Origin of the sequence: Alteromonas macleodii ATCC 27126 (assembly GCF_000172635.2) — a bacterium.
GTDB classification, from domain to species: domain Bacteria; phylum Pseudomonadota; class Gammaproteobacteria; order Enterobacterales; family Alteromonadaceae; genus Alteromonas; species Alteromonas macleodii.
The window spans coordinates 1,903,160-2,133,845 of sequence record NC_018632.1 but is presented as its reverse complement, the minus strand read 5'-3'; the positions used below and the strand labels follow the sequence as shown (position 1 = coordinate 2,133,845).

Genomic DNA, 230,686 nt, shown 5'->3' with positions numbered 1-230,686 from the left:
GCCATACCGCCTGAAATAAGCGCAGCTTTAATTAGGTTGGGTTTAAATTGTTTCATAAAACGGGTGTCCCATACGGTTATAGTTGTTGTCTTTTTGTTGTTCTTATGACAATTAAATGACAATACATCTCGTCGGCATAATGCTATAGAGGACCTAGGGTTTGCACAATTGCCTGCATACGTATTCAATAAAATTTGTGCAACACGCCGTTAACAAAGGATATGCAGGCCTTTATGTAATTTAACAACACAATATGGATTATACGGAGCTTTTACGGCAGATAGTTGTAATTTTGTTACATGCATTTCTGCAGAGTTGTTAATAAGCGCGCACAAAAAAGCCCGCTTAAAGCGGGCTTTTATCACAAAATTGTTAAGCGTTAGCTTACCAACCTGTAGTCTCGCGAAGCGCCTTGCCGATTTCAGCAAGTGAACGAACAGTTTTAACGCCTGCGTCTTCTAGTGCTTTGAACTTCTCATCAGCAGTACCTTTACCGCCTGCGATGATTGCACCAGCGTGACCCATACGCTTGCCTGGAGGAGCAGTAACACCAGCGATGTAAGAAACAACAGGTTTAGTTACATTCGCTTTGATGAACGCCGCAGCTTCTTCTTCAGCAGTACCGCCGATCTCACCGATCATTACGATAGCTTCAGTTTGCGGATCGTCTTGGAACATCTGAAGGATGTCAATGAAGTTAGAACCAGGAATTGGGTCACCACCGATACCAACACAAGTAGACTGGCCGAAACCTTCGTCAGTAGTTTGTTTAACTGCTTCGTACGTAAGTGTACCAGAGCGAGAAACAATACCTACTTTACCAGGCTTGTGAATGTGACCAGGCATGATACCAATCTTACACTCTCCAGGAGTGATAACACCTGGGCAGTTTGGACCAATCATGCGAACGCCTTTAGCTTCAACGTATTCTTTAACGTAAAGCATGTCTAGCGTTGGGATACCTTCAGTGATACATACGATTAGCTCGATACCCGCATCTGCAGCTTCAACAATTGAATCTTTACAGAAAGGTGCTGGAACATAGATAACTGTTGCAGTTGCGCCAGTTGCTTCTACCGCTTCACGTACAGTATTGAATACTGGAAGACCTAGGTGCTCAGTACCGCCTTTACCTGGTGTTACACCACCAACCATTTGCGTACCGTAAGCAATTGCTTGCTCAGAGTGGAAAGTACCCTGACCGCCAGTGAAACCCTGACAAATTACTTTAGTATCTTTATTAATTAATACAGACATTATTTGCCCTCCGCTGCAGCAACAACTTTCTGCGCTGCATCAGTTAGCGATTCAGCAGCAATGATATCTAGACCAGAGTTCGCTAGAACTTCACGGCCAAGCTCTGCATTGGTACCTTCAAGACGTACAACTACAGGTACTTCTACGCCAACTTCTTTAACCGCACCAATGATACCTTCTGCAATCATGTCACAGCGAACGATACCACCGAAGATGTTAACCAATACCGCTTTAACATTGTCATCAGAAAGGATGATTTTGAATGCTTCAGCTACACGCTCTTTAGTTGCGCCGCCACCAACGTCTAGGAAGTTAGCTGGCTTGCCACCGTGTAGGTTTACGATGTCCATCGTACCCATTGCTAGGCCTGCACCGTTAACCATACAACCTACATTACCGTCTAGCGCAACATAGTTTAGTTCCCACTGAGCAGCATGAGCTTCACGCGCATCTTCTTGTGAAGGATCTTGCATATCTTTCAGCTTAGGCTGACGATATAGCGCGTTACCATCGATACCTACTTTCGCGTCTAGGCAGTGTAGGTTACCGTCAGTTTTGATAACTAGCGGGTTGATTTCGATAAGCGCAACGTCAAGCTCTTCAAACATCTTAGCTAGGCCAAGGAAGATTTGAGTGAATTGCTTGATTTGTACGCCAGAAAGACCTAGAGCAAACGCCATTTCGCGCGCTTGATAAGGCTGAGGACCTACAATTGGGTCGATTTCAGCTTTAAGGATTTTCTCTGGAGTTTCTTCTGCAACAGTTTCAATCTCAACGCCACCTTCAGTAGATGCCATGAATACAACGCGACGGGTTGTACGGTCAACTACTGCACCAAGGTAAAGCTCGTTAGCGATATCTGTGCAAGATTCAACTAGGATTTTGCTCACAGGCTGACCGTTTTCGTCAGTCTGGAAAGTCACCAAATTTTTGCCAAGCCAGTTTTCAGCGAAAGCGCGAATGTCGTCTTTGTTTTTAACTAGCTTTACACCGCCAGCTTTACCGCGACCGCCCGCGTGTACCTGACACTTAACTACCCACTCGTTTCCGCCAATTCGGTCAGCGGCTTCTACAGCACCTTGAGCAGTGTCTGCTGCGTATCCTTCAGAAACAGGCAAACCGTATTCTTTGAATAGCTGCTTACCTTGGTATTCATGCAAATTCATGGTGTTTCTATCCGATTTTTAGTAAGACAAAAGCCGCAAATGCGACTTGATTAGTTTGACTGATATTATAGGGCAAATATCAGCGTTGCGTTAGGCGCAAAGCAAGCATACACAAGCTAAACGCCTAACCACAATTCCGTGAGACGAAAGTCTTATACGTCTAGAAGTAGACGTGTTGGATCTTCTAGCATCTCTTTAACGGTTACCAAGAAACCTACTGATTCTTTACCATCGATAATACGGTGGTCATAAGAAAGCGCTAGGTACATCATTGGTAGAATTTCTACTTTTCCATTAACTGCCATTGGACGATCTTGGATTTTATGCATACCCAAAATAGCGCTCTGTGGCGGGTTAATGATTGGTGTAGACATTAGTGAACCAAACACACCACCGTTGGTGATTGTGAAATTACCACCTTGTAGTTCAGCCAATGACAGCTTACCGTCACGGCCTTTAAGTGCTAGTTCCTTAATTCCTTTTTCAACGCCTGCCATGCCTAGTGTGTCAGTATCTTTAAGTACTGGTGTTACAAGGCCACGTGGTGTAGAAACAGCAATCGATACATCGAAGTAGTTGTGATAAACAATGTCATCACCGTCGATAGACGCGTTAACTTCAGGGAAACGCTTAAGGGCTTCGGTTACCGCTTTCACGTAGAAAGACATGAAACCAAGGCGAATACCGTGACGCTTCTCGAAGCTGTCTTGATACTGCTTACGAAGGTCCATGATTGGCTTCATGTTTACTTCGTTAAACGTTGTTAGCATTGCCGTAGAGTTCTTCGCTTCAAGAAGACGGTTAGCAATTGTCTTGCGAAGACGCGTCATAGGAACACGCTTCTCGGTACGATTACCCGTTGGTAAGTCAGCTGAAACAGATTCAGACGCAGCAGGCGCTGCCTTCGCTGAGCTGTCGCCGCCTTTAAGGTACTTCTCTACGTCTTCTTTAGTGATACGGCCATTTTTACCAGTGCCTTTCACTTTAGCTGCGTCAACACCTTTTTCTGCAAGTAAACGACGAACAGAAGGACTAAGCGCATCGCTGCTCTCGTCACTGTCATCGCTTTCGCTTGACGCTGCTGGAGCAGAAGCGCCGCTTGCTGCACCTTCTACAAATTTAGCAATCACTTCTTCAGCTGTTACGGTGGCGCCCTCTTCTGCGATAATTTCAGCAAGAGAACCGTCTGCAGGAGCAACAACTTCTAGTACTACTTTATCAGTTTCGATATCAACCAAGTTTTGGTCGCGAGAAACTGCTTCACCTACAGCTACGTGCCACGTTGCGATTGTCGCGTCAGCTACAGATTCAGGAAGTACTGGTACTTTAACATCAGATGTTTTTCCAGAAGCCGCTGGAGCCGCATCTGATTTAGAATCGTCTTTCGCTTTGCTTTCTGTTTTAGCTTCAGCTGGTGCAGCAGCACCACCCTTTTCTAGTTTAGCAATAACTTGCTCGCCTAAAACAGTTGCACCCTCTTCGTTTAGGATCTCACCAATTGTACCGTCCGCTGGCGCCACAACTTCTAAAACCACTTTATCAGTTTCAATATCAACCAGGTTCTGGTCTCGTTTAACTGCGTCACCGGCCTTTACGTGCCAGGTTGCAATGGTGGCATCGGCAACTGACTCAGGTAGAACCGGAACTTTTATCTCAATTGTCATTACTGTTCCTTATTTAATTGTGAGTGCGTTTTCAACCAGGGCTTTCTGTTGCTGGTTGTGAACGGATACATAACCTACTGCAGGTGACGAGGATGCATCACGGCCTGCATATGTTAATTTTGCACCATCTGGAATTGCTTGCCAGAAATGGTGTTGGCTACAGTACCAAGCGCCTTGGTTTTGAGGCTCTTCTTGACACCAAACCCAATCTTTTACGTGGCTGTATTGTGCCACAACTTTAGCGCATTCTTCTTGTGGGAATGGATAAAGTTGCTCTAAACGGATGATTGCGACGTCTGTTTGCTCATTTTTACGGCGCTGGTCTAACAAATCGTAGTAAACCTTGCCTGAACACATAACAACACGCTTCACATTCTTCGGATCGATATCATCAATTTCGCCAATTACGTTATGGAATTTGCCTTCTGCAAGTTCCTCTAACGAAGATACAGCCATTGGATGACGTAATAGTGACTTAGGTGACATCACGATAAGTGGTTTACGCATTGGACGAACCACTTGGCGTCTAAGCATGTTGTAAACCTGAGCGGGTGTTGAAGGTACACACACTTGCCAGTTGTGGTCAGCACACATTTGCAAGAATCGTTCAAGACGCGCAGAACTATGCTCTGGGCCTTGGCCTTCATAACCATGTGGAAGTAAAACGGTTAGGCCACACAAACGACCCCACTTCGCTTCACCTGAGCTCAAGAACTGATCAAATACAACCTGAGCGCCGTTAGCGAAGTCACCAAACTGGGCTTCCCAAATAGTCAGACACGTAGGCTCCGCTGTCGCATAACCATACTCAAATGCCATAACCGCTTCTTCTGAAAGCACAGAGTCGTAGATTTCGATCTCGCCCTGTCCTTCACGAATATGCTGTAGTGGCATATATGTCGACGCATCTTTTTGATTGTGCAATACCGCGTGACGGTGGAAGAAAGTACCACGGCCTGAATCCTGACCGGTAATACGAATATCTTCGCCGGCATCAACGATAGTTGCATAGGCCAAGTTTTCAGCCATGCCCCAATCAAGCATTTTCTCGCCAGCAACCATCGCTTTACGGTCTTGGTAAAGCTTGTTTACGCGAGACTGAAGCTTGTGCTCTTCAGGAATAGTAGTGATTGACTCACCTAGCTCTTTGAGCTTCTCAACTGAAAGCGAACCATCGTAAGGCGTATCCCAGTCGTGACCAAGATATGGAGACCAGTCAACGCTGTGCTCTGTCATTGGACGCCACTCTTCAACAACGCACGCGCCGTGGTCGAGCGCTTCACGATATTCTTCAAGATAGCGGTCTGCGTCACGTTGTTCAATCACACCTTCAGCTATTAACTGGTCAGCATAAAGAACACGTGGAACCGGGTGCTTCTTAATTTTTTGGTACATCAACGGCTGCGTGGCGTTTGGCTCATCCGCTTCGTTGTGACCATGACGACGGTAACAAACTAAATCAATTACAACGTCTTTCTTAAACTTATTGCGGTATTCAAGCGCAAGCTGCGTAACAAAGGCAACCGCTTCTGGATCGTCTGAGTTCACATGGAAAATCGGTGCCTGTACCATCTTCGCGATGTCAGTACAATATTGCGTTGAACGGGTATCTTCAGTCTTCGATGTGGTGAAACCAACTTGGTTATTTACCACAATACGAACCGTACCACCTACAGCAAAGCCGCGAGTTTGCGACATGTTGAAGGTTTCTTGTACTACACCCTGACCAGCAATTGCCGAGTCACCGTGAATAGTGATAGGCAGTACTGTATTCGTGTCATCATTGCGACGCGCAAGACGTGCACGTACAGACCCCATAACTACAGGGTTTACAATCTCAAGGTGAGACGGGTTAAACGCTAGTGCTAAGTGAACATTGCCGCCTGGAGTCGCGAAGTCAGACGAGAAACCTGCGTGGTATTTCACGTCACCCGCGCCTAGTGAGTCGTCGTGCTTACCTGAAAATTCATCAAACAGCACCGATGGGTTTTTACCCAATACGTTAACTAGCACGTTCAAACGACCACGGTGAGCCATGCCGATAACCACTTCTTTGGTACCTGCAGTGCCAGCCTTGGTGATTAAACCTTTCAGCATAGGAATAAGTGCATCGCCGCCTTCTAGAGAGAAACGCTTTGCCCCTGGGAATTTAGAACCCAAGTACTTTTCCATTCCGTCAGCCGCAGTAAGACCTTTAAGAATTCCTAGCTTTTCGTCGCGAGAAATTTCAGGCTTTGCTTGAACAGATTCAATTTTTTGTTGCAACCAGCGTTTCTGTTCAGTATCGGTAATATGCATGTACTCTGCACCGATAGAGCCACAGTATGTGCGGTTTAACGATTTAAACAGTTCACCCAATGGCATTGAATCTTTGCCAATGGCATACGAACCTACATTGAATACTGAATCGAAATCTTGCTCAGAAAGGCTGTGGTGAGAAAGTTCTAAGTCGCGTACACGCTCTTGTTTCCATAGACCTAGCGGGTCAAGGTTTGCGTGCTGATGACCGCGGAAGCGGAACGCATTGATTAACTGAAGAACTTTAACTTGCCTGTCGTCTGAAACATTTGCAGAAGGCACAGACGGACTAGACATGCGGGCGGTTGGCCCTAACGCAGCAAGTTGCCTAAATTGATTTTTAATTGTTGTATGATTGGTTTCTAACTCTACGCCATCGACTTTGGGGAGGTTATCGAAGATTTGTCGCCAATTTTCAGAGACACTTTGCGGGTCTTCTAAATAAGTTTCATACAACTCTTCAACATAGGCAGCGTTGGCACCTGCCATGTGCGAGGAATCCCACCACGCTTTCATCACGCTTTCTTGCATTTAATTTGCCTTGCTACGTTTTATAAAATCTAGTTAACAATCAAGATGTATTATAAGGTTATTCTCAGCATAACCAAGTGTTATAACAGCGAATATATAAAAAAATAGCCATCCTTTTGGGATGGCTATTTAGAGCATCACTATCTGTAACTTTAGGAAGTTATCAGAATATAGTACTAAACAGCCCGTTGTAAAAGCATAGACTTAATTTGGCCTATCGCTTTTGTAGGGTTTAAGCCCTTAGGACATACACTTACACAGTTCATGATACCGTGACAGCGGAATACGCTGAACGCATCATCAAGGTCGTTAAGACGCTCTTCAGTTGCCGTATCACGGCTATCGATAAGGAAACGATACGCGTGAAGTAGACCAGCAGGACCGATGAACTTATCAGGATTCCACCAGAAAGATGGGCATGACGTTGAACAACATGCACATAGAATACACTCGTAAAGACCGTCAAGTTTCGCACGCTCTTCAGGTGACTGTAAGTGTTCGCGCGCTGGCGGCTGCTTACTGTCGTTGATTAAGAACGGCTTAATCTTTTCGTACTGTGTGTAGAACTGCGTCATATCAACAACAAGGTCACGTACAACTGGTAGACCTGGAAGTGGACGAACTACTATTTTACCTTTGCCCAGTGCAGATAAAGGAGTGATACACGCAAGGCCATTTTTGCCGTTCATGTTCACACCGTCTGAACCACACACACCTTCACGGCAAGAGCGACGGAAAGAAAGCGTCGGATCCTGCTCTTTAAGTGCAAGTAGCGCGTCTAGCACCATCATGTCCTGACCTTCCTCTACTTCTAGAGTGTAGTCTTGCATGCGAGGCTTCGCATCTACTTCTGGGTTGTAACGATAAATCGAAAAAGTTAATTGCATGATCGTTGCCTCTCTTAATATGAACGCACTTTAGGCGGGAATGCTTCCCTAAGCTTAGGCGCCATATTCACTTCACGTTTAAGCATTTTATCAGTGTTCGGATCGTAGATGCTGTGGCATAACCAGTTATCGTCATCACGGTCCGGGAAGTCGAAGCGGCTGTGAGCACCACGGCTTTCCGTTCTGAAGTTCGCTGCTACTGCTGTGCTGTACGCGGTTTCCATTAGGTTATCAAGCTCTAAACATTCAATACGCTGGGTATTGAAGTCTGCGCTCTTGTCGTCAAGGCGTGCATGCTTAAGACGCTCGCGAATTTCGCTAAGCTCTTTAAGACCTTCCGCCATTGCTTCACCTTCACGGAATACTGAGAAGTTAAGCTGCATGCATTTCTGCAAGTCTTTCTTAATTTGTACTGGGTCTTCGCCCTTACCTTTCTCTGAATTTTCCCAACGGTTGAAACGCGTCATAGAGGCTTCAAGATCAGACTCTGATGCGTCTCGTGTTGGTGCCATTTCAGACAATGTCTTACCAAGGTGTAAACCAGTCGCGCGACCGAAGACAACAAGGTCAAGAAGTGAGTTACCGCCAAGACGGTTCGCACCGTGTACAGATACACAGGCAATCTCACCACAGGCAAATAGACCGTTAACAACCTTGTCGTTACCGTTTTCATCAACCGTTAGACATTGGCCATCAACATTTGTAGGAATACCACCCATCATATAGTGACAAGTAGGAATTACTGGAATTGGCTCTTTCACTGGGTCAACGTGCGCAAACGTACGTGAAAGTTCAAGGATACCAGGTAGACGAGACTCAAGAACGTCTTTACCAAGGTGGTCAAGCTTAAGCTTAATGTGAGTACCCCATGGGCCTTCACAACCGCGACCTTCACGAATTTCAGTCATCATTGAACGGGCAACAACGTCACGACCAGCAAGGTCTTTCGCGTTAGGCGCATAACGTTCCATGAAACGTTCGCCGTCTTTATTGAGAAGGTAACCACCTTCACCACGACAACCTTCTGTTACCAATGTTCCTGCGCCAGCGATACCCGTTGGGTGGAACTGCCACATTTCCATATCTTGAACTGCAACACCTGCACGAAGTGCCATACCAACACCGTCACCGGTATTGATGTGTGCGTTTGTAGTAGATGCGTAAATTCGACCTGCACCGCCTGTTGCTAATACAACAGCGCGAGACTTGAAGTAAACTACTTCACCAGATTCGATATCAATCGCGGTACAACCAACAACGTCTCCGTCTTGGTTCTTAACTAGGTCAAGTGCATACCACTCAGAGAAAACTTTTGTTTTGTTCTTTACGTTTTGCTGGTAAAGAAGGTGTAGAAGCGCGTGACCAGTACGGTCAGCTGCAGCTGCTGTACGAGCGCCCTGCTCGCCACCAAAATTCTTAGACTGACCGCCAAAAGGACGCTGGTAGATTTTACCGTTTTCGAAACGAGAAAATGGTAGACCCATATTTTCCATTTCGATAATTGCTTCTGGACCAGTTTTACACATGTATTCGATAGCGTCTTGGTCACCGATATAATCAGAGCCCTTAACGGTGTCATACATGTGCCATTCCCAATTGTCTTCGTGTGAATTACCAAGTGCTACAGTAATACCACCTTGAGCAGACACAGTATGAGAACGGGTTGGAAATACTTTTGATAACAGTGCACATGATTTACCAGACTGCGAAATCTGTAGTGCTGCGCGCATACCTGCACCGCCAGCACCAATTACTACTGCATCAAACTCGTGAACGGGTAAACTCATTTTACACTCCCCACAATACGAATAGGCCAACAGCTACATAGCCGAACGCGATGATATTTAAGATATATTGTAGTCCTGCGCGCAGACCTGCTGATTTAACATAGTCTGTAAGCACCTGCCAAAGGCCGATGCGCACGTGGATCATCACTGCTACTAGTGCTGCCAATGTGAAAACTTTCATAGCCAGGCCAGAGAACAACCCTCGCCATTCGATAAACGTTAGGTTATCGGTGGTAATAAAGAACCACGCCATGAAAACCGAGTACGCGAAAATAATTGCTGCTGTAGCGCGAAGTGAAACGTAGTCTTGTACGCCGTCACGCTTAATGCTTGCTTGGTTGGTTACCATAATGCAACTCCCAATACTACGGTCAGTACAACCCAAAGTGCGATTACTGCTTTTGCACTTGTGTTACCCGACTCTAATTCTTCCCAGTGACCTAAATCCATAACAACGTGTCTTAGGCCGCCTAGAATGTGATATGTCAGCGCTGAAGCTGTGCCAATTGCGACAAATTTTCCAAAGAAACCGTCCATGATTGCTTGTACGTCCGCGAAACCTTCAGGCGAATGAACAGAAACTGCCCATGCCCAGATAACAAAAAGTAGCGCGAAGAACATTGCAACACCGGTTACACGGTGGAGAATTGACGAAATAGCAGAGGGCGGAAATTTAATAGTATTGAGTTCTAAATTTACTGGTCTTTGCTTTTTCACAATGTATGCCTGTTTAATCCGTAGGGGATAATGAATTTCTTACCTTTATTATGTCCTGAGTAAGTGAATTCGATTTTTAACCTGTTAATTGCCTCATCCATTGAGTTGTTAACAATTTGTGAATTATTCTTTAATGCCTGTAACAGAATAATTATTCCATTTCCAAAGCACCGCTGAGTATATCCAGCGTAGTATATAATTACAATTTTTTGTGCCGTAGTAAGACTTTAGTCGCTATATACACTTTTATGATAATTATTTTGAATAAAAAGAGATCAAAATTGAGCGCAACACGTTTAAACGAGCGCAATTACAGTGTTAAGAAGTTTACCAGCAGCTAAATGGAATAACTATGCATAACAACGAGAAATTAAGCACTTTTAATCTGTATGCGTATTTATTCCTCATCAAAAGGTTACTTTTTAAACTAACCTGTTAATATATTTATCGTTCGGTGGTTTACCTTTATCGAAAAGCCATTGATAATTGCACCGTATCGGGCAAAGTGAAATCCCAACGAGTTAATTAATCGTTATCTGATTGCTAGTATTTTTTTAAGCAATTCGGAATATTTATTGTGCAAATATGCAATTAAATTGACTTGTTGGTGCATAATAAAGTACAAATACGCCCACTTTTCCCAACGAAGCGGATATTTTCGTCCGTTTTCGCTGCAAACAGAACCATTCTGAGGAGAGCATTTTATGGCAGATCAGAAAGCCATTCTTAAAGCCGGCGGTAAGGAAATCGAGCTTCCTATCTTGTCTGGCACCGAAGGACAAGATGTAATCGATGTCCGTACGTTAGGCCAGCACGGTTATTTCACGTACGACCCAGGTTTTATGGCGACAGGATCTTGCGAGTCTTCAATTACCTACATTGATGGCGCTCAAGGTGTATTATTACACCGCGGTTTCCCTATCGAAGAACTAGCGCGTGATGCAGACTACTTAGAAGTTTGTCACATGCTTCTTCACGGTGATGCACCAACAAAGGAACAGTACGAAGAATTTAAAGAGACAATTACTCGTCACACCATGGTACATGAACAAATTAACATGTTCTTCCACGGTTTCCGCAACGACGCCCACCCTATGGCAATGCTATGTGGTACCGTTGGCGCGATGTCTTCGTTCTACCACAGCGATTTAGACGTTTCTAATGAAGAACAGCGCATTCGCAGCGCGCACCGTCTAATTGCTAAAATGCCTACTCTTGTTGCTATGTGCTACAAGTACAATGTAGGTCAGCCGTTTGTTTATCCACGAAACGACTTAAGCTATGCAGCTAACTTCCTGAACATGATGTTCTCTGTACCAGCAGAAGAATATCAAATCAGCCCAGCTGTTGAGCGCGCGATGGACCGTATCTTTACGCTTCACGCAGACCACGAACAGAATGCTTCAACGTCTACCGTTCGTCTTGCCGGTTCTTCTGGTGCGAACCCATATGCATGTATTTCTGCTGGTGTTGCTTCACTTTGGGGTCCTGCTCATGGTGGTGCAAACGAAGCATGTCTGAACATGCTAGAAGAAATTGGTACAGTTGATCGTATTCCTGAGTTTATTGCACGCGCTAAAGACAAGAATGACCCATTCCGTCTTATGGGCTTCGGTCACCGTGTTTATAAGAACCACGATCCACGTGCAACAGTAATGCGTGAAAGTTGTCACGAAGTACTAAGCGAACTTAATGTTAAAGATCCACTACTAGAAGTAGCAATGGAGCTTGAAAAGATTGCATTGAGTGACCCGTACTTTGCAGAGAAGAAACTGTTCCCGAACGTAGACTTCTATTCTGGTATCGTACTTAAAGCGATTGGTATTCCAACTAACATGTTTACGTGTATTTTTGCCCTGTCTCGTACAGTAGGTTGGATTTCACACTGGCATGAAATGATGAGCGACCCTAAACAAAAAATTGGTCGTCCTCGTCAGCTTTACACTGGTCATAACCAGCGTAAGTACACGCCAATTAAGTAGTAAATTAGTAAATACTGAACTAAGTATTACGCTTAATAGTAAAAATAGCGCCTTTAAGGCGCTATTTTTGTTTATACAAGATTACTTCAAGGAACAACAATGCCCTATTCAGCGGTTTTTCTAGGTATTGCCGGTCTCATTCCTTTTGTGGCTATGCCACTGGCTTATCAGCTTAACCTGTTATCGCTTACACAAAGCGCCGTTTACTTTGTCCAATACTCAGCCGTGCTATTGTCTTTCTTTGGTGGTATCCATTGGTGGGACGCAATAAGTAATCAACGTTACGACAAGCAAATGTTAGTCGCTATGTTGCCGACCATAATTGGGTGGTTGTGTTTAGTGTTCTCTCACGACGTGAAGGTGTTTGGCGTTTTATCGCTAAGCTACGTCGCCGTACTTATTTACGACAAGTTTATCCTTAGTCTTCCTAAAGAGCAGATTGTAAGTTACATAAGCTTGCGGATGGGATTAACAAGTGTCGTTGTTATCTGTCACGCCTGGATGATTTACTTGCTCGTATAACGTTACTACTAACAGCTTAGCGTTAAAGGCATGACATTAGTTAATTGCAAAAAAGTAATAGAGGCAAAAGCCTGCGGTGATTAAGCGAGTGTCTAACTCAAACCGTAAAGTTACGCATAACCAGCTTAAGCGATTGATAAATAGAGCTTTAACAAGTTCAAATCTCGAAAACAAAAAAGGCGATAATATCACTATATTATCGCCTTCGTTTTTTACTTATCTAGGGCCTGTTGACCTAGCGTTATTAACGAAAAGTACCGTGGTTATTCAGCGCGAATGAGCGAAAGTAGCTCTTCGGTTTTTTGTTCCATCAACGCTATGTCGCCTTTACTTTCAACGTTTAAACGAATAACTGGCTCAGTATTCGATTTACGTAAATTAAAGCGCCATGTGCCAAACTCCAGACCCAAACCATCAGTAGTATCGATTACGCTGGCTAGTGGCTGATATTTACTTGTAACGCGTTCCAGCGCTGCGTCAGCATCTTTTAGTTTACTGTTAATTTCACCAGAAGATGGAAACGCTTCAATTCGCGCTTTTACCATACTCGCTAGTGTTTGCTTTTTCACACACACCAATTCGGCAATTAACAACCAAGGGATCATGCCTGAATCACAGTAGGCAAAATCTCTAAAGTAATGGTGCGCACTCATTTCACCGCCATAGACCGCATCTTCTTTGCGCATACGCTCCTTAATGAACGCATGGCCGGTTTTCGACTTAATGGGTGTACCACCTGCATTCGCTACGATATCTTCTGTATTCCAGTATACGCGAGGGTCATAAATGATTTTACTGTCGGTGTTTTTCTCGATAAAGGCTTCAGCAAGCAAGCCAACGATATAATATCCTTCAATAAATTCACCATCAGCGTCAAACAAGAAGCAACGGTCGAAATCACCATCCCATGCAATGCCAAAATCAGCTCCCGACGCTTTAACAGCGTCAGCCGTATCAGCACGGTTTTCAGGTAACAATGGATTGGGGATGCCGTTTGGAAATGTACCATCAGCATTGTGATGTACTTTAACAAACTCTATCGGAACACCCTGCACTTTCATTTCTTTTTCAATAGCGTCTAGCGCGGGGCCTGCGGCACCATTACCTGCATTAACCACCACTTTTAACGGCGTAAAATTGCTCAAATTAACGTAAGAAAGCATGTGAGAAACATAGTCAGACATACACGATTTAACCGCATATTTATCGGTCTCAGAAAGCTTGTCTTCTTTTACATGGGCCGTACCGTTAAAAAACGCATCAGCATCAATCAACGCACCCTCAGTGTAGTGTGCTAATCGCTCTGACACGAAGCTATCTTCTAGTGCTTCCGCTTTCTCTTTTATCGCGTTTAGGCCTGTGTCGCCACTAATTGGAACAGAGCCTGACTTCACCAGTTTCATACCGTTGTAATTAATGGGGTTATGACTTGCCGTTACTTCAATACCACCATCAACGCCAAGGTGTTTGGTAGCGAAGTAAATTTCTTCTGTTCCTGCCATGCCAATATCGGTCACTGTTGCACCAGCATCGATTAGACCCGCGCTTAACGCTAATTTTAATGGTATTGACGTAAGACGCACATCACTACCAACAACAACAGTTTTCGCATTTAATTCTTGCGCAAAAGCATAGCCAATTCGATACGCTACATCTTCATTCAGTTGTGAGTTCAATTCGCCACGAATATCATACGCTTTAAAGCAGGTAATTGGGGTTGCCATTTGGATCGAAATTCCCTGTGTTTTAACTATTTATGATTACATTATCGCTTTTTACGACGAAAAAGCGCATACGCCCCTTTCTTATTGTCGTAAAAGAGATTAGACATACCGATATTAAATCATTAGAGGGAGTGAATTACTAATTCAATTTGAACAGCGCAACGTTTTGCTCACGCTGCTTTCAACCGATGAGTTTAAAGCGGGAGTTCGAAGTAGATACTGTTATGGAAAGCGCCTTGATGACGATACTTTCGGCGAAAGCACAGCTTTGGACTAAAACCATTCTTGATAAGGACTTTTTCAGAAGCGGCGTTATTATCCATGACTTCAGCAGTGAGCAATTTTATGCCCATGCTTTTGGCCTCCTCAATTAAAAATGAGACGCAGTGAGAAGCAATGCCTTTTCCACAATCCTTCTCTGCAACTCGATAGCCGATTTCCGCCTTGTCGCCTGCTCTATTTTTGATGTTAGCACGCGCTACAATCTGGTTATTTCGTTGCTCATCAACAAGCACATAACCCCAAGCTCTTTTCTGCTGTTGTAAGTAAAGCAATTCGCTAATGTGGTAGCCGCCATCCAATGAATAGAAAGCTGCCTCTCTTGGTGCTATAGACGATTCAAAATAGGCTTTGTTACTACGCTCAAATTCTAAAAGTGATAGCACGTGTTTTTCGGCGACGCTTTCAAAATGCATTGGCAGTGCTACTCCTTGCTGAACCTAATGAAGAGGTATTGATTAAAAGCCCAGTCTAATACCAGTCCGCATAGATAATTACCCATCGTCGAATCAAAACAGGCAAACCTTGTATCTACTTTGCTAATGAACCGCTTTGGTAATCGTTAAATGCCTGAATAATTTCCTGCTGAGTGTTCATTACAAAAGGCCCATATTGGACCACAGGCTCTTCAATAGGTTTACCTGAGACCACTATAAACTTACAACCCGTATCAGCGGATACAGATAGCTGCTTGCCACTTTGTGACAAAACACCCAGCTCTCCCTGCGACATAATTGTTTCTTTGCTAAGTTCGCCGCTATTAATGACCACGCTTCCCTCGTACACATAAATAAAGGCAGCTTCATCCGAACCCAGTGCAATTTCCGAACTCCCGCTTCGTAGTGCAACGTCTAAAAAAGTAGGAGCAACCGCCGTTGTCTTCACAGGCCCTTTCACACCGTCAATTTCACCTGCTAACACTTTGATTACTGCATCTTGAATGTGTACTGTAGGCACACTATCTGGCTGTATGTCTTGATAGTTAGGCGCTGACATTTTCTCTACGGCCGGAAGATTCACCCACAGCTGAAAGCCTTGTAACAAGCCCTCCTCCTGCTCTGGCATTTCTTCATGTATTATGCCTCGACCCGCATTCATCCATTGAATGCCACCAGCATCAATAACCCCCTCATTGCCTACAGAGTCTTTATGGCGCATTTTTCCTGCAAGCATATAAGTAACTGTCTGAAAACCACGGTGAGGATGTGGTGGAAAACCAGCAATGTATTCACCTGGATTATCTGAACCAAAAAAATCCAACATTAAAAAGGGATCGAGGCGAGGCAGATCAGGTTGTCCGATAATACGTGTAAGCGACACCCCCGCGCCATCACTTGTTGGCATACCTGTAACCACTTTCTCTATCGATTTTTGTTCACTCACTTCCACTGACATAATGTGTATCTACCTTAAATCTTAACCTTCACTATCTTTTACGAGCTTCACGTTTAGCTTTTTGTATTACCGACCTTGGGTGCTTCAACGTCCCATTTTATCGCGACCGTGAGGCGACATAAGATCTTGCTCTGGCCCAACGGGGATTACCTGGGTTGGATTTATCATAGTATGGCTGTAGTAATAGTGCCTTTTGATATGGTCGAAGTTTACCGTTTCAGCAACACCCGGAACTTGATAAAGTTCTTTCATATAGCCGTAAATATTTGGATAGTCTGCAATTTGTTTTTTATTGCATTTAAAGTGCCCGTGATACACAGCGTCGAAGCGTATCAGCGTGGTAAATAAGCGCCAGTCAGCTTCTGTTATTTTGCTGCCAACCAAATAACGTTGTTTACTCAACCTTTCTTCAACCCTATCTAGCGCGCAGAACAATGCAGTTACTGCCTCTTCATAGGCCTCTTGCGTTGTAGCAAATCCAGCTTTATACACGCCATTATTTATGTCGTGATACACCATATTGTTGATGGCATCAATTTCTTCACGTTGGGCGTTAGGATAATAATCGTCTTCATTATTAGTCAGTGAATTAAACCCACTGTTAAAAATACGAATAATTTCTGCTGATTCATTATTAACGATAGTTTCTGTTCGTTTATCCCAAAGGATTGGAACAGTGACACGGGTGGTTATCTCAGGTTTTGCCTTAGTATAAATTTGATGCGCATAATCAAAGTTATAAAGCTTATCCCCCGTTGATCCTGGGTAACCTTTAAATTCCCAGCCTTGATCAAGCATCTCAGGGTGTACCACCGAAACATCAATATGCGCTTCCAATCCCTTTAACTTTCTAAATATGAGCGCTCTGTGGGCCCAAGGACAAGCTAACGAGACATAAAGATGATAGCGACCAGATTCAGCGGGAAACGTGGAACCATCTTCGTTACTGACTTTGTCACGAAATTTAGATGCTTGGCGCTCAAATTTCCCACCATTTTTGCTGGTGTCGTACCACTTGTCTTGCCATTTTCCATCAACGAGTAAGCCCATATGCCTGCCCCTTTTTATTACTTCATTAAACAATGAATTCATTTAAACATGTATTGGGTAGAACGTATGTCGCTTAAAATCGGATTTATTATTCGAAAAAACTGGAGTGTATTGATCTTTAGTGTCCACTTTTGAGATGATGCGCGCCCTGCTAGCGTACTTGCACGTTTTTGTGTGAACACACGCCTTTGAGTTAGTTTATTTTTAAGTGAAGTGAAACATGTCTGATGATCCACGTTTAGGCGGTATTGTGCGTTTATATGGCGCACAGCAAACTAATAATTTAGCCAACAGTCATGTGGCTGTAGTCGGCATTGGCGGTGTGGGAAGTTGGACTGCAGAAGCACTAGCTCGTTCGGGCATAGGTACTATAACCCTTATTGATTTAGACGATGTTTGCGTAACTAATACAAATCGCCAAATTCACGCGCTTTCCAATACCATAGGAGAAGCAAAGGTCGACGCCATTGCATCGAGAATTCACTTGATAAATCCTGCTTGCAAAGTGAATTGTATTGAGGATTTTGTCACTCCAGAAAATACGGCTACGCTTTTAACCAAAGAAATGCACGCTGTAGTCGATGCCACTGACAGTATTCGCGCTAAAGCGGCGATGATAGCTCACTGTAAACGCAACAAAATTCCTATTGTTACGGTTGGCGGTGCGGGCGGTCAAATAGACCCAACTCAAGTCACTAAAGGCGATTTAGCTAAAACAACACAAGACCCCCTAGCAGCTAAGCTACGCAGTGAGCTTAGACGTAACTATAATTTTAGTAAAAACCCAAAACGCCGCTTTGGCGTTGAGTGTATCTATTCAACAGAGCAATTGCGCTACCCACAACCTGACGGCTCGGTTTGTTACAACAAATCTGCAATGGAAGGTGGTACTCGACTAGACTGTGCAGGCGGCTTTGGTGCTGTGGTCACGGTAACCGCCACCTTTGGTATGTTTGCCGCTGCAAGTGTAATAAATAGATTAACTGGACAAAAATAGACTTTGGCCGATAACTTGCGCACAATAGTCAAAAACTTATAACACCTTGTCTTAACGACTTTTTAAGCGTTAGCGTGTTATAACAAAAGTATCGGTGAGAAGGAGAACAACATGTCACCTGATGAACTCAATAAATTAATGGCAGATTGCGCGAAGGACGCTGTGGTAACAGCAGCTGATGAGTTCGATATTGTACTCGACCACTCACCTGCTAGCGTAGCACTGGTGGACGACATTTTACTTAGTTTCGTAGATAAATATCACGATTTAGCGTTAGAAGATGAAGCAGTGTTCACCATCTGTAATATCTTTGGCGCTTACGTTGGAGAAATTTTAAAAGCGCAGCTAGATGGTGAATGGATTTACGATCAGTCAAATCCTAAAGCACCTGCCGTTTTTCTTCAGGTTGGTGAAAATACCTATGCCTTAGCGGGTATTTGCTATGAACGTCTGGTTAACGACAGTCAAATCAGCGTATTTGCCTACTATGAACAGGCGTTGGGGAACCACTTACGCAGCCACTAACGTTCTCACAGATTTTGCACTCAATCTAACGTCTGTTCAATTGAGTGCATTAAATATATTTCCGATAAAGATGTTTTTGGAGAATGAGATTCAGGGGTTAGGTGTTTCCCAATCCTCTACCATCCACTTTAAATGACGACTTTTTGAAATTGCGTACAAGGCTATACTGTAAAAAACGATTTTTACACCCGTAATAGTTTCAAACCCCCAGTGATGATGCATAGAGTAGTAAAGCTGAACACTCAACAATGCCAACACCCCCAATTGAGCCAGTGGAATAACCCATCGGCGCCATGCTAAAAAGCCTTTTTTCCATAAGCGATCTCGTTGGCTAACCAAAGATAACGCAATTAACACAGGTAAACTTGCCGCTAACCCCAACCCTAACGTTTCTTTTTGTGGGTAAAAGAACGTAAGTAGCTCACTAGTTTGAGTGCGGGAAGCCAGAGAAAAGACGAACGCGAGCCAGTCAATGCATAGAAGTATAAACACGCTGTAAAGCCAACGGGGAGGAAGAATTCGCCCTGACTCATCATAAAAAGTTAGCGGTAATTTAAGCATGCATTCACTTCTATTTTATTAATTTGAACCCTAAAGCGCATTCAACTCTGATAATGTTTACTTTCAAGAAGTGTTAAATGTGGGGGTGAGTAAGGTATTTTTAAACCTTGTTCGTGCCGCTTTTACAATGAAACCCGTGGCCGTTTAAACTTGTTTTCACATTTAGTGCCTAACTTACGGCTGTACTGTGAGAATACGTCAATAATTTATATCTTGGTCGCTAATTATATATACTGCGTACAAGCGTGTTTTCCTGTATAATCCGCGGCCATTTTAAGCTCAGTCATTTTCCAGGTGATATTTTAGATGACAGTAGAAACGTTTAATCCAAACAAAGTAGTAAATAAAACCACCACGCTAGAAACGCCAGTGAAGGTATTAAGTGACAACAAACCTTCGCAACAAAGCAATGGCAGCAGAATTGGTTTTGTTAGCTTAGGTTGCCCTAAGAACTTAGTTGATTCAGAGCGTATTCTTACTCAACTTCGCACCGAAGGTTATGACGTAGTCCCTACCTACAACGATGCCGACTTGGTTATCGTTAACACCTGTGGATTCATTGACGCGGCGGTAGAAGAGTCATTAGACACTATAGGCGAAGCACTTAAAGAAAATGGCAAAGTTATCGTTACCGGGTGTTTAGGTGTTAAAGAAGACGAAATTAGAGAGCTTCATCCAAATGTACTGGCTATCACGGGGCCTCATGCCTACGAAACGGTAGTTGAGCAAGTACACGATCATCTTCCAAAACCCCAGCACAATCCGTTTGAAGATCTGATCCCTGACCATGGTGTAAAATTAACGCCTCGTCATTATGCTTATTTAAAAATTTCAGAAGGCTGTAACCACCGTTGCACGTTCTGTATCATTCCTTCTATGCGTGGCGACCTTGTCAGCCGCCCAGTGGGTAACGTACTCGATGAAGCTAAGCGTTTGAAAGACGCTGGTGTTAAAGAGCTATTGGTTATTTCACAAGATACTAGCGCCTATGGTGTTGATGTTAAGCACAGAACGGGCTTTTGGAACGGCATGCCGGTTAAAGCACACATGCAACAGTTGTGTGAAAAACTGGGCGAAATGGGCATTTGGGTCCGTTTACATTACGTGTACCCTTACCCGCATGTGGATGACCTAATTCCACTAATGAACGAAGGTAAAATCCTTCCTTACTTGGATATTCCGTTTCAACACGCCAACAAACGTATTCTTAAGTTAATGAAACGCCCAGGTAGTGCTGAGCGCGTGCTAGAGCGCGTTAAAAAGTGGCGCGAACAGTGCCCATCATTAGTCATTCGTTCGACATTCATCGTCGGCTTTCCGGGCGAAACGGAAGAAGAGTTTGAAGAGTTATTGGACTTCCTTCGCGAAGCGCAGCTTGATCGTGTTGGTGCATTCGCCTATTCCCCTGTTGAAGGTGCAAGAGCAAATGACCTCCCTGACCCAGTGCCAGAAGAAGTGAAACAAGCTCGCCTTGCACGGTTTATGGAAGTACAGGGCGAAATAAGCGCAGCGCGACTTCAAGCGAGAATCGGTAACGAATATCAAGTTGTTATCGACAGCGTTGATGCGGAAGGTGCCGTAGGCCGTACCTATGCAGACGCACCGGAAGTTGATGGTCTGGTTCATTTAAACGGCGTTTATGACGTAAAACCTGGCGATCGTGTATGGGCTGAAGTTATTCACGCTAACGAACACGACGTCTGGGCAGTATTGTCTGAAGACCAAGACGAAGAAGACGAAGGCGCTGATCCCGCGCTGTAACTTTCGATTAACTGCAGTCTAAACTCGAAAGTCATCTATTCGTTATTTTTGTAACCCTATCGGCTAATTGCCAGTCGATAGGGTTTTATGTATAACAGACCCTATACATAATTAAACAAGTAAAACTATCAATGCCATCTTCTGTGGTACGTGAATAAAATATGGCAATGTTACCCTACTCCAAACTGAAACACTCTTCCCGCCACATCTTGTCATTTGGCATAGTGCTCATTTTGACTTTCGTATTCAACCCTCGTGCACTTGCCAGTACAGAGTGCAAGACTTTACACACCGCGGGAGCACAACAGTGGTTTCCCTACGCATTTAACGAGTTTGAAGGAAGGTTGAAAGCTACGGGGATAGCATTTGACGTTTTAACCCTGCTAGCACGGGATTTAGGTGTCACACTAAAGATAGAAACCGGGCTCCCCTGGAAACGAATAGAATCCAAACTCGACGCGGGCGAGCTTGATATTTTGGCGGGAAACTATTGGAACGAAGCTCGTAGTCGAAAATGGCTTATCACCGCACCGTTTGCAGCAGAAGAGGTTTACGTTGTGCTCTCTCCTTCACTTTCTCAAACGCGAGGTACCGATCTTTCGCTTAACGCACTCGCGCAATATATTGGTGTGATGCCTCGAGGAATAAGCTTAGGTGAAAAATTCGATAGCATTAAATCAAACTTGAATATTATCGAAGTTAAAGACCACGACAAAATGTATGAAATGATGCGTCGACATCGTGCTGATTACGCAGTTTCACCACAAAGCGCAGCACTAAGCCACTTGAACGACCCAGAAAATGACGGCATGCGAATAAGCCAGTCACCGATATCTTCAAACAATGTACATTTTGCTATCTCCGCCAAATCTAAGTGCGCATCACTATTTCCAGAGTTTAACCAAGCCCTTAGCGCTCGTTTAAAAGACGGGTCTATTAAGCAAATCATTGATACGTATGATTTAACGCGCTAAAGCTATGGCGCATTGGAATCATGTAGTTAAGAACACGTACAGTTAAAGACAGGTGTAGTTTAAAAGTAAAAGAGCGCTTTTCGTAAGCGCTCTCTTGGTGTTATTGCATTATTGATTGAGTTTGTGGCAAGCCAACATTAAACCTACCAAGGCAATTCATCACCATTTGAATGGATGAAGCGACCTGCGTTAGATACATTTAGCTCATCTATGCGTTGTGACAAACGCTCAGCACAGGTATCAGCATCAATATCTCCCGCTCCATTGACCATTTCTGTTTGAACGAATCCAGGATGGAAAATACCTACTGCAATCCCCTTGGGCTTCAGATCATTCGCCATGGACACTCCCGCCGCGTTTAGTGCGGCTTTGGACATTCGGTAGCCATAGTAGCCGCCTGAACCATTGTCTGCCATTGAACCCATTCGACTGGTAATCATGGCAATTTTACCGTCTTTTGCCATTGCGGGTAATAGTGTTTGAGTAACTAACAATGGACCTAATGCATTAACCCTAAATTGATAATCGATGGTATTTGGATCCCAATCGTCAATACTCTCGCGTCCGAGCACTCCGGCATTATTAATGAGCAAATCGATGTTAACGTCCATTAAAGGTGCAAGCTTTTCAGCCAACATTTCTGGTTGGGATACGTCCACACCTTTGATGATTGTCACACCTGCACTGTTTAGCTCGTCGCAACTGTTTCGACAGGTAGCATAAACTTTCGCACCACGTGCTTTATATTGCTTGGTAAGCGCAAGGCCTATGCCTCTGTTGCCACCGGTAATAACTACGTTCATAACGGTTCCCTTGTTACTATGTGTATGCGTTTAAAAGGTTTCACTCACCTTTTACAAGAACTGGCTGTTTAGATAAGGCTTGTTGCTAATTTACTACAAGGCGTCAGCCCTATTTCAGCACTCATTTCTTATTAACTTATAGTCTTTAAAAGACGTTCTAGATCTTCCGGGGTATCAATTCCAACTGGCGGTGGCGCTATCGCCACCTCACAGTGAATCTTATCGCCATACCATATGGCTCGAAGCTGTTCTAAGGATTCAATTTGCTCCAGAGAGCTAGGCGCATAAGCAACATATTGCTTAACGTATTCAGCACGATAGGCATAAATACCTATATGGCGTTTGTACAGCGACGTATTTGCAGATTGCGGTTTTGCCATCATGTGATCGCGTTCAAAAGGAATAGGAGAACGTGAAAAATAGATAGACTCCCCCTTTTCGTTTACCAACACCTTAACGATATTGGGGTTAAACACATCCTCAACACGTTCAATAGGCGTAGATAACGTAGCCATCTGACACTGAGGCGCATTGGCAAGATTATCTGCAACCTGTTTGATGTTTTCGGCAGGAATAAATGGCTCATCCCCCTGTACGTTAACCACAATAGTAGAGTTCGCAATGCCTTCTTTTTCGATAACTTCGGCAATGCGCTCTGTTCCAGATTGGTGGTTGACAGACGTCATGCATACTTGAGCAAAACCAAGCACAACGTTTTGAATACGTTCATCGTCCGTGGCAACAATGACGTTATCTGCTCCAGCTTCTTTAGCACGTTCAACCACATGTTGAATCATCGGCTTTCCGTCAATAAGCGCTAAGGGTTTGCCAGGAAACCGACTTGAGCCGTATCGAGCAGGGATCACAACTGTAAATGACATAACTTTATTTCGCCCTTATTTACCACTTGGTTTAACGTTTTATTACCGTGTTGCGTCTACATCGTCTAACGACAATGCTGTTGCTTTACTTTCGATAAGTACAGGGATGCCATCTTTAATATCGAAAGCCAATCTATCAAATCGACACACTAACTGGGTGCTATCATCACTCAGAACTAATTTTCCCTTACACACTGGGCAAGCCAAAACTTCTAAAAGCTTTTTATCAAAGGCCATTGTTATTATTCCTGTCCGTCTTGGTTGATCTTCAAACCTGCCTTGGCAAGTTTCACTTTTACTAAATTAAAAAAGTCTGGCGCTAAATGCGCGGTAACAGGTAAAAACCAGCAGTCGTTATGAGCAAAAGGTGCAGCTTTAACGGCGTCTTTTTCTGTCATTAACACTCTACCATTCGGTATGTCTGACCGTGTGATCGCATGGTGATCCGCCAGCGGTGTAGCCGAAGAAAGCTGAATACCCATTTCTTTAAGCTGAGAGAAAAAACGCTGAGGTGAACCTATTCCAGCAATTGCGCTGCACGGCACTTTTTGTATCTCTTCAAGGGGACTGGTACTTACTCTGTTTGAAACAGAGGTGAAGTCCCCTGGTACTAAGGTCATTAAATATTGAGGCGCTACAGCATGGCTAAATGTCGGCATTGAACGGCTATTATGTACTAGCGCATCAACGGTACCAAGGCGCCATTGTCCTTCGCGAAGGGGCCCCATCGGCAGCAAATAACCACTGCCTACTTTTCTGTCGTCCATCACTACAATTTCAACGTCGCGATGAAGCGCGTAATGTTGAAGGCCGTCATCACAGATAATTAAATCACAGTGTAATTCGTCACTTAAGTACGCGGCTCCACGTGCGCGGACTGGATCGATAACAACGTCGCACTGGCTTCTAATGGCCAGTAAACGAGGTTCGTCACCCACCTCAGACGCATCATCTTCGCCTTTCACTAATCGCGGGTATTCTGGTGATTTAGCGCCATAGCCCCGACTTAAAATGCCGACCTTAATGCCCTGCTTCTGGTAATAATCGGCTAAAGCTAATACGACTGGCGTTTTTCCGTTGCCGCCCACTGATATGTTGCCAACGACAATCACGGGAGCATTAGCCTTAAAGGCCTTTTTGAGTCCAATTTTAAAAAGTAATCGTCGAATTGCCGAAATAAAGTAGAACAGCAGCGCAAGTGGTGAGAGCAGCCACACTAAAGGATGGCCGAAATACCATTTATCGTGCTTGGTTTTACTTTGTGATTGACTCACTTAGTCTCACCAAATTGTAACGCGTGCAGTTGCGCGTAGTGACCACCTTTTTCAAGCAATTCGTTGTGTTTACCTTTTTCAATAATGCGCCCCTGCTCCACTACCATAATGCAATCTGCGTTTTCGATGGTAGACAAGCGGTGCGCCACAACAATGCTGGTGCATCGTTTTTGCAGCGTTTCTAATGCGTCTTGGATCAAACGCTCAGACTCTGTATCAAGGGCAGATGTCGCTTCATCCAGAATAAGTATGGGCGCTTCGGCAAGTATTGCCCTTGCAATGGCAATACGCTGACGCTGGCCGCCCGAAAGCATCAAGCCGTTTTCACCAATTACCGTATCTAGTCCTTCAGGTAAGTTCGATAAGAACTCTTCAACATGCGCCATTTTTGCCGCATTCTCGATGTCTTTGCGAGATACATTTTGGCGCGCACCATAAGCAATATTGTTAGCTATGGTATCGTTAAATAGCGTAACGTTTTGCGATACCACGGCGAACTGCGCCCGCAGATCTTTAAGATCAATATCGTTGAGCGCCGTGTCATCCAAGCGAATTTCACCTTCTTGCGGTACATAAAAGCGTGTAAGCAGCGACGAGATGGTCGATTTACCACTTCCCGAGCGCCCTACCAAAGCAATCGACTGCCCAGGGTTTGCGATAAAGCTCACATTAGATAACGCGGGCGTCTGTTTTCCTGGATAAGAGAACGTAACGTCGTCAAATTCAATTTTTCCTGTTGCGCGCTCTACTTTGATTTTTCCTTTATCTTCTTCGTCTGCTTCATCAAGAATTTCAAAAATACTGGCGCAGGCTGCCATACCTTTTTGAAATTGGTTATTAATGGTAGTGAGCTGTTTAAGGGGCTTCAGCAGCATTACCATGCAAAAGACCACATTGATAAATACACCTGCAGTAAGCTTTTCAAGCATACCGGGCGTGCTGGCAATAAACAGAACGACAGCAAGGGCAATTGACGCTATTACCTGTATTGAAGACACACTCAAAATAGAAGTGACATTCAACTTCATTGACTGTTGTCGGTTGTGATTGTTTTTCTGCTGGAAACGCTTTTGCTCTATTTCTTGACCGCCAAACATGATCACAACTTTGTGACCTTTCACCGCTTGCTCTACCGACGATGTTAGGTTGCCCATTGATTGTTGAATGTTTTTACTTACAACGCGAAAACGCTTACTGACGATAGAAACAATTACCGCCACAATGGGGCCAATCAAAAGAAATATGAGCGAAAGCTGCCATGAGTAATAGAACATGACACACAGCAAACCGATAACTAGTGCGCCTTCTCTCACCAATGTTAGCAGCGCCTTACCAGATGCATTAGCCACTTGCTCTGTGTCGTAGGTGACTTTACTGATAAGCCCGCCAACCGCATGATTATCGTGAAATGCCACTGGAAGGTGAATGTATTTTTCAAACAACTGCTGGCGCATGCGCATAACCACCTGTGCACCAATCCAGCTTAGCGTGTAACTACCTAAAAAGTTGAAAACACCCCGTATCAAAAAGAGCGGCACAATCGCATATGCGGCTAGACGTAGATAGTCATGGTCGTTTTTCCCCAGTGACTCGTCAATCATTGGCTGAAGCTGGGAAAATACGAAGGTATCTACCGCGGAATAACCAATCATACCAATGATGGCAAAAACAAAAGGCACTTTATACGCTTTAAGGTACTGTAAAAAGCGTTTAATTTGATAATCCGAGTTGTCGGCTTGTTGCATGTAGTTTTTTTAACCTGTTTGAAACGTTAACAAAAACGCGTTGAAAGTATTGTACTCGTTCTCGCTCTAATTCACTAATATAGCGGCAAAATTGGTTAGTCTGCCAACTAAGTGAATAATGTGTGGCCACTTCATACCTATTTAAAGGTATTCGTGCACATCTTCGTTTCGTTACAAGCTAATATTTTTGGCATTTGACGATATTATTTAGTCTTTGAGGTGTCGCGGTGTAATGCCTGGTAAATACCAGCGATTGTTCAACGTTCCACGTTGGGAATCTATATGAAAAGAATCCTTATCGAAGGTTGCGCTTATATATCCGTGATAGCTTGTTAAATATTGCGTTACGCCCAAACGCTCGTAACGTTTAGCCACAACATAAGCAGGAAACTGCCATCGATTCTCATAACCTTGCGTAAAGATCACAGCTTTTGGTGCAACGTGTTCTATAAAAACATGGGTAGACGACGTTTTGCTTCCGTGATGCGGCGCAATAAGAATGTCGGCACTTAGATTTGTAGAACTCGCTAAAGTATCCATTGAAGCCCCCTCTGAAAAACCATCCATGATTTCACGGGTTATCAACGCGTACTCACTTGTTTTCTCAATGTCACCAGGAATTAACACGCTACCAGAGTCGCTTGTTATTTTAACCACACACGACATGGCATTGTTGTCTTCTTTATTGCCATTTGGCGGCCATAGAAAATTGATTGTTAAGTTCTGCCAGCGTATACGCTTTCCTCGCTCACAACCTAATGTTGGTGTATAGAAAGTGGCTTTTTTAGCTAAGGCGTGTTGCTCAATGGCTAATGCGCCTCCTGCATGATCGTTGTCACTATGCGTATGAACTACAACATCTATATTTGAAATATGACTACTTTCCAAAAAAGGTAACAGGTGTTTCGTTGCAGTATGAGCATTGCCATTAAACTGAGCGCCAGAATCAATAATCATAGCCCGGCCTCCCGCAGTCACTGCAATAGCACTGGCCTGGCCCGCATCAAATACATGCAGCGCCCATGCCGATTCATTGGTAGGTAACCACTTTTGAAAAATGCTTAGCGATGGGAGCAAGAGAAGCGCTACGCAGATAGCTTTGTACCGCCACGTTGGCAAAAGAAAAATAAAAAAAGCGACAATTAGACAAAGTGCCGCACCAATACTTACGTAAAAATTGATAGCGCTCCCAGAAAACTGACTAAGAACGTTCAAAAGCGATAACAAATACCCTAAACACACATCACTGTAATGCATAAGCATGCCCGTAACTTGTTGTGCGAAAGGCAACTCAGCAAAATGAAGGACTAACAACGAAATTAAACAAATAGGTAAAAGTAACGATATGACGGGCAAGGCGATTAAGTTGGTAACAACTGCAACAAAACTGGCGCTACCAAACCATATTAGGGTTAGGGGCATCATTATTACGGTAAGTGCTACTTGTAGTTTAAACAAAGACACATACCATGGTGCTCGCTGTAGCCCCCAAACAACAACTAAAAACCAAATGCACAGTACAGCCCCTATGCTCAAGTAAAAGCTAGCGCTTAATATAGAGAGAGGAAACAGCAACAAGCTCAAAGTAAGCATTGTGAGCGCAACATTTACTGGCCGCCATGCATGTCGAGAAAGAGACAGCACGCTCCCCATAGTTACCAGTATCAGCGCACGCACAACCGGCAATGCGCTTCCACTAAGCAACGCGTAACAAAAACAAGCAGCGATAAGCACACAAAGCACAGAGGCTCTAATGGGCGCGCTGGTTTGAAACATCTTACTTATTTGCGGTTCTCTGTTCTTTCGACCTGTTGCCGGATAGTTGATGGAGGCTGAACGTACTAACCAATATTTCGCTCTGCCTAATAGGCCTGTAACATGCGTGAGTAAAAATATAACGGGGTTAAAAAACAATAAGCAGGCCCCAGCGATAAGTGATAGATGCATGCCTGATATACTAAACATGTGCCCAGTGCCGGTGCGTTGTAACAGCGTCCAATCACCCAACGTAAAGCCCGTTTTATCCCCTAGCAGCAATGCGCGCCACCATCTTTCATGGATAAGGTCTAGCTTCTGCAATGTTGTAGCAAGTCCATAACGCACTGAGTGACTATGCTTTGTTTTATCGTGCTCTATCGACTTAATATAGCCAGTTGCATGAATAAATTGGCTAACCAACTGCTGTTGTCGGCTAGCTCCAACAGGATTAGCCGTACCGTATGCAGGTTTAAGTTTTACAATTGCGGTGAAGGTATCGCCGTTGTGCAAACAATTTAATTTCACTTGGGACGGAGAAACTGATTGAGGCCGCACGCCTATAGTCTCCTGTTGAGCATATGCGATTTTCTTGTTGGCTAAGCCTTCGCTTTTTCGATCATTTGGGAATTCATAACGTTGGTGAGTAAGACGAGCTTTGAAATTAAACGTGCTAGTTAAAACACGCTTAGGCAAGGGGGAAAGTATACCGTTGTCTAGAAATGTCGCTGTGCTTTCACGGTTGACAGACTCAATAGCGACAACATAGTGATAAGTCGCTTCCGGCACCCTAGCTGTGCCGAAGACACATCCCCCCGACACAACTCGACCTGAAATTGTGACATCTTGTTGAATTTTCCCTTGGGGCAGTTGCCAAGCGTAGTAAAAATGCCCTACACTCGCCACCCAAAGTACTCCAGACAGCAGCCCGCTCACTGCCCAACATAGCAGCACCTCTGGAAATGCATGATGTTCAGCGGGTTTTGTCGTCGAAATGAATATAATGATAGTCACAGATATTATTAAAATGGCAATCATCAATGCCATGCTGTGAGTACTTGGAAGTTTTTGCCAGAAAACTGCACTTATTGCGCTAGCGCAAAAACAGCTTAAGCAAATTGTGATACGATTGACCATGTTTTCACGTAGCAATTGACAGTGAGTGAATGTGGGTGGTGCAAATTCATGTTGCGCAATTCCGTTTACTGTTATTTTTTCTGTCTTTTTTGATTTTATTTTCGAGATGCATTGATATTTATGCCTAAGAAATTTATCCGACGTTTTTTGCCAGATCACCAAAGCATTAAGCAAAACAAAGCTTTAAAAATTTTTGGTAGCGTATTGCACGAGCCCAATCTTTGGCACTTAAACCGTCGTTCTGCATCTGGTGCATTTGGCATAGGTTTATTTTTCGCGTTTTGGCCGGTACCGTTTCAAATGTGGCTTTCTGCCGGTTTAGCTATTCCATTTCGAGCAAACCTGCCCTTATCTGTTGCAACTGTTTGGGTGACTAACCCATTTACTATTCCGCCTATATTCTATGGGGCTTACAAGGTTGGTACTACTGTACTTGGGACCAAGCCTGAGCATTTTGAATTTCAGTTTAGTTGGCAGTGGGTTGTAGAAAGCATTAATACCATCGGCCCTGCATTTCTAGTCGGGTGTGGAATTTGCTCGGTTGTGTTTGGACTAGCGGGTTATTTCTCTTTGAACTGGGTTTGGCGCTTTCAAGTGAAAAAAGCCTGGGAAAGACGCAGACAAATGCGGAATCAAGAAGCCCACTAGCGTGAGAGCCCTACACTTAAGGGTTTGTAGAAATATTTACCTTTTCTCAAGCCCCTTACAACGTTCAGTACAAAGTACGCCGTAAAAGACAGAGCAAGAATTACAAAAAACGCCACTTCATAGAAGTGGCGTTTTTTATTGGTAACAATCAATATGAGTTCGGCGTAAATCTATTCAGGAAAACCATTACGCCTAGCGCTCTTATTGAATTTAAGCCAGACAGACTACTTTTCATGCTCCGATAAAAAAGCGATAAGCGCAGCTTCGTCCCATACCTCAACATCTAGTTCTTGTGCTTTAGTTAATTTGGAACCCGCTTTTTCTCCTGCAACTAGGAAGTCGGTATTCTTACTTACCGAGCCTGCCACTTTTGCACCAAGTAACTGCAAACGTGCTTTCGCGTCAGAACGCCCCATTTCACTGAGTGTACCGGTAATAACGCACGTTTTTCCTTCAAGAGGCAAGTTATCCGAATCAGGCTTTTCAATAGCAGGCCAGTTAATTCCTTCTTTTAACAGCGCATCAATAACATCAGTATTGTGTGACTCGTTAAAGAAATTGAAAATGTGGGTAGCCACCACTTCACCAACGTCTTGGACTTCAACCAGTGCTTCAAGCGACGCCTCGCGAATAGCCTCCAAGGTTTCGAAGTGCGCAGCCAAGTTTGCCGCAGTAGCTTCGCCAACCTCACGGATCCCCAATGCGTATAGGAACTTGGCAAGCGTGGTTTGCTTTGAAGCTTCAAGCGATGCCAGTAGCTTACTGGCAGACTTTTCAGCCATGCGCTCTAGCCCAACAACGTCGCCTAACGAAAGCGTGAAAAAGTCGGCGGGACTGTGCACAAGATCAGCGTCAACTAACTGATCGACTAACTTGTCGCCCAGACCATCAATATCGAATGCTTTACGCGAAGCAAAATGCTTAAGCGCCTGTTTGCGTTGTGCGGCACAAATTAACCCACCGGTGCAACGGGCAACCGCTTCGTCTTCTAGTTTCTCAACCTGCGAGTCACACACTGGGCATTGGCTTGGGAAGGTAATGTCAGTTTCGCTACCTGTGCGATTAGCTTCTACCACAGACACCACCTGAGGAATAACGTCACCCGCACGGCGGATTACCACGGTGTCGCCAACTTTAACGCCTAATCTGGAAATTTCGTCCTGATTGTGAAGTGTAGCATTCGACACAGTTACTCCACCTACAAACACGGGCTCTAAACGAGCAACCGGCGTGATCGCACCAGTCCTTCCTACCTGAAACTCAACGTCCAGTAACTTAGTCACTTCTTCTTGTGCAGGAAACTTCTGCGCAATCGCCCAGCGTGGCGCTCGAGCCACAAATCCAAGGGCATCTTGCAGGTCAATACGGTTAACCTTAAACACAACGCCGTCAATGTCATACGGCAAACTATCGCGCTTTTCCAAAATGTGGTTGTAGTATGCCAAGCAGCCTTTACCGCCCTCGGCGGTGTCGATATCAGGGCACAGCGGCAGCCCCCAATTACCTAATTGCTTAAGGCGCTCGCTGTGTGTTGTGGGTAATTCAAAACTTTCAGGTTGCACTACGCCTAGCGAGTAGGCATAAAACATCAGCGGGCGCTTGGCCGTAATTTTAGAGTCTAACTGTCGTAAACTGCCAGCCGCAGCATTACGAGGGTTCGCAAAAACCTTACCACCCGTTTCTTTTTGATGTTCGTTGAGTTTTGCAAAGCCCTCACGAGGCATAAACACTTCACCGCGCACTTCTACGCGCTCAGGATAATGCTCACCACGAAGCGTTAACGGCACATTAGAAATGGTACGCACGTTAGCCGTGATATTTTCGCCTACCTGGCCGTCACCACGGGTTGCAGCACGCACTAATTCGCCATTTTCATACAGAATACTTACCGCTAAACCATCTAGCTTGGGTTCGCAGCTAAAATCTAACGTTGCCGAATCTTTTAGTCTGTCTTTTAAACGTTTTTCGAAGGCAAGCAATGATTCTTCGTCAAAGGCGTTATCCAGCGACAGCATAGGAACATCATGGGTAACTTGTTCAAAAGCCGATAACGCTGCACCTCCCACTTTTTGGCTAGGAGAATTCGGACTTTGAAGCGTAGGATATTGTTTTTCTAGCGCAATAAGCGCCTGCATATCTCTATCATATACTGCATCAGGAACCGAAGGGTCATCCATCACATAGTACTGATAGTTGTACTCATTAAGTGTGTTGCGAAGTGTTTCTATTTGTTGCTTTGCTTGTTCTAAAGAATCTGACATGGAGTTGTTGTCACGCCGTTTAAATAGTTAAAAGTATTACAATTCGTTGCCAAGGCCTATTCGCCCAAGCCGCTGTATGTTTCAAATGGGCTGCAAAAACCTGATCTATTTCAGTCAGGTTGTGAAACGTACAGCCACGCTACAATGCTATGGCTTGCTAGCCCTTGTTATACATCAAAGATCAATAGACCCTAATCAACAGAAAAGGACCTGGGTATGAGCCAAGTCCTTTTTTGTTGTTGCACCTGCATGAATAATCCACAAGATTGAGGCGCAAGTGATAAATTAACGCTAGCTGCGCGCAATCATACGCTTGCGCTCGAACTCACGAATTTTCTCGACGTATTGCTGTAAGCCCTGCTTCGTTAATACGCTTCGGCGCCCATCAAGTACTTGTGCGCCGAACTCATCTGCCAATTTGCGGGCGGCATTGTGCATCATGTTAAACACTTGATGAGGGTCACCCTCAATAGGCAATATCATAAACAGTGAAATACCTTGGGTTTCAAAGTTCTCTAGGTTATCAATGTCGAAAACCCCAGGCTTAAACATGTTAGCAAGGCTAAACAATACTGGCCCTTTGCCATTTGAGTTTACGTGGCGGTGGAAGATGTCTTGATCGCCAAATTTAAACCCTAATGTTAATAGCATAGGTAATAGTGCAGCACCTGAAATGGGCTCGCCTTCTGGCGTTCTTACATTTAATACTAAAACCTCGGGTTCAATCGACGACTTAGTGGTCTTTGATGTAGTTCCAGCACCATCATTACCTGACTCATTAGCACTAAAGCTTTCATCGCCAAAATCAGCGCTAGCTGCTTCACTGGTGTCAAAATCAATACGCATTTGATCGTCACCAAAATTCGGCTCTTCACGTCTTCTCACTGGCGTTTTGCTTCGTTTGTTACGTGCAAAACGTCGCGGCTGTTCATTTTCTTCATGAACATCGCTGGATGAAACAGACTCTTCGGGTGCATCTAAACTAAAATCAGCAACTTCTCTTTCGTTTTTAGCTGGCGGCTGCACTGTTTCAGGCTCTTCCTCCTGCGTTGGGTCGATATAAAACTTCTGTGCAGGACGAACAGGCTCTGCACGCCCTCTTTCTTGATGACCGCCCGCTTGACTCTGAATTGGGTCATGCGATTGCGCGTTATCCGCTCTCTCTTGATTACTTGGAGTATTTGGCTGTTCGCTTTCTTCACGCTGACCATGCGACGCTAAAGAAGTTTCCTCTTGCTCTTCGCCTTCACGAAGTAAGAAGCCTGGAGGTTCAGGGAACGCGGCAAGGTTTTCGTCGCCTCTGTTGGCACCTTTTATTGATGCGCAATCGGGACGAGTTTGCCCTTTCATGTGTGGCTTCGGATTCGTAACCACAGAGCCATAGAGCTTTGGTGCTTTCTCAGCTTCTTCTTTCCCGTCAGACGGCATAGCTGAATTACCAACGCTGCTTGAGCGTTTACCCGCATGCTCACCGTGTGCGCCCTCTTTTCCATCACCGTGCTCTTTTGACGTGGCATGTTGAGACAAGCTATCCTCGTCATCAGCTTCTTCGCTGCCGTAAGCATGTTTTTCATTGATGTCGTGATGTGCAGGGCCATTTGCCGTATTCGTCGATACGTTGCTTGCAGCCTCATGCTCTTGGTTTTGTGATTTGCTAACCACGCGCACCGCGCCAATGCCAAGCTCGTCAAAGCCTTCTTGCTCGTCGGACTCGAAATCGTTGTCATCATCTTGCCACTGACGGGGCTCTAAGCGCTCTTTTTCCGAAGGCTTACTGTTTTTACGAATTTTCCAAATACCATGGGCAAGCACTGCGATAATAAAAACCGTGCCTCCAAGGAGTAAAAATAGACGTAATTGATCTTCCATTTAATTTCTTTCGCCCTTTGTTATGCTTCTGCGAAGGCTACAGCCTCGTCCACATCTACCGCCACCATGCGCGAAACTCCCGGTTCCGCCATGGTAACACCGGTGAGGTGACTGGCCATTTCCATCGCTATTTTATTGTGGGTGATATAAATAAACTGCACTGTTTGTGACATTTCTGACACTAAGTTACAAAAGCGCCCTACATTTGCATCATCCAATGGTGCATCTACTTCATCCAGCAAACAAAATGGAGCCGGATTTAATCTGAAAATAGCAAACACCAATGATAAAGCGGTTAGTGCTTTTTCTCCACCGCTTAAGAGGTGAATCGTACTATTTTTCTTACCAGGGGGGCGAGCCATTATCGTCACCCCAGTTTCTAACAAATCGTCATCGGTAAGCGCAAGATACGCCGAACCGCCCCCAAACACTTTTGGGAATAACGTTTTAAGGTCTTCGTTAACCTGTTCAAAGGTGGTAGAAAAGCGCGTGCGGGTTTCTTTATCAATTTTCCGAATGGCCGACTGTAGCGTTTCCAAGGCTTCAGTAAGGTCGTTGTGCTGTGTATCTAAATGTGACTTTCTTTCCGACTGGGTTTCATATTCTTCAACCGCAGCTAAGTTCACAGCACCTAAGCGCTGCAAATTAGCCTGCGTTTTTTCAAGGTCTTCTTGCCAGCGCTTCTCTTCGGCATCTTCAGGTAAGGTTTCTAGAATGCTCTTCAGCGACTGTTGCGTTTCATCAAGCTGTTCTAAAATCGTATTCGCACGTACCCGATATCCTTCAATATCAATGTTGAGTTTATCGATGTTTGTCTGTCGCGTTTGAATATCTTTACCCAGAGCTTGATGCCCTTTTTCGGCTTCTCGCAACCACTGCTCTATATCTTCAAGACTACTTTGCTTAGTACTTTTCAGCTGTTCTAATTCCGATTTGTTTTCCAACAGCGACTGAAGCTCTGCTTCTTGAATTTCTTCAGGGGACGTAAGCTGTGTAAGTTCTTTTTGTAATCTTTCTTTGTTTTTTATGTACTCTTCACGCTGCTGAAGGTTACGTGTAACCTGTTGGCTATATAAATTCTGGTGGTTCTCTAGTTGCTGCTTCTTAAGTGCAAGCTCATGATTTTGCGATGTTAATGTATCAACTAACGCGCGCAACTCTGACGTAGTTCGCTCATTTGCATCACGCTTAGCGTTCACATCGTCAATGTGTACTTCGTGTTCAAGAATTTGTGCCTCTTGAAGCTCTAACTTTTCCGAAAGCTGAGCTAACTGCTCTTCTTCTTTCGCTAACATTAACTCTTGCTTTGCTAACTCGTCATTAAGTTTGGCAGTGCGTGTAGACTGTTGCTCTTGCTGCATTTCAAGCAAAGAAAGTTTATTTTTAAGCTGTGCGCGCTGGTTTTCTTTTTCACTTAAGGCGCTCTGAATAGCCTGCTTTTGTGCTTCGTTCTGTTCAAGTGCTTGTTTGGCGCACTCTAATGAACGCTCAATCTCATCTATAAGGCTTTCAGATTCTTGAATGCTGTCTACCAGCCCCTTAATTTTGTTCGCTCGCTGCAAAGCGCCGTCGTTTGCTTCGCCAGGTTTCACTACCCACTGCGAGCTTGCCCACAACCCTGAAGGTGAGATTGCGCTAGTAAACCCCTTGGCTAGGCCTTCAGGTTCATCGTCATTGTTAAAAGCACTTTCAATCGTTTCCGCAAGTTCGTCATCATTGCTACAAAGGTAAATGTCATTAAAAAATGCGGGAACACGCTGTGTTGACGATTCATAAGTGCTAGATTCAGTTAATAGAGCGTGTGCTAGTGAACCCGATTTGGCAGTGCTTACAAACGCCTTATCGGTAAACACTTTAATGCCGCTTGGCAAATAAGCGTGATTTTGAAGCAGTGCCTGTATGTCATGGCTTTTGGCAACAACGGGGTCTTTTGCATGTTGTAAAATCGATTCTACACAAGGTGCAAGAGTTTGGTTAGAGCTAAACTGCTGCCACAGCTTTTCTATCCCGTCTAACGTTACGTCTTCATTATTTGAGGCATCTTGCTGAAGCGCTTCTAGCGCAGCTTTTGTGGACAGTGCAGTTTGTAACTGGCCCTGGGTATCACGGCGCTTCGCTTCTATAGCGTTGACTTCGCCTTGTTGCTGCGACACCCTTTGATTGGACTCTTGAAGTAATTGCTTAGCTTCATCAATGTCAAAATCGAGTTCGCTACATTGCTCTTCTAAAAGTGTTATCTGACTGGCAAAATCTTCTTCACCTAGCTGTTTTAGCTCGTCTTGTAGTTCGCTGATACGCTGAGAAGTGCGTAACTGCATGCTCATCGTTGACTGAATTTGGCTATGGCATTGCTGAACATTCTGACGAAGTTGATTGTAGGTTTGTTCTTGCGCTCGCGCTTGTGCGTTAAATTCTCTTAGCGCTTGTTCAGCGTCTTCAAAACGCTCTTTGGCATGCTCTAACTCTGCTTCCTTAAGGGCAAATTCAGGCTCAATGTTTTCAAGCGCCTCGTTTGATACCGCAAGCGCTTCCTGTGCCTCGTCAATAGAGTGGTTAAGCAATTCGTGTTGCTCGCTAATTCGTGCTAACTCTTGCTCTACCTGCCCTTTGCGTTGTTTTGCGTGCAGCGCATTTTGCTCTAGTCGTGTTATTGCGTTACTGGTAGTAAACAGCTGCTGCTGAAGATCATCTATCGTTTGTTTTGTTTCCAGCTGCTTGGTTTTGTACGACTCAAGCCCCGCTTCATCGCCCTGTAGTCGAGCCACTAAGTCGTCAACTTCTAACTGGAGTGCTTGCTGCTGTTTTTGCAGCGCTTCAATATGTTCACTATTTTTCAGAAAACGAAGGGCTGCTAACTGGCCTTTTAGCTCTCTGGCTTGTGCACGTAGCGTTTTGTATCGAGTAGCCGCAGCAGCCTGACGCTGTAATTTTTCGAGCTGCTTGCCCAATTCATCGCGCACATCATTCAAGCGTTCAAGGTTATCTTGCGTGTGCCTTATACGGTTTTCTGTCTCTCTACGGCGCTCTTTGTATTTTGAGATACCCGCGGCTTCTTCTATGAATACACGCAAGTCCTGTGGTTTTGACTCGATAAGCCGCGAGATCATACCTTGCTCAATGATGGCGTAAGAACGGGGGCCCAGCCCTGTTCCTAAAAATAGATCGGTGACATCACGCCGGCGACATTTAGTGCCGTTTAGAAAATAGGTAGAGGTGGCGTCCCGTGTAACTAAGCGTTTAACAGACAGCTCATTGTAGTTGGCAAATTCACCCGCTATCCGCCCTGCACTGTTGTCGAAAACAAGTTCAACGCTACATTGCCCCACTGGCTTACGAGACGAAGAGCCATTAAAAATCACGTCGGTCATTGCATCGCCGCGTAAGTTTTTGGCAGAACTTTCACCTAAAACCCAACGTACAGCATCAATGACATTCGACTTGCCGCAGCCGTTAGGACCTACGATGGCGGTCATTTCGCCGAGGAATGGAATAGTAGTTGGCTCAACAAAGGACTTGAAACCCGCGAGCTTAATCTTTTTAAGCCTCACACATCATCCCTCTTAAACACAAAGCTGCACGCGGTATCGCCTTGATATTAGCCAGAAACCAGCTAACCATCGGCTGAAATAGCAGTTGATGTAGAAATGATGCAATCACACGGAAGATTCTTTTGTTATTATGCTTCGACTCTACCAAATCTAACAGCTTGTAACAATTACCATTTCACTGAGTTAGGCAGAGAATACGCCAAGCGCGTATGATAGAACAGATAGTTAACAAACACAGCGTTTCAAACGCGAAGGAGTACGAATGAGTTCAGGCGGTGTACATTATTTCTTTGAAGGCTTTTCGCTTATAAAAACCAAAGGATTAAAGCGTTTTGTTTTTGTACCCCTAACAATAAACTTAGTGCTTTTTTCTGTGGCTTTTTACTTCTTATTTGGCCAAATAGAAATGGGCATCGCTTATGTGATTGACCTTGTACCTGAATGGTTAGGCTGGATCAAAACAGCGATCAGCTTTTTCTTGTGGCCCCTAGCAGTCATCAGCGTATTGCTCATTTTCGCACTCATCTTTGGTACACTGGCCAACTGGATTGCAGCGCCGTTTAACGGTGTATTATCAGAAAAAGTTGAGCGTCACCTAACGGGTCAAGATTTGGGTGACGAGGGCGTGATGTCTTTAGTTAAAGACATTCCTAGAACTGTAGGGCGCGAACTCACCAAGCTCGTTTGGTATTTACCTCGCGCTATTGGTTTTTTGTTATTGTTCTTTTTCCTACCTATTATCGGGCAAGTCTTGTGGTTCTTATTTAACGCCTGGATGATAGCAATCCAATATTGCGACTACCCATACGATAATCACAAAGTAGATTTCACACGCATGCGCCTGCACCTTGGCGAACACAAAGGGAAAGCAATGACGTTTGGAATGATGGTGAATATATTCTCACTTATTCCCGTGGTTAACTTTATCGTTATGCCCGTAGCAATTTGTGGTGCAACGTCTATGTGGGTAAGAGAGCTTAAAGATACACTCGCCAAATAGTGGCGAGTGCATTGTTTTAGTAATGACAACTGCGGTTATTTGCCACCAGTAAACGCTTCGTATTCGGCTAACCAGTGTGCGGCTTCTTTTTGGTTGCCGCTATTGTGGAACGCCTGGAAGAAATTCATTGAAATAGGTCGCTGGGCATTTTGTTTTTCCAGCTGCTGCTGCCACAGTACCAAATATAAAGGCGGGATCACGCCGCTATCGTGATGTTCCATAAAGGTAATTCTGCGGCTGGGCTTATAGCTGTTTTCCCCCAATACGGTGCACGTTTTGGCGCGTGCAATAATGGTTGCAGGATCTATCTCTAGCCAATTTTCGACCGTTTTGTGAGGTGCATACCAGTACTCAGAATCTACGATTAGGTTTGGTGGTGCAAAATCGCTTATTCCATCTTCATCGCACAGCCTATTCGCCATGCCCTTGCCAATAGGATATTCGTCAGCGAAGCCTGCGAAGTGCGCTAGCTCATGAACAAACACTGAATAAGCGTCACTGATGTCTAAGTACATTACGCCGTTTTGAACATTTGCCTTACCCTGCTCTGCCACTACTACTGCATGACTAAATTTCTGCTTTTTCGCAATGCTTGCCAAAGGAGTAATACTACAGCCTAAGATCCCCGCATTTTTATAATCCGGATCGCAGCTTAGCACATCGGGTTTAAGCCAAATAGGCGGGGCCAGGCAAATAGAAAGGTTCTGCAGGCGCTTGTCGTCATTGAATGAGTTATAAAGACTGTGAGCACGCATGATAGTAGCTAAACTGGTAGCAAAAGGCTGAATACGCTGAAGGCATTTCCCTTCATTCTCCCAGTTAAATGAAGGAGACTGCTTTAATGCTTGCTGTATAGAATACGGCGTGTAGAGATTGATGGCCTCTAAGGCTTTTTCCGCTTGAAGATGCCCTTTCTTCGCGGCAAAGCTAAAATGCTCCTTAGCCTCAGAAAATTCCCCTTCGTCCCACAGAAGGCGAGCATACTTAAATGCACTTTGCATGTCTAAGGTTGCTGTTGCTGCGAGCAGTGGTTTCGCTAATTGTTGCTGCCCGTGTAGAAGATACCAATCGGCCAATGCGGCCTGTGCGGGTACGTAGTTTTGTGAAGCCGCGCGTACCAGCCACTTCTCACGTTTTTCTGGCGAATCGGTAGACATTGCAAACGCAAGCTGTGCTTCTGCGACCTCGCCGAGCGCCGCTAAGCGCATAAAGCGCTGTGACGCACCTTCTTCACCTAATATTTGGTACAGCAGCCATGCAGCGTCTGCGTTTTCAAGATTCACTAGCTTCTCTAGAAAATAGGTTGCAGTGGCTTCATCGATATAGTCAGTAGCAATGAAGCCTGCGTTATACGCACGCTCAAATTCACCGAGCAAGCGTGCCTGTGCATTTTCACTGCCCTGCTTTGCAGCTAACCAAAGTAGCGCTAGTGCGTCATGCTTAAGGTGATAGTCAGAATAATTGAAACGTTCGGTAATATCCGAAGTTTGAGCGTCGGGAGAAGATTCTGTGCTGTCCTGTGCCATGCCGTCGGTAGTATTTACTGAAGTAGAGCTCGCCTTTTCAGTTAGTTCGCTATCTGACACTAGGCTTGCCGGCGTAAGCACCTTGCTTGCATTAGCAATTAGCTGCGGGACATAGCGTCCGCTATCGCCCGCAACTATGAGCAGTGCGAACACTGCTAAAAATAAGCCTCGCATAACGCTTGCTGCTTACTCTTCGCTAACCAGATCGCTGCTAGCTAGTTCACGCAAACGGTTAAGTTCCATTCGTGCGTAGCGGTGTTCAACGTAATCAAATACATTGGTGCTTAATGCAAGCTTGAAGTAATTTGATGCAATACCGCTGTTGCCGCGCTGGGTATGAAATTTACCTAAGTAAAAATATGCTTCACACAACCTGTCTGTTAACGCTTTTTGGCTTTTCACACCGTCTAACAATGAGTTAAGTACATCGTTCTCATCAACAGTACCTAAAAACAAATCCACCAGCGTAGTAGCCCAGTGCTGGTTGTCCAGCGTTGGTCGAATAGAAGCTAAGTATTTTTGTCCTTCAAGCTCTGACACGTCGTGATGCGCAAAGTACGCCCACAGAGCGCGAAATGGATCGCTGTCATCTTTTTCAAAAAAGCGGTTAAGATCGTTGGTCGCGAGTTCGGCGCGGCCACCGTAATAAAGCGCAATACCGCGGTTTAGGAACGCGAAATCATACTCTGGGTTGATTTCCAGCGTGGAGTCGAATGCGTCGTAAGCCTGAATAAAGTCGTTCTGCTGAATATAGTGAATACCCATAGAATTATAGGCTTCAGCCAAATCTGGCTTTAAATTAATGGCTTGGGTGTAATCAAACTGCGCTAAGCCCGATAGGCCCACGCTGTCGTACAACATGCCTCGCTGAAAGTGCAGTTCAGCTTTGTCTTCATCTGATAACGCAGGGCTGGTAAGCACCTGATTGTAACGAGCAATAGCCATTTCGGAACGAGGATTAATGGGCGCAGGTTCGGCTAAAAGCAGGTTTCCCATTTGTGGTCTTTCTGAAACAGGTGGTGTTTGCGCACAACCGGTTAAAATAGCAGCGAATAGAGAAAAAAAGATGAGACTAACGTTTCTGCACATGGTAAAAAAGCATTCTATAAAAAAAGAAAAAACCGCCTGAGTATTAAGTATACGCTTGTTGCGGCGCTAATGCCGCCAACCTTCTCGCATTTGATGATAAAAGTAAAGCGTATTGGGTGGTTAACACAGGTAGCTATGAAGAAAAATAATTTAGAACAACTATCACAACTTGCTTTTGACGCACAGAAAAACTCACACTCACCTTATTCCAACTTTAAAGTTGGTGCTGCGTTGCTTACTCCAAGTGGCGAAACCTTCTCTGGTTGTAATGTAGAAAGTGCTGCTTTTCCATTAGGACAATGTGCTGAAGCCACAGCTATTGGCAATATGGTCACACAGGGACAAAAACGTATTTCGCATATCGTTATTGCGAGCCCGAACGACGAGTTTTGCTTTCCGTGCGGTGGATGCAGACAGAAAATTGCTGAATTTGCCCCAGATGAAACTCCCGTTACCATGGTAAGTCAAAACGGCGAGACATTCGAAACCACCATTGGTGAGTTACTTCCAAATGCCTTTAGAGCACACGATTTAGACAAATAAGTCATTCCTAAAATACTGTTCGTAATCGAGGCTCGAGCGAGTTTCACCGCCTTTACCTCGTTTACGAACGCATCCAGCTAAACACCCTATTAATCAGCACATCAACGGCTTACTCGACTGTTTAATTGAAAGTATTCTTCCTTGCGCATCAAAGGCGAGCGCTACATGCGTGCCAATATTGATATCCCCCTCTATGCGACCGTTAATATTTAATGATGCAATAAGGTTTTCAGAAACCACAACTTGCTGATTTTTGCAGCTCACCAAGAGCCAATACCCATTTTGCGCCGTAAGCGTGGCTGGCTCTAACGTAACCGCTCTAGCGACTAAATTGCTTTCAAGATATTGTTGAGTATAGGCATTAAATCGCGCTTTATAATCAGTACCGGCTTTACCAGCTAGCAGCTTATCTTCCCCTTCGAATCCGTGATATTGAACAATGTCTACACGGTGTGCTGCCGTCTGTAATGGCGACGAATGGTTACGTTGGAATGTACCGATATTGTATACGCCCAACATGGCAACGATTGCGAATGCCACAGCCGTAAAACGTAAAGTTGAAGAAGCGAAGTACGCTCGAATATTAGCAGCCGTAGCAGTAAATACGCGTTTTATTCCACTATCACTTTCTATTGCCTTGTTGTACGCGAGAACCCTTTCACGAATTCGAGCATTAGCCTTTTCACTCATTCCATCATTTTGCTTTTGTACCTGCTGGCTGCGTTTGAACGCATCTTGTAGCTCTTTATCTGATGTAGACATGATTACAGTTTCTCCAGCATGGTTTTAAGGCTGTCTTTGGCATAACGTATCCGAGTTTTAATCGTTTCTTTTTCAGCGCCGCAAATAGCGGCGATTTCCGCTAACGAAAAACCTTCAAACTGTAGCGAAAGCGCCTCTTTCTGCTTGTAGGGTAACTGCTGAATACATGCCTTAAACACGTCTTTTTCTATCCCTTTTGCTACATCGTCCTCTACCGAAGACTGTGCATTTTTAAGTAACTCGCTTAACGAAAACGACTCAACTGCCTCGTTGTTAAATTCAAGCTTGGCGTTTTTTCTGAATTCATCAATAAGCGTTCGCCTACCAATAGTGAAAAGCCAAGCCTGAAAATTATCGCCGCTTTTAAATAAGTGACGATTTTCGATAACCTTAATCCAAGTGCGCTGACACATATCTTCTGCAACAGTGCTATCATTTAACACCTTCAAAAAATAAAATAGCTTATGGCTGTGTAAGTCATACAGCGCGGCTAACGATGCTTCATCACCTTTTGCGCTGTACCGCAGCATTAGCCTTTCGCTGACTCCCAGCACTTTTTCGCGCTTGCCTTGAAACAGGCTTTGCAAGCTTGCGCCTATACTCATAGGCAGTCCTTATTGTTCTAATTTGAAATCTAATACTACAACCATACCTGATTGACTAACAGGTTTACCGCCATTCAGCTTGGGTTTGTACTTCCATTTTTTAAGCGCTCTGCGCGCAGCTCTATCGAACACGCGCTTGGGCTCTGAATCTAGTACTGTAATATCAGACACTGAGCCACTAGCACTTATCGTAAACCCTAGCTTTACCCAGCCTTCAATACCGTCGCGACTGGCCTCAGGTGGATAAGTGGGGTCTACCCTAAATTGGGGTGTGGCTTGCATATCACCTTGCGCACTATTTAGGTTAATCGACAAATCTAACGCAGTATTAGGTATGTGCGTTTTTATCTCAAAGCCTCCTGGGCCTTCATTGGGCTCAGGGTCAATCTCAATAACTTTTTGAGGTGGCGTTTTAATTACCTGCTCAATTGGCACCATTGGTTTTTTAGTGATGGTCCGTTCGTCTTCAGGTTGGTAAATGATCGGCTCAAAGAACACCGGTGGGGCTTCGCTTATGTTTACTTTGTCTTGCTTAATGAGCTCTGCCATTAATACGAAAAGCCCTGCCGTAACGGTACATCCAGCAATAGCAATTGTGGCCGCGTTTAAAGCACGTTTAGCGAAAGGCGCTTTTTCAAACGGTAGTACACTTTGGTGTGTTAAGTGCTTTGGGTTGGCGTTTGGTAAAATTGTTGTTTGCATAATGTTCCCCCTTTTTTCACTAAACGGGGGAACTGATATAAAGGGGTGAATAAATGTGAACGTTTTTATTTAACGTTGACGTTTTACAATGAACGAAAGGTTAATTTTTATTTTGGTTACTCGGCTTTTCGCCTTCACGAGTAGGCTCTGCAGACGTCTGATTGGCGCGGTTTTCTTCTTGGCGTTTATTCAGCTTAGCAGCGGCCATAAATCCAATAAAAAATATGGCAAAAATAACAACGCCTACCCAAATCAAAACATTAAAAAGAAAGTCCATATCATTCCCTAATCACAATTTCGTGAAATAACTTTAACATTTATTTGTTTGGGTAGGTTAATTAGATCACCACTGTAACTACACCACCATCTTAGTTATTCAGAAACTTCAACACCAATAGCCATAACAGACTGTCCGTCTTTGATGGCTGGCATTTGATTAACCATCATAACCGTGCCATCAACGGGCGATTTAATGGTTTCAACGAGATTTCCAAAATAGTCCGTGACCGCACCTACATCCTGTCCTGTCTTTACTTTATCGCCTATCACCACAGAAGCTTTGAAGAACCCGTTTTTTGAGCTCTTTGGATATTTGATTGTTTCATAGATAACTGGCTCGGGGTGCTGCTTTGGCGTCTCTGGCAGCATTTTCAAAAAATACATGGCGTTTTTAGCCACATCTAGCGCTTCTGCTACCGATTCTTCATCTGTCTGTGCCAAATGCCCAATTTCAGTCGTCAGTCCCGGCTTTCCTCTCGTCATCGCTGTGTTAGGGTATGAAATTGAATTGTTGGGATCTCTTGGGCGGTCGCCATACATAACGATATGCTGCATGCCCGTGGCTTTGGCAAATTCAAATGTTAACGCATCAAGTTCTTTGTTGCCCACAAAAGGAGAATACACGTGATTCAGCAACGTTTGGTTTGCGCTACCAGAATGCATGTCGATCAAGAAATCTGTTTTGCCAATAAACTCTCTGGTTAGCAGCTCCGCAATCTGTTCTGTTGGTGTGCCATCAACGCTCCCTGGGAATTCCCGATTTAGGTTTTTCTCATCTTTAGGGTTCAACGCGATTCTATTTGCGTGAAACCCATCTAAGTTTGCCAAGTGCAACACAACCAACACACCGCTCATCTCTTTAGGATCAATGCTTTGCTGTAGCTGCTGCAACGCGTACATAGATGGAAACTCGTCGCCATGAATACCAGCGGTAAGCAACAATACAGGACCGTCACTTTTTCCGTTAATAACCGTCACTGGCAAGGTTATGTTGTTTTCTTTAGCAAGATATGACGTTTTCTCCCCCGTTTTTGTTGTCACCCCCATTAATTCATACGGCGCATTTGCACTAACATTGAGGCTAAACGCACAGCATAGGGAAACAACAATGGAGGCAAGAGGATTCTTCTTAAATAGCATAGCTGACAACTCATGAGAAAATAGCGCACTAGTAAGCCAGAACGTTTCAACTTAATCAATAAAGAGTATTTTAAAACACCTTTGCAAAAAAATACCCGCTATAAAGCGGGTATTCTCGATGGGTAAATTAGCTTGCTCGCGCGGGCTCCAGTTCGGGGTGCGTGTTCTCTACGTGATGCTTCTCTCGCACAGGTTTTACAAGTAAGTTAGCAATAAATGCCAATACCAATAACCCAGCCATTGCATACATAGTGGTATTGTAGAGCGTAGAGGTTGGGTCTACCGTTCCGGCTGGCGCAATTTCCAGCAAACGTGCAACCGTTACCGTTTTAGCTTCTACCAATTTTTGCAAGTCAGCCATTGGCGCACCAAACTTACTTGCAAACGCGGCAGGGTCGACTTTTGCCGCTAAATCGGCAATTGCATTTTCTACTGACATATTGCGCAAATAAGTAATAGCGAATGGCCCTAATACGCCGGCAGTAGACCATGCTGTTAGCAATCGGCCGTGAATGCCGCCTACATGTAAGGTACCAAACAAATCTGCCAAGTATGCAGGAATAGTTGCAAAGCCACCGCCATACATTGTGAAAATTATCATTGTTGCAATGTAGAACCCAATTAACGCGGTGGTGTTCCCCATTCCAGCCCAGAATGGGATAGACAAGTAAAGCAGCGTACCTATTACGAAAAAGCAGTGGTAGGTATTCTTTCTGCCAATGTAGTCAGACGTAGAAGCCCAGAAGAAACGCCCTACCATGTTAAACACCGAGATCATCAATACATAGGTACCCGCAAAACCTGCGGTAACAATGGCTAAGTTTCCAAAGATCTCATTGATCATGGTCTTGGCTACACCAATAACGCCAATACCCGCGGTGACATTGAAACATAATACTATCCAAAGCAACCAAAATTGAGGTGTTTTAAGGGCTTGATCAATATGGACGTGATTTTTCGATACCATTCCTTTCGATGATGCTTCAGGTTTAGGCTGCCAACCTTCTGGTTTCCACCCCTCTTTCGGTACGCGATACTGGAAAGACGCAAACATCATTACAATAAAATAAGCGATACCAAGGGTAAGGAAAGTCGATGCCGCACCAGTTTCGCCCGTACCAACGACATAAACACCGGCTTCGCCACCGAACGAGGCCGCTTGATTTGCAGAGGCAATAACCACTTCTACTTTTCCTGCTGCCGTCTCTGCAAAACGACGCCCTTCTTCGGTAACCAGCGCAACCATGTTTTCTGCACCTAAGTATTCTGGCGCTCTTTGAAAGGTTTCAAGCAGTGCACTAATAAGCGGAGCGCCTATCATTGCACCTCCACCAAAACCCATAATTGCGAGGCCTGTCGCCATACCTCGTCGATCGGGAAACCACCGTATAAGTGTTGAGACTGGTGATACGTAACCGAGCCCAAGCCCGAAGCCGCCGAGTACACCGTAGCCCAAGTACAGCAGCCACAGTTGATGGGTAGAGATACCTATCGAACCAACAATAAAACCACCGCCCCACAAAAAAGCCGCAACCACACCTACAAAACGAGGCCCTACTTTCTCTAGCCATTTACCTGCAAATGCGGCGGCTAAACCAAGGTAAACAATAGCCACTGAGAAGATCCAAACAACCGAAGATAAACTCCAATCGTTAGCAGAAGACGCAACAACGCCCAAGTCTCGAGTTAGCGGAGTGTTGAAAACTGACCACGCATAAACAGACCCGATACAAAGGTGGATTGCGATAGATGCTGGCGGAACCCGCCAGCGGTTATAGCCATCTGGTGCGACAATGTTTTCTTTGCGTAAGAAAGCGAGCGCCCCCGTTCCTGAAGTTGACATACATTTTTCCCCTACATGTATTGTGCGCGTTTCTATGCCGCTTTATTACTGGGGGTGTATGGCTCCCATTATTGTATTAAATCAAAGGTATAGAAACGAAGATGTGTACGTAAGCCAGCGTTATCCTGACCTTTTGTTATACTTAAGTATAACGATACTGTCGCGCAACTTAATTTTTACTTAATGTTTACATGTGGAGTAAGACTTTAGTCTTATAAAGACAGTTGCTCTACCTTTGTGGCAGAGCAACAAGCGAAATGGATACTACTATTTTGCGGGTTGTAAATCTGAATCTTCTGCAGTTTCTGCTTTTTCCACGTCACCTTCAATCTGTGCTTTTTGCATGTTAGAGATGTTGTTAATCAATAACCAAGTAACTATGGCTAGTGGAATGGATAGGACCTCAGAAACCTGCGAAACCAGATTAACATTCATTATTTCGGAGATTTCTTGTGCCCTTCTGGACATACGAAAAACGACCTGTCCAACCACACTGTTGGCGATCCAGAAAAACCACCATATGCCTAAAATAGGGCCTGCTTTTTCTAACTGCCAATTGTTAGGGTTTTGGCTGGCTTGCCAAATCTCTTTCATCGCTTGATAAGGTTTCCATAACGACACAATAGGAATGAAATAGAAACCTATCGACCAAGCAGGTGTAAACGTCATATCTTTAGCGCCTAAATAACGCGCATTTTGGTTTGACTGATAAATCCATTTAAGAATTAAGATGCCGGAAATGATAAACACCGCCAAATACGAAAAAGCAATTATCTGCTGCCTTTTGTCATTGGACTCAGCGTCTGCAACGGCCATTTCTTGATTGAAATAAACGCCATTTTGAAAATCTGTTAGAAGTTGATACTCCATTAAGTTGGAACCAATGGCTATAAGCGCTAAAGCCACCTGTACGTACAATAAATACTTTATCCACGTAGTGAGGCGACCAGGCTCCTTAAATTCTACGTTATTTTCCGACATCTCCATTTACCTCTTTCCCCTTACTACTGCGTAAGCGTTATCTTTTGTTAATTGTTATCTGTATTGAGTTAGTTACTGGTTTATTTACTGCCTAGGTGAACTAAGCTTTATTAGCTAATAGTTCCTGTAGCGCTTTCGGCAGTATCGCTTGCGCACTCTTTGTTATGCGAGCCTCATTCTTTTGCCACCAAATTCCCGAATATACAACGCCTAAACCGATCGCTGATAGCGCTACAGGGAAAAGCCAACTATCTTCAAAAACGGTAGAAGCAAGATGACCTAAATATAAACAGCATCCCAAAGCACCAAATATGACAAATACACGTCGAACCAACAGAGCGCCAGCGCCAATCATGGCAAGGTTTATACAGAAATAGATAAACTTAGACAGTTCGCTGTCTGAATCTTGGCTGGTAAGGCCGCCCCAAAACGCTAAAACGCCGAAAAGATAAAGCCAAAACGCGTAATCTGCTGTGTTTCGTGCTCTGATGTCCACCCAGAACGCCAATAGCGTCATCAACGCGCCAAAGTACATCGACACAAGTGCTCGGAATTGCCACGAGTAGCTGTTCCATAAGTCCTCATGGTCAATAATGAGCATCACAGCGTCCATACTGATATACCAGAGCGTTACCGCAATCGGCATTATTAAGAACGGGTATTTATATCGCCATGCTACGACAAGTCCAGTTACTAGCGTTCCAAGTTCCATATATAACCATAGCCATTTAATGCGGTGGTGAAACTGGCGAACAACCGTATTGTCGTCGGGCCATAGCCCTAACCATTGCTGAGCTCCGTAGATAGCAATTGGCGTCAAACAAACTACGAACGTGGCACAGATCCCTGCTGGTATTATTAAATGCTTACGAGCAAAGGAATTGGCAAGCTTTAAGCCCACGCCAGCATAAAGCATAGAGATAAATACGATGCCGGCACCACCAAATTGCTCCCAGCCTAAATTCATAAATAGAGTCATGGCGCCAATTGCAATAAGGCCACCTAAGTAGTACAGAATATGGGTGAAGGTAAAAGAGGGAGTATTCTGATTTTCTTCTTGAAAGAAATTGTACAGAGCAATGCCCTGTTGCTCGGAGATGATATTGTTAGCTACTGCTTTTTGAATACTGGCTTTAGATACTTCCATGTACTTCTCTAAATAAGCTTGAAGAGCTGAAGATTATTACTTTACTTTGTTATGGGTAAAAAGCCAGCCTAATAGAAGTTACTCGCTTCCTTTCTCGATATCTAATTCCGCTCTATCGATTAGCGTAAAATAGTCTTCATCAGCGTAAAGCTTTAAAAAGATAGACATTGTGATGCTTGTCATTTCATTTGCCGCCTCTTTGAACCCAGTATTGACGTGAAGATCAAAGCCCGTTGGCGATGCAGAACCCATGAACTCTTGAAGTTCAGTGAATTCTTTTATTGCTTCGGTACTTAATCCTAAAATGTACTCAGTTCGCGCTGGCGTTTTACTCAGCCATCCTGACTCAGCTGGCAGTGTATTTTCTGAAATGACCTCAAGATTATACTTAAAACTTCTTTCTTGCTTTGAGGAGCTAACACCCAAGGTAAGCCAGGTGCTTTCTGGTTTTATTTCGGCAGGCTTGTCTAAGTGAATCTTCGTAAGTAAATGATTGGGGTCGAGTTCAACAAATTTCTCCTCATCAAATGAGCGAAACTCAAGCATTGTTGCAATGGGTATATTGGCACAACTAACTACAAGCAAAGTTAATGAAACAACAAATAATTTTTTGATACTTAACAACAGCGGCTTCCCTTCATTGGTTATTACAAGACATGTTCTAGCAATTCTATACAGTTTTCGTCGTTTCTTTTGCAAAAGCTTTTTCAGATTTGTTCCACGTTAAGTGGCCAAAAGCGATACCCGCAATGGGAAAGATGATCATCGCAATGGCGAGTTTCCCCCAGACATTTTCGGAAGGCTCGATAAACGCCATAAGTAATGACCATAATAAACCTGTCGAGACTCCCCAGCCTAAAACGCCGTAAATTAGAACGAAGCGCTGTTTTCCTTTTTCTCTTATTCTCGCCCACTTTTCTAATTTCATCGCAGATATCCTTTTTCAAAACTAAGCAATCATTGCAAGACAGACAAAAACCACCACAAAGCTTATAAAACCAACAGCAACGGTCCTTCCCTCATCACGGCCAGCTCTTGGGTACTTGCCGAAGGTTAGCAATTTAAGCACCACATGGCCCGTGCCCTTCAATACGAATTCTATAATTGCGTCTATGATAATCCACTTTATTACTCTGAGTATAAAGCGGCCCAGCGGTTCAAATACTTCTTCCATAACCTTTACGCTCTTTAAACTAAAACCTGTTCTATAAAAAGCAACAACCACATTGCAAGAACGGCAACGAAGTTGATAGTAAACACCAAACCACGCAATCTAATATTGTCTGTAAATATTTGTACAAGACTATGCAGCACCCTGCCAATAACAAATACCCACGCAAGGGAGACTTGTGAATTGCTAATTGGCTCACCTAAGGCAATTAGCAAGGCGCAAACAGCGTGAAAAAATAACGGCCACTCAAACTGATTGCTCAGATTCGCACTTACTTTAGGCTGTATATCAGCAAACGGGTTTGAACCATCTTTGTTTTTCCCTACTCCCCATACCGAAGGCGCGCGAGCTAGCGTGAGAAATACGTAGAGCAATGCACAAAGAAAAATGTGCATAAACATAGGGGTTATTAAATTAGACATCTTGGCTTAATTATCTCGTTGTTATCAAATTTCGTCAGCTATCAACGCAACTATCATATCTTTGAACACCTTTCGGCAGACCAAGTGCTACACCGGTGAAAGAGAAAATAAAGATAATCGATATTACAGTTAATGCGGCAAAACTAGACTCGTTTATGTTAGGGCTGACAACTACCGAAAAGGTGTTGATACAAAGCAAAAGCAAGCTTATTTTTGAATACCCTTTAAAGCCTAAAACTCCAGCGAGGATAAGCATTAAAAACGAGCCCACAACTGCCGGAGTAAATGGCGCAGCGGCCAGTAGCAAACACAAAACCGATATAATCACAGATAACATTAAGAAGAGTTTTTTCACGTTTTGTCCCTTTTTTGCCGAGCAGCTGAAGATATAAAATAACCACTAAAAGCATAGAGTAAAAACGGCGAATTAATAAACTAAGCACATAATAAAAACCGTTCTGTTGCCACCCATTATTTTCTAACTTGTAATGATTGGCCTACACTGAAAAGGCGTTGAACCAAGTCTACCACCTACTCGTTTTCTACTTTTCTTAGTATTTTAAAAATTCGGCTTATTGTGATTTCAGACAAGTTCCACTCATAACCGTCGAAGTCAGTGGTATTGATAAATTGAACAACCACGGTATCGAGGTCTTTGTCATATTCTGCAAGGCTTTGATAGCCGATAACCAAGCCTCCATGCTCGAACACATAAGGGTAAAGTTCCGCTTCGCCTTCATTGAAAATAGAGCCGTTGTTTAGCGCTCGTAAGAACTTACCCACATCTTCTGCTGTCGCTAGCATACCGTAGTCGCGCGCCTTAACATCTTCCTTGTAACCAACGTAATAGCCGCTCATCACGTCGTCCATATTGACTTCGCTCAATGAAAAATAGGTGTTGCTCAATTCAAGCGGAAGCAAAACGTTTTGCTTAATGTACTTGTGGTGACTGTACCCCAAAACCTTATCCATAATATTGCGAAGCAACAGATAGTTCGTGTTGGAATACTCATATCCATCACCGGGCTCAAAACTCGCCGGAAGATCTAGCGCAAAGTCGAGCGCTCGCTTGCTGTTTTCCGGTTCGTTTTCCCAGTAGGCAGCATTATCAGTAAAGTTAGGGATTCCTGACTTATGCTGCACCATCATTTTAAGCGTTATTTTTTCTGAATGCTCAATTCTGTCTTTGAGTTCGGGTAAATGATCAACGAGTAAATCGTCTAGGGATAGTCGCTGTTCTCGCGCCATTTTCGTGATAGCCACAGCGGTGTACAGCTTACTGATACTGGCAATTTTAAACAAAGAGTCGGGGGCAGCGGGTATTTTGTTATCTCTATCTTTCCAGCCTGCTGTGTAAAAAGCTGGAGGTTTTCCCGCCTGCTCCACGTAAACAATTATACCGTCAAAGCCATGGCTAATTGCCTCATCAACTTGTTCTTGTACTGTGTGTGGCAAAGGTAGGATCAAGGCTTTAACCAATATCCACGGAACGAAAAACAAGGAAACAATAGTACTGATTAGCAGAAGAAGCCTGATGATTGTTGTTCTTCGGTTCTTCGTCATTTTACCTTGCCTTTAAAGCTCATCTTGTAACACTATCACTAGGTGTACGCCAACTTATTGCAACCGAAAATACAATTGTTACCTAAACGGCTATCGAAAATGAAACTTACTCATGGTACTTTCGAATTACAGTAATCTTACCGTTCTCTATTTCTAGTACTTCCATCATTACTTGACTGTATTCAATAGGTTGATTGTTTTGCGGGTGCACGCCCTTGGCATAATTCTTATATCTGATAGCAATAGCAGAATTGTTAAATGTAAAAACATCCAACAGCTCTGCACTGTATTCTGTGTGCGCGCCTAGATAGAACGTCATGCCCTCTCTCATTTGCTCCTTACCGTCAGGTAATCGCGTATCGTCTATCACCCATGGCAAATGTGAATGACCAACATCATCCGCGAACAAATTCAGGTGATTTTCAAGCTCAACTTGAGTAGCGCCAGGGGCCTGAGTTGCAACCATTGTGTCGAAGTATTGTTGGGCAAGCTGCTTAAGATCTATTTTAATGTCTTCAGCCGATACCGTAGCTGACACTAGAAGAGATAATGCAAAAAGTAGATTTATTTTCACTAGAAACTCCGTTTCACTTATTTCATACATTTTATTTTTAATTTATGAGCTTTAGATGCGAAATTTTTAAACGCGCTATTCCATAGCTTGGAAAGTGCTTCAACCAATGAAAAACTTCACTTTTCACTAATGGGCTCCTTACTCAAAAACTACTGATTTTATTTTTGGCTCAGCTTCTAATTTTGACTTTAAGAGATACACAAATTCATCAGTTTCCGATATGTGCGCTTTTCTAAGCAAAATTTCAATGAAAGACCTATGTTTATCAATTTGAATTAGCCATTTTTTCAGTTCTGATTCAGGATTATCATCCTCTTCGATAAAAACAGATGAGCCGACCAAGTATTTCTGGCCTTGAAACAAAACGTTACAGTACCAACCCCAATCTTCCATAAAAGGCGCTGTTACACTGAACTCGCCATCGAATTGCTCTTTTAACCAAATGAGAAAAGATTCACCGTATATTGGATTTATCATATTTTCATGTTCTTTGGATAAGTCGAACATGGCTGTTTTAAAACTAATTGCTACGTGCATTTGTGTCGTCTTTCCTGGCATGTATCAACCCATTACGGGAGCATTAGCTTATCCGCGTGGCTTAACTTCAAAGTAGAACCCGTTGAAAGCAGTAGATGCGATAAAAAGTAAAACGATAATTTTTAGAACAAAACGGATATCATTTCGTTTTTTTACTAGCAGGTCACTACCCGCTTCTTCACAAGCTTTGCCAAAAATTACAGGCCAAAGCTCTCCAAACATACCACGATATAAATCCACAAACTCTGGCTCTCCCCAATGCTGCCAATGAAGTGGCGCCTCACTTTTCCATACATTAACGAAATCGGTAGCGCTTTTTAACAATGCCCAAATAGACAGGATAAAAAGACAAATGACCAGCGTTTGCAGCATGAGGATTCCTTTTAGCAACTCCAAAAAAATAAGGGGTAATTACACGTAAACTATACGTGGGAGCGTAGCGACCTGAGTCTATTTATTATTTCTCAGAGTGCGAAAACGAGTAACTATAGTGACTTATTATCTTTTAAGTTCCAAACTTTGCCTAACATTGCTCAGTTGGGACATTTTGCGTAATCATCTTTTTATGACCGTGATAGCCATCATAAAACTGCTTATGTGCCGCATAAGAAAATGTATCGTTTCTTTCTGAATATTGCCCAATCCAATCAATAAGCATTGCTAAGTTGTCATCTTGGGCTTGCTTTGTTTTGTATTTATGGGGCTCCCAAGGTCTCGCCTTTGCGTTTGAAATGCAGGATTCAGTGGATAAGTTCATAAATATAATTTCAGTAGACTGCTGTTCTACAGTTTTTAGTAAATCTGTATAGCAGCCTTCAATTACCCATTTGTCGTTGGAAGAAATAAAAGTCTTTATCTCTTCTTCAGAGTCATCAATAGGCTTTCTCTCAGGAGGACTAGTATGTTTCCACGCTAATGTATCTAGATCTAAATGAGCTAAACCTTGTGTTTTGCATAAGTGTTGTGCCAGCGTAGATTTTCCAGAACCAGAGTTTCCAAATATTAGAATTTTTGCCAATGTTCTATTCCTTAGACCACATAACAGTAACTTCACCCAACGTTGACTGTTTTATCGCATTTAACCTATTAACTGTTAAACGTAGATGATGACAAATCATAAGTAGCGTATCTTTGTTAGTCGCATCTACAGAGATACCGCATCAGCTAGTCGTTCCTATTACTTTTGAAATTCAACCCATTTATTTTTTTCTCGCACAAATCCAATATCTGTCACAGCATGAGACCACTGACTTTCAGGGTTATGCACAATACCTCTCACTGTTTCAAGGCTCTCAGTATCTTCTGAACCCGTAACAATCAACACATCTCTGGATGGCACGTAGACTACTATGTCTCCTTTCACCGGAAAGTTTTCTTTCGTCCATAGATCGTCATAAAGCAAAAAAGATGCTTCATAAATACCATCGGCTACAACCATCGAGACCGTCGATCGGTCCCCCTGAATTTGTAATGACACATTAGCATTCATCAAGTTAGACATTGAAAGATTTCTAAGTTCTCCCTCTTCTACTCCGAGAGCATTGATATCTTCCTTTGGCATAAATTTAATAGAAGAAGGCGTATCTATGGCATACAAAACATACAGGATGTCGTTTAATTTTTCATAGTAGAAAGGTAGTTCCCCCTTGCTGCTATGATTCATTAATTTCGTTATTTGCTCCATATAGACCCTGTCTTTGATAACGGGAAAGATATGCTCTTTTTCTATGTTGGATTTAACATCGCTACTGCTTTTGGTTAATGCATTGATGTAAGCGTTTATAATTGCGTCTAGTTCGCCTGGGCTTGAGCGGTAATTCATGTAGGCGTTATCGAGGTACGCGGTAGATGTTTCTCCGTTGCTGTAAGTCATTTCCACTTCCAAACGACCCTTTATATCTGCCCTTACGCCATCTTCTCTGATGTTAATTGCTTTAGCATAGCGCTGAGTAAACGCACTTTCATCTAAAACGATTTCAGCGAACGAACTACTAACAAAAAGCCATACAAAAGCTATGATTATTATTTTGATAGTTACTCACTTATTTCCCTATTTATCGTAAAACTTGCGACTTATTGATTTGGCCTACGCATGCATTGATTAAAGTTTTTAGTATAGCGAGAAAACAGCCTGAACAATCTTCTTGCGTTACGAAGTAAATGTATTCGCGCCCTACGAGCACACGAATAAATTAGCTTACTTTTTAATTACCAATAATATTCAGAATCCAATGGTAGTAATTTGATAATCTAGTCTGATAAGCAGTAGTACCATACAGTCCGCCTTTAAATTCAGAAATATCTCCAGTCGCAAATTGCCAACTCGATAACCCCACTAGATATGGTTCGCCATCTTGATAAATAATAGAAGCGCCTCCGCTATCTCCTGAGCCATGCATTCCTTCTAGGGGAAGCGCATTTTTAGGAGAATCAAATTTGAACGTTAGCCATTTACCATTTGCACTTTCTACGACATTTTGAAATTTATTTGCCTGATTGAGCGACTTAGTTTCTACGTTCTCACCTGTTAACCCATTTCCAGTTGCGCCTTTACCAAAAACTGTTATGACACGCCCTTTCTCCGCAGCTTCTGAATAGACTGAAATGGGTATAATGTCTGAAACTGGACTGGATAGTTTTATTAACGCAATATCGCTGCTGGATTTCAAAACTTGCATTAGCGGAGCTAAATCACCGCTTAATTCATTGCCCCTTGGCTTTATGTAACCTGGATGAATATAAACCTTTTCTATTTCATAGTATTTAGAACCAACTTTTAAGTTGGTATTCGTATAATCGTAAAAGATACTATGTGCGACAGTAACAACCCACTGCTCTGCGATGAGAACTCCGTGACCCTCACCCGGCATATCTACAACATATTCTGGCATTTTTTCAACACGATATTTTTCTGCAGAAACATCGTGTCTCATAACTACTGCATTACTTTCAAAACAACAGAGCGCCAAAAACACCCATATTAGTCTGCATTGGTGCAATAGGGATAAATTCAAAATTTGTTTTTCGTTAGTCAATGTTAAATATTACTGATCATTTTTACTGACCAGTCTCCCCACGCCTTTTGGGGGGCGATTTTTGATGTGTTTGTTAGGTGATTTAGTCATTTTATTGACTACCCTTGCCAAAGAACTTACCAATAGTACCCGCCAATATGCCTTTGTGTTTCTCTGGCGGTGTGCCACCCGTAGTTTCATGGGATATGCCGATAGCTACATAGCTGCACTTTTTAAAGTCCAATGTTTCGTCAGTTAAAACTGATTCGTCTAAGACGTAGGATATTCCAACGGGCAAGTTTTTGACATGAGGTTCGATTCTTGTGCCTTGCCATCTAGCCGCAACAACTACATAAGTAATATCTTTATTGCCTTCGATCCATTGAATAGGAGTTTTACACCTTCCTATCCAATAGTCAGGACGGTCACTGCCTGGAATTTCCCTTAATAACTCAAACACCAAAGGTACTTGATCATGTAGTTCCTCTGGAGCGTAATCTACGCTTGTGACGTGAAGTTCCATTTTAACCCTAACGCCGCATTCAGCGGCTCGTCCGCTGCAGTGATTTGTTAGCTATAGTATCTGCAGCAAAATCTGATCGATTAAAAACTTCTCCATGTAGGATAATGTGGTGGATGTTGCTCCAAGCGTCCACGGTATTTAAAGGGTTTTGTTCTAGCAAAAGTAAATTTGCAACCTTACCAACTTCAACCGTTCCGTAATCTTCATCAATATTAAATTGTCGCGCATTGTTAATGGTCGCAGCTGAGAGTATTGCAGCTAAAGATACGCCAGCGTCTGCCATTACTTTCATTTCAAGGAAAGTGGTTAAACCAGGTTGGTTGGAAAAACTGGGACTTCCCGGAAAATCAGAACCTAATAACAGCGGATAGTCTGCCTCGGTGAGGATTTTTAAAATTTTGTTACCTTTCCCCACCCTATCTTTCAAAAAGATTCGAGCAATAACCTCGTCGGGTAGTCCGTCAAATCCTGCGCGTAATTCTTCTTTAAACCATTGTGCTGAGGGTTGCTTATACCATTCAATTAATTCTTCGGGCGTTACCTTACTATATTCAGAAACACCATGTGAGTTATGCAACATGAGTTCACCTAGTCCAGCAATTACCCTTTGGGTTGTCATGTACCCAGTGCTTTTGCTCATTAACTGGTTAAGCACGCCATGCATTGATTTGGACACTTCAGTTTCACGCGAAAACTCCCCCCAATTCCAGAGCCCGTGCGCAATTACATCCACCTCTGCATCAATGGCTCTTTGATACATATCCAATGCATTGGCATGCGCTACCAGAGGTAGTTTATGTTGTGATGCAGATTTTCGAATACGTTTCAGGGTATCGTCAGACAATAACGGCCAATGACTTTCATCGCCATAGCCATCTTCAAAGTATATTTTTATGCAAGATGCGCCGGATTCAGCAATACGTTTCCCAATTTGTTCAGGAGAGTTCTGTGCTGTCTCAGCAACGTCCTGTTCAACGATATAGGAAAACATGGATTTCGACAGCTCATCATTTTTCTCTACCAAAGGAAACGTTGAGCGTGAGGTAATGACTTCGCAACGATAGTAATCAGGATGTATTTCAGAAGCAGTAAATTTCTTCCATTCAAGCCCGGGGTTTGGGTCGACAACCTGTGTTATACCGTAGTACAAGAAGCTATAGGGTTGCTGTTTATAGTATTCTTCAGCAAGTGCTTCATTCTTTTGCGCCACAGGCTCCACGCCAAATCCCATGCCAGGAATAGATGAAACATGAACATGGCTATCCATTATTCCAGGAGCTAGGTATAAAGCAGTCCCGTCTATTACCTGTACATCAAATGTTTTTTCAATCTTAGATGACGATACTGCCTTTATCCGTCCATCAGAAATAAGAACATGCGCCTTTAGTAATGGCTCCTGAAGGTGCGATGATACGACGGTCACATTTTCAATCAGCACACTCTCTTTTGCAAAAGTAGGATAATGTAGAAACAGAATCGCAGTGAGCATATGTTTAAGCATAACTTTCCTTGTTGTTGTGATCTCGCTAGACACTATGACTCCCCGTATAAGTGCTAGCCTCCGCATTTTCGTGGGTTAACTTGTCAGCCACCGGAGCGCCGGCCGGAGTCCATTATTAGTTTGTTCAATACTAAATCAATTTGGAGGCTAGCATGAACAAACATAGCATGATTTTTATAGGGTTGGATACGCATAAAGAGTCTCACGAAGTTGCGTATTGTGAAGAGAAACGTGGAGCGACGCCCGTTCATTATGGCCGTATTCCCTCGTCTAAGGTCAGTGTAAAATACACAAATACGCCTGTCTTATTTAGTCTTTAGAAGCTTCCTTTATGCGTACAACTTTTCCAAAAAGTACATTAAACCTAACGATACTAAAATAAACGACGCATTAATTAACGCACGAACAGGCCAACTTACATGGCCATATGAGATCCCTGCCCCTTTAGAAACTACAACAATCAAACCCATTAATCCAAACCAAGGTGTGAAGAAGAGAACGGTTTTCAGCTCGACGATTGAAACCGCTAAATCATGAAGCGCGCCGCTAACGAGAAACGTAACAAAAGTGGCTAACGAAGTTGGAAGAAAACTCGCAAGTGGACGCATGACATTGCGTGATAAATAGTAACCCCAGATTGGGTTCCAATAGTGCCAAAACACCGGAAAAGAAGTCGCGCCAAAAGAGCGCGAAAGCATGTTTGTCATGGAGCCACTTGCCCCTAATGGAACCCCATTTCGCTTCTTAACATATTGTGCAAGTGAGAGTTTGCTTTTCATGGTGATTCCGTATAGCCACGAATATGCCTGTCTTGTTTAGTATTTTATTTTGGAATGTATGGTGGAAGAACTTCTCCACTTGTTAATACAACAACCCTATAAATTTTATCACTTTCAACTCCTCGCTCTGTTATATCGCTAGTCTTTGCAAGGCTAATTAAATAATACCAAACACTAGAATCAAATGAATAACCTAACCGTAATTCAAGTCCGATTAGTTGAAGTGCGCCTTCAGATTTATAAAATTCCTTGGCTTTTAAAACAGCATTTTCGATTGTAAGTTTAGGATTATCTTTACCATCCCAAGCTTTATCAAAATCAAACTGATTTCGCCACAAGGTGAAGTTGGCGGGCTTTCCTCTTGATTGAGTACCTATCAAGTAGAAATAATCCTCTCTTTGTTTACCATCACTACTCTCTTTTTGGATAACTATCAATTCATCCTTATCATAAGCCATTGTAGGAAGTGCAATTAAAAACATAAAAGAGATTAGTGGTAGTATTTTATTCATTTAATTATCCTTAATTAGAGAGTTCATAAACATGCCATAGTTAGTTAAAATAAGCGACGAAGGAGCAAAAACCAACTGTTATTTGTCCTGCTTGAGTGACTTGTTATGTGCTTTATAATCGCGGTATTCACGCAACAAGAATGCACATACTAATAAAATAAGACCGCAGATATTAAATACGTCAGCTAAAAGAGAAGTTTTAAAAGTATTGCTTCTTGTTTCTTCCCATAAAGTCATCACCTTCTTAGTAGAGGGCTCCACTTTTTCATCATGTCTAGAAGTTATTTCATTAAGTAATGAAACAAGCTTACTGTATTTTTTAGCTTTTAATAAACTCTCGGCAATATCAAACCTTTTGTTTTTTTCGTCTACAAACGTCTGAGATTCATCGTTACCTTGATGCTCGCCCGATACCATAAGTAAAGTTAATAACTTGTCTGTTTCTGTATAAAGTTTGAAGGCGCTGAATCCGAGCATATCTTTATTCTGGGGCTTTGATGATACAGCATTGTTATATTGAAATAAGTAGGTTTCTCTTAGCCCGGACGAAATTTGAATTTGATCTATAACTCTTTCAAAATAGGCTTGGTCACTTTTTAATGAATTCACCTCATTTATTAAAAAGAATTGTGAATAGAATACGATAATTGTCCCTAAAGAAAACAATATACGTTCATATATATATTTATTTTTTCTACTTTATAATTCATAAATTTATTTATCGAAAGAATTCCAAGTTTGCTTTAGCACATAACGCTCGCGTAATAGGCGCGAGCTTGCGAGCGTCCTTATTGACGCGCTTGTTAACTTTTTACTGCACCGATACATAGGTATTATTTGTTCTTGATATTGATATATAACCAGCCTTTCCTTCCCGTAGATAGGCGTACTGTGGAGTTAAAAGTAGTAGAGAACCAGATTTAATAATTTCGTTGTTTTCAACTTTATGAACTGCAGCTTTCACACCACCACCAACTTTAAAATTCTCCAAGCCAGTTTTTACGATGTCTGAAGTGACTTCTAGATTGAGTATGGGTAATGTGGCGCTCGCCACTATCCCTATAACAGGAGCGATCCAATTTGAAACTAGGTTTTTGAGTGGATTAGCCATATATGAAGATACGGCTACGGCAAAGATAAAACCGAGACTAGAAAGCCACAATATTCTTTCTGGCTTTCCAGATGCTAGGCCGCTATAAAAAACAAATAGATGGAATAACAGGGAGACCAATACAAAAATGCCTCCTAAGGCCCACATTGCCTTTGACTTGTTCAAAACAGCACTTCTGAAGAATAGAACAAACCCCCACATGTAAACGGCACTAATTGAAATCAATATAAATACAAGAAAAAGAAATGATTTAATTCCAAACAAGCCGCCGACGAACACATCATAAGAGAAGAATTTTTCTACTTTCATATGAATAAGAAGGAGATACGCTGGATAAAATGCTATCCAAGATGCGGTAACAAAATACAATACCCCTCTAATAATCAAGGCATAGCCATTTGTATCCACGCCTTCAGAAAGTTGGATTTTTTTGTTTAAAAACTCGTTTATTTGAGACAGCACTTCTCTTCCTTAAAAGTTAACAGCTTACTCGTCCCCAAACCGTCATGCTAATCCACATCACTTTAGGGCACTTCTCCTTTTTACTTCTCACTACTCTAAACCATAACCACCAGAGAAATAAAGAAAAAACCGTAATGTCGTTTTTCGCTCATTTATTAAAAACACTAATTCAACTAATTTAGCATGCAGGTGCTTTTAGTGTATTTCTCGTCAGCCAAAAACAAAAAAGCCAGCTTCCGCTGGCTTCTAAAACAAATAATTCAAGGTCACTCGAACTAAAAACTACTTCCCCTGCCTAGCAGCCAATTTCTCTAACTGCTCATCAGTGGCAGGAAGCTGGTGCTTCTCTTTCCACTCTGAATGCGGCATTTTATATACCACTTCACGTGCAGCTTCGTAGTCGATATCAGCGCCCTGCTCGCTTGCAGCCGCAAAAATAAACATGCCTGTCTTTTTTAGTCTTTTTAGTCTCATAACGCTCGCCCAACCGGCGTAAAATGCTTGGTTAAAATTAGCGACGAAGGAGCTCAAGCTAAGCGTTTTGCGTCCATTAGTTTATGCACTTGTTATGTATCAATTTTAAGGGAATATGTTTTAGTTGAGTCCTTTAAACTTACATTAAGAAACTCTATAGACTCTTCTATAATAAGGTCACTTACAATAACTAAATTGAAATTATTGCCAACAATCCTTGTTGAAGGATATTTTATAGCATCGAAACCAGCTAATTTTGCACAGTCGGCAATGAACCTAGAGAAAACATAACATGGTTTGTGATAACCCTCAGTATCTAGCTCTCGACTCATCAATGATGAAAAAACTAAGGCAGATAATTCGGATTCAAAATCAGAATGTGATTCATCTGGAAAACTTAAATCCAAAATTTTAATTTCTTTTTTTAGTTTGAACTCAGCTATGTAGCAAAGAACTTCTCGAACTTCTCTGAAGCATGTTTCTAGATCGCTTGCTGTGTATAACACTTGTTGGCCTGCATGGTTATACCTACCTTCTTGTATGAATTTTTTAGGTGGAAAAGCAAACTGCCCGAAATTCAACGCTTCGATTTGATTTGCCACTCTCGCTCGAAACAATGAATATTCAATTAAAAGTGAATCCGTTGAGAGAGCTACTTTTTTTAATAATTCAAAAGTATCATTAGCAAACTGGTTCGAGAGAAGTAAAAAGGGAGTTGTTTCTGACAACTCAACAATTTCGTTTATCGACTTTTCAAAATCTAACTGGTTTAAATCATATTTGAAAGGTAACTCATATGGCCAGAAGTTTCCGGATAAAACTTCATCGCAACGAGGGCAATTAATCAGTTTGATTAGAACATTAAACTCATCTTCCGTATAACACTGACTTATTCGCTTTGAACCACTATAAAACGATTTCAAATCGATTGTTTGACATTGAAACTCACCATCGTTCGCATTTAACGCTAGTGGCCAAGCCTTTACAAAGTCGTCATAACAATTATCACAACAAGCTATATCCGCGGAGAACCAAGACTCCATGTCAGCATCGAAGAGCTCTTCAAATACATCTCCATGTTCTTCAATTAATTCATCTTCATTAATTATTACTGACATACTCGATAGTTTCTTTTAATACTTAACGCCGCGCTCTACGGCAAATTTGGAGGCGAAGCCGGAAAAGTTGCCCAGCAGCAGCGCCTTGTTAGCATTTATCGTGTTCTTTGCCCGATAAAAAACAAGTTTTTAGTTCTCTTTGGAAACTCACTATTTTTGTAGAGTTTCATGATGTCCTTTGCTACTGCCTTATCGAGAGCTGAAAAATGACGATACAAAGTGGCGCCATATGTTAGAACCTCGACTTTCTTGGAATACTTAAACCCTTCAACTGTCCTTATATTGGGGTTGGTGGGCAACTTACACCTTAAGATAGAGTCGCTTCCATGAGGTATTATATCTGCATATACACGATTATCTGCTGGCGTGTAATGTACAAAGCAATCTCTATAATCCTTAAATCGGTTTACCCATCTTTCTTTAGCTTTCCGTAAAGTATCAACTGGACCTTGAAGTTGTTTCTTGCCACAAAGCTTATTGAACGATACAGGAGTTTGATCAACGAACGAAACTCCGACCACTCGAGCCATTAAATCAAGGGCTGCACTAAGCGCCATTAAGTATGCCTCAAAATCCCAATAAACTTGATGTGTTATTGGATTTGAAATACTCATCCCTAAGCTCGGATACTCATTTATACTGGCATTTTTCGAAACCTCGTCCCGAATAATAGAATATCTTTGATAAATGCTCTTCAATCTAAATTCGGCATGATCAAGGTGGTACCTGTAGAAGCGAGGATACTCTCTTGCAAAACAGTAAAACTCAGATAACTCACCTTCGCCATCATTCTCATCAACTTCATAGCGTATTTTGTCTAACGTTTTAACCAGTGCCGCTGAAAACTTTGAGAACTCAGGTAATTTTGGTATTGTGATTTCTATGACATATTCCCTTATGCTGACACCCAACTAAGGGGCGATAACACATGTAGTGTAAAATTGACTGTCTTGTTTAGTCACCAAATCGGCGAGCAGGTTCTTTTGGTGTATTTCACGCAAAACCAGAAAAGATATATGCCTGTCTTGTTCAGTATTCGGGCAATTAACTCACCCCTTAAGTCTCCAGGGATTTCCCTAAGCTCGCGAGGTAAATCACGCCATGCATATTCAATTTCTTCTTGGCTAGCCAGAACCTCTCTGGGGATGCCAAATGCAGCTGTCAATTCTGCAATCGCAGGCAGTACCGTATTGGGTAATGCTGGAAGGTTCACGTCTTCCTTTACAACGATATCGTTCATTTTCTCTCCATTGTTTCAAGTTCTGAGAAGCTAATGCCTCTGACTGACTTGTTAGTTTCCGTCTATAAGTAAATAGCCCCATACATGTTCATCGTATGATGCACCATCCTTTTGTGGGTATAAATGAATGTAGAGGTAACGTTCATTCGAATTAAACCCTGACACAATTCTGTCCACTGAGTAGTAAAACTCTTCTTGTACTTCGGTTAATACGCTTGAATCCTGTGACGGCATTTCAAAGACAGGTTTACCTACATATATTGGTGGAGTTAGGGTTTCTTTATCATTTTTAGGGAATTTCTTCCTTAAATCGAATTCTTGTTTTTTCAACAAAAAATCTATCAATATGTCTAAACAGAAATTGAAGTTTTCACTATTAAGTTCATTCGCAGCATAATTAGGTGTATAATCAATATGCCAAGCTTCATTTTCAGTTCTTACCGTTTCAGGTGTCAGCCGCCTAAAGTTTTCGATATCGACGGTACTAACTCCCCACTCCATACAATCAGTTTTTAGTTGCTCATGATTAATTTGAATATAGTCGATAGGTTTTTTTACATGCTTTTGGATCCACTGCTTATTTCTAGTCCAATAATGGGCTTTCATACCACTTAATAAGCCTAAGCCAAAAAAACCAAGTAAACCCTTTTGCTTTTCATCATGTTCTCGAAATGGGTAAATGTTATATTCATATTCATAAGCTGTAAAAAAAGCTTTTCTCAGGCCAGTTAAAGAATCTAAGTGTTTTTCTTCCTCTGATAATTTTAAAGCTTCTTTAATAATTTCTTTCACTGGACCATCGTTCAAAAGATCAGTTAAGAAAATGTCTTGAAGTTTAGCACCAACAACATTTTCTAGGAGCGCATCTACAAATCTTAAAGCTACATTGTAATAGTTGACTACAGATGCTGGTTCAGAAAGTTGTCCATAGTGTTTGCAGATAACCCTTTGCTTATTTAATGCTTTGATAGTTCCAGACTTAACAACGGGTACTTTTCTTTTTTTTAATTCGCCTAGTAATTCGTCAAAAGATTTAGACTCAAGGCTCCTTTGCTCATCGACATCTAACTCATCTAATACTGCAAGTACCACTAGCTCTACAAAATCCTGCAATAGAATGATCCCAGCGGTACAAGAGTACTTATCTCCTGAGTTCACTAAATATTTTGTTTCACCAAGAATCGATTTAGCGACTAACAAGGTATTTAACGTTGAGGATTTCATCTGACTCCAATTAAAAAGCTGACGCCTAATTAACAGGCTTAAAATTGTTTGCTAAGATGTTTGAGGGACGAAAAGAGCAAACTGTTTTAAGTCCTTGTTTAATTTCTTGTTATGTTTTGATGCTCACATTGTAAGTTTTATCATTTACTGAAACTTCATAGCTAGCTAGTTCAACTTCTGTTTTTAGTACGATTAACGCTGAAAAATAAACACTTAGAAGAGCTAATAAAATCAAGATGCTCTTTTTATAAGAGTCTTCTATAGAGACCTGTTTGTTATACCCTGCCAAAACTTTTTTATAATTACCTAAAGTTATATATGAGATATTACCTAGTGCTCTAACTAATAAAAAAGGGTCAGTTTTTTGCGTTACAAATAATGCTTCATCTGTATAAAGTTCCAAGAAAAGTTCCATTTGCTTTACCGTTAACTCAACTTTTTTATCGGAACTCATATTTTCTTCATATTTAAATGACGAAACCAGTTCAGGTAAAAATGTTTCAAGTCTCTTTTCTCGCTCATCGAACTCTTGCAGCAATGTGTCAAATTCATAAACATCGCTAGAAACTTTTGACATCTCTGGTACATGCTGTAGACCCTTTTCATTTAGCTGAACCATGTCACCTAATAAGTTAATTGAAACCTTGCTTTTAAATTTAAGCACCCTCATAAGTTCTTTGATTAAAAAGTGGTATTCATGGATGTCGTGAAAAAATCTTGAGTCGACAACCCTTTCACCCTCATAAGAAAGTAATCGATTAACAACTTCACTTGAACGAAGATTATCAAATTTTTTATGAACCTCTTCATTCCAGTAATTTAATTGGAAGTCGTACTCGTATGCTTTATCCTGCTTAGACTTTCCGGCATCTGGCCATGCAAAAGTTTGTACGAATGTAATCAACAACCCCGTAAAAATAATGAGTAATGTTAAAAGCGACTTTTTTCCTATAGTCAAAACTTTTCCTCTCAGATAAAAACATAACAGCTTACTCATCCCCAAACCGTCATGCTAATCCACACCACTTTAGGGCACTTCTCCTTTTACTTCTCACTACTCTAAACCATAACCACCAGAGAAATAAAGAAAAAACCGTAATGTCGTTTTTAGCTCATTTATTAAAAACACCAAATCGATATACCCATGATTTTGGTGTCTTTCACGCAAGCCAAGCACAAAAAAGCCAGCTTCTGCTGGCTCCTGAAACAAATAATTCAACGTCACTTGAACTAAAAACTACTTCCCCTGCCTAGCAGCCAACTTCTCCAACTGCTCGTCAGTAGCTGGAAGCTGGTGTTTCTCTTTCCACTCTGAATACGGCATTTTGTATACCACTTCGCGTGCGGCTTCGTAGTCGATATCAGCGCCCTGCTCGCTTGCAGCGGCCGAATACCATTTTGCTAAGCAGTTACGGCAGAAATCGGCCAAAATCATCAGGTCAATGTTTTGAACGTCTTTATTCGCGTCTAGGTGTTCTACTAAGCGGCGAAATACTGCTGCTTCTACTTCGGTTTGCGTTTGCTTATCCATTATCTAATACCTCTAAAAAAGCGTTTTTCGTTATGGTTTGAATGTGTGGGTTAACGGATGAAACCCAACCCGCTATCTCTTTTATAACCTAAAACGAAAAAAGGGAGCCAAGCTCCCTTTTTACTTATATACAGCTAACTAGGTTTAAAACCTAATTGGCATTACTCTGCGTCGTCAGACTTAGGCGCAGGCTTTTCTAGAAGCTCTTTAATGCTTAGACGAACACGGTTTTGGCGATCGATTTCCATAACCTTAACGTCAACCATTTGGCCTTCTTCTAGGTAGTCAGTTACTTTGTTCACACGCTCGTGAGCGATTTGTGAAATGTGAACAAGACCTTCTTTACCTGGAAGCACTTCTACAAACGCACCGAAATCTACAATACGTGTAATCTTACCGTTGTAAGTCTTACCAACTTCAATTTCAGCCGTTACTTGCTCAATCTTGCTAATAGCGATGTCTGCTTTCGCACGCTCTGTCGCGAAGATTTTGATAGTACCGTCGTCTTCAATCTCGATGTTAGTGTCAGACTCTTCAGTAATTTGACGGATCATTGCGCCGCCTTTACCGATAACGTCACGAATCTTGTCTTGGTCAATCTTCATTGTGTAAATGCGCGGAGCAAATTCGCTTAGCTCTTCACGGTGACCGCCAATTGCTTCGTCCATTACGTTAAGAATGTGCAAACGTGCTTCTTTTGCTTGTTTAAGCGCAATTTGCATGATTTCTTTAGTAATACCTTCAATCTTAATGTCCATTTGAAGTGCAGTAATACCCTCGGTAGTACCCGCTACTTTAAAGTCCATGTCGCCAAGGTGATCTTCGTCACCAAGAATGTCTGAAAGTACAACAAAGTTGTCGTCACTCTTAACTAGGCCCATTGCGATACCCGCAACAGACGCTTTAATTGGAACACCTGCATCCATAAGCGCTAGTGAAGTACCACATACCGACGCCATTGATGATGAACCGTTTGATTCTGTGATTTCAGAAACCACACGTACTACGTACGGGAATTCTTCTTCACTTGGCATTACTGCTTGAATACCACGCTTCGCTAGACGACCGTGACCAATTTCACGACGCTTAGGCGAACCAATCATACCTGTTTCACCAACACAGTATGGAGGGAAGTTGTAGTGAAGCATGAAACGGCTGTCGCGCTTACCTTGAAGCTCGTCAATCATCTGTGCGTCACGCTCTGTACCAAGCGTAGCAGCTACAAGTGCCTGCGTTTCACCACGAGTAAAAAGTGCAGAACCGTGAGTACGAGGAAGAATACCTGTCGCTACGTCAAGTGCACGGATCATTGCTGGGTCACGACCATCGATACGTGGCGCGCCAGATAGAATGCGTGAACGTACAACGTCAGACTCAAGGTCGTGAAGAAGGTCTAGTACTTCTTTCTTGTCTTGTTCTTCGTCTTCAGCAAGGATAGCTTCTAGTGCTTTTTCAGTTGCTGCAGTTACTGCGTCTTTACGCTCTAACTTGTCAGAAATCTGGTAAGCCGCAGTCATTTCTGCTTCAGCTAGTGCTTTAACTTTGTCTTTAAGTGCAGTGTTTTCTGCTTCTGGTGCCCAGTCCCACTTCTCAGTGCCAACTTCAGCAGCAAATTCGTTAACTGCGTTAACTACAGTTTGCATTTGCTCGTGACCGAACATAACCGCACCTAGCATAGTGTCTTCAGAAAGCACGCTTGCTTCTGATTCAACCATAAGTACTGCGCCTTCAGTACCCGCAACAACAAGGTCAAGCTCGCTTTCAGCTTGCTCTTCTGCGCGTGTATTTAGAATGTATTCACCGTTGCTAAAACCAACACGAGCCGCACCGATTGGGCCGTTGAAAGGAATACCAGAGATAGCAAGGGCTGCTGAAGTACCAATCATAGAGATGATGTCTGTAGGGATATCTGGGTTAGCAGACATTACAGTAACAACAACTTGTACTTCGTTTTTGAAACCTTCTGGGAATAATGGGCGGATTGGACGGTCGATAAGACGTGCAATCAGTGTTTCACCTTCAGATGGACGACCTTCACGCTTGAAGAAACCACCTGGGATTTTACCCGCAGCGTACGCTTTTTCTTGGTAGTTAACAGTAAGTGGGAAGAAGTCTTGATCTGCTTTGGCTTCTTTTTTACCAACTACTGTTACCAGTACAGACGTATCGTCCATGCTCGCAAGAACCGCAGCTGTTGCCTGACGAGCAATTACACCCGTCTCTAGAGTTACAGTATGCTGTCCATACTGAAATGATTTAGTAATAGGAGTCACTATTTGTCCTTTAATTTCAATCTTTATTTTATCGCTTTTAAACGCGGCGCATAGTATAGCCATGAAGTAGCGTTAATACCATGGTCAAATGCAGCCCCGCGCGGAATTTGTCGTGTTATTTGGTCATTAACCGCTACCACCTATAGCACCATGACTATATGAAATATCTGTGAAATTTCAATTATTGACTATATTTTCATCATACTGACACAAAACAGCGTATGCTAGAACAAAAAGCGAACAAAGTAAGAACTTAAATAAACATCACGTGCGACCAATGCGCAGAAGTGATTAACCACAACAAGAACGTCTAATATTAGTGTGCTAAAGGAGATAACCATGTTGGTACTTCGACTTAATAAAGCAGGCATGCCACAAGAGTGGATAGATGTTGAACAAGCCGCAAAGCTTTACAGTCAAGATAAGGTGCTATTTGAGCTAGGTAGTGATGCTATTACGTTAAAGGGAGGCTGGAATCACGAAGGACTCCAAAGTCAGCTTACCCTGTCTAGTATTATCGCGTGCGACGGCAAGGTAACAGATTTATCTGGCAAAGTTGCCCTTACTAATCGCTATTTGTTTAGGCGCGATAGCTACCTGTGTATGTACTGCGGCAATAAGTTTACGCCAAAGCAGCTTACCCGAGACCACATTATCCCCCGCTCTCGCGGCGGAAAAGACAGTTGGACGAACGTTGCCACGGCTTGCCAGCGGTGTAATCACGCGAAAGGTGCTAAAACACCAGAAGAAGCCAACATGCCCCTACTCGCGGTTCCGTTTAGGCCAAATGTGTACGAGCGTTTTTATTTAATGAACAGGCGGATTTTGGCTGACCAAATGGCCTTTTTACAAGGCCACTTCACCAGCCACAGAGAATGGACGTGCTTAGAATAGACGCTATAGCGTACCGCTAGTAGTTGTCTGTGCGTCGGGCATTGCTTTAGCTTGGTTTTGCACCGAAGAGGAATCGCTGTGCTGTGCATGAAGCTGGCGCTGCTCTTCTTTTTGCGCTTTGAACCACAGACTTAACCAATCTGAGCACATTTTGTGCTCTAACTCGTGAGCTTCGGCTGTAGGGCAAAACAAGCTTACCTTTACCACCACTTTGGCAAGTTCATTGGTTTTAATCTCAACCTCTGGGTCGATGCGAATAAATTCTTGCTCTAAATGACGTTCAATTAGGCCTTTGTAGCGCTCTGCTACATCGCGGAAATATTCACAATGTGCCTGTGCCCTGGCATGAAACGCTGGAAGCAAACTATAGGCGTTAACAGAAGGCTCGTTCACTATTTCAAATGAATGCAAACGGTAGCGACGCATGAAGTTAAGGTTACGCACAGTTTGAGTTACAAGCTGACTATTAGGCACGTACACGTGTTTACCCGTGTAGTTAAAGCTTTCAGGGTCTACTTCTAAAAGCGCTGTCTTTGCCCAGTCCATTTCTACCACTTCACCAATGATGTTGTTCATTTGGATCCAGTCGCCTACCCTGAATGGCCGAGCGCCCAAGTAGTAAATGAACCCCATAAAGCACTGAATAAACTCGCGGGTTGCCAACACAATGGCCACCATAAAGGCAGCAATGGAGATTGCCAGTGTTTGGATTTCAGAGCTCCACACCATCATTAACACAATAATGATAAAGGCATTACCCAGCTGCTCTAGGATATTGATTTGGTTTCGGCGGTCTTCGCCACGATGAGAACTAATGCGCCTGATAAGGCGCAACACACCCTTTTTGATAAAGTGCAGTACAATTAAAAGTACTAGAGATGTCAGCAGTTTATAATCATTGGCAAAACTTATAAATTGATGCCATAACTGCGCGGGGTCTATCACAATCTCCATGTAAGCTCCGTCTGTACTCCGAGGGTAAATATTTGAATAGGCGAAAAAAAGCGCCGACGAATGTCAGCGCTTTTAATTATGAAGCATGTAAACTCGTGGCACAATGCCGACCAGTTAAAACATCTTTCTATTAATCGCGAATTTGGCCTTCGCCATTCACTAAATATTTCTCTGAAGTCAACGACTCCAAGCCCATTGGGCCATAAGCATGTAGCTTAGTGGTTGCGATACCAATTTCTGCACCTAAGCCAAGCTGGCTACCATCAGAAAAACGTGAAGAGGCATTAACCATTACTACACTTGCATCAACTGCGCGTTGGAATAACTTGCCTTTTTCAGCATCTTCCGTGCAAATTACTTCAGTGTGGTTACTACCAAATTGCGCAATGTGGTCAACCGCTGCTTCGAAATCGTCAACTACACGGATAGCGATTTCAAGGCCAAGATACTCTTCACCGTACGCGTCTTCAGAAATAACGTCAGCACCATCAAAGTACTGGCTACCTTTGTCGTTTACGTGAACCTTAACACCCTTTTCTTTGAATGCATCGGCCACTTTAGGCAGAAAATCACCCGCAACGGCTTGGTGTACAACTAAGCCTTCTAAGGCATTACATACGCCAGTACGCTGTGTTTTACCATTTAGAAGTAGCGCCATGGCTTTATCTAGATCAGCATCTTTGTCTACGTAAAGGTGACACACACCTTTAAAGTGCTGAATTACCGGCACTTTAGCGTTGTCAGTCACGTAGTTGATTAGACCTTCACCACCACGTGGAATAATTACGTCAATGTAATCACGCTGCTCCATTAGCTCTTGCATTAATGCACGATCTGGGTTCGGAACTACCGTTACCAGCGCTTTTGGTAAATTGTGCTTCTCCAGCACGTCTTGCATAAGCTCAGCAATGGCTAAACTCGTATCTAGTGCTTCTTTACCACCACGTAATATCACTGCGTTACCCGATTTAAAGCACAGCGCGCCTGCGTCGGCAGTAACATTAGGTCGTGCTTCATATATCATGCACACAACACCAAGCGGTATACGCATTTTCTTAATCTCAATACCGTTTGGACGTGTACCGATAACGCGCTCTTTACCCACAGGATCGTCAAGTTCAACAATAACTTCGATGCCTTCAGCCATGGCTTCAATACGCTCATCGTTTAGGATTAAGCGGTCAACCATCGCTGCGTCTAAGTTATTCTCTTTGGCGCGCGCGACTTCCTTTTCGTTTACTTCAATAATTTTACTTTTGTTTGCACGAATTGCCGCGGCCATATCAGTTAACACCGCGTTTTTCTGGCTTTCACTTAAAATAGCCAGTGTACGTGCAGCTTTTTTTGCCTGTTGTGCTAACTCTGTAATAATGCTCATTCTTTCTCCAGATTTGCTATGTGCTGATCAGAAATAATTGGCCCAGTCTTTTCCTCAAACTCATGGGCGAATTCTTCGTTTTCCTGATTCGCAATGAAATTCAATAAACAGCTACTGTAATTCGACTTGGCTTTTACCAGTTTAGTACCGTCTTCTTTACGTACTAGAATGGTGTCGCCTACCGAGAACTCACCTTTCACGTCAATAATTTCGCTACTTGTCAGTTGCTCTGCGTCGCCAGCTAAAGAGGCGTCAAAGTCCCCTTCTACTATCACCTCACCCTGCGCGTTTGACGTATGGCGCATCCAATGCACATTCTCTTGCATTGGCTTGGCGTGAGGTTTGAAATGCGTGCCTGGGTTTTCACCTGCTAGCAGCATATTAAACGACAGTTCAGTAAAGCCGTTAATAATATATGTATCTATACCATGCGAAACGGCTTTTTCGGCCGCTTCAATTTTAGTGCGCATACCACCGGTGCCTACACCGCCTTTTACCGCACCGCCAGCCATGTCATAAATGCTTTGATCAATGGTATTAACTGATTTAAGCAATTGTGCGTCGTCGTGTTCATGCGGGTTTTTATCGTACAACCCATCAATGTCTGAACAGATGATAAGTGCATCTGCTTCAGCTGCCGACGCCACCATGGCCGATAAATTATCGTTATCACCCACTTTCAATTTGTCGGTGGTAACGGTGTCGTTTTCGTTAACGATAGGCAGGATATTGTTATCCAATAAACTGAATATCGTTTCACGGATACTTACGTAACGCTCTCTGTCTCGCAAATCAGCATGCGTTAAAAGCATCTGAGCAGACGGAAAATCAAACAGTCTGTCCCACGTGGCAATCATTTCGGTTTGACCCGCTGCTGCCATTGCTTTTTTAACTGCAATATCTGACTTTTCTTGCTCTGGAAACAGGTGCGCGCCTGCTGCGACAGAACCAGAAGACACGAGTACAACTTGTGTACCGTTGGCTCTGCATCGCACGATAAATTGCGCAATGCTCAAAAGGTAATGACTGCTACAACCTTGTTGGTTGGGCGATATCAATGCACTACCCACTTTGATGACTACGCGTTTCCAATTTGGATGACTCATAATAAACTTTTTAACCTTAAGATTGTTGATTTGCTAATTCTTCACTGGCTTGCGCGAATGTTGCTTGTACGTTTGACGATGGGTTTTCGCTAAAGCGACTTACCACATAAAGCGTTAACGTACTTACCGCAAACCCTGGAATAATTTCATAAATAACGCTGCTTAACGTTTTACCGTCAGCTAAAACGGGCGCGTAAATCCAGAACAGTACGGTTACCGCACCGCTAATCATGCCCGCCATTGCCGCTTTCGCTGTTAGGTCCTTTTTATACAGACAAAACAGTACTAACGGACCAAATGCTGCACCAAAACCTGCCCAAGCATTACTTACTAAAGATAAAATTGTGTTCGACGCATCCATGGCTAATAACAATGCAACCACGGCTACACCTGCTACACCATATCGGCCAATTGTTACCGTTTGCTTTTCAGTCAGCGCCTTGGTTGAAGACTTTTTATTTACCATTACGCGGTAAATGTCTTCGGTTAACGAACTTGCGCTAACCAGCAGTTGCGACGAAATTGTACTCATAATAGCGGCTAAAATAGCAGCCATTAGAAATCCACTGATAAGTGGGTGGAACAGCAATTGTGAGAAAATAATAAATATCGTCTCAGGGTCGTCGACAGCAAGACCAAACTGATTGGCATAAGCAATGCCTACGAATCCTGTTGCCAGTGCACCAATGATGGTCACTAACATCCACGACATACCAATATTTCGCGCTGTGCCAATGGCATTAACAGAACGAATTGCCATAAAGCGAACAATAATGTGCGGCTGTCCAAAGTAACCTAAGCCCCAACCTAAACTCGATAACAACCCAACAATCGTTAGCGTTTCTAACGATTCAGAAAAACTGGGTACAGATTGATAAGCGGCGCTTGTCATTTGCGACACGCTATCGAACTCGGTAAACGCGACGATTGGAACCAGTACAAGCGCCACGAACATAATGCACCCTTGCACAAAGTCCGTAAGACTTACTGCCAAGAAACCACCAAGTAGTGTATAAGACACCACTACACCCAGCGTAATAAATAGGCCTAACTGATAATCGACCGAAAACGCGCTTTCAAACAACTTACCACCTGCAACTAACCCGGCAGAGGTGTATAGCGTGAAAAACAGTACGATAATCACCGCTGAAACAATGCGTAAGCTTGAGTTAGGCGTATCAAAACGCTTGGCAAAAAACTCAGGCACAGTCAGCGAGTCGTTGGCAACTTCGGTATAAACGCGAAGTTTTGGTGCTACTAGTAAATAATTGGCCAACGCACCTGCAACCAACCCTATTGCAATATAAACCGCATCGAAACCGGTTAAGTACATTGCACCTGGTAAGCCCATTAGCATCCAACCAGACATGTCAGACGCACCCGCAGACAGTGCGGTTACTTGAGGGCTAACTTGTCGCCCTCCCAAAATATAACCAGAAATATCACTGGTAGATTGTCGGTAAGCAAACAACCCTATCCCTAACATCGCTATAAAATACACCGTTAGTGATAGGTAACTTTCCATTGGCATAACGTTCGTTATTTCCTCTATTGCTCTTCGAAAACTCGTAAATGAAAACGCCATTTAACCTTTGCTAATTCAAATTCAAAAGCAAATAATTAAATCGAACAATAATCATTAGAGCTCTAACAATATAAGGATCTGACAGAAAATTTCAAGTGCAATTTTTAAACAACATCGTTTAACTGGCACTTATGTTTAAATTAGCACCAACCATGTTTCACAGCATATTACGCTAACAAAATTTATAATTACCAATTATATTCAATAACTTAAAAACACTAAGTCATTTATGAAACAATTTAACTTTAGCTGAAAAGTCGCAAAAAACAGCAACTTTACTATCAGCTAAAACATTTTCATTAAAAATACTTTGTTACGCGCACTCAGACGAAATAACATCCAAAAGAAGCTTTTCTACAGGCAGTAAATGGGTAAGTTGCGTACAATCTTCACTATGTAGCGAGCGAACCCGATTAATTAGCTTCTCACACGCCTTTTCGTCATTTTTCACAGTAAATAGTTTCGGATGAATATAATATTTCCTGCAAACGGTGGGAGTATTGCCAAGTTCTGCTGCAACACACTTACTTAACGTACTCTCCCATTTCTTGGTTCTGGAGTTTGCTATCTGTTCATAAACACTGGGCAGGTTTGTTAGTGCAAATCGACTTGATGCCCACGTTCGAAAGTCTTTGCAACTGAACTGTTCACTTAGTTCGTTGTGGATGAACGCATTAACGTCTTCGCTCGTTACGTCGTGCCATTGTTTATTCTTATCTTGATAACGAAATAAACAGTAACCTTGTTGTTGCGCACAGTCACAAACTAATGAAGCAAGCTCAGGGTCGTTTACTTTTAGTGTTCTTGGTTTGCCGTGCTTACCAATGTAAGCAAGTTCAACACTATCGTCACACTGCGCTTGCACATGCTTGCGCCGCAATGTAGTTAACCCATATGTGTTATTTTCCTTGCTATATTGAGCGTTGCCAACTCTAGCACCTGTGTAATCGAGCAACAGGCACACCAGCGCGCAAGCTCTTTCTTGCGTCCATGTTGGCTGTGAAATTAATGAAAGACAGTGCTCACGGAACCCAGGAAGTGCATTACCAAAGGCAACCAAACGCTCAAATTTTTCTACTTGCTGCTGCTCGTGCCATTTGTTGTGATAGATATATTGTTTACGTCCTTTTTCGTCATAGCCGACAGCTTGAACGCTGGCTTTACTATCACGGCTTATAAAGGTGTCGCGCCAATTTGGAGGAATGACAAGCTTTTTGATACGCTTTAGCACGCGCTCTCCTGTGACTTTCTTTCCACTTGCATAGCGATAGTAAAACCGTTTATCACCGCAAGCGATGCGCCTTATTGATAGATGGCTATCATCAGAGTAGACGTTGCAATAGCCTTTAATCCGTTTCATTTATAGATACTCCTTTCCTTACCAGCTAAGAAGACCGACTGTTAAGGTGCTGCTACGGCCGCAGATGCTCGCTGTGCTTTCTTAGTCAGATTGCAAACAACGGTACCAAATCTCAATTTATAAATAGAATCTACAGAAGAACGTACAGAAATGATCACTACACGCAAGTAACCTTGCCGCAAGCCGACGCTTCCACGGCAAGACAGTGATTTTAAAGGCCATAACGAATTTTCACGCTATGTGTAAAATTATCACAGTACCGGCTGTTTGGTCCGGTAGCGGCGCTTGCTAAAACTCAGCATATCGCTTCGAAATCCTTCTTTATTTGGCCTTAAAGCTTACTAAATCATATTTAACATTCCGAAAATAACCATTAATAACAATAGCATAAAAACAAACCCTCTCTTTTTTCTACTAAAGTATAAACCGCTACTTTTCTTCGTCGGAATGCAACTTGAATAAGTATGAACAATAGTTGTCGAGTTACCTATGCACTTAGGTGAAGCCGAACAGCAATACCCTTTGAAGTGCAAGTGAAGTGGATTGATTTAGAGAGTCCAAGTAAGAAGTCGAGGATTTAAAGATGAATGTTCAAAGTTCGAAAAACGTAGAGTCAAAAAGCGAAAACAGTAATGAACATGAGAATTTGAGAGCCCATGTTGTATCAACCGGTGACTTGCAAGTCGCGGCTGTATTTCCGTCAAAACGTAAAGTGCAGGAAGTACTTGAGATAGTTCAAGACCAAACATCTGTTGAGGTATCTCAAGTAGAAATTATCGAAGCTGGCGACCCTAAAATGAGTGAAAAACTTGAACGTAACAGCGCATCCATTGGCAAAAGCATGTGGTCGTCCCACCTGTTGCTTGGTTCAATCGGTCTGATTGTAGGTTTAGTGGCGGCATTTTTGTTAACGCAGTTTGGCCCAGCGCTTACTCAACAAAATCCTTTGTTTACCTACATAGCACTAATTAGCCCAGGCATATTCATTGGGTTATTCATAGCGGGTTTAATCGGTTTACGTCCGGACAGAAATGAGGTTATACAAACCGTAAGACACGCGGTTAGATATGGTAAAGTTGCGCTGGTAATTAACCTTAAAAAGTCACAGTCTGCTTCTAAAGTCTCGCAATTACTGAAGCAGCACACCGACAAAGTGGTCGAATCTATTCGGTAGCAAGACTAGCGACATAATATGGAACGCTGCTTCAAAGCAGAATGTGATACAGTAATCATAGCGGAGTTATCAATCTAGCTGTTCCAATATTTTCGAAGGGCAATATAACGAACTCCACGTTTATTGCCCTTCGTCGTTTGGTCGGCGTTATTCTGAAAGAGAGATTAGGCACCAATTGTATGGATTTAATATTTTTTGATTTAGATGGCACTTTATTAAATAAGTCTTCTGAAATCTCCTCGTTTACTAAAGAGACGTTGGGCTTGCTTGGTGAGAGAGACATTGCATTCACCGTAGCGACGGGTCGTACCATGCATTCAGCGCAATTTGTGCTACAAGGTCAGTCTTTTGTACTCCCTCACATTTATAATAATGGGGTGGCAATTTGGGATCCTGCCGGAAACGCGCTAACACTAGAAAATTTGCTCGCGCCCAGTGAAGTAAATCTTATTATCGAGCACGCCGTAAATAATAATATTACGCCTTTCATTAACACAGTGAATATGGATAGCCCAGATCACGAGCACGTGATTTACCATTCGTCGCCTAAGCATCAGGTGGAACACGATTTAATTGAAAAGTATTTTTCGCGCACTAAAGCGCGATTAGCGTCTATTGAGTCGCTACCTGCTAATGCACATATAACAAACATCAGTATGATCGGAGATGCACCGCTAGTCTATGACATGTATAAGCAGCTCAACATGCACGAAGGACTGATAGCGTACTCTGGGCCAGCTATCGAAGGGGATGAGTACCGTTGGATGGATGTACACCACAATCTTGCGAATAAAGGTAGTGCGGTAGAGCTTTTGCGCCAACAGTTGAATGCAAGCAACGTTATTGTGTTTGGCGACAGTGATAATGATTTAAGTATGTTTAAGCTAGCAGACGAGGCTTATGCACCTTCTAACGCTAAACCTTATATCAAAGACGCCGCCACTTCCGTCATTGGGCATCACGATGAAGATGGAATCGCCCGCTTTCTACGAGAGCGATTCTCACTTTAGAAGATGCTGATTAAAAAGCATCGTGAAAATGGTAGCCTTCAAACTATATGAATTAGGCTAGTTAATTAAGGCTACCACTCTATAGGCTCTCTATCTTTTAAGAATTGGCCATGGGGGCCACCCTCTTCCATGGTTGCTAACCAAATAGCCGTATCTGCTCCCTCCTCGGGCGTTTTGGGCGCATCACTTCCACCCATTCTGGTATGCACCCAACCCGGGGTCATGCTATTAACGGTTACATCAAGAGACTTACCGTCAGCAGCTTCATCAACTACCGCTGCCATCTTAACCGTAAGCGCATTAATAGCAGCCTTTGTTATCGCATAGCACATTGGTCCTTTCAGTCCCTCGGCGAAGCTACCGTAACTAGAGCTTACATTGATAATACGTCCAAAACCTCGCTCAATCATTTGCGGTAACGTTTGCTGGATAAGTGTAAGCGGGGCGTTCACATTAATTTGCATCGATTTAGCCAACGTCTCAGAATTTACATCTTTCCATGGCGTGTCGTCTAAGATTCCTGCATTGTTTATGAGGATATCAATAGGGCCATACACGGCCTCAGCTCGAACAAACGCATCGACGATGGCGGTTTCGTTATCAAGAGGCATCTCAATAATATGCAAATCCCCTCCCACAATATCTTTATTGGCTTCAAGGCCGGCCTCTTCGTCTCGACACCCCATCAGCACTTTATAGCCTTTAGACAGCATTCCTTTTACTATTTCTAGACCTATACCTCTGTTTCCACCTGTAACTAATACGTTTTTCGTCATTGCCAATACACTCCTTGCATTTACGCTTGGGCTTGTTTTGCCTCAAAACGATTGGATAAATAAAAACACAGCGGGAAGATTACACTCCACACTAGAGCGATAAAAATATAAGAAAGCACTACGCTTGCGCCCAATTCAACCGCGCCGAATTTGGCGCCGGCGATATAACTGAGCGGCGCGAAGATAGCTCCAGCAACCGCCGCAACGGCCATTCGACCATTAAAGGCGGTTAAACTGTGATAAACCGTACCTGCAAAGGCTGCCCATAGAATACTTAGCCAAATTGGAATTGGCCAGAAGCTGACCAGCGTTTCTGTCTCGTTAAAAATGAACAGCCCGCTCAGGGTTAAAAGTGCATCAACCACCGTGCCCAGTAAAAATACCGTGCCCATTAGCTTTATATCTTCCACTCGCTTGGGCGAAATGGCTATCCACAAAAGGATTAACCCTAACACTGGAATTACTGCTTTATTCTGGAACAAGATGACCAGCCACCAAATTCCTTGGAACCATACAAAGTTCGCAACCTTTAGTACCGCACTATTCTTCATTTGAAACGCTCATATTTTCAATACCAAAGCATACGTTTACCGGTACGTGATAGTTCAACCCTATTGCGACAAAAGTAAACGAAAACGCTCCAGTGTAAGTATAGATGCATAGACTGTTTGCTCTTTCCAATTACAAAGGATGTGTTAATCGTGAAAATGGTGAAGTATTACGTACTTGGTGCATTAGTGGCGTTAGCACTAACGCTGACCGTGCCAGTGATATTATTAAAAGTGGTATTTGGTTGGATTGCATTTTCCCTTATTGCCGTAAGCAGCGCCTATTTGCTCAACTATCCAAGCCTGTTTCGCAAACGTGAGGATGGCTCAATACCATTCTACATACGCTGGATTTTTGTACCTTTTTTACTGGGCTCTTGGCTTTACAATGAATACGCACGCAGAACGGATAAAGTCCCTCCCCTACAAAAAATTGAGCCGCACTTATTCCTTGCATGCCGCATGTCGGGAAAACACGTTAGCCTTTTAAACGAAAACAACATTGATGCCATTCTTGACGTAACCGCTGAATTTGATGGACTGGATTGGACGGCATATCAAGAAGATTACCGCTATTTAAACGTACCGGTACTCGACCATACCAGCCCCACTCCTGAACAACTTGTTTTAGCAATAAATTGGTTGAATCAGCAAATTTCTGAAAAGAAAAATGTTGTTGTGCATTGTGCGCTTGGACGAGGTCGCTCTGTTCTGGTGGTTGCAGCCTATTTACTGGCCAAAAACCCTACGTTGAGTGTAGATGATGCATTACGTGAAATAAACCAGATACGCCAAACGGCAAGGCTCAACAAACGTCAATTAGCATCGCTGCAGCAGATTAGAGATGGTGGCCTACTTTCACTACAAAAGAATCTAACCCTTATCGTTAATCCAGTTGCTGGTGGCGGTAAATGGGAGCAATACCGAGATGACGTTCTTTCTCGATTAAATGAAAAATTCAAAGTGACCGTGAAAGAAACCACACCTGAAGTAGACGGTAAGGCACTAGCAGAGAAAGCAAAACAAGACGGCGCCCACATTATTGTCGCATGCGGAGGCGATGGAACGTTAACTGAAGTCGCTTCGGCTTTGGTCAACACCGACGTTACCATGGGGATTATCCCCTTTGGTACAGCAAACGCACTAAGCCAAGTGTTGCATGGCTACATTAGTAAAGTCATGCCTATTAGTACAGCATGCGACATCATTATAGAGGGCAACACCTTAGCCATAGATACCGCGACCTGTAACGACCACGTTATGCTTTTGGTGGCAGCAGTTGGCTTCGAGGAAAAAATGATTTCGGCCGCTGATCGCGAAGAAAAGAATGTAGGCGGCCAGTTTGCCTACCTAAAAGGGCTATGGAACGCGATTTCAAATAATGAAAACATGACGTTTAAAGTAGCAAAAGACAACCAGCCAGCTGAAACTTTAGAAACGCCGAGCTTTGTTATTGCAAACGCAGCCCCAATGACCACAGCACTTGCTCAGGGCGCAGAGCCGCCCGATATCACCGATGGAAAGCTTGATTTGACCTGGCTAATACCTCAGCCCAGCTCTGATAAGCAATTCGCATCGTTAGCAGAGCTAGTGCTAAGTCCAGCTGAAGCAAAGAAGCAATCTGAATCAATACGGCACGAACGCGCATCAAGCATAACGTTAACATTTGATAAGCCCACGGCGTATGCTGTCGACGGCGAGATCTACGAAGGCGAAAAGCTTGAGATAAAAACATGCCCTCGAAGCCTTAACGTTCTCACCAATTTTGAAGAAAAGGATTAAGCAGTACATGACTCAGAAAAGTAACTTTGAAGAAATCTATACCTTTCTTAATGAGAAGTTTGCTAACGAAACGGAATATCTACAAGCGGTACACGAAGTATTAGAAGATATTGTTCCTATTTACAATGCAAACAAAGACTACAAAGCGTTCGATATTATAAGACGCATTTGCATGCCTGAACGCATTATTTATTTTACCGTGTCGTGGATGAACAGTGATGGCGATATTGAAGTCAATCAAGGTTGGCGTGTACAGCACAATTCAGCCATGGGTCCTTACAAAGGTGGCTTGCGCTTTCATCCTACCGTCAACTTATCGGTGCTTAAGTTTCTTGCTTTCGAACAGTGTTTCAAGAATGCCCTGACCGGCTTACCCATGGGCGGAGGTAAAGGCGGGTCAGACTTTAACCCCAAAGGGCGTACTGATCGCGACATTATGTTGTTTTGCCAAGCCTTCATGCGTGAATTACAGCGACATATTGGCGCAAATACCGATGTACCTGCAGGTGACATAAACGTCGGCGCGAGAGAAATAGGATACCTTTATGGCGAATATCGCAGGCTAAACAATAAGTTCGAAGGCGTGTTAACCGGTAAAGGCTTAGAATTTGGTGGTAGCTATGTGCGTACTGAAGCTACAGGCTTTGGCTTAATTTACTTTTTAGAAGCGGTATGTCGACATCAAGGTACTCCAATTGAAGGCAAAACCATTGCAGTGTCTGGAGCCGGAAACGTAGCGTTGCATGCTGCACTCAAAGCGGTAGAGAAAGGCGGAAAAGTTATTTCGCTGTCTAATAGCCGAGGGCTTTTACATAATGAGAATGGGTTAACTGATACCGCGCTTAAATGGGCAATCGACAACCATGCAAACCGCAACAATATCCTTGCTGACATGGCAGATGAAAACATGGGCAAGTGGATAGCTGATAAAAAGCCTTGGCATTTAAAATGCGACATAGCACTGCCTTGCGCTACGCAAAACGAACTACTTGAAGAAGATGCAAAATCACTGCTAGATAACGGCTGTCAAATGGTACTAGAAGGTGCGAATATGCCGTGCACAAATGAAGCGCAGGCTTTGTTTTTAGACGCCCAAATTGCATACGTACCAGGCAAAGCATCTAACGCTGGCGGCGTTGCGCTATCAGGCTTAGAAATGAGCCAGAACGCCATGTTCAATCAACGTAACGCAAGCGCACTCGATGAACAGCTCTATTCAATTATGGAAAGCATTCATCAGCGTTGTGTTGATGAGGGTAAATCTGAAGGCGATGCTGGAAGCAGCTACGTTGATTATATGAAAGGCGCCAATGTAGCAGCATTTCGTAGACTCGCTGACGCCATGGTCGCACAAGGCGTGTAGCGCATATCCCATCTCCCTCTTTCGGTAAATTCACGGACTTACTGCCGTGAATTTATCGGAAACTGACTTGTAAAATTTGCGTTGTCCCCTTCCCCAACTCAATGACTCTGTGTCACTTCATTTGAAATTTCTTTTAAAAATCAGCGCGTAACAAATATCTCATTCATGGAATAAAAATAGCATTACCACAGGTGTGATTCATTTTTTAGGTATTTATAAGGAACTACCCATGAAAATTTTTGAAGCTTTGCGTCAAGACCATGAAAAGCAACGTTTACTGCTTAAAATTCTAGCTGAAACAAGCGGAAACACTGCTGCGCGCCGTGAATATTATCAAGAGCTTAAGACACAGCTTGAAAGTCATGCCATCGCTGAAGAGCGCCATTTCTATTCTCATCTTTTGGAGAAAGATGCCACTGTAGATTTAACACGTCACGGCATTGCAGAGCATCACGAAATTGATGAGCTACTCGCAAAGCTCGATGATACGGATATGAGTTCACCAGCTTGGTTACGTCATTTGAAAACACTTCAGGAAAAGGTAGAGCATCACCTTGCCGACGAAGAACAGGAATTCTTCCAAGTTGCAGGCAATGTGCTTAATGACCGCCAAAAAACAAAACTTGCAGATGAATATCAAAAAGAGATGAAGCAAGAGTTAGACGACGAAAAGCTCACCGCCTAACATGGGATATGTCACGTTGCCGAAATCGTCCTATTCGACAAACGTCATCACGTAAAAAGCCAGCTATAAAAGCTGGCTTTTGTTTATTTTTTATTGGTTGCCGTACTCGCGACGACTATGCGATTTATTGCATAGCCGCCAATACAGCGTTTTTCACCACCTACTTTTTGGCGATGATGTAAACAGCGTGAATAACACCTGGGAAATAGCCAAGAATAGTTAAGAGGATATTAATCCAAAAGTGAGCACCGATACCCACTTGTAAAAATACGCCCAGCGGTGGAAGTAAAATCGATAAAAGTATACGAATGATGTCCATAATAAATTCCTTGTTTTTGAAGTAATTTCACAACTCAGTAGGCAAGATACTCACACTTTGGCGAAAAAATCAGGCCCGCAGAGCGTTTTACACGCTTCATTATTAGTTTTGCATTTACGATGCCATGTCGCCAAATACTGCGGCAAAGGCATAGTGATTACTGTGAAACAATAAATTTAATTTGAAAAAATAGCTATTCACCGAAAGGCGTATTTTGAAGCCAGTCTTCAAGGTCTGAACGGCTAAGTGGGCGACTAATGTAATAACCTTGAACGATATCACAGCCCCAGTCCTTTAAGATTTCAAGCGACGCTACGTCTTCAACACCCTCAGCCACAACCTTTAAATTAAACACATTCGCCAAACTCAGCACGGTATGAACAATTTGCTGGTCGTTTTCATCACTCGCCAGCGACAAAATAAAACTCTTATCAATTTTAATCGTTTTTACGGGCAAGTTCTTTAAATAGGCTAACGACGAATAGCCTGTACCAAAGTCGTCGATGGCGAAATGAAAGCCCCGCGCCGTTAGTTCATTAAGGTTCTCTATAGCAAGCGAGGCGTCAGCAACTAAATCGCTTTCTGTTATTTCAAGTTCCAGAGCTTCAGGTGACAGACCTTCCTGAGTTAAAAGCGACACTAGCTTCCCTAGAAGTACCTTATTTTGAATATCCTGAGTAGATAAGTTCATCGCAACGGTGAACCCATACCCCATGCCTCTAAAATAAGCTAAGTCTGAAATGGTTTGCTTCATTACCCAAGTCGTAACTTGCTCAATTAACCCTGCTTGCTCAGCAATGGTAATAAACTCATCAGGTGGAACAAAGCCCAGAACACTATTATTCCAGCGAATAAGCGCTTCCATGCTGCATACTTTCATTGTCTGCAGATCTATTTTTGGCTGGTAAACCATAGACAGTTCGTTTTGCTGGCTAGCCAGTGCACGTTTTAGTTCAGTGGTAATTGATAGTCTGCGATTGTATTTATCTTCTAATTCCGTTCTGTAGCGAACGCACCAGCTGTCGCTGTGTATCGCTTCATCAGTAACAATATTCATTTTTCTGAATAATTCTTCTGATGTTGTTGCATCTTGCGGGCACTGGATAACCGCCATTGCGACTTTTACTGGAATTGCAATCAGGTTACTTTCCACTGGTTGCTCTAATATGTGCTTGAGCGTTTCGAGCTGGTCATCATTAAGTGAATCTTGCGTAATATATAAAATCTCACCGCCAGCTAATCTTGCGGATGTACCAGGCCAACGCTGAAGCCTCTCGGCCAATGCTTTCAGTGTATTATCGCCGTTAGAGTAACCGTAGAGGTCGTTAATGGTTCGAAATCCGATTACGGTAATGGCAACAACCTGTAACTCTCTTTCTTCTTGCAGTTGTGACTCGAAGAAGCCTTCAACATAGTTCCGATTGAAAAGCCCGGTAAGCACGTCGTGTTCTGCTTGATAACGAATATGATTTTCACGACTTTTAATACTTGCTTGCATGCTATCGACTGCGTTGGCAAGTTCGGTAATCTCTTTGAGGTTCGACGGTGCGTCAAGGGTTGCGCCATAGCTTCCTGACGCGACCTTATTCACTGCTTTTACCAAGGTAGACACTGGTCGACTCACGTTTCTGGCAAGCAGCAGAGAAAGACCCAGAGCAATGAATATTGCGACTAAGCAAAATGCCAGAATCGTCAATTGAATACGTGTGAAAGCACTAAATGAAGACGTTGTATCTACAGCTAGAGTTATCTTAACCGGCAAATTGCCATCAGAGGCGATATTCACCTCACGGGCAAAGTAAGTAAGCTCGTCTTTAAACGTTACATCTATCCACGAGGGGTCGTGTTCTGACGCGAGGATCCGTTGCGCATCATTTTCTTTTAAGGTAGTCGTAAGAACGTCATTGGTATCAGTTCTTGAGATAATAATTTCAGCGTCTACGAGCGCTTTTAGTTCTTCTAATAAACTGCTATCAAACTCAACGCCTATTAACATGTAATATCTAAGCGTAGGTATTTCTACGCGAATTAGATTTAACTGTACTAATTTGTTATCGACTACGAAGAAACCGCTGTCTTTCCCTTTAGCAACCAATGCTAGGCTACTTTCCACATTTTGACCGACTTCGAATAGGTCTGTACGCGTTACAACTACTTGATGGTCTAGACTTACCAGAGCGATGATATCGGTGTTTAGTCTCTGCGCGTAACTGGTAAACGCCGCTTCAATAGAGGGTATATTCTCTGTGCCAACCGCACGCCTGAAATCAAATGAGCGAGACAGTACTTTTGAAACGTTGCGTATGACAGCTTGACGATCCGCAACCACTTTATCAAATACTTTCTCTGCTAAAACAATATTGTGGTCAATGTTTTGAACAACGAGAGTATTGGCTGAGCGCCACACTGCTCCAATTATCAGAAGTGATGCTATCACAATCCCTATGAATAGGGTTTGGAACAAACTCTGACTAAGTGTTTTTTGCACTATAGTGCCTCGTAAAAATTGTTTTGTTTATGTCGCAGACAGTATGACTAAGTATTGAAAAGCATAGCTGAATAATAAAAATAGGAACAGACATAACATCCTGTAAATTTTAGATTTTAACGCTTTGTTACAATTAACAAGGCCAGTTAAAAGTGAGCGTACAGGGTCACCTTAACAAGAATTTCACGGTGTAAAAACAGAAAAGGCCAGCATTGCGCTGGCCTTTACATTTATTTGGTGCGGAAAGCGGGACTTGAACCCGCACGAGCAATGCTCACCACCCCCTCAAGATGGCGTGTCTACCAATTCCACCACTTCCGCGAAAACTTTTTAGTTTGAACCTTCAGCGTCGTCAGACTTTGGTACGTCTGTCACATCGCTTTCAACAACAGGAACGTCAGTTTGAGCTGCATCTTCAATAACTGGTACGTCTTGATCAGCTGGTAGCTCTACTGACTCTTCTACTGCCGCTGGAACTTCTAGGTTGTTCCACTCATCTTCTGCGCTTTCACGGTTTGCAGTCATTGCACCCAAAGAAAGGCTAATTAAGAAGAACAAGCCTGCTAATATAGCGGTCGTACGAGTCATGAAGTTACCTGAACCTGATGAACCGAAAACAGTGTTTGAACCGCCTGAGCCAAATGAAGCGCCCATATCTGCACCTTTACCTTGTTGGATCAATACAAATCCAATAAGTAATAGCGCTACAATTAGGTATGCTACTAATAGCACTTCGTAAATCATAAATACCTCGTCAGTTTGCCGCTTGGCAAATTGAAATAAAATCTTCAGCTTTTAAACTGGCTCCGCCAATTAAACCGCCATCAACATCTTTCTGTGCAAATAGGGTTTCAGCATTATCTGGCTTAACACTACCACCGTACAAAATACGAAGGCCTTGAGCCAATTGTGCGTCTACTTTATTAAAGTAGCCGCGAATAAATTCGTGTACTTCTTGTGCTTGCTCAGGGCTGGCTGTTTTACCAGTACCAATTGCCCAAATCGGCTCGTATGCAATAACAGTTTTGCTGAGTTCGTCTACCGACATGGCGCTAACTAGTGCATCTAGTTGCTCACCAACAAACGATTCAACATCATCTGCTTCTCTCACTTCAAGTGGCTCACCTACACAAATGATGGGTACGACACCTGAAGAAACACATTGCTTTGCCTTTAATGCAACAAGTTCGCTTGACTCGCCTTGGTCTTCTCGTCTTTCTGAATGCCCAACAATTGCGTAACCGCAACCTGCTTCTTTAAGCATTTCAACTGACAACTCACCAGTGTGAGCGCCGTTATTAAGATGACTTACGTTTTGAGCACCAATGGCAAACGAATGGGTTTCAAATGCGTGTAAAAGAAGTGAAGGAGCGCAAATTACGATTTCCGAATCAGCTTTTACATTCGCCAGTTTTTGATTAAATTCAGCAACTAATGCCAAATTTCCGTTCATTTTCCAGTTGCCAGCCACGAATGGCTTTCTAAGATTTTTACTCACAACGCAGACCTTAGCCCTGTCTTCAAAGCGGGCGTGATATTAACTATTTAATTGAGAAGATACAAGCACAAAAAGCAAAATTTCCTGCTACGCCAACTAATTGGCGAGATTACGAACAGTTTCAGCAATATGCTCTGCCCATTTGTGAGATTGGCTTTCGTCATTCGACTCAACCATCACACGAATTAACGGCTCAGTACCACTTTTACGTAGAAGTACCCTGCCCGTTTTACCTAACGCAGACTCAGCCTCTTTCTTAGCATTTTGTACATTGCTGTGTGCTAAATAATCCACTTCTTGGTTAGCGTACCTCACGTTAACTAGCGTTTGCGGGTACATTTCAAACCCACTCGCTAAGTCGTGTAAGTCCATGTGCGAACGAAGCATTGCTGCAAGCACTTGAAGCCCGGCTACAATGCCGTCACCCGTAGAGCTCATATTAAGATTGAGAACATGACCCGAGTTTTCACCGCCAATAGACCAGCCTTTTTGTTGTAGCAGCTCCATCACATAACGGTCGCCAACATTACTTCTTGCGAAGGGAACACCAAGCTTTGACAACGCATTTTCAAGGCCTAAATTGCTCATCAAAGTGCCAACGACGCCACCCTGCATTTTGCCGTTCTTAAGCGCGTCGCGGGCAATGATGTAAACAATCTGGTCACCATCAAGCACATTACCAAGGTGGTCTACCATCATAATGCGATCGCCATCGCCGTCTAGGGCAAAGCCAAGATCAGCGCCGGTCTCCTTAACCTTTTCAACAATCGCATCCATTGAGGTTGCGCCTACACCGTCGTTAATATTTAAACCGTTCGGCGCTGTACCAAGTTCGATAACCGTAGCACCTAACTCTCTCAATACATTGGGGGCAATGTGGTACGTTGCGCCATGTGCGCAGTCCACAACAATTTTAAGATCTGTCAGCGATAATTCTGAAGGGAATGTCCCCTTACAAAACTCAATATAACGACCCGCAGCGTCGTTTATACGCGTAGCCTTACCCAGCTTATCAGATGCCACACATGTCATTGGACGCTCAAGCATATCTTCAATCGCTAATTCGATATCATCATCAAGCTTAAAGCCTTGCGCTGAGAAAAATTTAATGCCGTTGTCATAAAAGGGATTATGTGACGCACTAATCACTATCCCTGCTTCTGAGCGAAATGTTTTGGTGAGATAAGCAATGGCTGGCGTTGGCATGGGGCCTAGCAAGCCGATATTGATACCAGCAGCCGATAAACCCGCCTCTAAAGACGACTCTAACATGTAGCCAGAAATACGCGTGTCTTTACCAATAAGTACTTTGTTCGTCCCTCGTCCGGCAAGGACCTTACCTGCTGCCCACCCGAGTTTTGTAACAAACTCTGGGTTGATATTGCTCTCGCCTACCTTTCCGCGGATACCGTCGGTGCCGAAATATTTGCGCTGCGTCATTATTATTCCTTATTTTACTGAATTCAGCATTTTCACGATATTGACAGCATCAGCTGTTTCTTTCACGTCGTGAACGCGAATTATCTGTGCGCCCATTTGGGCGACAATTGTAGCGAGGCTTATGCTTCCCGCCAAGCGCTCATCCACTTTTCTATTTAGCAAATTGCCAATCATCGACTTGCGAGACATGCCTACTAACACTGGGTAACCCAGCTTCATAAGCGATGGCAAGTGTTTCACCAGCGTATAATTGTGTTCCAGTGACTTTCCGAAACCGTAGCCAGGGTCGAACAAAATCTTGTCTTTAGCAATGCCCGCTTCTTCACACACTTTGGTGCGCGCGAGTAGAAACTGACCCACATCATTCACTACATCATCATACTCAGGGCTTTGCTGCATGGTTCTGGGTTGCCCCTGCATATGCATTAAACAAACAGGTACTTGTGCTTCAGCTGCTACTTGCAATGCACCAGGCTCTTGTAACGCGCGTACATCGTTGATTAGCCCCGCGCCGGCTTTCACCGCTTCCCGCATAACGTCAGCCTTGCTGGTATCAATAGAAATAACACATGGGGTATTTTTAGCTACGGCTTCAATAACGGGTATTGTGCGGTCAAGCTCTTCCTGCAGCGATACGTCGGGCGCGCCTGGCCTTGTCGATTCACCACCTATATCAATAAAAGTTGCCCCTTCTTCAATCATGCGAAGCGCATGGTCAAGGGCTTGAGATACATTTGTGTGCTTGCCGCCGTCAGAAAATGAATCAGGAGTAACATTTAAAATGCCCATTACCTGAGGCTGTGACAGACCTATGAAGTACTTACCAAACTGCATGAATTACCTGCATTACCTTTGTTTTAAAATTACCGTATTTCTTAGACAGAAAATATGTTGAGAAATGAAGCTATAAAGCAAACTGATTTTGACCCGCTGTGTTAGCAATGAAACCTACTTAAAAATGCATGCTCTTTGCCTTGTTGCTTGCTGAATTCTTTGATTTGTTCTTCGCTGTGTTTTTTGCATTGTTCTTTGCAAAGAACAGTGTGAAGCGTAACGAAATAAATAACTCAGCTAACACCGTGACATAAACTGTAAGCCAAATTCTCAGATTAAAATCAATCAGCTCTAACAAAAAACGCCAGTTAAACTGGCGTTTTTCAATGGATGTAGAAGGTTAGCTTGGAATATCGCCCGGCTTACCTACCGACGGTTTGTCTACACCGTCATTTTTAATTTCACCTTCACGAACCGGCGCACCACCACTCGGCTTATCGCCACCCGATGGCTTGCTGTCATCCCAGTCAGCAGGAGGACGAACGTCAGTGCGGTTCATCAGATCATCAATTTGCTTAGCATCAATGGTTTCGTACTTCATCAGTGCGTCTTTCATTGAATGTAAAATATCGATGTTGTCTTCAAGGATCTTTTGAGCACGCTCGTAGTTGCGGTCAATCAGTGACTTAATTTCCGCATCAATGGCACGTGCTGTGTCATCAGACATGTTTGTTGCCTTAGACATAGACTTGCCTAGGAACACTTCACCTTCGTCTTCAGCGTAAAGCATTGGGCCCATTTTGCTCGACAAGCCCCATTGGGTGACCATCTTACGTGCAATTTCAGTTGCGCGTTCGATGTCGTTAGATGCACCCGTGGTTACTTTGTCGTCACCATAAATAATGGCTTCAGCAATACGCCCACCAAACAAGCTAGAAATCATACTTTCTAAGTGCTGTTTAGAGTGGCTCACTCGGTCTTGCTCTGGTAAGTACATGGTCACACCCAGCGCGCGACCGCGTGGAATGATTGACACTTTGTATACCGGATCGTGCTCTGGCACTAAGCGACCTACGATAGCGTGACCCGCTTCGTGATACGCTGTCATTTCTTTTTCAGGCTCAGACATCACCATAGACTTACGCTCAGAGCCCATCATGATTTTGTCTTTCGCTTTCTCAAACTCTTCCATAGAAACAAGGCGCTTGTTGCCGCGAGCAGCGAACAATGCAGCTTCGTTTACTAGGTTAGCAAGGTCAGCACCTGAGAAACCTGGTGTACCGCGAGCAATAACTGACGGTTCTACGTTATCAGCCACTGGCACTTTGCGAATATGAACTTTAAGAATTTGTTCACGGCCGCGGATGTCAGGAAGACCAACCACTACTTGACGGTCAAAACGACCTGGACGAAGAAGCGCAGGGTCTAGTACGTCAGGACGGTTAGTTGCCGCAATAACGATAATACCTTCATGACCTTCAAAGCCGTCCATTTCAACAAGCATCTGGTTAAGGGTTTGCTCACGTTCGTCGTGACCACCACCTAGACCAGCACCACGTTGACGGCCTACCGCATCAATTTCATCGATAAAGATGATACAAGGCGCCGCTTTTTTCGCTTGCTCAAACATGTCACGCACACGAGATGCACCTACACCCACGAACATTTCAACGAAATCAGAACCAGAGATAGTAAAGAATGGTACTTTCGCTTCACCGGCAATGGCTTTTGCAAGCAACGTTTTACCTGTACCAGGAGGACCTACCATAAGTACGCCCTTCGGAATTTTACCACCTAGCTTTTGGAACTTAGACGGGTCGCGTAGGAAGTCTACCAATTCAGATACATCTTCTTTCGCTTCGTCACAGCCTGCTACGTCAGCAAATGTTGTCTTGATTTGGTCTTCACCAAGCAAGCGAGCTTTGCTTTTACCGAATGACATAGCGCCACGGCCGCCGCCACCCTGCATTTGACGCATGAAGAAAATCCATACACCAATAAGCAGTAACATGGGGAACCATGAGATGAAAATAGACGTCAGAAGAGACTGCTCTTCTGGTGGTTCACCGTACACTCTTACGTCGTTCTTAACCAAGTCAGATACTAACTTGTCATCGAAGTAAGGTACGAATGTTTGGAAAGTTTCGCCTGAACGCTTAGTACCTCGAATTTCGCCACTATTATTGATGCGAACTTCTCGAATATTTCCCTGTTCTGCTTCTCTCAAAAACGTTGTGTAGTCAGTTTGCGAACGAGACGATTCACTCGGTGAAAAGCTCTGGAAAACCGACATTAAAACAACGGCGATGACTAACCATAAGATTAAATTTTTTGCCATATCGCTCAATGCTACTAACCTCTATAAACCCGAATTGCTTGTATATTCAACAAGTTGTTTATTGAATAAACGACACAACTCGCAACGAAAACCGCTTATCTCAAAGCGTACTACACTTTATACCCACAAGCCACCAAATACACCTCTCGCGAACGTGATCTGGACGAGTCAGGCTTACGCGTCTTTATGGTTGTGAAAGATTGTTTAAGTGCGTTCATGAACTCAACAAACCCCTCACCTTGGAACACCTTTATGACAAACGAACCACCAGGCTTTAACACTTGGTGACACATATCAAGCGCTAGTTCGCAAAGGTACATAGAGCGAGATTGGTCAACCGACGCGTTACCTGCAAGGTTCGGTGCCATATCAGACAACACAATATCTACGGTGTTCCCACCGATTCTGTTCAATAGTGCGTCGAGAACAGCGTCCTCTCTGAAATCACCTTGTAAAAAGTCTACGCCCACGATTGGGTCCATGGGCAAAATATCGCACGCGATAACTTGACCATTGTCGCCAACGAGCTGTGCGGCTAGCTGTGACCAGCCCCCCGGTGCAGCACCAAGGTCTACAAGTGTCATTCCCGGTTTAATAAGCTTATCTTTTTTCTGAATTTCTTCCAGTTTATAGATAGCTCGCGAGCGCCAACCTTCCTTATTTGCTTTTTGCACATAATGGTCGTTAACGTGTTCTTGTAGCCAGCGTTTACTGCTGGCGGAGTGTTTCTTTTTTGTCATTCCAATACAATGTCATTAGGATTGTAGAGAAGATGGCGTTAGAATACGTTATTTCAAGCATAAACTAACAGATTAATTGTAAGAAATATTACTTCATGAAACTTTCAAATAAACAGAAACAATTCCTAAAAGGCCTTGCACACCCTTTAAAACCTGTTGTGCAGCTAGGTGGGAACGGCCTGACAGAAGGTGTGGTTGCCGAAATTGACAACGCCCTTAGCCATCACGAATTAATTAAAGTTAAGGTGCCAACAGACGATCGCGAAGAAAAAGCGCTAATCATGGATGCCATTGTTCGTGAAACAAACTCAGTTAAGCTACAGGTAATTGGCCACACGCTAATTATCTACCGTCAAAGCGAAGACTGTAAAATTCAGTTGCCAAAATAGCTGAATATAAGGTGCCGATCCCCTTCGGCACCGTAGTTTTTCTTCTTACTTCCCGTTAACATCACGTTAATAATAGTGAAAAACTAGGGTTTAAGGGAAATCTATGACGCTAAATAATCTTACTGCCATTGTTACTGGCGGTTGCTCCGGACTTGGTCACGCCACTGCTATCGCACTTCGAGATGCAGGTGCTAACGTCAGCCTTTTCGACTTAAATGAAGAGCTTGGCGCACAGCGCGTAGAAGAATTAGGCAATAACAACACACTTTTCACCAAAGTCGATGTACGCGATGAAACTTCTGTTCAAGCGGCTATAGACGCGACAACCGAAAGGTTTGGCGCCATTTCTTTAGTGGTTAACTGTGCAGGCATCGCCCCAGCTAAGCGACTGCTTGACAAAGAAGGCAATCCGGCGCCGTTGGGTGACTTCCAGAAAACTATCGATATTAACTTAGTAGGAAGCTTTAATGTTTCTCGCTTAGTTGCAGCGACGATGGCAAAGCAATCGCCAATTAACGGGGAAGGCGAACGCGGTCTTATCGTAAACACTGCTTCAGTTGCTGGTTACGAAGGTCAAATAGGGCAAACCGCTTATGCCGCGAGTAAAGGTGGTATTATCGGCTTAACCCTTCCAATGGCTCGAGACTTAGCCCCGTTGGGTATTCGTGTTAACACCATTGCGCCGGGTGTAATGGGCACGCCAATGCTACTTGCTATGCCAGAAAAAGTGCAAGACGCCCTTTCTGCTAACGTTCAGTTTCCTAAGCGCCTTGGGCTACCAGAAGAATTTGCTAAGTTAGTTATCCATATGGCGAACAATAGCTACCTAAATGGTGAGACAATCCGCTTAGACGGCGGGCTGCGCATGCCTCCAAAGTAGTGAATAAGCACATTAATAATTTAATCAAAAAAAACCGCCTTCGGCGGTTTTTTAATGCGTTATCTATCAGCAATAGTTAACTTTTCATTTTGATTAGCGTATCAGCTTCTACCGTGAAACGATTAAAGAAATCGTCTTCTAGTTCGCCGGTAATGCGCACGCGCTCGCCTTTCATTAGCGTTAGGTAACCATCCGCATCCACAGGTGCGTCCTCTAACTCATCAAGCTCTACCGTGAGGGTGGTATCGCCCACGTCAATTTGTAACGCTTCTTTGCCAATTGATTTAACGGTACCTACAAGCACCATTTCTTCATCGTCAAACTCAATGTTACTTGCTGTACTTAAATAAAGATCTGCCGAAGCCTGATTAACCGACTCAGCTAAGTAAACAGTATCCATACCATCAACAATCACACTCTGAGCAACTAACCTTTCGCTTGAAAACATGCCATCATCAAGACGCGCCGTTACCATGACTTCTTCGCCTTTCATTTTTGCATAGGCATTACTGTCAAGGTCGGTGTCTCTTAACTCAACAAAGATATTCCCGTCACCGTAATCTAACGTAAAGAATTTTGAATCTACAGCAGACACCTCACCGGTCAACGTAATCCACGTATCACCAGACTCAGATGTCCTGGACTCAGGTTGCACTGACGCTGAAGCTGCTTGCATTTGCGCAGTTTTCATCTCGTCAACGTTAGCTTGTGCCATTGCAGATGACCCCATCATTGTGACTGAAACCAGTGTTGCTGTAATCGTTTGTTTTGAGTTAAACATCGTAACCTCCTTAAAGGCATCATTGTTATCCATTCGATAAACTCTGATGCAAACCCAATGCCGCGCATATAAATCAATAGCTTAAGTGAAGTACACCTAATCTATCTATTTGCTAAAAAGAAAAATATTCCGACTATTGAAGAGATTACAATGTATCTTGCATGCGTATTTGTGAGGTGCTTACCCTTCAGATAAAAGAGTTAAAATAATACGCCTTACTGTGTAAAGTAGTGTTATGGAATTAGGTTAAGCACAGTGGACGGCAAATGTCTCACCCTCATCAACATATTGATACGCCACCTATTAGTAGTGATGTCGAAAATAATACCGCAGATAAATTAGAAACCGTTGAAACAAAGGATATAGTCACGCCCTATGCGTTTGGCGTGGCTAGCTCGCTGTTGGGCAAGCGTCTGGCTACACCTTTTCAACGAGGGTTGGCTCAGTGTATTGACCTACTATTTGTCGCCATTTTGAGCTCACTGGATGCACTGTTTTTGGCGATTATTGCTACAGTGACGTTTTATAAAGCTAGCCGCAACGTGGCCAATCAAAGCCATAAAAAAACTACGCGTTCATTTCTTCGAATAGGTGGAGCGTTCATGCTCTTTTGGACAGTGTTGCTTACGTTAGATGCTGCCAATGAGGCTAATTACTTTCGTGACGATGCAACTGTCAGCAACGTGATCGACTCGCCTAATCGCCCAGGTGAGAAAAATGGTGCGAATGATGATATTGGAGTAAATGAGCAAGCTCAAAATAAAGGTGTGCATGAAAATGGCCTACAGGAAGCTGAAGATATTGAAAGTGACCTAGCAGATTTCGATGACGCAACTTCAGAGCCCTCAGCAAACACATACAGCATTGTCGCGTGGATCAAAGGGTTAATTACTGAGCTTGGCTTAGGCTTTGGTTGGGCCGCGCTTTATTACAGCGTGTTTACCGCTTGGTTTAACGGAAAAACTCCAGGTAAACGACTGCTAAATATACAAGTACTCAAACTCGATGGTTCTGGACTGTCGCTATGGGAGAGCTTTGGTCGTTATGGAGGTTATGGTGCGGGTTTAGCAACTGGCTTGTTGGGATTTGTGCAAATTTACTGGGATCCTAACCGACAAGCTATCCAAGATAAAATTTCAGAGACTCTGGTCATCAGCACCCGCGATTAGCGCGCTCTGGTACTTGCGTTTAGCATTGAATGGCTGTGTGCACGTTCTACTGAAAAAGCGCATCTTTATTAGCGCATCAACCAAGATTAATGCAAAAATCAAGAAGCGCGTCTCGACACTGCAAGTACGCGCTTCGTTTTTATCTATTCGCCATCGCCCCCATTAACAATAAGCGCAATATTGTATAGACGGTTTACGGCATGGTAATTGATTGAATTTTTGGGGTAACGACCTTTACTACTTAATTTACCCGCTTCCTGTTCCATCAAAATAGATAGCGCGTCATCAACGGTCTCTACAGTGTAAATATGGAACAGCCCTTTTTTCACAGCATCGATAACAGTGGCGTCTAATACCAAATTAATCGCATTTGATTTAGGAATAATCACGCCTTGCGTGCCGGTGAGGCCACGGTGTTGACACAAGTCGAAAAAGCCTTCTATCTTTTCGTTCACACCGCCAACCGCTTGCACTTCACCATACTGGTTTATGGAACCCGTGATAGCCAAGGTTTGTAAGCAAGGGATTTCAGTCAACGCAGAGATAAGCGCAACCAGTTCACCAAGGGATGCACTATCGCCATCAATATGTCCGTATGACTGCTCTAGCGCTATATTTGCCGATAGGGTTAACGGGAAATGTTGGGCATACTTGTTGCCCAAGTAGCCGTTTAACAACATGACGCCTTTTGAGTGAATAGGCTGTCCAAGCTCTACCTCACGCTCAATATCAACTACACCACTTGCGCCGGCAAATACAGTAGACGTAATGCGTGCAGGCGTACCAAATGCAGTGTCACCAATATCCAATACCGTTAACCCGTTTACTTTGCCTACCGCTTTTCCTTCAGTGGCAATTAGCACGTGCCCTTCTTTAATATCGTTTAATAGTGTTTGACTGACGCGGCCGGTGCGACGCTTCTTGGCACTTAATGCTGTTTTTAAATGATCAAGTTCTAGTGTGTCGGCATTAGATTTCTGACAGAAATAATAGGCTTCATTAACTAGCTCGATAACTTCAGCGAAGTGCGCAGATAGCTTTTCTTTATGTTCAGCCATTCTTAACGAGTACTCAACTAGCCTGCACATCGCGTTAGCGGTAATGCCTTTAAGTCCTAACTGAATAAGATGCGCGCGTACTTTGCCCACGAAATCAAAAAGCGCCTGTCTGGTGACGGGAATTTCCAAATCAAAATCCACCAACACTCTAAACAGTTCATCAAACTCGTCATCGTAATCTTGCAGCGTGTAGTATAAATCACGCGAGCCTAACAGAACGATTTTCACATTTAAGTCGATGGGCTGTGGATTGAGCGTAATGTTGTTCACCATACCCACATCTTGCTGGGGTAAGTCCATGCGCAAGCGCTGCGACTTGATGGCAAGCTTAAGAGTATCCCACACAAAAGGTTGTTCGATAAGTTGGTCCACATCCAACAACAAATAACCGCCATTTGCACGATGGAGCGCACCGGGCTGAATCATGCGATAGTTGGTAAACACGCTGCCGTGAATGTTGGTGTACTCTATTTTGCCAAACAAATTTTGATAAGTAGGGTTCGGCTCATAAATAACAGGGGCTGCGTCATCGAGTTTATTCGACACCAAAACGTTAGGAAGAAATTGCTCTTCTAAAAATATCTTCTTGTCGAAGTCATCACTCTTCTCTTCTTTCTGCTCTTCACTGTGAATGACTAAGATAGCGTTGACCAATGCAGTTTTAAGCTGCTTGAGGTACTTCATTACCCCTAGCTCAGACGCGTATTTGTGCTCAAGCACTTTTAGCAGCGGCTTAATTCCCTGCTCTGCGGTCTTTTTGTCAAGCTCACGAAGACGCTCAGAGTTTTCGCGTTTCCACGTAGGCAGGCTTAACAGGCCTTCGCTTAATCTGTTTTCTAGTTCGTCAATAAGAGTATAAAACCCTTCCCGTTGTGCGTCAGTTAATGACGCAAACTCTGTGTCACTTATTGGCTTGCCGTTAACGATAGGTGAAAACGTAATAGAGCCACCCTCTTCGTACAGCGCAACATCATTCGCTTGTGCGTAACGCTCTACCGCATCGATAGCCGCATCGTACTTTTGCTCGAACTCTCTGGAAATTGACGCGCGACGGCGCTGATATCCCGGGTTATCAAAGGCAATGGGCAGTGAGTCTAAGACATCGTCAATAAGCGCAGCCATGTCCTTGTGGAATGCTTTTCCACCACCGGGAGGAAATTTTAGCGCAACAGGTTCGCGCTCTTCGTCAAAATTGTTGATATAACAACAATCATCAGGCGCCGGTAGCTGGGCAACTTGGCGTTCAATGTAATCCTTCACTAGAGTGAAGCGCCCCGTAGCGGGCTCACCCATCACATAAAGATTATAGCCTTTGGTGTTAATACCTAACCCAAACGTAAGTGCTTCACGCGCACGCTCTTGCCCAATGAAGGTCGCATTTAGCGCTTCATCATCTTTTAAGGCACTGTTTATCGCTCGGCGATTTATGGTAGGTGAAAGCGCGTCTACATCTAACGCATATAATTTACTGTCTACAGACATGTCTGTTCTATCTTTGTTTCTTTACTTAAGTGAAACCCTAATTAACATTAGTGTCAAACGCTTATCCTGAATAAGGCAGCTTTGCATCGCTAATTGCACAACAAACAACCACCTTCATGATTTTAGAGAGGAATTGGCAAGCACTACGAGCTTTTTGTGGCCTTCATTAGAACTGATACCTTGCGACACAGGGTGTAGCGTTTAATTAAAGCCGAAAAGGAGTTAAGTACGAAAGAACTTACTTCAATTTAACCGCTGCATTTATTTCTTCCACATAATTTGGAACAGGGCATTAAAATCACAGCGTTAAGAGAAGCGCGCCAAGGTCAGAGCCGTAAGGACAATGTGGTCAAGACAAAGCTCTGAAGAATCCTGTAACGGCAAGGCTTTAAAGTAGGTAGCAACGCAAGCTGCTTTCAATTACCTTAGAAAACACAAAAACCGAAATTCGTTTGGCGACGAGACCAGGTTTCGCGCGCAATAACCAATGAACAAAAACAGGGTAATAACAATGACAAAAAAATTGAAAACTCGCTCACCCCTTCTGCTCACCTCCTCTTTCCTTGCTATCTTTCTGGGTACGGCATTTTCTTCAATGAGTATCGCTAACGTAAACTATGCAGATAACTCAGGGTTTTCTATTACCAATGAGAGTGAAAGCTATGCGCCAGTTGAAGTCGTGTACTCTCATTTTATTCAACATGTGGATATGTGGTGGCCGAAAGACCACACATGGTGGAAAGGTGCTTTGCGCATAGATGAGCAGGCTGGTGGCTGTTTCTGTGAAACGACAGACACGGCGAGTGCAGCGCATATGCAGGTAAGCTATGTTGAACCGAACAAAAAAGTGGTGATGACAGGTGGCTTAGGCCCGCTTCAAGAGATGGGTATGTCAGGTGCACTGACATGGGAATTCAGCACAATAGCATCGAGCACTTCATCGGATGCAAACACACAAGACGGTCGCATACCGAAAACTAAAGTCACTCTTACCTACCACGCCTCAGGCAATATTCACTTTAATGGCCAAAAAGCATCTAACGAAGACGCCGCCAATTTAGTTCGAGTAGTAGACAAAGTGCAGGCGCAACAACTAAATGCGCTAACCGCGTTTAGTGACAATAATTAGATGTGACACCGAGGCCTGTTTATCGACAAGATAAGATGGCGCCAAGAGAAAGTAAGATGAGCAAATGGGGCGAGTTCTGGTGTTCAATCGGCGTAAACTGTGTCATTAATGCTCACTTTTCAAGCAAGCAACAATAAATATTGCCAAGTTCGGTGTTAAGCTATTGAGGCATGGCTTAGCGCTGGGTTATTCTACTGGGCTATATGTATGTTAAGTGGGTGAATCCCACGCGCGGTTAGTTGGCGTTGCTACAAACTCGCCTTATGCCGCCCCATAAACGTTTTAACTTTTAATGCGGAAGCCTAAGTTTCATGGCCGATAATCAGTACAATCCGAAAGACATTGAACAACGCGTTCAGCAATACTGGGAAGAAAACCAATCGTTTAAAGCAAATGACGACGTAGAAAAAGAAAAGTTCTACTGCCTGTCTATGTTCCCATACCCTAGTGGCCGACTTCACATGGGTCACGTGCGCAACTACACCATTGGTGACGTGATCAGCCGTTTCCAGCGCATGCAGGGTAAAAATGTATTGCAGCCTATGGGCTGGGATGCTTTTGGTCTTCCGGCTGAAAACGCAGCAATTAACAACAACACTGCACCTGCGAAATGGACATACTCAAATATTGATTACATGAAAAACCAACTTCGCTCGTTGGGTTTCGGTTACGACTGGGATCGCGAAGTAACCACATGTAAATCAGATTACTATCGCTGGGAACAGTGGTTCTTCACACGCCTTTACGAAAAAGGTCTTGTTTACAAGAAAAACTCTACTGTGAACTGGGACCCTGTAGACCAAACTGTTTTGGCTAACGAGCAGGTAATCGACGGTCGCGGATGGCGCTCTGGTGCGCTGGTTGAGCAAAAAGAGATCCCTCAGTGGTTTATTAAAATTACTGACTACGCCGAAGAACTTTTACAAGACTTAGAACAGCTTGAAGAATGGCCAGACCAAGTACGCGCAATGCAGGCGAACTGGATTGGCCGCTCTGAAGGTGTTGAAATTACCTTCGATTTAGCGTCAGCGGTTAACGACATTGCCGATTTGACGGTATATACCACGCGCCCAGATACCTTCTACGGCGTTACTTACGTTGCAGTGGCTGCGCAGCACCCTCTTGCCGAATTCGCAGCAAAATCGAACCCAGATTTAGCGGCCTTTATCGACGAATGTAAAAACACCAAAGTTGCTGAAGCTGAATTAGCAACCATGGAGAAGAAAGGTTTCGCCACGGGTTTTGAGGTTGTTCACCCACTAACCGGTGAAAAGCTTCCAATTTGGGTCGCTAACTTCGTGTTGATGGACTACGGTTCAGGCGCGGTAATGGCTGTTCCTGGCCACGACCAGCGCGATTGGGAATTTGCGACTAAATACAACCTACCTATTCAACAAGTCATTGCGCCAAACGCAGGTGATGAAGATAAGTGCGACCTTACCGCCTCTGCATTTACTGAAAAAGGTAGCTTGATCAATTCATATAAGTTCGACGGTCTTGAGTTCGATGCCGCATTTAATGGTATTGCTGATGAACTTGAAAGCAAAGGCTGTGGAAAGCGCAAAGTAAATTACCGTCTTCGTGACTGGGGCGTAAGCCGTCAGCGCTACTGGGGCGCACCTATTCCAATGCTAAATTTGGAAAACGGTGAATCTGTTCCGGTTCCTGCTGACCAACTACCGGTTGTTTTGCCTGAAGACGTAGAAATGAATGGCGTTACCTCGCCAATTAAAGCTGACCCTGAGTGGGCAAAAACCACATACAATGGCGAAGCCGCGTTACGTGAAACGGATACTTTCGACACCTTTATGGAGTCATCGTGGTACTACGCGCGCTATGCCTGTGCTACTAACAACGACGCCATGCTTGATCCAACATCAGCTAACTACTGGTTACCAGTAGATCAGTACATTGGTGGTATCGAGCACGCTATCTTGCACTTACTTTACTCGCGTTTCTTCCACAAGTTGTTACGCGATGAAGGCTTGGTAAACTCTGATGAGCCGTTCAAGCGTTTGCTGTGTCAAGGCATGGTATTAGCTGACTCGTACTATCGTGAAGACGCGTCTGGTAAGAAAACCTGGTTCTCGCCTACCGAAGTAAGCACTGAAAAGGACGATAAAGGCCGTATTGTTAAAGCATGGCTAACCGCTGACGGTGAAGAAGTTATTCACGGCGGTATGACGAAAATGTCTAAGTCGAAGAATAACGGTATCGACCCTCAGGAAGTTATTGATCAGTACGGTGCCGATACGGTGCGTTTATTTACCATGTTTGCTGCGCCACCGGAGCAAACCCTTGAGTGGGTAGACTCTGGTGTTGAAGGTGCAAACCGTTTCTTACGTCGTATCTGGAAATTAGTGACCGAACACGTTGAAAAAGGCACGCCAGAAGCGATTGATGTTAAGGCACTGTCGAAAGACCAACAGGCACTTCGCCGTGAAGTACACAAGACCATTGAAAAGGTGTCTGATGACCTAGGCCGTCGTCAAACCTTTAACACTGCGGTTGCAGCGGTGATGGAATTGTTAAACCACCTTCAAAAAGCACCACAAGAAAACGCGCAGGACATCGCAATTATGCGCGAAGCCTGTGAATCTATCTTGTTGCTTCTAAACCCTATTACGCCGCACATCGCTCACGAGCTATGGAAAGTGTTGGGTCACAGTGAAGATATCGATTTAGCGCCATGGCCACAGGCTGATAAAGCCGCATTGGTTGAAGACGAAAAGCTAATCATCGTTCAGGTTAACGGTAAGGTGCGCGCTAAGATGACAATTGCTGCTGATGCAAGCAAAGAGAGCATTGAAGCATCTGCGAAAGAACAGCCTAACGTTCAGCAATTCATCGAAGGTAAAACCATTCGTAAAGTGATTGTTGTGCCTGGCAAGCTTGTAAACATTGTAGCTAACTAGGTCAGATACTGATGAAAAAGCACTTACAATTCGCAGTCGCTGTGTTGGGAACCGTATTGGTTACTGGCTGTGGCTTTCATTTGCGAAGTAGCCCTAGCTTACCTGACGACATAAACACCGTTGCTATTGAAAGTGCCCGAGCACACGCGCCCTTGGCGCGTGCGCTTGACAAACGCTTAAACGTTTACGGTTTATCCAGTGTTAGCGTAGATAAAACATCGCGCTCTAACCAAAACGTAAACATCTATTTGCTTCCAGAGAAATTAGAACGTCAGCTGCTGTCGGTTTATCCTTCGGGTCAAGTTGCTGAATATGAACTGATATATGTTGTGCGTTACCGCGTGCAGTTTCCTGGTAAGGAAGCGGTAATGGTGCAATTTGAAGTAGTACGTGACTATCAAGACGACCCTGACCAAGTGTTGGCAAAGTCTCGCGAACTTGAATTGATGCTAAGTGAAATGCGCGATGAAGCCGCTGATATCATGATCAGACGCCTTTCCAGTCAGGCAGCCGCTGCACCAAATGCATCAACTTCCGTTAGTCTGTAAACATCAGAATTTTTCATGCAGATTTATCCAAACCAATTTAGCCAAGATATCACCAAGGCACTTCGCCCGTGCTATCTGGTGTTTGGAGATGAACCCCAGCAGAAGTTTGATGTCATTGAGCAAATACGCGCTAAAGCAAAAGCCAATGGCTTTGAAGAGCGTACAGTACTAGTTGCTGAAACAGGCTTTAACTGGAATCAGTTGATTGAAGCCACACAAAGCATGTCGCTTTTCTCAAGCCAACAGTTCATTGAATTAGAGCTACCTACGGGAAAACCGGGCACTGAAGGCAGTAAAATGCTGCAAGAAGTCGCGGCGTCATTAAACCCCGATATTTTGTTGCTGGTTCACGGCCCCAAAATTGGCAAAGACGTGCAGCGCGGCAAATGGTTTAAAGTGCTTGATGATTTGGGCGCGTCGGTATTGTGTTACCCGTTGGAAGGCAAGCAGCTCAATGCATGGCTAAACCAGCAGTTAAATGCCCACCAACTCTCCGTATCAGCGTCGGGTGCTAAGATGATAGCTGATTTCTGCGAAGGCAACATGCTTGCTGCTAAGCAAGAAATTGATAAGCTCGCCCTACTCTATCCACACCAGTCTATTTCAGACGAACAAATTGAAAAGGCGATGGTCGATCAGTCGCGTTTCAACGTGTTTCAACTGGTTGACGTTATGCTTAGCGGCGACAGTACCCGCTGCATAAAAATGCTATACCGATTAGAGAGCGAGGGTCTGGAGCCTAACATCATTATTTGGGCGCTGATTCGAGAGTGGGAGCAGTTATGGAAACTAAAACTAGCGCAGCAAAGCGGTGCCCCCATTCAGTGGCAAAAATTCGGTATTTGGCGTAATAGACAAGGTTTTTATCAAAGTGCCTTGAATCGTCTGAGCGTCGCGCAGCTAGAAGACATCCAAAAAGCGTTGACTCAGTCAGATCATGCATTCAAACAAAATGTCATTGCCCGCCCTTACGTCGAAATGTGTCACCTGTGCATGATGTTCATGGGTATGGACCTTCGCGAAATTCCTTTGTTACAGGCATAATGGGCAAGTCTAAGTGAGTCTTTCCGGCGCTTCTCGAGCATATCCAACGGTGAAAGCCATTCTTGGTGGTACGTTTAATCCGCCGCATAAAGGCCATATTGGTGCGGCACTAAAAGCGGCAGATGAAATTGGCGTAAACCAAGTTCATCTCATGCCTTGTAAATTAGCTCCGCATAAGTCAGTAGGTGTGTCAGAAAGCCACCGGGTAAAAATGATTGAACTTTGCGCCCAAAACAATGACAGACTTATTCCAGAGTTAATTGAACTGGCGCTTCCGTCACCCTCTTATACAGTTAAAACACTGCGTGCACTTAAAGAGAAAAGCGATGACACAATCTGTTTTTTCATTGGCGCAGATTCACTGTATAATCTGGACAAATGGTACGAGTGGGAACACCTGCTCGATTATTGTCACTTAGTGGTTATGCGCAGAGACGATGAGAAATTTTCGCCTCCTCCCGCAATACAAGCTTGGTTAGATTGTCATGTGGCTAACGATAAAAGTGTTATTCACGCAAAGCCTGCAGGCCATGTAGTGTTAACCAACACACCGCTTTTTAGTGTTTCATCTACTGAAATTCGTGACGTACTAGCAAGTGCTGCCACGTCCGAGAAATCGGGTACGCCAAACAGTTCAAATGCTGACCTATCTAACTTATGGTTAGAAGAAAGCGTTTTAGATTACATAAACGAACATCAGTTATATAAAAGTTAAGTAAGTGAGGAAAACTCTTGGAGAGTCAACAGCTCAAACAGTTTGTTAAAGACAAAATTGACGATATGAAAGGCCGTGATGTTATTGAACTAGACGTTCGCGGCAAATCAAGTATTACAGATACCATGATCATTTGTTCAGGTAACTCAAAGCGCCACGTTTCATCTATTGCAGAAAATGTCATGGTAGAAGCGAAGAAAGCGGGCCACGCACCTGGAAGTGTGGAAGGTAAGGAAACCGGCGAATGGGTTCTGGTTGATTTTGGTGATGTTATTTTGCACGTTATGCAAGATGAAACCCGTGATTTCTACCAGCTAGAGAAACTGTGGTCGTAGTGGCGTAAATGCTTGCTATAAACATGCAGTAACACGGTCAATAAAGGCCATACTCAAATGCGTATGGCCTTTATTGTATAAGTGAAATACTAATTCCTGCGGTAAGGGTAAAAGAAGTGCGTATACAAATCGTCGCGGTCGGAACAAAAATGCCAAGCTGGGTAAGTACAGGCGTGGATGAGTTTATTCGTCGTTTCCCTAGCGACATGCCAGTGTCCTTTACTGAAATACCCGCCGGAAAGCGAGGCAAAAACGCGGATATTAAGCGCATTTTGGAAAAAGAAGGCGAGCAAATGCTAGCCGCTATTCCCAAAGGAAATCGCATTGTTACGTTAGAAGTAACAGGTAAACCCTGGGACACTCCCACGCTTGCTAAACAACTCGACAATTGGAAAATGGACGGGCGCGATGTAAGTCTGCTTATTGGTGGTCCAGAAGGGCTAGCACCAGAATGTATTGCTGCGTCGGAACAAAAGTGGTCCTTATCAGCCTTAACTCTACCCCATCCACTTGTTAGGATCATTCTTACAGAAAGCTTATACCGCGCGTGGTCGGTGACGCAAAACCACCCATATCACCGTGAGTAATTGGTCGCTTTATTAATGCAAAGGAAGTCAATGCAACGAAAACGTCAAGCAATACGGGACCACTCCGCTGAAGCGAACTTGTTCGCGCGCCGAGCGACCATTGCTTTTATTATTGTTGTGGCCATGTTGGGCATTGTACTTAACAACCTCTATTCTTTGCAGGTCACCCAGTTTGAAGATTATCAAACCCGGTCTAACGGTAACCGAATTAAAGTGCTGCCCGTAGCGCCTAACCGCGGTCTCATTTATGACCGTAACGGCGTGCTTTTAGCTGAGAACCGTCCGGTTTTCAGTTTGGAAGTTATTCCAGAGCAAGTGGATGATATTGAACAAACCCTTGCAGATCTGACCGAATTAATGAGCATCACCAGCGATGAAATTGAACGCTTTCAATCTACGCTTAAAGGAACGCGAAGATTTAAACCCGTTGCGCTTCGCACTCAGCTAAGCGAAGAAGAAGTTGCGCTGTTCTCTGCCAGCAAACACAAGTTTCCAGGTGTTCAAATTGAAGCGCGTTTAGCTCGTCATTACCCTTATAAAGAAACGCTTACCCATGCACTGGGTTATGTTGCGCGCATTAACAAGCGAGACTTACAAAAACTCGTTGAAGCAGGCCAAGAAGATAATTACGCCGCAACCCACGATATCGGTAAGCTAGGTATAGAGAAATACCACGAAGAGCTGCTTCATGGAAAAGTGGGTTATCAGCAGGTCGAAGTAAACAATCAAGGCCGAATTATTCGTGTACTCAGTGTTGAGCCGCCAACACCGGGCAAAGACATCGTACTTAACCTGGATTTAGAGCTTCAGTTAGAAGCCCAGCGAATAATAGAAGGTATGCGCGGCGCTGTAGTGGTTACCGATGTTAAAACAGGTGGCGTACTGGCACTTTACTCTAACCCTAGTTACGACCCCAATTTATTCGTGCACGGTATCAGCAGCAAGAATTACTCTGCGCTACTGAATTCGCCGGACCGCCCGCTAATTAACAGGGCGACACAAGGACAATACCCTCCGGCTTCTACCATTAAACCGCACCTTGGTTTTGTTGGACTAGAAGAAGGCATTATCACCAAAGACTACACCATTAACGATACAGGTCGCTATCAATTGCCAAATGTGTCGCACGTGTGGCGCGATTGGCGTCGATGGGGACATGGAAAAGTTAACGTATCAAAAGCAATAGAAGTGTCGTGCGATACTTATTATTACGAGCTAGCGTATAAATTGGGTATCGATAAAATCAGTGAATCTATGTACGAATTCGGATTCGGAGATTTCACGGGTATCGATCTTTACGAAGAGTCAGATGCAAACATGCCTAGCCGAGGCTGGAAACGCGCTCGCTTTAATCAACCTTGGTATATTGGTGACACCATCCCCGTTGGTATAGGACAGAGCTATTGGACCACCACGCCGGTACAGTTAAATACATCTGTTAACACGCTGATCAATGCTGGGGAACGCTATATTCCACAAATCATTCGCGGTTATATGAACACCGATAGTTCTGTCGACCTTATCCCGCTTAAGTCGCTGCGGCCTATAGAGATTAAGAACCGTAACAATTTGGATGTGGTGTTAAACGCCATGCGCGATGTTGTGAGTGGCGAAGAAGGCGGCGCGCGTCATGCATTTGCAGATACCCCTTACGACTCTGCGGGTAAGACAGGAACAGCGCAGTTGTTTACCGTTGGCCAAAATGAAAAATATGACGCTACTAAAATTGATGAGCGTCTTCGAGACAATGCCATGTATGTTGGCTTTGCCCCTTTCAATGATCCAGAGATATCGGTAACCGTCGTCCTTGAAAACGTAGGCGGTGGTAGTAAGAACGCAGCACCCGTCGCCCGTCAAATCATGGATTTCTATTTCAGAGACCGAGTTTTTGAAACTGCCGAAGCTGACTCGGCAAACACTGATAATGAATTAGGGACAAACTAGTGAAGAGAACCACCATAAACCCTAATAAAGTAAGTTTTCTTCAGCGCATTCATATCGATGGCTGGCTGTTAGTCGGGCTACTCGTGCTAAGTTGTGTTGGGCTATTTACTCTGTACTCGGCGTCAGGTCAGGATATGGAGCAAATGGAGCGCCAGTTTATCAGGCTGGGATTTAGCTTTATCGTTATGTTCGGATTAGCCCAAGCCCCTTTGGGCGTGTTTAGGTTTTTCTCAACCTATGCCTATGGTGCAGGCCTGCTCATGCTAATTGCCGTTTTATTATTTGGTGATATGGGCAAAGGCGCACAGCGCTGGCTAGACCTGGGCTTTATCCGTTTTCAGCCCTCTGAACTGATGAAGCTTGCCGTGCCTATGATGGTTGCATGGTATATCAGTAAATTCACTATGCCGCCGCGCACCACCCACATTATCGTTGGGTTTGGTTTGGTGGTCGTGCCCACCATTCTCATTGCAAAGCAGCCTGATTTAGGGACCTCGTTACTTATCGCCAGTTCAGGTATCTTTGCCATATTCCTGGCAGGTATGAGCTGGCGTCTTATTTCAGTAGTGGGCGGCCTCATTGGCGCGTTTGCGCCTGTGATGTGGTTCTTTTTAATGAAGGATTACCAAAAGCAGCGGGTTCTTACTTTTTTGAACCCAGAAAGCGACCCGCTAGGTTCTGGCTACCACATAATCCAATCTAAAATTGCCATTGGTTCCGGTGGTGTAGACGGCAAAGGCTGGCTGCAAGGCACGCAATCACAACTCGAGTTTTTACCCGAACGTCACACCGACTTTATCTTTTCAGTATTCAGTGAAGAGTTTGGTCTTACCGGTGTAATGTGTTTAATGGCAATATACATTTTTATAATTATGCGCGGCCTTATAATTTCTAGCCGGGCACAAGACGCCTATGCAAAATTGCTTGGCGGCAGTATTACCCTTACCTTTTTTGTTTATGTATTTGTAAACATGGGCATGGTGTCCGGATTACTTCCCGTGGTGGGTGTTCCCCTTCCTCTAGTGAGCTTTGGAGGAACATCTATGGTGACTTTAATGGCAGGTTTTGGCATTCTTATGGCCATTGCCACTCAGAAACGTTTAATGTCTAGATAACTTGTATGTTGCAACGCCTTTTTTCGGTACTTGATTTTGTAAAAGCGGGTTTAGTTAATGCGGGTCTTGTTGCCCAAAATCTGGCAAACGGACAGTTCTTTCGCTATGGCTCAGCTGTTTTTATAGTTTTGGCATTAGTGGGATGCCAAAGTGCACCTACACAATCTGGTCGCTATACTCAAAAGCAAGACTCAGCGCCTAAGCACGTTGCCAAGAAACCAGAAACACTTGATGCTGTACCAAAATACGAAGCCTACCGCATGTTTAACAGCAGGCCTTACAAGGTACTGGGCAAGCACTACACGCCAATGGATAGTGGTAAAGGCTATGAAGAGGTCGGCTATGCCAGTTGGTATGGTCAGAAGTTTCACGGTCACTTAACCTCAAATGGCGAAACTTACAATATGTTTGCCATGAGCGCGGCTCACAAAACATTGCCACTGCCCTCTTACGTGCGTGTTACTAACTTAGAAAATAACAAACAAGCGATCGTCCGCGTTAACGACCGAGGCCCTTTTCACGATGATAGAATTATCGATTTGTCGTATGCAGCCGCAGTAAAACTAGGCTACCACAGCAAAGGCACAGCGCGAGTCAAACTTGAAGTTATCCACTTTGACGAACAAAACAATGTGACGGTGGGAAACAGTCCAACCGTTACTTACGATGAATACTTGGGTATTGCGGTAGTACCCCCACCGGCCTTGGCAGCAACTTCACCCACCCCGCCATTAGCCCCCTCTTCGAACACCGCTGATACCAACACAAGCAGCAGTGAGAAAAGTACCAACGCGGTCAGTGATGCGATCTATATTCAAGTTGCTGCGCTTTCAAACGCCGAGAAGGCAAAATCTATCTCTAACGTGCTATCGGCGTTATATCAAATTCCCGCTCACCTGCCAGTAGCAGATAACATTTATAAACTACAGTTAGGCCCTATCCACGATGAAGCAGTTGTCGCGGAGGTTCTTGAGCAATTAAAGCAAAATGGCTATCCCAACGCTTACGCGATTACGCAGACCATGTAGTTAGTTGTGTTGTCGCACGCTCATAAAAACAACGACATTGTGGCAGCATTGTGTCATTCAGCAGGCAATATCACGGTTTCTTCGCCTAATACCTACAATCGCGTAAACTTTTTTGATAAAACCTAGTCTTATAAGCAGCCTTTCGTTAAGATCTCTCGTCACCTCAGCTAATAAGTAGGTGAAACAACAGAATTCGGTTACGAACTGGACAAAAGCTAAAATTGGGTAGCCATGTTTTGCGGTCATCGTTTCGCGGTCATCGCAACAATAGGGTAAGCTTTAACTCACACGGATAAAACGGTCAAAGAAATTAGAACCATGCTCAGAATAATTCAACGCGCTAAACCGTCATTACTTTCATTTGCCTTTTTGGTGATAGGCACTTTACTACACACAGCAAATGCTGCCGTAGTCACTCCGCCTGCTCCTTCAGTTGCCGCAGAAGGTTTTCTTCTAACCGACTTTGAAACGGGTCATGTGATTGCATCTAAAAATGCGGACATGCAGCTTGCTCCTGCGAGCTTAACGAAAATAATGACTATTTATGTTATTGGCAAAGAATTACAGGCCGGTAACATCAGCTTAGACGACGAAGTGACTATCTCGGAAAACGCATGGGCGAAGAAATTCCCTGACTCGTCAAAAATGTTTATTGAAGTAGGTACACAAGTTTCAGTACGTGACTTACTACGTGGCATTGTTGTGCAGTCAGGTAACGACGCCTGTGTTGCTATGGCAGAACACGTAGCAGGTTCAGAATCTGCTTTTGCCAGCATGATGAATGCACACACGGCATCACTTGGCATGAGTGGTTCTCACTGGGTTAATGCTCACGGTCTTCACGACCCTGACCACTACACTACCCCTCGTGACATGGCGATTCTGTCTCGCGCGCTTATCGCAGAAACGCCAGAAATGTACAAGATTTACAGCGAGAAGGAATTCACCTACAACGGCATTAAGCAATACAACCGCAATAGCCTGTTGTGGGACAAAAGCTTAAACGTTGATGGCATTAAAACTGGCCACACGTCTGATGCGGGCTACAGCCTAATCACTTCTGCAGAGCAAGGCGGTATGCGTCTAATCTCTGTAGTTATGGGTACTGATAGCGAACGTGCACGTAAAGTTGAAAACAAAAAGCTACTTAAATATGGCTTCCGTTTTTACGAGACACTTACGCCATACCAAGCTGGTCATAGTTTCGTTGCTCACCGCATCTATATGGGTGATAGAGAGACAGTAGACCTTGGAATTAATCAATCTACCCCCATTACTATTCCACGCGGTCAGGCGGCTAATTTAGAAGCTAACTTCGAACTTGATGACAAGCTTGAAGCACCACTTGCAAAAGGTCAGGTTGTTGGAAAACTTTATCTACAACTAGACGGTGAAGATGTGGCTAGTTATCCCCTAGTTACCCTTCAAGAAGTAAAAGAAGGCAGCTTCTTTAATCGCATGAAAGACTACATTATGCTTCAGCTAGGATTTGACGACGAGTAAACACCTTTACTGAATACGTTAAAAAGCTAGTTGTGAAGCGGCCAGATTTGTTACAATCTGGCCGTTTTTTTATATGATATTTTAAGTACCAAGGATATCGCATGGATACCCGTTTCGACGAATTACTAGATTTTCCAACAAACCAAACGTTTAAAGTCATGGGCGTTGCTCATGAAGACCTACCTCAACAGGTAGTGAGCTGCCTTCAGCAACACGCGCCAGGTGATTACTCGCCTAACGTAAAACCAAGTAGTAAAGGTACTTACCACTCGGTTTCTATCAGTGTGCGTGTAACCAGTAAAGAGCACATGGAAACCATTTACACTGAACTTGCCAAATTAGAGCTGGTTAGGGTTGTACTTTAAGTGAATGAGCAGTCGATAGCGTCTGACGCAAACGGCGTTATAGTGCGTCAGTTAGGGCGTCAGCCGTATGAGCCTATCTTCGAGGCAATGAAACGCTTCACCGATGAGCGAGACCAAAACACCCAAGATGAAATTTGGCTTGTTGAACACGATGCCGTCTTTACGCAAGGACAAGCAGGCAAAGCTGAACATATACTTATGCCTGGTGATATTCCTGTTGTTCAGGTTGACCGAGGTGGCCAAGTGACCTATCACGGTCCAGGCCAACAAGTAATTTATCTGATGCTAAACATAAAGCGCAGAAAGCTAGGTGTTCGCCATTTAGTCACTGCTATGGAAGAAGCGGTGGTCGGACTACTTGGAAAATACGGCGTAACCGCGTATCCAAAGCCCGATGCGCCTGGCGTTTACGTCGATGAGAAGAAAGTTTGTTCATTAGGTTTAAGAATACGTAATGGCTGCTCGTTTCATGGCTTAGCTTTAAATGTTAATATGGACTTATCACCGTTTCAGCGTATTAATCCTTGCGGTTATGCCGGTATGGAAATGATCGATACCGCGCGCCTCAATGGTCCAACTACGCTTGAGACCGCTGGTAATGAATTAACGCATTTGTTGCTAGAAGCGCTTTCCATTGCACAGCCAACATACAAAGAAGGTTTTGATGAGTAATGCACGACCTCAAGCGGGGATAAAACTCCGTGATGATGAAAAAGTAAAACACATTCCCGTCACTATTATTCCTACTGAAAAGGAAGAAATGCTGCGCAAGCCGGAGTGGATTAAAATCAAGCTTCCTCGTACTACCGAGAAAATTGATCACATCAAACAGACACTTCGCAAAAACAACCTTCACTCTGTGTGTGAAGAAGCGAGTTGTCCTAACCTTGCCGAGTGTTTCAACCACGGTACAGCCACCTTTATGATTCTTGGTGATATTTGTACCCGTCGTTGTCCTTTCTGTGACGTAGCCCACGGTAAACCACTGCCTCCGAGCGCAGAAGAGCCTGAGAAGCTGGCTAAAACCATTGCAGAAATGAATTTGCGCTATGTGGTTATTACTTCTGTTGACCGCGATGACCTTCGCGACGGTGGCGCTCAGCATTTCGTAGATTGTATTAACGCCATTCGCGAACACAGTCCAACAACGACAATCGAAGTATTAGTACCCGATTTTCGTGGACGTATGGATCGTGCACTTGAGATTTTCAAAAACGGCGTGCCTGATGTGTTCAACCACAACTTAGAGACGATCCCGCGTTTATACCGTGAATGTCGCCCTGGCGCGAATTACCAATGGTCGTTGGATTTGCTTAAGAAGTTTAAAGCGCAACACCCTGACGTGATGACCAAATCTGGTCTGATGATGGGTATGGGCGAAGAGAACGAAGAAATTCAAGGCGTACTTGATGATCTGCGCGCTCACAATGTGGACATGCTTACGCTGGGTCAATACCTTCAGCCAAGCCGTCACCACTACCCAGTTAAGCGCTACGTACACCCTAAGGAATTCGACGCCCTTGGTGATTACGCAAAAGAAATTGGCTTCACGCATGCAGCATGTGGCCCTATGGTCCGCTCGAGCTACCATGCAGACCAACAAGCAGCGGGTAAAGAAGTTAAGTAGTACCGAACTTCAGCATAGGGCTCAGCCTAACGTTGCTAAAAAGTTGATACAGAATAAAAGCGGTGATCTTCACCGCTTTTTTGTGCCTTCGTATTTCAGGGTGACAAACCCGTGGGTATTGTTAGAATGCCCGTCAAATTACGCTATCCCCTTTTAAAAAGTATTCCCAAATTAAGGGTAAGGTCATTTCATGCGCAAACATATATATATTGCCTATACAGGTGGAACTATTGGTATGAAGCCGTCTAAGCAAGGCTACGTACCCGCTGCAGGCTTCTTGTCAGACACACTGAAAAAGATGCCGGAGTTTCACCGTTCTGAAATGCCCCTTTTTACACTACATGAATACGATAACCTTATCGATTCATCAGACATGGATCCGTCTGACTGGCAGCGTATTGCCGATGATATCGCCGACAACTACGACAAGTATGATGGCTTCATTATTTTGCACGGTACAGACACCATGGCATACACCGCCTCGGCGTTGAGTTTCATGCTTGAGGATTTGTCAAAACCTGTCATTGTTACCGGTTCTCAAATTCCACTGGCAGAGCTTCGCTCAGATGGTCAAGTCAACCTTCTAAACGCGTTATATGTTGCCGCGAACTTCCCCATTGCCGAAGTCGGACTGTTCTTCAACAACAGACTACTTCGTGGCAACCGCAGCCGCAAAGTAGATGCAGATGGATTCAGTGCCTTTGACTCCCCTAACTTTCCTCCACTGTTAGAAGCTGGCATTAATATTCGTCTGAAAGCCGGTGAATTAGCGGAGTCACCAAATAACACCTTAACGGTATCGAACGTCAAAGCCCAACCGATCGGCATGGTTAGTTTGTATCCCGGTATTGCGCCAGAGGTCATTAAAAACACGCTGCAGCAGCCGGTGAATGCACTGATTTTACTGAGCTATGGTGTGGGCAATGCACCTCAGAACCCTGAGCTTATTGCACAGTTAAAATACGCAAAAGCCAGAGAAATTCCTGTTTTGAATTGTACCCAGTGTATGCGCGGTCGCGTAAACATGGGTGGCTATGCCACTGGCCATGGCCTACAAGAAGTAGGAGTTTTATCGGGTAGCGATATGACGCCCGAGGCTGCCCTCGCGAAACTGCACTACTTATTAAGTAAAGGGCTTCCTTTTGAGGAAATAAGCCATCTATTAACGCAAAACCTGCGTGGCGAATTAAGCGACTAGCAGCGTTACAAATAAAGTTTTTAAGAAAAAGGTTTCAACAAGTGATAACAACATATTCGGGTATGCTTAAAAAAATGCGTACCTCCGCCGATGAAAGCAATACCGTGCACTACTCGCTTCCAATTGGTGATGAGCTGGTAGATATCAATTCTCTTATCGGCAAGGAAGTAACGGTAACCTACTCTGGTGAAATCAACTGTGTTCACTGCAACCGCAAAACCAAAAAAAGCTTCAACCAAGGATACTGCTACCCGTGTTTGATATCGCTGGCACAATGCGATAGCTGCATTATTAAGCCAGAAAAGTGCCATTACCACGAAGGGACGTGCAGAGAACCTCAGTGGGGTGAAGAACATTGCCTTAGCGAGCATTTTGTTTATTTGGCTAACACAGGTACGGTAAAAGTGGGCATCACTCGTCAAGTCACCGAAGGCGTGTCTACGCGGTGGATGGATCAAGGAGCTACGCAAGCTACCGTAATGCTGCGAGTTCCTGACAGGCTTACCAGTGGTTTGGTTGAAACGTTATGCAAAGATCACATTGCAGATAAAACCAATTGGCGAACAATGTTAAAGGGCAAACCTGACGAGGTTGATTTAGAACAGGTCAAAACCGAATTAATGGGTAAAATTGAAAGTGAGCTAGAAGCGCTGAAGCAAGAAAAAGGGCTTCAAGCAGTATCAGAAGTGACTACGCCTATCCATGATATTCATTACCCTGTTGAGGATTATCCGGTAAAGATAAAATCTTTAAACTTAGATAAGACACCGTCATTTACTGGTGTATTGCAAGGTATCAAAGGGCAATACTGGATGCTAGATGGCGATCGCGTTATTAATATCAGGAAGTTCGCTGGTTATAATGTAGACCTATCTTTCTAGGTTAAATGTTAGGGTCTTATTTTAGCTTACTTATAAAAATAAGACCCTTATTACCCGCCGCTAGCTATCTAATGCGGCAGTTTATTCGAATAGGTATCAACTACTGCCAGAATTCAAAGTAGTCGTTACTATTTCTTTGCGGTTTAGGTGCAGGCTCAAACGCTGGTGTTCCTAAATATAAGAAACCTACCAGCTCGTCTTCTTCACTTAAACCTAATCCGTTTCTTACCGTCTCACAGTGTGCGTAGCCACCGGTGCGCCACATGCCGTTAAATCCTTGTGCTACTGCTGCCATTTGCATCGCCATAACGCCACAGCTTGCCGACGCTATCTGCTCAACACGCGGTACCTTTTCATGTTCCACATGCTTTGCGATGGCTACGATAACCATAGGTGCGCGGTGAGGAAGCTGCACGGCACGTTCAATTTCTTTCTGCGACTTTTCATTTTCAATAGCGGATTGCTCATAGAGTGCACCTAGCTTATCCAGCCCTTTTCCTGTGCACACGATAAAACGCCACGGAGTAAGACAAGCATGGTCTGGGGCACGTAGTGCAGCCTGCATAATATTCTCTAAGGCATCTCCACTAGGTGCTGGCGCTTCCAATCGAGGCTGAGAACTTCTGTTGAGTAACAATGTTAATGCGTCCATTTACGTCCCTACTTTATTTTTTCGCGTTGCTATTATCACGCTTCGATTTTCACAATCGAGACAAGCGTGCCAACAACAATAATTTACCTAACCTGAATGCTAGATCCTACGGTTCATAAACGAAAAAGACCAGAAAATTCCGGCCTTTTGTACAGCAAATGGAGCGTCCCTAATTACTTTTAGAACGCATGGCTTTATTCACATAGTAATCGACACTAAAGAAGCGTCCACCACCATAGATAAACAAAACTAAAAGCATAATAAAATAGGTAGCAGCGAATTCGATGCCGTTGTTAAGTACCACAAAGTTACCGCTGGAAGTAAGCCAGTCATAATGGCCATGCTCTTGTAACAATGATTTAGCTGCCGCAAGCTTTTCTGGCGCAGCCATAATGTTTTCATTCAGTAAGATTGTACCGTCGGCTAGCCATGAAGACGCATCAGCAATAGCGAGCCATCCATTCTTAGCGTGAACACTCACCATAGCGACTATCATGGTTACCATTAATGGAATACTCACCAAGCGCGTCAATGCTCCCAATAACAATAGAACACCGCCCACGAGTTCTGCGGCTGTAGCTAAGAACGCCATTACCAAAGGCATTGGTAAACCAAGCCCATAATCATCGTTACCAAACCAATCTACAATACTGTCGAAACTGGATGCTTTATTCCAGCCAGCCTGTATCATCACTGGTGCTAAATACAAGCGTAATAAAAGTAAAGGAATGCCATCTGCCACTTGCAGTCGGGCTACGATTTGTTGGTAAATGTGTGTCATTGTTTTGCCTACTTTGTGTGATTAAGAAATAAGAACGGCACTTTATGAAAAAAATTTCATCGCGCGAAAATAAGCCCTCACCGTTTTTACGACTAATGAAAAAGGGCCATGGAAAAACCGGCTATAAAGCAAAGAATGGAAAATTTCTTATGACGATGAGCGAGGATAGTCACAAACGTATTGCCTCCCTCATTCGAAAGTGGCTGGAACAAGACGAAAAAAAGAACGCAGAATAAAAGTCATCGTAAGTCGCCGAAAACAAAGACACTCACAAAAAATTACAATTAAGTTCGCGATCTTACTCGATTTAGGTAACATAATAGAATGCAGTACGTGAGTAAGGTATGCCTGATCTATCTTGCTCTGGTTAGTTAATTCAAAAAAAGGTAGTGATTAAAATGGCAGCCAAAGGAAATTGGACTAAATCCTTGTTTATTGGCTTGTGGACGGTGCTTAACTTCACCCGCAAACTTTTCTTTAATTTGATATTCATTGTTATTTTTGTTGGATTGATAATCGCAATAACTGGTCAGGACGATGAACAGTTTACCGTAAACAAAGACAGTGCTTTGTTTCTTACGCTTAACGGCAAGCTAGTTATAGAAAAAGAAAGCATTGATCCTTTCGAACAGTTCTTACAAGAATCGCTAGGCAGTGAACCTGAAAACCCAGAAGTACTGGTACGCGATGTAGTGAAAGTGCTTGAAAATGCGCAAAAGGATCGCCGTATTAAAGCTTTGGTTCTTGACCTTCAAGGTCTTACCGGCGGTGGTTTAGACAAGTTGCGCACCGTAGCTAATGCTATTGACGCATTTAAAGAGTCTGAAAAGCCCGTTTATGCCATTGGCGATTACTTTTCCCAAGACCAATATTACTTGGCAGCACACGCTGATAGCATCTATCTGAACCCAATGGGCGGGTTAATGTTTGAAGGCTACGGCCGTTATGGCATGTACTTCAAAGACATGCTAGAAAAGTTAAAAGTAACCACGCATATCTTCCGGGTTGGTACTTATAAATCTGCTGTTGAGCCTATCATGCGAAATGATATGTCTGAAGAAGCAAAAGAAGCGGAGAAACAGTGGTTAGATGGTTACTGGGCACAATACAAAGCGGATGTAGCAGCAGCTCGCGGTATCGATGAAGCAAACTTTGACGAGACCCTTGAAGGTTTATTAGCAAAGTTTGAAGCGGCAGGCGGCGATTTCGCACAGTATGCGCTTGAGAATAATTGGGTAGACGCATTGAAGACCCGCGAAGAAGTAAGATTGGAGCTTACTGAGTTAGTCGGTGAAGATGAAAACAATCACGGCGTTAACCTCACTTCGTTCAATACCTATCTTAAAGTTGTTAACCCGCCTATGCCGGTTATCGAGTCAGATATGGATAAAGTGGCGATTGTAGTTGCCAAGGGCACCATCTTAGACGGTAATCAAAAAGCCGGTACTATAGGTGGCGACAGCACTGCGCGTCTTCTGCGTAAGGCTCGTCTTGATGACAACGTAAAAGCAGTGGTTCTTCAGATTGATTCTCCTGGTGGCAGCGCATTTGCCTCTGAAATTATCCGTCAGGAAGTGTTGCAGCTACAACAAGCAGGTAAGCCCGTTATTGCTTCTATGAGCACCTATGCAGCTTCAGGCGGTTATTGGATTGCAGCAAGTACCGATAGAATAATTGCAAGCCCTAGCACAATTACAGGCTCGATTGGCGTGTTTGGTATGTTTATGACCTACGAGAATTCACTGGATTATTTAGGTATTCACAGTGACGGTGTGGGCTCTACAGAGCTTGCAGGCTTCTCTACTGTGCGTCCACTAGCACCAGAATTCGGTCAGATTCTTCAGCGCAACGTTGAAAACACTTACGGAAACTTCTTGTCGTTGGTTTCAAATGCTCGTGGTATGTCGGTAGAAGAAGTGGATAGTGTTGCCCAAGGACGCGTGTGGATTGGCGAAGATGCAATTGAACTTGGCTTGGTAGACCAGCTTGGTACGGTTGACGATGCTGTAGTTGCTGCGGCCGAGCTCGCCGAGCTAGAAAATTATGATACGTTCTACGTACAACGTACGCTGAGTGCCCAGGAAATTTTCTGGAAGGAATTCTTTGGCCAGGCAATGACGTTTGTGGGCAAATGGCAATTTGCCCATGCCGACTCTGCACTGGTAAATGAATTTAAGCGCGTACTTAAAGAGTTCAGTTTAGTAAACCAACTAAACGACCCTAAGGGTACCTACGTGCTATGTTTACCTTGTGACGTTAAATAATACGCGCAGCAAATAAGTAGAAACAGTAAAAAGACAGAGGCAGCAACATCGCTTCAAATGACTTAACTCAAGAACAGCGTCGCGTTATTACCGACGCTGTTTTTTATTGCTATGAGCAAGCAGAGCAATACTTCAAGCAAACGTTCAAGCGCCCTACCATCACTTTTAGACGGTCGGGGAAAAATGCGGGCACAGCGTTTTTACAGCAAAACCGCGTGAATTTTCACCCACTTCTGTTTAAAGATAATATCGATGCCTTTTTAAGTGACGTGGTACCACACGAAGTCAGCCATTTGTTGGCATGGGTTTTGTTTGGCAGAGTTCAGCCCCACGGCAAAGAATGGCAGTCGATAATGCGCAGCGTATTTAACTGCACGCCTAATGCTACCCATCAATTTGACGTGAAACGGGTAGCCCGCACTTTTGATTATGTGTGTGACTGTGACACTTATGCGCTAAGTACACGCAGACACAATAATATTTTAAAAGGGGCACAATACAAATGTAGAAAATGTCAGGCCCTGCTTAGAACGTCCTAAGCGTTTCGCCAAAAACAGTGGTAAGCAAAGGGCTGACTTAGGATGCGTCGCTATCTTTTAGTTAAACCAGTGCTTCGTAAACGCATTGTCTAGGTCGTTGAAGGCTGTTTTAAGCAGTTGGGCTAGCTCTTTGTACTTGGGCTTTGACTTAGCATTGGTTATAGCCACTCCTTGCGAACGCATTTTAGAGTGGATTTCTTGATACCAGCTTTTCAGCTGGGGCGGTAAGTATTGATCAGAACGATGGCCTAACCAAAGTAAACCTTGCATAGGTAAGCTTAAGAAAAAAGCACCTATTGTGATGGTTTGAGGCAAATAATCAGCACCTAGGTTCTGATAAAGTAACGCGCATGACACCATCGCGACTGGTGGCATAGTTTTAATCGCAAACTTAGTCGCAGCGACAACGCGGCACTCTGGAAAAAAGGCATAGAGTTCTTTTCTCACAGGCCATGTCTTCATGTACTGCTGACCGTTTTTCAACATTGTCATTATTGATTGAGACATGCCTCACCTCTTTGATAAACCTTACTATCAGCATTAATACTGATATCACTCACGTCATTATTCGATAGTTATAACTAAATTGTAATCCGCTTTTTGGCTAATACAAACTGGTTCTTCTAAATCAGTACGTAATTACAGCGATAAACTATCAACATCGATCTTATCAAATACGATTGCACTGTAGTTAATTAAGTTTCGTTGATGTGGCGGCTGCCTTATGGTCTGCTGTGAAGATCGGCGTTGTGTAACTAACACCCCCTACGTTAATAATTAAAAGGTATAAGTTCAATCTATCTTTAAGTGACATTTTTCTCGCTTAAAGGCATCATATAGAGCTTAAGCCTAAACATTGTGCTGCATGGCTTTGTTGTTACTTTTGTTAAAGCAAGTGAATAACGACCTGCAGATGTTGCGCTGGCAAATTACTATAATAAAAGTAACTAGGTGTTGAGCTTGATTTACAGATTTTCGCCCCTACCTAGCTTTCTAAGAGAAATTTTATAAGTAACCCTATTGGGTGAATTATTTGGAGAGGAAAATGGCAGAAAGCAGACACGTCCGTCTACTTATCTTGGGTTCAGGCCCTGCAGGTTATTCAGCAGCGGTTTATGCTGCACGTGCAAACCTTAAACCTGTACTGTTAACTGGTATTCAACAAGGCGGACAGCTTACTACCACGACAGAAGTAGAAAACTGGCCGGGCGATCCTGAAGGCCTTACTGGTCCTGATCTAATGGTTCGTATGCAAAAGCATGCTGAAAAGTTCGATACTGAAATTATTTTCGATCACATCAATAAGACCGACTTTTCGAAGCGCCCTTTCACGCTTTACGGAGATAGCGGTACTTATACGTGTGACGCACTAATCATTGCTACAGGTGCTTCGGCTAAATACCTTGGTCTTGAATCAGAGCAAGCGTTTATGGGTAAAGGTGTATCTGCTTGTGCAACCTGTGACGGTTTCTTCTACCGCAATCAAAAAGTAGCGGTAATTGGTGGTGGTAACACCGCTGTTGAAGAGGCGCTTTACCTTTCAAACATTGCATCAGAAGTACATGTTATTCACAGAAGAGATAGCTTTAGAAGTGAAAAAATTCTTGAGCAACGCCTTCGTGATAAAGCAGAAAACGGTAACGTGGTATTACACTTAAACCGTACGCTAGATGAAGTGCTCGGTGACGAAATGGGTGTAACCAAAGTCCGTATTAAAGATACGAACAGTGATGCCACTGAAGAGCTTGATGTTATGGGTCTATTCGTTGCTATCGGTCACAAACCGAATACTGATATCTTTGATGGGCAGCTTGAAATGAAAGATGGCTATATCGTTGTAAACAGCGGTACAAACGGCAATGCGACGCAAACAAGCGTTGAAGGTGTGTTTGCTGCAGGTGACGTGAGCGATCATATTTATCGTCAGGCCATTACATCAGCAGGTACAGGATGTATGGCGGCGCTAGATGCTGAAAAATACTTAGACGGTACGATGCCTGAACAAGGTTAATACTGTTTCCCAAGCCCTGCTGTTCAGTGGGGCTTTTTTCTGGCCCGATTATGATAGCGTTACATTACATCGAAGAAGGCGCGCCCTTCCCTCCAGTCGACACTGCATTAGACGAACCTAACGGCCTGCTAGCATTTGGTGGCGACCTCAGCCCTGCACGTTTATTTTCTGCCTACTCGCAGGGCATTTTCCCTTGGTTCAGTGATGACGAACCGCTGTTGTGGTGGTCACCCGACCCCAGAGCCATTATTGAACTCGACAATTTTGTCGCATCGAAAAGCCTTAAGAAGCTTGCTCGAAAACAAACATACACGGTAACGTTAAATTACGCGTTCGACCGAGTAATTGAAGCCTGTTCATCAACCCCTCGTAAAAATCCAAACACAGGTGAACTCAATAGCGAAACATGGATTACCGATGACATGATTGGGGCTTACCGGCAGCTCAATGGTTTGGGTTTAGCACACTCTGTGGAAGTTTGGGACGGCGAAACATTGGTGGGTGGACTATATGGCGTTGGAATTGGCAAGGTATATTGCGGTGAATCGATGTTTCACCGGGAAAGTAATACGTCAAAACTTGCTATGATGGCGTTGGTTGAGCACATGAAGTCTCACGATATGGCCTTTATTGATTGCCAGCTTCCTACCGATCATTTGGCATCCCTTGGTGCGAATGTGTTATCCCGTGAAAACTTTATTGAAAAACTGGAAAACAACAACCACACTTTAACTGAAGACGGTAGGCTGTCAGAAGACTACCTTAATCGTTGGAAGCCAAGAGTGATTACTCCGTGAAGTTTGGTATAACCCAATCATTTTCATGTAGCTATTTGCCCGATGAGCAAGAGCAATTATTAGTATACGCCGAAAACAATGATTTTCAGGCGTGGCGATACTCGCAACTTATTCAAGTGGGATTTCGACGAAGCGGTGAACAAATTTACCGTCCACACTGCCCAGCCTGCAAGGCGTGTAAGTCGGTGCGAATTCCGGTGAATGCTTATACCCCCTCTCGCAGTCAAAAAAGGCTGTTAAAGGCCAACCAAGGGTTTCGCGTTCAGCTAGTTAGTGAAACTAAAAGCACATACTACCCGTTGTATGAACGCTACATTACAGAGCGACATGCCGACGGTAGTATGTATCCGCCGTCACGAACCCAGTTCGACAATTTCGTTTTGTGTGATTGGATGACAACCCATTACCTAGAGGCCTATGATGGCGACAAGCTCATTGCAGTGGCTGTCACTGACGTCGTCGATGCTAACGAACATATGGGTGCCCTCTCTGCGCTCTACACGTTTTTCGACCCTGACTATAGCTCTGCGTCTTTAGGTACATGGATGATACTCATGCAAATTGAGGAAGCAAGGCGTTTAGGCCACCACTATGTTTATTTGGGCTATTACGTAGAGGGTTGTCAAAAAATGTCTTATAAGCACAAATTTTTGCCATTTGAGCAGTTTAGTGACAATGAATGGCATCTATTTAGCAAAAATAGTAAAATACCCACTTAATTGCTTTACACCGAACCCAAGATTGGGTAAGGTCTGCGCGGCAAAAATTTTGAATTACTGAGGTAACTGCTTTACATGGCAAAAGAAGATTGTATTGAAATGGAAGGTACTGTGTTAGACACGCTACCTAACACTATGTTCCGCGTTGAACTAGAAAACGGTCACGTAGTGACTGCACACATCTCTGGTAAAATGCGTAAGAACTATATCCGTATTCTTACTGGCGATAAGGTCACCGTTGAGATGACTCCTTACGATTTGACCAAAGGTCGTATCGTTTATCGCGCAAGATAATGAGCCATTTAAGCGGTAACGCATAAAAAAAGCCCGATTAGGATCGGGCTTTTTCGTATCTGGGTTTTACCTATTTCATCCTCGAAGCGCTATCGCTTAGATCCAAAATTACTAAAGAAGATATAGCGCTTGATAGACGACATTAGTCTTTCTACCTAGCGCTACCTGCTTTATTACATTAGGTTGGCTCTGCTTCTTCAGACGTTGCACCTACACCTGTGTACTCAAAGGTAAGTTTGTCATCAACGCAGTCTACTTTAACGTTTCCGCCTTTAGATAACTCGCCAAACAATAGCTCGTTCGCTAACTCTTTCTTCAGGTCATCTTTAATGACGCGCGCCATAGGACGTGCTCCCATTGCCTTATCATAGCCTTTCTCAGCCATGTAAGCGCGGGCTGCACTGGTGACCTCTAGCGACACGCCTTTAACGTCAAGCTGTGCCTGAAGCTCAATAATGAACTTGTCTACCACCTGCAAGATGATTTCTGGATCAAGATGATTAAACCAAATAATACCGTCCAGGCGGTTTCTGAATTCAGGTGTAAACACCTTATTGATTTCAGACATCGCATCGTGACTATGATCTTGCTGCTTAAAGCCAATAGATTTACGTACCGTTTCTTGAACACCTGCGTTAGTGGTCATCACTAACACTACGTTTCTAAAGTCAACCTTACGTCCATTGTTATCAGTCAGCGTACCGTGGTCCATAACCTGAAGAAGAATATTGTAGATATCGCTATGCGCTTTCTCAATTTCATCTAACAGCACTACTGAGTACGGGTTTTTGATTACCGCATCTGTTAACAGACCGCCTTGGTCAAAACCAACGTAACCAGGAGGCGCACCAATGAGGCGGCTAACAGCATGACGTTCCATGTACTCAGACATATCAAAACGTACAAGCTCAACACCCATGATTTTAGCCAGCTGTTGGGTTACTTCTGTTTTACCAACACCAGTTGGACCGGCAAATAAGAAGCTACCAATTGGTTTTGCTTCAGCTCCAAGTCCAGAACGTGATAGCAATATAGCGTCATTAAGCGTCTCTATAGCCTTATCCTGACCAAACACAACCATTTTAAGGTTGCGGCCAAGGTTCTTAAGCACCTCTTTGTCAGAAGCTGATACAGACTTCTCAGGGATACGCGCCATTTTTGCAATGATTTGCTCAATGTCGCCCACACCTATCGTTTTTTTGCGCTTAGAAGGCGGCAACAAGCGCTGGCTTGCGCCTGCCTCATCCATTACATCAATGGCTTTATCTGGAAGATGACGCTCGTTGATGTATTTAGCCGACAATTCCGCCGCAGCTTGAATCGCCTTTTGAGTGAAACGCACATTGTGGTGCTCTTCGTAGCGACTCTTAAGGCCAAGCAATATCTTTGTGGTATCGCTGACGCTAGGCTCAGTAACGTCAACTTTCTGGAAACGACGTGCAAGGGCGCGGTCTTTCTCAAAAATACCTTGATATTCTTGATATGTAGTTGAGCCGATACAGCGTAGTTCACCGCTTGATAGCTTAGGCTTAAGTAAATTTGACGCATCCATTACACCGCCCGACGCAGCGCCAGCACCAATAATGGTATGGATTTCATCAATAAACAAAATGGCGTTCTTGTCTTTGCCAAGCTCTTTCAGAATTGCTTTCAAACGCTTCTCAAAGTCACCACGGTATTTGGTACCAGCAAGAAGGCCACCTAAATCCAGTGAATAAACGGTACTTTCAGCAATAACATCAGGCACGTCTTCGTTAACGATTCTGTATGCAAGACCTTCTGCGATCGCCGTTTTACCTACGCCCGCTTCACCTACTAGCAGAGGGTTGTTTTTGCGACGACGACACAGGATTTGAATAGTGCGCTCTACTTCCGAATCGCGGCCAATCAACGGGTCTATTTTGCCGTCTTTCGCATGACGATTTAGATCAGTTGCGTATTTGCTTAATGCTGAGCCACCTTCTTCGCCTGCTTCAGCCTCTTCCGACGCTTCAGGGTTTACAGGCTCATCATCATCCGCTTTGCTTACGCCATGGCTAATGAAGTTCACCACATCCAAGCGCGTTACATCCGCCTTCTTGAGAATATAAACGGCCTGAGACTCTTGCTCGCTGAATATAGCAACAAGTACGTTGGCGCCAGTGACTTCGTCCTTACCAGACGACTGAACGTGGAATACCGCACGCTGCAGCACGCGCTGGAAACCGAGCGTGGGCTGAGTTTCGCGTTCGTTTAACTGGTCATCTAAAATGAGAGGCGTAGTATCTTTAACAAAAGCTAACAGTTCGCTTTTAATTGCCTCAATATCGGCACCACATGCTTTGAGCGCATCGCGAGCAGCTGAGTTATCAAGCAATGCCAACAACAAGTGCTCAACCGTCATAAACTCATGACGATGCTCTCTGGCAAATACAAACGCGTTATTTAACGTTTGTTCTAATTCTTTATTTAACATATTGCTCGCCCTCTACAAAAAACCTTATGCCTGCTCCATCGTGCACATCAACGGGTGCTGATGTTTGCGTGCGTACTGATTAACCTGCATCACTTTTGTCTCTGCTATCTCAGCAGTAAAAATGCCACACACGGCTTTTCCTTGATAATGAACGGTCAGCATAAGTTGGTTGGCTTTCTCAGCGTCCATATTGAAAAACTGCATGAGTACCTCAATGACAAAATCCATCGGTGTATAGTCGTCATTGTTCAACAACACTTTATACATGGGAGGCGGCTGCGGCTTCTGTCGCTGCGCGTCTTTCTGTTTTTCCTTTTCGATACTAATAGCGTTGTCTTTACTCATAACTTAATAATAGTGGTTTAATGGCACATATGTGTACAAACTTTTGGATAAATTTATTCACATTTGCCCTTGACATAATATGGTTAAAAAATCTACATTTTGTATAGTGGTTTTGAGTATTGCACGTTAGCTACGACATAACTTACTGCGTAGCAGCTACAATCAATACTCTTTCCACCGTGTCTCCGGATCTATAATGGGGGCATATACTCGTGAGTTCAAGGATTAAGAGGAAGTCGAAGTATGGCGGTTGGCAAAGTTAAATGGTTTAACAACGCAAAGGGTTTTGGATTTATCGTTCCTGAGGACGGCGGCGAAGATATTTTCGCGCATTACTCTACGATTCAAATGGAAGGCTACCGTTCGCTAAAAGCGGGTCAAGAAGTAACGTTCGAAGTTCAGCAAGGGCCTAAAGGTCTTCACGCTGAGAACATTGGCTTCAAAGAAGAACCAGAGCGTTAAGAAAAGAATTTTTAAAGCCTGACCTTTTACGTCGGGCTTTTGCTTTTCTTGCCATTCAAAATGTGTAGGTGCAGTAAAGCGCCTGTGCGGATAAGTGCGTTTTAATTTTCCCCACAAAAATAAGCATTACGTTATCTTAACGTCGTGTATTAAAGTTGCGTAATAGTTCAAATTAGACAATCAACGAGCTTGTTTCCTGTTCCTTTTATCTCCCGCTTATACATTCGTTTCCAAAACATAAGGTATATCGCCCTACCCCTTATTACCCCTTATACCAGTCCGCGTAGACCATTGCCTACTCAGCTAGGCTTAATACCAGTCCGCATAAATAATTACCCACTCAGCGAGAGTTAAAACGCCTTCTGAGAGGGCAATTATCTATGCGGATTGGTATAAAATGTTCGTAATCGCTGCGTGTTAGCGCAGGTATAGTGGTTCTACATAAAAAAAGCCCTCTCGTTTGAAGAGAGGGCTTTTAAACGTTGTTTTGAAATAGCTTCTCAGATTTGAGAATACTATTCTATGCGCTAGACCTATAAGCCTAACGCATATACACAAAATACTATGCGCCTAAGATAGCTTTTAATGTCTTACTTGGAGACATGGTTGCGAAAAGCTTATCTTCGTCAGGGTAGTAGTAACCACCAATTTCTTGCGCGCTACCTTGCGTTGCATCAATCTCAGCCAAGATGTCGTCAATTTTCGCAGACAACTCTTCATACACTGGCTTAAATTGCGCAGCTAGTTCTGCGTCTTCCGTTTGGTTCGCTACTTCTTCAGCCCAGTATAGACCTAGGTAAACATGGCTACCACGGTTGTCCAACTGACCTGCTTTACGAAGCGGAGACTTACCGTTGTTTAGTAGTTTTTCCGTTGCTTTATCAAGTGCAGTAGCAATAACTTTTGCTTTGGTGTTGCTGTGCTTAATAGCAACATCTTCTAGCGATACAGCAAGTGCCAGGAATTCACCGAGTGAGTCCCAACGCAAGTGACCTTCTTCAACGAACTGTTGCACGTGCTTAGGTGCACTACCGCCCGCGCCCGTTTCATAAAGGCCACCACCAGCCATCAACGGAACAATTGATAGCATTTTAGCACTGGTACCAAGCTCTAGTATTGGGAACAAATCAGTAAGGTAATCACGAAGTACGTTACCCGTTACTGAAATGGTATCCAGACCGCGAATTGCACGTTCCATGCTGTAGCGAATAGCGCGTACAGGAGACATAATTTGAATGTCTAGACCGTTGGTATCATGGTCTTGTAGGTACTTTTCAACTTTCTTGATAAGTTGCGCATCGTGAGCACGTTCGTCATCTAGCCAGAATACCGCAGGCATACCAGATTGACGTGAACGCGTTACTGCTAGCTTAACCCAATCTTGAATAGGTGCGTCTTTCACCTGACACATACGCCAGATATCACCTTCTTCAACATCGTGAGAGATAAGAACATTGCCGTCTTGGTCAATAATCGACACAGTACCGTCTGCTTCAAGTTCAAACGTTTTGTCGTGTGAACCGTACTCTTCTGCTTTTTGCGCCATTAGACCAACGTTAGGCACTGTACCCATCGTTGTCGGGTCGAATGCACCATGCGTTTTACAGAAGTTGATAACTTCTTGGTAAATCGTTGCATAAGTACTTTCAGGGATTACTGCTTTAGTGTCGTGCGCCTTTCCATCTGGTCCCCACATTTGACCAGAGTTACGGATCATTGCAGGCATAGAGGCATCAACAATTACGTCACTAGGTACGTGAAGGTTCGAGATACCTTTGTCAGAGTTAACCATCGCAATTGGCGGGCGGTCGGCATAACATGCGTTGATATCTTTTTGAATTTCAGAGCGTTGGCTCTCAGGTAGGCTTGCAATTTTGTCGTAAACGCTACCAAGACCGTTGTTAGGGTTAACACCTAGCTCTTCAAACAGGTCACCCCATTTGTTGAATAGATCTTTGTAAAATACTTTTACACAGTGACCGAATACGATTGGGTGAGACACCTTCATCATGGTCGCTTTTACGTGTAGTGAGAAAAGAATGCCTGTGTTTTTCGCATCTTCAATTTGCTCTTCGAAGAATTCACACAGCGCTTTTTTGCTCATAAACATGCCGTCGATAACTTCGCCAGCTAGCAAATCTACACGCGGTTTAAGGGTTTTCTTGCTGCCATCTTTACCCGTAAATTCGATGCTAACGTGACCGTCTTTCTCAACTGTCACTGATTTCTCACCAGAGTAGAAATCGCCACCGCGCATGTGCGCTACGTGCGAACGAGAAGCTTGAGACCACTCACCCATTGAATGCGGGTGCTTACGGGCATAGTTCTTCACCGCTGTCGGTGCACGACGGTCCGAGTTACCTTCACGTAGCACAGGGTTTACCGCACTACCTAATACTTTACCGTAACGCTCGCGAATTTCTTCGTCTTCAGCTGTTTTAGGTGAATCAGGGAACGCTGGTACATTAAAGCCTTTTGCGTTTAATTCTTTGATAGTTGCACGAAGCTGTGGAATTGAGGCACTGATGTTTGGAAGCTTGATGATGTTAGCGTTCGGGTCTTGGGTCATCTCACCCAGTTCAGCTAGCGCGTCTGGCACTCTTTGTTCTTCAGAAAGATACTCAGGGAAATTTGCCAAAACACGTGCAGCAAGTGAAATATCGCTTAGCTCAACGTCGATATCTGCAGCCGCAGCAAACTTCTGGATGATTGGAAGAAGTGAGTAAGTCGCCAGCATTGGCGCTTCATCAGTCTTCGTGTAGATGATCTTAGACTTGGTCATTATATACCTCAATTTTCTCGACAGGGTACTGTCGTCTTTAGTCCATTAGGTCGCAACAACCCGCAACATGTTCATGTCACGCCCACAGTCATTGCGAAACGTATTTGATGTTTTCCACCTTTTGCTTTTATTAAGCACTAGGTCACTTGCTGTTTTCTTCCCTACATATTATTCAATTCCCTATGTTAGCAATATGCATCTCATGGCTTTGCACTCGACTACCTAGTCGTACGCAATTTCGAGATACGATGTATAAGCAAGCCCGCTTATCACTGCTAAAACTGTCTAATAATTATGCAGATGCACTCTCTTATAAAAATGGGAGCGACCATTAGTATAGGGTCGAAAGTTTGAGTTACAAGTCATACCATTGTCTTAACTCATAAGATCACCGAATTTATCGACAAACTTCATTGAGCAAACCACTATTTGCGGTTGATTTTCCCATGCGAAGCATCGTCATTTGTCGTAAAATCCCCCCCGAAATTTTGAATTTAAACAAGCGGAAGTAATATGTCTTCAAACGCTAAAGTGGTGCTTTTTAATAAGCCCTTTCAAGTTCTTTCTCAATTTACTGATGCAGACGGTAGAGAAACCCTAAAGGACTATATTGATGTTCCCGGTGTGTATGCCGCAGGACGACTCGACAGAGATTCGGAAGGTCTTCTCGTACTCACCAATGACGGAAAGCTTCAGCATAAACTTGCTAACCCAAAAGCTAAAACCAGCAAAACCTATTGGGTGCAAGTTGAAGGTATTATGGACGAAAAAGCAATGCAGGCGCTGCGTGACGGCGTAGAATTAAAAGACGGAATGACTCGCCCCGCTAAAGTAAAGGCCATGGAAGCACCTAGCGTGTGGCCGCGGAATCCGCCCGTACGCTTTAGACAGTCGATCCCTACTAGCTGGGTAGAAATTACCATTACAGAAGGCAGAAACAGACAAGTGCGACGTATGACAGCGAACGTCGGCTACCCCACCCTTCGGCTCATCAGATATCGCGTGGGTAATTGGACCATTGATGGTATTGATAATGGCAGCTACGTTCACTTTTAAAGGCAATTCAATTTCTAATACTTGAAATCACCTTCCTTGACCACACTAAAAGAGGCACCGAAACGTTACGGATTTTTAGCGCTGTTAAAGGTTGCTGTTCATCTTTGCATATAGACAATTTTTTACAGCAAAGGACAACGGCCGCTTGGCACATATTTAATTACTTAATCAGATAAGGATTAAATGTGAATTAGCTATCGGAATCTGATAAAATCCGCGACCTCGAAAACGGGCCGATTTGTAAGTGGCTGATTAGTGGTATAGCCCACTGAGTGGGTGAGCGCCTTAGCATATTTATCAACATGTTAATTGGTGACTGATTTAGCAAATACGGTTTCTTTTTTATTAATCAAATGAGTGTGCAATCCATAGTGAGTGATATTGAATCTAACGCCAGCAAAAAAGTGATCGTCGGAATGTCCGGCGGTGTCGATTCGTCTGTTTCAGCCTACCTACTCCAACAACAAGGTTATCAGGTTGAAGGTCTTTTCATGAAAAACTGGGAAGAAGACGACAACGATGAATACTGTGCCGCAGCGGAAGATTTAAAAGATGCACAAGCGGTTGCTGACAAACTTGGCATTGAACTGCACACCATTAACTTTGCAGCAGAATACTGGGATAACGTGTTTGAGTATTTCTTAGAGGAATACAAAGCGGGCCGTACGCCAAACCCAGATATTATGTGCAACAAAGAAATTAAGTTTAAAGCGTTTCTTGAATTTGCAGCAGAAGACCTTGGCGCTGACTACATTGCTACTGGTCACTATGTTCGTCGCCGAGAAGTTGACGGTAAATGGCAAATGCTACGCGGTCTTGATAACAACAAAGACCAGAGCTACTTTCTTTACACATTAGGCGAAGAGCACGTTGCTAAAACGCTCTTCCCTGTGGGTGACATCGAAAAGCCATTAGTTCGCAAAATTGCCGAGGAGCAAGGTCTTATCACTCATGATAAGAAAGACTCTACTGGGATTTGCTTTATTGGTGAACGCAAATTTAAAGACTTCCTGGCTCGTTACCTTCCCGCTCAGCCTGGCGTTATTGAAACAGCAGAAGGCGAAGAAATTGGCCAACACGAAGGCTTGATGTACCACACGCTAGGTCAACGTAAAGGCTTACACATTGGTGGATTAGCCAAATACGGTGACGACCCTTGGTATGTGGTAGATAAAGATGTTGCTCGCAACGTGCTTATTGTGGGCCAAGGTGCCGACCACCCTCGCCTATACTCGAAAGGCTTGGTAGCAAAGCAGCTACACTGGGTGGATAGAAAAACGATTACAGAGCCTGTGCGCGCGGTAGTTAAAACCCGTTATCGTCAGGCCGATATCCCATGTACAATAACGCCAACTCAAGACGACACCATTGAAGTGATATTTGATGAGCCGCAGAAGGCGGTAACGCCGGGGCAGTCAGCGGTGTTCTATAGTGACGAAGTTTGCCTTGGCGGCGGTATTATTGAGAGTTATATTCGCTGATGTTAGATACCGACATAGAAAATAACCTAGCTCTTGCTGGTGTATGTCAAGCTGCTGCGCTGGTTCAGCAGCTTGCCAGACGAGGTTCTGCCGATAACGAGGCTATAGAGGCCAGCTTATCGAGCATACTGGTTACTGACCCAGAAACACCTCAACAGGTCTTCGGCCAGCTCGCCAACTTAAAAACCGGTTACACCACACTCGCAGCACAGCTATCTGACAAACAAGCAACAAAAGATACGGAATTAACCCGCTATATAGCTAGTATTCTAGGCCTTGAAAGAAAGCTAGCGAGAAAGCCTAAAGCAATGCAGGAACTGGGCGAACGTATTTCCCATGTTCAGCGCCAGCTTGCTCACATCGATTTCCAAAACCCACAAATAGTCTCCTCTTTAGCGAGCATTTACAGCGATATCATCAGTCCGCTAGCACCGCGTATTCAGGTAGCTGGTAACCCAGATTATTTAAGCCAACCTGCTACTCAGCATAAAGTGCGTGCGCTTTTGCTTGCAGGTGTTAGGGCTGCAGTAATGTGGCGTCAGATGGGTGGAAAACGAAGAAACATTTTATTTAAACGCAAACACATTCTTAACAGTGCTGTTAAAGCACTACGATTAATAAACTAGTGAGGAGCTTAAGGTGGAACTGAGTCAGTTAACTGCAATTTCCCCTGTCGATGGTCGATATGCTGGCAAAAGCGTAGAATTACGCAGTATTTTCAGTGAGTACGGCTTATTAAAATACCGTGTAGAAGTAGAAGTACGTTGGTTACAAATGCTGTCTACTAACCCACAAATTGAAGAAGTTCCTGCTTTTACAGACACGTCAAATGCACTACTAGACAAAATAGTAGCTGAATTTAGTGTTGAAGATGCCATGCGCATCAAAGAAATCGAGCGCACAACAAACCACGATGTGAAAGCAGTTGAATACTTTCTTAAAGAGAAGGTTGCCGACAATAGTGAGCTTTCAGCAGTAAATGAGTTTATCCACTTTGCGTGTACGTCTGAAGACATCAACAACCTTTCACATGGCTTAATGCTTCGCGAAGCCCGCGAGGCCGTTATTCTTCCTTACTGTGACAAATTAATTGAAGCGCTAGTAGAGCTTGCTAAGCGCTACCAGAACGTACCTATGATGGCACGTACTCACGGTCAGCCTGCTTCACCTACCACCATGGGTAAAGAAATGGCAAACGTGGCTATTCGCCTGAAGCGTCAGCGTAGCCAAATCGCAGGTGTTGAGTTACTTGGTAAGATTAACGGTGCAGTGGGCAACTACAACGCACACTTGTCAGCGTATAAAGATGTAGATTGGCACGACGTTTCAGAGAAGTTTGTTACCTCACTAGGTCTAACCTGGAACCCGTTCACTACGCAAATAGAGCCGCATGACTATATTGCAGAAATGTTTGATGCCATTGCGCGCTTTAACACCATCCTTATCGATTTCGATCGTGACGTTTGGGGTTATATTGCACTGGGTCACTTTAAGCAAAAAACGGTAGCTGGCGAAATCGGCTCTTCTACCATGCCACACAAAGTTAACCCTATCGACTTTGAAAACTCGGAAGGTAACTTAGGTCTGGCGAACGCTATTTTTGACCATTTAGCAGCTAAGCTTCCTATCTCTCGCTGGCAACGTGACCTTACCGACTCAACCGTACTACGTAACCTTGGCGTAGGTGTAGGTTATGCGGTTATTGCGTATCAGGCTACTTTGAAAGGTATCAGCAAGTTAGAAGTTAATGAGCAAAGCTTACTTAACGAGCTAAACAACAATTGGGAACTGCTTGCAGAGCCTATTCAAACTGTTATGCGTCGTTACGGTATTGAAAAGCCATACGAGAAGCTAAAAGAGCTGACCCGTGGTAAGAAAGTAAACGCTGAGGTCATTGCTGAGTTTATTGATAACCTAGATATGCCAGAAGCGGCCAAAGCAGAGCTTAAGGCATTAACGCCTGCTACATACATTGGTGATGCAATCAGGCTTGTAGATCAGTTATAAGCCCTTACGCTTTCCACTACACTGAAAAACGCGGTCATTAGTACCGCGTTTTTTTATTCCTAAACTTCTCTACATTGAATTTTCACATACCCGTGGGAGCAAGCAAATGGATTTACGCAACACGAACCACACTCCTTTCTCATTGCAGGAAAAACACTGTGTTGTACTTTCCCCCACGGTTTCGAAGGTGTTAAGTCCAACGCTAGAAACCAAAAGTAGTGCCGCGAATTTAAAAAGCTGTATAAAAAATGCCGTCGTCATTTTTTGTGACCTATCAGGCTTCCAACAACTCTCAGTTAAATATGGCGACATTACATGCGCCAGACTTGTAGATAGCCTGTTTTCTGAATTCGATGTGCTTGCCGCTGATTTACACCTTTCGCCATTAAAAACCAACGGCGATCAATATATTGCGGTTGGTTTTAGCGGCGAACTTAGCAGTACAACACACTCGCTTTTGAACGCTCTGGTGAACGCCATCGAATTCGCATTTCGCGCTCGCGAGCTTGTAAATAGCAACGACCTTTTAGCATCATCTTCAAGTCAACTGCGAGTTGGCATTGCGACAGGATCTTTACTTGCCGGCCAATCTGCTCGCCCGCTTGCAGGCTTTGATATTTGGGGGACTACGGTAAATAGGGCTGCAATGTTAGAGCAATACACAGCACCTAATACAATTGCTATTTGTGAGAAGTCTTACAGCCTGGTTAAACGACAGATTATGCATCGCTCTAGCGCGAGTGCGAATAACCCTTGCTCCTTTAATACGTACTTCACTTGTGGTTCAAATAGAAACGCTAACACTGAGCTCTCAACGCGTGAACACGACAAGCGGAAACTCAGTGAGTCAAAAATGTGTGGCGAAAATTGCAAAGAAACCACATTCCTACCAAAACAGCTGCATACGAAAACAATGCTAATGAGCGCATACGTTTGCTAACTCCTGTCTAGCGCATCTGATAACTACCCATGCCATGTAAACATTGAGCTAAAAAGCACGTGATTTCTAAGTTAGATGAATTACACCTGCAGTAACTCGCCGCGAGTACGAACATGTTAAGTTTCGCTGAGTGGGTAATTATCTATGCGAACCGTTATGAATTCGGCTTTCCCTGTTGAATCAGGTGAAGCAAATGCAAGGTAGCAATAAATGTTTCAATAATCGATAATGCCCCCCATAAACTTCGACCTCGCTTTTGACAAAGTGCTAACGCTTACCGCATATTTGTAACGCCACGCACAATACTTAAATCAACAGATTAAGCCCATTTAATTGGCTTACTATAAGAGACACTATGCCCACTAACGACAATTCGTACATTATTGATGCACAATCTGGAAACGGCTTTAATGCAGAAACCTTTCTAAAAAACTACTGGCAGCAAAAGCCGGTAGTCATCAAACACTTCTTTGACAACTTTGTAGATCCTATCGATGAGAACGATCTTGCCGGTCTAGCACAAGAGTCGGAAGTGGATGCACGTATTATTAGCAACGTGAAAGGCAGCTGGCATGTTGAACAAGGGCCAATTACCGATTTTGACAATGCATGTCAGGGCAAATGGACATTACTAGTTCAAGGCGTAGATAAATATGTGCCCGACGTAACCCCTCTACTACATCCCTTTTCTTTTATCCCTAATTGGCGATTGGACGACCTGATGGTGAGCTTCGCCACCAATGGTGCAGGCGTTGGTGCTCACATCGACCAATATGATGTATTTTTAGTTCAAGGTAAGGGCCGAAGACGCTGGCGTGTGGGCAAGCCGGCGGACTATAAAGAAGTTTTTCCACATCCAAAATTAAGACAAATTGAAGGCTTCGACCCTGTTATAGATGTTGTGGTTGAGCCTGGCGATGTGGTGTACGTACCACCGGGCTGGCCTCATGATGGAGCGACAATTGAAGATAGCCTCACCTACTCTGTGGGTTATCGTGCTCCGGACAATCTGCAACTAGCGGAAAGCCTGGCGATGATGTTGGATAAAGGCGCACATAATTATCGCTTTACCGATGCAAGCCGCTCTATGCAAGGCAATCGTGCTTGGGTAAATCCAAGCGATGTTGCCATTCTTAAGCAGCAGCTCATAGATGCGATAAACGGTGAAGACTTTACTTTGGCACTTCTAGAAGCCATGAGTGAACAAGGCATTCCTGAATATCCGCTAGAAGACGAAGTATCGCTAGAGCAAATTTCAAATGAGTTTGCCGCAGGCATTAGCTTTGTTCCTGCACCGGGTGTGCGTGCATTACTATGTGACGGTAAGCGTGGTCTTCCTCGCGCGCTCTTTGTAAATGGCAGTCAGTTCGAATTTGGTAAAAGTGACCAAGAATGGTTTGAAGTGCTGGCATCAGGAGGCGTTTTGAACGCAACGTGTTGCCAAGACGCGCCTTCTTTTACATTTTTAGAAACCTTAACTACACTTATCAATAATGGTTACTGGGAATGGTTCGAAGGTTAACAGGTAGGTATGGCGTTTACGATACAAAACGTCGATTGGGAAAAGGATAAACATCGACTGAAAGCACTAAGGGAACATGTATTTGTTTTAGAGTGGCGCGTCCCCGAGGCAAGCGAGTTCGACGAACACGACAGCTCAGCGTGCCATGTGCTTATCGTCAATGATGAAAACGAACCCATTGCCACTGGGCGCTTAACCAAACGAGGCGAACTAGGCCGAATTGCTGTTAAGCGCTGCCACAGAACATTGCCTGTTTATCGCGCTTTGTTTGAAGCGCTGATTAACACGGCAAAGCAAAACAACGTCCCCATTATCAAAGTAGTCTGCAATTTAGAAAGCGTGTCCTATCACCAATCCATTGGTTTTATTCCCGACGGGCAAGTATTTATGGACGCAGGCGTTCCAAGACAGCGCCTAAAATGTCCGGCAGAGCGATTTCCTCTTCCGGACGTGACTCAACTTCATTAAGCTATGTATTTACAAAACGTCTCACTAATACAGGCTATTGCCTGGAATTAGTTCCAAAGATCTGGCGCGTTCTGCATGGCAAACAAGCTTTCAGCACGATTAATTAGTAAAGCACCAAACGCCTTTTGAGTATCGTCTGCGCCCTCTGCATTAATGAGGTTTTCTGCTTTCAACTGCCAATGCATAGCAAAGTGACGAAGTACGTCCTTGGCGTCTTTGGCGTTATCGACTGATGTGTAATCAGAAGGTAAATCACCACTAATAACCCAATAGCGTTTACTGTCCATTGCTCTAATTTTCCAAACTGCAAGGTACGGCATTAAATAACGACTTTCTTCGGTAATAACAGAATCAAACAACACGCCATTTTCCGCTAAAAATTTGTTTGCCTTTTGAAACTGTTCTCGTACCCACGTTGCGCGTTCTTCATCACTGATTGGTTGGTTTTCTGGTTGTTCTGCCATTTTTACTCTCATTATTATCGTTATCTGTTCTTACTAGTACTGCTACTTGATACCCATGTCTCAGTTACCTTATAGGCAGTTTTGCCACTAGTTCGTAGCGTACGCCTTTTTTATCTTTGTACTTTATTTCATCCCTGCTTTCCACCGCAATTAGGGCATTGTGCCCACCGAAGGTGTTAACCGCTTACTTATTCGACAATCTTTAAGAATACCCAACACCCAGTTATTCAAAGGTCGGGCACAAACATTTACATTTTTCATATTGGCAAATGTGCATCTTTGGGCGAAACTGTGAGATGAAAACTTCACCAAGCCGAGTGTTTATACATGCGAATAGTAAGACTTACCCTTGGAGCAATCTTGTTTATCGGCGGTATTGTTCTAACATTGCTTCCGGGCTCTATCTTGTTAGTGATAGGCGGTTTAGTGCTCTTAAGTTACGACTGGCCAAAAGCGCGAAGCTGGCTCAAATACAGCCAAAAAACAATGACGAATGGTGCCCGTAGAATTGATCGTTTTCTTCTTATGCGAAAGCTGCGTTAATTGTTTTTGTTCTAACAGGTGTGCTTTTAGAAAGTTGAGCACGCCATAACGCACAGTGCGTTTCGCCTCCCTCTTCATCTCTCACCACTTTGTCGCAAAGTGTTAGCAATTAAACTTATGTAAATGCGTAATGATGCAATGCGTGTTAACGTAATCTAAAGTATAAATTGCGAAGCCTTTAACAATAATAATAGTGGCAATTATCTGAGCATGCTCAGCATCTTAGATAGTTCGTATCATCAGGCAATGTAACCGTATCGATATGATTTTGTGTAATGCGTTGACCCCGCATTGCGCTGCTTGGGTAGGCCAGGTTTAAACAATCTGGTCCAAGTCATATCTTTCGCTTACCTATGGAGACAAGACCATGATCACGTTTACCGTTAATGGTAACAAACACGAATTTTCTGGTGACCCATCAACACCAGTGTTGTGGTACCTTCGTGACGAATTAAATCTTACAGGACCTAAGTTTGGCTGTGGTATGGCGCAATGTGGCGCTTGTACTGTTCACATTGATGGCATGGCACAACGCTCTTGCGTATTGCCTGTGTCAGCCGTTCAAGGCAGAAAAATTACCACTATTGAAGGGCTAAGCGAAAATGGCGATCACCCTGTCCAAAAAGCGTGGGTAGAACACAAAGTACCACAATGTGGTTTCTGTCAATGTGGGCAAATCATGCAAGCTGCCAGTCTATTATCAACCAACCCAACGCCAAGTGACGAAGAAATTGTTCAGAATATGTCGGGCAACATCTGTCGTTGCGGCACGTACCCTCGCATTCACAAGGCCATTAAGTCTGCGTCGAAATCAATAAGCGGCAACGCTGGCGTGAGCTACTTTGACCCAACCCAAGCGGGAGAAGAAGCATGAGTGAGAATACCTATTTTGATATGAATCGCCGCAGTTTCTTAAAATCGACAGCAGCGGCGGGTGCACTGGTTCTTGGTACCTATTTTATGGGTGGTGCACCTCGCGCCATGGCTGGCGTATTAGCAAAGCCGGCGGAAAACGCAAAGCGCGCAAACTTGTTCATTGCACTTCGCCCTGACGGCATGGTTGAAGTAACGTGTCACCGCAGCGAAATGGGTCAACAGATCCGAACCGCCATTGCGCAAATTGTAGCTGACGAGATGGAAGCTGCGTGGGACAAAGTCATTGTTATTCAAGGCAAAGGCGACCCCAAATACGGTGACCAAAACACCGATGGCTCGCGTAGTATCCGCTTCAATATGCAGCGTCTTCGAGAAATGGGCGCAAGCGTGCGTCATATGATGCAACATGCAGCAGCTAAGCGTTGGGGTGTTGAGCCAAGTACCTGTGTTGCCGAGCAGCATGTGGTAACACACACTTCAGGTAAAACGCTTGCTTATAAAGACTTAATAGACGATGCATTAACCATTACGCCGCCAGAAGCAGATAAGCTTAAGCTTAAAGAAAGGAAAGAATGGCGTTACATCAATACCGGTATGGCGCATATCGACCTTCAAGATATCGTTACCGGTAAAGCAATCTTCGCCGCCGACGTGCGCGAGCCAAAAGCACTTGTTGCTATAATCGAACGCCCACCTGTAGTGGGCGGTAAGGTGAAAAGCTTCAATGCAGATAAAGCAAAAGCGGTTAATGGCGTTGTTGATGTAATTGAAATTCCAGCGCCAAAAGGTGCGCCTCAGTTCCAACCAAAAGGTGGGCTAGCCATTATAGCTAACAACACATGGGCAGCATGGCAAGGCCGCAAAGCATTAGACGTCACCTGGGACGATGGCGCAAATGGCGACTATAACTCAGCGAACTTTAAAGAGCAGTTGCTTAACACAGTAAATGCACCTCAAGCGCTTGTTAGAGAAAAAGGCGATGCGTTGAGCGTTTTAGAAAAAGCCAGCGACAAACTGGTTGCTGACTATTACGTGCCGCATTTAGCACAAGCCCCAATGGAGCCACCATGTGCTACTGCCATGTACTATAAAGATCGCGTTGACGTATGGGCAGCAACACAAAATCCGCAGGCTGATATGGAAACCGTGGGCGCTATGGTTGGCATGGACAAAGAAAAAATCAATGTTCACGTTACCATGCTAGGTGGTGCTTTCGGGCGTAAATCTAAGCCTGACTTTTCAGCGGAAGCAGCATTCCTATCAATGAAAACGGGCAAGCCAATTCGCGTTCAATGGACACGTGAAGATGATATTCAGCACGGTTTCTATCACGCGGTTTCTGCTCAACATGTTGAAGCTGCACTTGATGAAAACGGTAAAATTGACGCTTATCTTCACAGAACCGCGTTTTCACCTATTGCCTCTACGTTCCAAGAGGGCGCGAACGCACCCTTTAGCTTTGAGTTAGATTTGGGCTTTACGGATAACCCTATTCTTACGCCCAACATGAAGTTAGAGCGCGGTGAAGCACCAGCCAAAGCCCGTATTGGATGGATGCGTTCAGTATCGAACATCTTCCACGCGTTTGCTGTACAGTCGTTTATTAATGAAGCAGCCCACAAAGCAGGCAAAGACTCTAAAGATTACCTATTGGAAGTAATTGGTCCTGATAGAATTATTGATGTGACGGATCAAAAAGCTGAATATCAAAACTATTGGGGTGACAAGTCGGTTTATCCTTTGGATACAGGTCGTCTTCGCAATGTAATTGAGAAAGTATCTGACATGGCAGGCTGGGGCCGCAAAATGCCTAAAGGCCGCGGACTGGGTATTGCTGCGCACCGTAGCTTTTTAACTTACGTTGCTACTGTGGTTGAAGTTGAGGTGTCTGACGCTGGCGATCTTAGCGTGATTAAATCATGGGTAGCTATTGATGCAGGTACTGTAGTTAACACCGATACGGTTAAAAACCAAACCCAAGGCGGCTCGGTTTACGGTATCACAACAGCAATCAGTGACGGTATAACGTTTGATAAAGGGCGTGTACAGCAGAGTAACTTCCACAACTACCGTGTACCGCGCATGAGCGATTCACCACTAGAGGTAGAAGTTGAAGTAATTGAAAGCGATGCGCCGCCAGCAGGTGTAGGTGAACCTGCAACCCCCGTGTATGCGCCAGCGCTGTGCAATGCCATTTTTGCTGCATGCGGTAAGCGTATTCGCCAGCTACCTATTGGTAACCAGCTTAAAGCGTAAGCATTCTATAGATTCGGCTTAATCGCTGGTTTGATGAATAAATACTAACGCTATTTAAGACAGGCAATCATATCAAAAAGGGTTAACACACAGTGTTAACCCTTTTTTTATGGATGTATGCTGTTTTCGGGTGTGTCTCAATAGTAGCGAAAAAGCGAATTGCTTTATGAATAATAGAAAAGACTATATAAGTTATAGATACTTAGGCAAAAACACGCTATCGAGATAACAACGCAAGCAACAAAAAGGTGAATAAATACACCATAACTTGCATAGGCGAAAACTGCACATATCAGACCAATAGTGAATTCAACCAGCGCAGCTTCACAGAACGTTCTGATGTTACTGATTACAGGTTGTGCAAAAAACTTAAATTTATAAGCCATCTTAGTTTCCCTCCCTGCCTCATGCATACTGTTAGCCAAACGTTATTTACAATAGCACACTAATCCAACCGGACATAATTTAACCAAGTAATATAAGAAGGTCTTGAGTTTTGTTGCACATCGAAAAGGCGAAAAAACCTAGTCATTAGCATATTCGCCATTTCCAACTAACTAAGCCATTGCTTAAGAGCAGCAAACAACCATTAGAGACAAAAAAGGAGGCCAACATGACCTCCTTTCATTCAAACTGTAAATCAACCTGTAACCTTACAATTAGAAGGAAAACACTTTCAGTGTTTGACGGTTAATTCCCGCCTTATTCCAATAGGTTATTCTTACTCGTAGTTGCGTTCCATCCACATTAACTGCATTTTAAGCTCGTTAATTTCTTTTTGCGCTTCCGCCAACTGCTCTACCACAGAGCGTGATTGCATAACGTTTTCTTCGGAAGTATTTACTGAAACTGCGCTGTCATTATGTGCCATGAGAATTCAACCAAGTTAATTATTAATCAAAGATTCAAAGTGAAAGTCACTTTGTAATATTACATTTTTAATTACACAAAGTCATGTTTTCAACACGCAAAAATGCATAGTTTTGCTAAATAACCACAGTTTTTTTAAGGAATGAAACACGAGCAAAGATTTGCTTCTAGATGAGTGGCCATCACTTTAAGTTGCCTAACAAAAAAAAGAGACCTTATGGTCTCTTTTCAATAATATCAAAGCGATAACGTCGTGAAATAACACGACGTTAGATGGAAAACTAGATAATTCTGACCCTATCTCGCCTTCACATCCGAGCTACGTAATTAGCCGTGCTTTTCAGCCAGGTAAAGCCAGGTTTCAACCACGGTATCAGGGTTAAGTGATACCGAATCAATCCCTTCTTGTACCAGCCACGCGGCGAAGTCTTCGTGATCTGATGGACCTTGGCCACAAATGCCTACGTATTTTCCACGCTTCTTCGCTGCCTGAATTGCCATTGACAACAATGCCTTCACCGCTTCATCACGTTCATCAAACAAGTGCGCGATAAGACCGCTGTCGCGATCTAGACCTAGGGTTAACTGCGTTAAGTCGTTAGACCCAATAGAGAAACCGTCGAAAATGTCTAGGAACTTATCAGCAAGCAAAGCGTTTGATGGCAGTTCACACATCATGATAACGCGAAGGCCATTTTCACCTTTCTTAAGTCCCTGCTCTTCAAGAAGCTCGATAACTTGACGACCTTCTTCTAATGTACGAACAAACGGGATCATGATCTCAACATTGGTCAAGCCCATTTTATTGCGAACGCGCTTAATGGCTTCACATTCAAGGGCAAAACAATCGCGGAAATCTTCAGAGATGTAGCGGCTTGCACCACGGAAACCCAACATTGGGTTTTCTTCGTCTGGCTCGTATTGATAACCGCCCACTAAGTTGAAGTATTCGTTCGATTTGAAATCTGACATACGAACAATAACTTTCTCTGGCGAGAATGCAGCGCCAATGGTTGAAATACCTTCCACCAATTTCTCGATGTAGTATTCCGTAGGCGACTCGTAGCCTGCAATCATATCGCTAATTTCTTCTTTCAACTCTTCAGGCTGGCTGTCGAAATTAAGTAGTGCTTTAGGGTGCACACCAATCATGCGGTTGATAATAAACTCAAGACGCGCAAGACCAACACCTGCGTTTGGCAAGCGAGCAAAATCAAATGCGCGGTCAGGGTTACCCACGTTCATCATGACTTTCAGCGGTAGGTCAGGCATTGCGTCAATGCGTGAGGTCACTACGTCGAACTCTAGTTCGTCACCGTAGATAAAACCAGTGTCACCTTCAGCACAAGATACAGTAATTTTGTCGCCGTTCTTGATACTGTCAGTCGCGTTACCACAACCCACAACCGCTGGAATACCTAACTCACGCGCGATGATTGCCGCGTGACAAGTACGGCCACCACGGTTGGTAACAATAGCAGAAGCCTTCTTCATGATAGGTTCCCAGTCAGGGTCTGTCATGTCAGTTACCAGAACATCACCAGCCTGGATTTTGTCCATCTCTTCAATTGAATCAAGCACTTTCGCTACACCAGCACCGATTTTGTGACCAATTGCACGGCCTTCACAAACAATGTTGCTTTGACCTTTCAACTGGAATCGTTCGATGCTCTGTGAGTCTTCACGGCTGCGTACTGTTTCAGGGCGAGCCTGAACAATGTAAAGTTTGCCGTCTGCGCCATCTTTTGCCCACTCGATGTCCATAGGACGCTTGTAGTGGTTTTCAATGATCTGCGCCTGTTTAGCAAGCTCCATTACTTCGTCATCAGTCAACGAGAAGGTTTTGCTGTCAGCTGCATCAATATCGACAATAGACACTTGCTTACCGTGTGCTTCATCATCTGAGTACACCATTTTAGTAAGCTTACTACCAAGGTTACGACGAACGATAGCAGGCAGGCCTTTATCAAGTGTTGGTTTGTGAACATAGAACTCATCAGGGTTAACCGCACCCTGCACCACCATTTCACCTAAACCAAATGAGCTGGTAATAAATACAACGTCTTCAAAGCCAGACTCTGTATCGATAGTAAACATAACGCCTGATGATGCAATATCACTGCGCACCATGCGTTGAATGCCTGCGGATAGCGCCACGCCTTTGTGGTCGTACCCTTGGTGAACGCGATATGAAATAGCGCGGTCGTTAAATAGCGATGCGAACACGTGCTTAATTGCCACAAGCACGGCTTCATAGCCTTTAACGTTTAGGAAAGTCTCTTGTTGACCTGCGAAAGACGCATCAGGCATATCTTCAGCCGTGGCTGATGAACGCACTGCAAATGACGCTTCTTCACCTGCATCACCCTGTAATGTGACAAACGCAGTTTTGATTTCTTCTTCTAGCTTCCCTTGGAAAGGAGTGTCGATGATCCACTGGCGGATATTCTTACCCGCTTCGGTCAGTGCGTTTACGTCATCTACGTCTAACGAGTCTAAGACTTCGTGGATACGCGCTTCTAGGCCACTTTGCTCTAGAAACTCATTAAATGCCTCGGCGGTGGTAGCAAAACCTCCCGGCACCTGCACACCGGCGTTCGCCAGGTTTGAAATCATCTCGCCTAATGATGCATTTTTGCCGCCTACGCGACCCACATCATGCATGCCCAGTTCTTGATACCAAAGTACGTATTCTTGCACAGCCCAAGCCTCCAGCTTTTTTATGTGTAGGGTATGAGGTTAATTTCAGGTTTGTGCTTTTTGTCACCTGAAACTCATCAAATTGTAGTCGATATGTGGTGAAAACCACTGTTAACGCTGTCCATTACGTTTGACAGCAAACCTATTGATATTTGCCATCATTCACAAGAACCGTGTAGCTTTTCGACGAAATCATCTTAGAATGGGGAAATTCAGAATGTAAACCCTTTATTACTTTTGTAATAAAATTACACCAATGTTAAGGATATGTTGTGCGCACAGCTTTTTATATTTCAGATGGTACAGCCATCACTGCAGAGGTCTTCGGCCACGCCCTGCTTTCCCTGTTTCCCGTTTCTTTCAATCACAACACCATTCCTTTCGTTGAAACTGAGGAACAAGCTCACAAAGTTTTACAGCAAATTTCTGAAAGTTTTCAAGACACCGGAGAAAGGCCGCTCGTTTTTTATACAATTGTGAATGTAGATATTCGCAAAATAATCTCGAAATCTGTGGGCATTAACTATAATTTTCTCGATCAATTCGTAGCGCCACTGGAAAAAGTATTGGGTGTTCCTTCAAAACCAGAAAAACATCGCACACACAGTATCCACGAAACCACCTACGATATTAGAATTGAGGCCGTAAACTACGCATTGGCTAATGACGATGGCTCTAATCTAAAAGATTATGATGAAGCAGACATCATTCTTACTGGTGTTTCACGCTCGGGTAAAACACCAACAAGTCTTTACTTAGCCCTTCAATACGGAATAAAAGCAGCGAACTACCCTTTTACAGAAGAAGACATGGGAGACATGCTGAAACTGCCTCCTGCCCTAAGACGATTTAAAAACAAACTCTTCGGACTAACAATTGAAGCCGATAGACTACATCAGATACGTTCAGAGCGACGCGCAAACAGTAAATACGCATCGCTACCACAATGTAGGATGGAGCTTCGTGAAGTTGAGAACCTGTATAGAAAGGAAAAAATTCCGTTTTTGAACAGCACTAAATATTCTATTGAAGAAATTTCGGCAAAGATTTTAGCCGAGACTGGACTGAAGCGCCGTAAGTATTAGTGAATCTAACAATTGGAAAACAAAAAAGCGTGCCGCAATGTGCATTTTGCCTGTAGCTAATCGAAATGAACCTAACGATTAATGCGGTGCGTTATCTTTTACCAATTTTCGGTAGCGCGATAGCTGTAAAGATGGAAGTCCCTCAACAGATATTTGCTTGAGCCAACGTCTCGCTTTTTCAGGGTCGTTGCCAAGCGTAGCGTTTTCCGCTATCCGTAACTTAATACTGTTAATTTGAGCGATATCCTTCGCTTGCTCCGCACATGTTAAACCATTCAGGAAAGCCTGCTCTGCCTCCTGATAATTCCTATTGTTGCGAAGCGCTACAGCATAATTGCTGTAGGCGATAGCTTGCTGTTGATAATCGGGTAGCTTCAACGCCCAATTCAACGATTTAATTCGATATTCAATATGTTTTGCGTTATCGCCTTCTTTTAGCGCGGCGTGCCCAAGCTCAGCAAAGATCTCATGGTAAAAGACAGGCGCATTATAGTTTTCACCTTCCAGTTGCTCAGCAAAGTCCTGCGCTTCTTTCGTTTTACCAAGCACAGTCAAAAGATTTAAAATTCTTATACCTAATTGAGGGGACGGCATCTTTTCATATTGTGCTCTCAAGCCCGTCAAAGATTTAGTTAACGCTATTCTTGCTTCCTGCTCTCGGCCACAGGCACGTAACCACTTACCGAAAAACAGAGAAACTAGTGGCTTGTACTCTGGCATTCCTTTCAAATTTGTAGCTTCAAGCCAAGGCCTTAGAAGGGCATAAAGCTCATCATAACGTTGAAAGTTAAATAAGATATCAAACCTTCTTACTTGAAGGTCCCACCATGGTGGTGTGTTCTTATCTAATAGAGATTGCTGTGCTCTGATTTTCGATAAACATTCGTCGACACTATCCTGGCAAAGAGGCTGAATATCTTTAATCGCGGCATTTGCATGAAATACAAAAAGCGCTAGGAATAATAAAACGGTGGCTAATAGAGATCTCATTATTATTATGGCAATGCGTCTATTTTGTATGAAGTATAGGTTAAAAGCAGTTCTTATAATAGTTAGCGAAAGCTCCTAATTTCTTTAGTGGCTAGCATCATCGCATGCTCCGTGACCTTTCGCTGATAGCAATTATCTATCACGGATAATCAGTTACATTTCATTGATTTAGCGATATTGTTAAAACATAATTGATACAGTATAACATTACCATTAATTAAAGGAGTTAGCGTCATGTTTACAGAAGAGATGGTACATACAGCCCTTCAGACTTGGTGCGACAATGTTGTTGCGGTGGGAAAAGTACACGCTGAAGGTGGCGATGTGAAAGCGTTCGCATCAAAGGTTTTATCTGAAAACTACGATTACGATAATGGCAAGGTGCTATTTAAGCCTACCTTAACGTTTGGTGCTCAAACATTTCGCCCAACAAAAGAAGGGGCGCTTTCCTACTTCGTAGGTGGCAATAGCGACTACCCCAACGACAATGGGTTCAAGCTTAAGCCTTGGGTAAAGGTTTGGTATAGCAAGGAAGATTTCATATTGAACGGCGAGTTAGCCATTGTTCAATGCAACGTACATTTTATTGGTGCAGACGACAGCCATATTTTTGTGAACAAGAGCTTTGTCTTCAAGCAATGCGACGACGGTAAAATTAGAATTATCCTTCACCAATCTTCGCTACCTTATCAGCCATAAGCGTTAGCAATGGCTCTAATGGCACAGGCTTGACGCCTTTAAGTGTCAAAAAACACGAGGCACGGTAAAAATCGTGCCTCGTTTTATTCTAAAGGTGCTGTAACGCTGTAAATAAGTAACCGTCTAGTTTCAAAAGCTTGGCTTAGGATAAAGCCAAGTTCAGTCGAGTCACGCTAGGTACGGCTATTTAACGCAAGGCGCTTCTACTGCGTCTTAAGCGCGTCCTTCAGCGCTTCCAAGTTAGATTCAAATGGCTTCCACTGCCCCATCCCCGTTTTGTAAATAGGCTGACGAACCTGCTCTGAACTTGGAGTTTTGATTATCCGCTTGGTTTTATGAAACGCTAAGCATGCCTCTTCAAACTCTAAACCGCAGAACGCCAGAATACGCTTAACCTGCCCTTCTAAATCGTCGAGCACATCTTCGTGCTGCACCGTTAAAATGTCGCCGGGCATCACCGTATGCCAATGTGACATCAACTTTTCATACGCATTGTAATATCGGCCAATATCACTTAGCGAGTAGCTAAACTCCTGCCCTTCCCCAAATAGTTGTTTGTACCCACTAAAACAGCAATCCATTGGATCCCTTCGCGCGTCAATAATTTTAGCGTTAGGCAGTATCTTTTTAATAAGCCCAATATGAATGAAATTGTTGGGCATTTTGTCAATAAATAACGGTGCGCCTTGGCGATATGCACGGGTCTGCTGAATATATTGCTCACCAAGTTTCGCCAGCGTTTCTTCACTCAATGCTGAAACATTAAACGGATATGGCGTAGATTGGTGACTGAGCGAAGATGCTATACCCAGAATGTCATGCAGCTCCATGGTTCCGTCGACATTAGAGTGCGACGCTAGGATTTGCTCAAGCAGTGTAGAGCCAGCACGTGGAAGGCCGACAATAAAAATAGGATCTGGCGCTTGGCAACCCTGTGTTTTTTTGAAATCGTCTTGACTAAAAGCCTGTTGCTGAGCATCTAATGCTTGCTCGGTTTTCCCAATATCGAATTGAAGCGTACTGCGTTTAAGCGCATTACCTTGCTGGTAATACGCAAAGGCCTTGTCATACTGAGCGTTATCTTCAAACCCTTTTCCGAGCGCAAAACAAATATGAATTTTATCGTCTAAGTTAATTGCATCATTGCTGGCTTGCTCAGTCATTTGCTTAAGCATCTTGTCACTAAACTTATACGTCTTCGTATTCGCCAAGCTCCAATAGGCATCGCCATAGTCGCGGGCAAAACCTACCGCTTTTTCGTAAGCGTTAACCGCATCGGCAGTATCGCCTTTGGCTTTTAGTGCATGACCCAACGACACCCAAACTTTAGGTCTATCTGGCATTTGTTCTAGTACGCCATGGTAAATATCTATCGCTTCATCTAATTGCCCTACACCAACAAGCGCATGGGCAAGACTGGTTTTAATAACAAAACTGTCTGGGCTTTTTGAGAGTCTTTGTCGCGCAACGTTTACGGCCTCTGGAAACTTACCCAACTTTGAAAGCACGTTTTGATAAGCTAGCGCCGCTCGCTCGTTGTCCGGGTATAATTCCACACAACTTTCCAACAAAAATTCTGCATCACTGTACACCTTCAACTGCATACCAATCTCAGCCAACAACATCATAGCTTCAGGGTGATGCTTCTGTTTAGCCAAAAATTGGCGGCACACTTGCTCTGCCGCAGCGAACTGCTTTTCGTACATAAGGTCGTAGGCACCCAGAATTGGCGGAGGAAGAGACTGCAAATGCGCAATCTGATTTGATGCCATTTGTTCAGCGGTAGCGTCGCGATGATTTTGATAGATTAAGAGCAGTTTTTTCCAACTGCTTATAAGAGCGGGGTTAAAATGCGTTGCTTTAAAGAACGCACTTGCTGCGTTTTGCTGGTCTCCCACAGCTTCATGACAGTAAGCAAGCTCTTGGTATCCCCTGCCGTAATCTGGGCGAAGAGATAGAAGAGTGTCGATAGCCTTAAAAGCATCGCTATGTTGGTTTGAGAGCCTGTAAGTGACAGCGGCCAAATAAAGTACTTCTGCTTCTTGCTGATCATTTAGCGACAAGGGCAATAAATCTTGAATATACGATTTCGCAGTTGATAACTGACCGCGTTGAAGCGCTTGCTTAATAGCGCGAACTTGATGTTGAAAATCTTCTGTTGTCATAGCCTTCGTTATAATTCTTGGTAGCGCAGGTGATAATTGGCGAAAGCCAAAAGGGTATGTATTTAATACTACCGAATTTTTTTAAGATAAGTAATGAAAACGGCAGGCCTAGGCCTGCCGTTTAATGCACTGTGTACAATCTACTTCTTCGTTTACGACAAACGACTATTAATAGTAATCGTAAGAGAAGCGAAGACCTATAGTACGAGGGCGATTAGTCACAACCTTAGGCGTATACTGCTGTGTATCAATGTTCAAGATTGCAGATTTGTCGAAAACGTTGTCAACGAATGCTTCAACTTTCCAGTTTTGATACGTCATCCCCACAGATACATTACCAATCACGTAACTTTCCTGAATGTAGCGGCCACCGCGAATTGTTTCACCATCTGCACCTGGGTACGTTGCACCTTTAAACTCGTCACCCTCATCTTTAATTTTCAGACCCGAGCCCGTGCCATAAATCAATCGAGTTGCATCTTCCATGGCATAAGCGTTCATCACCATGCCAGCAAGACGGTCGCCGGTGTAGGTAAGTGATGCATTAACATACCCTTCTTTACCGCCGTCTAACTCAAAGAAATAACGTGCGCTAATGTTGCCTGAGAAATCAGCAGAGTACGGAAGCTCACTGCCTACGCCAGCCGCAATACCTTCTAGTTCAGGGTTAATACTAACCAGTTCAGTATCCAGTACGCTAAATGAAGCGTTAATGACTAGGTTATCTGTCGCTAACCAAGTAATGTCTGCATCAATCCCTTTAACTTCTGCATCACCAACATTATCGGTAAAGACTAAGAAACTAATATTCGCAGGATCGAAACGCGACGTTTGCAAGTCACTGATTTCTGAATAGTAACCAGTAGCATTAACACGCAAAATTCCGTCTAAGAAGTCACCTTTCAGGCCAATTTCGTAGTTATCCAGCGTATCTGTTGTTGAGTAAACCGGAACACGGAAATCCGCAAACGCCCCAGTGTCATTTGCCGCTGCGTCACCGCCTAGTCTGTTTGTTACTGGTGGACGGAAGCCTTCTGAATAGTTCGCGAAAAGCAATACGTTTTCATTTACTTTCCAGTCGAGGCCGAATTTGAAAATGGTATCGTCAACCGTGAGTACTCCGTCACCGTCTAGTAAGCCAATTTCCAATGAACCATCTTGGATAGCATCGACAACACCTTGGCCGTCAAGACCCAAACCATCATACACGGCGGGATCTAGCACGCCTTGACCATAGGCTTCTAAACGGCTTGTTACGTCGCGTGTTGATGTAGCGCCGCGATAAATATCGTCAATTTGATACCAGCGCGCACCAATGGTAGCGGTAAGCGTATCAGTAATTTCATAGCCTAGCTGACCAAATACTGCGATCTGCTCGATAGTGTGCGTAACGTCGTTTACAAAGCTAATTTCAGGAGAGAAAGGGCCACCATCGCTGTTAATTCCACGGTCACCCGCCAGCGCATTCCATGAACTTGCAAGGTTCTCAAAGATTTCAGGGCTTGCGATTTTAAACTGGCCTACTGAGCCTACTTCCTGTTCGTCATAAAACACACCCGCCGTCAGCTGCCATGGTGTATCCATCGTTGTGCTGAAACGTAGTTCGTGGGTTAAGCGAGTGCTAGTAGTGTCTTCTTTGTAGTATTTACTTGGATCGAGGCAGCGGGCGTCATCTGGATTATCTGGCGTTTCATAGTGCGTACACACATAGTACGCGGAAAATAAGCCGCCGTTGGTGTAGCCGGTGTAATCGGTAAGCGTGTCTATTTCACGATCAAGGTAACCACCGGTATACACCACATCTAGTTTTTCCAAACGACCATTTAGGGTCCATGTGGTTAAGCCAAATTCGTCAGAGTTTTCATCGCTTTGAAAGCGAATTGCCGAGCTTTCGCCTTCCACCGTTGGGTCGTAGGCAAACACACCTTCAGTATCAAGTGTTTGTTGAGTGTGTTGAACCAGAACATCCCAATCTTCGTTGATAATGTAAGACAACCCGAATCGCGCCCCTGAGTAGACCGCGTCATTAAAGTTATCTTCAACATGTTCGCTGTTTCTTGGCGACACAACGGCGGCTTCACTGCGGGTAAAACCATTAATTTCACGACGTGCATCCATAGCAGCCGGATCGATGCCCTGTTTTTGCAATGCATTTCCAGAAATACGATCAATAACTACAGCACTTCCAATGTAACCACCATTTCCTGGCTCATTTTCAATGTTGTCAATCCAACCGCCCTGACTTTCATTGTAGGCAGCCACACGCAGCGCAAGATTGTCAGTTGGAGTAACGTTGAAATATGCCTCCACCGTGTTACTCATATCTCCGCCTTTTGTGGTAGAAATACTGGTATCGAAGCCTGCAGCAAATCCAGAATGATCTGGCTTGTTTGTGATTAGGCGAACTGTACCTGCCTGAGAACTCGCACCAAATAACGTACCTTGCGGCCCAGGTAGAACCTCTACACGCTCAACGTCGGTAGCAAAAATATCTAAGTTTCGGCCAGCCATAGAAACAGGCATTTCATCAAGATAGAAAGCCACTGAGGGCTGAAGTGCTTGAACAGATGACAGGGTAATGCTTGATTGCGTGGTCGCCGCACCACGAATGTATATTTCGTTCTGCCCTGGACCTGTACCTTGGAATACGACATTCGGTAAAAACTCTACGTAGTCTTGGAAGTTATCAATACCCAGGTTTTCTAATGCTTTTCCATCTAACGCAGAGACTGCGACAGGGACATCTTGGATTGATTCACTTCTTTTCGTGGCGGTAACTTCTATGGTTTCAAGTTTAGCGGGCGCTTTAGTTTCTTGCGCAGCCAGAGAGGTGGATGCCAGTGCAGCGATGATTGCACAGCTAAGCTGAGTTTTTCGCATTTGTGTGTGTTTCCTTCAATTGTTTTTTTATTCTTCGGACAGTGTTTACTTAAAACACATATCAAAAAGATCATATATTACGATACACAATCTATTAATTATTTCTACTCTAACGATTAATAATTAACCAAAAACACCTAAAACCTAGCAGAAAGTCTAATTTTTATCGTAAAAACAACTGTAAAAAAAAGACTTCACTTTTACTCACTGACCAAATACATACAAATCAAATAATTTCATCTGATGTTTATAAAAAATGCTCCATGCGGTATATTTCTGCGTATAAACCGAAATTTATAAAAGGTGAAAGGAATTTACTGCGTGATTGAGAACGAAAATAAATCTCCACTCAACAAGCCGGTGTTTATTACATCGTCAGCTTTAATCCTATGTTTACTTATCTTCGCTGCTGGTACTCCTGAAACAGCAGACGCGCTTTTCCAAAAGCTTCAGAGCGCAATTGTGACCAACGGTAGTTGGTTTTATGTATTTACTGTCGCAGTAATTGTGGTGTTTGTTGTTTTCCTCGGCATGTCACGCTACGGCGAAATTAAGTTAGGCCCAGATCACGCAAGCCCCGAATTTAGCTTTGGGACTTGGCTTAGTATGTTGTTTGCAGCAGGAATGGGAATTGGGCTTATGTTCTTTGGCGTTGCCGAGCCCTTAATGCACTTTTTAGCGCCCCCCACTGCACAGGCTGAAAGTATTGATGCTGTTCGCGAAGCAATGAAAACCACATTTTTCCATTGGGGTGTTCATGCTTGGGCAATTTATGCGGTAGTGGCGCTGATTTTGGGCTATTTTGCGTACCGTCAAAACTTACCTCTTACACTGCGTTCTGCTTTATATCCTTTAATTGGTGACCGGATTTACGGCTGGCCTGGGCACGTGGTTGATATATTCGCGGTTACATCAACGGTGTTTGGTGTATCGACGTCGCTAGGCTTTGGCGCTTCGCAAGTAAATGCGGGGTTTAACTATTTATTTGGTCTACCGTCAAATACTGGTGTTCAAATAGCTATAATGGCAGGCGTTGTTGGCTTAGCCGTAATTTCTGTAACTACTGGCCTGGAAAAAGGCATACGCCGTCTGTCAGAAACCAATATGGTTTTAGCCTTACTGCTACTTTTAATTGTTCTTGTTTTAGGCCCAACCGTATTTTTACTACAAGCGTTCATGCAAAACACTGGGGCTTATCTGTCTGATTTAGTGCGAAACACATTTAACCTGTTCGCCTATGAAAAAACGGACTGGATTGGTGGCTGGACTATCTTCTACTGGGGTTGGTGGTTAGCTTGGGCACCGTTTGTTGGCCTGTTTATCGCGCGTATCTCATACGGTAGAACCATCCGTGAATTTGTAATGGGCGTACTGCTTATTCCATCAGCATTTACACTATTTTGGATGACCGTATTCGGCAACGCCGCTATTGATCAGGTGTTAGTACAAGGCAAAGACGTACTTGCACAAATGGTAAATGAAGATACCTCAGTGGCACTGTTTGTATTTTTAGAGCAGTTCCCTTTCGCTTCAGTACTAAGCCTTATAGCAGTATTGATGGTCATTGTGTTCTTTGTAACCTCATGTGATTCGGGTGCCATGGTTGTCGATATGCTGTGTTCACACGGTGAAAACAATACGCCGTTGTGGCAACGAGTATACTGGGCTGTTGGCGTTGGTGTGGTGAGTTCAGTGCTGCTTTACGCTGGTGGGCTTGGCGCGCTGCAAACTATGACGATTGCCGCCGCACTGCCATTTGCTATTGTGTTGCTTATCGCTATATCGGGACTATTGAAAGCCCTTCGAATCGAGGCGTACAAACGTGAAAGTTTACAAGTACTAACGGGTACACCGCAGCATAATGACTCTGACAAAAACTGGAAAGAGCGCCTTGAAAATATTGTGACCTTTCCAGATGAAACTGCCGTTCGTCGTTACATCAATAAAGTGGTGAAGCCTGCGCTAACAGAAGTAAGCGAGGAGTTTAAAGCGCAGCAATTCGAAATAAAAATTGAAGATACGGACGAAGCACTCATATTAACCGTTGATATGGGCAATGACCCTGAGTTCATTTATGCTGTGCATCCTGTATCGACAGAACAGCCTGAATTTGGTCCAAGTGACACACCAGCACTGGACGAAAACAAAAAGGCCACGTACTATCGCGCCGAAGTGCACCTTAGTGAAGGTGGTCAGAACTATGATATTATGGGCTGGTCGAAGATTTCGGTCATTAATGACGTCATCGATCACTATCATAAGCACCAACATTTTATTCATTTGCTTAAGTAACCGCTGGGTTACGCATTTGTTGGAAGTAACATGCGAAAAGAAGAAGAACTATTAGTGGCACTACGGCGCGTAATACGCGCTGTAGACCTACGCAGCAAGCAGCTAAGTAAACACGTGGGTTTAACAGGCCCACAGTTATTGGTGATGCAAAATATTGAAGAGCGCCCGGGTATAATGGTGCGCGAAATTGCAGAGAATATTAACTTAAGCCCTGCAACCATCACGAATATTCTAGATAGACTAGAATCACGAGACTTAGCTACGCGCATAAGAAGTACGCAAGATAAACGAAAAGTGGGCGTATTCTTAACCGAACGCGGTAAAGAGGCAGTGGTTGACGCACCTCGCCCTCTTCAAGAACACTTTGTCGAGCGTTTTTCACAGCTTAAAGAGTGGGAGCAAAGCCAAATGGTCGCTACCGTTCAGCGAATTGCTAGCATGATGGATGCTGAAGATATTGATGCCTCCCCTTTCCTGGAGTTAGGCAGTATTTCAGAAAAAAGCTAATAGCCTTTGTCTTCTTTAAAAAAAATGGCCTTCACTTGAAGGCCATTTTTGTATCTATCTTTGGCGCTGGCGTAGAAGCGCTCAGCTGACTGCTATGACTTCGCCTTAAGTGGATTTACCTTTCCACCTGTGATTTTGTCAGCGCGCCCTTCCTCTTTCGCTTTCTCAGCACGGCGCTTGCGGATTTCTTTAGGATCAGCAATAAGCGGGCGGTAAATTTCAATACGGTCGCCATCGGTAAGCGTGTCGCGAAGCTTAACCACGCGGCTCCAAATACCCACTTTCGTTGCTTTCAAATCAATCTCGGGAAACTGCTCAAGCACGTTAGACGCGTTTATCCCTTCTTCCACCGTCGCACTTTCATGAATAGCAACATCAATGATAGTTTGCTTGGTGGGTAACGCGTAGGCAACCTCAATATTGATGAGCTTCTTACTCATGCGTAAACGCTCCGCGCTCGGTCTGTAAACGCTGCAACCATACTGCTGGCTAAACTGTTAAACACTTTACCAAAAGCCATTTCAGCTAGCTTATTACTGAATTCAAACTCTAGGTTTAATTCAATTTTACAGGCTTCTTCTGATAACGCTGAAAATGTCCAGCCACCAGTAAGCGAGCGAAACGGACCGTCGACCAGTTGCATTTGAATACTTTTACCTGGCTCTAAAACATTGTGCGTTGTAAACCATTGCTTAATACCTGCTTTTGCAACTAACAATGACGCTTTCATGCTTTGCGCTGACGTGTCGAGGATTTTGCTATCGGTACAGCCTGGCAAAAACTCTGGGTAGGAAGCTACATCGTTGACTAAGTTAAACATGGCTTCTGCGCTATGGGCTACCAGCGCGCTTCTATGAATACTTGGCATTGATTCCACTACAATTAAAACTCTTGGCCGCATTGTATCACAGAAAATTTGGTTCGCTCGTATTCGGTTTTGAACCAAATGCCCCAATATAAGATAACAATGACAACTAAAGACATTCCTTTGAACAATCAGTATAATAGCCAGCATGAAAAAGAATAAAGCCAACAAAAACACCACAGGAAATATCGCGCAGAATAAAAAAGCGCGTCACGACTATTTCCTAGAAGACAAGTTCGAAGCCGGACTTGAGCTTCAAGGGTGGGAAATTAAAAGTATTCGTGCCGGTAAAGTGAACATTACCGATGCGTACATTATTATCCAGAATGCCGAAGCGTATTTGGTAGGGTGTAGAATTAGTCCGCTGAATCAAGCCTCTACCCACGTTATCGCTGCTCCAGAGCGTGCTCGCAAATTGTTGCTGAACAAACGAGAAATTGACCGCTTAATGGGTGCGCGAGACCGCCAAGGTTATTCAATCGTTGCCACGTCTATGTATTGGAAAAAGTGTTGGGTGAAACTAGAAATTCACCTAGCAAAAGGTAAGCACGCCCATGACAAGCGTGACACCATTAAAGACAAAGATTGGCAACGTCAAAAAGAACGAATGATGAAACACAGCGTTTAACGCTGTGTTTTTATTTGGGCTGCCAAAAAAGAAGTGTAGTAGGTTTAACCTACGTCTCGTTTCGTCATTTTCTTGCGATGTAGCATATCAAGAATCAGACTCCACAGCGGTGACGGGTTTCTTAAGGTGGTTAGGTTATTCCCAAGGCGTCTAAGTTGTCTTCGCACCATGGCCATATTCGCAAGGCTTGCAAGCGATTTATCTTTCCAAGAGCAATGTGGAATTATGCCCGAATACGCCCATTCTTGTTGCCACTTTTTAGCTAAGTCGGGCGTAATAGCAAGGGCGCTGGCTAATCCAACAAGGGCACAGCCCTGCTCAATCACTTCCTCTGCTACCTCGGCCCTTTTTATACCGCCAGTTGTCATAAGCGGAATATCAGTTTTACTTACCAGTGCCTGCGCAAATTCCAAAAAGTACGCTTCTCTGGCCAGTGTGGTGTCGTCACGGGTTTGCCCTTGCATGGCAGGCGCTTCATAACTGCCGCCAGACAGTTCTACAACATCAACACCCAAGGCTTCCAAGCGATTTACCACCTCACAGGCATCATCAAAAGAAAAACCATTTTTCTGAAAATCTGCAGAGTTAAGCTTTACCATAACAATAAAGTCTTTAGCGCAAACCGCTCGAACCTGACTGACTATATTTATCAGCAAGCGTGCGCGATTAATGATAGAACCGCCCCACTCGTCTTGGCGCTGGTTAGTAAGCGGAGACAAAAACTGCGTAAGCAAATAGCCGTGAGCGGCGTGAATTTCAACGCCATCAAACCCAGCTTTTTCAGCTTGCTTAGCAGTTTGAACGAAACGTTTGCACACATCGTGAATGTCTTGGCAGGTCATTTCTCGTGGTTGAGCAAACAGCTTGGAGTGTTTGCCCATATCAAGTGGTACAGCAGAAGGCGCAATAGCTTTGCCTTTCATCGCTTTAAATACCTGTCGACCAGGGTGATTAATCTGCATTATGGCTAAAGCGCCATTAGACTTAATGATTTTTGCCCACTTTTGAAACGGTGCGATGTCGGTATCTTTTTCTAGTGCAACGCCACCTGGCCCTGTCATGGCGCCTTTATCAACCATAACGTTGCCTGTGATCACCATGCCTAAATTGCCGTGGGCCCAATATCGATAGAGTGAGTACAAAGACTCTCCGGGAATATTTCCCATACTCGACATATTTTCTTCCATAGCAGCTTTAACAAGACGGTTTCGCGCTGATACGCCACATGGCAAGGTATACGGAGAATACAATATGGAATCTGAAGACATTTACACTACAAGCCTTTTAATTATGCTCACGTACTTTAATGGTTCTTGCTACTAATTGCATCATTACATCAGCACTATTTCCTTAAAAATTCGCTAAAGTAATCAAATAAAAAGCGCTATTTTAGTTTATAAATTGCGTTTCTTGCACAGCCCTTGTGCGCTCGGCACTTGAATTTTACTCAAGCATCCACATATCTATGGTAGTTCAATAATACTCAATGTTTGTGTGTTGCTGTTTAAGCAAAGCTTCAACTGAAAGCCACACAGCTAAGCTTTTGAAAAACTAGATGTTATTTTTGGTTGATTTATAGCCAAACCCTTAAAATTTATAGTAATTTTCAAAAGAATGTATTTCATCATGTAACAATTGTGCTATTATTGAAAATCACACTCGGGGCTGATTAGGATTCGACAGGATCTAGGAAGCCGGAGGTGCATGCAGAGGAGCGGTTTGCCTCTTAAAAAGCCGCATTTAAATAGTCGCAAACGACGAAACATACGCACTAGCCGCTTAATAACCGGCATAGGCCCTTCCACCCTAGTCTTTTCCTGCTAGCGGGGATTCGGAAGGTCATCCAAGTAGGATAGCGAGGGAACCTTGTCTAAGGGTGAACCGCGAAACAGTATTAGGCCAGCTGCAAGGAAATCCTGTTTGTCGGAGTTCCAAGCAGTTAAATAAATGACAAACTAAGCATGTAGTACCAAAGGTAGACATTTTCTGGACGCGGGTTCAAATCCCGCCAGCTCCACCACATTAAAACCGCTACAGCCCCACTACGAAGCGGGCTGTAGCGGAATCCCCCACTAAATACCCACTAGTAATCAACAACAAAGTACACTTGTTCTGCACGCACCGTATTTAAAGGTTTTTAGGCTTTTGGGAAAGTTTTGGCTTTAAGTACAACTTAGTTGCAAATACACCATTTCAACTTGTAGATTTTACGCATTGCGTCGTAATTTAATAATATTCATTTCAAATAAATATTATCAAGTAGTGACTGGCATTAATAGAATCTTTAATCCGCTCGAAAACCTTTTCAGGAGTTTTAATCATTTTGCCATTTTAGTTGTTTTAAAGTTGTTTAGCCCCTCAAGAGCGTTGTTAGGAAGGAGTGGTTTTAAACACTACTAAAACTACACATAATCGAGCGTATAACACTGCCAGTGAAGAAAATAGCCAGAGACATCAAGCGGTTTAAGAATAGCCAACCTGCACGAAGGAGCATTCTTATAGGACACTATGGTTACTTGCATGAATTTGACAAGCCAACATCGGTTATTCATGCCCCCTAAACTTTAGCGCTGACCATACAGTTACTGTTAACTTGAGAAAAGTATGTATGGACACCAGCATTATCTGAAGTAAGAGTTGTGTATAGATGCCTATATAAGGCTACACACTTGCGTTCCTAAGATGCTTTTAGAAAGTAAAAAACATCGTGAGTTGCATAAAAAATAGGGCATACAAATGAGGGGGCCTTCGAAAAAGTATATAGACGGTTGGTAAACAGTTGACAAAGCTATAATTAATCGATTACCTTAGCTTTGCGGTTAAACGGTGAAATATCCCACTGAGTTTTATACTCACAAGTGTTTATTCGCGGAACGAAAGTTCTACCTGAACCGGTATCACCTCGGGGCCTAGAGTCACTGGGAGTGCCCGGTATGCGGCGTGCGGGCACGCCGCTAGGTTGTAGGGGAGTAAAATATCGTCGGTAACTCACCACTCCTTGGTTATTACAAATGTGGGGATGTTGATGTCCGCTCTTGGACATTGGCGTTTTGTAACTAACCCTAAAAAGGAGGTCCTATGAGACTATACCGCAAAATCGATGATAAACCCAAAAACTCTAACTTGACGTCACCTTGGCGGAAGTTGGTTGCTAAAGTGCTTTTACGTTGCTTTATATTCGTGCTCGAATATTCGTTAAAAGCACTTGTGGTCGCATTTTTGACGTACTGTGGAGTGCTAGTGCAGAGTTTTTAGTATGATGGGCACATTAATACTGGGGTTACTCCCCCACTTTAGCCTAAAGGTTAAATATGAATTTATTGATTACAAGAAGACTTCTGAAACTAGACAGAGAAAGTGTTGCTTCTCGCACTGGAATATCGTTGTCTTCTTTGGAAAGAATTGAATCGACTCCTACGCATTCTTTGCTCCCATTCACCGAAGTACGCATACTATGCTGTTTTTATTCAGAGGTTCTTTGCTTAAACCCTGACAAATTGTTGATGATGCTAGCTCAGGGGAATTACACAGGATTTAAAATTAATCTCTGTAAAAGAATCAACAACTTATACTCTTTTATTGGTGGTATATTTTTAGATGGAACTAAAAAAGTATGATATTAATCAATCTCCTTTATATAAGCTAAATAACTATAAAAGACTCCTCAAAATCCTAGACATTAAAGATAAGTCATTAACAAAGCTACTCGTAGCGGGCGATAATAACTTCTATACTTCTGAGATTGGTGGGCGGAAAGTTCAAGTACCAAAGCCTCAGTTATCTAGATTGCATAAGAGACTTCAGAAGCTCTTTTCCAGAATTCAGACTCGTCCCTTTTTATATTCTGGTGTAAAAGGTCGTTCTAACGTAGATAATGCCAGGGTTCATGAAAAGTCTTCACATTTATTAAAAGTGGATATCGCTAAATATTATGAAAGCACCAACTTTAAGAGAGTTTTGAAGTGTTATATTAACATTTTTAAGGTCTCACCCGATTTAGCTGAAATATTAGCGAGGCTATCAACTTACAGTGGTCATGTGCCTACAGGAAGCAGTATTTCGCAGAGTTTAACCTACTTTTGTAATATCAAAGTCTTCGATCAAGTAATGCTCTATTGTAAGAAAAGAGGCGTAACTTTCACTCTGTATGTAGACGATCTAACGTTTTCATCACGTGTTCCTTTAGGTAATGGATTTTTGGGCGGCATCAATCTCATATTCTCTAAAAATACCGACTATAAACTTCATAAGATAAGAGCATATAATCCAACAACCCCGAAGAAAGTAACGGGTGTTATTTTAAAAGGTACTTCTCTCGATGTACCGAACGATATTCGCAAGCGACTTAATGAGTTTAAAATGAAACATCGCAGAGTCGTACTCAATTATGTAAATAACTCAACTCCATCTAGCTATGAAAATGCTATAGCTCACTTTCAAAAATTTATTGGACTAGTTAGTTGTGCAAGCCAAATAAGTCCTTATTACAAACTCTGGACAGATAGTTTGTGCAATGAAAGGAGAGTTAACAATATACCTGCCGTCAACCAGAACAACCCGATGCCATAAGTCTTTAACTTTATGGACACTCCAAATCGTTTCTAATCCCGCCAGCTCCACCAATTCCAAAGGCTTGCCACTCGGCAAGCCTTTTTCGTTTCAGCTTCCGAAATTTGTAAATTGTTCTAATTAAAACAAAACACACACTACCTAAATAAAAGCTATTCCCATTTAGATAGTTATATTATAACATTGCATCACAATTCTAATGTATAGCTTCTCCAAACAATGCAAACAAATTCAGTGATATGCGCGGATGCGCTTACCGTGTGTGTTGACGATCGCACGCTTCTAGACAATCTCAATTTTAATGTAGGAAAAGGCGAAGTATTTGCACTTTTAGGTGGAAATGGCGCAGGTAAATCCACCACCCTTAAAACTTTTTTAGGGCTTATGAAGGCAAGTAGCGGTAGCGCCACTGTATTAGGGCATAATGCCTCTACCCAGCCAAACCAAGTTCAAAAGTCTGTTGCCTACTTACCCGAATCTGTCACCTTATATGGCCATCTTTCTGGCGTAGAAAACATTCGTTATTTCTTGTCAGTGGCTGGAGTCGATAAGTCTGACGACGATATGTTCGCCGCACTTCGTAAGGTCGCACTTCAAGAAGATTCGTGGAATAAGGCGCTATCTAATTATTCAAAAGGCATGCGTCAGAAGACCGCAATTGCCCTGGCGCTACTGCGCAATGCGCCTGTTCTTTTTTTAGATGAACCTACATCTGGGCTAGATCCAGCAGCCATCGACGAATTTAATGTGCTAGTGTCAGAGCTGGCAGCGGGTGGCGCTACTATTTTTATGGTTACCCACGACGTTTATGGTGCCTGCCAAGTTGCCCATCGAATTGTGCTTTTAAGTAATGGCAAACTCACAGGTTCCTTCGAGCGCGCTGGCGATACGCCAATAGATACTGAAGCCGTTCACGCAGCATTTGCAGGGCGTAATGTATGATATTGAATGTTGCTAAAATCATTTGTGCAGAACAGTGGCGCTATTGGATGCGAACAAAAGTAGCAGCGACCGTTTTATTGCTAGGCGCTATGCTTACCATAGCTGCACTGGTAGTTAACGCCTTTCACGTCGAAGAGGCTGCCCACACCAGAGACCACCTTCAAACAGAAGCTGAACAACGCTTTGAGGCACAGCCTGATAAGCACCCTCATCGCATGGTGCATTATGGTCATTATGTATTTCGTGCCCCCACTCCACTGAGCGTAATTGAACCGGGTGTCGATACCTACACGGGGAACGCTATATTTTTAGAAGGGCACCGCCAAAATAGTGCGATGTTCGCCGAGCAGCGCCAATCCGCAGGACTTACACGCTTTAGTAGTTTAACACCCAGCTTTTTAGCTTTGGTTCTTGCACCTTTATTTATTATTCTAATTGGCTACGGCAGCGTGTCACGTGAACGCGAAGCCGGCACGCTAACCTTACTGCTTTCTCAAGGCACCACCCGTTGGCAATTGCTCTTAGGGAAGCTTCTGGCGCTTATAACCGCTAGCAGCCTATTTTTATTCCCGCTACTGCTTGCCTGTCTCTATGTCGCGTTTTCAAACGAAAGTGCACTTGTTGTAATACTCTTTTGCTTTAGTTATGTGGTTTACTTTTTACTGTGGGCCACGGTAGTCACTGCGTGCTCGGCCATATTTGAGAAAAGCAGCGTTAGCTTCACCGTACTTGTTGTCATTTGGATGAGCGCTTGTGTGTTGCTTCCTCGTTTAGGGAGCAGCGTTGCCACAAACATTGCCCCTTCAATGGGAAAACTTGAAGCCGATTTCAAAGTGGAAGAAAAACTTAGAAGTTTAGGTGACGGTCATGACGTCAACGATCCTGCATTCAAAAAGCTAAAAGAAGATTTACTAGCTAAATACAATGTAGATTCAGTTGACGACTTACCCGTTAACTTCAGGGGCATTGTTGCCCAGTACTCCGAAGGTCGACAAGCCAAAGTGCTTAATGAGTTTGCTGAAACCCGCATGACCGAAGAGTTGGAACAAGCCCAAATAGCACGGCAGTTTGGCTGGCTTTCGCCTACGGTTGCGGTGCGCTCTATTTCTACGATCCTTGCGGGAACTAGCCTCGAGACACACCACCGCTTTTTAAGGGAAGCGGAAACGTTAAGACTTGAGTTTGTTCAGGTTTTGAACAAGGTTCACGCTGAAAAACTCGATTACAAGTTAGATATGAACCGCAACGCCAGTGAAGAAGCAGCAGACAAAGCTGTGGTTGGCGCAGATAACTGGGCGATCTTAGCAGAGTTTGATTTTAAACCAGAAGCAGGAAGCACACGCATTAGTAACGCGTTGATTTATTTTATTCAGCTGTTGCTTTGGATGGGACTTACCGCACTACTTCTTCAAGCTGCAGTTAGGAGATTAAATCCATGATGCGTTATAGCGATATTAAACGAGAAGCGGGTTTCGTATTTGGCCATCGTCAGATAAAACTAACGCTTTTGGTCGTGTTTCTTTTAAGCTCGATGTCGTTGTGGTCTGGCTATTCGGAAATGCAAGAACAGCAAGCCACTATTGAGCGCTTGTTAGATAAAGATGAAACAGAGCGCAACGCTGTCCTTACTCACCAATCTAATTATGGCATGGTAGCCTATTACGCCTTTCATTTGACATATGCCCCGCCCTCGCCGTTGGCGTTTGCTGCTGTAGGAGAGCGCGATGTGTTTCCGTGGAAGCACCGTATTAGAATGCTAGCGCTAGAAGGTCAGATTTATGAAAGCGATACAGACAATCCGGAGCTTGCTTTCCTAGGGCGTTTTGACTTTGCTTTCGTTACCAGTGTGCTGTTGCCTCTGTTTATCATTTTGCTCCTTTACGACTTAAAAGCGAAGGAACGCGAAGCCCGCCGTTTTGACTTACTTAATGTAACCGCACGCAATTCGCATGCTATTTGGTCATCACGCGTATTGGTAACCCTGGTGCCCTTGGCACTAGTTACACTTATTCCGTTTATTGCCTTTAGTGTAGTGAATGGCGCGTCTGTGTTTCAAACAGTAACGGTTTGTACCATCGTCATTGGCAGCATAATTGTTTGGAGCGCTATTGTGCTTGCTATAGGTGCTGCTAAGCGTTTTGCCAATTTCAGCGCCACGCACCTAGCTTCAATCATGTTAGGCGTATGGCTTGTCACAACGGTTATTGTGCCAGTTACCGGGCACACCATAATTAATGCGTCGGTCGATACACCTGAGGGCGGCGACATTGTGCTCACGCAGCGAGAAGCCGTTAACAGTGCATGGGACAAACCTGTTGAACAAACATGGGATGCGTTTATTGAAACTCACCCACAGTGGGCGGATAAAACCGACTTTGATCCACAACGAGACAGTTCATTTAATTGGAAGTGGTATTACGCATTTCAACAAGTTGGCGACCAAACGGCAAAGGAACTTTCAGAGGCTTATCAAGCCGCCACCTTACGCAAAGATAAAATTGCAAGCTATGTTGCTCTGCTATCCCCGTCTTTGTTAACGCAACGCTTATTAACGAGTGCGGCTGATACCGATGTTAAAGCCATGGTTAACTACGAAAATAATGTTCGCGAGTTTCATGCGTCGTTGCGCAAATTCTACTATCATCACTTGTTTGAAGCCCCGGAGTTTTCATCGGCCAGTTTTAAACAGCTACCTCAATTTTCACCAAAAATAAGAAAGACACAGGAAAACACTAATGAAGACTAGTTGGGTAAAATCTACCCTCGCCCTTTCTATCGCAACGCTTTTGAATGCGCCTGCAAATGCGCAAAATACTGATATTCAATCGGAAGCGGATGTAGAGAAAATTACGGTGCATGGTATGCACCGTGCGTATCAAGGGGCATTTGAATATAAAGAAGTGCCGGCAGCAGCGCAGGATATCGACCTTGGTCTCATCAATGATGCAGGCGCTATAAACCTTAACGACGCTTTAGACCTGTCCGCTTCGGTAGCAAGGCAAAATAACTTTGGTGGCCTTTGGAACAGCTTTGCTATTCGTGGTTTTTCAGGTGACGAAAACTTACCTAGCGGGTTTCTGGTAAACGGTTTTAACGCAGGACGCGGATTTGGCGGACCTCGTGATCTCTCTGGCATTGATCATGTTGAAGTATTAAAAGGCCCTAAAGCTGCGCTGTTTGGTCGCGGTGAACCAGGTGGAGCGGTAAACCTTGTTACAAAGCGCCCCCAGTTTCGTCAAGGTGGTGAAATTAAAGCAACTTACGGAAGCTGGTCGCAGAAGCGCATTGAGGCTGATGTACAATCGGTTGCAGGCAGTACTGAAAATGTAGGTGTACGCTTAGTAGGCTTTTATGAAGATGCTGAAAGTTTCCGCGATACAGTAGAAACTGAGCGTTTTGGCTTTTATCCATCGGTTACGTGGGAAGCATCAGCAGACACCACGGTTACGTACGAACTCGAATACACCGAGCAAAAAATTCCTTTCGACCGTGGCGTAGTGGCCATCGATGGTAAGTTGGGCCATCAGCCAATTGAAACCTTTACTGGCGATCCTAATGGCGACACCATCGATACGGAAGTGGTTGGTCATCAAATTGAGATTTCTCATAAACTTGCTGACGAATGGAACCTGCTTTTGGGTGCTGGCTTACGCGATACCACTTTCGAGGGTAATGCATTAGAAAACAACTTTGGTGGCCGCCAAACATTGTTTATCGATCCTAATCAAGCTTTGTTGTCTCGTTTTAAGCGCTACCGTAATTTCCAAACCGATTACTTCGTTTTACGCGGCGAAATAGCGGGACAATTCGATACTGGGTCGCTATCACATCGCGTGATTATTGGTGCTGACTACGATAAGTTTGAAAATGACCAGATTATTCTGCGCTATCGCCCGCCATTCTTTTCAAGCGATAATGACATTAACGACTTGGACTTAGAACAGTACTTAGTGGTCGATATTTTTAATCCGGATTACTCACCACTTCCAGATGTGGAATTGTCTGACAACTTGAACCGTTTTGAAGTTCAGGAAGCGTGGGGTATCTATTTCCAAGACCAAATCAACATCACTGATAATTTCCAAGTTAGGCTGGGTGGTCGCTTCGATAAGTTCGAGCAGGAAATTGATAATCGCCTGGCGTCACCTGTAAGTACCACATCACAAGACGACACACGCTTTTCTCCACAAGTGGGTGCTGTTTATCTGTTTGATGACACCACAAGTGTGTACGCAACCTACGGTGAAGGTTTCCGTCAGCTGACGGGGTCGGATTTCGCCGGAAACCCGTTTGAACCTAACGAATCGAAATCAGCGGAAATTGGTGTTAAAGCCGACCTCACATCAATGTTTAATAATATACGGGGTGATATCACCTTCGCCGTGTTTAATATCGAGCAAAGTAACATCCTTGTTTATGATGATAGCCCTGAGGCGTCTGACGGCTTCTTCTTAACCCCTGCTGGCGAAGCGCGTAGCCGTGGTGTTGAGTTAGACATTAACGCTGAATTTGAAAATGATATTTCGCTTTGGGTGTCGTACACCTTCGTAGATGCTGAAAGTACAAACGATGCGGCGGATGCTAACTTTGTTGCAGCCATTGAATCTGGCGATCCTTTAATTAACGTTCCAGAAAACCAATTGAGCATTCAGTTGAGCAAGGGACTTATATTTGCTGATATGCCAGTACGTATCGGTTCAGGACTGTTGTATGTTGATGAGCGTTTAGGTCAAACCGCTACCGACTTCTACTTACCAAGCTACACCACGGTTCGTGCGTTTGCTGAAATAGAGCCTGTAGAAAACTTGTCAGTTAAAGTTGCAGTAGATAACCTGTTTGATGAAGAGTTTTATACTAACTCTTTCGCAGATGTGTGGGTTGAACCTGGCGCGCCTCAGCGCTTTAGACTTACCGCCGCCTATCGCTTTTAAGGTTTAAGGAGAGGCTTTTAAAGCCTCTCCGTTTATGATGTTTAGGTATTGTTTTAACTAAATTAGGCGTTGTCACACGGCGGCCATTCACTCTCTTTTAATATTTGATTTTGAATAAGACGTTGACGCTTATTTTCAATAACCTGTTTTAATTCATCTCTAATTAATCTTACCGCTGGCGTAATAAGATGCCGGCTAGGCAGCATGAGCCACATTTCAGTTAGCGGTACGTGGTAACCAGTCAAAATACGCTGCAGCTTTCCGCTCAGTAAATCCCCCGCAACGTCTATACATGACTTTTTAGCGATCCCCTCTCCATCTACGCACCAGCGCCGAACAATATCACCGTCATTCACAGCGCGATTACTGTTCACTTTCACTTTAACTCTCTCGCCCTCGTTGATAAGTTCCCACGTATTGTGGGTTTGGTCGTAGAGCTTATAAAGAAGTGCGTTGTGCTGCGCTAAATCAGTCAAAGTTGTAGGCTCACCGTTTCTTTCTAAATAATCGGGAGACGCGCAAATCACATGCGGAATATTGCACACTTTAAAACCATACATCTGCGATTCTTTAACCGCGTCTTTTGTCATGGCTCTTAGTGCTACATCTACACCATCGCGGTAGAAGTCCACCCGACTGTCGCTCACATGTAATCGCAATGAAAGTTCTGGATTTTCGCGCTGCACTTTATTTAGCAGTTCACGCATTAAGTTGCGACCCATTTCCGAAGACATCGCCATGCGAAGCTCACCGTGAATGCTCTGCTTCTGCTCTGTTACTAATGCAAGGCCCTGCTGTAAGGTGTCGAGTGCTTGCTTTGCCATAGGCAAATACTGCTCTCCTTCAGGTGACAATCGAATTTTGCGTGTACTTCGCACGAATAGCGCTACGCCAAGCTGCTCTTCTAAACGTTTAACCGCCATACTTGCAGCAGATGAGCTAATATCAAGTTTTATCGCAGCAGTGGTTATCGAGCCCACTTCAGCCACCTTTACAAACACAGACAGGTCTTCGGTTTTCATACTTCCCTCAACGTTTATTTCACTCTTTTGATTTCATGGCAAGAAAGACAAAGCAAAATGGATCACCTCTATTATCCACATTTTCAGGAAAGTCTTTATTGATTTTGGTCGTTTATGAGACTTATTCGAAATAATAGACTGTGCCTGCCTGTTAAATAAAACCTACGACCAACAATTAGGAGGTTTGAATGAAACCAACGAAACGAAACAAACTGACAATAGCATCGCTATTATTGAGCACCTGTTTTCTCCTTGTACCCGGCGCACACGCACAAGACAAAGTTATTGCAGCTAAAGATGTCGAATGGGGTTACTTAAATCCAGCCCGTGGCGACAAAAGCCCCGGGGCAGCAGACTTGTGGGGAGACCGAACAAAAGACACGGCAACGGGGATGTTAGTGCGATTTAACAAAGGCTTTGAATCGCCACCGCACATTCACAACATAACCTATAGAGGTATTGTGATTGAAGGTGAAATGCACAATGACGATCCAAACGCAGCAAAGATGTGGATGCCAACAGGTTCGTTTTGGACTCAACCTGCAGGTGAAGATCACACCACTGCGGCAAACGACAAAACCAACCTGATTTACCTGGAAATTGATGAAGGCCCATACCTTGTAAAGCCATCAAAAGAACATTTTGACAACGGCGAAAGGCCAATAAACGTTCATGCAGACAATATGGTGTGGCTACAAAAAAGCGACCTTGTAAATATAGCGGCCAACGGTGTTTCTGTTGCCTATTTGTGGGGCGAGACAAGTAGTGTATACGGCACCCTTGTCAAGCTTCCAAAAGGATTTAAAGGTTCAATAAAATCTAATGGTGATGAATTCAAGGCAGTGGTTATCAAGGGTAGTCTCAATTATACCCAAAACAACACTTCCAGACAGATTGAATTAAATGCAGGAAGTTATATTGAATCATCAACTGCTGCAAATCATTCTGTTGAGGGCGCTAACGAAAGCGAAACCATTGTGTACGTAAGAACGTCGTCAAAATTTAGCGTTACAGATTAGTACTTTTTTTCACTTCACCTACGCGGGGCATTTCCCCTCTTGCTTCGCGTATTTTCTAGGTATTCAGCAATCATAGAATAACCGTTTTGCCTTGCAAGCTGCTCTGGTGTATTGCCATCATAACCTTTCAAATCTAATCTAGCTCCTGCTTCCACCAACACTTTTGCTGCCTCTAAATGCCCATGCCACACTGCGTCATGAAGCGGTGTATACCCGTTGTTAGGACCTTGCGCGTTAAGCACTTCCTGAAAGCCAGGATATTGACTAAGTAACTTCAGCATGTCTGCACGCCCAAAATATGCGGCTTTGTGTAATGCAATTGCGGCCATGTAGGCGCCGGTAAGCGTTTGATCTGCGCCGTTATCTAGCAACAGCTTTGCTACTTTCAGGTAGCCTTTCATCGCTGCAAGCAGCAGCGCGCTATGAAAATCACTGCCTTGTTTCAATACAGGCGCAACCGCATTAACGTCATACCCTTTTTCTAGCAGCACTTTTATTTCAGCTACCATTTCTTCTTCAGACAGCGCTTGGTTAGCAACGATCATATAAATGGCTGCTTTTTCTTGCGCTTGCTGCAGCGTTTTCTCTTTATGAGCCGCAAATAGCGCGTTAATAGTGGCAACATCTTCATTTAACGCTTTATCGTTTGCTTTTGTACCGCTTCGATTAAACCCAAGAGCTGTAGCGCCTGCCGCTGAAATAACGGTGGTATCGATGTCGGGCAAGCTTAATAAATATTCCACTGCGGGAATATTTCTGTGCCACACGGCCAATAGCAGTGGCGTTCCGCCTAGGCGTACTGACTGCAAGTTTACGAATGCTCCCTCTTTCACAAGCAGTTTAACAAGGTCTAAATTCCTTCCTTGAACGGCCAGATGAAGCGGTGCTACCCCCATTAATCTATCGAGTGCGTTAACATCTGCGCCGCTATCTATAAGTGCCTTAACACGCTGTATATCGTTCTCCCACACTGCTTTGTGCAGCGGTGTTAGGTTCTGATTTATGTTGCTTTCAAACTTACTTGAATAAAGCGCCCCGATTGCTTCGTTTGCCACGGCTTCGCTAAACGAAGCGGTAATGCCCATGCCAGAGAGCACAATTAACGCCAGAGACTGATACGCTTTTCTTGTAATTGGAATAGGTTTATTCATTGTCTCGCCTAACTTTTTAAATGCTTTTTGTATTGGTTTTAAATTCTGGTTTTGAGTTTTTAGCACGTTGTTAATCCCTACAAAGGACTAACAACGTAACTGTCGATGATTACTTTACCTTCGGTATCAATATGCACATGCCAGCGCTCTTTTACCTGTACCTCAACCGATTCCCCATTAAAGTCAGACGACTCAAATGTGTCAGCGCGAAGGTTAATTCGAAGGTCTACTATAAATCCATTGGGCTTCGCTGAATCAGCATCGGGTTTGATATCAATTTGATCTACACGGTGCTCACAGTTAGGTTTAAACGTCTTGCGTGCCCACGCGTACCAGTCGTTGAATCCAGCATGCCCTTGAAATCGTCCCTCTGGCGCTTGCCAGACAACCTCCTCGCTGAGATTCGATAGAAAAGCTTCACTTGACGCCGGTAATTGATCGAACTGCCCAAACCACGTCGTTACAAACTGTTTGATACGCAATTCTGGTGAGTTCATCAAAACATCAATAGCATCGGCTACCCGCTTACCATGTTGATCACCACGGGCCTGAACGTCTGAAAGCGTGTTGTAAACACCTTCAATGTACACCATGCGATGGCTGTAAATTGGCTTGTGGTACTGCATTTTTGCAAGATAAGCGAGCTGTTCTAGCGGGCGTAAAAACTCTTCCACACTGAAATGGTTATAGCCTAGCGGTCCATAAGACTCTTTTGGGCCACCTACCGAAATGGACAGTAAAAAGTGCTTATTCGCCAGCTTGTCTCCTTCAGGGCCAAACGCAAAATTATAAGTAAATACTTGGTCAATCCAGCGCTTAAGTAAAGCTGGTACAGAATACCAGTAGAAAGGAAACTGCAGCACAATTACCTCAGCTTCAAGCAAGGCTTTTTGCTCTGCCTCTACATCAATTGGGTTGTTAGAATAAAGGGTGTCCAAACGTCTAACTTCAATGTCGTCTATGCGCTTAGTCAGGCTTTGCAAAATAGCGCTATTAGCATTGGACTGGTCTAAATTAGGATGGCCGGAGATAACTAATACTTTACTCATTACTTCTACCTTTGCGTGATAATTTTATGGTTGGTTCAAAGTGAACAGATAGAAGTTTATGCTTGAACAACCTTTAGTTTTAGATGATGATTAACTCAAAGATTATTAGTTTAAAACTAACAATTAAAATTTAGACAAAATTTCAGGCTTGAAGCAGTTTGATCAATTTTGTAAGTTAGTCTTTCAAGAGGCGCTATAAGTGAACGGCACCACATTTCAACAACTTATTGTTTTTCATGCTATTGCCGATGAAGGCAGTATTAGTGGCGCTGCTCGCCAGTTAGAAATGGCACCGCCGTCTGTAAGCCACGCGCTTAAATCTCTAGAAGCAAGTGTGGGCGTTCCTTTGTTCAATCGAACCACGCGTAGAGTTGAATTAACCGATGCGGGAAAGTTACTTAAGCAGCAAACTCATCATGCTATCGACACGTTAGATATTGCATTTGAAGAGGTCAACGCCCTTAGCTATACCCCTAGGGGCACGGTTCGTATTACCACTCCTCGCTTCGCCTTCCAACAGCTTTTGGCGCCTTATTACCAAGAGTTTTGCGAGCGCTATCCAGACTTAAAGCTTGAGGTATCGATAAACGATGCAGCCGTAAATTTGATTACCGATGGGATGGATGTGGGTATTCGCTTTGGTGATAGGATAGAAGAAGGCATGGTGGCAAAGCGATTAACTAATGCCACTAAAGAATGTTTGTTCTGCTCACCTCACTACGCTAAAAAGTATGGCCTTCCCTCGTCTATTGATAGCCTTCAGCAACACAAGCTCATTCAATATCGTTTTATTACCTCTAACAAACTTGCGCCACTTCATCTGTGGCAAAACCAGCAAGCTGTGAGTGTTTCAATGCCGATTGCTATGGTAGTCAACGATACAGATTTGATGATTGATGCTGCCAAAAAAGGGTTAGGTATAGGAAGAATTGTTGAACCTATGGTGGATGAATTATTTCAAACTGGCGAGCTTGTTCCCGTACTTAAAGAGAACTGGTTTCCTTATTCAGGGCTATTTATGTATTTTCAGCAACATAGTCAAAAGGCCCAAAGAATTAGGGCCTTAATCGACTTTCTTGAAGAAAAACACGCCGTTTGACACTAGCCTGTTGTTCTTTACTGTGCATCAAATCTCAACAGGTGTTAGTAACTCGTTTGCTTTCAGTGCACTAGCGTATCGTTTTTAAGCTGCTGCAGATCCGCCAAGCGGTCTTTCGCATTTTCTGGCGCAATCGCTAAAATATCGCGACTGCCCGCCTCCTCTCTCTTTTCTAGTGTCACTGAAGTAATCAGCCATTGCCCTTCTATCTTTCTAAAAGTGAAGTGGTAGATGCCCGAAACTTGCCAAAAACCATCATGCCCTAGCCAATGACTGGCAGTAAATGGCACGTTAGCAAACGCTATATCTTCTTTTCGATTAATACTGGGGTTTCCCAAGTTGTGAAATGTTTTGTCAAAACCAGGCAAAAAAGCCGCCCAGTTTTGCATTAAGATCTCACGTTTTTGGGTTACCGCTTCTCCCCCAAACAAACTGGTGTAGTCTGTTGTTACATTTGGGGCAAACAGTAAGGTTAAGTATTCATAAGCATTGTTGTCAGCTAATGCTGAAAAGCTATTCAGGTTGCTGTGAATACTTGCAATGTCTTTATCCCGGCTCGAATGGGATGTGGCAGCATGGCCCATAGTAAAAACTCCAACTAACATGACACAAATTATGGCTTTAAATTTCATTTCTGAGCCTTTAATAGGTAAATACTCGTCTTACAAAGCGCTGTCGAAGTGGGAAACTACGGCGTTAACGGCTTTTTCAACGGCTTCAGGTTGGTCGTAGAAGTCAAATTGATTGATGTTATCTAGCCAAATTGCATTTACCGAATCAGTCGCGTTTTCCAAATACTGATGTGCACCTTGTGGCAGCGCCATCGCCTCTGATGCAACCATTAAAACCGGTATAGTCTGTTTTGATGCACTTAACTGCGCATTATAATTAAGCCAACCGCTCCATGACGTCACGTTGAATTTGTTGTCGTAGGCAGGCAACAAACCTCGTGATTGCTCAGTGTAGTAAGGTGCGTTATACATCAAGGCGTTTTCATTGGTTAAACTTGCCGCTTCAATAACTAATGGCTCGGATTTGTCTTTCTCTGCCGCTGCTAACGCAAGTAATTGATTGCGATTTTCTTCACCGCCATAAATAGCTGTTGCCATTGCTTCATCGTGTAACCAGGGGGCCACTACTGCCACCGCACCTAACCGTGTATTTTGGCTTGATTGAGTATTTTGAACCGCAGCATCAAGCATATAGCCCGCTGAGGCACAAATGGCCAAGCCAGCAATACGGCTGTTGTCCACCTGCGCGACGTTTGACAGCGCTTTGATAACAGCCTGTATATCTTGCGTTTTACGAACAGGATCTTCAAGGTACGCGGTTTGGTTGTCATCGGTATCACTTGACGCTCCCCAACCTCTAAAATCAAATGTAATAGCGGCGTAGCCTCTCTCTGCTAGTGCTGTTGCATAAACGGCTGGCATTTGCTCTTTTACAGATGTCCATGCACCCGTAACAACGACCACTGGTGGATTAGCAATACCTTTTGGAAGGTATAAATTTGCAGCCAAGTTGCCCACTTCTGTGTTTAACGTGATATTTTCCATTTGAAATCCTTGCTGGTTGTATTGACGATGACTATTTTTGATCTCACTGCTTAACTGCGCCTGATTAGCGCTTAGTTGTTCAATGCTTGCTCGGGCTTGGTTTAACGCGTCTGTTTGCGATGGTTGTTGAGCGTGTGATATGCCCGGTTGTAATATGACCAGTGGCGATATCAAAAGTGACTGTGCAATTACTGTTATGGTAGGTTTAAGCATTTGGCTGTGCTCTTTAAGTGGGTAATCAATGAGCACAGGATATGAAATAGTGCGCCTTAGTTATTGCACATTAATGCTAATTATTTGTAGGTTATTGCTAAAGGAAACATAAAGCTTGAAGTCACGTTTAGCCTTTTTTGATCATGCGACACATCAACCTTCATCGTGCAAAGACGTACTAGATATTGCGTTTTCAAACGACGGTCTCGATTGGAAAGGCATCATTTTAGAGAAAGGAAAGTCGCCTCACTTTTACCCTCAAAATGTGTATACCCCTTATTTCTATTTCGCACTCGCCCTTGAAAGCGATCTGAATTGGAACATTGAAGCGAATGGAAGTATGGTTTCTTTAAAAACCAGTCCGGGAAACATTTGGATAAATCCACCTAAAACGCCGTTTACACACGACATATCCGAGCCTTGTTATTTTGTTATTTTAGCGGTTGAAGAGCGTGTATTTTTAGACGCATGTCCGTTTAAGGTAGAACAAGATCAGCTGCAGTTTCTGAACAACTACAATGTGGAAGACGAGACCATAAAGGGGCTAATTGAGCTTCTGTTATTAGAGACACAAGCAAAGGGTCGTAATGGGAAAGCCTATTTAAGTAACTTATTGTCTGCACTTTCTGCTCATTATATCCAAAATTATTCAAATTACCGCGACCTTCAAGATTCCTCAGCAAAGAGTGTCAAAATAGGCAAGTCACAGATAGATAAGATTGAGCAATACATTAAAGAAAATATAGGCAGTACCATTAGCGTAGATGCGCTGGCCGAACTCGTTTTTTGCAGCAAGTTCCACTTTTTAAGAGAGTTTAAAAAGAGTGTTGGGTAAACACCGTACCAATTTATTACCCAATACCGTGTTGAGCAAAGTAAAAAATACTTACTCGCGAATACTCATTCCATGAGCGACATCGCGTTATTACTGGGATTCAATGACCAATCTCACTTCAGTCGTGTTTTCAAAAATCACGAAGGCATTACCCCAGGCCAATTCATTAAACAATACAGCACGTAGAATAAACTATTTTGGACACTACCTACTCAATAAAGCCCTTGCTAAGACTTTATGGGTAATTGCCCTAATGCCGCTGCGCATGCCAAACCAATGGCAAACGTCATCGCCACACTGGTGAAGGTGCCCAAAAGTACATATTCAGTTAGCTTTCTGTCTTGGTGTTTAGTGAGGTCGCCGAAGCGAAATATAGATTTAGCCGCAATAAGAAAACCTATGGCAGAAAACTGATTTAACAATACAAAGGTAAGCATGAGTACGCGCTCTAAATAGCCAATTCGTTGACCTGCCAGTGATAAAGTTTGTTGTGCCTCTGTACTTATTGTGGGCGGGTCATTGGGGTGAGAAGACGGCATTTTATTAGCTAATACTTCATCGCTCCAAGGCGACAGCAGCTGTTTAATAATAACTGAACTGGGCTTGAGTACCGCCAGATAGGCCAAGACCACTAATAGGTGCGTTGTACCTACCTTCTGAAGTAGTCCCACTGCCTCGCGCCACTGATTGGTGGCATACAAAAATACGCCTAAGATCACGACAATGTGCGCTATTTGATCGACAACAAAAGACGTAGTGTTTTGCTTACAATACGATTTAATCACGTCAATTTTGAAGTGAGAAACGGCGACTACAATTGCACCAACACCTATACTTGCGATACTTATCGTTGATGAAAACAAGAACATTGCTGCTGCCGCGAGTATACCGTGTATGATTGCGTGTAGGTATAAAGGCAAAGCCAGTGCGTGACGTTCGTTTCTTTGCTGTACCCAGGTAAACGGTTGAAAATAAAAGTCTGCTAATAGATGCGCTAACACGAGTGCCACCAGCAGTTGAGGTTCAGCAAGCATTTGGTTCTCCAGTCACAAGCATTATGTTTTTTGCATAACCCGTCATCACGTTAGTCTTCCTTGGTCAATTGTTCCGTTTTTAATGAGGTTCCACCTTGAACCCATAAAATGAGCGCTTTCTCCATATAGTCGAGATATTCTGCTATCAGTTTATAGTTACTGGCATTGAGGATTCGACTTACATTACTGCGATTTTTATCTAGTATGGCCGCTACACTTTCATGGCTCTTATCCGTGGCTTCAAGATACGCGAGTAAGGTTTGCGACTGGGTTTGTGTCAGTCCATTGATATGCGCGTCGGCAAAACGTGTTAAGAGCTGCGTTTTGTCGTCGAGTGTTTGTTCACCGCTACAAAAAGTAAGATGGTGCGGCTTTATGTTATCTAACCCTCGTCCTGACAACACAAATGCGTCTCCAGTCCCAGTTTTTACTTCTGAAGGGCGAAATTGCGCTTCTCCCACAGCAACACTCATTCGCACGTCTACGCCTGAAGCGTGCGCCTTGAGTGCTAGCCGCAATCCAACTGCGGCTGCAATGCTATGCTGTGGTTGTGCAACAACTAGCTGGAATGCGTCTCCTCGATAAATATCAAAGTCTCCACCGTAGTACTCGGCGTAGTATGTTAAACGCTCTCTCAGCGTAGCAATTATCTCTCTGAATTCAGCATCAGAATAAGACTGAGAGTTGGAGACGTCACCGGTAATCACACCAGCGCGCTTTTTTGTATTGCTTGTTAAAGCACTCTTTCTTGTCATTTCACTATGCGCCGCGTTGTCTTTTCTACTTTCAATAGACACTTTTTTCCGTTTAGAGGTCCACTATGACACGCTACCATCTCAAATTCAAAAACAATCACACAGCAAAATGTGATTATTATTAATCACAAATTCACATGTGACTAAATTGCGTAACGGAAAGCAAAATATAACAAAGAACGTATAGCGGCTGTTGATTAAGTAGAATATTCATTCTACTTAAAATCTGTTTAATTGGATAACAAGCGATGTGCCAAGCAGACGAAAATAACAAACGCTTTCGAGGAGACCCGGTATGACCGCGCCCAAACAATCTGAGTTAGCTTCGAAACTAGAGCAAGCTTTTGCCCTTTACGGATTCGCAGAGCCTAATGTGGCTAAACTCAAGGACTACACTGGCACCACACTTAAAACCTTGTACAAATACTTCCCTTCAAAAGAAGACATGATTATTGGCGCGCTTGACTATCGTCACAGCCGTTACATCGCGTTTCTGGAAGAAAACTGTCCCTCGACGCGTAACGAAGCAATTAACCACATATTTGAACGCTTGTCGGTGTGGCTAACGACATTCGCTCCCAGAGGTTGCATGTCATTGCAGGCTTTGGCGAGTTACCCCAATAACCTTCAAATTGAAACCGCTGTGAACAACCACAAACACGCGGTGCTAACGTGGCTGAATGAAAAGCTCGAAGACCCAGCCCTTTCAAACAGCGTGTTCCTGCTACATGAGGGCATGTCATCAGCATGGCCAACGATTGGTGATAAAGCGTTAACCGCAGCGAAAGGCGCACTAACAGTGCTACTTGATTAGCCCTTCTTAGCACTTGCATCAACCATTACCTTTCTCGTCTAAAGCAAAAATTCTGGAGGACAATATGAAATCATTGCCAAATGAAATGTACGGCGTGCAGTTAACCAAACATGGCGATCTCGACGCGCTTACATTTAACGAAAACATACCTTTGCCTACACTCAGCGACAACGATGTACTTATTGAAGTACGCGCTGCGGGGGTAAACAACACCGACTTAAATACGCGAAAAGGTTGGTATTCCAAAGGCGACAACAATGCAGAAGATGCTGGATGGGCCGGCAATGCGTTAAACCTACCTCTAATTCAAGGCGCCGACGTATGTGGCTATATTACCGCTGTGGGTAATAACGTGAGCAAAGAACGTATTGGTGAACGCGTCATCATTGAGCCTTGTTTGGTAGAAGTTGACAGTAAACCGCTAAGTACCCCTTGGTATTTCGGCTCGGAATGCAATGGAGGTTTCGCACAGTTTACTAAAGTCGCATCGCGCCACGCCCATGCAGTAAATTCAACGATGACAGATGTGGAACTAGCCTCGTTCCCCTGCTCTTACTCTACAGCCGAAAACATGCTGCACAGAGCAAACGTAAAAACAGGTGAGCGAGTATTTATAACCGGTGCCTCGGGCGGCGTAGGCTCAGCTGCCGTACAACTCGCTAAAGCACGTGGCGCCTATGTTGTTGCAGTAACCAGCGAACAAAAGCAATCAGCCATACAAGCATTAGGCGCCGACAAGACCGTTTTGCGTGATGAAGATTGGCAACACATGGCAGAAAGCGAGCCGTTCGACGTTGTTATCGACCTTATTGCCGGCCCACGATGGCCTGAACTACTTGAGATCCTAAAACCGTTTGGTCGCTACGCGACGTCGGGCGCAATTGCTGGTCACGACGTTTCTTTGGATGTACGTACTCTGTATTTGAAAGATTTAACCCTGTTAGGCTGCACTATTTTAGGACACGATGTATTTGCCAACTTAGTAAAACACATCGAAGCAGGCAATATTAAACCACTAGTATCGAGCACATTCCCACTAAGTGAAATACACCAAGCGCAGCAAGAGTTTGAGCAGAAAAAACACATTGGTAAGATGGTATTGACGTTACAGCCCAAATAACGTCGATATGCCCGAGAGAACATAAACCAAAGTCCTTTGACGACGGGCGTTCCTATGAGCTTCGCCGAGTAAATGCTTGGCGAAGCTCTTAACACTAATTCTTACACAGCTGAGCATAATTTTCTGCCAGCATATCTTGCGCGATAACGTGCTTCGCCGGATTGTTCTACAAGCTAGGGCATTATAAGAAAAGCCACTGCTAATCGCGTTTCAAACATAGGTATTTGTTTTTGTACTCTTTGTAACATTAGGTACTATTTCCTGACATTTTAGACCTGTACTTTGGTACAGCCTGTAAAACGCAGGCGTCTAAAAACAAAAGGAAATATAATGAAAAAGCTCATCGCGTTCACACTAACAATTTGCGCATTTAATGCGTTTGCTGATAACTGTGTTTACAACTGCCCCACTGGTCAATCTGGACAAACCATTACCCGTTCCATTTACACCCTAAACAATAATGCACAAACAAAGTTCGCCAACTGGGTGGCCTATCATGTAACCCCAAGCACTATTGACGGCCCATCAAGAAGTCGTAATTGGAAAGCTGACCCTTCGATTAACTCTGCGAATACTTTAGAGCCGAACGATTACAGCGGAGCATGGGCTACAATTGGCACTGACCGCGGCCATCAAGTTCCTCTTGCTTCGTTCAGCAACACAGCCGATTGGCAAATGCTAAATTATTTATCAAACATTACACCTCAAGATTCAGACCTAAACCAAGGTCCTTGGGTGGATCTAGAAAATGCGGTGCGTGATGTAGTGAGAACTGGGCAAGACGTTTATGTGGTTTCTGGGCCGTTATATGAGTGGTATTTCGCTACTCTGCCAGAGGCAGATGAGTCGCACAGCATTCCTAGTGGATATTTTAAAGTCGTCATTACCGATGTTAACGGATGGGTGGAAGCCTCTGCTTTCATCCTAGAGCAAAACGCAGCTCGCAGTGATAACTTTTGCGCAACTGAGGTAACGGTTAATGAAGTTGAATCCAGAACAGGCCTAAACATTATGCCGTCACTACCAAGCTATAAAGAAAATGCTGTTGAAGGGGGATTAGGAGGCTTAACCGCTGCGCTCGGCTGTTAATAACCCATCTAAAAAGGCAGGGATGCCTACCTCTTTTTAAATGGCTGCTGTAAAAGCGCAATGATACTTGCGTTCTTCTTAGTGGCTGGCACGTCTTTTTGACCAATGGGCAATGTTTCATCGCTAAACGCAGCGCGAGGCGTAAAACTATTAAACAGCCTATCCCACCACGATACGCTAAAGCCATAGTTAGAATTAGATTCATTTTTAGCCTGGCTATGGTGAATGCGATGTAAGCGCTGTGTGATTAGCAAAAGCCCAATTCTATCATCCCACTTTTGTGGCAACCTAATATTGGCATGATTAAAAAGGGCAAAGCCATTTAGCGCCACTTCAAAGATAACAATAGCAATAGCAGGCACGCCTAGTATCACTACCGCCGCGGCTTTAATACCTAAACTCATAGCAATTTCAACTGGATGAAAGCGAAGGCCTGTAGTGGTGTCGACATGACTATCGGCATGATGCATTTTATGAAAGCGCCACAACATAGGTACGGTATGAAAAAGTCGGTGCTGCCAATAGATAAGCATATCAAGTAGTAAAACACTTAACGTTACGATGGCTATATGAACAAGATACGTTGATGAATTATTGAGAGGCTCACCACTGTTTAGCAGTTGATTGGAGCTTGAAGCGTCAGCCGGCACGGCATCCAGTAAAACGTTGAACACACCTATGCCTTTCTGCTGCGCCCATAAAGACACACCAACGAGTGTGGCCGGAAGCAAAATACGCGATACCAGCGCCCCCATTACCACCATGGACAAGTTACCCAACCAGCGTGTTTTCCTACTAAGCACGGCTTCACGCGCTGGCAACAGTGCTTCAAGTACTGCCATAAGCACAAAAACGCCAAGAAATACGCTTAAGCGAATAACCGCGGTATTATCCAAAGCAAATTACCTTTATCACGTTAATTACTTTCAAAATTCAGAATACTTTTACTGCTACGAGAACTTTCACCATCATTCATAACCTGAAGAAGGCACTGTACGTTCTGACTTAGCAGCGTCGCGCTCTACCCTATGAAGCGTAGTAAAGCCCCCTACTATGCGAGTAATGACTGTTACGGCACAGGCTGCAGCGAACACATAGGCAAGCGTTGCAAAATACTGCGGCCAAATACAGAACGCCAAAAACACCAAAATGGTTTCAGTGCCTTCGGTTAACCCCTGCATATAATAAAAGCTTTTGTTAGCAAACTGGGGCCTATCTATTTGAAACTTCTCTGCTGCAATGGCAAAGGCTAAAAAACTGCTGCCAGTGCCAATAAAGGTAGCTAACAGCACCATTGCTGCTATGCCCCACTCTTGAGGGTTAGCAATGCCAAACGCCAAAGGAATAGAAGCGTAGAATAGAAAATCTAAGCAAATATCTAAAAAACCACCCGCACTACTGCTACTTTGCTGATAGCGCGCCAATTCACCGTCAATTCCATCAAAAACACGATTAAATATGATGCAGGCTAGCGCCATATTCCACCAGTTAAGAATAATAAAGGGAAGCGCAAGAACACCGATGACAAACCCGGCAAGCGTAACCTGATTTGGGGTAACGCCCTTGCTGTCTAGCGCTTTTATCAACGGTTTTAAAAGTAGCTTTATAAAAGGGGTAACTTTGGCATCTAACATGACATGTCTCTTTACTCGCTCTGCAGTATTTTTTTACTATTTCAGTACTACCTTCGGCAGCACCTATGTAATACCGCTATAAAATTTCTATGACGTTGCCGCCTGCGGCTAGCGCATCATCTTTATCGTGTGTCACTAATACTGCGGGAATATTACGTGCTTTTAGCTGCGAAAACGTCCAGCTGCGAATTTGACTTCGAAGGGCTACATCTAGTTTGCTGAACGGCTCGTCAAGCAATACCACATCAGGCTCAGAAGCTAACGTTCTGATAAGGCTTACTCTGGCCTGCTGACCACCAGAGAGCGTATTCACAGTCCGGTCAGCGATGCCGTCAAGTTCGACGGCCACTAATAACGCGTTTATGGCGTCGTGTTTCAATTGCTTGTTTTTATATGCCTTATCAGGCATAGCGAACGCAATGTTTTCGCCCACGGTCATGTGTTCAAATAAAAGCGCATCTTGAAACATAATACCCACTTTGCGAAGGTGCGCATCGATTTCGTTTATCACCACGTGGTTAATTTTAATTTGTCCAGTAACGCTAAAGGGGGCCTGAAGCTGTCCGGCGATGGCTTGAAGTAAAGTAGACTTACCTGCGCCGCTAGGTCCCATAACGGTCAGCACTTCTCCCTTTGCTACCTCAGCACTTAACTGAAGCAGCGGCTTGTCATCGCGATAAATAACGATGTTTTCTAAACTAAGCACTATAAATTACGCCCTTGTAGTTTTTGTTCTTGTTTTTGTGTTAGCCATGCGCATTTACTGCACCGGATCTGCAGAACGATTGCTGTGAGTATCTGATACCAGCATTTGCCTACTTCGTCTTCTCGTTGCAACTGCAGGCATGTACCAAGCGATCATAAAGCCAATTAATGGCATTACCGCTTGAATAATGACATACACCGCAGTAAGTCGCGTACTGCTCCCCGATACCGACGCTACAGCCTCGGTAGTAACAGTAGGGAGCGTCCCGCCAGACGCCAGCAAGGTAGGTAAATACTGGCTAAAACTAATTGCCAGCCCCAACGCCGATGCCACCATAATGGCGCTGAACAACGAAGGCAGCTTAACATGATAAAACACCTGCCACGGCGTTTTGCCCAAGCTCTGCGCCACCATGGCGTATCGGTTGTCGAACTTCCTATACGCCACAGCCATCGATAAAAACACGTAAGGCACAACATAAACCATGTGCGCTATATAGGTGTGAAACCATACGGCGTTTTGAAAAACAAGCTGCTGGAACCAGACCAGACCATATAGAAAAGCAACGCCAGGTACCAATAGTGGCAAAAATAGAGAGACAGAAAATGCATTCGAAGCAACAACACGCGCTGGCTTTAACTGCTCGCTTTCCAGGGTAAATAAAACAAGTACCAATGAAGTTGTACTCACCAGCACGCCAAGTAATAAGGTATTAATAAGCGGTGTTGTCAGCGCACTTGTTGCCGTATTCCAATGCAGCAGTGTTAGCCCCTCTGGCAATAACAGCGGGAAATGCCATTGCTTAGCAAAGGAGTACACAACAACCGTGTATACCACCGCGCAGATCAAGATGATGTAAACTGCCATAACGGTAAAACCACATGCGCGTAGCGCAGTATCTGCAAAATATCGATTGCCACCTGAAAGGCTGCGCTTACCGGTGTATGCCACTAATCGCTCTATCCCCAAAAACAATACTACCGCCACCGCTGATACTGCCACCTGAACCACAGCAGCGCTACTTGCAAGCAGTCGCATGGACAAATCAATATGATTAAACCAGTGCATAATGGCAACGGCCAAAGTGCTCGGGTTATTTGGGCCTAGAATAAGTGGAATTTCTACATTTGAAGTGGCGAAAACTAGTACTGCTAAAAGCGGTAACTTTATCTGGGAAAAAATTGTCGGCAGCACCAGTTTAAAAAAGCTCGCAGTAGGCGAATAACCTAACGCTGTCCCCACCTTTACATACCCCGTGAGTTTCTTTTTCACCAGCGGCTGAGACATAACGCTTAGCGTCATTAACAAAATAAACGGCAGCTCTTTCAGGCTAAGCGCGATAAGTATACTTAGTCCTAGACCGTCATAAAGTAGCGTTCCATCATTCGCAGCGGGCAATGCCATTTCGCTGATTTCATTAACAAAGGGGGTTGTGAAAGCATGACTAAAATACGCATTCAAGCGCGTGGTAGTTGCTGCAAATATACCAGAAGGGCTAACTACAAATAAAAGGGAAATGGCCGCAGCCGCGTGGGGAAACACCAGAAACGGGCTTAACACCCCCTGAATTTTTCCTAGCAGGGAAGATTGGTAAAACGTGGCGAGAATACAAAACGCTGCTATTACGGCTAAAAGGGTTGAGCCTATGCCCGTAAAAAGCGACAACCACATCATTTGCCAAATGTCTGGGAGGTCGAATAGCGTCGCAAACACTTGCGTTGAAAAGGCGTTTGCGCCGATAGCTGGGAAGTAACCTAACGCAGGAAATATTACCCCTACCAGCCCTGCCAATACGGGAATACAAAGTAAAAGCAGCAAGCACCAGCGTGCAACAAGTGTAATGTGAGTAAACATTAGTAGCGTGCCCCGTAACGTTTATACCAGGCTTCGCGCAATTTATCAGTCCAGCTTGCATGGGGTTCGGCCAACAGCACCGCTGACTGAGATTTGTCGAGGGCAGATTTGTGCACAGCCTCGTCTTTAAACAGCATAGCTTGTGCTTGTGTCAGCGATGCGATATCAAGAACCGTATCGTCACCCCACACTTCCAGCTTTTGCTTCTCGGCCTGTGCTTCTGGCGAAAGCAAAAAATTTACTACTGTCTTTGCTGCTGTTTTGTTTTTAGAATTGTAGGTCAGCCCCACAAAATGGACATTAGCAAGGCTACCGTCTTGCATGGCATAGGTGCGAACATCATCGGGTAAATCAAAACGATTTACGGCTGATGGAATTTCAGCGGCGGTAAATGAAAACGCGAGTGTTAGCTCACCTGTGCCAACCAAGCGTTGAAGTTGTGAGGCTTGGCGAAGCATATACTTCCCTTGCTGCCACATAGTGGGATGCAATTGGTCCAAATAAGCCCAAAGCGCGGGCAATACAGCCTGAAGAGACGATTCAGTAACGGGTTGGTAAAACAAAGACTGCTTATCGCCGTTAAGAGCAATTGCTGCGTATTTTATAAAGCTAATGCCTAAATAATCGCTCGGCACTGGATAGGTGAAGCGTCCTGGCGCTTTTTGAGAGAACCGAAGCAGTTCATTAATGGTTTGCCCAGGCGTAGTGCCTAGCGCTTTCATATGTGCACTGCGATAATAAAACACCATGGACGCTTTCCCCCACGGTGCTTCCATACCAAGCGTGGGTTCGCCAAAGTCGGTTACCATGGCAGAGTTCTTTTCCGGGCGGGTTAGCGCGAAATAATCAAGTTCTTTAACCCAGTCTTTAGCGAGCAAGCCATGCTTTTTCATTGCCGCAAAGTTTTCGCCATTTATCCATATTAAATCTACGCTGCCGTTATCGTGATTACCGGCCGCTTTTTCTGCTAATACGCGTGACACGGCGTCACTGGTATCAGCAAGCTTAACGTGCTGCAGTTCAATGTTAAAACGCTGGCTAACTTGCGCCGCTACCCATTGCAAATAACCATTCACTTGAGCGCTTCCCCCCCATGCATGAAAACGTACCAGAGGTTTGCTTTGTGTGTCGTCTTTAGGCGATTGCGCTGAGGTGCGCTTGAGCACCGTTGACGCACGTACTGGCGATTGATGCTGGCTCTGTATTTCATTGCCAGAAACATCAACACTGGGAATATCAAACGGTACCGCAAATGAATGCGAAGCCGTGATTAGCTGAGAACTGAAAACAGCTGACGCCAGTGCTAGCCCCTTAATGAGGCGACTAAACTTGCCAAAGCGGCGTAAACAAGCCGCTTTCGTGCTAACTGAAGCGCTATTGCGTGGCATTGAGTGCCCAGTCGTAATCTAAGAATTCTAACTCTGCGTTATCTTGCTCAAGCACTGAAATCTGCTGACTCGATAGGTTTAATGCAGTTTTGTATAACAGCAAAAATTGGCTGAGATTTTCCGTGTTTACGTTTTTAATGCCTTGCCAACTTTCACTTTTCCGATTGGTGTTTTTTTCAAAATCTTCGCTGTACCAGTCGAATATTTTTGAAAGCTTCAAGGTGTTACCGTCCATTCTGTTGCGAGACGTATCGGCTAAAAAACGCTTGGTTTGTGCGTCAAGCTGGCTATCTAGCCTTGCGCCAACATACGCTTCTTCTCGCAGCGCAGGACAACCAATACTGGCACAGTTTACGGCGAAATGAATTCGAGGTTCGTTATATCCTTCCGTGGTTTTATTTTGTCCGCGAATAAGTTCGTGCTCTATTTCATCCAGCGTACGGGTTTTACCAAGTAGCGGCGCAATTTCCTTTTTCCATGGCGACGAGAAAAAGCTGCCTAAATCGCGAATAGACTCAATCTTAGGGTATTCGTTAAGAATAAGGTCAACGGTGTAGGCATTGTAAGCATTTATGAGAAATGCCAGTTGGTCAGCCTTGCTCCAGCCGTCAAAGGTACTTTTTTCTACCTTGACTAAGCTATTTAAATACTGAGTTAAACGTTCCCTGTCTTGTTTAAACCCATAGTAATCAACTTGCGTGCTGGCCCCATTGTCTATGGTTTTCACATGCTCGCTTAGTAACGCACTAAACGGCTCGTGTAGCCTGTTAAATTGCTTTAGCACCGCTTCATCAGAGAGCGCAGAAAAGCTTACGCTTGCAGCAAGCAGCATGATGCTGCTTACTGCCAATCGACCAAATTTTCTAATAGTGATTCGTCTGGACATCGCGATTACTCTTGTCATTACTTGTTCGCTCGCCATCACCAATGCGTTTTTCACCGCTAAGCCTTTTGTCACCGCTAATGCTTTTTTCACATTAACTATCCTCTGCGCCACGTGTGGAATTTCTCTACATAGCTGAGCAATTTTTCAGGCGCGTTTGCGCGCTTCCAATTCCCTGCTGCATACTTTGCGCCTTCAGCCCATGTTGGGTAAGCGTGGATAGTGCCAAGGATCTTGTTTAACCCCAGATCGTGCTTCATCGCAATAACAAACTCAGCCAGTAAATCTCCTGCGTGTTCCGAGACGATAGTGACGCCCAATATCTTGTCTTTACCCGGTGGCGTGAGCACTTTAATAAACCCTTTTCTGGCACTCTCCGCAACAGCACGATCTAACTCTGCAAACTCGTATCGCGTTACTTCAACGTCAATGTCTTGCTCGGCAGCGTCACGCTCGTTAATGCCCACCCGCGCTACTTCCGGCTCGATGAAGGTTGTCCATGGAATAACGCGATAATCAACTTTGAATTTCTTAAACGTGCCGAAAAGAGCGTTGACTGCAGCGTACCATGCCTGGTGGGCGGCCACATGGGTAAATTGATAAGGCCCTACTACATCGCCAGCGGCAAAGATATTAGGCATCAGGGTTTGCAAGTATTCGTCTGCTTCAATTGTTCTATCAAATTGAATACCTAAGTCTTCCAGACCAAAACCATGTAAACGGGCTTTTCGTCCCACAGCCACAATGACTTCGTCGTAGGCGATAGTAGATTCAACACCCTCTTTCGCTACAACAAGTACTTTTTCACCGTCTTGTTGTTCAAAGCGAAGCGCATCATGGGACGTCAATACGTTTACGCCGCTCTCTCTAAGCACAGACTCAGCATACTCCGCCACATCCGCATCTTCTCGGCCCATTAAACGCGGGGCACGCTCAACTTGCGTTACGTCACTGCCAAGGCGTGAAAAGGCTTGGGCGAGCTCACAACCAATAGGCCCACCCCCTAATACGATTAAACGTTTTGGCGCGTCTTCAAGTTCAGCAAACTTGGTCCACAAGGTATCAGAGGTGACATAGCCGCTTTGCTCAATGCCTGGTAATTCGGGAATAAATGGTGCTGCACCTGTAGCAACCACAATATTTTTTGTGGTTAGTGTTTGGGTACCGCCATCGTTCTTTTTTATTTCAACTGTCCAAGGGTCGATAATTTTCGCATAGCCTTTTACAACATCAACACCCAAGCTAGTGTAACGCTCTACACTGTCATTAGGCGCGATTGCCGCAATCACTTCGTGCACACGTGTCATCACCCTTTTAAACGACATAGCGGGTGTTACCGGCTCTAAACCATATCTATCGGCATGGCGCATTTGATTGGCCACTTTTGCCGTTTTTATAATGGCTTTGCTCGGTACGCAGCCGTAGTTAAGACAGTCGCCCCCCATTTCGCCAGCTTCTACCAGCGTGACTTTTGCTTTCACCGCTGCAGCAATATAGCTGGTAACCAAACCACCCGCACCCGCTCCAATAACCACTAAGTTGCGATCAAACTTCTTTGGCTTGCTGTAGCCTTTGTACACGCGACGGCGATTGACTACTGCTACGATAGCTTTAGCTATCCAAGGGAATATGCCTAAAAGTACAAATGAAAAGATAAGCCCAGGCGAGACAATGCCAGACAAACTGTCTATTTGCGCAAGTTGAGTACCCGCATTTACATATACCGCGGTGCCCGCAAGCATGCCCACTTGGCTTACCCAGTAGAATGTCCAGGTTTTAAGCGACGTTAACCCCATCAACAGGTTGATTAGGAAGAACGGGAATACTGGCACTAGGCGCAGGGTAAATAAGTAAAACGCACCTTGCTTTTCCACGCCCTCATCAATCTTTTTAAGCTTTTCTTTAAACTTATTTCGCACGGTGTCGCGCAATATGAAGCGTGAAACTAAGAACGCCAGCGTTGCCCCTACGCTCGAGGCAAACGATACAATAACTAAGCCTTGAACCAGGCCAAACAAAGCCCCTGCTGCCAGGGTCAAAATAGCTGCTCCCGGCAAAGAAAGTGCAGTTACGGCAACATAAATGGCAAAGAACACACCTATACTTAATACCGGGTTTTGAGCAATCTGCGATTGAAACGTATCGAGTGAATCCTTCATACCTTGAAGGGTTAGATAGCTATTTAAATCAAAATAAAAAAAGCTAAATATGGCGGCAACAATAACCCCTAAAAGCGCTATTTTCTTAAACATAAATATCCTTAGCGCTTAAAACGCGTATTGCATGGTAACTTGAGCGTGACGAGGTACGTTTGGCATGACAAGTGTCGCACCGAAATACCCACCTTCAAACAGCGGCTGCCAGTTTTCTTCATCGGTCACATTAATGATATCTAAACGCAATCGAAGGTCATCTGTTACTTGATAGTCTGCATTTACATCAACCGTATATTGGTCGCGAATATGCACCGTTTGCAGAAAGTCTAGTGGGAATGACTTGGTATAGAGCGCACTTGCCCCCACTTGCAGGTCATCCGTAATTTGCCAGCCAGCGTTAATAGAAGCAATTTGTGGCGGGATCCCCTGAACGCGACTGTCTGATGCAGGGAACGCGGCAAAAGAAGGTGATCCTACTCCTGTACCTTCAATAATATCAGGACGACTATTATCAAACGCATCAATAACCTGCGCCGTACCTTGAAACGCCGCTGAATCATCAAAACGCGCGTCTAAGTAGCTATACGCGGCATTGATCCAAACATCGTCTGCTTGATAGAACATTTGTAGTTCGAAACCTTGCGTTTTCACACCACTGTTACTGCCATCACGGTTACGTAGGCTTCGGGTCTGGTCAAACACAGCGGCCTCTGCATACCAGCTGCTGTTTGGCGCATATTTTACACCCACTTCGTATAACGTATTTTCAGTAGCAAAGTTAAGCGGGTTGATCTCGTTATTACCGCCTAACACCGTGCCACCCGCCATGCTGTTCGATGTTGCGTCGTTTTCTGAAAACGCCGCGTAAACATTTACATCACCCGTTAATTTGTACACTACACTTAACTGGTAGCTGGTTAATGTATCGCTGTACGAATCTGAAGCTGCTTCAACACCAATCGGCACTAGTGGGTCACGCGCGTCTACGTCATAGTAATCAACACGTACGCCAGCAATCGTTGAAAATTTATCGGTCCACGTCGAGCGCTGCTGAAGCGCCAGGCCTGTTTGCCATGCGGTAGAGTCGGTGGTGTCTGATAAATTAAAATCGCCGTTACCATCGCCGTCTACGTCGTACTGCGCCCCCGGTGAAACATATACGCCAGGACGCAGCTCAACTAATCGGGCTTTTTGGGCATCGGTAAGCGGAATAACGCGGTTTGAGATAGGCCCGGTTAAATCAATCGGATTATCGGCCTCAGTGGTAAACTGGCTATAGCCCAACACGTCGTTGTAACGTAGCGCTAACCCTACAGTCGTGGTTTGGCTGTCGTTCCACTTATAATCTAGCTCAGTGCGGTTTTCGAACGTGTCAGCCCCGTCAATGATCTCAACAAAGCTATTTTGCGCTATTTCTTCACGTTCAAGATATTGATAATATGTAATGTTGCGAAGCGCCACGTTATCAGTCATTTTGTATTCGACACTGCTTCGAATAACCGTAGTTTCAGCACCGTTAATGTCGTCAGGATTTGTGAATACGCGGTTGCGAGGAATAACCACTTCTCCGGTAGGAGAAATGATAGCACCTGCCCCCGGTACTGTACTGCCATTCGGCTGAGTGCCTTGCCCAGTAATATAAATACCGTTATCGATAAGGTCTTGCGTTGGGCGGTTGATACCTGCGTTGTCTGGATAGTCTGTGTCATAATACTCCGCGCTGATATCCCACGTCAGTACATCGCTTGGCGTATAGCGATAGGCTACAAACAGGTTCGTGCTATCGCGCTCGGCAAAATCGTAGAAACTGCCATGGTCTAAGTACTCTGCACTAAAGCGAATACCACTTTTACCTTCTTCTATAGCTGTGCCGTAATCCACTTGCGCTGAATACTGATCCCAGCGCCCGGCGCGAAGGGTGACTTTCCCCTTGCTTTCGGTGGTAGGCGCAACCTTTGTTTGAAGGTTTACAAAGCCACCGTTGCGCTGCGTGCTACCAAACAACACTGGCGACGGCCCTTTCACCACGTCAATTTGCTCAACGCTATTGAACGACAAAGGCAAACCAAAGCCATTGTTGCCTGCTTGACGTCTTATACCATCTTGAAAAAGCTCACCTAATTGGCCGCGTATACTGGGCAGGCTTGGCGTGCCAAAGCCGCTAGAGGCGTACGCGTTGGGCGCCGCTTTTACGATGTCGTGTAAATCGTTAATGTTAAGTGCCTCTATCGCTTGTGCCGACAGTGACGTCACCGCTCTAGGTGTCTCAGCTGCACTTAAACCGCTACCGAAAATGCCTTTGAGTGTGTTATCACCAGGATTTAGCGTATCTAAACTCTGCTGGTTTCCGGTTACCTCAACCACTTCAATATCTGCCGCTTGTTGGGCATAGAGCGATTGACTGATGGCAAGTGCGAGTGTGCTAACGGCTAGGCCGATTACTTTTTTCATTAACAGATCCGTATTTTTAATTCTTGTTCGACAAGACCGATACGCGTCACAAAAAATTTCAGTACATTTAATTTTCAAAAAAATATTAAAAAACACAAAATTAATTGAAATTTTTATTTTGAACGGTCGTTCTAGTATGCTTGCACTATTATACTTTTGGAGCATGTATGCAAAACAACACCGATATTCAAAACCGACTACAATGGTCGCTACTTTCTCTTCGCGTAACAATATTTATCGTTATGTTCGTATGGACACTCGATAAGTTTGTTAACCCAGCCCACGGCATGGCCATTTTTGAAAAGTTCTATGGTATCGGCGGCGTGCCTGAAATGGCCGTTTACGTTATGGGCGCACTGCAGCTTGCGCTGGTTTTGGCATTCTTAGCGGGACTTGCGAAAAAATACACCTACGGTCTTATTTTTATCCTTCACGGTGGGTCTACCCTGTCTTCATTCCCGCAGTATGTAGATGCCTTTAATCACCTGCTGTTTTTTGCTGCATGGCCAATGTGGGGCGCGTGCTTTGCACTTTTCCTATTGCGCGATGCCGATACTAAATTTGCCATTGGCAAGTAGCGGCTATTTGTTAGCTAAACACGCTAGATACACCGCACGCTAGAAAGTTAGCGCATAGCGATAGCCCTTATATTTATCTTTAGCAAGCTAACAAGATATGACGGCTACGCTTTTTAGCATTTAACTTACTGTTTGGCAGCAGCATACAGTTGCTGCCATTCAGCCTCTTCTACAGGCATGATTGACAGTCTTCCACCTTTTTTGACCAATGGCAGTTCAGTAATACCGTCCATCGTTTTAATCACTGAAAGCGGCAGAACGCTTGAAAATTTCTCTACAAATTTCACGTCAACGCGATACCAGCGGGGGTTATCCTGACTTGATTTAGGGTCGTAATATTTTGATTCAGGGTTAAACTGCGTGGTGTCCGGGTAGCCGTCTCTTACCACTTCAGCAACACCTGCAATGCCCACCAGCTTGCAACTTGAGTGATAGATAAATACTTTGTCACCCCGTTTAACGCCGTCTCGTAAAAAGTTACGCGCCTGGTAATTTCTTACGCCGTCCCACGGTTCCGTTTGTTCTGGGCGGCTTGCCAAGTCATCGATTGAAAATGCATCAGGTTCTGTTTTAAATAGCCAATACGCCATAGTCGTTGTTAATTCTCTTCGTTGTAAATAGACAAGCCTTTCATTCGCTAAATGCGGGCATTTGAAGCGCTTATAAAAAAGTGCGCTCATGGCTAGCTTTGCAGCTTGTTGCTTTAAGTGAGTATACAAAGCTCTTTAATTTAATGACAGTGCTATACCTTAGCTTGGCCAACACTGCTATAATTACGCACTTATTCTGAGCTAAAGCCTTATTTAAGCTCAGCAACTCTCTGATTTATCTAGATGTGATTACTATGCAAGCCACCATTAAGGCCGATCGCGGTCTGTTTTCTTACCCTAAATATTGGCCACACTGCCTGGGTACTGCGCCGTTTCTCCCCATGTCGAAGGAAGAAATGGATGCCCTTGGCTGGGACAGCTGTGACGTTATTTTGGTAACGGGCGATGCGTATGTAGATCACCCTAGTTTTGGTATGGCGGTGATTGGCCGAGTACTTGAAGCGCATGGTTTTCGCGTGGGTATTATTTCTCAGCCAGACTGGACCAGCAAAGACGATTTCATGAAGTTGGGTAAACCCAACCTGTATTTCGGCGTAACAGCCGGCAATATGGACTCTATGATCAACCGTTACACGTCTGACAAAAAGCTTCGTCACGATGACGCTTACACGCCAGGCAATGTAGGTGGCAAGCGCCCTGATCGTGCGGTTACCGTGTATTCACAGCGCTGCCGTGAAGCGTTTAAAGGTGTGCCTGTTATTGTTGGTGGCATAGAAGCCAGCTTACGTCGCATTGCGCACTACGACTATTGGAGTGAAAAAGTACGCCGCTCTGTACTGTTCGATTCTAAAGCGGACATGCTCTTTTTCGGTAACGCCGAACGTCCTCTTGTTGAAGTCACTCATCGCTTAGCGGCAGGTGAAGATATTGCCGATTTGCGAGACATTCGCGGTACTGCGATTATCGTTAAAGAAGCCTTACCAGAGTGGCAAGGTGTTGACTCGACCTCTCTAGACAGGCCGGGCAAGATAGACGCCATTCCAAGCCCCTACCAGATGGAGCCCGAGTGCGATTCGCAGGATAAAGACGCCAAAAGCAGTGAAGCGCCAGAAGCCGCCCCCATTGTGATTCAGCCTGCGCAAAAAGAGAAAGAAAAGCGTAAGCCTTGGGAAAACGTGTACGTTAAGCTACCTGCGTACGAGACGGTGAAAGACAACAAGGTGTTATACGCACATACGTCGCGTATTTTGCACCAAGAAACCAATCCTGGTTGTGCGCGTGCGCTAATGCAGCGCCACGGCGACAGACACATTTGGATTAACCCACCGGCCATGCCGCTTGAAACCGAAGAGATGGACGCGGTATTTGATTTACCCTATCAGCGTGTGCCTCACCCTGTCTATGGCGATGCTAAAATCCCCGCATACGATATGATCCGCTTCAGTATTAATATTATGCGCGGATGCTACGGCGGCTGTACCTTCTGCTCTATTACTGAACACGAAGGGCGTATTATTCAAAGCCGTTCTGAAGACTCTATTATTCGAGAAATTGAGCAAATACGCGATACGGTACCGGGCTTCACTGGTGTTATTTCAGACTTAGGCGGCCCGACGGCGAACATGTATCGCCTGCGCTGTAAGAGCCCTAAAGCAGAAGCTACATGTCGTCGCCCGTCTTGTGTGTACCCTAGCATTTGTGCGCACATGGATACGGACCATAAGCCAACTATCGACTTATACCGCCGTGCTCGTGAGTTACCTGGAATTAAAAAGATATTGATTGCTTCAGGCGTACGTTACGACCTAGCAGTAGAAGACCCGGAATACGTGAAAGAGCTGGCCCTTCACCACGTAGGCGGCTACTTAAAGATCGCTCCAGAACACACCGAAGATGGTCCTCTTTCAAAAATGATGAAACCGGGCATGGGCAGCTACTACCGCTTCAAAGAGCTATTTGATAAGTACTCACAAGAAGCAGGTAAAAAGCAGTACCTTATTCCTTACTTTATTGCATCGCACCCGGGTACCACCGACGAAGATATGCTAAGCCTTGCGATTTGGCTTAAAGAAAACAAATTTAAGCTCGATCAGGTACAAAACTTCTATCCGTCGCCAATGGCAACGGCTACCACCATGTACCATACCGAGGTAAATTCCCTTCGCAAAGTCACTAAAGACAGTGAAGAGGTGCCTTCTGCAAAAGGTGAAATTCACCGTCGATTACACAAGGCGATGCTGCGTTATCACGACCCGAAAAACTTTGCGCAAATTCGTGAAGCACTTAAACGTATGGGGCGCGAAGATTTGATAGGCCGTGGTCCTCAGCACCTTGTTCCGCCAGAAACAGCAGATGAAAAACGCCAAAAAGCGCAAAAAGGCCGTCGTGGTGAACGCGCACTGACCAAACATACTGGGCTTCCTCCTACCTTTCAGGGCAAGAGCAGCAAAGGCGGTAACGGCGTAAATAAGAGCCGACGTAATTCCAACGCTAACAAACAAGGTCATGGAAACACAGCACAGCAGCGTAACGACACCGGCGGGAATAAGAATAGAGGCAACGCTTCGAAAGGAAATAATAGTAGTGGCAACAGCCGCGGCCGTACGCAAAAGCAGCCAAGTATGCACAAACGATAGAAACAAAAACGCCCGGAGCTTGTAAACTCTGGGCGTTTTTTTAAGGCCTATTGTCAACGATGACATTGCGCTTTCGTCGATTTACCTCGACTTATGCCTCGTCCACTATATAACAGGTCACATTTTCAAGCTTGGTAAGTTCCCCACTTTGGTCGTTACGCAACACGCACTGTTCACCATCACTTAGCAAAGTAAAACTATAAACAGGGTTGTCGTGCCTTCCGTCAATAGGTAATCCCCTACTATCAACCTTTGCTTTACGCTCAATCGTAATGCTAGCGGTTTGACTGAATGCATCCTCGGCTATCGTTATGTTTAGACCACCAAACCAGTTGCTGATCCTACTTTCAATAGCTTGCTTTTGACTCACACTGATGGATTTGGTTACTGCCTCGTGTAACTCAGCCTCCTGCGTTGTCGCGCATCCGCTCGCCGAGAGCAAAAGTATGGCGAGAGGTGCAGCTAGCAGTCTTCCTTTTAGCAGTTTTGCTTTTTTATTAGGAAGCGACATTACTTGCGCTCCTGAATAACAGGCTGATTTATTTTGTTGTGTAAAATAAAGTTCTCTTTGCGTTGTTCAGGCTTGTCGATAGGAATGAGCTTTTCGCCCCCTAACGCACTTTGGTTACTGCGCAGTGCTTTGACATCCGCCACGCCGTTTGACGTGACAACTTCGGGACATGAGCCTGTAGCAGCATATTCCAATGCAGCTGACAGCATCCCTTCATTTGGATCACCCAAGCTTGCGGTAAAGTCATCTTCAACTTCACACCCCGGCAACTCAAAATCGAAATTAGGCGTGGTGGTAGGCATGAAACCATCAGCATAATCACCAAACCCTTTGTTATTCACCCCTTGGAACTGGATAGTAAAGTAGGTCTCACCGCAATTGTCTGTTGGGTAGAACCCATACGGCTTACCACAAGTAGTAGAGCCAATTTGCACTACTTCTACATCAATACCACGAAGTGCATTCATTACCGCTTCACTTGCTGAACATGTTGCACCCGTTGCTAAAACGTAAACCTTCGTCAGCGAAAGGCTAGGCAGAAGCGTGTCGGTAAGTTGCCCTGCGTTATAGTCAATAACATTGCGGTAAAACGGTGTTGGACGAATAGTCTCTCCGGTGACAGGGTTGGTGTTTGGGTTTTTATCGTTAAAACGCAATGTTTCAAAGGTTGCGTTATTGGTTTGGTTCGGACCCGCTATCATATAGGAAAGCTGTGAAGCTAGCGCCAAACGTCCTCCGCCGTTGTAGCGAAGGTCAATAACGAGCTCGGTCACATTTTCTTCAACAAACATATCGAACGCATCAATTAATCCTTCTTGCGCGGTAACGATAAAGGTATTGAATTGGAAGTAGCCCGTTTTGCCGTTTTCGGTATCGAGTACCTTTGCGTTTTGAACCGGCGTTACGCTGATATCGCCGGAGGTGATGTCTACTGAGAGAGTTGAACCATCAACCTGCACAAACTCAAAGCTTGTAACCGTACCTGCGTCTTCCGGAAACAGAGCAGCATTAATCGCATTGACGCCCTGCTGCGTGTTGTCATTGACAAAGTCGACGCCGTTTATACGCGAAAGGGTTGCACCGCGAGGCACGCCAGCAGTAGCTGCAGGTGAACCCGGCTCAGTGAATCGCACTGTCAGTACTCTCGGCACGGTTGTTGAACCAAATTCCCAATCAAACCCATAGCCCGATGAAATCCCCGATTGAGACAGTTCGTTATATTCGGCAGTGTCCTGTGAAAAGTGGAAGTTATCTTTTGGCGTACCGCTTGGCGTTAGCTCATTGGTTTTAAGCTGATCAAAATATCCCAACACTGAGAAATTTGCAGGGTCATTGTCATCTACTTCGTCGTACCACAAGTAAGTGTCATTAGTCCAAGTACGTAGCCACAGCTTTTCATCCATGGCGGTACCTTGTGTATCTGGGTATGCCCTATTAGTAAAAGGATCAATACCGCTTCTAGGAGTCTCACATTTCGCTAGATATTGAGATTGCGGTTCATACACCCCCGCTTCCCATTCTGGCTCTGTTGTTACAGGTGTCGTTGGCGTGGTAGGCGTTGTCACCACAGGAGGGGTATTAGACGAGCCAGAGCCGCCTCCACATCCAGCTAGAAGAGAAATCGTGACTGCAAGTGCAACAGAAGAATACGTATACGCTTTCATGATTTAGAAAATATCCTTTTAAAACGGCTAGCCCAAAACTATTAAACTTGTGCTAAAAACAACTTTTATTAGCATAGCCGATAGTGACATATCCTTCTAAGCGTAACTACATAACAAAAGTTTAAAATGTTTCGAAATGTAAGAAAACGTGTTGCAGAGTTGATGAGTAAATGTCATTCGTGACGCGTATCGCTCTATCGCGGTAGAAAAGAAAACTACTTATTCTGCCGTAACAATATGCTTATTATCGTCTCTAGTTTAACTGCAACACACCTACTGCTCGTGCAGTTAAGCTACTCACATATACACCTTCATCGGTCTGTATTGCGCCTGTAACAAAGGGAAATGCACCGCTGGGGTCTTGGTAATTTGTAAAACCTCTCCGCTTTCACTTATTTTAACAAGATGCCCGTATGCTTGACCTTGTGGGCGCATGAACTGTGGCAGACGCTGTACAATTTTACGAATGAAAGGCTTGTCAGATAGAGCGTCAACGGGAGCGGAGCGAGGCGAAGCAAGACCCAGAAAGTACGCGCCGCTAGTTGCCTGGCTGATGTTGTCTGGGAATCCAGGCAAATTATCAATCACGACCTCCACTTGGCCCTGTTTTGGCCCTACTAGCCAATAGCGCAACACGCGATATTTACCGGTTTCGTTGACCAACACTGAATTTTGATCATGGCTTATTGCGACACCATTCGCAAAAACCAAACCATCCATCAGTACATTACTCGTTCTACGTACTGGGTCGTACTCTATAAGCCTGCCATTGCCTCTATGTTCCAAAATTTCTAGCAGGCTCGCTTGCAGCGTTCCCCCATACTCTTTGGCGGAGAACTTGGTGGTTGCGTCAGTGAAGTAAATATTGCCGTTGGCGGCAACATCCACATCGTCCGCATATACAACTTTAGTGTTTTCTACTTGGTTAACCAATACCGTTAGCTCACCTTCAGGGTCTGCAATTAGCAATCCGCGATGTGCATCGGCGATTAATAAGTTGCCGTTGGTATCGAACTCGATACCGAGCGGGCGTCCACCAGTGTTAATCCATGGAGTAAATGCTGCCTCACCTTTTTTCTTGAGTAATACCGCACCAGAATGAGTAGCGGTTGCAATAGTTCCCGCAGCGTTTATCGCAAAATCCTCCGGCCCTTTATCTTCGCCTAATTCAATAAACGAAAGGCCCGCCAAACGGTTGTTTTCCGCAAACTCCCCCGAAAATCCGCTACTGCTCGGTGCTTGCCAGCTTATTGGCGCAATGGGGACTGGCCACACTAGTAAATACCCTAAGACAAGAATGACAACGCCACCGAATACCTTCATTTATGCTCTCCTACAAGCAACGCATGTTGTGTATCTATCAACCATAGCAAGCAACCCTCCGATACTCTGCTTTCGTTTATAAATAGAACACTATCATCCAGAGCTTTCTAAATAGCGCATATTTGAATATGCATTACAAATTCGTTAGGTAGCATCCATTCCCCCCTTCAGATCGTTTGTTTATAAAATGCTACAGAGGTACGTCATGCCATTTTATGCAAAAACACTCGGAGATAATTATGCTAAGCAAGTAGACAAAGAACTACGTGCGAGCCACGCGGGAGAGACGGGAGCCGTTTGGATATACCGTGGTGCTCTATTCGCCGAATGTGTTTTAAAACTGGTTAATCTTTCTGGCACAAAAAGCGAGGCACAACCCTTCATACATGAGCACCTTAAAACGGAAAGACGACACCTCGCCGTCTTTGAAAACGAAATGCCGCTTTTTAGGGGAAGTTTTATTTTACCTGTATGGATAGCTTCTGGGTTTATCACCGGTTTTATTCCAAGACTTTGCGGTATTAATTGCTTTTACTACACCATTTACCGAGTAGAGCAGTTCGTAGATTCGCATTACGAAGAACAATGCAAGCGCATTTCTGCGTTAGCCATCCCCCCTTCAAACGTTATAAATCGGTTTAGACAATGCCAAGCAGATGAACAACATCACAGAGATGAAGCGCTGCTCCTAATGACGAAAAGGCCGTCGTTATTAATGAAATTATGGGGCGCAGCCGTTGAAAAAGGCTCTTCTATTGCCGTTGCAATCGCAAAAGTGATTTAAGTTTTCGAGCTTATGCGCAGTGACCTGTGATAAAAAATAGGCATCAGAGAATTTATTAATTGAAAAAAAAGAGACGCTTTTAGAGTGGGAAAAAAGGACAGAGTTCGGCTACCAAAACCCTGTGACAACTGCGGTATCAATGCCAACACACAGTTTCGTATTCGATGTGGTGATGAAGACACGTGGCGTATAGTATGCAAAGCTTGTCAAGAACGAGCAAAGGCCAGCAATGGCTATATGTATGGCGGTACGTGGAAAAGAAAGAAGCGTAACTAAGGGGCTTCCTGTGAGCCCCTAATAGTTACGATAAGATTTACGCATTCACTCTTTTTTCTTGCGCTGATTGAGGCGCGCTGTTACTCGCGTCGGTTTCAATCTGTGTTTCTGCATTTTTAGCTCGCTTAATCAGCGTATTAGCACGATAAACACTCCACACCACGTACACCACCATAGGTATATTAAGCTGAAGTGACGCAACCGATAGCGTCGCGCTTTGGTGCACAGCCGCATAGGCTATGAGTAACACCATTACGCTTAGGCCTGATATAAGCAACCATATCGGCTTTGTGAGTGATTTAACTCCCACTGTAATACCGGTATTAAGTAGCATAAGGCACCAAAAAACGGCGATGAGCGAGCCTGTAAAAAACATATCTGCTACAGCAGTTAATGCGAGTGCACTCACACTACCCCACACCGTGCTGTACCAAAGCCTGCTTGCTAACGGCGGATGCGCCTTCTTAGACAGCCAAATCTCCATACCCGACACGCAAAGCATGGTCAGCATTACACCAAGAACAAAGTACAGCCATTTGCTGGTAAGGCCGGCGAAGTCACCGAAGTGCAAACGGTACATCGCCCATACCAACTGCTTACCCCATTCACCGAATTCATAGCCGGCCACACCGATAAAGTTACCCGCCGTATCGAATCGATAGCCTTCGGCGTAGATCATTCTATTGGGTGCCTTGGCATATATTTCGATGAACTGCTCTGGTTCACCGACTTCGTGTACCGTTAAAAATATTGGCGACTTTTCTGGCGCTAGCGTTTCCATTTGTGCAAACGCCCTACCAATAGCCGGTTTACCTTCCTGTGGAGCTAATACAGGGTCTGGCGTAAAGATTTTCTGGATAACCGCGTCGCGATCGCCTTCGTAATTTAGTGAGGCAACAACCACCAAAATGATCCCTGCCATACCAAAATATGCGCCTGTTATACCTATAACTAAATGAAAAGGCGCTGCCCATAGTCCAAAACGGTTGTGCAAATCAATTTGTGCTTGCTGACCGTTGCCACCCCGTCGAAGTTTAAAAGCATCTTTTGCTATTCGTTTGTGAGCAATAATTCCAGTGACGACAAGGGTACAGATGATAGCGCCCAAAGCGCTGACCAAAATCATTCCCCAACTTTGTGGCAAATTGAGATACAAGTGCAAGTTCACGAGCATTTCGGTAAAAGACACGCTTTCTTGCTCTAATAAGTTACCTTCACTGTCGGCAAAGTAAGCAGCATGATCGTTTTCTACCACCAACCGAGGGATATCTGACGTAGGGAAAACCACATAAAGATGGTGAGACTCCTGCGTATTCTGAGCCAAAAAGGTGTCCATCGCCTTTTCAACAACATCAGGAGAAACATTCTTCATTTCTTCAATATGCGGCTGTTCCCACCTTTCAAACTCTAAGTGAAAAACCGCAACGGTCCCAGATAAGCACACCAAAAAGAGAAGTACACTTAGAAAAACGCCTACCCAAGTATGTGCATTTAATGCATTTTGTTTTGTTATTTTATCCATCGATATTCACCTACATGGGGAAGAAAATAAGTATTGGTAGGCAAAGCGCAGCCAAAACTGCGTAAGCAACAACAACTTTAATTTTGTGGGCGGTAGCAAGGTAGTGATAAACAATAAGACCCCAAAAAATTGGCAACAGCACGATACCTGTAGCCAACTTCCCTGCTATTGAGAATGGTAGTAGTGCACATAGTCCTAGCGTCAATAACACGCTCACAACCAATAAAACAACCAGCACCACGATGTAGTTTGCGATGTTCCCTAGAACTGTACGTCGCGAGAAATCAAAGCTCCTCGGCTGAGGTACATTTTTTGGCTGAGGTAAATACGTTTGGTTAAACGCAATAAAAGGCCACACTAAAATGGAAGGAATACACAGCGCATATAGCACGCCAAACTCCCACCCCTGAGCATAAGACCAGCACACTGCTGCAACCAGCCATACGACAAGACCCAAATAAAGATACGTTGACGCTTGAGCGCGCCAACTTTTATAAATAACACCTAAGGCTGCAAGTGTTAAACCACCCGCTGCAACTGAAAGCATGATAAATCCTTAAAACGAATAGGTTAGCGACGCGTTCACTGTTCTGCGTACACCAGGGAAACAGTCACCTCTGAATAAGCAAGACGTGAGATATTTTTTATCGGTCACATTTCTTACATTCAGCTGCAAATTCAAATTATCTGAAAGCTCATACGACACCATCAGGTCACCAAGGGTGTAGCTAGGCGTGTCGTATCTGATGACACCATTCTCAGAAACTGATTCTCCCACGTAGCGAATACCAGCTCCTACCGTCAGCGCTTCAAGCTCAAGTGGAGAATAATTTACCCATAGGGATGCATTGCTGTCTGGCTGTGCTGACAACGAAAAACCGTTAGGATCTTCTGCATCCAAGACCGACGCCGCAAACTGCGCTGTTATTTGGCCAAAGTCTACGCGCCCTTCTAGCTCAATCCCTTCAATGGTCGTTACGCCTTGCTGTTGCGCCGCTTCGTCTGGTAATCCGTTAGGATTAGGAAGGTTTGAAACTTCAATATCGTAATACGCTAGCGTGATAAAACCAGGAACTGACGAGAGTTCATACTTAATCCCTGCCTCGTATTGACGGCCTTCTTCAGGCTTAAGCTGGTTGTTATTGTTATCTAGTCCCACTACCGTCTCGAACGACTCAGCGTAACTAAGGTAGGGAGAAATGCCGTTGTCAAAACGATACAAAATTCCAGCTGAGTATGATGTTTGCGTGTCATCCTGCTCAGTTACGCCAGTATCATTATCAACGCGGTCGTGACGTAGGCCTAGCGTTACCCGCCAGTTTTCATAGGAAATTTGATCAGACAGGTATAACCCCGTGTCGGTGACTGTCTGTTCAGGCGCATCGTTGTAGATTGCGTCGAAAATGGCTTGCTCTGGTGCGCCTGTGTACTCAGGGTTAGCCAAGTCCATAATGTACCTAAAATCACCTTGTAATACGCCACCACCAGCATAGTAAGCAGAGTTGGCGTCAGTCTTAACATGTTGATATTGTACACCCGCTAATAATTCATGTTCGAAAGCGCCTGTTACAAATCCCTTGTTTACACGAATATCAAAAGCGTGTTGATTAAACGTATTGTCTGCTTGATAAAACGTTCTCGGCACAAAGGTATCGGTAGGCGCTACCGGTGCCCCTACAAAAGCGTTTAGATAGCGAGTGCCGCCCGTAAAAGTGGGCCACGCTTGGTGGTAGTCTGCCTCACCATCTCGCCATAAGGCAGTAAATGAAAGTGACGTTGTATCGTTAATCAAGTGCTCGCCAAGCAAGGTAACTTGGTTCGACTTAGTATCAAATTTATTAAACCCTGGTTCACCTGCGTAAACATCTTGGTCGGGTAAATAAGTGCCGTCAGCCAAAGGCAATAATGTGCCTTCCACAGGAATAAACTGCGCTGCTGTATCGCTATCAGTATCTTGGAATAACCCGATAAGCGTTAGCGTTGTATCGTCAGAAGGCATGAAGGAAAGTGACGGCATGAATACTTGGGTGTCATCGCTAACGTAATCAACCTGAGAGTCAGCATTACGATATATACCAACAAAACGCCCCATCCACTTATCATCTTCAGACAGGCTGCCGTTTACATCTACCCCAACTTGCGCGCGGTCGAAGTTTCCGTAGGACAACACCACTTCGCTTCCTTTGCCTAACGTGGGCGTTTTTGACACATAGTTCATTATGCCACCGGGAGAGCCCTGACCGTAAAGTACAGAGGCAGGCCCCTTAAGCAACTCAACCTGTTCCATTGTGTAAATTTCAGCTCGCGTAGAATTATAGCTGCCAAACAACTCTTGAATTGAGTCGCGATAGCGCGGAATACTTAATCCTCTGGAAGAGATTGAATCGACCCGGGTGGCGTATCCGTATGACTCCCCCGTCACGCCCGCCATATAGGTGGCAGACTGAGAAAGATTTAACACACCTTTTTGCTTTAAATCTAATGCGGTTTCAATGGAAATTGTACGGGCGAGTTCAACAATCGGTGTATTTGTTTTTGTTGCGCCAAACGGAGAACGCATGCCCACTACTTCAATCTTTTCTACTGCATTCGCTTCTGCTTTTTCCCCTGTTGCTTCTCGCTTATCTATAGCTGAGCCAGCGCCACTTTCATCTTCCTGAGCATGTGCGTGAGACACTAAGATAGCCGCTACCGCCAAGCTGAGTAATTTCTTATTCATGTTGAGTGTTTTCTGTTATTAATTTTTAAGACCCATCAATTCGCCTATTACAAGAATGAAGTGAACTGAAGGCTGCATTAGTACTTTCGTCTAATTTAGCAAAAATTTACACAAATGATAACCAGTATCATTCACATTAACATCAATAAGTAACAGAAAACGCGTTAACCGAGGTTGTTAAGTAACATAAAGATACGCGCATACAAAAAAGCCGAACTAACAGCGTTAGCTCGGCTTTAACTCTCATGAGAAGTGAAAGGCTAATGACTATGCCGCTTCACTTTCCTGTTCAGACTCAACTACTTCATGGCTTAATAAGTATTCAAATGCAGCAAGCGATGCTTTCGCGCCCTCGCCCATCGAAATAACAATTTGCTTATACGGTACTGTTGTTACGTCACCGGCTGCAAATATACCCGGCTCAGATGTATGACACTTAGTATCAACAATAATTTCGCCATACTGCGTCATGTCTACCGTGCCCTTCATAAACTGACTGTTTGGTACAAGTCCAATTTGAACAAATACACCTGCAAGTTCACGGGTGTGCACTTCGTTAGTTGAGCGATCTTGGTATTCAATTGCGTTTACTTTGCCATTTTCAGCAGTAATTTGGCGCGTTGCCGCGTTCTTGATAATGGTAATATTATCGCGCTTTTGAGCTTGATCGATAAGTACCTTATCCGCTTTTAGTTCTGGCATAAATTCAAATACCGTCACCGATTTTACAATGCCTGCAAGGTCAAGTGCTGCTTCAATACCTGAGTTACCACCGCCAATGACCGCTACGTCTTTACCTTTGAAGAAAGGGCCGTCGCAGTGTGGGCAGTATGCAACACCATTACCGATGTTCTCTTTTTCGCCCGGAACACCAAGTTCTCTCCAGCGTGCGCCTGTCGCAACAATAACCGTACGAGTGCGGATCTGTTCGCCAGAAGAAAGCGTAATGGTTTTAATGTTGCCTTTCTCAATGCTATCAACACGTACGTGCTCTTTAAGCGTTATGTCGTAATCGCGTACGTGCTCCATCAAGTTACCAACAAGCTCAGGGCCCGTTGTTTTAGGTACTGAGATAAGATTCTCGATACCCATGGTATCTTTAACTTGGCCGCCAAAAGTTTCAGCAACAATGGCAACTTTAAGGCCTTTACGGGCACTGTAAATCGCCGAAGCAACGCCTGCTGGACCACCACCGATAACCGTTACGTCTTGAAGTGGTAACGCACCGCCTTTGTTTGCTTCTTTAAGGCTAGGGTCGCGTTCAATTAACTTGTTGATAAGCACAGAGGCATCAACTTTACCATTCGCGAATAGCTCGCCATTAAGGTATACGCTAGGAACACCTTGGATGTCGCGCTCTTGAATTAGATTTTGATATAACCCGCCGTCGATCATTTCGGTCTTGATGTTAGGATTAATCAAAGCAAATTGATTAAGTGCCTGTACGACTTCAGGGCAGTTGTGACAGCTTAAGCTAATGAACACTTCAAAATTAAGTGGTTCATTCACCGCTTTCACCATCGACTTAACGCTATCGTCTAGCTTAAGTTCAGTACCCGCTGCATGCAGCATGGCAAGTACAAGCGAGTTAAACTCGTGACCGCCAGGGATACCAGAAAAACGAATTCCCGTATCTTCGCCGTCAGCTTCCAACAAAAAGCTGATTGCACTGCGCAACTCACCATTTGTGTCACGCTCTTCTACGTTTAATTTTTCGCTTACTGAAGCAATGTCGGACAGAAACGTCACAAGCTCTTCACGCTTGCTATGTTCACCGGTCTGTACGACAAAGGTTACGTTTTTTTGCATTGACTCTGCATATGATTTCAATGCTTGTAAAATTTCTTTAGTTAACACGGTTATTCTGCCTTATTTTCGACACGCCGATCCCCGCCAACCTTTTGAAGGGTCAACAACATAAGCGGAAATTGGAAATTAATATCAGGGAGTGGAGACCCACTCCCTACAAATTATTTGCTTAATACTGTGCAATGCACGAAGCGCTAAGCGTGCTGCTTAGATTTTGCCTACTAGGTCAAGTGAAGGTGCTAGAGTTGCTTCGCCTTCTTTCCACTTAGCTGGGCAAACTTCACCTGGGTTGTTTGCAACGTACTGAGCGGCTTTAACTTTGCGTACTAGGTCATCTGCGTCACGGCCGATACCTTCAGAAGTGATTTCCATCGCTTGGATGATGCCTTCTGGGTCAACAACAAATGTAGCGCGGTCAGCAAGACCCATAGTTTCACGCATACAATCGAAGTTACGAGTGATTTCGCCTGTTGGGTCGCCAATCATTGCAAATTTGATCTTGTTGATCGTGTCAGAAGAATCGTGCCATGCTTTGTGAGTGAAGTGAGTGTCAGTAGATACTGAAAATACTTCTACGCCACGTGACTGAAGTTCTTCGTACTTGTCAGCGATGTCGCCAAGCTCAGTTGGACAAACAAATGTGAAGTCAGCTGGGTAAAATACGAAAACTGCCCATTTACCTTTGATGTCTTCGCTGCTTACGTCTACGAATTCGCCGTCTTTAAATGCAGTTGCTTTGAAAGGTTTGATAGCAGTATTAATCAATGCCATGTTTAATTCTCCATTTGGTTTAAATTATTTTCGCACGTTAAACACATACGAATACAAACTTTACGTTTATTGTGTCGACATGGTTTTGCAGTTTTGTGAAGATAATCACGTAACGCAAAATTCATGTCTCTCGAAACTGGTGATAAGAATAGCGCGCACAATCACAAAAAACTAATTGGTAAAAATGAATCGCTTAATCAGGTTATTGAATTGAACGATGAAAATTGAGCCAAAATAGATTGATTGTTTTGCAATACGGTTTCACCGGCTAAACTCTGCTGAATGAGAAAACTATGACCCATTCCCGACTACAGCGCATCTCCCACGAAATAATGCTAATCGATGGACACGCGCCATCTCGCACTTTGGCAAAGCATGCAAAAATGGAGGTCAGCCCCTTTGTTTTCTACAGAGGCAGTGCGCAGCTGTTTTACGCTGATATAAAAGCTGGCCTTATCAATTTTCCTAAAGAATGCGAGACAGTTCCCCTCACCAGCGTGATGGGAGACTGTCATACTTCCAATTTTGGCTTTCTCACAGAAGAAGGGTCTCACGGAGATACAGTGATCTTCTCACCCAACGACTTTGATGATGCGTGTGTCGGCAGAGCACATTGGGATGTGCTTCGTTATCTCACTTCATTGCACCTTGCCCAGATACATTGCCTAGGCACCGTTGATGGAAAGTATGCGTGCGATAACATCGACATCACTAAACCTGTTGTCAGCCACCAGCAGGTTATTAATGCGCAATACGCATTTATTGAGCGTTATGTAGAAACCTGTAGCCAAGTAGTAGAAAACGCCATGGTGATTAACGAAGCCGTAGACTACTGCCCAGATGCCGTGCCAAGCAAGCTGACCAAACTATATAAAAAAGCCAAAGCCCGCAGCGCAGGAGGAGAAGACTTCACGGTTAAAAGTGCGCTGGCTAAAGCCGTTCATTTTGATGGCAAGACCTTGGGGTTTAAGGCCAACAGTGAGAAATTTTCTACCCTAAGCCCACAAGAATACGCCACGCTACTAGAAGCTTTTGCTCCCTACATGGACGATGCGGTAGTCGATATAGTGAAACGCCTGGACGCGGGTACCGGGTCGGTAAATATGGCGCGCTACTACTTTTTAGTAGGACCAGCAAAACCACATAATTCAGCAAGCTTTGCGCATTGTCATATTGTAGAGGTTAAGCAACAACGTGTTGCGGCGCCTATTTATTACTTTCCAGATTTTAACCCGGTTAATCGCCTAAATGCTGCACACCTTACAGCTCGATGCCAACGAAGAATGCAAAGAAAACCCGACTTAGTGCTTGATGAAGTTAAGTTTGAAAATGCGCATTACCTGGTTCGCTCCCGACATCACGCTAAAGTGGGAATCGACCCACAAGATATTGCAATGGGAAATAAAGCGATAAATGGTGGCTTTGAGTATTTTGCCGAATTGTGCGGGTATAGCCTTGCGCTAGCTCACTGCCGAGGCGATAGAAGAAGTACACGATTCGCGTCGTCAGCATCAACATCTTTTTCTCAAGTAAAAAGCCTGCTCGTAAAAATAGCAAATCTTTATACAGAACAAGTAGTTGATGATCATGCGCTGTTCACTCGTGCGCTGAAATAAAGATATCAATAAAAAGCGTATTTTTTACCCGACGAACTGTTGTCATAGTCGTGTCGTTAGCATTACTTAACACCTATATTAGCTTTTGGTTAAGAGTTAAAGGTATGAGTAAACTTACCTGTAGATGATAAGAACTTGATATTTAAGCAATATTTTAAAAACAGCTTGAATAAGGTTAAGTCATTCCTATCCTTTACAAATGCCCTTAGTGTAGTTCAAGCAATAAGAAAATTGCGCTTCACATATCACTCTGTTTTTTCTATTTCGGCAAAAGCAGAAACAGTAATTATGTGAATTAAAAATAATGAAAACTACAAAGGGAAAATGACGTGAAAACATCATTAACTTTACTATCTGCAGGAATCATTTCTGCACTTTCTTCAACCGCCATCCAAGCTAACGATTTAGTCATTAGCGGTGTTATTGATGGACCGTTAAGCGGTGGTGTTCCAAAAGCAGTTGAACTTTTCGTAGTCAATGACATAGCAGATTTGTCTACCTATGCCCTTGGAACTGCAAACAACGGCGGCGGTACTGATGGCGAAGAGTTTACGTTTCCAGCTGGTGCGTCTGCAAGCGCTGGTACTTATATCTACGTAGCATCAGAAATTGATGGATTTACTGCGTTTTTCGGTTCTGCACCAGACTACGATACTTCATCAATGGGTATTAATGGTGACGACGCTATTGAGCTTTTTAAAGATGGCAGCGTTATTGACACGTTTGGCGATATCAACACCGACGGTAGTGGCACCGCGTGGGAGTACCTAGACGGTTGGGCATACCGGACGTCAGGTCAAACAGCAAATGGCGGCAGTTTCGAAGCATCTAACTGGACTTACAGTGGTGTTGACGCGCTTGATGGCTCGACCACTAACACTGACGCTGCAACGCCGTTTCCAGCGGGTACATTTACCACTGAAGGTGGCGGTGACGTTGTAGAAGTTCCAGAAGAGCCTGCTGTTGAGCTAGGTATTTGCGGTGCAGACGCGACACTTATTAGTGCTATACAGGGCAGTGAAAGCAGCTCTGCTGAAGTTGGCAATAACGTTATAATTGAAGCTATTGTAACTGGCACACGTGCTGGCGGCTTCTTTGTCCAAGAAGAAGCGTCTGATTACGACGCTGACGACGCCACGTCTGAAGGCTTATTTGTAGAAGGTTCTGTTGACGTTGAAACAGGTAACCTGGTTCGCCTTTACGGTGAAGTAGAAGAAAACTACGGTATGACCACACTTGCTATGGATAGTGATGTGGCTGCACTTGATTGTGGTACAGCGGATGCTGTAGCAGCGGTAGAACTTTCTATGCCGTACGAACTTGACCTTGAAACCGTTGAAGGTATGGTTGTTAGCGTGACTGATGCAACAGTGACAAGTACAAACAACCTGTGGCGTTTTGGTGAAATCGTTGTTAGCGACACAGTTAAACGCCAACCAAGCGACGTAGCTGCGCCTTTGTCAGAAGCTTATACTGCGGCAGAAGAAGCGAGCGAGACAAGCCTTCTTACAATCGAAGATAACAGCAGCTCGCAGTACCCAGATGCTCTTAATTACTTCCCTACTTTCAGCTACGTTAATGCCATTCGCATTGGTGATTCGGTTTCTGCTGCTGGCCCACTAAACTACAGTTTTGGCACTTACAGAATTAATCCAAGCGACGTTATCGAAGTAACGTCTTCTCGCGAAGCAAACCCAGTGGTTACAGAAGGCAACCTATCTATTGCTACGTTCAACGTGCTTAACTACTTTAATGGTGAAGTAGATGCAAATGGCGACGTAACTTTCGATTATGACGAAAACCGCGGCGCAGACGATGAAGTGGCGTTTGAATTGCAAGAGGGTCGTATCGTTGAAGCTATCGTTAACCTTAACGCAGACGTTGTCGGTTTGATGGAAATCGAAAACGATGGTTTTGGCGAAGATAGTGCTATCCAATCTCTAGTTAATGCTATAAACGCCGAACTTGGTGAAACCGAGCAATACTCATTCATCGCAACCAGTGATGGTAGTGAAATTGGTACGGATGCGATTACTGTAGGCTTATTATACAAAGCTACAGTAGTGACGCCAGAAAATGATGCCATGGTAGTTGCTATGCCAGAGCAAAAAATTGATGAAGATAGCCTGGCACGCATGCGCCCAAGCCTTCTTCAATCGTTTGTACACACTGAAAGCAGCAAATCGTTCCTTGTTGCCGTGAATCACTTTAAATCAAAAGGTTCACAGTGTGCAGAAGATGTGGCAGAAGCGCCGTCTGAAATCACCACGATTCAGGGTAGCTGTAACGCACTTCGTGTATCGGCAGCTATCACATTAGGCAACGCATTAAGTGATGAGAGCCTGCCTGAGCGCAAGGTAATCTTAGGCGACTTAAACGCTTATAGCGCTGAAGATCCAGTAGCTGTACTCACCGATTACACACCTGAGTCTCGTGGATACACTATTACGACTGCGGTCAATACAGGTATGGATGAAGGCTCGTCAGTGGACGTAGAGTCTAGCTTCGGCTATCACAACTTGGCTGAAGAGTTTGATGCAGAAGGCTTCTCATATTGGTTCTACGGAACTGAACAGGTGGGTAGTTTAGATCACGTACTAGCAAGTGAAGCCATGCTTGCAGACGCCATTGACGGTGCTCACTGGAACATCAACTCTGTTGAAGCTTACCAGTTGCAGTACGATCAAGCGCTTCGTTATTACCCAGATGAAGACGGTTACGCCTTTACTGATGTTGGTCCATTTAGAAGCTCAGATCACGACCCATTCATCGCAACCTTTGACCTACAAGCAGACGTAGTTGAAGAGGAAGAAGAAAACAATGATAGCTCAGGTGGAGCAATGGGAGGAATTCTTGCCCTGCTAGCTGCAGCGATTGGCTTTCGTCGTCGTTCGACTACTGCTAAGAAGTAAAAAGTGAAAGAATGAAGTACACGCCTAACGGGTGTGCTTCATTCACATAAAAAAAGCTGCCTCAATGGAGGCAGCTTTTTTATTGGTACTCTTTCCAATGACAGTCTGTGTAGTAACCGTTATGCTTTAACAGCCACCACACCAACTAAGTCAGCAGCTTTACTGTCGTCCACTTCTATGCCTATTCGGCTTATGTACTGATCCCGCTTTTCAGCCTGGGTTGGCGACAAGTCGCTACTTAGAAGAAACTTCGCCGCTTTATAGGCCGCTTCCATCTGCTCGTCTGTTAAATTATCCCCTAAGTGAATTTGAGTAATAACTTTTAACAAGCTAAGCGCAACTTGTTTGTCTTTAGGCGACAGTGTTAGTGCCTGGCGTAAATTGTTGAAGGCTGGTGACAACCGATTCTCTTTGTAGTTAACCGCAGCCATTTGCTTAAGCTCTTTTGTGGTAAATTGAATTTCAGTACGTTCAATCGACTCTTGATTCAGGTATTCATTTACCACTTGAGAAGTAAACGTGTCCCCCTCAATTTGCTTTCTAAGCTTATCTAATATACTCACACAGTGTTCACGCATTCCTAGCTCGTGAAATGCTTTCATTTTATCGAGGCTATCTTCCATCGAGAGGCCGTCGGTAGATGCCGAACGATCCTTCATCAACTTTTCAGCCCCTTTTTTGTCGTCTCGCAAGCACAAGACACGCGCTTTTACGACGTCAATCTGCTCGCCAAGCTGAGACTGCATGCCCTTTTGTTGTTTCAATTCTTCCAGTTCAGATTCTGCGCGTTTCATATAGCGTTCGCCTTCCGTACTGCCAAGACTTGTGGCTAAATCAATGGTTGAACGAATAACATTGAGCGTTAGCTGAGGTGAGTCATGGATAGAATTTTTAGCAAACTTTGCCATATTTTGAACGGCTGAAAGTTGCCCTGCCTTATCGTGGTTCAATCGAGCAAGATCCCATAACCGTTTGTTACGCTCAATATTGCGAGGTGCTAGCCTACTCGCCTCTTTCATTTGTTCGTAGGCAATATCGAACTGCTCTTTCTCTATGAAATACTGGGCAAGCAAGTCGAAGGTTAAGAACCGCGTGTCGTGGCGCTGCAATAAGTCATCAACCAGTAGCTGGGCTTCTTCTAATTCATCTTGTCGAAGCAACGACCGGGTTAAACCAATGTGAACCCACGCATGATCCATGCTCTGCAATAAGCTTCTAAAGTAGTCTTCCGCAGTTTGATAATCGCGAAGCTGCAATAAGCAATCACCAATTAAGCGTTTAATTCTGGTGTGATACTCCGATAGCGAAGGATCTTTTAACTGGCGCTCTGCATAGTACATAGCGGTGGAATAGTCCCCCACCTGCATACAATGAAGCATTTTATGTAGCTTTAACCTTATTTGGATAAGGTATTCCAAACGCAGCTCAATTTTGTTGCGCTGAAGAGGTTTGACCCAAAAGTCATCCGGTTGCAATTCAACAATACAATTAACCAATTCAGGCGATGTCTCTGCACTGAGAAAAATGACCGTGGTGGTGTCGTTGATGTGATTGAGGTGTTTTAATTCTTCAAAAAGGTGAAAGCCATCTTTGTCGTGACTGACGTTAAACGCCAGTAAAACAAAGTCGTATTGTCTTGCAGCACATAACCTTTTCGCGTGAAAGGCATTAAAAGCACTGCTTACGTTTTTTATTCCAATTTCATGCAAAGCTGATGACACTACATCATGTACAAGCCCCTGGTTATCGATAACCAGCACATGTAATTCTTCTCTTGGGGTTGGGGCAGGTATTTTTTCCAGCATTTACCAATCACTTCTAACGTCTTTTCCCTAAGCGTCGTAATAGAATACTTGCTATTGCGACGGCACAATGTTGCGCGAGCTGTGCGCGAGAGGAGCTGGCCCATAATTCAAACCAGTTTTGTAATAATAGCGCGCATACAGCCTAAACTTATTATACATAAGTCTTGGTTTTTAGATACACATGCGTTTCACAACGTGATTAGTGCTTTTATCGAGGCGGATCAATCGCGTCGTTAACGCTTCCGTTAACCCTAAACCAACCTGCAACCGAGTGACGGCTGCGGGCAGCAGGTAATACTTCATGAGGGAATTGTTCGCTCAAAAAGACAACGAAAGTACCTTTCGTTGGCAGCACCCTTGTTCCAATTAGATCACTTTCATCAGCGTAGAGCACGAGTTCTCCCCCATCTTCTGAAGTCCAGTCGTCATTCAAATAGGCGACTAAAGACAACACGCGATTGCCCTGACCTTTAAACGCATCTACATGGCGTTTGTAAAATTTACCCGGCTCATAGCAGGCAAAATGACTTTCAAAAGAAAAAAGCCCCATAAAGAGCGAACGATTTACATACTGCTGCATGGCTTCACACCACGAAAGCCACAAAGCGCCTTCGCTAGATGAACCTGTAATCCAGCAAATCTCGTCCCCTCTAACTTTTTCAGCCTTTTGATAATTCTCTGCGCGACCAATACCTGCCGCTTGATATTCAGCTTCAGAGATTGAACGCTGGCAGGCCAAAAGTGCTTGTGTAATGAAATCAGGTAAACCATGCTCTTGAATAGAAAAGCCTTTCGTGACTAAGTCATCGACGATATTTTCAAATATGGCTTCATCGAAAACGTGGAGAGGCTGATACGACGCAAGTTGTTCTCTATTCATCAGAGCATTTCTACCTTTGAGCGGTTAACTAATCGTGTAGTTAGGAGCGGGTTGTGTACGTTAAAAAACTAGCGAACTTATACGCGGGGTTGAATCCTATAGCAATTGCATCACCACGCATTTTCCGCGCTATTTTTTTATCGATAAAAGAAAAATTATTTGTCGTTAAGAAGTCGCACGCTTCTTGCTTATTTATTATCAATTTTAAAGTGAACAAATGACGGTAAAGGTAAACTAAATCAATAAGTAAACCGAGGTGTATATTTTAAGAGGGTTGATTGAGAGACTTTTCTTCTGCCCTTGTTTCCGTTGCCATTACGTCTGCACATACGGATTGTAATTAACAGTTGAAAAACGCATGGCAAGGCGGTTTAGTAAAGATATACGCAATGTACGTATTAAAATTTTTAGCAAAAAGAGTAACCCATGAGTCAAGATCAAACACAAATAGAAGAAACGGAACATCATCTAGACTTAAGAAACTTGAGACTGGACGACTACAACGATGTTAAAGCGTTAATGGATGAGGTATACGCCAACGTTGGAGGCGCATGGCCTTACTCTAACTATAAAGCCCAAGTTACTACATTTCCCGATGGGCAAATATGTATTGAAGATAAAGGCAAAGTGGTCGCTTTCGCCATTTCAGTGATTGTAGATTATGACCAGTTTGGGGATAAACACAGCTACGATGAAATTACGGGTGATGCTTATTTGACCACACACGATCCTAACGGTGATGTGCTTTATGGTGTTGAGGTAATTGTTTCACCCGAGTATCGAGGTCTACGCCTTGGTCGTCGTCTCTACGAAGCGCGTAAAGAGCTCTGTCGTAACTTGAATCTAAAATCCATTATGGCGGGCGGTCGAATCCCGAACTATAAAAACCATGCGCATGAGCTGTCGCCTTATGAATACATTGAGCAAGTAAAGCTCAAAGACATCTACGACCCCATTTTAACTTTTCAACTTTCAAATGGATTTGAAGTCAAGCAAGTCATGTCGGCTTACCTTCCAGAGGATGAAGCCTCACAGGGTTATGCGACGCTACTTCAGTGGCACAATATTTATTATGAACCGGGCACGCCTTCGCTCATCGCCAGCAGGAAGACCAGCGCACGAATCGGATGTATTCAATGGCAAATGCGTTACTTCAATAATGTAGAAGAGCTTTTACAACAAGTAGAGTACTTCGTCGATGCCTTGTCTGACTATTCTTGCGACGTTGCCCTGTTCCCTGAGTTTTTTAACGCGCCGTTAATGGGCCTGAGCCCGTCAGATTCATCAATTGATGCAATTTGGCATTTAGCGACCTATACCGATGAGATTTTAACTGCCGTGTCTCATTTGGCCGTATCGTACAATATTACGATTATCGCAGGTTCTATGCCTGTGGTAGAAGAGGAAGAGCTCTATAACGTCAGCTACATTTGCAAACGCGACGGCACGATTGAAAGCCAGTATAAGCTTCATCCAACACCTCACGAAAAAGAAGATTGGATAATGAAAGGCGGAAACAGCCTTAAGACATTTGATACCGACTTCGGCAAAATCGGCGTTTTGATCTGCTATGACGTTGAGTTTCCAGAGCTTGCACGTATTCTTGCCGATCAGGAAATGCAAATTTTGTTTGTCCCCTTCTGGACAGATACCAAAAACGGTTATTTGCGCGTGCGACGCTGTGCGCAGGCCCGCGCTATTGAAAACGAATGCTACGTGGCAATTGCAGGTAGCGTAGGTAACTTACCCAAAGTGGACAACGTAGATATTCAATATGGGCAAACCGCGGTTTTCTCGCCAAGTGATTTCGCGTTCCCACATGACGCAATTGTCTCTGAGACCACGCCAAACACAGAAATGACGCTCATTGTTGATTTGGATTTGGATAAACTCACTAAGCTTCAAAATGAAGGTTCTGTGCGGAATTATCTTGATAGAAGACGAGATTTGTATCGCGTTGAATGGATCGGCGATAAGCAGTAGCGCTACGCTTTAAGGAAATTCTCGGATTTTATGGCTTATGTATAATTGACATTGAGCATAAGCCGTAGAATTTCCTTTAATTTAGCGATAACATGCTTTAGCGCGCAAATATAAATGTGCTGTCTTCTTATTGAGTTAAAGCATCTAAATGCGATGAAGTTAGCACTACATAACGAGATTATAAATTTACTATGGCAAATAATTCGAAAAACGATGAGTTTCCAACCATTAGATTGGATGAAGAAGACCGTCGTGATTACCAAACAAAACGTCAGGCGGCGCCAACAAAAGCAACGCCTCCACCTTCATCTGCCCCATCAGCAAACCGCCAACCCTCTGGTGGTGGAAACGGTAATGGAATCTGGGTTGTATTCGTTGCCGTCATCGCCTTGGCCGCCTGTGGTGGTTGCTATTACCTGTACACCATGCTTGAGCAACAGAAAGCGGTTGCTGAGCAAGCGGAGCAGCGCATTTTGCAGTTAGAAAACAAGTTATCTGCTACAGGTGAAGAAATTGGTGAATCTACTGTTGCCCTGCAAGTTAAAGTTACTGAGCTAACCAACAAGACAAACGAGCTTTGGGAACAAATGGATAAGTTGTGGGCGTCAGCTTGGCGTCGTAATCAACAAGAGATTGCTGATCTTGGCGACCGCGTGGGTAACGTTCAAAACGCCTTGAATAAGAACATCAACTCAGTTTCAGAAAATGTAAAATCGCAAGCGGCGGCCATTGGCTCGGTTAAGAATCAACTTGCTTCGTTAGCTGATGAACTGCTCGCTGTTAATGTTCAACTTGAGCAAGCAGCAAGCGATAAACAAAGCGCTCAGCAAAGCGTACGCAATTTAACCGACAAATTGTCTGTGTTAGAGCAACGCAATACGACCTTATCTGGCCGCATTACCAGTTTGGAAAACGAAATTCGCGATATAGCAACCAAAGTAGTATCTAGCGGTGGTTCAACGGGTGGAAGTGGTTCGGCTCCTTCAGCTGCAGGTAACCAGTAAACCAGATTAAATCTGTTGTAATAGTATACAACCGAGAATAAAAACCACGGTTTAACGCATAAAAAAGAAAGGGGCGAATCGCCCCTTTCTTTTTGCCGTGATAATATTGCCCTCTTTTGAAATCTATAGGACCTAATGCGCAATGAGTGAGCAAGCGCCCAAACGTTTAAATAAATATATTAGCGACACTGGCCTGTGTTCTCGCCGTGAAGCGGATAAACTCATTGAGCAAAATCGCGTTACCGTTAATAACCAACCACCTGAACTGGGTACGAAAGTGGGGCCTGGTGACACTGTAAAGGTAGACGGTAAAGTTGTAGGTGCCGTTGCCTCAGACAAGTCAGATCGCGTATATATTGTCTATAACAAACCCATTGGTATCACCTGTACAACTGAGCGTCATGTCAAAGGCAACATTATTGACGCTATCGGTCACAAGGAACGTATTTTCCCCGTAGGAAGGTTAGATAAACCATCGGAAGGCTTAATCATTTTAACCAGCGATGGGGACATCGTGAACAAGATCCTGCGCGCTGAAAATGCTCATGACAAAGAATACGAAGTTACGGTTAACCAACCAATCAGTGAGCGCTTCGTCAACCGTATGTCTCGCGGAGTACCAATTTTAGGGACGGTGACGAAGCCTTGTGTGGTTAAACCCACGGGCAAAAATACATTTACCATTATTCTAACTCAGGGTCTTAATCGACAAATCCGCAGAATGTGTGAGTTTTTAGGGTACGAGGTCACCAAACTAAAACGAACCCGAATCATGCACCTTGAACTCGGCTCACTAAAACCTGGCCAGTGGCGTAACCTAACAAGCCGTGAACTAACTATTATGCAAAATGCAGTTCGCTCTTCTACAAAAACAGCGAGCAAAGTTGAGTTGCGTAAATAAATGAAACTACTACATTTAGTAGTAGTTTATTGATAAGACAATTTAAGACTTTGAAAAACGGACATTATCATTTTTTTTCGGTAAAGGATTTTCCCCCTAGTGCTGAAATATTGGCTAACTACGATGTATTTTTCGTGGTGGCTTCTGTTGTTATTGCAATATCTGCTTCCCTTATCTCTTTCGTTCTTTCTGCGAAGATGTCGCAAACAGAGTTACAAAATGAGCGAGCATTTTGGTCGCTGGCATCAGCGTGCTTTCTTGGTTTTGGCATTTGGGCGATGCATTTTGTTGGGATGCTTGCCTATCAGCTCCCTCTTGAGGTTTCGTACGACCCTTTCATAACCCTACTCTCTGTGTTACCCGCGATTCTTGCGAGTATTGTTGTGATGAGTAAACTGCCACATAAAGCTAACTCGCTTTTGCTTCGCAGTTTATATATGGGACTTGGCATTGGCAGCATGCACTACATCGGCATGATGGCAATGCAGATGAATGCCATCATGGCGTACGATGGCTGGTACTTCTCTTTGTCTATTGTGGTTGCCGTCGGTCTGGCAGGTATTGCTTTAAAAACCCATGAATATGTCACCACTTCGCAACTGCGAATACTTAAACAAATTGTTCCAGCTATTATAATGGGCAGTGCTATATCCGGTATGCATTACACCGGTATGCTGTCTATGCACGTATATGCACTGCCTTCTACGCAAATACTACAAGAGCCAGAAACCAAAAACCTCGCTTATTTGGTCATGCTAATGGTGATGCTTTTCGCGTTTACTATTCTTATTTTTATCGAGCTGCGAGCACGTACGTTACTGCTAGAGCGCTATAACGCGGTGTTAAATACAGTACAAGAAGGCGTATTGACTTTCGACAGTGCCGGCATGGTTGAATTTGCCAACCCTGTCGCGTTAAGCATGTTTGGTCTCGACAGTTTTTCTCCTCAGACCATTCACATACGCGAGCTTGTGAGCCCTTCTGAGCATGCCCATGAGCCACTCCTGATAGGATTAAAAAAAGCGGCAAAGAATAGCGCAGCGCACAACGTGCCTTTAACTTTGGACGGTATTCGGAAAAGCGGAAAGGTTTTTCCTTTGACACTTCGCATTAATTTGCTGCCGGGAAACCATATTTCATATGTGTGTACGGTAAAAGATTTGTCTGACGTAAAGAACCAAGAAGTTTTTGCACAAACGGTGTTTGACGCACTGCCCAATATGTTGATTGTAAAGCGTGCCGACAGCCTTTCGATTACCCATGTAAATGATGCGGGAAGTAGAATATTGGGCACCGACAAAGCGTCACTCGTGGGGCTATCTGACTTTGATATATTCGACGAGGCGGAGGCCAAGAAATTTGTATCTGACGACAAGCAATTACTTTCAAGTTCTGAAAAGCAAATCGTTAACGAATTCAAACTCAATATAGGTGGTGTGACGCGCTTTTTTGAGACCAAAAAGATTGTCATTGATGACAACTACGGCACCCCTCAATATATATTGGCACTATCCGAAGACGTAACAAAATGGCGGGAAGCTCAACAAACGCTTAAAACGTTAAACCGCCGCATGTCTATGGCCGCTGACGCAGCACACATAGGTGTATGGGAGTGGGACATCGCTACTAACGAGCTCATTTGGGATGAGTGGATGCATAAAATCTACAATGTCTCCAAAGCTGGTTTTAGTGGTCAATTTAGTGACTGGGAATACACAGTTCACGATGACGATATTGCCAATGTGAAGCAAAAGATAGAGCAATCAATAAAAGATAGCTCAGGATTTCACGCAATTTTTAGAGTGAAAGCCGCTGGCGACAAATACCGTCATGTTAGCGGTTATGGTCGCATTGAAGGCAACAAGATGTTTGGAATTAATGTTGATATCACCGAGCAAGTCGAAGCAGAACAGAAAATTAGAAAACTGGCAAATAGCGATACGCTAACAGGTTTAGCGAATAGGCTTGCCCTATCTACCTATATGCGAAATGAGCTTCCTCGATTAGAGAGAAACAATAAGGTGTGTACGCTACTTTATCTGGATCTCAATCGATTTAAGCCCATTAATGACGAATACGGCCATACTATCGGTGACGAAGTTCTTGTTGAGCTCGCACAAAGGCTTCAATCCATGTGTCGCGTGTACGATATTGCATCACGGGTTGGTGGTGATGAGTTTATCGTAGTAATCACCGAGCTAAGCACTGAATACAATGTAGAGACACTTAAAGCCCGACTTGCTAAAAAGCTTACACAGCCTATTACTACCACACAAGGCGCGTTCAGCGTTGGCGTCAGCATAGGTCACGCGAGCTATCCAGAAGAAGGCAAGACGCTAGAAGAGTTAATTTACATTGCAGATGAGCGGATGTTTGAAGATAAAAAGCAAAACATACCGTCGAACTAACGCGTAGTACAAACACAAGGTTAATTGGCCGGCTTCATACATGTACTAGGGTGTATTGCACTTCGCTGTACATTTTTGCAAAAAAAAAGCGCCCATTGGGCGCTTTTCTTGAAACCTAGTCTTATCGACGTAGACCTAGACGCTTGATAAGGTCAAGGTAACGCTCTGCGTTCTTGCCTTTAAGGTAGTCTAGAAGCTTACGACGTTGGCTAACCATACGTAGAAGACCACGACGTGAGTGGTGATCTTTCTTGTGATCAGCAAAGTGACCTTGAAGCTTGTTGATGTTGTGAGTAAGCAAAGCAACTTGAACTTCTGGTGAACCAGTGTCGCCTTCTTTAACGCCGTACTCAGCAATGATTTTTGCGGTTTCTGCTTTAGTTAGTGACATATCATTCTCCTAATATTAATGCTTCGCCGATCACTAATTCAGCAAAGCGGAATGAGCGCCGTATTATAATGACGTTTACAGACTTAGCAAGCCATAAACCGTCTTTATTTACCGGCGCAGCTACAATGGATAAACAACTCGACGTTTTGGGTTAACAAACACTTCTTGTTTAGGGATACCTTGGTCTTTCGGGTCAAGAACCCCTTCCCCTACGCCTAAGAAAATACCACTGGTATCGTCGCCATGGTAAACGCGGTAAGACATGCCTTCACTCAGCGTTTCGCTACAAGTCCCTTTTACAGATTGGCCGTTATCAAAACGGTTTCTTTCAGCGTCGTTAATGGTCACAAATGGCAACCGACTTACGGCGGTATCCATAGGAATCAATAAGTCATCCAGCGCTTTAAAGTCACCTTCTTCCAGTGATTCCTGAATTTCAATTAACTTATCCAGCGAGACCATTTTATCCGTAGGATAGTCTGCTACTTCCGTACGGTGTAAGCGAGTCACGTAGGCGCCACAGCCAAGGTTCTGACCTAAATCATCTACGATTGAGCGAATATAAGTGCCCTTGCTGCATTTAATGCGCATTTCTACAAACGGCAGTTCAATACGCAGTACATCTAATTCATACACTTCAATATCACGAGGTTCACGCTCAATCTCTATACCTTGACGTGCATAGTGATAAAGTGGCTTACCTTGATGTTTAAGCGCTGAAAACATGGACGGGATTTGTTTACTCTTACCTAGAAACGCCAAGCACGCATCACGTACTTGTTCTTCGCTTACATCAACAGGCTTTTCTTCAACCACTTCGCCATCGGCATCAGACGTGGTGGTGCGAACACCCAGTTGAGCAGTTACCTCGTAGGTCTTTTCTGCATCCAGAAGAAACTGAGAAAACTTCGTAGCTTCACCCAAGCACAGCGGCAACATGCCACTGGCAAGTGGATCAAGTGCGCCTGTATGCCCAGCCTTCGCAGCTTTGTACAGCCAGCGCACTTTTTGAAGCAGTTGGTTAGATGACCCACCAAGCGGTTTATCAAGCAATACTATGCCGTTAATCTCACGGCCTTTACGACGTCTTGCCATTTACTCCTGCTCTTGTGGATCGTCTTTATCGCGCTTTGACTCATCTTTTGCGATGGTCTGAGACACAAGATTAGAGATACGCATACCTTCAACAATCGACTTATCTTCAAAGAAGTGAAGATCAGGCACTGAGCGCATGCGAATACGTTTAGCTAGAATACTGCGAATAAACTTTTTGTATTCTGCCAGTTGTTTAATTTGCGCTTTACCTTCTTCTTCGGTGCTGTTGTAGATAGTCACAAAGATTTTTGCATGCGCCAGGTCGCGCGACACATCTACGTCAGAAACCGTGATCAAGGGCATGTCGCCAACGCGGTGCTTGTATTCATTTTGCAGAATGCTCGCCACTTCTTTATGGACTTGCTGAGCCACTCTGTCGGTACGTGAAAATTCACGGGCCATTATTCTCTCCTTTCCTTATTTAACGCTGAGCATGCGCGAGGTCTGTTTGTTGTATACAGACAAAAACGGGAGCACTCGGCCCCCGTTTCTCACATGCCGAATTAACTAAGGCAGTTAAATTTCGCGCTTAACCTCAACGATTTCGAAGACCTCGATTTGGTCGCCTACTTTCACGTCGTTGTAGTTCTTAACGCCGATACCACATTCCATACCGTTACGTACTTCTTGTACGTCATCTTTAAAGCGACGCAGTGACTCTAGTTCACCTTCGTAAATTACTACGTTGTCGCGAAGTACACGGATTGGGTTGCTACGCTTAACGTTACCTTCAGTAACCATACAGCCCGCAATTGCGCCCAGTTTCGGTGACTTAAATACGTCACGTACTTCTGCAAGACCAATGATTTCCTGCTTGAATTCTGGTGCAAGCATACCACTCATGGCCGCTTTCACTTCGTCAATTAGGTTATAGATAACGCTGTAGTAACGTAAATCAATTTCTTCAGCTTCTAGTACGCGACGCGCTGTAGCATCGGCACGAACGTTAAAGCCTAGTACAATAGCGCCTGATGCAGCCGCAAGGGTTGCGTCAGTTTCAGTGATACCACCTACACCACTACCTACAATGTTCACTTTTACTTCAGAAGTAGAAAGCTTAACCAATGATTCAGAAATTGCTTCTACAGAACCCTGTACGTCAGCTTTAAGTACGATGTTAAGTTCGCTAACATCACCTGATTCCATGTTCGCAAACATATTTTCAAGTTTCGCTTTCTGCTGACGAGCAAGTTTAAGTTCACGTTTCTTCTGATGACGTTTCGCTGCTACTTCACGCGCTTTACGCTCGTCTTTAACAACGGCTGCGTCTTCACCCGCTACCGGAACACCAGACAGACCAAGTACTTCCACAGGCGTAGAAGGACCAGCAATCTTAATTTCATTACCGTTTTCGTCACGCATTGCACGAACACGGCCGTATTCTTCACCACAAAGTAGAATGTCACCAGCACGTAATTGGCCTTCTTGAACCAATACAGATGCTACTGGACCACGGCCTTTATCAAGGCGAGATTCAATAACAATACCGCGACCTGGGCCTTCAGCTACTGCTTTAAGGTCTAGAACTTCAGCTTGTAGAACGATAGCTTCAAGCAGTTCGTCTACGCCCATACCTGTTTTCGCAGAAACGTTACAGAACTGGTGCTCACCGCCCCACTCTTCTGAGATAACTTCTAGTTGAGATAGCTCAGTTTTAACGCGATCAGGGTCAGCTGTTTCTTTATCCATTTTGTTCACTGCAACGATAAGAGGTACGCCAGCAGCGCGAGCGTGCTGTACCGCTTCTTTCGTTTGAGGCATTACGCCGTCATCTGCAGCAACTACAAGAATAACGATATCCGTCGCCGTAGCACCACGAGCACGCATTGCGGTAAATGCGGCGTGTCCAGGTGTATCTAGGAACGTGATTTCGCCATTTTCTGTTTCTACTTTATATGCACCAATGTGCTGGGTAATACCACCGGCTTCACCGTCTGCAACTTTCGCGCGACGAATGTAGTCAAGCAATGACGTTTTACCGTGGTCAACGTGACCCATGATGGTTACAACAGGTGCACGTGTGGTTTTTTCACCGCCAGTGCCATCTGCCAACAACTCATCTTCAAGTGCGTTGTCGTTAACAAGCTCGTACTTATGACCCATTTCTTCAATTACTAGTACCGCAGTATCTTGGTCTAGTACTTGGTTAATGGTTGCCATTTCGCCCATCTTCATCATCGTTTTGATAACTTCGTTAGACTTAATTGCAAGTTTACTTGCAAGTTCGCCAACTGTGATGGTTGCGCCAAGCTTAACTACACGCTCTACAGGTGCAGCTGGCTTGTTAAAGCCTTGCTTAAGATGCTCACCCGCATTTTTCTTCGACTTACGACGACGGCGTGATGAACGCTCAACCTGCATGTCTTCTTCGTCTTCAGCTTCTTGAGCATAACGGTTAGAGTGCAAGTGAACTTCTTCAGCTTCTTCTTTCTTACGACGCTCTTCTTCTTCCTTCCAGCGACGCTCGTTCTCTTCAGCAAGTTTGCGCGCTTCATCAGCCGCTTTCTTCGCGTCTTCTTCAAGCTTCTTCTGCGCTTCTTCTTCTTGCGCTTTGCGCAGACGCTCTTCTTCCTGACGAGCCGCTTCTGCTTCCGCTTTTTCAGCTTCAGTTAGCTCAGGTTCGTCGGCTTTTCGTGCTTCAGCTTCTTTTTTCGCTTGTTCTGCACGACGGGCACGCTCTTCTTCAGCAGCTTTCTTCGCTTCTTCAGCTTTACGTGCTTTCTCTTCAGCGGCTTTTTTCGCTTCAGCTGCTGCTTTTTCTTCCGCTTCGCGCTTCAGACGAGCTTCTTCTTCAAGACGCTTCGCCTCTTCTTCTGCTTGACGCTGCTGTTCTTCAACATCGCTACGCTTGACGTAAGTGCGCTTTTTACGTACTTCTACTTTCACTTCTTTAGACTTACCAACACTTAGCGTGCTGGTTGTCTTACGCTTAAGTGTCATACGTGTCGGTTCAGCTGCGCTGCCGTGTTGCTTACTTAAATGATCCAATAGTTTTTGTTTCTCGTCTTCGTTTACCTGATCGCCGGCATTCTTAGTGATACCCGCGTCTTTAAACTGGCCAACCAATCGGTCAACGGTCGTACCAATGTCGCTGGCGAGCTTTTCAATAGATACATCTGCCATTACGTAATTTTCCCCCTGTTGACCTTACTCTTCTTCACTGAACCATACGATATTACGAGCCGCCATGATTAACGCACCGGCTTTCTCTTCGTCTAGTTCATCGATATCACTGATATCATCGGTACCTTGTTCTGCTAATTCTTCCAGGTCGGTAACACCGCGGCTGGCCAACACATAGGCCACGTGTTTACTCATACCTTCAAGATTTAATAAGGCTTCTGTAGGCTCTGCACCTTCAAGCGATTCTTCGTTCGCCAGTGCACGCGTGGTTAGGAAAGCGCGCGCTCTGTTGCGCAGCTCTTCAACCATTTCTTCATCTAACCCTTCAACCGCTAGAAGCTCACTTGCAGGCACGTATGCCACTTCTTCTAACGTTGTAAAGCCTTCATCTACCAAGACAGACGCGAACTCTTCGTCAATGTCCAAACCAGCAGTAAATAGATCAAGTACCTTCGCGTTTTCTTCTTCATGCTTCTTGTTGAGATCTTCAACCGTCATCACGTTAAGTTCCCAGCCTGTAAGCTGGCTAGCTAGGCGAACGTTTTGACCACTACGGCCAATTGCCTGTGCTAGGTTGTCTGCTTCAACCGCTACGTCCATGCTGTTGCTGTCTTCATCAACAACGATTGACGCCACTTCGGCGGGAGCCATAGCATTGATAACGAATTGCGCTGGGTTTTCGTCCCATAACACGATATCAACACGTTCACCGCCAAGTTCCCCTGATACGGCTTGTACACGTGAACCACGCATACCAACGCACGCACCAACCGGGTCTAAGCGTTTGTCATTAGTTTTAACCGCAATCTTTGCACGAGAACCTGGGTCACGCGCTGCAGATTTAATTTCTAGTGTCTCTTCCGCAATTTCTGGTACTTCCAGACGGAAAAGCTCAACTAGCATGTCTGGGTGCGTACGGCTAATAAATAGCTGTGCGCCACGTGCTTCTGGACGAATAACGTAAAGAAGGCCACGTACACGGTCGCCCGGACGGAAAGTTTCACGAGGAAGCATGTCATCGCGGTAGATAACACCTTCAGCGTTGTTACCTAAGTCGATGATGATGTTGTCGCGGTTTACTTTCTTAACCGTACCTGTAACCAGCTCACCTACTTTGTCTTCGTACTCAGCAATCATTTGCTGACGCTCAGCTTCACGTACTTTTTGTACAATCACTTGCTTTGCGGTCTGCGTAGTTATGCGGTCGAATTTAATAGATTCAATCTGTTCTTCCACATAATCGCCGAGTTGTATCTCTGGTTCGTCGATTTGTGCAGCAGAAATCGTAATTTCAGCAAATGGGTTTTCCTGTTCTTGATCATCAGGGATAACCAACCAGCGACGGAATGTATCAAAGTCACCAGACGTTCTGTCGATGCTTACACGAACTTCAATTTCGCCTTCGTTTTTCTTTTTTGTTGCACTAGCGATCGCAAACTCTAGCGCTTCAAAAATTTTCTCTCTAGGCACTTGTTTTTCATTTGAAACGGCTTCCGCCACTAACAAAATTTCTTTATTCATTTTCGCCTCTCTTTTGCTTTCGTCGATGAAAGCAGAGCTGTTCCGTTAATCGAACGTGGGAACAACGTTACCTTTTTCGATATTCGCCACAGCTAACTGGAACTGCTGGCCATCCACTTCAATACTTACGATGCCATTTTCGCACGCGAGTACTTTGCCTTTAAAATTACGTCTGTCATCCATTGGCATAGACAAACGAATTTGAACCACTTCACCCACAGACTCGATATAGTGCTTCTCTTTGAAAAGCGGTCTGTCCATACCCGGTGATGACACTTCCAAGTTGTATTCAGTGCTAATTGGATCTTCAACGTCCAAAATTGCGCTAACCTGATGACTTACATCTGCACAATCATCAACGGTAATACCGTTTTCATGATCAATAAAAACGCGAAGAATAGAATGCTTCCCCGCTCGTACAAACTCGATCCCAACCAACTCAAAACCCAGTGCTTCAACACCTGGCTCTAGCATTTCGGTTAGTTTCTCTTCAAGTTTTGCCAATGCAAACCTCCAAAAACGAAAAAAGGGCCTAAAGCCCACCTGTCATCACCCGGCTCAGCGAGGCTGACTCCAGGTTTTAATACAACAAAAAGCCCCGGACTAGCGGGGCTTTTATTAAAATTCTGAACCCATACCTGCCAACAAGGGCAGTTGCAAACCTATGGGTAAAACCACCGTTAGGTGATAGCTTGCCAATGATAAGTGCGTTACTTTCCTGTTCTGAGGGAGCCCGCTCTCATCACTTAATGAGCACATTATACGTATAGCCGTCGCATTAAGCAACAGCCAATAGGCGCAGACACGGGAGGGTGTCGATTTTTTCTGTGCAAAATTCGGCCTGCATGAAAGTATTTTAATTGCGGTTTAGTCCAGCAGACTTAGTCTTCGTCTTTAAATGTCGCTTTAATATCAAGAATTTTAGGCATAATTTCTATCATCAAATCGACAAGTCTGGGTTCGAAATGCTTTCCCTTTTGGCTTTGAAGAAAGTCTACCGTTTTTTCAATACTCCAGGCGTCTTTATAAGGACGCTTGCTGGTTAAGGCATCGAAAACATCAGCAATGGCACAAATACGTCCCTCAATGGGAATATCTTCACCCGCAAGCCCTTTAGGATAGCCTGACCCGTCCCATTTTTCATGGTGGGTTAGCGAAACAGACTTCGCAACTTTCAACAACAAAGAATCGCCGCAATCACCAATGATTTCCGCACCAATCTCAGGGTGGTTTTTCATGGTGGCAAACTCTTCGTCTGTCAGCTTCCCTGGTTTCAACATTATACTATCAGCAATACCAATTTTGCCGATGTCGTGCATCGGGGCAGCATGAAGCAGAATTTCAGCCTGTTTATCTGTAAGTCCATAGGCAAGCGCAAGTTCTTTCGAATAATGGCTCATGCGCATGACATGCATGCCCGTCTCATTGTCTTTATATTCCGCCGCCTTACCTAAACGCTGTACAACTTGTAAACGGCTATCAAGTAGCTCGTCAGCTTGCACCAAACTGAGGTGGGTTTTAACCCGCGCTTTTACGATGGCCGGAGATATAGGCTTAGTAATGTAGTCCACAGCGCCCGCTTCGAAGCCTTCCGTTTCTTCGTGTTCATCATTTAAGGCGGTGACAAATATAACGGGGATGTGCCTTGTATCTGCTTGCTGTTTAAGCTGGCGGCATACTTCAAAACCCGTCAGTCCTGGCATCATAACGTCAAGCAATATCAAATTTGGCTGTCTAGTCTCAGTGAGCTTTAACGCTTCTTCGCCATTTCTCGCAAAAATAAGCTGATAATCATTAGCGAGAAGTTGCTTTAAAACCCTTAGGTTTACTGGCTCATCGTCAACGAGTAATAAAGTAGGTTTTGTGATTTCAATGTTTAACATGCCGCGTCTCTTGGCTACTTTAATTCTTGTATCAATGTAGAGATGCGCTCATGCGCCAACTCGAACTCAAAATCATCGATATCTAAGAGAATTTGAGTTATCTGTTCTTTGTGACTAGAACACCCAACCTCGCGTAAAATGACAATTCATCTTCATCTACCATGTTTTGCTCTACACTATCGAGCATAGCCTCCAAATGACTCAGCAGCAATGCATTATCGATACTTTCATTAATGGCATTTTCGGCATACAGTGGCGATTCGCTAAGCATCAACTCGATTTTATCTAAGGCATCACGAAGACGGTTAACGTCTTCAATATTCACCTCTGATTTTAGAGCCTGAGCTTCAATTTCCCTGGTTGTATGATAGAAGGTGGTTAAGCAAAGATTACCCGATGTACCTTTTAAACCGTGTGAAAGTGTAGCAACCGCTTTATAGTCTTCACGAATTGCCGCCCCCATTAAGTCGTCGACTTTATCCCTGCAGGTAGTAGAGAATTTATCCACCTCTTGTAGGACGACCTCTTCACTCCCCCATAAATCGATGGCCTTCTTCAAATCCAACACGTTTTTATCAACTTTAAGCGCAGATGCTGGAGCATTTACTTCTAATGTGTCTGGTACCGAGTCCAACTGAAGTGTATCTATGTTAAGCACGCGAGCAATCTCGTCCATCAATTGAGGGAAATCGACGGGCTTGTTGGCGAACCCTTCCATTCCCGCCTGCTGCGCGGCATGTTTGTCCTGTACTAACACGCTAGCGGTCAGCGCAATAATGGGCGTAGGTGGTAAGCTATTTTCTTTTTCAAACTCTCGACGCTGTTTGGCTGCCTCTAGGCCATCTAACTTTGGCATCTGTAAATCCATCAGTACCACGTCAAACGACTTAGCGCGCATTTTATCTAATGCAATCTGTCCATCTGTTGCCGTTTCTACAATGTGGCCAGCGCGTTTTAGCAGCAACGAAAGCAGCTCAAGGTTTTGCTGCACATCGTCAACAACCAGTACGGTTAACGAGGTTTCAATACGTGCTGCTTTCGAGGAGAGCTCACTAGATACATAATCATCAATTTCTACAACTTCTAGAGGAAGTCTGAAAGTAAAGGTCGTTCCTTTACCTTTTTCACTAGTTGCACAAATATTACCGCCCATCAGTTCAACTAACTGCTTGGAAATAGTTGTTCCCAGCCCCGTGCCGCCGTACTTTCGACTCATCGATGCATCTGCTTGAGAGAACGGGTCGAATACTCTTTCTACTTGCTCTTGCGTCATACCAATGCCGGTATCTGTCACGTCAAAATACACATACTTTTCATCACTTTTGACATTGATAGTCACTTCACCCTCGTGAGTGAATTTAACGGCGTTGCCTATCAGATTGTTAAGTACCTGTCGCATTCGCTCCGGTACACCTCTGTATCCGTTAGCTACCGAATCATCGACATTAAGTACAAGTCCAACTTTTTTGCGCTTGGCTTCTAACCAAAATGTTGAAATAACCAAATCCAACTCTTCGCGAATAAGGAAATCGCGATAATCTAAATCAAGCTTACCTTTATCCAACTTCGCGCTATCAAGTATGTCGTTAAGAAGATGCAGCAATGAACGTGCGGAACGGTTTATCGTGGTTAAGTGAGATTTTTGCTCTTCGCGTAAGGCTTCTCCTAACATGAGGTCGCTAAAGCCTATTATTGCATTCATAGGCGTACGGATTTCATGACTCATATTAGCAAGAAATGCGGTACGCGCAGCGGCAGCTTGCTCTGCTTTTTCCTTTGCCGCTTTTAATTCATTCTCCATCACTT

At 44.1% G+C, this 230,686-nt stretch carries 200 protein-coding genes, 1 tRNA gene, 1 other RNA gene and 4 pseudogenes (2 of these 206 cut by a window edge); 80 read left to right on the top strand and 126 right to left on the bottom strand.

Translation table 11 applies throughout. The annotated features are described in order from the left end of the window. From MASE_RS09130 to sdhC, 9 genes are all read right to left on the bottom strand, one after another. Positions 1 to 56, bottom strand: the 5' portion of a protein-coding gene (locus tag MASE_RS09130; RefSeq protein WP_014949451.1) for a TonB-dependent receptor. The gene continues 2,806 nt to the left of window position 1, outside the view; the window shows 56 of its 2,862 coding nt (coding positions 1-56); it begins with the start codon at positions 54 to 56; its stop codon lies off the left edge, out of view. Positions 57 to 384: 328 nt separating this feature from the next. After that, entirely contained in the window at positions 385 to 1,257 is an 873-nt protein-coding gene (sucD, locus tag MASE_RS09125) for a succinate--CoA ligase subunit alpha (protein ID WP_012518366.1), read from the bottom strand. Next, on the bottom strand, positions 1,257 to 2,423 hold the full coding sequence (gene sucC / locus MASE_RS09120) for an ADP-forming succinate--CoA ligase subunit beta (RefSeq protein WP_014949450.1): 1,167 nt from the start codon (positions 2,421 to 2,423) through the stop codon (positions 1,257 to 1,259). Before sucC ends, sucD begins: the two co-directional genes overlap by 1 nt. 152 nt (positions 2,424 to 2,575) lie before the next feature. Beyond that, entirely contained in the window at positions 2,576 to 4,087 is a 1,512-nt protein-coding gene (gene odhB, locus MASE_RS09115) for a 2-oxoglutarate dehydrogenase complex dihydrolipoyllysine-residue succinyltransferase (protein ID WP_014949449.1), read from the bottom strand. Positions 4,088 to 4,096: 9 nt separating this feature from the next. Continuing rightward, on the bottom strand, positions 4,097 to 6,916 hold the full coding sequence (sucA, locus tag MASE_RS09110; RefSeq protein WP_014949448.1) for a 2-oxoglutarate dehydrogenase E1 component: 2,820 nt from the start codon (positions 6,914 to 6,916) through the stop codon (positions 4,097 to 4,099). Between the two features lie 176 nt (positions 6,917 to 7,092). Further along, positions 7,093 to 7,803, bottom strand: coding sequence for a succinate dehydrogenase iron-sulfur subunit (locus tag MASE_RS09105; RefSeq protein ID WP_012518362.1), 711 nt, complete (start codon positions 7,801 to 7,803; stop codon positions 7,093 to 7,095). 14 nt (positions 7,804 to 7,817) lie between these two features. Then, positions 7,818 to 9,590 carry a succinate dehydrogenase flavoprotein subunit gene (gene sdhA / locus MASE_RS09100; RefSeq protein WP_014949447.1) on the bottom strand — a complete coding sequence of 591 codons (1,773 nt, stop codon included), beginning with the start codon at positions 9,588 to 9,590 and terminating at the stop codon, positions 7,818 to 7,820. A 1-nt stretch (position 9,591) separates the two neighbouring features. Further along, positions 9,592 to 9,939 (bottom strand): succinate dehydrogenase, hydrophobic membrane anchor protein, encoded by a 348-nt coding sequence (sdhD, locus tag MASE_RS09095; RefSeq protein WP_014949446.1) that lies wholly within the window; start codon positions 9,937 to 9,939, stop codon positions 9,592 to 9,594. After that, the gene (gene sdhC, locus MASE_RS09090; RefSeq protein ID WP_014949445.1) at positions 9,933 to 10,307 is read right to left on the bottom strand and encodes a succinate dehydrogenase, cytochrome b556 subunit; all 375 of its coding nucleotides are present in this window, start codon (positions 10,305 to 10,307) and stop codon (positions 9,933 to 9,935) included. Before sdhC ends, sdhD begins: the two co-directional genes overlap by 7 nt. Before the next feature lie 704 nt (positions 10,308 to 11,011). On the opposite strand from sdhC, the gene MASE_RS09085 reads away from it, so the two are divergent. Together MASE_RS09085 and MASE_RS09080 are read left to right on the top strand one after the other, a co-directional pair. After that, positions 11,012 to 12,289, top strand: coding sequence for a citrate synthase (locus MASE_RS09085; protein WP_014949444.1), 1,278 nt, complete (start codon positions 11,012 to 11,014; stop codon positions 12,287 to 12,289). Positions 12,290 to 12,388: 99 nt separating this feature from the next. Then, positions 12,389 to 12,811 carry a DUF3429 domain-containing protein gene (locus MASE_RS09080; protein ID WP_014949443.1) on the top strand — a complete coding sequence of 141 codons (423 nt, stop codon included), beginning with the start codon at positions 12,389 to 12,391 and terminating at the stop codon, positions 12,809 to 12,811. 263 nt (positions 12,812 to 13,074) lie between these two features. On the opposite strand, the gene MASE_RS09070 is transcribed toward MASE_RS09080, so the two are convergent. From MASE_RS09070 to MASE_RS09055, 4 genes are all read right to left on the bottom strand, one after another. Beyond that, positions 13,075 to 14,535, bottom strand: a complete 1,461-nt coding sequence (locus MASE_RS09070; RefSeq protein WP_014949441.1) for a phosphohexomutase domain-containing protein — start codon at positions 14,533 to 14,535, stop codon at positions 13,075 to 13,077. A gap of 194 nt (positions 14,536 to 14,729) precedes the next feature. Next, positions 14,730 to 15,230 (bottom strand): GNAT family N-acetyltransferase, encoded by a 501-nt coding sequence (locus MASE_RS09065; protein WP_014949440.1) that lies wholly within the window; start codon positions 15,228 to 15,230, stop codon positions 14,730 to 14,732. A 115-nt stretch (positions 15,231 to 15,345) separates the two neighbouring features. Continuing rightward, complete coding sequence (locus MASE_RS09060; RefSeq protein ID WP_014949439.1) at positions 15,346 to 16,209, bottom strand: pirin family protein; 864 nt, start codon at positions 16,207 to 16,209, stop codon at positions 15,346 to 15,348. Between the two features lie 84 nt (positions 16,210 to 16,293). Next, on the bottom strand, positions 16,294 to 17,259 hold the full coding sequence (locus MASE_RS09055; protein ID WP_014949438.1) for a glutathione S-transferase family protein: 966 nt from the start codon (positions 17,257 to 17,259) through the stop codon (positions 16,294 to 16,296). A 220-nt stretch (positions 17,260 to 17,479) separates the two neighbouring features. Here MASE_RS09055 and tcdA point away from each other — a divergent pair, with 220 nt between their 5' ends. Together tcdA and MASE_RS09045 are read left to right on the top strand one after the other, a co-directional pair. Beyond that, the gene (tcdA, locus tag MASE_RS09050) at positions 17,480 to 18,256 is read left to right on the top strand and encodes a tRNA cyclic N6-threonylcarbamoyladenosine(37) synthase TcdA (protein ID WP_014949437.1); all 777 of its coding nucleotides are present in this window, start codon (positions 17,480 to 17,482) and stop codon (positions 18,254 to 18,256) included. 111 nt (positions 18,257 to 18,367) lie between these two features. Next, the gene (locus MASE_RS09045) at positions 18,368 to 18,781 is read left to right on the top strand and encodes a hypothetical protein (RefSeq protein ID WP_014949436.1); all 414 of its coding nucleotides are present in this window, start codon (positions 18,368 to 18,370) and stop codon (positions 18,779 to 18,781) included. Positions 18,782 to 18,871: 90 nt separating this feature from the next. Here the strand turns inward: MASE_RS09045 and MASE_RS09040 are convergent, their stop codons facing one another. Next, positions 18,872 to 19,342 carry a DUF2919 family protein gene (locus tag MASE_RS09040; protein ID WP_014949435.1) on the bottom strand — a complete coding sequence of 157 codons (471 nt, stop codon included), beginning with the start codon at positions 19,340 to 19,342 and terminating at the stop codon, positions 18,872 to 18,874. Between the two features lie 306 nt (positions 19,343 to 19,648). On the opposite strand from MASE_RS09040, the gene rimO reads away from it, so the two are divergent. Both rimO and MASE_RS09030 read left to right on the top strand, forming a co-directional pair. Next, positions 19,649 to 21,103: a 30S ribosomal protein S12 methylthiotransferase RimO gene (gene rimO, locus MASE_RS09035; RefSeq protein ID WP_014949434.1), complete on the top strand. Its 1,455-nt coding sequence runs from the start codon at positions 19,649 to 19,651 to the stop codon at positions 21,101 to 21,103. A gap of 161 nt (positions 21,104 to 21,264) precedes the next feature. Then, the gene (locus MASE_RS09030) at positions 21,265 to 22,077 is read left to right on the top strand and encodes a substrate-binding periplasmic protein (RefSeq protein WP_014949433.1); all 813 of its coding nucleotides are present in this window, start codon (positions 21,265 to 21,267) and stop codon (positions 22,075 to 22,077) included. A 143-nt stretch (positions 22,078 to 22,220) separates the two neighbouring features. Here MASE_RS09030 and MASE_RS09025 read toward each other — a convergent pair whose 3' ends face one another. The 6 genes from MASE_RS09025 to MASE_RS09000 all read right to left on the bottom strand — a co-directional run bounded on the left by MASE_RS09025 (position 22,221) and on the right by MASE_RS09000 (position 29,582). Further along, positions 22,221 to 22,880: an SDR family oxidoreductase gene (locus MASE_RS09025; RefSeq protein ID WP_014949432.1), complete on the bottom strand. Its 660-nt coding sequence runs from the start codon at positions 22,878 to 22,880 to the stop codon at positions 22,221 to 22,223. A gap of 131 nt (positions 22,881 to 23,011) precedes the next feature. Further along, entirely contained in the window at positions 23,012 to 23,761 is a 750-nt protein-coding gene (kdsB, locus tag MASE_RS09020) for a 3-deoxy-manno-octulosonate cytidylyltransferase (protein WP_014949431.1), read from the bottom strand. Between the two features lie 42 nt (positions 23,762 to 23,803). Further along, positions 23,804 to 23,998, bottom strand: coding sequence for a Trm112 family protein (locus MASE_RS09015; RefSeq protein ID WP_014949430.1), 195 nt, complete (start codon positions 23,996 to 23,998; stop codon positions 23,804 to 23,806). Positions 23,999 to 24,003: 5 nt separating this feature from the next. Next, positions 24,004 to 25,035 carry a tetraacyldisaccharide 4'-kinase gene (lpxK, locus tag MASE_RS09010; RefSeq protein WP_014949429.1) on the bottom strand — a complete coding sequence of 344 codons (1,032 nt, stop codon included), beginning with the start codon at positions 25,033 to 25,035 and terminating at the stop codon, positions 24,004 to 24,006. Further along, a complete protein-coding gene (msbA, locus tag MASE_RS09005; protein ID WP_014949428.1) occupies positions 25,032 to 26,780 on the bottom strand; it encodes a lipid A export permease/ATP-binding protein MsbA in 1,749 nt (582 codons plus the stop codon). Before msbA ends, lpxK begins: the two co-directional genes overlap by 4 nt. A 207-nt stretch (positions 26,781 to 26,987) precedes the next feature. After that, entirely contained in the window at positions 26,988 to 29,582 is a 2,595-nt protein-coding gene (locus MASE_RS09000; protein ID WP_014949427.1) for a DNA internalization-related competence protein ComEC/Rec2, read from the bottom strand. A 210-nt stretch (positions 29,583 to 29,792) separates the two neighbouring features. On the opposite strand from MASE_RS09000, the gene MASE_RS08995 reads away from it, so the two are divergent. Beyond that, positions 29,793 to 30,320, top strand: a complete 528-nt coding sequence (locus tag MASE_RS08995; RefSeq protein ID WP_014949426.1) for a DUF2062 domain-containing protein — start codon at positions 29,793 to 29,795, stop codon at positions 30,318 to 30,320. Positions 30,321 to 30,544: 224 nt separating this feature from the next. Here the strand turns inward: MASE_RS08995 and ligA are convergent, their stop codons facing one another. The 3 genes from ligA to smc all read right to left on the bottom strand — a co-directional run bounded on the left by ligA (position 30,545) and on the right by smc (position 37,998). Next, on the bottom strand, positions 30,545 to 32,581 hold the full coding sequence (gene ligA, locus MASE_RS08990) for an NAD-dependent DNA ligase LigA (RefSeq protein ID WP_014949425.1): 2,037 nt from the start codon (positions 32,579 to 32,581) through the stop codon (positions 30,545 to 30,547). 291 nt (positions 32,582 to 32,872) lie between these two features. After that, on the bottom strand, positions 32,873 to 34,450 hold the full coding sequence (zipA, locus tag MASE_RS08985; RefSeq protein ID WP_014949424.1) for a cell division protein ZipA: 1,578 nt from the start codon (positions 34,448 to 34,450) through the stop codon (positions 32,873 to 32,875). Positions 34,451 to 34,470: 20 nt separating this feature from the next. Continuing rightward, entirely contained in the window at positions 34,471 to 37,998 is a 3,528-nt protein-coding gene (gene smc / locus MASE_RS08980) for a chromosome segregation protein SMC (protein WP_014949423.1), read from the bottom strand. Positions 37,999 to 38,260: 262 nt separating this feature from the next. On the opposite strand from smc, the gene cysZ reads away from it, so the two are divergent. Further along, a complete protein-coding gene (cysZ, locus tag MASE_RS08975; RefSeq protein ID WP_014949422.1) occupies positions 38,261 to 38,998 on the top strand; it encodes a sulfate transporter CysZ in 738 nt (245 codons plus the stop codon). 35 nt (positions 38,999 to 39,033) lie between these two features. Here cysZ and MASE_RS08970 read toward each other — a convergent pair whose 3' ends face one another. Next, positions 39,034 to 40,698, bottom strand: coding sequence for an SEL1-like repeat protein (locus MASE_RS08970; protein WP_014949421.1), 1,665 nt, complete (start codon positions 40,696 to 40,698; stop codon positions 39,034 to 39,036). A gap of 12 nt (positions 40,699 to 40,710) precedes the next feature. After that, on the bottom strand, positions 40,711 to 41,613 hold the full coding sequence (gene nlpI / locus MASE_RS08965; protein ID WP_014949420.1) for a lipoprotein NlpI: 903 nt from the start codon (positions 41,611 to 41,613) through the stop codon (positions 40,711 to 40,713). 135 nt (positions 41,614 to 41,748) lie between these two features. On the opposite strand from nlpI, the gene cdd reads away from it, so the two are divergent. Next, positions 41,749 to 42,156, top strand: coding sequence for a cytidine deaminase (cdd, locus tag MASE_RS08960; protein WP_041693482.1), 408 nt, complete (start codon positions 41,749 to 41,751; stop codon positions 42,154 to 42,156). A gap of 93 nt (positions 42,157 to 42,249) precedes the next feature. Here cdd and MASE_RS08955 read toward each other — a convergent pair whose 3' ends face one another. The 22 genes from MASE_RS08955 to MASE_RS08855 form a co-directional block, all read right to left on the bottom strand. After that, on the bottom strand, positions 42,250 to 42,918 hold the full coding sequence (locus MASE_RS08955) for a hypothetical protein (protein ID WP_014949418.1): 669 nt from the start codon (positions 42,916 to 42,918) through the stop codon (positions 42,250 to 42,252). A gap of 2 nt (positions 42,919 to 42,920) precedes the next feature. Then, the gene (locus MASE_RS08950) at positions 42,921 to 43,523 is read right to left on the bottom strand and encodes an RNA polymerase sigma factor (protein WP_014949417.1); all 603 of its coding nucleotides are present in this window, start codon (positions 43,521 to 43,523) and stop codon (positions 42,921 to 42,923) included. Positions 43,524 to 43,532: 9 nt separating this feature from the next. Then, the gene (locus tag MASE_RS08945) at positions 43,533 to 44,225 is read right to left on the bottom strand and encodes an energy transducer TonB (RefSeq protein WP_014949416.1); all 693 of its coding nucleotides are present in this window, start codon (positions 44,223 to 44,225) and stop codon (positions 43,533 to 43,535) included. A 100-nt stretch (positions 44,226 to 44,325) separates the two neighbouring features. After that, positions 44,326 to 44,502 carry a hypothetical protein gene (locus MASE_RS20070; protein ID WP_014949415.1) on the bottom strand — a complete coding sequence of 59 codons (177 nt, stop codon included), beginning with the start codon at positions 44,500 to 44,502 and terminating at the stop codon, positions 44,326 to 44,328. Positions 44,503 to 44,597: 95 nt separating this feature from the next. Next, positions 44,598 to 45,644, bottom strand: a complete 1,047-nt coding sequence (locus tag MASE_RS08940; protein WP_232362837.1) for a succinylglutamate desuccinylase/aspartoacylase family protein — start codon at positions 45,642 to 45,644, stop codon at positions 44,598 to 44,600. Between the two features lie 127 nt (positions 45,645 to 45,771). Beyond that, a complete protein-coding gene (locus MASE_RS08935; protein WP_014949413.1) occupies positions 45,772 to 47,487 on the bottom strand; it encodes an OFA family MFS transporter in 1,716 nt (571 codons plus the stop codon). Between the two features lie 267 nt (positions 47,488 to 47,754). Continuing rightward, a complete protein-coding gene (locus tag MASE_RS08930; protein WP_232362836.1) occupies positions 47,755 to 48,357 on the bottom strand; it encodes a DUF4328 domain-containing protein in 603 nt (200 codons plus the stop codon). 211 nt (positions 48,358 to 48,568) lie between these two features. Beyond that, positions 48,569 to 49,615: a hypothetical protein gene (locus tag MASE_RS08925; protein ID WP_014949411.1), complete on the bottom strand. Its 1,047-nt coding sequence runs from the start codon at positions 49,613 to 49,615 to the stop codon at positions 48,569 to 48,571. 78 nt (positions 49,616 to 49,693) lie between these two features. Continuing rightward, positions 49,694 to 50,239 (bottom strand): hypothetical protein, encoded by a 546-nt coding sequence (locus MASE_RS08920; protein ID WP_014949410.1) that lies wholly within the window; start codon positions 50,237 to 50,239, stop codon positions 49,694 to 49,696. A 46-nt stretch (positions 50,240 to 50,285) separates the two neighbouring features. Further along, positions 50,286 to 50,543 carry a hypothetical protein gene (locus MASE_RS08915; RefSeq protein ID WP_014949409.1) on the bottom strand — a complete coding sequence of 86 codons (258 nt, stop codon included), beginning with the start codon at positions 50,541 to 50,543 and terminating at the stop codon, positions 50,286 to 50,288. Positions 50,544 to 50,564: 21 nt separating this feature from the next. Continuing rightward, positions 50,565 to 50,789 (bottom strand): hypothetical protein, encoded by a 225-nt coding sequence (locus MASE_RS08910; protein WP_014949408.1) that lies wholly within the window; start codon positions 50,787 to 50,789, stop codon positions 50,565 to 50,567. A 14-nt stretch (positions 50,790 to 50,803) separates the two neighbouring features. Further along, positions 50,804 to 51,208: an MAPEG family protein gene (locus tag MASE_RS08905; protein ID WP_014949407.1), complete on the bottom strand. Its 405-nt coding sequence runs from the start codon at positions 51,206 to 51,208 to the stop codon at positions 50,804 to 50,806. A 34-nt stretch (positions 51,209 to 51,242) separates the two neighbouring features. Next, a complete protein-coding gene (locus tag MASE_RS20065) occupies positions 51,243 to 51,563 on the bottom strand; it encodes a DUF6419 family natural product biosynthesis protein (protein ID WP_187289709.1) in 321 nt (106 codons plus the stop codon). A 176-nt stretch (positions 51,564 to 51,739) separates the two neighbouring features. Further along, positions 51,740 to 52,771, bottom strand: coding sequence for a serine hydrolase domain-containing protein (locus MASE_RS08895; RefSeq protein ID WP_014949405.1), 1,032 nt, complete (start codon positions 52,769 to 52,771; stop codon positions 51,740 to 51,742). 106 nt (positions 52,772 to 52,877) lie between these two features. Continuing rightward, a complete protein-coding gene (locus MASE_RS08890) occupies positions 52,878 to 53,345 on the bottom strand; it encodes a nuclear transport factor 2 family protein (protein ID WP_014949404.1) in 468 nt (155 codons plus the stop codon). A gap of 138 nt (positions 53,346 to 53,483) precedes the next feature. After that, entirely contained in the window at positions 53,484 to 53,903 is a 420-nt protein-coding gene (locus MASE_RS08885; RefSeq protein WP_232362835.1) for a hypothetical protein, read from the bottom strand. A gap of 27 nt (positions 53,904 to 53,930) precedes the next feature. Next, complete coding sequence (locus tag MASE_RS08880; protein ID WP_014949402.1) at positions 53,931 to 54,254, bottom strand: hypothetical protein; 324 nt, start codon at positions 54,252 to 54,254, stop codon at positions 53,931 to 53,933. A 151-nt stretch (positions 54,255 to 54,405) separates the two neighbouring features. After that, a complete protein-coding gene (locus MASE_RS08875) occupies positions 54,406 to 54,900 on the bottom strand; it encodes an AAA family ATPase (protein ID WP_014949401.1) in 495 nt (164 codons plus the stop codon). Positions 54,901 to 55,059: 159 nt separating this feature from the next. Continuing rightward, positions 55,060 to 55,755: a DUF1444 family protein gene (locus MASE_RS08870; protein WP_014949400.1), complete on the bottom strand. Its 696-nt coding sequence runs from the start codon at positions 55,753 to 55,755 to the stop codon at positions 55,060 to 55,062. 331 nt (positions 55,756 to 56,086) lie between these two features. Next, on the bottom strand, positions 56,087 to 56,815 hold the full coding sequence (locus MASE_RS08865; protein ID WP_014949399.1) for a trypsin-like serine protease: 729 nt from the start codon (positions 56,813 to 56,815) through the stop codon (positions 56,087 to 56,089). 193 nt (positions 56,816 to 57,008) lie between these two features. After that, complete coding sequence (locus MASE_RS08860) at positions 57,009 to 57,419, bottom strand: hypothetical protein (protein ID WP_014949398.1); 411 nt, start codon at positions 57,417 to 57,419, stop codon at positions 57,009 to 57,011. A 19-nt stretch (positions 57,420 to 57,438) separates the two neighbouring features. Beyond that, positions 57,439 to 58,953, bottom strand: coding sequence for an amidohydrolase family protein (locus MASE_RS08855; protein ID WP_232362834.1), 1,515 nt, complete (start codon positions 58,951 to 58,953; stop codon positions 57,439 to 57,441). 119 nt (positions 58,954 to 59,072) lie between these two features. Between MASE_RS08855 and MASE_RS19990 the strand changes: the two are divergent. Further along, positions 59,073 to 59,204, top strand: a pseudogene (locus tag MASE_RS19990) (IS110 family transposase); the annotation flags it as partial. A 45-nt stretch (positions 59,205 to 59,249) separates the two neighbouring features. Here the strand turns inward: MASE_RS19990 and MASE_RS08850 are convergent. The 12 genes and pseudogenes from MASE_RS08850 to pnp form a co-directional block, all read right to left on the bottom strand. After that, the gene (locus tag MASE_RS08850; protein ID WP_014949396.1) at positions 59,250 to 59,699 is read right to left on the bottom strand and encodes an MBOAT family O-acyltransferase; all 450 of its coding nucleotides are present in this window, start codon (positions 59,697 to 59,699) and stop codon (positions 59,250 to 59,252) included. Between the two features lie 44 nt (positions 59,700 to 59,743). Continuing rightward, the gene (locus tag MASE_RS08845) at positions 59,744 to 60,211 is read right to left on the bottom strand and encodes a hypothetical protein (protein WP_014949395.1); all 468 of its coding nucleotides are present in this window, start codon (positions 60,209 to 60,211) and stop codon (positions 59,744 to 59,746) included. Between the two features lie 78 nt (positions 60,212 to 60,289). Then, complete coding sequence (locus MASE_RS08840) at positions 60,290 to 60,820, bottom strand: hypothetical protein (RefSeq protein WP_148275221.1); 531 nt, start codon at positions 60,818 to 60,820, stop codon at positions 60,290 to 60,292. Between the two features lie 202 nt (positions 60,821 to 61,022). Then, entirely contained in the window at positions 61,023 to 61,784 is a 762-nt protein-coding gene (locus tag MASE_RS08835; protein WP_014949393.1) for a hypothetical protein, read from the bottom strand. 282 nt (positions 61,785 to 62,066) lie between these two features. Then, positions 62,067 to 62,216: pseudogene (locus MASE_RS08830) on the bottom strand (DUF1244 domain-containing protein); the annotation flags it as partial. 134 nt (positions 62,217 to 62,350) lie between these two features. After that, on the bottom strand, positions 62,351 to 63,376 hold the full coding sequence (locus MASE_RS08825) for an RES family NAD+ phosphorylase (protein ID WP_014949391.1): 1,026 nt from the start codon (positions 63,374 to 63,376) through the stop codon (positions 62,351 to 62,353). 95 nt (positions 63,377 to 63,471) lie between these two features. After that, a complete protein-coding gene (locus MASE_RS08820) occupies positions 63,472 to 64,287 on the bottom strand; it encodes a hypothetical protein (protein ID WP_014949390.1) in 816 nt (271 codons plus the stop codon). A gap of 47 nt (positions 64,288 to 64,334) precedes the next feature. Next, positions 64,335 to 64,616: a hypothetical protein gene (locus tag MASE_RS08815; RefSeq protein WP_014949389.1), complete on the bottom strand. Its 282-nt coding sequence runs from the start codon at positions 64,614 to 64,616 to the stop codon at positions 64,335 to 64,337. Positions 64,617 to 64,667: 51 nt separating this feature from the next. Continuing rightward, entirely contained in the window at positions 64,668 to 65,840 is a 1,173-nt protein-coding gene (locus MASE_RS08810; protein WP_014949388.1) for a hypothetical protein, read from the bottom strand. Between the two features lie 109 nt (positions 65,841 to 65,949). After that, positions 65,950 to 66,798 (bottom strand): hypothetical protein, encoded by an 849-nt coding sequence (locus tag MASE_RS08805; RefSeq protein ID WP_014949387.1) that lies wholly within the window; start codon positions 66,796 to 66,798, stop codon positions 65,950 to 65,952. Positions 66,799 to 67,077: 279 nt separating this feature from the next. Then, the gene (locus tag MASE_RS08800) at positions 67,078 to 67,371 is read right to left on the bottom strand and encodes a DUF1244 domain-containing protein (RefSeq protein ID WP_012518312.1); all 294 of its coding nucleotides are present in this window, start codon (positions 67,369 to 67,371) and stop codon (positions 67,078 to 67,080) included. Between the two features lie 161 nt (positions 67,372 to 67,532). Next, positions 67,533 to 69,644 carry a polyribonucleotide nucleotidyltransferase gene (gene pnp / locus MASE_RS08795; RefSeq protein WP_039229711.1) on the bottom strand — a complete coding sequence of 704 codons (2,112 nt, stop codon included), beginning with the start codon at positions 69,642 to 69,644 and terminating at the stop codon, positions 67,533 to 67,535. A 339-nt stretch (positions 69,645 to 69,983) separates the two neighbouring features. Here pnp and MASE_RS08790 point away from each other — a divergent pair, with 339 nt between their 5' ends. Beyond that, positions 69,984 to 70,538 (top strand): HNH endonuclease, encoded by a 555-nt coding sequence (locus MASE_RS08790; RefSeq protein ID WP_014949384.1) that lies wholly within the window; start codon positions 69,984 to 69,986, stop codon positions 70,536 to 70,538. A 3-nt stretch (positions 70,539 to 70,541) separates the two neighbouring features. On the opposite strand, the gene MASE_RS08785 is transcribed toward MASE_RS08790, so the two are convergent. From MASE_RS08785 to MASE_RS08765, 5 genes are all read right to left on the bottom strand, one after another. Beyond that, positions 70,542 to 71,492 (bottom strand): mechanosensitive ion channel family protein, encoded by a 951-nt coding sequence (locus tag MASE_RS08785; protein ID WP_014949383.1) that lies wholly within the window; start codon positions 71,490 to 71,492, stop codon positions 70,542 to 70,544. Positions 71,493 to 71,622: 130 nt separating this feature from the next. Beyond that, positions 71,623 to 72,870, bottom strand: coding sequence for a glutamate-5-semialdehyde dehydrogenase (locus MASE_RS08780; RefSeq protein WP_014949382.1), 1,248 nt, complete (start codon positions 72,868 to 72,870; stop codon positions 71,623 to 71,625). Further along, on the bottom strand, positions 72,867 to 73,976 hold the full coding sequence (proB, locus tag MASE_RS08775; protein WP_014949381.1) for a glutamate 5-kinase: 1,110 nt from the start codon (positions 73,974 to 73,976) through the stop codon (positions 72,867 to 72,869). The genes MASE_RS08780 and proB overlap by 4 nt, the downstream gene beginning before the upstream one ends. Positions 73,977 to 73,992: 16 nt before the next feature. Beyond that, positions 73,993 to 75,507, bottom strand: coding sequence for a sodium/proline symporter PutP (gene putP, locus MASE_RS08770; RefSeq protein ID WP_014949380.1), 1,515 nt, complete (start codon positions 75,505 to 75,507; stop codon positions 73,993 to 73,995). A 367-nt stretch (positions 75,508 to 75,874) separates the two neighbouring features. Next, on the bottom strand, positions 75,875 to 76,921 hold the full coding sequence (locus MASE_RS08765; RefSeq protein ID WP_014949379.1) for a DNA topoisomerase IB: 1,047 nt from the start codon (positions 76,919 to 76,921) through the stop codon (positions 75,875 to 75,877). A 583-nt stretch (positions 76,922 to 77,504) separates the two neighbouring features. Between MASE_RS08765 and MASE_RS08760 the strand changes: the two genes are divergently transcribed. After that, the gene (locus tag MASE_RS08760; RefSeq protein WP_014949378.1) at positions 77,505 to 78,095 is read left to right on the top strand and encodes a hypothetical protein; all 591 of its coding nucleotides are present in this window, start codon (positions 77,505 to 77,507) and stop codon (positions 78,093 to 78,095) included. Between the two features lie 179 nt (positions 78,096 to 78,274). Next, positions 78,275 to 79,105 (top strand): HAD family hydrolase, encoded by an 831-nt coding sequence (locus MASE_RS08755; RefSeq protein ID WP_014949377.1) that lies wholly within the window; start codon positions 78,275 to 78,277, stop codon positions 79,103 to 79,105. A gap of 71 nt (positions 79,106 to 79,176) precedes the next feature. On the opposite strand, the gene MASE_RS08750 is transcribed toward MASE_RS08755, so the two are convergent. Both MASE_RS08750 and MASE_RS08745 read right to left on the bottom strand, forming a co-directional pair. Then, positions 79,177 to 79,881: an SDR family NAD(P)-dependent oxidoreductase gene (locus MASE_RS08750; RefSeq protein WP_014949376.1), complete on the bottom strand. Its 705-nt coding sequence runs from the start codon at positions 79,879 to 79,881 to the stop codon at positions 79,177 to 79,179. A 20-nt stretch (positions 79,882 to 79,901) separates the two neighbouring features. Next, on the bottom strand, positions 79,902 to 80,432 hold the full coding sequence (locus MASE_RS08745; protein WP_014949375.1) for a DUF2878 domain-containing protein: 531 nt from the start codon (positions 80,430 to 80,432) through the stop codon (positions 79,902 to 79,904). A 150-nt stretch (positions 80,433 to 80,582) separates the two neighbouring features. On the opposite strand from MASE_RS08745, the gene MASE_RS08740 reads away from it, so the two are divergent. The 3 genes from MASE_RS08740 (at position 80,583) to MASE_RS08730 (ending at position 84,259) form a co-directional block, all read left to right on the top strand. Continuing rightward, positions 80,583 to 82,211 (top strand): diacylglycerol kinase family protein, encoded by a 1,629-nt coding sequence (locus tag MASE_RS08740; RefSeq protein ID WP_014949374.1) that lies wholly within the window; start codon positions 80,583 to 80,585, stop codon positions 82,209 to 82,211. A gap of 7 nt (positions 82,212 to 82,218) precedes the next feature. After that, on the top strand, positions 82,219 to 83,574 hold the full coding sequence (gene gdhA, locus MASE_RS08735; RefSeq protein ID WP_014949373.1) for an NADP-specific glutamate dehydrogenase: 1,356 nt from the start codon (positions 82,219 to 82,221) through the stop codon (positions 83,572 to 83,574). Positions 83,575 to 83,803: 229 nt separating this feature from the next. Continuing rightward, positions 83,804 to 84,259 carry a hemerythrin domain-containing protein gene (locus MASE_RS08730; RefSeq protein ID WP_014949372.1) on the top strand — a complete coding sequence of 152 codons (456 nt, stop codon included), beginning with the start codon at positions 83,804 to 83,806 and terminating at the stop codon, positions 84,257 to 84,259. A 160-nt stretch (positions 84,260 to 84,419) separates the two neighbouring features. On the opposite strand, the gene MASE_RS19910 is transcribed toward MASE_RS08730, so the two are convergent. The 9 genes from MASE_RS19910 to rlmE form a co-directional block, all read right to left on the bottom strand. Further along, entirely contained in the window at positions 84,420 to 84,578 is a 159-nt protein-coding gene (locus MASE_RS19910) for a YqaE/Pmp3 family membrane protein (protein ID WP_014949371.1), read from the bottom strand. Between the two features lie 193 nt (positions 84,579 to 84,771). Beyond that, positions 84,772 to 87,066, bottom strand: coding sequence for a putative bifunctional diguanylate cyclase/phosphodiesterase (locus MASE_RS08720; protein WP_014949370.1), 2,295 nt, complete (start codon positions 87,064 to 87,066; stop codon positions 84,772 to 84,774). 235 nt (positions 87,067 to 87,301) lie between these two features. Beyond that, positions 87,302 to 87,387, bottom strand: a tRNA-Leu gene (locus tag MASE_RS08715). A 9-nt stretch (positions 87,388 to 87,396) separates the two neighbouring features. Beyond that, the gene (secG, locus tag MASE_RS08710; RefSeq protein WP_014949369.1) at positions 87,397 to 87,810 is read right to left on the bottom strand and encodes a preprotein translocase subunit SecG; all 414 of its coding nucleotides are present in this window, start codon (positions 87,808 to 87,810) and stop codon (positions 87,397 to 87,399) included. 10 nt (positions 87,811 to 87,820) lie between these two features. Next, entirely contained in the window at positions 87,821 to 88,564 is a 744-nt protein-coding gene (gene tpiA / locus MASE_RS08705; RefSeq protein WP_014949368.1) for a triose-phosphate isomerase, read from the bottom strand. Between the two features lie 96 nt (positions 88,565 to 88,660). Beyond that, positions 88,661 to 90,004 (bottom strand): phosphoglucosamine mutase, encoded by a 1,344-nt coding sequence (gene glmM / locus MASE_RS08700; protein WP_014949367.1) that lies wholly within the window; start codon positions 90,002 to 90,004, stop codon positions 88,661 to 88,663. A 9-nt stretch (positions 90,005 to 90,013) separates the two neighbouring features. Beyond that, positions 90,014 to 90,838 (bottom strand): dihydropteroate synthase, encoded by an 825-nt coding sequence (gene folP / locus MASE_RS08695; RefSeq protein ID WP_014949366.1) that lies wholly within the window; start codon positions 90,836 to 90,838, stop codon positions 90,014 to 90,016. A 340-nt stretch (positions 90,839 to 91,178) separates the two neighbouring features. Next, on the bottom strand, positions 91,179 to 93,125 hold the full coding sequence (gene ftsH / locus MASE_RS08690; protein WP_014949365.1) for an ATP-dependent zinc metalloprotease FtsH: 1,947 nt from the start codon (positions 93,123 to 93,125) through the stop codon (positions 91,179 to 91,181). A gap of 101 nt (positions 93,126 to 93,226) precedes the next feature. Then, positions 93,227 to 93,856 carry a 23S rRNA (uridine(2552)-2'-O)-methyltransferase RlmE gene (gene rlmE / locus MASE_RS08685; protein WP_014949364.1) on the bottom strand — a complete coding sequence of 210 codons (630 nt, stop codon included), beginning with the start codon at positions 93,854 to 93,856 and terminating at the stop codon, positions 93,227 to 93,229. A gap of 95 nt (positions 93,857 to 93,951) precedes the next feature. Between rlmE and yhbY the strand changes: the two genes are divergently transcribed. Together yhbY and MASE_RS08675 are read left to right on the top strand one after the other, a co-directional pair. After that, positions 93,952 to 94,245 carry a ribosome assembly RNA-binding protein YhbY gene (yhbY, locus tag MASE_RS08680; protein ID WP_014949363.1) on the top strand — a complete coding sequence of 98 codons (294 nt, stop codon included), beginning with the start codon at positions 93,952 to 93,954 and terminating at the stop codon, positions 94,243 to 94,245. A 103-nt stretch (positions 94,246 to 94,348) separates the two neighbouring features. Beyond that, positions 94,349 to 95,125, top strand: a complete 777-nt coding sequence (locus MASE_RS08675; RefSeq protein WP_014949362.1) for a 3-hydroxyacyl-CoA dehydrogenase — start codon at positions 94,349 to 94,351, stop codon at positions 95,123 to 95,125. A gap of 76 nt (positions 95,126 to 95,201) precedes the next feature. Here the strand turns inward: MASE_RS08675 and MASE_RS08670 are convergent, their stop codons facing one another. Further along, on the bottom strand, positions 95,202 to 95,906 hold the full coding sequence (locus tag MASE_RS08670; RefSeq protein WP_014949361.1) for a hypothetical protein: 705 nt from the start codon (positions 95,904 to 95,906) through the stop codon (positions 95,202 to 95,204). A gap of 266 nt (positions 95,907 to 96,172) precedes the next feature. On the opposite strand from MASE_RS08670, the gene MASE_RS08665 reads away from it, so the two are divergent. After that, positions 96,173 to 97,075 carry an RDD family protein gene (locus tag MASE_RS08665; protein WP_014949360.1) on the top strand — a complete coding sequence of 301 codons (903 nt, stop codon included), beginning with the start codon at positions 96,173 to 96,175 and terminating at the stop codon, positions 97,073 to 97,075. Positions 97,076 to 97,218: 143 nt separating this feature from the next. Here the strand turns inward: MASE_RS08665 and MASE_RS08660 are convergent, their stop codons facing one another. Next, on the bottom strand, positions 97,219 to 99,615 hold the full coding sequence (locus MASE_RS08660) for a Lon protease family protein (RefSeq protein ID WP_014949359.1): 2,397 nt from the start codon (positions 99,613 to 99,615) through the stop codon (positions 97,219 to 97,221). A gap of 511 nt (positions 99,616 to 100,126) precedes the next feature. Between MASE_RS08660 and MASE_RS08655 the strand changes: the two genes are divergently transcribed. The 16 genes from MASE_RS08655 (at position 100,127) to MASE_RS08580 (ending at position 116,549) form a co-directional block, all read left to right on the top strand. Beyond that, positions 100,127 to 100,744, top strand: coding sequence for an SRPBCC family protein (locus MASE_RS08655; protein WP_014949358.1), 618 nt, complete (start codon positions 100,127 to 100,129; stop codon positions 100,742 to 100,744). A 311-nt stretch (positions 100,745 to 101,055) separates the two neighbouring features. Next, a complete protein-coding gene (gene leuS, locus MASE_RS08650; RefSeq protein ID WP_014949357.1) occupies positions 101,056 to 103,659 on the top strand; it encodes a leucine--tRNA ligase in 2,604 nt (867 codons plus the stop codon). Positions 103,660 to 103,670: 11 nt separating this feature from the next. Then, positions 103,671 to 104,207, top strand: coding sequence for an LPS-assembly lipoprotein LptE (locus tag MASE_RS08645; RefSeq protein ID WP_014949356.1), 537 nt, complete (start codon positions 103,671 to 103,673; stop codon positions 104,205 to 104,207). Between the two features lie 15 nt (positions 104,208 to 104,222). Continuing rightward, the gene (holA, locus tag MASE_RS08640) at positions 104,223 to 105,251 is read left to right on the top strand and encodes a DNA polymerase III subunit delta (protein ID WP_014949355.1); all 1,029 of its coding nucleotides are present in this window, start codon (positions 104,223 to 104,225) and stop codon (positions 105,249 to 105,251) included. 13 nt (positions 105,252 to 105,264) lie between these two features. Continuing rightward, positions 105,265 to 105,966: a nicotinate (nicotinamide) nucleotide adenylyltransferase gene (gene nadD / locus MASE_RS08635; RefSeq protein WP_231513069.1), complete on the top strand. Its 702-nt coding sequence runs from the start codon at positions 105,265 to 105,267 to the stop codon at positions 105,964 to 105,966. A gap of 17 nt (positions 105,967 to 105,983) precedes the next feature. Next, the gene (rsfS, locus tag MASE_RS08630) at positions 105,984 to 106,301 is read left to right on the top strand and encodes a ribosome silencing factor (protein WP_014949353.1); all 318 of its coding nucleotides are present in this window, start codon (positions 105,984 to 105,986) and stop codon (positions 106,299 to 106,301) included. A 116-nt stretch (positions 106,302 to 106,417) separates the two neighbouring features. After that, complete coding sequence (gene rlmH / locus MASE_RS08625) at positions 106,418 to 106,888, top strand: 23S rRNA (pseudouridine(1915)-N(3))-methyltransferase RlmH (protein WP_014949352.1); 471 nt, start codon at positions 106,418 to 106,420, stop codon at positions 106,886 to 106,888. Positions 106,889 to 106,918: 30 nt separating this feature from the next. Further along, the gene (mrdA, locus tag MASE_RS08620) at positions 106,919 to 108,832 is read left to right on the top strand and encodes a penicillin-binding protein 2 (protein ID WP_014949351.1); all 1,914 of its coding nucleotides are present in this window, start codon (positions 106,919 to 106,921) and stop codon (positions 108,830 to 108,832) included. Further along, positions 108,832 to 109,947, top strand: coding sequence for a rod shape-determining protein RodA (gene rodA / locus MASE_RS08615; protein ID WP_014949350.1), 1,116 nt, complete (start codon positions 108,832 to 108,834; stop codon positions 109,945 to 109,947). Before mrdA ends, rodA begins: the two co-directional genes overlap by 1 nt. A gap of 5 nt (positions 109,948 to 109,952) precedes the next feature. Continuing rightward, complete coding sequence (locus MASE_RS08610; protein WP_014949349.1) at positions 109,953 to 110,975, top strand: septal ring lytic transglycosylase RlpA family protein; 1,023 nt, start codon at positions 109,953 to 109,955, stop codon at positions 110,973 to 110,975. Between the two features lie 318 nt (positions 110,976 to 111,293). Then, the gene (locus MASE_RS08605; protein ID WP_014949348.1) at positions 111,294 to 112,478 is read left to right on the top strand and encodes a D-alanyl-D-alanine carboxypeptidase family protein; all 1,185 of its coding nucleotides are present in this window, start codon (positions 111,294 to 111,296) and stop codon (positions 112,476 to 112,478) included. Positions 112,479 to 112,579: 101 nt separating this feature from the next. Further along, positions 112,580 to 112,843, top strand: a complete 264-nt coding sequence (ybeD, locus tag MASE_RS08600) for a DUF493 family protein YbeD (protein ID WP_014949347.1) — start codon at positions 112,580 to 112,582, stop codon at positions 112,841 to 112,843. Then, on the top strand, positions 112,844 to 113,515 hold the full coding sequence (gene lipB, locus MASE_RS08595; RefSeq protein ID WP_014949346.1) for a lipoyl(octanoyl) transferase LipB: 672 nt from the start codon (positions 112,844 to 112,846) through the stop codon (positions 113,513 to 113,515). Continuing rightward, positions 113,508 to 114,470, top strand: coding sequence for a lipoyl synthase (gene lipA / locus MASE_RS08590; protein WP_014949345.1), 963 nt, complete (start codon positions 113,508 to 113,510; stop codon positions 114,468 to 114,470). The genes lipB and lipA overlap by 8 nt, the downstream gene beginning before the upstream one ends. A 190-nt stretch (positions 114,471 to 114,660) precedes the next feature. Then, positions 114,661 to 115,668 carry an asparaginase gene (gene ansA, locus MASE_RS08585; RefSeq protein ID WP_014949344.1) on the top strand — a complete coding sequence of 336 codons (1,008 nt, stop codon included), beginning with the start codon at positions 114,661 to 114,663 and terminating at the stop codon, positions 115,666 to 115,668. A gap of 41 nt (positions 115,669 to 115,709) precedes the next feature. Beyond that, positions 115,710 to 116,549 (top strand): DUF2797 domain-containing protein, encoded by an 840-nt coding sequence (locus MASE_RS08580; RefSeq protein WP_014949343.1) that lies wholly within the window; start codon positions 115,710 to 115,712, stop codon positions 116,547 to 116,549. Between the two features lie 100 nt (positions 116,550 to 116,649). Here MASE_RS08580 and MASE_RS08575 read toward each other — a convergent pair whose 3' ends face one another. Next, a complete protein-coding gene (locus MASE_RS08575; protein ID WP_014949342.1) occupies positions 116,650 to 117,201 on the bottom strand; it encodes an NAD(P)H nitroreductase in 552 nt (183 codons plus the stop codon). Positions 117,202 to 117,370: 169 nt separating this feature from the next. Then, positions 117,371 to 117,982 (bottom strand): HvfX family Cu-binding RiPP maturation protein, encoded by a 612-nt coding sequence (locus tag MASE_RS08570; RefSeq protein WP_014949341.1) that lies wholly within the window; start codon positions 117,980 to 117,982, stop codon positions 117,371 to 117,373. Between the two features lie 44 nt (positions 117,983 to 118,026). Between MASE_RS08570 and MASE_RS08565 the strand changes: the two genes are divergently transcribed. The 3 genes from MASE_RS08565 (at position 118,027) to MASE_RS08555 (ending at position 120,785) form a co-directional block, all read left to right on the top strand. Further along, positions 118,027 to 118,218, top strand: a complete 192-nt coding sequence (locus MASE_RS08565) for a hypothetical protein (RefSeq protein ID WP_014949340.1) — start codon at positions 118,027 to 118,029, stop codon at positions 118,216 to 118,218. Between the two features lie 162 nt (positions 118,219 to 118,380). Then, entirely contained in the window at positions 118,381 to 120,246 is a 1,866-nt protein-coding gene (gene sppA / locus MASE_RS08560) for a signal peptide peptidase SppA (RefSeq protein WP_014949339.1), read from the top strand. Positions 120,247 to 120,293: 47 nt separating this feature from the next. Then, positions 120,294 to 120,785 (top strand): SprT family zinc-dependent metalloprotease, encoded by a 492-nt coding sequence (locus MASE_RS08555; protein ID WP_041693471.1) that lies wholly within the window; start codon positions 120,294 to 120,296, stop codon positions 120,783 to 120,785. Positions 120,786 to 120,842: 57 nt separating this feature from the next. On the opposite strand, the gene yfbV is transcribed toward MASE_RS08555, so the two are convergent. Beyond that, on the bottom strand, positions 120,843 to 121,292 hold the full coding sequence (gene yfbV / locus MASE_RS08550; protein ID WP_014949337.1) for a terminus macrodomain insulation protein YfbV: 450 nt from the start codon (positions 121,290 to 121,292) through the stop codon (positions 120,843 to 120,845). Between the two features lie 538 nt (positions 121,293 to 121,830). Here yfbV and trxB point away from each other — a divergent pair. The 4 genes from trxB to infA all read left to right on the top strand — a co-directional run bounded on the left by trxB (position 121,831) and on the right by infA (position 124,606). Continuing rightward, a complete protein-coding gene (trxB, locus tag MASE_RS08545) occupies positions 121,831 to 122,796 on the top strand; it encodes a thioredoxin-disulfide reductase (protein WP_014949336.1) in 966 nt (321 codons plus the stop codon). A 50-nt stretch (positions 122,797 to 122,846) separates the two neighbouring features. After that, positions 122,847 to 123,593 carry a leucyl/phenylalanyl-tRNA--protein transferase gene (gene aat, locus MASE_RS08540; protein ID WP_014949335.1) on the top strand — a complete coding sequence of 249 codons (747 nt, stop codon included), beginning with the start codon at positions 122,847 to 122,849 and terminating at the stop codon, positions 123,591 to 123,593. Further along, a complete protein-coding gene (locus MASE_RS08535) occupies positions 123,590 to 124,312 on the top strand; it encodes an arginyltransferase (RefSeq protein ID WP_014949334.1) in 723 nt (240 codons plus the stop codon). The genes aat and MASE_RS08535 overlap by 4 nt, the downstream gene beginning before the upstream one ends. 75 nt (positions 124,313 to 124,387) lie before the next feature. After that, positions 124,388 to 124,606 (top strand): translation initiation factor IF-1, encoded by a 219-nt coding sequence (gene infA, locus MASE_RS08530; protein ID WP_014949333.1) that lies wholly within the window; start codon positions 124,388 to 124,390, stop codon positions 124,604 to 124,606. Between the two features lie 178 nt (positions 124,607 to 124,784). On the opposite strand, the gene clpA is transcribed toward infA, so the two are convergent. Beyond that, entirely contained in the window at positions 124,785 to 127,061 is a 2,277-nt protein-coding gene (gene clpA, locus MASE_RS08525) for an ATP-dependent Clp protease ATP-binding subunit ClpA (protein WP_014949332.1), read from the bottom strand. A 24-nt stretch (positions 127,062 to 127,085) separates the two neighbouring features. Next, complete coding sequence (clpS, locus tag MASE_RS08520) at positions 127,086 to 127,406, bottom strand: ATP-dependent Clp protease adapter ClpS (protein WP_014949331.1); 321 nt, start codon at positions 127,404 to 127,406, stop codon at positions 127,086 to 127,088. A gap of 243 nt (positions 127,407 to 127,649) precedes the next feature. Between clpS and cspD the strand changes: the two genes are divergently transcribed. Continuing rightward, the gene (gene cspD / locus MASE_RS08515) at positions 127,650 to 127,868 is read left to right on the top strand and encodes a cold shock domain-containing protein CspD (RefSeq protein ID WP_014949330.1); all 219 of its coding nucleotides are present in this window, start codon (positions 127,650 to 127,652) and stop codon (positions 127,866 to 127,868) included. Between the two features lie 562 nt (positions 127,869 to 128,430). Here cspD and MASE_RS08510 read toward each other — a convergent pair. Further along, positions 128,431 to 130,650 (bottom strand): NADP-dependent isocitrate dehydrogenase, encoded by a 2,220-nt coding sequence (locus MASE_RS08510; protein WP_014949329.1) that lies wholly within the window; start codon positions 130,648 to 130,650, stop codon positions 128,431 to 128,433. A 513-nt stretch (positions 130,651 to 131,163) separates the two neighbouring features. Here MASE_RS08510 and MASE_RS08505 point away from each other — a divergent pair. The 7 genes from MASE_RS08505 to MASE_RS08475 all read left to right on the top strand — a co-directional run bounded on the left by MASE_RS08505 (position 131,164) and on the right by MASE_RS08475 (position 138,124). Further along, positions 131,164 to 131,706, top strand: coding sequence for an rRNA large subunit pseudouridine synthase E (locus MASE_RS08505; protein WP_014949328.1), 543 nt, complete (start codon positions 131,164 to 131,166; stop codon positions 131,704 to 131,706). Between the two features lie 353 nt (positions 131,707 to 132,059). Continuing rightward, positions 132,060 to 133,187 (top strand): tRNA 2-thiouridine(34) synthase MnmA, encoded by a 1,128-nt coding sequence (gene mnmA, locus MASE_RS08500; RefSeq protein ID WP_080589181.1) that lies wholly within the window; start codon positions 132,060 to 132,062, stop codon positions 133,185 to 133,187. Further along, positions 133,187 to 133,813, top strand: a complete 627-nt coding sequence (hflD, locus tag MASE_RS08495) for a high frequency lysogenization protein HflD (protein ID WP_014949326.1) — start codon at positions 133,187 to 133,189, stop codon at positions 133,811 to 133,813. The genes mnmA and hflD overlap by 1 nt, the downstream gene beginning before the upstream one ends. 13 nt (positions 133,814 to 133,826) lie before the next feature. Beyond that, positions 133,827 to 135,194: an adenylosuccinate lyase gene (gene purB / locus MASE_RS08490; protein WP_014949325.1), complete on the top strand. Its 1,368-nt coding sequence runs from the start codon at positions 133,827 to 133,829 to the stop codon at positions 135,192 to 135,194. 106 nt (positions 135,195 to 135,300) lie between these two features. After that, positions 135,301 to 136,134 (top strand): adenylate/guanylate cyclase domain-containing protein, encoded by an 834-nt coding sequence (locus tag MASE_RS08485; protein ID WP_014949324.1) that lies wholly within the window; start codon positions 135,301 to 135,303, stop codon positions 136,132 to 136,134. A 355-nt stretch (positions 136,135 to 136,489) separates the two neighbouring features. Beyond that, entirely contained in the window at positions 136,490 to 137,656 is a 1,167-nt protein-coding gene (locus MASE_RS08480) for a JmjC domain-containing protein (RefSeq protein ID WP_014949323.1), read from the top strand. Positions 137,657 to 137,665: 9 nt separating this feature from the next. Beyond that, a complete protein-coding gene (locus tag MASE_RS08475; RefSeq protein ID WP_014949322.1) occupies positions 137,666 to 138,124 on the top strand; it encodes a GNAT family N-acetyltransferase in 459 nt (152 codons plus the stop codon). 47 nt (positions 138,125 to 138,171) lie between these two features. Here MASE_RS08475 and MASE_RS08470 read toward each other — a convergent pair whose 3' ends face one another. Continuing rightward, complete coding sequence (locus tag MASE_RS08470; protein WP_014949321.1) at positions 138,172 to 138,588, bottom strand: DUF4826 family protein; 417 nt, start codon at positions 138,586 to 138,588, stop codon at positions 138,172 to 138,174. Positions 138,589 to 138,915: 327 nt separating this feature from the next. Between MASE_RS08470 and MASE_RS08465 the strand changes: the two genes are divergently transcribed. From MASE_RS08465 to MASE_RS08455, 3 genes are all read left to right on the top strand, one after another. Continuing rightward, entirely contained in the window at positions 138,916 to 139,131 is a 216-nt protein-coding gene (locus MASE_RS08465; protein WP_014949320.1) for a PGPGW domain-containing protein, read from the top strand. Positions 139,132 to 139,498: 367 nt separating this feature from the next. After that, on the top strand, positions 139,499 to 140,005 hold the full coding sequence (locus tag MASE_RS08460) for a (2Fe-2S)-binding protein (RefSeq protein WP_014949319.1): 507 nt from the start codon (positions 139,499 to 139,501) through the stop codon (positions 140,003 to 140,005). Next, on the top strand, positions 140,002 to 142,263 hold the full coding sequence (locus MASE_RS08455; RefSeq protein ID WP_014949318.1) for a molybdopterin cofactor-binding domain-containing protein: 2,262 nt from the start codon (positions 140,002 to 140,004) through the stop codon (positions 142,261 to 142,263). Before MASE_RS08460 ends, MASE_RS08455 begins: the two co-directional genes overlap by 4 nt. A 721-nt stretch (positions 142,264 to 142,984) precedes the next feature. On the opposite strand, the gene MASE_RS20060 is transcribed toward MASE_RS08455, so the two are convergent. Both MASE_RS20060 and ppsA read right to left on the bottom strand, forming a co-directional pair. Beyond that, the gene (locus tag MASE_RS20060; RefSeq protein ID WP_155279892.1) at positions 142,985 to 143,134 is read right to left on the bottom strand and encodes a hypothetical protein; all 150 of its coding nucleotides are present in this window, start codon (positions 143,132 to 143,134) and stop codon (positions 142,985 to 142,987) included. A 326-nt stretch (positions 143,135 to 143,460) separates the two neighbouring features. Next, positions 143,461 to 145,833 (bottom strand): phosphoenolpyruvate synthase, encoded by a 2,373-nt coding sequence (gene ppsA / locus MASE_RS08445; protein ID WP_014949316.1) that lies wholly within the window; start codon positions 145,831 to 145,833, stop codon positions 143,461 to 143,463. Between the two features lie 272 nt (positions 145,834 to 146,105). Here ppsA and ppsR point away from each other — a divergent pair, with 272 nt between their 5' ends. Continuing rightward, a complete protein-coding gene (gene ppsR, locus MASE_RS08440; protein ID WP_014949315.1) occupies positions 146,106 to 146,918 on the top strand; it encodes a posphoenolpyruvate synthetase regulatory kinase/phosphorylase PpsR in 813 nt (270 codons plus the stop codon). Positions 146,919 to 146,996: 78 nt separating this feature from the next. On the opposite strand, the gene MASE_RS08435 is transcribed toward ppsR, so the two are convergent. After that, the gene (locus tag MASE_RS08435) at positions 146,997 to 147,908 is read right to left on the bottom strand and encodes a hypothetical protein (RefSeq protein ID WP_014949314.1); all 912 of its coding nucleotides are present in this window, start codon (positions 147,906 to 147,908) and stop codon (positions 146,997 to 146,999) included. 234 nt (positions 147,909 to 148,142) lie between these two features. On the opposite strand from MASE_RS08435, the gene MASE_RS08430 reads away from it, so the two are divergent. Further along, positions 148,143 to 148,607 carry a hypothetical protein gene (locus MASE_RS08430; protein ID WP_014949313.1) on the top strand — a complete coding sequence of 155 codons (465 nt, stop codon included), beginning with the start codon at positions 148,143 to 148,145 and terminating at the stop codon, positions 148,605 to 148,607. A 203-nt stretch (positions 148,608 to 148,810) separates the two neighbouring features. Here MASE_RS08430 and MASE_RS08425 read toward each other — a convergent pair whose 3' ends face one another. Beyond that, on the bottom strand, positions 148,811 to 150,772 hold the full coding sequence (locus tag MASE_RS08425; RefSeq protein ID WP_014949312.1) for a tetratricopeptide repeat-containing sulfotransferase family protein: 1,962 nt from the start codon (positions 150,770 to 150,772) through the stop codon (positions 148,811 to 148,813). A gap of 168 nt (positions 150,773 to 150,940) precedes the next feature. Further along, on the bottom strand, positions 150,941 to 153,652 hold the full coding sequence (locus tag MASE_RS08420; RefSeq protein WP_014949311.1) for a TonB-dependent receptor: 2,712 nt from the start codon (positions 153,650 to 153,652) through the stop codon (positions 150,941 to 150,943). 321 nt (positions 153,653 to 153,973) lie between these two features. Between MASE_RS08420 and MASE_RS08415 the strand changes: the two genes are divergently transcribed. Both MASE_RS08415 and MASE_RS08410 read left to right on the top strand, forming a co-directional pair. Further along, positions 153,974 to 155,944: a BCCT family transporter gene (locus tag MASE_RS08415; protein WP_014949310.1), complete on the top strand. Its 1,971-nt coding sequence runs from the start codon at positions 153,974 to 153,976 to the stop codon at positions 155,942 to 155,944. A gap of 30 nt (positions 155,945 to 155,974) precedes the next feature. Then, positions 155,975 to 156,451, top strand: coding sequence for a MarR family winged helix-turn-helix transcriptional regulator (locus MASE_RS08410; RefSeq protein ID WP_012518305.1), 477 nt, complete (start codon positions 155,975 to 155,977; stop codon positions 156,449 to 156,451). 92 nt (positions 156,452 to 156,543) lie between these two features. Here the strand turns inward: MASE_RS08410 and MASE_RS08405 are convergent, their stop codons facing one another. Then, complete coding sequence (locus MASE_RS08405) at positions 156,544 to 156,891, bottom strand: RnfH family protein (RefSeq protein WP_014949309.1); 348 nt, start codon at positions 156,889 to 156,891, stop codon at positions 156,544 to 156,546. Beyond that, positions 156,888 to 157,319 (bottom strand): type II toxin-antitoxin system RatA family toxin, encoded by a 432-nt coding sequence (locus MASE_RS08400; protein ID WP_014949308.1) that lies wholly within the window; start codon positions 157,317 to 157,319, stop codon positions 156,888 to 156,890. The genes MASE_RS08405 and MASE_RS08400 overlap by 4 nt, the downstream gene beginning before the upstream one ends. A gap of 145 nt (positions 157,320 to 157,464) precedes the next feature. Between MASE_RS08400 and smpB the strand changes: the two genes are divergently transcribed. Continuing rightward, positions 157,465 to 157,944, top strand: coding sequence for an SsrA-binding protein SmpB (gene smpB / locus MASE_RS08395; RefSeq protein WP_014949307.1), 480 nt, complete (start codon positions 157,465 to 157,467; stop codon positions 157,942 to 157,944). A gap of 44 nt (positions 157,945 to 157,988) precedes the next feature. On the opposite strand, the gene MASE_RS08390 is transcribed toward smpB, so the two are convergent. Further along, complete coding sequence (locus tag MASE_RS08390; RefSeq protein WP_014949306.1) at positions 157,989 to 159,212, bottom strand: NADH:flavin oxidoreductase/NADH oxidase family protein; 1,224 nt, start codon at positions 159,210 to 159,212, stop codon at positions 157,989 to 157,991. Between the two features lie 393 nt (positions 159,213 to 159,605). Between MASE_RS08390 and ssrA the strand changes: the two genes are divergently transcribed. The 6 genes from ssrA to MASE_RS08365 all read left to right on the top strand — a co-directional run bounded on the left by ssrA (position 159,606) and on the right by MASE_RS08365 (position 168,386). Then, positions 159,606 to 159,964, top strand: a transfer-messenger RNA (tmRNA) gene (gene ssrA, locus MASE_RS19905). A gap of 1,577 nt (positions 159,965 to 161,541) precedes the next feature. Then, positions 161,542 to 162,513: a reverse transcriptase family protein gene (locus tag MASE_RS19810; protein WP_014949305.1), complete on the top strand. Its 972-nt coding sequence runs from the start codon at positions 161,542 to 161,544 to the stop codon at positions 162,511 to 162,513. A gap of 219 nt (positions 162,514 to 162,732) precedes the next feature. After that, positions 162,733 to 163,455, top strand: a complete 723-nt coding sequence (locus tag MASE_RS08380) for an ABC transporter ATP-binding protein (protein WP_014949304.1) — start codon at positions 162,733 to 162,735, stop codon at positions 163,453 to 163,455. Next, positions 163,452 to 164,894: an ABC transporter permease gene (locus MASE_RS08375; RefSeq protein WP_014949303.1), complete on the top strand. Its 1,443-nt coding sequence runs from the start codon at positions 163,452 to 163,454 to the stop codon at positions 164,892 to 164,894. The genes MASE_RS08380 and MASE_RS08375 overlap by 4 nt, the downstream gene beginning before the upstream one ends. Next, positions 164,891 to 166,201: a DUF3526 domain-containing protein gene (locus MASE_RS08370; RefSeq protein ID WP_014949302.1), complete on the top strand. Its 1,311-nt coding sequence runs from the start codon at positions 164,891 to 164,893 to the stop codon at positions 166,199 to 166,201. Before MASE_RS08375 ends, MASE_RS08370 begins: the two co-directional genes overlap by 4 nt. Continuing rightward, complete coding sequence (locus MASE_RS08365) at positions 166,191 to 168,386, top strand: TonB-dependent siderophore receptor (protein ID WP_014949301.1); 2,196 nt, start codon at positions 166,191 to 166,193, stop codon at positions 168,384 to 168,386. Before MASE_RS08370 ends, MASE_RS08365 begins: the two co-directional genes overlap by 11 nt. Before the next feature lie 62 nt (positions 168,387 to 168,448). Here MASE_RS08365 and MASE_RS08360 read toward each other — a convergent pair whose 3' ends face one another. After that, entirely contained in the window at positions 168,449 to 169,408 is a 960-nt protein-coding gene (locus tag MASE_RS08360) for a LysR family transcriptional regulator (RefSeq protein ID WP_014949300.1), read from the bottom strand. A gap of 188 nt (positions 169,409 to 169,596) precedes the next feature. Here MASE_RS08360 and MASE_RS08355 point away from each other — a divergent pair, with 188 nt between their 5' ends. After that, positions 169,597 to 170,427 carry a DUF4437 domain-containing protein gene (locus MASE_RS08355; RefSeq protein WP_014949299.1) on the top strand — a complete coding sequence of 277 codons (831 nt, stop codon included), beginning with the start codon at positions 169,597 to 169,599 and terminating at the stop codon, positions 170,425 to 170,427. A 14-nt stretch (positions 170,428 to 170,441) separates the two neighbouring features. On the opposite strand, the gene MASE_RS08350 is transcribed toward MASE_RS08355, so the two are convergent. Then, positions 170,442 to 171,578 (bottom strand): ankyrin repeat domain-containing protein, encoded by a 1,137-nt coding sequence (locus tag MASE_RS08350; RefSeq protein WP_148275220.1) that lies wholly within the window; start codon positions 171,576 to 171,578, stop codon positions 170,442 to 170,444. A 77-nt stretch (positions 171,579 to 171,655) separates the two neighbouring features. Next, a complete protein-coding gene (locus MASE_RS08345) occupies positions 171,656 to 172,627 on the bottom strand; it encodes an NAD(P)H-dependent oxidoreductase (RefSeq protein WP_014949297.1) in 972 nt (323 codons plus the stop codon). Positions 172,628 to 172,826: 199 nt separating this feature from the next. On the opposite strand from MASE_RS08345, the gene MASE_RS08340 reads away from it, so the two are divergent. Beyond that, positions 172,827 to 173,726: a LysR family transcriptional regulator gene (locus MASE_RS08340; RefSeq protein ID WP_014949296.1), complete on the top strand. Its 900-nt coding sequence runs from the start codon at positions 172,827 to 172,829 to the stop codon at positions 173,724 to 173,726. A 62-nt stretch (positions 173,727 to 173,788) separates the two neighbouring features. Here MASE_RS08340 and MASE_RS08335 read toward each other — a convergent pair whose 3' ends face one another. Both MASE_RS08335 and MASE_RS08330 read right to left on the bottom strand, forming a co-directional pair. Then, positions 173,789 to 174,358 (bottom strand): nuclear transport factor 2 family protein, encoded by a 570-nt coding sequence (locus MASE_RS08335; protein WP_014949295.1) that lies wholly within the window; start codon positions 174,356 to 174,358, stop codon positions 173,789 to 173,791. A 30-nt stretch (positions 174,359 to 174,388) separates the two neighbouring features. Then, complete coding sequence (locus tag MASE_RS08330) at positions 174,389 to 175,495, bottom strand: alpha/beta hydrolase (protein ID WP_080589198.1); 1,107 nt, start codon at positions 175,493 to 175,495, stop codon at positions 174,389 to 174,391. Between the two features lie 115 nt (positions 175,496 to 175,610). On the opposite strand from MASE_RS08330, the gene MASE_RS08325 reads away from it, so the two are divergent. Both MASE_RS08325 and MASE_RS20485 read left to right on the top strand, forming a co-directional pair. After that, entirely contained in the window at positions 175,611 to 176,330 is a 720-nt protein-coding gene (locus MASE_RS08325) for a helix-turn-helix transcriptional regulator (protein WP_014949293.1), read from the top strand. Between the two features lie 12 nt (positions 176,331 to 176,342). Beyond that, a pseudogene (locus MASE_RS20485) lies at positions 176,343 to 176,516 on the top strand (helix-turn-helix domain-containing protein); the annotation flags it as partial. A 41-nt stretch (positions 176,517 to 176,557) separates the two neighbouring features. Here MASE_RS20485 and MASE_RS08320 read toward each other — a convergent pair. Both MASE_RS08320 and MASE_RS08315 read right to left on the bottom strand, forming a co-directional pair. Then, a complete protein-coding gene (locus MASE_RS08320) occupies positions 176,558 to 177,364 on the bottom strand; it encodes a DUF3307 domain-containing protein (RefSeq protein ID WP_014949292.1) in 807 nt (268 codons plus the stop codon). Positions 177,365 to 177,414: 50 nt separating this feature from the next. Next, positions 177,415 to 178,161, bottom strand: coding sequence for a hypothetical protein (locus MASE_RS08315; protein ID WP_014949291.1), 747 nt, complete (start codon positions 178,159 to 178,161; stop codon positions 177,415 to 177,417). A 253-nt stretch (positions 178,162 to 178,414) separates the two neighbouring features. On the opposite strand from MASE_RS08315, the gene MASE_RS08310 reads away from it, so the two are divergent. From MASE_RS08310 to MASE_RS08300, 3 genes are all read left to right on the top strand, one after another. Further along, positions 178,415 to 178,933: a TetR/AcrR family transcriptional regulator gene (locus tag MASE_RS08310; RefSeq protein WP_014949290.1), complete on the top strand. Its 519-nt coding sequence runs from the start codon at positions 178,415 to 178,417 to the stop codon at positions 178,931 to 178,933. Positions 178,934 to 178,997: 64 nt separating this feature from the next. Continuing rightward, complete coding sequence (locus MASE_RS08305; protein ID WP_014949289.1) at positions 178,998 to 180,053, top strand: alcohol dehydrogenase family protein; 1,056 nt, start codon at positions 178,998 to 179,000, stop codon at positions 180,051 to 180,053. 330 nt (positions 180,054 to 180,383) lie between these two features. Further along, the gene (locus tag MASE_RS08300; protein ID WP_014949288.1) at positions 180,384 to 181,142 is read left to right on the top strand and encodes a DNA/RNA non-specific endonuclease; all 759 of its coding nucleotides are present in this window, start codon (positions 180,384 to 180,386) and stop codon (positions 181,140 to 181,142) included. 26 nt (positions 181,143 to 181,168) lie between these two features. On the opposite strand, the gene MASE_RS08295 is transcribed toward MASE_RS08300, so the two are convergent. The 8 genes from MASE_RS08295 to MASE_RS08260 all read right to left on the bottom strand — a co-directional run bounded on the left by MASE_RS08295 (position 181,169) and on the right by MASE_RS08260 (position 192,214). Next, on the bottom strand, positions 181,169 to 182,038 hold the full coding sequence (locus MASE_RS08295) for a sterol desaturase family protein (protein ID WP_014949287.1): 870 nt from the start codon (positions 182,036 to 182,038) through the stop codon (positions 181,169 to 181,171). A gap of 72 nt (positions 182,039 to 182,110) precedes the next feature. Beyond that, positions 182,111 to 182,776: a CDP-alcohol phosphatidyltransferase family protein gene (locus tag MASE_RS08290; protein WP_014949286.1), complete on the bottom strand. Its 666-nt coding sequence runs from the start codon at positions 182,774 to 182,776 to the stop codon at positions 182,111 to 182,113. A 76-nt stretch (positions 182,777 to 182,852) separates the two neighbouring features. Continuing rightward, complete coding sequence (locus tag MASE_RS08285; RefSeq protein WP_014949285.1) at positions 182,853 to 183,482, bottom strand: ATP-binding cassette domain-containing protein; 630 nt, start codon at positions 183,480 to 183,482, stop codon at positions 182,853 to 182,855. Between the two features lie 54 nt (positions 183,483 to 183,536). Then, on the bottom strand, positions 183,537 to 185,336 hold the full coding sequence (locus tag MASE_RS08280) for an ABC transporter permease (protein ID WP_014949284.1): 1,800 nt from the start codon (positions 185,334 to 185,336) through the stop codon (positions 183,537 to 183,539). After that, positions 185,336 to 186,724 carry an ABC transporter substrate-binding protein gene (locus MASE_RS08275; RefSeq protein WP_014949283.1) on the bottom strand — a complete coding sequence of 463 codons (1,389 nt, stop codon included), beginning with the start codon at positions 186,722 to 186,724 and terminating at the stop codon, positions 185,336 to 185,338. Before MASE_RS08275 ends, MASE_RS08280 begins: the two co-directional genes overlap by 1 nt. Continuing rightward, positions 186,711 to 187,700, bottom strand: a complete 990-nt coding sequence (locus MASE_RS08270; protein ID WP_014949282.1) for a DUF547 domain-containing protein — start codon at positions 187,698 to 187,700, stop codon at positions 186,711 to 186,713. Before MASE_RS08270 ends, MASE_RS08275 begins: the two co-directional genes overlap by 14 nt. Before the next feature lie 5 nt (positions 187,701 to 187,705). Continuing rightward, positions 187,706 to 189,859, bottom strand: coding sequence for an FAD-dependent oxidoreductase (locus tag MASE_RS08265; RefSeq protein ID WP_014949281.1), 2,154 nt, complete (start codon positions 189,857 to 189,859; stop codon positions 187,706 to 187,708). A 15-nt stretch (positions 189,860 to 189,874) separates the two neighbouring features. Further along, a complete protein-coding gene (locus MASE_RS08260; protein WP_014949280.1) occupies positions 189,875 to 192,214 on the bottom strand; it encodes a TonB-dependent receptor in 2,340 nt (779 codons plus the stop codon). Positions 192,215 to 192,381: 167 nt separating this feature from the next. On the opposite strand from MASE_RS08260, the gene MASE_RS08255 reads away from it, so the two are divergent. Then, entirely contained in the window at positions 192,382 to 192,792 is a 411-nt protein-coding gene (locus MASE_RS08255) for a hypothetical protein (RefSeq protein WP_014949279.1), read from the top strand. 125 nt (positions 192,793 to 192,917) lie between these two features. Here MASE_RS08255 and MASE_RS08250 read toward each other — a convergent pair whose 3' ends face one another. Next, on the bottom strand, positions 192,918 to 193,382 hold the full coding sequence (locus MASE_RS08250) for an EVE domain-containing protein (RefSeq protein ID WP_014949278.1): 465 nt from the start codon (positions 193,380 to 193,382) through the stop codon (positions 192,918 to 192,920). A 254-nt stretch (positions 193,383 to 193,636) separates the two neighbouring features. Between MASE_RS08250 and MASE_RS08245 the strand changes: the two genes are divergently transcribed. After that, positions 193,637 to 195,979 (top strand): YgiQ family radical SAM protein, encoded by a 2,343-nt coding sequence (locus tag MASE_RS08245; protein ID WP_080589180.1) that lies wholly within the window; start codon positions 193,637 to 193,639, stop codon positions 195,977 to 195,979. Between the two features lie 91 nt (positions 195,980 to 196,070). Here the strand turns inward: MASE_RS08245 and MASE_RS08240 are convergent, their stop codons facing one another. From MASE_RS08240 to MASE_RS08230, 3 genes and pseudogenes are all read right to left on the bottom strand, one after another. Further along, complete coding sequence (locus tag MASE_RS08240) at positions 196,071 to 196,490, bottom strand: hypothetical protein (protein WP_014949276.1); 420 nt, start codon at positions 196,488 to 196,490, stop codon at positions 196,071 to 196,073. Next, positions 196,490 to 198,154, bottom strand: coding sequence for a S41 family peptidase (locus MASE_RS08235; RefSeq protein ID WP_014949275.1), 1,665 nt, complete (start codon positions 198,152 to 198,154; stop codon positions 196,490 to 196,492). The genes MASE_RS08240 and MASE_RS08235 overlap by 1 nt, the downstream gene beginning before the upstream one ends. A gap of 253 nt (positions 198,155 to 198,407) precedes the next feature. Then, positions 198,408 to 199,477, bottom strand: a pseudogene (locus MASE_RS08230) (strictosidine synthase family protein). Positions 199,478 to 199,682: 205 nt separating this feature from the next. Between MASE_RS08230 and MASE_RS08225 the strand changes: the two are divergent. Next, positions 199,683 to 200,261, top strand: coding sequence for a demethoxyubiquinone hydroxylase family protein (locus MASE_RS08225; RefSeq protein ID WP_014949273.1), 579 nt, complete (start codon positions 199,683 to 199,685; stop codon positions 200,259 to 200,261). Positions 200,262 to 200,574: 313 nt separating this feature from the next. Here the strand turns inward: MASE_RS08225 and MASE_RS08220 are convergent, their stop codons facing one another. From MASE_RS08220 to ahpC, 5 genes are all read right to left on the bottom strand, one after another. Beyond that, a complete protein-coding gene (locus MASE_RS08220; protein ID WP_014949272.1) occupies positions 200,575 to 202,059 on the bottom strand; it encodes a PepSY-associated TM helix domain-containing protein in 1,485 nt (494 codons plus the stop codon). A 10-nt stretch (positions 202,060 to 202,069) separates the two neighbouring features. Beyond that, a complete protein-coding gene (locus MASE_RS08215; RefSeq protein ID WP_014949271.1) occupies positions 202,070 to 202,606 on the bottom strand; it encodes a hypothetical protein in 537 nt (178 codons plus the stop codon). Between the two features lie 9 nt (positions 202,607 to 202,615). Beyond that, on the bottom strand, positions 202,616 to 204,778 hold the full coding sequence (locus tag MASE_RS08210) for a TonB-dependent siderophore receptor (RefSeq protein WP_014949270.1): 2,163 nt from the start codon (positions 204,776 to 204,778) through the stop codon (positions 202,616 to 202,618). 267 nt (positions 204,779 to 205,045) lie between these two features. Beyond that, a complete protein-coding gene (gene ahpF, locus MASE_RS08205; protein WP_014949269.1) occupies positions 205,046 to 206,635 on the bottom strand; it encodes an alkyl hydroperoxide reductase subunit F in 1,590 nt (529 codons plus the stop codon). Positions 206,636 to 206,794: 159 nt separating this feature from the next. Further along, positions 206,795 to 207,352, bottom strand: a complete 558-nt coding sequence (ahpC, locus tag MASE_RS08200; RefSeq protein ID WP_425291745.1) for an alkyl hydroperoxide reductase subunit C — start codon at positions 207,350 to 207,352, stop codon at positions 206,795 to 206,797. 299 nt (positions 207,353 to 207,651) lie between these two features. Here ahpC and MASE_RS08195 point away from each other — a divergent pair, with 299 nt between their 5' ends. Next, positions 207,652 to 208,974 carry a DUF2252 family protein gene (locus MASE_RS08195; RefSeq protein ID WP_041693467.1) on the top strand — a complete coding sequence of 441 codons (1,323 nt, stop codon included), beginning with the start codon at positions 207,652 to 207,654 and terminating at the stop codon, positions 208,972 to 208,974. Positions 208,975 to 209,303: 329 nt separating this feature from the next. Continuing rightward, the gene (locus MASE_RS08190) at positions 209,304 to 211,886 is read left to right on the top strand and encodes an ExeM/NucH family extracellular endonuclease (protein WP_014949265.1); all 2,583 of its coding nucleotides are present in this window, start codon (positions 209,304 to 209,306) and stop codon (positions 211,884 to 211,886) included. A 119-nt stretch (positions 211,887 to 212,005) separates the two neighbouring features. Here the strand turns inward: MASE_RS08190 and MASE_RS08185 are convergent, their stop codons facing one another. Next, positions 212,006 to 213,691, bottom strand: coding sequence for a response regulator (locus MASE_RS08185; RefSeq protein WP_014949264.1), 1,686 nt, complete (start codon positions 213,689 to 213,691; stop codon positions 212,006 to 212,008). 208 nt (positions 213,692 to 213,899) lie between these two features. Next, entirely contained in the window at positions 213,900 to 214,571 is a 672-nt protein-coding gene (locus tag MASE_RS08180; RefSeq protein ID WP_014949263.1) for a 2OG-Fe(II) oxygenase, read from the bottom strand. 426 nt (positions 214,572 to 214,997) lie between these two features. On the opposite strand from MASE_RS08180, the gene MASE_RS08175 reads away from it, so the two are divergent. The 4 genes from MASE_RS08175 to MASE_RS08160 all read left to right on the top strand — a co-directional run bounded on the left by MASE_RS08175 (position 214,998) and on the right by MASE_RS08160 (position 220,867). Then, positions 214,998 to 216,554: a bifunctional GNAT family N-acetyltransferase/carbon-nitrogen hydrolase family protein gene (locus tag MASE_RS08175; RefSeq protein WP_014949262.1), complete on the top strand. Its 1,557-nt coding sequence runs from the start codon at positions 214,998 to 215,000 to the stop codon at positions 216,552 to 216,554. Positions 216,555 to 216,745: 191 nt separating this feature from the next. Next, positions 216,746 to 217,558: an AAA family ATPase gene (locus tag MASE_RS08170; protein WP_014949261.1), complete on the top strand. Its 813-nt coding sequence runs from the start codon at positions 216,746 to 216,748 to the stop codon at positions 217,556 to 217,558. 142 nt (positions 217,559 to 217,700) lie between these two features. After that, the gene (gene rluF, locus MASE_RS08165) at positions 217,701 to 218,459 is read left to right on the top strand and encodes a 23S rRNA pseudouridine(2604) synthase RluF (RefSeq protein ID WP_014949260.1); all 759 of its coding nucleotides are present in this window, start codon (positions 217,701 to 217,703) and stop codon (positions 218,457 to 218,459) included. Positions 218,460 to 218,509: 50 nt separating this feature from the next. Further along, positions 218,510 to 220,867, top strand: a complete 2,358-nt coding sequence (locus MASE_RS08160) for a diguanylate cyclase domain-containing protein (protein WP_232362833.1) — start codon at positions 218,510 to 218,512, stop codon at positions 220,865 to 220,867. 121 nt (positions 220,868 to 220,988) lie between these two features. Here the strand turns inward: MASE_RS08160 and rpsO are convergent, their stop codons facing one another. The 8 genes from rpsO to MASE_RS08120 form a co-directional block, all read right to left on the bottom strand. Continuing rightward, a complete protein-coding gene (gene rpsO / locus MASE_RS08155) occupies positions 220,989 to 221,258 on the bottom strand; it encodes a 30S ribosomal protein S15 (RefSeq protein ID WP_012518257.1) in 270 nt (89 codons plus the stop codon). A 120-nt stretch (positions 221,259 to 221,378) separates the two neighbouring features. Continuing rightward, complete coding sequence (gene truB / locus MASE_RS08150; RefSeq protein WP_014949258.1) at positions 221,379 to 222,353, bottom strand: tRNA pseudouridine(55) synthase TruB; 975 nt, start codon at positions 222,351 to 222,353, stop codon at positions 221,379 to 221,381. Then, complete coding sequence (gene rbfA, locus MASE_RS08145; RefSeq protein ID WP_014949257.1) at positions 222,354 to 222,755, bottom strand: 30S ribosome-binding factor RbfA; 402 nt, start codon at positions 222,753 to 222,755, stop codon at positions 222,354 to 222,356. Between the two features lie 114 nt (positions 222,756 to 222,869). Further along, a complete protein-coding gene (infB, locus tag MASE_RS08140; RefSeq protein ID WP_014949256.1) occupies positions 222,870 to 225,476 on the bottom strand; it encodes a translation initiation factor IF-2 in 2,607 nt (868 codons plus the stop codon). 24 nt (positions 225,477 to 225,500) lie between these two features. Next, positions 225,501 to 226,997: a transcription termination factor NusA gene (gene nusA / locus MASE_RS08135; RefSeq protein ID WP_014949255.1), complete on the bottom strand. Its 1,497-nt coding sequence runs from the start codon at positions 226,995 to 226,997 to the stop codon at positions 225,501 to 225,503. A gap of 45 nt (positions 226,998 to 227,042) precedes the next feature. Next, on the bottom strand, positions 227,043 to 227,501 hold the full coding sequence (gene rimP, locus MASE_RS08130) for a ribosome maturation factor RimP (RefSeq protein WP_014949254.1): 459 nt from the start codon (positions 227,499 to 227,501) through the stop codon (positions 227,043 to 227,045). Positions 227,502 to 227,878: 377 nt separating this feature from the next. Next, a complete protein-coding gene (locus MASE_RS08125; RefSeq protein ID WP_014949253.1) occupies positions 227,879 to 228,880 on the bottom strand; it encodes a response regulator in 1,002 nt (333 codons plus the stop codon). Between the two features lie 97 nt (positions 228,881 to 228,977). After that, positions 228,978 to 230,686: the 3' portion of an MHYT domain-containing protein gene (locus MASE_RS08120; protein WP_014949252.1), read on the bottom strand. It continues 1,543 nt past the right edge of the window; 1,709 of the gene's 3,252 nt are visible here — the last part of the coding sequence; its start codon lies beyond the right edge, outside the window; its stop codon occupies positions 228,978 to 228,980.

Excerpts from the sequence above, each read along its gene's own strand:
- sucD (WP_012518366.1), bottom strand. The coding sequence starts at position 1,257 with ATGTCTGTATTAATTAATAAAGATACTAAAGTAATTTGTCAGGGTTTC.
- sucC (WP_014949450.1), bottom strand. The coding sequence starts at position 2,423 with ATGAATTTGCATGAATACCAAGGTAAGCAGCTATTCAAAGAATACGGT.
- odhB (WP_014949449.1), bottom strand. The coding sequence starts at position 4,087 with ATGACAATTGAGATAAAAGTTCCGGTTCTACCTGAGTCAGTTGCCGAT.
- sucA (WP_014949448.1), bottom strand. The coding sequence starts at position 6,916 with ATGCAAGAAAGCGTGATGAAAGCGTGGTGGGATTCCTCGCACATGGCA.
- MASE_RS09105 (WP_012518362.1), bottom strand. The coding sequence starts at position 7,803 with ATGCAATTAACTTTTTCGATTTATCGTTACAACCCAGAAGTAGATGCG.
- sdhA (WP_014949447.1), bottom strand. The coding sequence starts at position 9,590 with ATGAGTTTACCCGTTCACGAGTTTGATGCAGTAGTAATTGGTGCTGGC.
- sdhD (WP_014949446.1), bottom strand. The coding sequence starts at position 9,939 with ATGGTAACCAACCAAGCAAGCATTAAGCGTGACGGCGTACAAGACTAC.
- MASE_RS09085 (WP_014949444.1), top strand. The coding sequence starts at position 11,012 with ATGGCAGATCAGAAAGCCATTCTTAAAGCCGGCGGTAAGGAAATCGAG.
- MASE_RS09080 (WP_014949443.1), top strand. The coding sequence starts at position 12,389 with ATGCCCTATTCAGCGGTTTTTCTAGGTATTGCCGGTCTCATTCCTTTT.
- MASE_RS09070 (WP_014949441.1), bottom strand. The coding sequence starts at position 14,535 with ATGGCAACCCCAATTACCTGCTTTAAAGCGTATGATATTCGTGGCGAA.
- MASE_RS09065 (WP_014949440.1), bottom strand. The coding sequence starts at position 15,230 with ATGCATTTTGAAAGCGTCGCCGAAAAACACGTGCTATCACTTTTAGAA.
- MASE_RS09060 (WP_014949439.1), bottom strand. The coding sequence starts at position 16,209 with ATGTCAGTGGAAGTGAGTGAACAAAAATCGATAGAGAAAGTGGTTACA.
- MASE_RS09055 (WP_014949438.1), bottom strand. The coding sequence starts at position 17,259 with ATGGGCTTACTCGTTGATGGAAAATGGCAAGACAAGTGGTACGACACC.
- tcdA (WP_014949437.1), top strand. The coding sequence starts at position 17,480 with ATGTCTGATGATCCACGTTTAGGCGGTATTGTGCGTTTATATGGCGCA.
- MASE_RS09045 (WP_014949436.1), top strand. The coding sequence starts at position 18,368 with ATGTCACCTGATGAACTCAATAAATTAATGGCAGATTGCGCGAAGGAC.
- MASE_RS09040 (WP_014949435.1), bottom strand. The coding sequence starts at position 19,342 with ATGCTTAAATTACCGCTAACTTTTTATGATGAGTCAGGGCGAATTCTT.
- rimO (WP_014949434.1), top strand. The coding sequence starts at position 19,649 with ATGACAGTAGAAACGTTTAATCCAAACAAAGTAGTAAATAAAACCACC.
- MASE_RS09030 (WP_014949433.1), top strand. The coding sequence starts at position 21,265 with ATGGCAATGTTACCCTACTCCAAACTGAAACACTCTTCCCGCCACATC.
- MASE_RS09025 (WP_014949432.1), bottom strand. The coding sequence starts at position 22,880 with ATGAACGTAGTTATTACCGGTGGCAACAGAGGCATAGGCCTTGCGCTT.
- kdsB (WP_014949431.1), bottom strand. The coding sequence starts at position 23,761 with ATGTCATTTACAGTTGTGATCCCTGCTCGATACGGCTCAAGTCGGTTT.
- MASE_RS09015 (WP_014949430.1), bottom strand. The coding sequence starts at position 23,998 with ATGGCCTTTGATAAAAAGCTTTTAGAAGTTTTGGCTTGCCCAGTGTGT.
- msbA (WP_014949428.1), bottom strand. The coding sequence starts at position 26,780 with ATGCAACAAGCCGACAACTCGGATTATCAAATTAAACGCTTTTTACAG.
- MASE_RS09000 (WP_014949427.1), bottom strand. The coding sequence starts at position 29,582 with ATGGCATTGATGATTGCCATTTTAATAATATCTGTGACTATCATTATA.
- MASE_RS08995 (WP_014949426.1), top strand. The coding sequence starts at position 29,793 with ATGCCTAAGAAATTTATCCGACGTTTTTTGCCAGATCACCAAAGCATT.
- ligA (WP_014949425.1), bottom strand. The coding sequence starts at position 32,581 with ATGTCAGATTCTTTAGAACAAGCAAAGCAACAAATAGAAACACTTCGC.
- zipA (WP_014949424.1), bottom strand. The coding sequence starts at position 34,450 with ATGGAAGATCAATTACGTCTATTTTTACTCCTTGGAGGCACGGTTTTT.
- cysZ (WP_014949422.1), top strand. The coding sequence starts at position 38,261 with ATGAGTTCAGGCGGTGTACATTATTTCTTTGAAGGCTTTTCGCTTATA.
- MASE_RS08970 (WP_014949421.1), bottom strand. The coding sequence starts at position 40,698 with ATGCGAGGCTTATTTTTAGCAGTGTTCGCACTGCTCATAGTTGCGGGC.
- nlpI (WP_014949420.1), bottom strand. The coding sequence starts at position 41,613 with ATGTGCAGAAACGTTAGTCTCATCTTTTTTTCTCTATTCGCTGCTATT.
- cdd (WP_041693482.1), top strand. The coding sequence starts at position 41,749 with ATGAAGAAAAATAATTTAGAACAACTATCACAACTTGCTTTTGACGCA.
- MASE_RS08955 (WP_014949418.1), bottom strand. The coding sequence starts at position 42,918 with ATGTCTACATCAGATAAAGAGCTACAAGATGCGTTCAAACGCAGCCAG.
- MASE_RS08950 (WP_014949417.1), bottom strand. The coding sequence starts at position 43,523 with ATGAGTATAGGCGCAAGCTTGCAAAGCCTGTTTCAAGGCAAGCGCGAA.
- MASE_RS08945 (WP_014949416.1), bottom strand. The coding sequence starts at position 44,225 with ATGCAAACAACAATTTTACCAAACGCCAACCCAAAGCACTTAACACAC.
- MASE_RS20070 (WP_014949415.1), bottom strand. The coding sequence starts at position 44,502 with ATGGACTTTCTTTTTAATGTTTTGATTTGGGTAGGCGTTGTTATTTTT.
- MASE_RS08940 (WP_232362837.1), bottom strand. The coding sequence starts at position 45,644 with ATGCTATTTAAGAAGAATCCTCTTGCCTCCATTGTTGTTTCCCTATGC.
- MASE_RS08935 (WP_014949413.1), bottom strand. The coding sequence starts at position 47,487 with ATGTCAACTTCAGGAACGGGGGCGCTCGCTTTCTTACGCAAAGAAAAC.
- MASE_RS08930 (WP_232362836.1), bottom strand. The coding sequence starts at position 48,357 with ATGGAGTATCAACTTCTAACAGATTTTCAAAATGGCGTTTATTTCAAT.
- MASE_RS08925 (WP_014949411.1), bottom strand. The coding sequence starts at position 49,615 with ATGGAAGTATCTAAAGCCAGTATTCAAAAAGCAGTAGCTAACAATATC.
- MASE_RS08915 (WP_014949409.1), bottom strand. The coding sequence starts at position 50,543 with ATGAAATTAGAAAAGTGGGCGAGAATAAGAGAAAAAGGAAAACAGCGC.
- MASE_RS08910 (WP_014949408.1), bottom strand. The coding sequence starts at position 50,789 with ATGGAAGAAGTATTTGAACCGCTGGGCCGCTTTATACTCAGAGTAATA.
- MASE_RS08905 (WP_014949407.1), bottom strand. The coding sequence starts at position 51,208 with ATGTCTAATTTAATAACCCCTATGTTTATGCACATTTTTCTTTGTGCA.
- MASE_RS08895 (WP_014949405.1), bottom strand. The coding sequence starts at position 52,771 with ATGACGAAGAACCGAAGAACAACAATCATCAGGCTTCTTCTGCTAATC.
- MASE_RS08885 (WP_232362835.1), bottom strand. The coding sequence starts at position 53,903 with ATGCCAGGAAAGACGACACAAATGCACGTAGCAATTAGTTTTAAAACA.
- MASE_RS08880 (WP_014949402.1), bottom strand. The coding sequence starts at position 54,254 with ATGCTGCAAACGCTGGTCATTTGTCTTTTTATCCTGTCTATTTGGGCA.
- MASE_RS08870 (WP_014949400.1), bottom strand. The coding sequence starts at position 55,755 with ATGACTTACAGCAACGGAGAAACATCTACCGCGTACCTCGATAACGCC.
- MASE_RS08865 (WP_014949399.1), bottom strand. The coding sequence starts at position 56,815 with ATGAGACACGATGTTTCTGCAGAAAAATATCGTGTTGAAAAAATGCCA.
- MASE_RS08860 (WP_014949398.1), bottom strand. The coding sequence starts at position 57,419 with ATGGAACTTCACGTCACAAGCGTAGATTACGCTCCAGAGGAACTACAT.
- MASE_RS08850 (WP_014949396.1), bottom strand. The coding sequence starts at position 59,699 with ATGAAAAGCAAACTCTCACTTGCACAATATGTTAAGAAGCGAAATGGG.
- MASE_RS08845 (WP_014949395.1), bottom strand. The coding sequence starts at position 60,211 with ATGAATAAAATACTACCACTAATCTCTTTTATGTTTTTAATTGCACTT.
- MASE_RS08825 (WP_014949391.1), bottom strand. The coding sequence starts at position 63,376 with ATGTCAGTAATAATTAATGAAGATGAATTAATTGAAGAACATGGAGAT.
- MASE_RS08815 (WP_014949389.1), bottom strand. The coding sequence starts at position 64,616 with ATGAACGATATCGTTGTAAAGGAAGACGTGAACCTTCCAGCATTACCC.
- MASE_RS08810 (WP_014949388.1), bottom strand. The coding sequence starts at position 65,840 with ATGAAATCCTCAACGTTAAATACCTTGTTAGTCGCTAAATCGATTCTT.
- MASE_RS08800 (WP_012518312.1), bottom strand. The coding sequence starts at position 67,371 with ATGGATAAGCAAACGCAAACCGAAGTAGAAGCAGCAGTATTTCGCCGC.
- MASE_RS08790 (WP_014949384.1), top strand. The coding sequence starts at position 69,984 with ATGTTGGTACTTCGACTTAATAAAGCAGGCATGCCACAAGAGTGGATA.
- MASE_RS08785 (WP_014949383.1), bottom strand. The coding sequence starts at position 71,492 with ATGGAGATTGTGATAGACCCCGCGCAGTTATGGCATCAATTTATAAGT.
- MASE_RS08780 (WP_014949382.1), bottom strand. The coding sequence starts at position 72,870 with ATGAGCATTATTACAGAGTTAGCACAACAGGCAAAAAAAGCTGCACGT.
- proB (WP_014949381.1), bottom strand. The coding sequence starts at position 73,976 with ATGAGTCATCCAAATTGGAAACGCGTAGTCATCAAAGTGGGTAGTGCA.
- putP (WP_014949380.1), bottom strand. The coding sequence starts at position 75,507 with ATGCCAATGGAAAGTTACCTATCACTAACGGTGTATTTTATAGCGATG.
- MASE_RS08765 (WP_014949379.1), bottom strand. The coding sequence starts at position 76,921 with ATGAAACGGATTAAAGGCTATTGCAACGTCTACTCTGATGATAGCCAT.
- MASE_RS08760 (WP_014949378.1), top strand. The coding sequence starts at position 77,505 with ATGAATGTTCAAAGTTCGAAAAACGTAGAGTCAAAAAGCGAAAACAGT.
- MASE_RS08755 (WP_014949377.1), top strand. The coding sequence starts at position 78,275 with ATGGATTTAATATTTTTTGATTTAGATGGCACTTTATTAAATAAGTCT.
- MASE_RS08750 (WP_014949376.1), bottom strand. The coding sequence starts at position 79,881 with ATGACGAAAAACGTATTAGTTACAGGTGGAAACAGAGGTATAGGTCTA.
- MASE_RS08745 (WP_014949375.1), bottom strand. The coding sequence starts at position 80,432 with ATGAAGAATAGTGCGGTACTAAAGGTTGCGAACTTTGTATGGTTCCAA.
- gdhA (WP_014949373.1), top strand. The coding sequence starts at position 82,219 with ATGACTCAGAAAAGTAACTTTGAAGAAATCTATACCTTTCTTAATGAG.
- MASE_RS08730 (WP_014949372.1), top strand. The coding sequence starts at position 83,804 with ATGAAAATTTTTGAAGCTTTGCGTCAAGACCATGAAAAGCAACGTTTA.
- MASE_RS19910 (WP_014949371.1), bottom strand. The coding sequence starts at position 84,578 with ATGGACATCATTCGTATACTTTTATCGATTTTACTTCCACCGCTGGGC.
- secG (WP_014949369.1), bottom strand. The coding sequence starts at position 87,810 with ATGATTTACGAAGTGCTATTAGTAGCATACCTAATTGTAGCGCTATTA.
- glmM (WP_014949367.1), bottom strand. The coding sequence starts at position 90,004 with ATGACGCAGCGCAAATATTTCGGCACCGACGGTATCCGCGGAAAGGTA.
- folP (WP_014949366.1), bottom strand. The coding sequence starts at position 90,838 with ATGCAGTTTGGTAAGTACTTCATAGGTCTGTCACAGCCTCAGGTAATG.
- rlmE (WP_014949364.1), bottom strand. The coding sequence starts at position 93,856 with ATGACAAAAAAGAAACACTCCGCCAGCAGTAAACGCTGGCTACAAGAA.
- yhbY (WP_014949363.1), top strand. The coding sequence starts at position 93,952 with ATGAAACTTTCAAATAAACAGAAACAATTCCTAAAAGGCCTTGCACAC.
- MASE_RS08675 (WP_014949362.1), top strand. The coding sequence starts at position 94,349 with ATGACGCTAAATAATCTTACTGCCATTGTTACTGGCGGTTGCTCCGGA.
- MASE_RS08670 (WP_014949361.1), bottom strand. The coding sequence starts at position 95,906 with ATGTTTAACTCAAAACAAACGATTACAGCAACACTGGTTTCAGTCACA.
- MASE_RS08665 (WP_014949360.1), top strand. The coding sequence starts at position 96,173 with ATGTCTCACCCTCATCAACATATTGATACGCCACCTATTAGTAGTGAT.
- MASE_RS08660 (WP_014949359.1), bottom strand. The coding sequence starts at position 99,615 with ATGTCTGTAGACAGTAAATTATATGCGTTAGATGTAGACGCGCTTTCA.
- MASE_RS08655 (WP_014949358.1), top strand. The coding sequence starts at position 100,127 with ATGACAAAAAAATTGAAAACTCGCTCACCCCTTCTGCTCACCTCCTCT.
- leuS (WP_014949357.1), top strand. The coding sequence starts at position 101,056 with ATGGCCGATAATCAGTACAATCCGAAAGACATTGAACAACGCGTTCAG.
- MASE_RS08645 (WP_014949356.1), top strand. The coding sequence starts at position 103,671 with ATGAAAAAGCACTTACAATTCGCAGTCGCTGTGTTGGGAACCGTATTG.
- holA (WP_014949355.1), top strand. The coding sequence starts at position 104,223 with ATGCAGATTTATCCAAACCAATTTAGCCAAGATATCACCAAGGCACTT.
- mrdA (WP_014949351.1), top strand. The coding sequence starts at position 106,919 with ATGCAACGAAAACGTCAAGCAATACGGGACCACTCCGCTGAAGCGAAC.
- MASE_RS08610 (WP_014949349.1), top strand. The coding sequence starts at position 109,953 with ATGTTGCAACGCCTTTTTTCGGTACTTGATTTTGTAAAAGCGGGTTTA.
- MASE_RS08605 (WP_014949348.1), top strand. The coding sequence starts at position 111,294 with ATGCTCAGAATAATTCAACGCGCTAAACCGTCATTACTTTCATTTGCC.
- ybeD (WP_014949347.1), top strand. The coding sequence starts at position 112,580 with ATGGATACCCGTTTCGACGAATTACTAGATTTTCCAACAAACCAAACG.
- lipA (WP_014949345.1), top strand. The coding sequence starts at position 113,508 with ATGAGTAATGCACGACCTCAAGCGGGGATAAAACTCCGTGATGATGAA.
- ansA (WP_014949344.1), top strand. The coding sequence starts at position 114,661 with ATGCGCAAACATATATATATTGCCTATACAGGTGGAACTATTGGTATG.
- MASE_RS08575 (WP_014949342.1), bottom strand. The coding sequence starts at position 117,201 with ATGGACGCATTAACATTGTTACTCAACAGAAGTTCTCAGCCTCGATTG.
- MASE_RS08570 (WP_014949341.1), bottom strand. The coding sequence starts at position 117,982 with ATGACACACATTTACCAACAAATCGTAGCCCGACTGCAAGTGGCAGAT.
- MASE_RS08565 (WP_014949340.1), top strand. The coding sequence starts at position 118,027 with ATGAAAAAAATTTCATCGCGCGAAAATAAGCCCTCACCGTTTTTACGA.
- sppA (WP_014949339.1), top strand. The coding sequence starts at position 118,381 with ATGGCAGCCAAAGGAAATTGGACTAAATCCTTGTTTATTGGCTTGTGG.
- yfbV (WP_014949337.1), bottom strand. The coding sequence starts at position 121,292 with ATGTCTCAATCAATAATGACAATGTTGAAAAACGGTCAGCAGTACATG.
- trxB (WP_014949336.1), top strand. The coding sequence starts at position 121,831 with ATGGCAGAAAGCAGACACGTCCGTCTACTTATCTTGGGTTCAGGCCCT.
- aat (WP_014949335.1), top strand. The coding sequence starts at position 122,847 with ATGATAGCGTTACATTACATCGAAGAAGGCGCGCCCTTCCCTCCAGTC.
- infA (WP_014949333.1), top strand. The coding sequence starts at position 124,388 with ATGGCAAAAGAAGATTGTATTGAAATGGAAGGTACTGTGTTAGACACG.
- clpA (WP_014949332.1), bottom strand. The coding sequence starts at position 127,061 with ATGTTAAATAAAGAATTAGAACAAACGTTAAATAACGCGTTTGTATTT.
- clpS (WP_014949331.1), bottom strand. The coding sequence starts at position 127,406 with ATGAGTAAAGACAACGCTATTAGTATCGAAAAGGAAAAACAGAAAGAC.
- cspD (WP_014949330.1), top strand. The coding sequence starts at position 127,650 with ATGGCGGTTGGCAAAGTTAAATGGTTTAACAACGCAAAGGGTTTTGGA.
- MASE_RS08510 (WP_014949329.1), bottom strand. The coding sequence starts at position 130,650 with ATGACCAAGTCTAAGATCATCTACACGAAGACTGATGAAGCGCCAATG.
- MASE_RS08505 (WP_014949328.1), top strand. The coding sequence starts at position 131,164 with ATGTCTTCAAACGCTAAAGTGGTGCTTTTTAATAAGCCCTTTCAAGTT.
- mnmA (WP_080589181.1), top strand. The coding sequence starts at position 132,060 with ATGAGTGTGCAATCCATAGTGAGTGATATTGAATCTAACGCCAGCAAA.
- hflD (WP_014949326.1), top strand. The coding sequence starts at position 133,187 with ATGTTAGATACCGACATAGAAAATAACCTAGCTCTTGCTGGTGTATGT.
- MASE_RS08485 (WP_014949324.1), top strand. The coding sequence starts at position 135,301 with ATGGATTTACGCAACACGAACCACACTCCTTTCTCATTGCAGGAAAAA.
- MASE_RS08480 (WP_014949323.1), top strand. The coding sequence starts at position 136,490 with ATGCCCACTAACGACAATTCGTACATTATTGATGCACAATCTGGAAAC.
- MASE_RS08475 (WP_014949322.1), top strand. The coding sequence starts at position 137,666 with ATGGCGTTTACGATACAAAACGTCGATTGGGAAAAGGATAAACATCGA.
- MASE_RS08470 (WP_014949321.1), bottom strand. The coding sequence starts at position 138,588 with ATGGCAGAACAACCAGAAAACCAACCAATCAGTGATGAAGAACGCGCA.
- MASE_RS08465 (WP_014949320.1), top strand. The coding sequence starts at position 138,916 with ATGCGAATAGTAAGACTTACCCTTGGAGCAATCTTGTTTATCGGCGGT.
- MASE_RS08460 (WP_014949319.1), top strand. The coding sequence starts at position 139,499 with ATGATCACGTTTACCGTTAATGGTAACAAACACGAATTTTCTGGTGAC.
- MASE_RS08455 (WP_014949318.1), top strand. The coding sequence starts at position 140,002 with ATGAGTGAGAATACCTATTTTGATATGAATCGCCGCAGTTTCTTAAAA.
- MASE_RS20060 (WP_155279892.1), bottom strand. The coding sequence starts at position 143,134 with ATGGCACATAATGACAGCGCAGTTTCAGTAAATACTTCCGAAGAAAAC.
- MASE_RS08435 (WP_014949314.1), bottom strand. The coding sequence starts at position 147,908 with ATGAGATCTCTATTAGCCACCGTTTTATTATTCCTAGCGCTTTTTGTA.
- MASE_RS08430 (WP_014949313.1), top strand. The coding sequence starts at position 148,143 with ATGTTTACAGAAGAGATGGTACATACAGCCCTTCAGACTTGGTGCGAC.
- MASE_RS08425 (WP_014949312.1), bottom strand. The coding sequence starts at position 150,772 with ATGACAACAGAAGATTTTCAACATCAAGTTCGCGCTATTAAGCAAGCG.
- MASE_RS08420 (WP_014949311.1), bottom strand. The coding sequence starts at position 153,652 with ATGCGAAAAACTCAGCTTAGCTGTGCAATCATCGCTGCACTGGCATCC.
- MASE_RS08410 (WP_012518305.1), top strand. The coding sequence starts at position 155,975 with ATGCGAAAAGAAGAAGAACTATTAGTGGCACTACGGCGCGTAATACGC.
- MASE_RS08405 (WP_014949309.1), bottom strand. The coding sequence starts at position 156,891 with ATGAGTAAGAAGCTCATCAATATTGAGGTTGCCTACGCGTTACCCACC.
- MASE_RS08400 (WP_014949308.1), bottom strand. The coding sequence starts at position 157,319 with ATGCCAAGTATTCATAGAAGCGCGCTGGTAGCCCATAGCGCAGAAGCC.
- smpB (WP_014949307.1), top strand. The coding sequence starts at position 157,465 with ATGAAAAAGAATAAAGCCAACAAAAACACCACAGGAAATATCGCGCAG.
- MASE_RS08390 (WP_014949306.1), bottom strand. The coding sequence starts at position 159,212 with ATGTCTTCAGATTCCATATTGTATTCTCCGTATACCTTGCCATGTGGC.
- MASE_RS19810 (WP_014949305.1), top strand. The coding sequence starts at position 161,542 with ATGGAACTAAAAAAGTATGATATTAATCAATCTCCTTTATATAAGCTA.
- MASE_RS08380 (WP_014949304.1), top strand. The coding sequence starts at position 162,733 with ATGCAAACAAATTCAGTGATATGCGCGGATGCGCTTACCGTGTGTGTT.
- MASE_RS08375 (WP_014949303.1), top strand. The coding sequence starts at position 163,452 with ATGATATTGAATGTTGCTAAAATCATTTGTGCAGAACAGTGGCGCTAT.
- MASE_RS08370 (WP_014949302.1), top strand. The coding sequence starts at position 164,891 with ATGATGCGTTATAGCGATATTAAACGAGAAGCGGGTTTCGTATTTGGC.
- MASE_RS08365 (WP_014949301.1), top strand. The coding sequence starts at position 166,191 with ATGAAGACTAGTTGGGTAAAATCTACCCTCGCCCTTTCTATCGCAACG.
- MASE_RS08360 (WP_014949300.1), bottom strand. The coding sequence starts at position 169,408 with ATGAAAACCGAAGACCTGTCTGTGTTTGTAAAGGTGGCTGAAGTGGGC.
- MASE_RS08355 (WP_014949299.1), top strand. The coding sequence starts at position 169,597 with ATGAAACCAACGAAACGAAACAAACTGACAATAGCATCGCTATTATTG.
- MASE_RS08350 (WP_148275220.1), bottom strand. The coding sequence starts at position 171,578 with ATGAATAAACCTATTCCAATTACAAGAAAAGCGTATCAGTCTCTGGCG.
- MASE_RS08345 (WP_014949297.1), bottom strand. The coding sequence starts at position 172,627 with ATGAGTAAAGTATTAGTTATCTCCGGCCATCCTAATTTAGACCAGTCC.
- MASE_RS08335 (WP_014949295.1), bottom strand. The coding sequence starts at position 174,358 with ATGAAATTTAAAGCCATAATTTGTGTCATGTTAGTTGGAGTTTTTACT.
- MASE_RS08330 (WP_080589198.1), bottom strand. The coding sequence starts at position 175,495 with ATGCTTAAACCTACCATAACAGTAATTGCACAGTCACTTTTGATATCG.
- MASE_RS08320 (WP_014949292.1), bottom strand. The coding sequence starts at position 177,364 with ATGCTTGCTGAACCTCAACTGCTGGTGGCACTCGTGTTAGCGCATCTA.
- MASE_RS08310 (WP_014949290.1), top strand. The coding sequence starts at position 178,415 with ATGACCGCGCCCAAACAATCTGAGTTAGCTTCGAAACTAGAGCAAGCT.
- MASE_RS08305 (WP_014949289.1), top strand. The coding sequence starts at position 178,998 with ATGAAATCATTGCCAAATGAAATGTACGGCGTGCAGTTAACCAAACAT.
- MASE_RS08300 (WP_014949288.1), top strand. The coding sequence starts at position 180,384 with ATGAAAAAGCTCATCGCGTTCACACTAACAATTTGCGCATTTAATGCG.
- MASE_RS08290 (WP_014949286.1), bottom strand. The coding sequence starts at position 182,776 with ATGTTAGATGCCAAAGTTACCCCTTTTATAAAGCTACTTTTAAAACCG.
- MASE_RS08280 (WP_014949284.1), bottom strand. The coding sequence starts at position 185,336 with ATGTTTACTCACATTACACTTGTTGCACGCTGGTGCTTGCTGCTTTTA.
- MASE_RS08275 (WP_014949283.1), bottom strand. The coding sequence starts at position 186,724 with ATGCCACGCAATAGCGCTTCAGTTAGCACGAAAGCGGCTTGTTTACGC.
- MASE_RS08265 (WP_014949281.1), bottom strand. The coding sequence starts at position 189,859 with ATGTTTAAGAAAATAGCGCTTTTAGGGGTTATTGTTGCCGCCATATTT.
- MASE_RS08260 (WP_014949280.1), bottom strand. The coding sequence starts at position 192,214 with ATGAAAAAAGTAATCGGCCTAGCCGTTAGCACACTCGCACTTGCCATC.
- MASE_RS08255 (WP_014949279.1), top strand. The coding sequence starts at position 192,382 with ATGCAAAACAACACCGATATTCAAAACCGACTACAATGGTCGCTACTT.
- MASE_RS08250 (WP_014949278.1), bottom strand. The coding sequence starts at position 193,382 with ATGGCGTATTGGCTATTTAAAACAGAACCTGATGCATTTTCAATCGAT.
- MASE_RS08245 (WP_080589180.1), top strand. The coding sequence starts at position 193,637 with ATGCAAGCCACCATTAAGGCCGATCGCGGTCTGTTTTCTTACCCTAAA.
- MASE_RS08240 (WP_014949276.1), bottom strand. The coding sequence starts at position 196,490 with ATGTCGCTTCCTAATAAAAAAGCAAAACTGCTAAAAGGAAGACTGCTA.
- MASE_RS08235 (WP_014949275.1), bottom strand. The coding sequence starts at position 198,154 with ATGAAAGCGTATACGTATTCTTCTGTTGCACTTGCAGTCACGATTTCT.
- MASE_RS08225 (WP_014949273.1), top strand. The coding sequence starts at position 199,683 with ATGCCATTTTATGCAAAAACACTCGGAGATAATTATGCTAAGCAAGTA.
- MASE_RS08220 (WP_014949272.1), bottom strand. The coding sequence starts at position 202,059 with ATGGATAAAATAACAAAACAAAATGCATTAAATGCACATACTTGGGTA.
- MASE_RS08215 (WP_014949271.1), bottom strand. The coding sequence starts at position 202,606 with ATGCTTTCAGTTGCAGCGGGTGGTTTAACACTTGCAGCCTTAGGTGTT.
- MASE_RS08210 (WP_014949270.1), bottom strand. The coding sequence starts at position 204,778 with ATGAATAAGAAATTACTCAGCTTGGCGGTAGCGGCTATCTTAGTGTCT.
- MASE_RS08195 (WP_041693467.1), top strand. The coding sequence starts at position 207,652 with ATGACCCATTCCCGACTACAGCGCATCTCCCACGAAATAATGCTAATC.
- MASE_RS08185 (WP_014949264.1), bottom strand. The coding sequence starts at position 213,691 with ATGCTGGAAAAAATACCTGCCCCAACCCCAAGAGAAGAATTACATGTG.
- MASE_RS08180 (WP_014949263.1), bottom strand. The coding sequence starts at position 214,571 with ATGAATAGAGAACAACTTGCGTCGTATCAGCCTCTCCACGTTTTCGAT.
- MASE_RS08175 (WP_014949262.1), top strand. The coding sequence starts at position 214,998 with ATGAGTCAAGATCAAACACAAATAGAAGAAACGGAACATCATCTAGAC.
- MASE_RS08170 (WP_014949261.1), top strand. The coding sequence starts at position 216,746 with ATGGCAAATAATTCGAAAAACGATGAGTTTCCAACCATTAGATTGGAT.
- rluF (WP_014949260.1), top strand. The coding sequence starts at position 217,701 with ATGAGTGAGCAAGCGCCCAAACGTTTAAATAAATATATTAGCGACACT.
- rpsO (WP_012518257.1), bottom strand. The coding sequence starts at position 221,258 with ATGTCACTAACTAAAGCAGAAACCGCAAAAATCATTGCTGAGTACGGC.
- truB (WP_014949258.1), bottom strand. The coding sequence starts at position 222,353 with ATGGCAAGACGTCGTAAAGGCCGTGAGATTAACGGCATAGTATTGCTT.
- rbfA (WP_014949257.1), bottom strand. The coding sequence starts at position 222,755 with ATGGCCCGTGAATTTTCACGTACCGACAGAGTGGCTCAGCAAGTCCAT.
- infB (WP_014949256.1), bottom strand. The coding sequence starts at position 225,476 with ATGGCAGATGTATCTATTGAAAAGCTCGCCAGCGACATTGGTACGACC.
- nusA (WP_014949255.1), bottom strand. The coding sequence starts at position 226,997 with ATGAATAAAGAAATTTTGTTAGTGGCGGAAGCCGTTTCAAATGAAAAA.
- MASE_RS08125 (WP_014949253.1), bottom strand. The coding sequence starts at position 228,880 with ATGTTAAACATTGAAATCACAAAACCTACTTTATTACTCGTTGACGAT.